The sequence below is a fragment of the Streptomyces sp. NEAU-sy36 genome, assembly GCF_013423905.1.
In the GTDB taxonomy this organism is placed as follows: Bacteria; Actinomycetota; Actinomycetes; order Streptomycetales; family Streptomycetaceae; genus Streptomyces; species Streptomyces misionensis.
On the sequence record NZ_CP058977.1, the window covers coordinates 4,283,115 to 4,510,846 of the forward strand.

Sequence of the window (227,732 nt, forward strand, 5' to 3'; positions counted from 1 at the left end):
GAGCCGGGGCATCGAGGACCCGTGGCGAGCGCCCGAGGGCAGCCCAGCAGGTAGGTACTTTGACATACCTATATGACCGTACCTAAAATTTCCGTGTGCCCAAGACCAGCGCGTCCGCCCAGGACATCGACCACGTAGCCGCCGGGCTCGTGGCATGCCTGCCCGCGCTGGCCCGTGCCTTGGAACGCCGGGTCGATCTGGAGTTTCCGCACCCCAAGCCGCCGGAGGCGCAGCTCGCGCTGCTGCGCCACGTCGAGGCCAACGATGGCGTCACCGTTCGCCGAGCGGCGGCGGCTCTGCTGATGAAGCCCAACAACGTCAGCGCCCTGGTGACGCAGTTGAGCGAACAGGGACTGCTGGAGCGTCGGCAGGACCCGCAGGACAAGCGCATCGCGCATCTACACCTCACCGTGACCTCCCGTCAGCAGATCGGCGAGGTTCGGCACCTCATGAGCGGCCAGGTCGCCCAGGCGCTGCGCACCATGACCGACGGCGAACTCGACGCCCTCGGCTCGGCGCTGTCCTCTCTGCAGGAACTGAACAAGCGCCTTCACCCCGCCGTCGACTGAGACGCGCACCGGCCCAGCCGGTACGCGACGACGGCGGGCGGCCCTTCCCGCTTTCTCCCAGCCGTGTCCGGCCGCACCTTCGCCGGACACGGCTGGTCATCCTGCGCGGAGCCGCAGAGTCGTCCGCTGCCACTTGCCCCCAACGTCTGATCAAGGACTCACGCCTTCATGTCCTCGGAAGTCACCAACTCCTCGGCTCCACCTGCCCCTTCGGCGCATCCGGCCGGACCGCGCGGTCGTCGGGACAACCCCTGGCTGACCCTCGTCGCCGTCGCCTTCGGGCTGTTCATGGTCGGTCTGGACGGTTCCGTCGTCTCGATCGCCAATCCGGAGATCGGCCGCGACCTGGACGCCTCCACCGCCGACCTCCAATGGGTCACCAACGCCTACCTGCTCGCCCTCGCCGCGACCCTCATCCTGGGCGGCAAGCTCGGCGACCGCTTCGGCCGCCGCACCTTCTACCTGATCGGTGTCGCCGGCTTCACCCTCGCCTCCGTCGCCATCGGTCTGTCGGGGTCCATCGAAGGCGTCATCGTATTCCGGGCCTTCCAGGGGTTCTTCGGGGCGCTGCTGATGCCCAACACCCTCGGCATGCTGCGCGCCGTCTTCCCGCCGAGCAAGTTCGGCATGGCCGTGGGGATCTGGGCCATGGTGTCGTCGGTCTCCACGGCGCTCGGTCCGATCGTGGGCGGTCTGCTCGTCGAGCACGTCAACTGGGAATCGGTCTTCTACATCAACGCCCCCGTCGGTGCGGTCGCGCTCGTCTTCAGCATCGCGGTGTTGCCGCAGAGCAGGAACACGACGGCGCGGGAGAGGTTCGACTTCCCGGGGGTCGTACTGCTCGCACTCGGTCTGCTCGCCGTCGTCTTCGGTGTCGTCAAGGGCGAGACCTGGGGCTGGACCTCCGCCGGCACATTGGGCGCCATGGGCGCGGGTGTCGTGGTCCTGCTGCTCTTCGGCTGGTACGAGACCCGCGTGGCGCACCCGCTGCTGCCCATGCGTCTCTTCCGCGATCCGGCGCTGACCATCGGCACCGTCATCACCGCACTGAACTTCTTCGTCCTGCTCGGCGTGATCTTCTTCGTGATGCTGTATCTGCAGAACGTGCGGGGGTTCACTCCGGTCGAGGCCGGTGTCCGTACCCTGCCGCTCAGCCTCGCCTCCGTGGTGGCCTCCCCGTTGGGCGCGGCGCTGACCGAGAGGTTCGGCCCTCGCCTCACGATGCCGCTCGGCATGGCGCTCCAGGCCGTCGCCTGCTTCACGATGCTCGGCTGGGGGGCGCACTCCTCCTACGGCGCGATGTGGCCCCCCTTCATCGCGCTGGGCCTCGGCGTCGGCATGGTGATGGCGTCCTCCTCCGATGCCATCGTCGGCAACGCGCCGGTGAAGGACGGCGGTGTCGCGGGTGGTCTCCAGGCCACCGCTCTGCAGGTCGGCGGCGCGCTCGGCACGTCCGTCCTGGTCTCCCTCATCAGCAGTCGGGTCGGCTCGACCCTGACCGGGGAGCTGACCTCCTCCGGCCTGCACGCCGATGCGGCCGGCCGCTTCTCCGAGGCGGCGAAGGACGCGGTGGCCATGGGCGTCGCTCCGGTCTCGGGCGACATGCCCGCCTCGATCAGGTCGGCGGTCGTCGAGGGCAGCCGCCAGGCGTTCATGAACGGCGTCCACAGTGCCGTGCTGGTCTCCGGCGTCCTGTGTGTGCTCGGCGCGCTGCTCGCCGTCACGGGCGTGCGACGCAACCCCGAGGCGGCCCGTCACTGAGGGCCGGCATCCCTGCCCGCCGAGGCGAGGGCGCACTGCGGGAAGGGAAGCCCCGCCACGCCTCGGCCGGGCCGCCCAAGGGGCCCCGCGACGCGGTCGGGCGTCGCAGGGCCCTCCCCTGTTCACTGGAAAGCCGGTGAGGCCGTCGAACTGGTGCGCAGCCGGCGCCCGGCAGGGCAGTGCCCGGTTCACCGCCCTCGCGGCCAGCCGGTGTACGCCTCGGCGAGGTAGGTCGACCCCGCGGTGGAACCGGTCACCGCGGCCAGCTCCCCCTCCTGGCGCCGGACGTCGAACGGGGAGGCCTCCGGAAGCGTGTGCAGCATGGTGGTCATCCAGTAGGAGAAGTGCTGGGCCTTCCAGACCCGGCGCAGCGCCCGCTCGCTGTAGGAGGTGAGCGGGGCGGTGTCACCGCGGGCGACCGCCCTCTCGAGTTCCTCGGCCAACACGCGCACGTCGGCGAGTGCCAGGTTGAGGCCCTTGGCGCCGGTCGGCGGAACCGTGTGCGCGGCATCTCCGGCCAGCACCAGCCGCCCGTGGTGCATCGGCTCCTGGACGAAGCTGCGGAAGGGCAGGACGGTCTTGGAGGTGATCGGTCCCTCCTTGAGGCGGTGGCCGTTGGCCCCGACCCGCGACTGGAGCTCGTCCCAGATCCGGTCGTCGGACCAGGCGGTGGCGTCCTCCGCGGGGTCGCACTGGAAGTACATCCGCTGGAGGGTCTCGGTGCGCCGGCTGATCAGTGCGAAGCCTCGCGGGGAGTGGTTGTAGATCAGCTCCGGTGCGCTGGGCGGTGCCTCGGTGAGGATCCCGAACCAGGCGAAGGGGTATGCGCGGAAGTACTGCGTGCGTGCCGCTTCCGGTACCTCGCGGCGGCACAGGCTTCGTGATCCGTCGGCGCCCACCAGGAAGTCGGCGCGGACCTCGTGACCGGTCCCGTCGGCGTCGGTGAAGCGCAGGACGGGCGAGTCGGAGACGACGTCGTCGACCGACACGTCGGTGACGCCGAACCGGACGTCGCCGCCGTCGCGCTCCCGGGCATCGGCGAGGTCGATGAAGACGTCCGTCTGGGGGTAGAGCTGGGTCGAGGCGCCGACCAGCTGCTGGAAGTCGATGCGGTGGCTGCCTCCGCCGAAGGCGAGTTCGATGCCGTCGTGGCGGTAACCGTCCCGGTGCACCCGTGCGGAGACGCCGGTGCCGACCAGGAGGTCGACGGAGTCCTGTTCGAGGATTCCGGCGCGGTGGGTCTGTTCGATCTCCCGGCGGCCGCGCAGATCGACCACGACCGAGTCGATCCCGGCCCTGGCCAGCAGGTGGGAGAGCATGAGTCCGGCAGGGCCGGCTCCAACGATGCCGATCTGCGTGCGGCTTCGGACGCGTGACGAGGTCATGGCCGGCATTCTCGGACCGTCCGGTCGCTTCGACCACCCTGTCCTTCCGTCCAGTGGAAGCAGGTCAGCCGGCCACCGGTCCGGGGATACCGCGCCCGATGCCCCGCGCCGCCACGTGCAGGGCACCGACCAACCGTCCCCGGTCAGGCTTGAGTTGGGGGAGCACGACGCCGAGTGCGGCCACCACGTCACCGCCGGCCCGGATCGGCACGGCCACCGAGCACGCGCCCAGGGTCATCTCCTCCCCCGTCGTGGCGAAGTCGTCCTCGCGCACCTTCTCCAGCTGGCGGAGCAACCGGCCCGGCTGGGTCACCGTGTACGGCGTCATCCGCGGCAGGTCGTCGAGCACCTGGCCCTGGATGCCGGCCGGCGCGTACGCGAGCAGTACCTTGCCCACCCCCGTCGCGTGCAGCGGCAGCCGCGACCCGATCGCGCTGACCACCGGCACCGAGGCGTGCCCGGAGAGCCGGTCGACGTACAGCGCCCGCCGGCCGTCGCGTACCGCGAGGTGGACGGTGGCCCGGGTCGCACCGTACAGGTCGTGGAGGTACGGCGAGGCGATCTGCCCCAGCCCCGCGTGCACGGGCGCGAGCAGGCCGATGTCCCACAGTCGGCGTCCGACGACGTACTTGCCCGACTCGGTGCGGCTCAGCGCCCCCCAGGCGGCGAGATCGGCGACCAGCCGGTGCGCTGTCGCGGCGGGAAGGCCGGCGCGGGCCGCGAGATCGGTGAGGCTGAGCTGACGGTGCCGCTCGTCGAAGGCGCCGAGGATCGCCAGGGCGCGGCTGGTCACCGAGCGCCCGCGGCTCGCGGCGTTGCCGGCCATGTCCGACGTCCTTCCGTTCGGTGGGCGGTGACCCGGGCGGGGCCCGCCACCGCTCCTCGCTGCCCGGCTGGATTCAGGATCGCGTGGCCAGGTGGTCCGTCGGCCCGCGGAGTTCATCGGCGGCGTCGGCCACGCGCCGGACGAGGCCGAGGAGGAGGGTCTGCTCCTCGGTGGAGAGCGGTGCCAGGAACACCTGGTTCATCCGGGCGGTGCGCACCGTCAGCTTGCGGTGGGCGCGCAAGCCGTCGTCGGTCAGACGCAGCAGGAAGCGCCGGCCGTCCTGCGGATCACGGTCCTTGTCGAGGAAGCCGCGCCGGATGAGCCGACTGATCACCTCGGCGATGGTGGAGCGGTCGAGGCCGACCCGCTCGCCCACCGTGCGCTGGTCGAGGCCGGGTTCGGCGACGAGCGTGTTGAGGACCGCGAACTGCGGTGAGGTGATCTCCTCGGAGACCATCGTCGTCCACAGCAGGTGGTGTGCCTGCTGGAGCCGCCGGGCGAGGTGCCCCGGGTGGGAGTTCAGGTCCACCGCCGCCATCCGTGCTCCTCGTCTCAGGTGTCAGCGCGTCCGTCCGCAGACCGGATTCGTTCCGTGCACTGAACGATAACAAGTGACTGACCTGAAGCCCAGGGTCCTTCCGGTGCGGCCACATGTTTCGGGAAATCCTTCGTCGAAAGGGGTCTTGACGACCCTCTTGGGAAGTGGCAGCGTACGGAAACCTCACCGGGAAAGTCAGTGTACTGACTAGTTGCCAATGGGAAATGGGGCCACTCCGATGGACAAGGTGGTGCCGACAGCGGCCGACGCGGTGGCGGACGTGCCGGACGGCGCGTCGCTGGCGGTGGGCGGTTTCGGGTTGAGCGGCGTACCGAACGTACTGATCGATGCCCTGTACGAGCGCGGGGTCCGCCGACTGTGCGTCGTCTCCAACAACTGCGGGGCCCTGGACTCGGGACTCGCGGTGCTGCTGGCGGCCGGCCGGATCGCCCGCGTGACCGGGTCGTACATCGGCGCCAACAAGGAGTTCGCGCGGCAGTACCTGGCCGGCGAGCTGGAGGTCGAGATGATTCCGCAGGGCACGCTGGCCGAGCGGCTGCGCGCCGGCGGGGCCGGGATCCCCGCCTTCTACACCCCGGCCGGCGTGGGCACGCAGGTCGCCGACGGCGGGCTGCCGTGGCGCTACGACGGAAACGGCGGGGTGGCACTGGCTTCGCCGCCCAAGGAGGTCCGCGAGTTCGACGGCGCCGAGTACGTACTGGAGCGCGGCATCCGCACCGACTTCGCCCTCGTACGGGCCGCCAAGGGCGACCGGCACGGGAACCTCGTGTTCAACAAGTCCTCGCGGAACTTCAACCCGCTGGCCGCGATGGCCGGGCGCGTCGCGATCGCGGAGGTCGAGGAGCTCGTCGAGCCCGGTGAGATCGATCCCGATGCGGTGCACCTGCCGGGCATCTTCGTGCAGCGGGTGGTCGCGCTCACAGCGGAGCAGGCGGCGGACAAGCAGATCGAACGGCGCACGGTTTCCGCGCCCCCGGCACGAGGAACGGTGAGCGGCTGATGGCCTGGACGCGTGAAGGCATGGCCGCCCGTGCGGCCCAGGAGCTGAAGGACGGCCAGTACGTCAACCTCGGCATCGGCCTGCCGACCCTGATCCCGAACCACCTGCCCAGGGGCGTCGAGGTCGTTCTGGAGTCGGAGAACGGCATCCTGGGCACCGGCCCGTACCCGACCGACGACCGGGTGGACCCCGATCTGATCAACGCGGGCAAGGAGACCGTCACGGTCCTGCCCGGCGCGTCCTTCTTCGACTCCTCCCTGTCGTTCGCGATGATCCGCGGCGGTCACATCGACGTCGCCGTGCTCGGCGCCATGCAGGTCTCCGAGAAGGGAGATCTGGCCAACTGGGCCATCCCCGGCAAGATGATCACCGGTATCGGCGGCGCGATGGACCTGGTCCACGGTGCCCGGACCGTCATCGTCGTGATGTCACACACCGCGAAGGACGGCTCACCGAAGATCCTGGCCGAGTGCGCGCTGCCGCTGACGGGCAAGGCGTGCGTGAACCGGATCATCAGCGATCTCGGCGTGCTGGACGTGACCCCCGACGGACTGGTGCTCGTGGAGACCGCGCCGGACGTCACCGTGGACGAGATCGTCACGAAGACCGCCGCCGAGGTCCGTGTCCCGCGAGAACTCGAGGACCCGACCCAGGAGATGGCGTCATGAGTCCCCGCGACGTCCACGTCGTCGATGCCGTCCGCACCCCCGTCGGCCGCCACAACGGCGCTCTGGCCCCGGCCCGACCGGACGACCTGGCCGCCCACGTCATCCGTGGACTCCTCGTCCGTGCGCCCGGCCTCGACCACTCGCGTATCGAGGACGTCTGCTTCGTCCATGCCAACGGTGCCGGCGAGGAGCACCAACCGCGCGCTGGCCAAGGCCGGCAGGTCGTTCACCGATGTGGACGTACTGGCGAGGCGTTCGCCGCCCAGGGCCTCGGTTGTGTGGCCGAGTGGCCGGGGTTCGACCCCGCCATCCTCAACCCGCAGGGCGGCGCCATCGCTCTCGGCCACCCGCTCGGCGCCTCCGGCGCCCGCCTCGCCGGCACCGTCGCGCACCAGCTCTCCCGCAAGGGCAGTGGCGGCGGTGTCGCCGCCCTCTGCATCGGCGTCGGCCAGGGTCTCGCCCTCGTCCTCGAACGCTGGTCCCAGGCCCGAGCGCACCAGGACAAAGGAGTCCGGCCACCATGGCCCTCACACAGCACGACATAGACCGGGAAATCGCGGCCGAGCGCGCCGCGTACGAGAGGCGGGTCGCCGACGGCGCGCCCGTCGAGCACCATCCCCGCCGCGACTACGCGCCGTACCGCTCCTCGGTGCTGCGCCACCCGAAGCAGCCGCTGATCGCCATCGACGTCGCCAGGGACCCGGAGATGGTGGAGTTGTCCTCCCCCGCGTTCGGGGAACGGGACATCACCGAGATCGACAACGACCTCACCCGGCAGCACACCGGCGAGCCCGTCGGCGAGCGCATCACCGTCTCCGGCCGACTGCTGGACCGCGACGGCCGTCCCGTGCGCGGCCAGCTCATCGAGATCTGGCAGGCCAACTCGGCCGGGCGGTACGCGCATCGGCGCGAGCAGCACGACGCCCCGCTGGACCCGAACTTCACCGGGGTGGGCCGCGCCCTCACCGACACGGACGGCTGCTACCGCTTCACCACCATCCAGCCGGGCCCGTACCCCTGGCGCAACCACGTCAACGCCTGGCGGCCGGCACACATCCACTTCTCCGTCTTCGGTTCGGCCTTCACCCAACGGCTCGTGACGCAGATGTACTTCCCGAACGACCCGCTCTTCCCGTACGACCCGATCCTTCAGTCGGTGACGGACGCCGCGGCGCGGCAGCGGCTGGTCGCGACGTACGACCACAGTCTGTCGGTGCCGGAGTTCTCGCTCGGCTACCACTGGGACATCGTGCTGGACGGGCCGAACGGCACCTGGATGGAAGAAGGGCGCTGACCACCATGGCGAACACCGACACCACCGCCGCGAACGGCGTGCTGCCCACTCCCTCGCACACCGTCGGCCCCTTCTACGGCTACGCGCTGCCGTTCCCCGGAGGAGAGGACATCGCGCCGGCGGGGCACCCGGACACCGTCACCCTGCACGGGTACGTGTACGACGGCGAGGGCCGGCCGCTGCCGGACGCGCTGCTGGAGCTGTGGGGGCCGGACCCCCAGGGGGACGTGCCGACTGCGGACGGTTCCCTGCGGCGGGACCCGGCGAGCGGTGGCTTCCTCGGCCGGAACGGCGTGGAGTTCACCGGCTTCGGGCGGATGCAGACCGACGCCAACGGCCACTGGTACGCCCGTACGCTCCGCCCCGGAGCTCGCGGCGGCAACGCGCCGTACCTCAGTGTCTGCGTGTTCGCGCGGGGTCTGCTGGTGCACCTGTTCACCCGGATCTACCTGCCGGGCGACGAGGCGGCGCTGACGGCGGACCCGCTGCTGTCCCGGCTGGACGCCGGGCGGCGCGACACGCTGGTCGCGGCCGAGGAGGGCGCCGGCACGTACCGTTTCGACATCCGCCTTCAGGGCGAGGGCGAGACGGTCTTCCTGGAGTTCCAGTGACATCAGCCGACATCGACACCGGTCTGCTCGCCCCCGGGTGGGCCGGTTCCCCGGCCGCCGCAGAGACGTCCGACACGGCGTTCCTGCGCGCGCTGCTCGACGCGGAGGTCGCGCTGACCCGCGCCCAGGCGGCCCTGGGACTCGCACCCGAAGAGGCGGCCACAGCGGTGACGGAGGCGGCACGCACGGCCGGTTTCGACGTCGCGTCCCTCGCCGAGCGGGCACGAAACGGCGGAAACCCGGTGATCCCGCTGGTCGCGGAGCTGACCCGGGTGGTCGGCGCGGAGCACGGCCCCTACGTGCACCGGGGGGCGACCAGCCAGGACATCATGGACACGGCGATGATGCTGGTCGCCGTGCGCACCCTGGACCTCGTCCTCGGCGACCTCGGGCGCATCGAGCGGGCGCTGGCAGGCCTGGCCGCCGAGCACCGCGACACGCCGATGCCGGGGCGCACGCTGACCCAGCACGCCGTACCGACGACGTTCGGGCTGAAGGCGGCCGGGTGGCGGTCGCTGGTGCTGGACGCCCGGGACCGGGTGACGACGGTACGCGGCTCGCTGCCCGCGCAACTCGGCGGCGCGGCCGGAACGCTGGCGGCCTTCTCCGCGTACGGGGCCGCGGACGCCACCGCGCTGCCGGGCACGTATGCCCGTGAACTCGGCCTGGCCGAACCCCTGTTGCCCTGGCACACGTTGCGCACGCCGGTCGCCGACCTCGCCGGATGCCTGGCCTTCACGGCCGGCGCGCTGGGCAAGACGGCCGTGGACGTACTCACCCTGTCCCGTACCGAGATCGCCGAGGTGGCGGAGGGCAGCGGCGGCGGCTCGTCGGCCATGCCGCACAAGGCGAACCCGGTGCGCGCCACGCTGATCGTGTCCGGTGCCCGCCGCGCCCCGCAGCTCGCGGCGACGCTGCACGGCTCACTGGTGGCCGAGGACGAGCGGCCGGCCGGTGCCTGGCACGCCGAGTGGGAGCCGCTGCGGGACCTGCTCCGTCTGGTGGGCGGCGCCGCCCGACTCGCGGCCGAACTGACCGAGGGGCTGCGGGTGCGCCCGGAGGCCATGGCGGAACACCTCCGGCTCACCCGCGGACTGATCGTCTCCGAGCGGCTGTCCGCCGAACTCGCGCCCGTCCTCGGACGCGCCCGCGCGAAGGAACTGATCACCGACGCCGCCGGGCGCACGTACACAGAGGGCCGGTCCCTGGCCGAAATCCTCGCCGAGGAGACGGGGTCGACCGATGTCGACCTCGGCGAGCTGACCGACCCCGCGCGTTATACCGGCTCCGCCGGAGCCCTCACCGACCGTGCTTTGGAGCGACGTTGACCGACATCCTGCTCGACCACCGCCTCGAAGGCCCCGCTTCAGCCCCGGCTCTGCTGCTCGGCCCGTCCCTCGGCACCTCGTACGCCCTGTGGGACAAGGTGGCGCCCGAGCTTGCCGTCACGCACCGCGTCGTGCGCTGGGACCTGCCCGGGCACGGCGGCTCGGCGGCCGGACTGATCGGTGCCGGTGCGACCGTCGGCGATCTCGCGGGGCTGGTTCTCGCGCTCGCCGACGCCCTCGGCATCGAGCGGTTCGCGTACGCGGGCGTCTCCCTGGGCGGTGCGGTGGGGCTGCACCTGGCCGTGCACCATCCGGACCGGCTGTCATCGCTGGCCGTGATCTGCTCCTCGGCCCACTTCAACGGCGCCAAGCCGTGGGAGGAGCGGGCGGCGCTCGTACGGAGGGAAGGGCTCGCCGGCCTCGCGGAGGGCGCGGACGCTCGCTGGTTCACCCCGGGCTTCACCGTGCCGGGGCTGATCCGCGATCAGCGGGAGGCGGACCCGCAGGCGTACGCCGCCTGCTGCGACGCGCTGGCCGCGTTCGACCTCACCGACCGCCTCCCGGAGATCACGGTCCCGGTGCTGGCCATCGCCGGGCGGGAGGACCCGGCCACGCCGTCGGCGCACCTTCGGGAGATCGCGGACGCCGTGCCGGGCGCGGCGCTCGTGGAGATCCCCGGCGCCTCGCACCTGGCACCCGCCGAGCGCCCGGAGGCCGTCCTGACGGCACTGCGCGCCCACTTCTCGGGCAGCGCCCGACGTGGCATGGAGGTGCGCCGCGAGGTGCTGGGCGACGCGCACGTGGACCGCGCGCAGTCCCGGCAGACGCCGTTCACGGCACGCTTCCAGGACTTCATCTCCCGTTATGCCTGGGGCGAGATCTGGACCGATCCCACCCTCACCCGCCGCGAACGCAGCATGATCACACTGACGGCGCTGGTCGCGCACGGCCACTACGACGAGCTGGCCATGCACGTACGGGCGGCGCGTCGCAACGGGCTCACCCCCGAGGAGATCGGCGCGGTGCTGCTCCAGACGGCGGTGTACTGCGGGGTACCCGCGGCCAACTCGGCGTTCGGGGTGGCGCAACGGGTGCTCGCGGAGGACGACGCGGCCCGAAACTGACGAACGGCGCGGGGCCGCCGGCATCGCCCGTACCGGCTACCGGTTACCGGCGACGTGCCAGGCGCCGCCGTCAGAGCCGGTGCGTTCCGCCCATCCGCTCTGCGACGCGGGTGGCCGTTTCGCGCAGCCATATGTGCGCGGCGTCGTGGGTGTGGACGGGGTGCCACCACAGGGCCTCCCGTAGGGGAACCGCCTCGTAGGGGGATGCCACGACGCGCACGGCGGCGACCGGCCGCAGGAGCCGGGCGAGGCGGGCCTGTACCAGGGCGATGCGGCGGGTGTCCGCGACCAGGAGCGGCAGCAGCTGGAAGCTGTCGACGGAGACCTCGACGCGCGGTTCGACGCCGAGCATGCCGAGTTGCCGTACGGCCGGGGCGTCGTAGGTGCGCTGGTAGGTGACCCAGGGCAGACGCGCCAGGTCCTCGCGGGTGAGCGTCTCGCCGACGTCCGGGTGGTTCTCGGCCACGAGGAACACCCAGCGATCGTCGTACAGATCGGTGGTGGGGAAGCCGCTGATGACGCCGTGGGGCATGAGCAGGCCGTCGGTCGCGCTGAGCAGAGTGGCGGTGTCGTCGGCCACCGCGGGCGGCGTCTGGGTGAAGCGCAGCCGGATGCCGGGGGCCTCCTGGTGCACGACGCGGGCCAGTTCCGCGCCGAAGACGGCGACGGCGTAGTCCGAGGCGAACAGGCGGAACTCCCGTTTCTCGGCGCTCGGGTCGAAAGCGGCCTGGCTGGCGAAGAGGCGTTCGAGGACGTCGTACGCGGTCGCGGTGCGATCGAGCAACACCTGGCCCAGGGCGGTGAGTTCGTAGTGCCCGCCGACGCGTGCCAGAAGGTCGTCGTCGAAGTGTTTGCGCAGGCGGGCGAGGGCGGCGCTCATGGCCGGCTGGCTCAGCCCCACGCGTTGGCCGGCACGGGTGACGTTGCGCTCCTCCAGCAGGGCGCGCAGGGCGACGACGAGGTTGAGGTCGAGGCGGGCCAGGTTCACCGGGTGCTTCTCTCGTTGCTCGGCCGCGACCGGCCGAGAATAAACCGCGTGGATGCCAGCCATCCATGCAATCTATTTCCCTGATCGCGGGTGGGGGGTCCAGATTAGTCACACCGCAATCAGGAGGACATGTTCGTGAAACCTCAACCCCGATCCGCGCTCTTCGCCGGGCCTTTCGCTCTCGCCACGCTGTCCCGTCCGGGCGGCCCCGCGTTCCCCGCTCTGGTCACCGCCGACGAGCACGTGATCGATCTCCGGTCGGCGCTGGACGACGAACGGCTCACGGCCCGGGACGTGTTGGAGGACTGGGACGCCCTCCTGCCACGGCTGCGGGAGCTGGCCGCCGGCGGGGGCGCCGAGCGCGAGCCGCTGGCGGGGCTGGCGGTGCACGCGCCGGTCGAGCCGCGGCAGGTGTTCCAGTCCGGCGCCAACTACCGCCGGCACGTCATCGACCTGCACGTCGCCCACCGTGCGCCCGGCGACGACCGGCCGGAGAGCGAGCGGCGCGCCGAGGCCGCCGCGATCATGGACCGGCGGGCGGCCGAGGACCTGCCGTACGTCTTCATCGGCCTGCCGACCTCGATCACCGGCCCGTACGACGACGTCGTGCTGCCCGCCTGGGCAAAGAAGCCGGACTGGGAGCTGGAGCTGGCGACCGTCATCGGCCGCCCCGCGCACCGCGTGTCCGTCGAAGAGGCACTGGAGTACGTGGCCGGGTACACCATCGCCAACGATCTGACCGACCGGGCCACCGTCTTCCGCCGGGACATGCCGCAGATCGGCACCGACTGGCTGCGCAGCAAGAACGCGCCCGGTTTCACGCCGCTGGGCCCGTGGATCGTGCCCGCCGAGTCGGTCGCGGACCCGGACGACCTGCGGGTGACGCTGAAGCTGAACGGCGAGACCATGCAGGACGAGTCCACCAAGGACATGATCTTCGGCGTGGCGCGGATGGTCTCCTACGCGTCGTGTACCGCCCGGCTGCTCCCCGGTGACCTGGTGCTCACCGGCTCCCCGGCCGGCAACGGCATGCACTGGGGCCGGCTGCTGCGCGACGGCGACGTGATGGACGGCTCCATCACCGGCCTCGGGGCCCAGCGCACCCGCTGCGTCGCCGAGGAGACGGCGTCGTGAGCCTGGACCGGCACGATCCCGAAGGGTCGATCGCCCGTGCCGCGAAGGCGTGCTCCAACTGGGGGCGCTGGGGCGAGGACGACCGGCTCGGGACGCTCAACTTCCTCGACGAGGCCAAGCGGCGCGAGGCCGCTGCCCTCGTCCGGCGCGGAGCCGGCTTCTCCCTGTCGCAGCGGTTCGACATGGACGGGCCGCAGAAGGGCTGGCGGCGGCGCACCAACCCGGTGCACACCATGCTGGACACCGGCACCGACGCCGCCCTCGGCAACCAGGGATTCCCCCACGGTCTCGGCGGCGCCGACGACGTGATCACCATGCCCCTGCAATGCTCCACCCAGTGGGACGGCCTCGGCCACATCTTCGACCACGGCAGGGCGTGGAACGGCCGGCCGGCGCAGAAGGTGGTCACCTCCGACGGCGACCTGGTCACCGGCATCGAGCACATGGCTCCGCACGTCGCCGGGCGCGGGGTGCTGCTCGACGTGGGCCGGGTCGTCGGCACCGACGGGGAACTGCCCGACGGGTTCGCGATCACCGAGGAGCACCTCACCCGCACCGCCGAGGCGCACGACGTGACGGTCGGCCGCGGCGACATCGTGGTGGTGCGTACCGGGCAGCTCGCCCGGGCCCGCAGGGACGGCTGGGGCGACTTCGCCGGCGGCCCGGCCCCCGGCCTGTCCTTCACCACGGCCGCCTGGCTGCACCGCAGTGAGATCGCCGCCATCGCCACCGACACCTGGGGCTTCGAGGTCCGCCCCAACGAGTTCGCGCACGCCTTCCAGCCCCTGCACCAGGTCGCCATCCCGCACATCGGCCTGCTCATCGGCGAGATGTGGGACCCGGAGGCCCTGGCCGAGGACTGCGCCGCCGACGGCGTGTACGAGTTCTGGCTCTCCGCCGCTCCCCTGCCCATCACCGGCGCGGTCGGCTCGCCCGTCAACCCCGTCGCCGTCAAGTAAGGCGCGGACGAAGGAGTTCCCCACATGAGCACACCCCGCACGGTTCTCGTCATAGGCGGCGGCGCCGCCGGCAACGCCGTGACGATCCTGCTGCGGCGCGCGGGCCTCGCCGTGGACCTGATCGAAGCCAAGGACGACTGGAACGCCACCGCCGGCTCCGGCATCACCCTCCAGGGCAACGCCCTGCGCGTCCTGCGCGAACTCGGGGTCTGGGAGCGGGTGCGGACCTCCGGTTTCGCCTTCGGCTCCGTCGGCATCACCGCCCCCGACGGAACCGTCCTGCACGCCGAGGACGACCTGCGCACCGGCGGCGACGACCTGCCCGCCGCCGTCGGCATGCAGCGGCCGCGGCTCCAGCGGATCCTCATCGAGGCGGTGCGGGCCGGTGGCGCGTCGGTCCGGCTGGGCACCACCGCCGAGACCCTGGACCAGGACGCGGACGGTGTCCGCGTACGGTTCAGCGACGGCACCGAGGGCCACTACGACCTGGTGGTCGCCGCCGACGGCCTCGGCTCCGCAACCCGCGCCGCGATCGGCATCACCGACAAGCCCGAACCGACCGGCATGGCCATCTGGCGCGTCACCGCCCCGCGTCCCGCCGGCGTGACCCGGACCGACCTCGCCTACGGCGGCCCGGCCTACATCGCCGGTTACTGCCCGACCGGCGAGACCACCTTGTACGCGTACGTCGTCGAGGCCAACCGCGACCGCGCCGGGATACCGCCCGAGTCGTACGCGGCCGAGATGCGCCGCCTGACCCGGCACTACGGCGGCTTCTGGCCGGAGATCACCGCGCACATCACGGATCCGGCGAAGGTCAACTACACCTGGTTCGACCGGCTGCTGGTCGAGGGATCCTGGCACCGCGGCCGCGTCGTTCTCGTCGGTGACGCCGCCCACTGCTGCCCGCCCACCCTCGCCCAGGGCGCCGCGCTCTCCCTCGAAGACGCCTGGGTGCTCGCACAGATGCTGACCGGGTCCGACGAGTGGGACGACGCACTGTTGCAGGCGTACCACGACCGGCGGATCGCCCGGGTCCGCCCGGTCGTGGAGGCTTCCGTGCAGATCGGGCAGTGGCAGCTCGACGGGGTGCGCGACGCCGACGTGCCGGGCCTGATGGGCCGCACGATGACCATGCTGAGGGAGCTGCCGTGACCGCCGTGCGCACGCCCACCGTGGACGTGCACGCCCACGTCCTGCTGCCCGAGGTCGAGGCGCTCGTCACCGGTCTGCCCGGACACGCCGAGGCCAAGGCGCTGGACGCCCGTCGCAACGGCTGCGCCGCCCTCGCCGTCAGCGGCCCCATGGTGCAAAAGCGCATCCCGAGGCTGACCGACGTGACCGTGCGCCTGGCCGCGATGGACGCCCAGGGCGTGGACGTGCAGTTGGTCAGCCCTTCCCCTTCGCACTATCACTACTGGGCCGACCAGGACACGGCCGGGAAGCTGTACCGGCTCGCCAACGAGGCGACGGCCGCGCACTGTTCGGCCGCCCCCGAGCGGCTGCTCGGGCTGGGGCTGGTTCCTCTCCAGCACCCGCAGCAGGCGGTCCGCGCCCTGGACCACGCACTGGGGCAGGGCCTGGCCGGGGTGGAGATCTCCAGCCACGCCCCGGGACACGAGCTGTCCGACCCGGCCTACGAACCCCTCTGGGCCCGGGCCGAGGAGACCGGGGCACTCGTCTTCCTGCATCCCTTCGGCTGCACCCTCGACGAGCGCCTGGACCAGTGGTACCTGTCCAACACCGTCGGCCAGCCCACCGAGAACGCCGTCGCCCTCTCCCACCTGATCTTCTCCGGGGTCCTCGACCGGCACCCCGGGCTGAAGGTGATCGCCGCGCACGGCGGCGGCTACCTGCCCACCCACGTCGGCCGCTCCGACCACGCCTGGTCCGCCCGTTCCGACGCGGGCGCCGGCTGCGCGCACCCGCCCAGCAGCTATCTGAGGCGGTTGTACTTCGACTCCCTCGTCCACGACCCGCACGTCCTGCGCGAGCTGATCCGGGTGGCCGGCGCGGACCGGGTGCTGCTCGGCTCCGACTTCCCCTTCGACATGGGCACCGAGGACCCCCTCGGCACCCTGCGCGCCGCGCGCCTGTCCGAGGCCGACTTCGACGCCGTCCGCGGCGGCAACGCGGCCGCACTCCTGAGGAAGGACTGACACCATGCGTCTGCTCACCCATCTGCGCCACGTCGACCTCGCCGTGCCCGACTACGACGAGCAACTCGACTTCTACGCCGGCGTCTGGGGGTTGACCAAGGTCGCCGAGGACTCCGGCATCTCCTTCCTCGCCGCCGAGGGCTCCCCCGAGCAGTACGTCGTCCGGCTGCGCAAGGCCGGGGAGAAGCGCCTCGACCTCGTCTCCTACGGCGCCGCGGCCGCGGCCGACGTCGACACCCTCGCCGAGCGGCTCCTCGCGGGCGGCGTGCAGCTGATCTCCACGCCGGGCAAGGTCGACACCCCCGGTGGCGGCTACGGCTTCCGCTTCTTCGACGTCGACGGCCGCACCATCGAGGTCTCCGCCGACGTCGAGGTGCGCCGGCACCGCAGGATCGAGGAGAAGGAGGCGATCCCGGTCAAGCTGTCCCACGTCGTCCTCAACTCCCCCGACCTCGACCGCACCCGCGCGTGGTACGAACGGCACCTGGGTTTCCGCCTCTCCGACACCCTCAGCTCCCCGCACATGGGCGAGGTCATGCACTTCATGCGGATCTCCAGCCAGCACCACTCCATGGCGTTGGCCAAGGGCCCGCACACCTCCCTGCACCACGTCTCCTTCGAGATGCGCGGCATCGACGAGTACATGCGCGGTTCCGGCCGCGTCATCCGCGCCGGGTACCGCAAGATCTGGGGCCCCGGCCGGCACATGGCGGGCGACAACACCTTCACCTACTTCCTCGACCCGCACGGGAACACCGTCGAGTACACCACCGAGCTGGAACTCCTCGACGAGGACACCTGGCACCCGCACGTCTACGACTTCTCCCGGCCCGAGGTCACCGACCAGTGGGGCACCGCCAACCCGATGAACGAACTCGTGGCCAAGGAGTCCTTCAACGACCCCGACCGCGGCGTCTTCGTCGCCCCGCCCGTCTGATCCCCCTCCGACCCGGGGGTGCGGCAACCCCTGTCATGCCCTGACTGCCCGCCGCGCCCCCGTCCCGGCCCCCTACGGTTCCTGAGGAGTCCCGTCATGCGTTTCGCCACCTACGAGCACCGCCACCGCCGTCGCGTCGCGGTGGTGGAGGAGGACGGCGCCCTCCTCCCGCTGCCCGGCATCGCCTCGCTCACCGAACTGCTCGCGCGGGGCGACGGGCTGAGCGGACTCCTCGCCGCCGGCACCGCGGCCGAGGGCGTCCCGCCCGGCCCGCACCTTTCCGAGGTCCGCCTGCTGCCACCGTTCCAGCCCGCGTCCGTAAGGGACTTCGTCACCTTCGAGGAACACGTCGAGGGTGTACGGCGCTCGGTGGACGAAGTCTCCGGTGTGCCCGAGCAGTGGTACGCAGCGCCCACGTTCTACTTCACCAACCCACACGCGATCCACGGCCCGGGCGACGGCATCCCGGTGCCGCCCGGTTCGACGGCGCTCGACTTCGAGCTGGAGGTGGGCGCGGTGATCGGCCGCGAGGGCCGTGACCTCACCCCGGAGCAGGCGCGCGACCACATCGCCGGGTACACCGTCTTCAACGACTGGTCAGCCCGCGACCTGCAGTCCGCCGAGATGAGGGTCGGCCTCGGCCCGTGCAAGGGCAAGGACACCGCGACCACGCTCGGCCCCGTACTGGTCACCGCCGACGAACTGGAGCCCTACCGGGACGCCGACGGCTTCCTGCGCCTGGCGCTCACCGCGGAGGTCAACGGCGAGGTCGTCGGCCGGGACCTGCTGTCCAACATGAGCTGGACCTTCGAGGAGATGGCGGCCTACGCCTCGCGCGGCACGCGGGTCGTCCCGGGCGACGTGCTCGGCTCGGGCACCTGCGGCAACGGCGGTTGCCTCGCCGAGCTGTGGGGCCTGCGCGGCGAACAGACGCCACCCGCGCTGAAGCCCGGGGACACCGTCTCCCTCACCGTGGAGGGCATCGGCACGCTCACCAACACGGTCGTACCGGGCGCCGACCTCGTCCCGCTGCCCACCGGCCGGCGCCGTACCCGGGAACGGCCGTGACCACCCCGCGCCCCAAGAGGCTGCTCGGCAAGGTGGTGGTCGTCACCGGCGCCGCCCGGGGCCAGGGTGCCGCGGAGGCGGAGGCGCTCGTCCGCGAGGGCGCCCGTGTCGTCGCGGCCGACATCATGAAAGCCCCCGGCTGCCGGCACCTGGACGTGACCAGCGCCGAGCAGTGGGCCGGCCTCGCCGCCGAGCTGAAGAAGTCGTACGGGCAGGTGCACGGCTTGGTCAACAACGCGGGCGTCACCTGGCGCGCCCGCGTCGGCGACGTACGGGCCGAGGACTTCGACCGGGTGCACACGGTCAACGTCACCGGTCCGCTGCTGGGCATCCAGCACCTCGCGCCGCTGATGCCACCCGGCTCCTCGATCGTCAACGTCGGCTCCTCGGCGGCCCTCACGGCCCACTTCCCGGTGGCCTACACCGCCAGCAAGTGGGGGCTGCGGGGCTTGTCGCAGACAGCGGCACTGGAACTCGGCCCGCGCGGCATCCGCGTCAACACGATCCACCCCGGCTACATCGAGACCGAGATGACCGCCTCCGCCGCCCCCGCCTTCCGCGAGGCCAACATCCGCGAGACACCGCTCGGCCGCACCGGAACCGTCGACGAGGTCGCTCCGCTGGTGGTATTCCTGCTGTCGGAGGAGTCGTCGTTCATCACCGGCGCCGAGATCCCCGTCGACGGCGGTCTCACCGCGCACGGCGGGGTCAAGTCGGTCTCCGACGCGCTGCGCGAGCGAACCTCGTGAAGCGGCCGGAGGGCAAGGTCGCGCTGATCGCGAGCGCCACACGGTCGAGTGCGGGGTCAACCGACTCAAGCGTCATCAGGCCGTGGCCACGCGCTACGACAGGCTCGGCGTCCGCTGTGAGGCGACCGTCCTCGTCGCTGCCATCAGCGAGTGGCTGTGACCCTCGGTCGTCACGGGGCGGGATCAACGTTCCACGCCGCGGGCAGATCGCTGCCGCAGAAGACGCAGGCGAAATCGTCCTCGCGCACGATGTTGTGCTCCCCGGCCGCATGCCAATGGGCGCGGCAGACCGTGGGGGCGACGTTCAAATTCCACGTGATCGCGCCGTCCGCGTCGGCCAGGGACTGGGGGCGGGTGAGAATGCGGTGCCAGGCGCCGATCGCGCTGCCATCGGCGGAAGAGGTCGTAGACCCGGTTCCAGGGCCCGTACTCGGCGGGGACGTCCCGCCACGGAACACCGGTCCGGACCCGCCCGTCGGCAACAACGGCTCCAGCACCGCCCACTGCTCCTCCGTGAGACCTGCCGCCCCATGAACCGTGATCATTCACAGGCCAAAACCCTTTCGACACTGCCTAGCCGACGATTCGGCCGCCGCAGGCCGCGCATTCCCGGCCGCCGATGTCGATGCACTGGTACCGCAGGCAGTCGAGGCAGATGTTGATGTTCTCCACTCGCCAGGACTCACCGTGACAGGCACAACGCACGCGCCGGTGTTGCATCTCCGTCCACGTGTCCCGGCCTCCCATGGATTCGTACGAGGCTTCCACGTAGGCGCGTGCGAGGGGGGCGGCCTCGTCCCTCCGTCGGCCATCGAGCCACCACAGGTACAGAACGAGGAAGGCGGTCCCGCTCACCAGCCAGTCCGGGCCCTGCCCGCGGCCGGCCCATGCCGCCACGACGTCATCCACACGATCTTCGAACGGGCGCCCTCCTTGGAGGATGACCGCGTTTCCGCTGATCGTCGGCTCGGCGCGGGTGGAGACGGGTACGGCCGCGTTGCGGGCGAAGGCGACGTGTCCCGCGGTGTCGGTGCCGCGCTGGTTCGGCACGGGCAGGCCCTTGGCCCGCAGCTTGGCGCGCAGCACGGGGTAGATGTCGTTGAGGGTCAGCTGCGCCGGCTTGCCGGGAATACCGGCACGCACGAGGTCGCAGAGGTGCCCGGTGAACGAGGTCGGCCGAGCCTCCTGCTCGGCCAGCGGGGGCACGTGAGCGGTGCGGTTGCGGCTGGTGGCGGTCAGCGTGTAGACACCCTGGACGGACGCGAGGCCGGCCAGTGCCTGCCCGTCGGCGGCGAGTGCCTCGATGGCCTGGCCCGCGAAGCAGCAGTCCAGGATCGTGATGCGGGCCTTCGCGGGGCTCAGCCGCAACGCTTCGGCCACGTGGCCCCAGAGAAGGCCGGTGATCGTCGGGCGGTCCGGGCGCGTCCCGGGCATCACCAGACACAGTTCCCCCGCGGGTGAGAGCATCCCGTGACCGACGTAGTACAGGAGGAAGTTGCCCGTGACCTTCTCCGCCGCGTCGGCGACCTGCACGGCGAGCTCCGAAGCCGACGAGACCTCGTCGATCACGGTGACCTGATCGCTCTTCCAACCGCACAGCTCGTCGTCGCACAGGAGATCACGTACGCGCCGCAGGCTGTTGCGCACCGCCGGGATGGGTGTGAACTCCGGGTTCGCGTACTCCGCCACACCGATCAACAAGGCATGGGACCCGGGCGGCGGACCGGGCTCAGGCACCGCGGTCGGCATCGTCGCGGCCGGCTCGCAGGACCTGCTCCAGCAGGGCCGTGGCGTCGCGGAGCGTGTCGATCTCCAGGGTGATCGAGCGGTTCCCGGCCTCGACGGTGATCTTCGCCGACGTACGACGCGTCTTCAGCCAGGTGATGAGCGCCGAGCTCAGTACCGAGCCCGCTCCTCCCGCGCTCAGGGCCACCGTGAGCAGGTCCCCGGCCGACCCGAGGTCGGTCTCGCGCACCGGCCGCCTGGCGACCCGTACATGCCCCCGCAGTTCGTCCTCACCCGTCAGCCACTGGTACAACGACGGCAGGTCCCCGTCACAGCCGCCGACGATGGCGATTCTCGCCTCCAACTTCCCACCCCCGCCTGCCGATTCAGCTGGTAGCGACCATACAGCCGGAGCACGTCTGCTGACGCATCGGCGGCGCCTCCCCGGCCACAAGAGACACGCGACCGCCCGCCAACCGCTTCGAGCAGCCGAGATCAGGCGTCCGCGGCGCCGCTGCCGACCGCGTACAGCCGCCACAGCCAAGCAGCTCGGCGTTTCGGCCAACCCGTCTTCACACGCATGCTGTTGCGCGGCAAGGGTCGATGCACTGCGCACCTTCGAGGAACCGCTGGATCCCAGGGTGCGCAACCCGACCGAAAGACACGCGTTCGAAATCGCGGCGGCGTCGTTGGACATGCCGACACCACTGCCACTCCTCCGAGAGGGAACACATTGACGCGAGCCGAACCGGACAACGGCACGACCGCGAACCCGCCGAAGGCCGCCGCGGCGGCGACGACCGGCATCTCGGACACCGAGCGCGAGCTGTACGGCGGCCGGCTCCGCTACGACCAGTCCTTCGTCCGCCACGAAGGACCGCTGACCCGGTTGAGCTTCGGGCACATGGCGGCGGCGCTGCCCCGCATGGTGGCCATGGTGCTGCGCACCGGCTGGCAGACCGACCGTCGAGCGCTCGCCGGGGTCGTGGCGGCCCAGTTCGGGCAAGGTGTGACGGCCGGCTGGGGGCTGATGGCGGTCAACAGCGTCCTCACCGAGCTGTTCGCCGATGGGCCGACCCGGGACAAGCTCCGCGACGCGTTGCCGTCGCTGGCCGTGCTCGCTGTCACCGCGGTGGCGACGGCGACGCTGTCGGCGTGGTCGACGGCCATGTCGGGCCGGCTGGAGCCCCAGGTCGAGCGGGTGGTCTCCGCCCGGTACTACACGGCCGTCACCCAGGTCGAGGTGGAGGCGACCGAGCGGCCGGAAGTGCAGCGTGCCCTGGAGGCGGGGAGGTTCGGCACCGACTCCGCCCGCAACATGCTCCGGCTGTCGGTGGGCGTGGGCAGTGTGGTGATCGGCATGGTGGCGGCCGCGGTGGTACTGACGGCGCTGCACTGGGCGTTGCTCCCGATGTTGCTGGCGATCGCCGTGCCCAAGGGGTGGGGAGCGGTCCGCTCCGCGCGCCGCGAGTACCTCTCACGCCTGACCTGGGTCGACCACCGCCGGGCGATCGCCTCTCTGCTCGCCTGTCTGACCCGCCCGCATGCCGCCGGGGAGATCCGCGTGCACGCCGCCGGGGCGAAGTTGCTGTCCGGTTACACGGAGATGTCGCGGCAGACGGAGGCGGAGCAGCGGCGCCTGGCCCGGGCGCAGGCGTCCACGGACCTGATCGCCGGCGGGTTCGCGGGGCTTGCGTCGCTGGCCTGCTACGGGGTGCTGTGGTGGCTGCTTGCGTCCGGTGGTCTGCCGCTCGCCGTCGGCGGCACGGCGGTGATCGCCATCCGCACCTCGACGGCACGCCTCACCTCACTGGTGCAGCAGGTCAACCGCCTGTACGAGGAGCTGTTGTTCCTCACCGACACCGAGGACGCCATCAGGGTGGCGGGCCAGAACGCCATCCCGTCCTCCGGCACACCGCTGCCCGCCCCGGTCCGGGAGGTGCGGACGGAGGAGGTGTCGTTCACCTACCCGGGCGCCGACGCTCCTTCGCTGCAGGCGGTGAGCGTGCGGATTCCCCGCGGGAAGGTGACGGCCCTGGTCGGGGCGAACGGCTCGGGGAAGACCACGCTCACGAAGGTGCTCGCCGGGCTGCTGGTGCCGTCCCGAGGGAACGTGTGGTGGGTGGGTGAGGCGGGCGAGCGGGTCGCGCTCCGCGAGGCGGACCGGTCCCATGTCTTCGGCGCCGTAGGTCTGTTGGCCCAGGACTTCCCGCGCTGGGAGATGACGGCCGCCGCGAACGTGGCCATCGGCGTCGGCGACCGGCCCCGGGACATGGACCGTGTCCGTGGCTCCGCTCGGGACGCGGGCGTGCTCGACCTGATCGAGGGCCTGCCGCACGGCTGGGACTCGATCGTGTTCAAGGGCTACGAGCGCGGTGTCCAGCTCTCGGGCGGGCAGTGGCAGAAGCTGGGGTCCGCCCGCACCCGGTACAGGCAGGCACCCTTCCTGCTGGTCGACGAGCCCACCAGCGCCCTCGATCCCCACGCTGAAATCGCCGCGTTCCGGGGACTGTGGTCCCTGGCTGAGCAAGGGCACGCGGTCGTACTGGTCACGCACCGGCTCGCCGCGACCATGCACGCCGACCACATCTACGTCCTCGACCAGGGACGCGTCGTCGAGGACGGCACCCACGACCAACTCATGGCCCGCCCGGACGGCTTGTACCAGGGCATGTTCACGGCCCAGGCCGCCCAGTACGGGATCGCGGCCGCCAGGCTCCCCGGTCCTCGCGGCATCATCCAGTCGGCCGACCACGACACGGCGACCTGACCCGCCCAGCGCGACGTCCGACAACCAGCGCATCGCCTCCGGCCCTGGGCCGAAGGCACGGACATGGACGCTGCCGGCACCCGTCCCGATCGCCGGCCGACCTCGCCTTCGTCGCCAGAGCCCCGCACACCGACCGTCCAGCGAACAGGAGCACGGGTGCCCCGACATCAGACCCCTCTCCCCTCCCCGAGCCGACAGCCCCGGCGTGCCGGCCGGCCGGCACGAGGACTTCCTCCGCCACCACTCCGCCCGTACAGCCATGTCCGCCCCCGGTACGCCGGGGAACCTGATCCCGCGCCCGGCGGGCTCCTCGCCGGAGGACACGAGGACGACGGTCAGCTGCGGCAGGTCGCCACCGCGCTGCGGGCACTACGGGGGGACGCATGACCGGCAGCCGACGGCACACCGAGCCGCTCGACGTCCACCTGATCGCGGTACGCGACGGCACGGCCGGGACCGAGGTGCTGCTCTCCCGGCGAGCCGGTGACGTGTACGCCACCGGCTGCTGGCACCTTCCGTCCGGACATCTCGACGGCCCGTGGGAGGACATGGTCACGGCGCTGGTGCGCGAGACCCGCGAGGAGACCGGCGTCGCGGTCGACCCGGTCGATGTCCGCGCGGCCGTCACCGTGCACCACCGCTCCCCCGCCGGCGGCGCACGCCTCGGCGTCTTCTTCGAGGTGCGGCGCTGGCACGGCACCCCTCAGATCATGGAACCCCAAGTGTGCGACGCCATGGGCTGGTTCGCGCTCGACAGGCTCCCGCAGCCCATCGTCGCGTACTGCCGGGCCGGGCTCGACGCCTACCGGGCCGGTGCACGCATGGGCGTGCACTTCCAGGAGCCCGCCGACCCCATCGCCTACGACCCGGCCGTCGACCGGCTGCTCCTGGTCCCCGACCCCGGCGCCCGCGACGCCACCCCGGCCGACGCGGTGCGCGCCTTCGCCGAGCAGGCGGTAGGGCGGATCGCCCGTTGGACGGACGTCTCCTGGGCAAGGGAGGACAGCCGCGTCTGGCGGGCGCACGGCACCGAGGGCGGCACCTGGTACGTCAAGGTCCACCAGAACGAGCGTTTCCACCGACGCGAAGTCGCCGCGCTCCGTAGCTGGGTCGCCGGCCTCGGCGAAGCCGCGCCCCGGCTGGTGGCCGCCGACGGCGTGCTGCGGGCGGTCGTCCTCACCGCGGTGGGAGGCCGGTCCCTGCACGGTGCCGCCTTCCCACCCGAGCAGCAGCGGGGGATCTTCCACCGCATCGGGCGGCTCGCGGCCGCCATCCACACCAGCGCCCCGCCCCGGCCGGACAGCGGGGCCCCACCCGTGCGGAAGTTGGAGCGTCACCTGGACGGGGCCCGACCCCATCTCGCTGCCGGTGACGAGGAGTTCGTCCGCGCCACCGTGGAAAGCGCTGCCGGCCTGCCCACCCTGTCGGCGGTCCCCACGCACGGCGACTTCCAACTGCGCAACCTCCGCTGGGACGAGCACGCCGACGCCTTGTACGTGGTCGATTTCGAGCGGTCGGAATACGGGCCGGCCGTGCGGGATTTCGTGCGGCTGTCCGACGCGTGGCACGGCCGCCCCGACCTCCTGGCAGCCCTGCTCCACGGCTACGGGCGCCCGTTCACGCCGGAGGAAGAGGCCCAGCTCGCGGTCCTGTCCGTCCTGGACGCCGTCTCCGGCATCTCCTACGGCGCCGCCCACGGCGACCCCGAACTGGTGGAACGCGGCCACCGCACTCTGGCCCGGCTCCGCGCCGCACGACAGCCCCCCGACCACCCCACCGTCACAGGAGGAGCAGTACATTGACGTACACCGCCCGCGAGCAGTGGGAGAAGCACTTCGGCGACGGCCGGGGGTTCCGGCGAGTGGGTGAGCGCGAGCGGGAACTCCTCGCCGAGCACACCCCGGCCCCGGACGACGGCGGCCGCGCGCTCGACGTCGGCTGCGGCACCGGCGAGTTGGCCGCCTACCTCGTCTCCCTCGGCTACACCGTGGACGCCGTCGACTTCGCCGGCAGCGCGCTCGCCCGGGCCCGCACCGAGCACGCCGGCATCGAGGGCGTGCGCTGGCTGCTGCTGGACATCGAGCGCGACGACCCGGCCCCGTTGCACGAGGAAGGGTACGACGTGGTCGTGATGCGCCTGATGTACCCGTTCCTGAAGGACAGGGGTCGCATGCTGCACGCTCTGGGTGAGCGGCTGCGGGACGGCGGCGCGCTCGTCGTCATCACCCCGGTGGCGGAGACCACACCCGAGGAGCGGCGCGGCATCGCCTTGGACGAGGACGAGATCGCGCTCGTCGGCTCCGGTTGGGGGGCGGTGGAGCGGTTGGACGCGGACGGCCTGGCCTTCCTGGTCCTGCGCGGGCCCTGCGATGCCGGCACCCGGGCCGTCGAGAAGAGGCCGACCACCGCCCATGCCTGACCGGCGCCTTCGCCATCGTCAGCGACGATGCCGACAGGGCCCTGCTCGGCCGGTCGCGCCGCGGCAGGCACGAGCTTCCCGGCGGCAGGACCCGCGGCCAGGAAAGCTTCGCCGCGGCGGCCCTCCGCGGACTCGCCGAGGAGGCGGGGCCCTGCTGGAGAAGCCGCCGTCCGCCACGCCCGGCAGCCCGCCGACCCGGGTCGCCGGCCGGCTGGCCGGGCTGTCCGAGCCCATCTGCGCCACCGCGGGGCCGGGGCTGTACACGCGGCGGGCGTCGACCAGTTGTGCGTCGCGCTTGGCCTATGCGAACGGGTTGCCCGGCGGGACTCCGGCCAGTCCGGCACGACTTCGCGCTCGACCCGCGTGTGGCGCAGGCGTGCAGGCGGTCAGCCGCGCACGTGCAGCCCGAAGCCGCTTCGGCCCGCGGGCTCCAGTCCTTCCTTCAGCTGCAGCGAGGGGATGTCGTAGTCGCCGAAGTTCTGCTTCCGGAACGCGATCGGCTCGGTCGACTCCAGGGTGAGCAGACGCTGCTTCCATGCCTTGGCGACGTCCGGGTAGCTCTCGCTGGTCATCCGGTCGGTGCCGTAGAGCACGAACGGCGGCAGCACCTCGATGCCCGGGTAGTAGAGGATGCCGTGCTGGATCGGGAACAGCAGATCGTCGATGGGGCCGTTGATCCCGCGAGCGGCGTAATGCGGCTCCGGGCCGCCGGTGGTCACCGACAGCAGAGCCCTCCTGCCCGCGAGGGTGCCTTCGCCGAAGCGCTCACCGTATTTGGTGTCGCTGTGCTCTCCGACGCCGTATGCGAAGTGGTACGTGAAGACCCGGTCCACCCAGCCCTTGAGGATCGCGGGCATCGAGTACCACCACAGCGGGAACTGGAAGATGATCGTGTCGGCCCACAGCAGCTTCTCCTGCTCGGCGATCACGTCCCGGGTGAGCGTACCGGCGTCGAACGCCCGGCCCGAGTCCCGGGCGACCTTCAGCGGACGTGAGGCGCTGGGGCCGTAGTCCTCGGCGTCCGCGGCCGCCTTCCAGTTCATCGCGTACAGATCGCTCACCCGTACTTCGTGCCCGGCGCTCTCCAGCGTGGTCACCGCGAGGTCCTTCAGCGAGCCGTTGAGCGACTGCGGCTCCGGGTGGGCGTAGACGATCAGCGTCTTCATGGGAACTCCTTCGGATCGGATGCCTTCGATCCTGGACGCGACGGCGCCCGGCGTTCAGGGGCCCGTGTTCCGTCGGACGGGACTTCCTGGTATTGGCAGGGCCACCTTCCCGAGCACTGCCGAGGCCATACTGGGGACATGGACGATCTCGCGGGCTTCCTGCGGACCCGGCGTTCCCGGGTCGACCCGGCCGCCGTCGGCATTCCCACCGACAGCCGGCGCCGGGTCGAAGGGCTGCGCCGCGAAGAGGTCGCGCACCTGTCCGGAGTCAGCGTCGACTACTACGTCCGCTTGGAGCAGGGCCGCGCCACCCAGCCCTCCGAGCAGGTACTCGACGCCCTCGCCCGCGTCCTCGACCTCGACGAGACCGAACGCGGGCACCTCTACCGGCTCGCCCGGCAGCGCCGCCGCCGTGCGAAGACTCCGGGCGGGCGGGTCCGCCCGGAGCTGCTGCGCGTCCTCGATCTGGTCGCCGGCGGACCCGCGCTGATCATGAACCACCGCCTGGACGTGCTCGCCGGAAACCGCCTCGCGGGGCTCCTCTACGGCCGGCCGATGCCGGGCCTGAACATCGCACGGCATCTCTTCCTCGAGGAGGCCGAGCGCGGACTTTACGCGGACTGGGAGAACTGCACCCTCGACGTGGTCGGACACCTGCGCCTGGCCGCCGGAAAATACCCCGACGATCCCCGCCTGGCCTCGCTCATCGGCGAGCTGGCGATGGGCAGCGAGCGCTTCCGCCGCCTCTGGGCCCGTGCGGACGTGCGCGCCCGGACGTACGGATGCAAGGCGTATCGGCACCCGCTGGTCGGGCTGCTGGAACTGCACCAGGAGAACTTCGCCCTGCCGAACGAATCAGGCATGGAGCTGGTGGTGCTGTCCGCGGCCCCCGGCAGCCCTGCCGAGGACGGGCTGCGTCTGCTCGCAGACCTGGGCGCGGCCGGCGGTGACGCACCTCCCGCAGTGAACGCTCAGGTCCGCGAGCAGTTCGACGACGCTCGCCCATAGCCGGGAACGTCCCTGCGTCGACGGCTGTCCGCTCCCCGAGTGCTCGCCGACGACGGGCAGTCCGGACGCGGGTCCGAGAGGAAGCCGATGGCGGTCACCAGGGGACATGTCCGCCGTTCCGGTCGAGAAATGCCAGGCCCTTGCCGTCGAGGTGGGAGAGCAACACGTCCACCAGGAGCGGGGTGCTCTCTTCCACGGAGTAGGGGGCGTCGTCGCCACCGAGCGCCGTGCGGATCCAGCCCGGAGCCATGAGCAGCAGGGAGCGTTCGGCGTCGGTTCGCCGGGCGGCATAGCTGCGCATGAACATGTTCAAGGCTGCCTTGCTACCGCGGTAGACCTCGCGCAGCCCGTTGGTGTTGTTGGTGATGCTGCCCTGCCCCGAGGACATGACGCCGATCAGGCCGTTGGGCGTCACCAGGTCGTCGAGTGCTTCGATGACGCGCATGGGGCTGAGCGCGTTGGTCACCATGACGTCGATGAAGTCCTGGGTCGGGACGGCCCCTATGGGGGTCTGCTCGTTGTTGGTGGTGCCCGCGTTGACGAACAGGACGTCGAGTCGCACTCCCTTCAGACGCTCGTGCAGGGGCATGAGTTCCTCGGGTTCGGTGATGTCGAGGTGTTCGACGCGGACGCGTTCGGGGCGGTGGTCGGCGAGGTCCTGCAGCGGGGTGCGGGCGCTGCCGCGAACCGTGCCGATGACCGACCACCCCCGCTCGGCGAGTTCGGCCGCCATGGCGCAGCCGAGTCCTCGGGATGCTCCGACGACCAGGGCGGTCCGGGTGCGCTCATCTGTGGTGGACTGCGACATGTCGCACGTTCTCCTTGGTGTGGGGCGGCTTGAGACGAGGGGCGCGGGGCCGGCTTCTGCTTCGCCGGTCCTGGGTCAGGGCGTGAGGGGATCGACTCCGAAGAGGGCCGCGGCGTTGGCCGAGCGGACCTTGTGCCGGTCGGTGTCGGTGGCGAAGTGCTCGAAGAACGTGTCGATCTCTGCTCGGGTGGGCTGCTGGAAGGGGTAGTCGGTGGAGAAGATCAGCCGGTCGACGGTCGTCACGGTCAGTACGTGCCGTAGCAGGGCCGGGTTGAGCATCCCCGACGTCGTCAGGAAGAAGTTGGTGCGGATGTACTCCGAGACCGACCGCCGGAGCCCGGCGAGACGGGCGAGACTGTCGGCGCGGTCGAGCCAGAAGGGAAGCAGTTCGCCCCAGTGGCCCAGCACGATCTGCAGATCGGGATGGCGATCGAAGGTGCCGCGCAGGATGAGACGCAGTGCCGCGGTCGCCGCCTCCACGTGCCAGCCCCAGCCGAATGTGGCCAACCCGAGTTCGGTCATGGGGTCGAAACCCCGGTAGGCGGCGGCACGCAGCGCGTCGGAGGGGATCTGCGGGTGGATGAAGACCGGCTGGTCGAGGCCGGCTGCGGCGGCGAAGAAGTCGTCGTAGGCGGGGTCGTCGAGGAACCGGTCGCCGGTGCGGCCGTAGACCATGGTCCCCACGTGGCCTTGGCGTGCCGCACGTTCCAGCTCGGCGGCGCGAGGCGGCTGAGCGCGATCGCCTCCTCGGCCGGCAGGGCCTGGGTCCCCGGCGGAGTGAGGGCGAGTACGGCCAGGTCGATGCCCTGGGCGTCCATGGTGGCGATCCGGCCGGCGCCCAGGTCTTCGAGTCGCCGGCCGATGTCACCGTGCTCGTTGAAGAGGAGACTCTCGTCCGGACGGGACACGGCTTTGAGCGCGGAGGTCAGCTCCGGCAGCATCCAATGTTCTTCGATGGCGATGAGGGGCATGGTGGTAGTCCTTCCGCGTTCCGAAGCACAACGCGCACGTCAGCGCTGACTGGGCACGAGCACACCGCGAGTTACCTGTCAGATGATAGCTATCACATGACAGGTAATATACTGCTGATGTGGATGAGAAGCAGAAGGCCCGACTGTTCGAGCTCGCCGACCTGATCCTTGCGGTCAGCCGACACCTCCACGCAGCCAAGGCGGACCCCGCAGAGGCGTGGACACCGCTCGAAGCGGCGGTCATGCGCTTCATCGACCATCAGCCGGGCGTCACGGCGACCCAGGCGGCCGAAGCCACCCAGCTGATCTCCAGCAACTTCAGCCGGGCGCTGCGCAAGCTCGAACAGAAGGGCCTGGTGCGTCGCGAAGCCGACGCGGAGGACGCCAGGCGGGTGCGCCTGTATCCGACTCGGAAGGCGGCCGAGAACCTGAGGCGGCTGGAGGACGTCTGGAGCGGCCTACTGGCCGAGGCCCTCCCCGATGCCGCAGAGGCGGACGCGACGATCGCCACACTCCGGCGCGTCGAGTCGCACCTCATCGGCCGCATCCGCGGCGGCGCGCGTCCGCACTGATCAAGCGTCCTCGGTCGCCGGCGCCCGTCCCGCCTCTGCCCCCGCATCACCTTCGCGCCGAGGGTGGCCGCGGCGGCAACCGTCGCGGGCCGCGGCACGCTCCGCCGCTTGCGCCGCCGGGCATCGACCCGGCCGTCGACCGACGGGTCGCCCCGCGCGCGGGCGTACGCCGCCGCTCTTCCCACGCGGTGGCGTACGCCCTTCCTCGCCTGCCGGTCGGATCCGCGACCGTGCGTCAGTGGTCCGCGGGACCGCCGGGGACGACGCACGACCGGTTGTTCTCCCAACCCCAGCCGTCGCCGTCCGGGTCGGTGGCGCTGCCGTTCACGCAGTACGGGTAGCCGTTCGGTGCCGTGCCCGTGCCGCCCGAGCCCCCGCCGCCGTAGACGGTCGCGCGCTTGGCGGTGGCCACGATGCCGTTGGCGCCGTCGAAGAGCCGACGACCCCAGTTGGTCAAGGAGTTCGGGTCGAAGCCGTTGACGAGGTCCAGGTACTCGACGCCACCGCTGTTGCCACTCCACGACCAGCCGAGATAGCCCACGCGGAGGGACTGCGCGGTGGACATGATGGCGTCCTCGTCGGGGTCGCCGTCGGTGTGCTGGTCGCCGAACTCGCCGATGACCAGCGGAAGGTGGTGGCCGGCGAAGTAGTTCAGGTAGTCCTGCACCTTGGAGGCGGTGTTGTACACGCCGTACATGTGGACCGAGAAGATCGTGTTTCCGTCGGGGTCGGACGAGAAGACCGACGCGGCGTTGTCCCGCATCGTGCCGGACCAGTCCTGGCCCCAGTTGGGCGCGTCCACCATCAGGGCGTTGCGGATCCCGGCGCCGCGCAGTTTCTTGATCGCGCTCTTGGTGGCATCGGTCCAGGCGCCGTAACCGGTGTTGCCGTACGGCTCGTTGCCGATGTCGACGACGACGTAGTTCTCCTGCCCGGCCAGCGCGTCCTTCACGCCGACCCAGTAGTCCGCCGCCTCGTCCAGGGAAGCCGCGGCGGAGTCCTCGCCGTAGCCGGTGGTGTCGTGCACCTCCAGGACGCAGATGACCTTGTTCTGCTTGCACTGGGCGATCAGGGAGGCCACTTCGGAGCCGCTGGTCCGCGTGTACCGGTGGCCGCTCCCCAGCACGAGGCGGACGGTGTTGGCACCCTTGGCGGCTATGTCGGCGATGGCGCTCGTCCGGCTCGGGTACCAGTCGTAGGCGTGATTGACCCCGCGCATGACGAACTCGTTGCCGTTGGCCTCGTACACACGCCCGTTCGAGACGTGCAGGCCCGCGGTGGCGGCCTCGGCCCGGGTGGCGGGACCGCCGACAACGGATATCAGCAGGCCGAGGACGCCGGCGAACGCGGCGGCGACAGCCGTGCGCAAGGCCCTTCTTGATGGCTTGGCCATCTCTCTCCTCACATCGACTGACAACGTTGTCAGATATGGGTGGGTGAGCACGGTGTGCGTGACGGTGCTGGAAGCGTCGCACCAGTGGCGCGACTCACCCATGAGACCACCGAATGTCTCGCTCATGTCAACGGGCGCGTCACGCTTCGTTTCGATCGCCGGTGACGAATTACACAGAAAGCGGGCACTATACCGGTTCAGTAACAGAGGTTGCCATGCCTCGTTGCTATCGAGCAGGCCCTGGTTAACGTAGGCCCGTGGATCTACTGCACCCCATCATCAAGCCCTACCCCTGGGGCTCTCGTGACGCGCTGGCCCGGCTGCAGGGCCGTGGCACCCCCTCGCCGGGCCCGGAGGCGGAGCTGTGGCTCGGCGCCCACCCTTCCGGGCCGGCGCGCCTGACCCGCGACGGACAAACGCTGACCCTGCTGGACGTGGTGTCCGGTGACCCCGAGAAGGAACTCGGGCGGGACTGCGCCGCCCGGTTCGACGGCAGGCTTCCGTTCCTGCTCAAGGTCCTGGCCGCCGAGGCACCGCTGTCCATCCAGGTGCACCCTGACCGGGAACAGGCCCGCGCCGCGTTCGCCGCGCAGCGCACGGGCACGGGCACGGGCACGGGCACGGGAGCGTACGCGGACGACTGGCCGAAGCCCGAGTTGCTCTGCGCGTTGACCCCCTTCGAGGTCCTGGCCGGTTTCCGGGGCCGCGAGGAGGCTGTCGCCGTGCTCGACGGCCTGGACGTCCCCGGCCTGCGCCCCGTCACCGCCACCCTGCGCACGGTCGACGGCGACGCTGCGCTGACGGCCGCGCTGCGGGCCGTGCTGGACCGGTCGGCACAGGACCGCGACGGCCTCGTCGACGAGGTCGTACGGGCGTGCGCGCGGTCGGCGCGGGTGCCGGGCCCCCACGCGGGCGCCTACGACGCGGTCGTGCGCATGGCGCGCCATCATCCCGGCGACCCCGGTCTGGTGGCCTCGCTGCTGCTGCGGCACCGGGTCCTGGAGCCGGGCACCGCGCTGTTCATGCCGGCCGGCGGACTGCACGCCTACATCCGAGGGGTCGGGGTGGAAGTCATGGCCTGCTCCGACAACGTCGTGCGCGCGGGACTCACCTCGAAGCAGGTGGACGTACCGGAACTGCTGAGGATCACCGACCCGGCGGCGCGGGTGCCCGTCGTGCTCCCCAGGACGCTGCCCGGTCCCGGCGGCGGCCTGGTGTACGACTGCCCGGCGGAGGAGTTCGCGCTGTACCGGACGGGGCTCACCGCCTCGCCGGCCCCCCTGACTCCGTCGTCCGGCCCCCGCATCGCCCTGTGTCTGGACGGCACCGCCCTGCTGCGCGCCCCGGGGGGCGAGGTCCTGCCGCTCGGCCCGGGGGCGTCGTGCTTCCTGCCCGACTCCGACCACGGGATCACCGCCGAAGGCACAGGGACCCTTTTCGTCGCGGGCCCCGGAGGCAGCGAGCAATGGCTCCGCCGGGCAGGATGACAACGTTGTCCACGGCGCATCGTACCGGCCGCCGTCCGGCGGTGCCGGTGACGCCGACGGTGCGGGACGGCCACCGGGCATCGCCCGCTCCCCCGGACACTCCCAGACATCGAGGACAGAGAGGGACACGAGGTGTACGCAGCACTTGACATCGGAGGCACGAAGATCGCCGGGGCGCTGGTCGACGACGCGGGGTCCGTTCTGCACCGCGTCGAGCGGCCGACCCCGGCCCGGGAGTCCGCCGTACACATGGCCCGCACCGTGGACGCCGTGATCGACGCGCTCGCCGTTCATTCCGGCTGGGACGGCGTCCGTGGCATGGGCATAGCCAGCGCCGGCCCCGTCGACACGGCCGCCGGCACCGTAAGCCCGGTGAACATCCCCTCCTGGCGCGCGTTTCCCCTGGTCGACAGCGTGCGCGCGCACCCGGTACTGCCCGTCGGCATCGAGCCGGTGCTGCTGGGCGACGCCGTGGCGGTGGCCGCGGCGGAGCACTGGCGCGGCGCCGCGCGCGGTTTCGACGACGTGCTGTGCATGGTGGTGTCGACCGGCGTGGGCGGCGGATTCGTCCTGAACGGACGCCTGCATCCGGGGCCTTCGGGAAACGCAGGCCACATCGGGCACATCTCCGTCGCCTTCGACGGCCCGCCCTGCGCCTGCGGCGCACGAGGGTGTGTCGAGGGGTACGCCAGCGGGACCGCCATCGCGCGCCACGCGGTGCGTGCGGGCTGGGCGCCGCCCGCGGGCGAGGAACCGACCGCGGCTGCCGTGGCCGTGGCGGCGCGTGCGGGTGACGAGCGGGCCGTCAACGCCTTCGACCGGTCGGCCCGGGCCCTGGCCGCCGCGATCGCCGGCACGGCGACCCTGCTGGAGGTCGAGGTCGCCGTCATCGGCGGAGGCGTGGCCCAGGCCGGTGACGTCCTGTTCACCCCGCTGCGGCGTCATCTGCGCGACTTCGCCGCCCTCGGCTTCGTGAGCGGCCTTCAGGTGCGGCCCGCCGCGCTCGCCCGTGACGCCGGGCTGGTGGGCGCCGCAGCGGCGGCACGCGGGCGCATCCTGGCACCGCACAGGCAGCCGGCTGTCGGCTGACGCGCGGAAATGCGATCGAGGAGCCCTGCGGGCCGAACTTAACCGGTTTTAGTGGAAGAGCCGTTACGGCTGTCCTTCCGGCTATCTTCCGACTGACTGTCCCGGGCTCGATTCCCGTAGCCGTTCCGAAGAGATCCTTCCCCCCGGTATTCCTTCCCCGCTGACGAAAAACGGCGACGATCAAGAGCGAGGGGCCGCGGCGCACGGCGCCGCGGCCCCTTCGCACGACACGGCGGACGCTAGGAGCGGGGCGGGGGCGCGGTCGAGGCGCGCGGTACGAGCTGCGGCGTCGCCACGGGCCGGGACACCACGTCGTGGCCCGCCACCACGTCGAAGAGCACGCGCGCGACCTCGGCTCCGAACGCGTGCACGTCGTGGCTCATCGCCGACAGCGTCGGATGGGTCAGACGGCACAGCTGGGAGTCGTCCCAGGCCAGCAGGGAAAGGTCGTCCGGGACGGAGACACCCATCTCGGCGGCCACGCCCAGCCCGGCGACCGCCATGATGTCGTTGTCATAGACGATCGCGGTGGGGCGGCTGGACGACAGGAGCAGCGAGCGTGTCGCCCGCGCGCCCTCGTCCCCCGAGAAGCCGGTCTCGACGTGCAGGCCGCCGTCCAGCCCCAGTTCCTCCATCGTGGTCGCGAACGCCTCCGACCGGATGGCGCTGTGGCCGAGGCCGCAGGGACCGCCGACCCGGGCGATCCGCCGGTGCCCCAGGGCCGCCAGGTACCGCACCGCCTCCTCGACGGCGGTGCGGTCGTCGGTCCAAACCGACGGGAAGCCTCCCGTGAGGGAGGGGTGGCCCACCGCCACGGCCGGAAGGCCCAGCGCCCGCAGCGGGGCGATGCGCGGGTCCGCCTGGTGGAAGTCGACCAGGATGGAACCGCCGACCTGGCGTTCCCGCCACCAGCGTTCCTGCAGGCCGATCTCCTCCTCCAGCGAACCGACCAACCGCAGCAGCAGCGAGCAGTTGCGCTCGGTGAGCACGCTCTCGATACCGGAGATGAACTCCATGTAGAAGGGTTCGAGACCGAGCAGCCGGGCCGGCCGGCAGATGGCCAGCCCGACCGTGTCGACGGACTGCCGGGACAGGCTGCGGGCGGAGGCGTTCGGGGCCCAGCCCAGCCGTCGGGCCACCGCGAAGATCCGCTCCCGCGTCGCCTCGGAGACGCCGGGCTTGTCGTTGAACGCCAGGGACACCGCGCCCTTGGACACCCCGGCCGCGGCGGCGACGTCCTTGATGGTGATGCGCTCGGAGGGTGAACTCACGCCGGTTCCACACAGAAGAGGGCGGCGCGTACGGCGTTGGCACCCGTGTCGATCGCGCCCCGGACCGTCAGGCGCAGTTCCTCGCCGGGCAGGAGCGTGCGCAGGCCCGTGTCGCAGACCGCGTCGGGACCGAGCCGGTCGACCTGTAGGAGGAGGTCGCGCACCAGGGTATGTGCTGTCACCACGACCTCGACATTACCGTCAGTCGCACCGGGGGTGGAGGCCACGGTGACGTCGTACTTCGGCACGGGGTAGGCGAACTCCTTGTCCGTGACGGGGAAGTACAGGGCGCGCAGCTCCCCGGTGTCGGCCACGAGGAACTCCGTGGCGGACGCGGCGTCGGGCACCAGGTCCGCCGGAACGGACTGCCGGTGGACCGCGCGGGCTCCGACGTTCACCTCCAGTGCGTGCCGCGCCAGCACGGTGCCGTCCGCGTCGACGCGGAGCAGCGTCACCTCCGCGGGCCACGGCGCCGCGGACTGGTTGATCACGGCGAGGACCGGTCCGGCGGCGTCGGGCTGGAGGGTGAGCAGGCGGTCGGCGTACACCCGGCGCAGCTCGTGGTAGAGGGGTTTGGCCCGGCCGTCGCCGTCGATCGCGGCCCAGGAACTGACCGGCCAGCAGTCGTTGATCTGCCAGACCACGGTGCCGGCGCACACCGGCCAGTGGGAGCGCCAGTGCTCGATCCCGGCCGCGACGGCCCGGGCCTGTACGACCTGGGTGAGATAGTGCCAGCGGTCGAAGTCGCCCTCGGGCAGCGCGAAGTGGCGTTCCACCCCGCGGTTGAGCTTTCCGTTGCCGTCCTCGGCCTTCTGGTGGTGGAGCATGCCGGGTGAGTCGGGGGCCAGCCCCTCGCCGGGCAGCGCTCGCCGGAGGGTGGCCATCGCGGGTGGTGCCTGCCAGCCGAACTCCGCGACGAACCGGGGCACCGAGTCGCGGTACTCCGCGTAGTCACGGCGGTTCCAGACCTCCCACGAGTGGTGGGTGCCGTGCGCGGGGTCGTTGGGGTGGTGGTCCCAGGAGCCGGACCAGGGGCTGCCCGCGGTGTAGGGGCGGGTGGGGTCCAGTTCGGCGACGATCCGGGGCAGCAGGCCCAGGTAGTAGCCCTCGCCCCAGGAATCACCGCCGAGTTCCGGCTCCCAGTCCCAGTCGCGGAAACCCCACAGGTTCTCGTTGTTGCCGTTCCAGAGCACCAGGGACGGGTGCGGCATGAGCCGGACAACGTTATCGCGGGCCTCCGCCTCGACCTCCCCGCGCAGCGGCTGCTCCTCCGGGTACGCGGCACAGGCGAAGAGGAAGTCCTGCCACACCATCAGGCCGAGTTCGTCGCAGACGTCGTAGAAGGCGTCGTCCTCGTAGATGCCACCGCCCCAGATGCGCACCAGGTCCACGCCCGCCTCCGCAGTCTGCCGCAGCCGCGTGCGGTAGCGCTCCGGGGTGACGCGGGAGGGGAAGACGTCGTCGGGGATCCAGTTGACGCCGCGGGCGAAGACGCGTACGCCGTTGACGACCAGGGTGAAGCCGGTGCCGTGTGCGTCGGCGGAGCGGTCCAGTTCCACGTCGCGGAAGCCGATCCGCCGCTGCCAGGAGTCCAGCGGACGGTCGGTGTCGACGTCGATCAGGTCCACCTTCAGGTCGTACAGGGCTTGGGCGCCGTACCCGCGGGGCCACCACAGCTCGGGGGCGGGGACGCGCAGGGTCAGCACGGCCTGTTCACCGTCCACGGCACACCGGGCCTCGGCGCCGCCGACGCCGGCGCGCACCTCGAGCGCACGGCCCGCGCCCCGGTCGGTGCGCTCGACGTCGATGCGCACCTCCACGCCGCCGTCACCGTCGGCGACGGTCACCAACGGCCGTACCCGTGCGAGCCGCGCCGTCGACCACCTCTCCAGCCGTACGGGGCGCCAGATGCCGGCGGTGACCAGCGTCGGCCCCCAGTCCCAGCCGAAGCCGCACGCCATCTTGCGGATGTACTGGAACGGCTCCGGGTAGACGTTGGGCCGCTCGCCGGTCAGCGCCCTGACGGCCTCCGCCTCGTCGTAGGCGGAGGCGAACTCCACCGCCAGCCGGCCGTGCCGGCCGGTGACGTCGAAGCGGTAGCGGCGGTGCATGTTGCGGGTGCGGCCCAGTTCACGGCCGTCGAGGGTGATCAGCGCGGCGGTGTCGAGGCCGTCGAAGACCAGGTCGGTGCGCTCGTGGTGCTGCGTCGAGGTGTCGCCGGGGTCGACGTGCCGGGCGTAGGTCCATGTGCGCCGGCCCACCCAGTCCACCTCCCGTTCGTTCAGCCCGAGGAAGGGGTCGGGGATCAGCCCGGCGGCGAGCAGATCGGTGTGGACGCACCCCGGTACCCGGGCGGGCAGTGAGGTGTCCCCGTGTCCCAGACTCCAGCCATCGGTGAGCTGGACGGCTTCCTTCATGTGCGGCTCCTTTGACCTTTCGGCGCCTGGACTCGTGTACAGCGCGACTCAACCTAGCCCCGGTCTAGTGAACCGGTCTAGTCCTCGGACTGCCGTAGGGACCAACACAAAAGTGCATGTCGATGGCCCAGGCGCGACATTCGGGCGCCTGGGCAAGTAACGATTGCGTATCGCGGAGAAACCTGGCGCTTTACCGGTTCACCACAGGCTGACATAGTGCCGGACAACTACCAGAGCCCGAGCCGTAATCCTTGGAGGAGTGGGGCCCATGGGGAAGAAAGCGCTGAGCACCGCACTGCTCACCGCCGCGGTGCTGACCGTCGCGGGGTGCAGCGGAGCCGGAACACCCGATGCGAACGAGACGGCGGTCGCGCCGTTGAACCCGAAGGAGGCCTCGGGGAGCATCACGGTGCTCACCAACCGTACGGACCTCGTGCAGGACGGCACGATGAAGAAGTACGCCGCCGAGTTCAACAGGACCTACCCCAAGGTGAAGGTCAAGTTCGAGGCCGTCACCGACTACGAAGGCGAGGTGAAGATCCGGATGAACACCGCGAACTACGGCGACGTGCTGCTCATCCCCGCGGCGGTAGCCAAGGGCGACTACCCGAAGTTCTTCTCGCCGCTGGGTTCCACGGGCGACATGAAGCGGAAGTACCGCTTCACCGACAAGACCGACGTGAACGGCAAGGTCTACGGCATCGCCACCTTCGGCACCGCCGACGGCTTCGTCTACAACAAGGCACTGTGGAAGAAGGCCGGCGTCACCGACTGGCCGAAGACGCCACAGCAGTTCCTGGACGACCTGAAGGCCGTGAAGGAGCGGACCGGCGCGACTCCTTACTACACGAACTTCAAGGACGGCTGGCCACTGAGCAGCCCGTGGACCAACAGCGTCGGCTCGGCCGGCTGCGACGGCAAGGCGTCGGACGCGCTGGCGGACACCGACAAGCCCTGGACGAAGGGCAGCGACCTGTACACGCTCGACTCCCTGCTCTACGGCATCGTCCACGACAAGCTCTCCGAGAAGGACCCGACCACCACCAACTGGGAGAGTTCCAAGACGCTTCTCGCCAAGGGCGAGATCGGCAGCATGATGCTCGGTTCCTGGGCGATCAACCAGATGCGGGACGCGGCGGTCAAGGCGGGCGAGAATCCCGACGACATCGGTTTCATGCCGATCCCCGTGCAGCACGGCGGCAAGTTCTGTTCCATGCTGGTCTCCGACTACCAGCAGGCCGTGAACATCCACTCCCACAACAAGGCCGCGGCCCGGGCGTGGATCGACTGGTTCACCGAGAAGTCCGGCTACTCCGCCAAGGAGGGCGCGGTCTCCGCGCTGACGGCCCAGCCGCTGCCGTCGACGCTCAAGGGTTATGTTGACAACGATGTCACCATGGTGGAGCGCTCCGAGGCGAAGACCGCGCAGGTGAACGCCATCGACAACGCCGCCGAGATCGGGCTCAACAAGCCGGACTACCGCCAGAAGCTTGTCGACCTGGCCCGGGGTGCCCAGGGCGGAACCCTCCAGGGCTACTTCGACGACCTGAACAAGCGTTGGTCCGACGCCAGGCAGACCGCCGGCTCCTGACCCGGCGCCCGCCATGGCCCGGCCCCGCCACCCGGCGGCCGGGCCCCGGCGAACCAGCGCCCAGCGGACGACGAAAGGCCCTGGCCCGTAATGACCCGAACCGTTTCCACCGCATCGCCGCCGGCACCCGGCTCCGAGGACCGCTCCATCGCGAAGCGCCGTGCGCGCCCCGCGGCCCCCTCCCGCCGATCGTGGCGCGACCAGCCGATGCGCCGCCTCACCCCGTGGCTGTTCCTGCTGCTCCCCCTCGCCCTCCTGGTCACGTTCACGTACGTGCCCGTCGGCAACATGATCTACTACAGCTTCACCGACTGGGACGGCGTCAGTCCCGACCGGGACTTCGTGGGCATGGACAACTACGTCGAGTTGTTCACCCGCCCCGAACTGTTCCGTGTCTTCGCGGTGAGCCTGTACTACCTGGCGGCGTCGGTCGTGCAGATCGCGATCGCCCTGTACTTCGCCACCGTCCTCAGTTTCAACCTGCGCTTCAGGAACCTGTTCAAGGGCATCCTGTTCTTCCCCTACCTGATCAACGGCGTCGCCATCGGCTTCGTCTTCCTCTACTTCTTCCAGGACGGCGGCACACTCGACTCGGTCCTGTCCTGGTTCGGCGTGCACAACAACCACGCCTGGCTGGGGACCCCGGAATCGGCCAACATCTCGCTGGCCAGTGTGTCCGTCTGGCGTTTCACCGGCTTGAACTTCGTGCTCTTCCTCGGCGCCATCCAGTCGATCCCCGGGGAGCTCTACGAGGCCGCGCAGCTCGACGGGGCGAGCCGGTGGCAGCAGTTCCGGCACATCATCGCGCCCAGCATCCGGCCGGTGCTCAGCCTGAGCGTCATCCTCGCGATCTCCGGATCGCTCTCGGTCTTCGAGATCCCCTACATCATGACCGCAGGCGCCACCGGCACCTCCACCTTCGTGATCCAGACAGTGAAGTTCGCCTTCCAGTTCAACAAGACCGGACTGGCCTCCGCCTGCGCCGTGGTGCTGCTGGCGATCATCCTGTTGGTCACCTGGATCCAGCGCCGCCTGGTGCCCGACGAGAGGGTCGACATCGTATGACCACCGCAGTCCCCGCCAGGCCGCGGCGGCGCCGGCGCCCCGGCCTCGCCACGGCACTGACCTACCTGCTCCTGATCGTCGCGTCCCTCATCGTCCTGGTGCCGCTCGCGGTGGTCTTCCTGACCTCCCTCAAGACGTCGAGCGAAGTCGCCGACGGCCAAGGGGCGCTGGCCCTTCCGCACGACTGGCTCAACTTCTCCAACTACGCGACCGCCTTCTCCGACGGCCACATGCTGATGGCCCTCGGGAACACGGCCTTCATCCTGCTGTTCTCGATCACGGGTACGGTCGTCATCGGCTCCATGACGGCGTACGCCATCGACCGCTTCGCGTTCCGCTTCAAGAAGCTCGTCATGGCCCTGTTCCTGATCGCCACCCTGGTGCCTGGTGTGACCACGCAGGTGGCGACCTTCCAGGTGGTCAACAGCTTCGGTCTCTTCGACACCCGCTGGGCGCCGATCCTCCTCTACATGGGCACCGACATCGTGTCGATCTACATCTTCCTGCAGTTCATCCGGGGCATACCGGTCTCGGTCGACGAGGCGGCACGGCTGGACGGGGCCAACGCCTTCACCATCTACCGCAGAATCATCTTTCCGATGCTGAAGCCGGCCATCGCCACCGTCGTCATCATCAAGGGAATCACCACCTACAACGACTTCTACATCCCCTTCCTCTACATGCCCTCGGAGAACCTGGGCACCATCTCCACCGCGCTGTACCGCTTCAAGGGACCGTTCGGGGCGCACTGGGAGACCATCTCGGCCGGGGCCATCCTGGTGATCGTGCCCACCCTGATCGTCTTCCTGTTCCTCCAGCGCTGGATCTACAACGGTTTCGCGCAGGGCGCGAGCAAGTAACGCACGAGGGTGACCAGCGCGGTGCTCCATGTGCCCCCACGCCGCTCGGCAGCGCGGGGGCACGCGCTGTGCATCTGCCCGCCGCAGGCATGGGGCGACCCGCCCTTGCGGCGGTCACAGGCCAGGGCATGGCAGACGGAAACCCTGCCCCCGCGTCCGCTCTCGGCGTCAGGCGTCAGGCGTCGACAGCAGTCCAAGGCAATGGGATCGCCCCGCCTGGCTTATGAGGGCGCAGCGTCGGCCCGGCCGGAGGACGGTCGGCCGGCGGGCCGTCGGCCGTCGCCGGTCACCGGCTGCGCCCAGTACGGCCGTCGTACTCTTCGCGGGCGGTGATGACTTCTTCGATGTGCGTCACGGACCACTCCGTGAGGGCCCTCAGCGGCTCCCGCAGCGTCTGGCCGAGCGCGGTCAGCTCGTACTCCACGCGCGGCGGCACCTCGGGGTAGACGGTCCGGCTGATCAGGCCGTCGCGTTCGAGGGTGCGCAGCGTCTGGGTGAGCATCTTCTCGCTCACGCCCTCCAGCGCCTGCCGGAGCCGGCCGAACCGGGAGGTCCCGTTCCGGCCGAGTTCACCGAGCACGAGCACCGCCCACTTGCTGCCGATCTGGTCGAGCAGGTCCCGCGACGGGCAGCCTCGCTCGTACGGATCGAACGTGGGCCCGGTCACGTTCTCGACGAAGGCCATGCGCCTCACCTCGATGCTATCGGTCAGGTAAGTACCGTACCAGCAAGTGGCTACTCCCCATCGGAGAGTGTCCAGGTCATGCTGAGTTCCATACCGCCGCGGGCGGACCGCGGCAGGCGTGCGAGGCACGCACGGAAGGAAGGAATGACCATCATGCCGATCGTCGTCACCGGAGCCACCGGCCAGTTGGGCAGGCTCACCGTCGAGGCACTGCTGCGGCGCGGGGTCGCGGCCGCGGACATCATCGCGACCGGCCGGGACACCGCCAGGATCAAGGACCTGGCCGACCGAGGCGTCACCGTACGCCGCGCCGACTTCGCGGACACCGACAGCCTGGCCGAGGCATTCGCGGGAGCGGACAAGCTGCTGTTGATCTCGGCTTCGGTCCCCGTGGGCGAGCGGGTCGCCAATCATCGTCGCGTGATCGACGCAGCGGCGTCCGCAGGCGTGTCGCTGGTGGCGTACACGAGCACGACGCACGCGGACACGGCCACCACCGTCATCGGCGCCACGCACGGCGAGACCGAGGAGTACCTGCGGGGCCGTCAAGTCCCCAGCGTGCTGCTGCGCAACGGCTGGTACCTGGAGAACTACACCGGCCAACTGCCGCAAATCCTGCGGAACGGCGCCGTCGCCGGCGCCGCGGGTGAGGGACGGATCAGCGCCGCCTCCCGTGCCGACTACGCCGAGGCCGCGGCGGTCGTCCTCACCTCCGAAGGCCACACCGGCGCCGTGTACGAGCTCGGCGGCGACGAGTCCTTCACCCTGGCCGAACTCGCCGCCGCGATCACCGCCGCGGCCGGAAGGCAGGTCGCCTACGCCGACCTTCCGGTGACCGACTTCGCCCGGGTACTGGCCGCCGCGGGCCTGCCCGCCGAGTTGGCGGAGGTCCTCGCCGACGCCGACCTCGGCATGAGCCGCGGGGAGATGTACACCGACTCCGGCGACTTGCGCCGCCTGATCGGTCGCCCGCCCGTGACCCTGGCCGAGGCGCTCGCGGCCGCCCTGCGCTCCTGAGTTCGCGCTCGCGATGTGGCGGGGTGTCTCAGCTGTGGAGGCACCGCTCAGCCGGTGTGGGCCACCACGGCATCGATGATCTTGGGCCAGAGTGCGCGCGGTCGGTCGCGCGGTCGTAGCTGTCGGCGGGCGCGGCTCGCGAGCCATGAGGAAATCGGTCCGGCAGTTCTCTTGACGCCGCCTTGGCCGCCTGACTTGATGTGGGACTAGCAATTGGGAGCGCTCCCATACCTCTTCGACCCGAGGAGTCCATCCGTGCCCCATACACGCAAGGCCGTGCCCTTCCTCGCCGCGGCGGCCGCGACCGCCGCCCTCGTCGGCCTGTGTGCAACACCAGCCGCCGCGGCGAAGGCGTCCCCCGCCGCCGATCACTCGCTCACCCAGGGCACCAGGTTCTACGTCGAGCCCGCGAGCAAGGCAGCCAAGCAGTCCCTCGCCGACCTCAAGGCGGGCGACAAGACGGACGCCGCGGCGATGGCCGCGATGGCCTCGTACCCGGTGGCCCAGTGGTTCACCGGCACCGCCGACCCCGTGCAGACCACGAACGACATGGCGAAGCTCCAGGCCAAGGCCGCGGTGGAGAAGCGGGTGCCGGTCACCGTGGCGTACAACGTCCCCGGCCGCGACTGCTCGCAGTACTCCGCGGGCGGCGCCGCCACCGGCGAGGAGTACGCCGCCTGGGTCGACGCCCTGGCCAAGGGCATCGCCAACCACAAGACCGTGGTCCTCCTGGAGCCCGACGGGCTGGCCCTCTCCCCCGCGTACTGCGGCGGGACCGCCGATCAGCAGACCGCCCGGCTCGCGGAGATCAACGGCGCGGTGAACCGGCTGGAACAGCAGCCCGGTACGGTCGTCTACCTGGACGCCGGGCACAGCTCCTGGCAGCCCGTCGGCACCATGTCCAAGCTGCTGCTCGACGGCGGGGTGGCCCGGGCGCAGGGTTTCTTCCTCAACGTCTCCAACTACCAGACCAACAGCGATCTGGTCCGCTACGGCACCCAGGTCTCCCAGTGCGTCTGGTACCTGCGGAACACCGCGGGCGCCCAGCCGAGTGACTGTCCCGACCAGTGGGGGCCGGCTGCGGACGCCGACGCGTGGTACGCCTCGCATGTGCCCGCCGACGCCAAGCTGACCCACTTCGTGATCGACAGCAGCCGCAACGGCCAGGGTCCGTGGACGCCGACCGCCTCCTACCCGGACGCCCAGGTGTGGTGCAACCCGCCCGGCCGCGGCCTCGGCGTGCGCCCCACCACCGACACCGGCAATGCGCTGCTGGACGCCTACTTGTGGGTGAAGGTGCCCGGTGAGTCCGACGGCAGTTGCACCCGCGGCACCGCCGGCCCGACCGACCCCGAGTACGGCGTGGTCGACCCGGTCGCCGGTGCCTGGTGGCCCGACCAGGCCCACGCTCTGGCCGCCAACGCCTCCCCGGCGCTGACCTTCAATCGAGACCTGTTGCACCGCTGAACGGGGAGCCGCAACCGAGCCGACGGTCATGCCCCCGCCCGGGGCGTGGCCGTCCGGCGTCACCCCCCAGCGCCGCGCCCAGGCCGCCCGCTGTCCCGGAGGGGGAACGGGTGTCACGTGCTGTGGTCGTGTCCGTCCCGTGGGGCGAAGGCGGCGAGGGCGTCGGCGTCGGTCGCGCGAGCGTGCAGGAAGTAGTCGGCCCACTCGGTGATGTCGGGGTAGGACGAGTCCCGGCTGAGCCGGGTGGCTGCGGCCTGGAGGTCGAAGTGCGTGGTGCGGAGTTCGACGCCCGGGCCCAGGAGCGCCCAGTGCGCTCCGGTTCTTCCGTAGGGCATGCCGACGCTGCCGGGGTTGACCACGAGTCGGCCGTGGGCGAGGCGGACGAACGGCATGTGGGTGTGGCCGCAGACCACGGTGCGGATGTCGGTGCCGAGTCCGTCGAAGACTTCCTGCCAGCGATCGAGAGGGGAGTCGACCAGGACGACCTCCTCGTCGTCGCGGGGGGTGGCATGGCAGAACAGCACCTCTCCCAGGCCGTTCACGGACAGGGAGAGCGACCGTGGCAGCGAGCCGAGCAGGTCGAGATGGTCCTCGCGGAGCTGCCCGGCCGCCCAGGGAGCGATCGGGTCGGGGATCGTCTCGCGTTGACCCCGGCGGTATTCGAGGAGTTCGCGGTCGGCGTTGCCGCTGATCCAGCTGACGCGGTCGCCGAGGCTGGTCAGCAGGTCGAGAACCTGGGCCGGTTGCGGGCCGGCGGTGACGTCTCCGGTGAGCACGATGTGATCGGCGGTGCTGACATCTGGTTCGGCGAGCACTGCCTCCAGGGACGGCAGGACTCCGTGGATGTCGGACAGGACGGCTACTCGGTTCAGCATGGTCACCACTGTGGGGCGAAGACAGCCGAGTGGTGCGGCCTTTCGCGCAGATCCGGTGCGGAGGCCGATCGGGCGGAGTTCACCGGTGCCCGCGGCCCGGCTGGACGAGTTCGACCGCCCGGGAGCCGCGCACGTGGGGCTGGTATCCGGGCGGTCGGCGGCCAGGGGCGACTCCATGTCCGGGAGGGCGGTTTCCACGGCTTCGACGCCGTCTTCCCGAAAGCCCGCATCGCCGCGACGGTCCGCAGCGACCGGCTGGCCGCCGTACGGTGATCGTCATGACAGGTGAGGGTGAGGGTGAGGCACTGCTCGGCGGGATGGCGAACGCGGGAGCGGTCTTCCGCCGGGGCTCGTTGGTCGACCGTCCGGCGCCGCACAACGCGCGCGCTCTGCACGCCTATCTCCTTGCGTTGAGGGAGCACGGCTTCGACGCGGCACCGGCGCCTGTCGGTCCCGCTGCGGACGGCCGTGAGCAGTTGGCCTTCATTCCCGGTGACGTGGCTCTGCCGCCGTTCCCGGACTGGGTGATGACGCGTTCCGCCCTCGAATCGGTGGGGAGTCTGCTGCGGCGCCTGCATGAGACCAGCGCGGCCGTCAGGGTCGACTCCGGTGCCGAGTGGCCGCGGGGCCTGGCCGACCCGGAAGGGGGAACGATGTTGTGCCACAACGACGTGTGCCCGGAGAACGTCGTCTTCCGCGACGGCCGTGCCGCGGCCCTGATCGATTTCGACCTGGCGGCCCCGGGTCGTGCGCTTTGGGACGTCGCCATGACCGCCCGCTACTGGGTGCCCATGCTGGATCCCCAGTCCGCGGCGGCGTTCTACCCCTCCGGACCGGACGCACCCATTCGGCTGCGGATCCTTGCCGACAGCTACGGCCTCTCCCCGCGCGACCGCGCCGATCTGCCCGGCATCGTCGAGCAGGCGACCAAGGTCTGCCGGGACTTCGTCACCCGCCGCGTGGCCGACAGCGACCCCGTCTACCTCCAGGCACTGGCCGAACGCGGTGGATGGGAACGCTGGGACCGCATACAGACCTGGCTCACGGACCACCGCAAGACGTTCACGGCCGCCCTGCTGGACTGACCATCCGGAAGTCGCGTGTCAGGCCGTCCACGCCTCACTGTGTCGATGCCGGTCCAACCCCATTGCCGAGAACTCGTCCTCGCCGACTTCTGCCACTACGCCCAACCGCCGCAGCGCTTGAGATATCGGACTGCCGGCAGGCGGCAGGGGCTGCCCCTCCCCCACGTGGAGCGGCCCCAACACGATGTCGCCCGCGCTCCACACGGCAGCCCGCTGCTCACCCACACCGCCGAAGTACTCGGCTTCCACGTAGGCCATCGGCCCGCGTGCCGACCAGGCGGCGAGGGTCTTCTCGAACCCTCCTGGCAACCACCAGAACCCCAACGCGCTCGCACCGCTGCCGTCTGTGAGGGAATCGAACAGCGCGTCCGCCATCGGCATCAGCGACAGGCCCCGTCCGATCGACGCCAGCCGCGCGCCGGGCAGGTCCCGCGCCGCGTTGCGCAGCACCTCCGCATCGGCGATCACTGCTCGCAGGTCGTAACTCATGCCAAAGCCCCCTCCAGGTAAGCGGGCCCATCCTGCCGCACACTGCGGAGCGGGACCCGCTCGGTGCCCACGCCCAGGACCGTCAGCCCTTGACGAGTTCTCACCGGCGCGCGCCCATGCCCCCGAACCCGGCTGCCTTCGGAGGCCCTCGACCGGCCCCGGGCGGTCAGGTCAGGTCAAGGAAGCTCCATCGGGCGTCCGGCTGGGCACCACTCAGCCACTTGCCGCAGTTCTGGAGCACGACCGGGCCCGACGTTATGTGCTGCGCACCCGTTCCGAGGTCGCGCAGGAAGCGGTCGATCGGGCCGCGGCGGATCGCCGCCGAACCGGCCCACCGGTGGACGGTGCGGCCCACGTCGTACACGGTCGTGGTCGTGTGGTTCAAGGCGAGACGGATCAGAGTGTCCTGCTCCGTGCTCGGCAACCGTCCCTGGTCCAGGGACTGTTCGACGTCCTGCCAGACGTCGTTCACCCACGCCCGGGCTGCCCGGAGTCCGGCCTCCGCCGTCGCGTACTCGGCGTGGAACTGGGAGGTGTCCACGGCGGCGCCCCGCGAACCGGTCCGCGCCGCGGCAACCCGTTTCAGCTCGGCCAGGAGACGCCGTCCGACACCGAGGGCCCAGCCCGTGTGCCCGATCGCCGACATGTTGACCAGGCCGAGGCGGTAGACGGCGCCGCCGTTGACCGGGGTGTCCGTGGTCGCGACGTAGGTGTACTCGTGTGGTACGTACACATCGGTGCAGTGGTAGTCGATGCTGTGTGTCGCACGCAGCCCTAGCACGTCCCAGTTGCCGTCCAGGGTCACCTGTGACTTCGGCATCGCCAGCACCCGTAGCTCACCGGTGCCCTCGACCTGGATCGCGCTGTGGATGTGGGTGGCGTGCGCCATCCCGGAGGCGAACTGCCACTGGCCGCTCACCCGGTAGCCGCCCTGCACCGGGACAGCCCGGCCGGGGCGTGTGCCATGGCCGGAGAGCAGCGCGTACTTTCCGTTCGGCACGTCGGGGAACAGCTGTGCCGACGCGTCCGCGGAGAGGTACGCCGCCGTGGTCCCGGTCATCATCTGCAGCGCGAACATGGTCCACCCGGCCGCCGCGTCGTGGTAGCTCGTCCGCTCCACCGTCTCGATCAGCTGCCGCGGCGCGAACTCGTATCCGCCAAGACTCAGCGGAAGTTCGGCCCGTACGATCCCCGTGTCCAGCAGCGCCCGTGCCGTGTCCTCGGGCAGCCTGCCCAACTCCTCAGCGGCGGCGGCCCGTTCATCGAGTAACCCGCCGAGTTCTTCGATCTTCTCCAGCACGCCCGCCAGTTCCCCGCTGACGTGCAGCCGCCCCCTGTCCCCCATGGCTTTCCCCTCCCTGTGGCCTTGTTCCCCGATCGTCTCATGCACCCGGCGCCCCAGCCCGGAGACTCCAACCATAGGAAACAGAACGGCCGTTGAGGCAACGTCGCCGACTCCGGCGCCCACGAGTGCGTCCCGAGCGAAGCGCCGGTCCGCTTGCCCAAGATGGTCCCGCCACGACGGCGCCCCCGGCACCGGCCGGGGCGCCGTCGTGGGGAAAGCCCTCTGACGAAGAGCGTAGAGGCGCACCGTGAGCGGGTGGCAGCCGCGTTGGGATCCCAGGCTCAGATGATTTCCAGCACCGTCGCCGCGAAGTTGAATCCGATCCCCGCACCCACCAGCATCACCAGGTCCCCGGAGGCGAGCTTCCCGTTCTCCCGCAGGTAGGCCAGCCCCGCCGCCTGGTCGCCCGCGCCCAGGTGGCCGACGGTGCGCCCGTAGCTCCAGAGTGACTGCTCCTCGGTGTACCCCAGGATCTCGTAGTTCTCGGTGAGCCCGCCGCCGCGGTGGAGGAACGGAACCACCGCGTGGCGTATGTCCCTGGGGCCGACCCCGGCCTCGGTCAGCGCTTGGTCGTGGCAGGCGAACAGTCCCTTCTCGTACTGCCCCCACGCGGCCGGAGCCTCGGGCAGGGTGAAGAACTGCTGCGTGCGCTCCGGCACCGGAACCGGCTGCCGCATCCCGGGGGCCGGCGCGAAGTCCGTGGTGCCACGGGTGACCCGCTCCAGCGAGTTGTCCGCTCCGACGGCGAAGGAGACGACCCGGGCGAAGCCGCTCTCGGTCGACAGGACCACGGCCGTGCCGGCGTCCCCGAAGATGATGTTGTCCAGGGTGTTCCACCGGTCGATGCCCGGCGAGGCGTAGCGGTCGCCGGTGGTGACGAGCGCCGCATGGGTGAAGCCGCTGCGCAGGTAGGCCGAGGCGAGCCGCATCGCGCCGAGCCCGCCCAGTGACTGCTGCTGGACGTCCAGGGCGAAAGGATGCGCGCCCACCGACTCGTTGGCGACGTAGGCCGCCGAGGGCCACAGGTCCAGGCCCTGGAACCAGTGGCTGGCGTGCAGCACCAGGCCGATCTCGGAGGGGTCCAGCTCGGACTTCGTGATCGCCGCCCTTGCCGCCTCAGCCGCCATTTCCGGGCCGGCCTCACTGTTCGAGACCGCGATGCGCTCGAAGCCGAGTTCCTGGTGCGTGGGCGGCACCAGGCCCTCGGCGACGGCCTCGCTCACGGACACGGTCTCGGCCAGGGACACAATTGCGGCCGCAACAAAGATATCGGGCTCGTTCTTCATGATGATCTCCAACCACGGAGGTTGATGGGAGCGGAAGCCGCTTCGCGAATTAAGGTCCGACCCGTCCTGGGAGCAGTGGATGTTCAAGCCGCAGACGAGGCCGATATACCGGCAGCTGGGCTGGCTCTCGGGTACGGACAACACGGGCATGCTGCTGAACGGCACTGATATGCCACTGACTCGCGGCTGATATCCGATTTGTTGGGCGTTCAGGCGCGCAGAAGACGGCGAGCGCGTCGAACCGTGCTCGGGCGCTCCCGCCGACCGGCACCGGCCCGGGCTTCGAGATGTCAGTGCCGTGTCAGGGGCCCGTGTCACTCTCTTTCACGTGAACGGCCCCGGAAAACAAAAAAAGGGGGGTCGGGAACGAGGAGAGGTGCCCGGAGTGGTTGATCGGGGACCGGCGAGCACGCCTCGAGGTCGGACCCTTCAAGGGTCCACGCAGGTTCGAATCCTGCCCTCTCCGCATCTTGTGGCGCGCCGCTCACCGGGGAAGTCCCGGCGAGCGGCGTGCCGTTGCGGACGGCGAGATCGACCTGTACAACGCCGGCTCCACCGCTGTCGACGTCGACATCGATCTCCTCGGCGACTACACCTCCAACAGCGTGGGATGACCGCGCCACAGGCCGTCAAGTCCACCAGCGGATGCCCCCGGAGAACTCCGGGGGCATCCGGCATCCCAAGCCCGCTGGGCCGAGGTCGTCGACCTCGGATCGGACGGGGGCGGGCGGCGCGTTGCCGTCTGCCGCGTCACATGCCGGGTTCACGGTGGCGGAGTCGGCTCGGTCTTCGCCTGCCGGGACTTCGCCGTGCCGGGGCTCATGCGCGTTCCTCCTCCCGCACCGGGCGCAGTCCCGGCCGCGTGCCGTGGGAGCGGGCGTCCGTGTACGACGCCCTGAAGCAACCCTCGTAGCCGAAGAGCGGCCCGAACCGGCGGTTCACCACGCTCACCCGGATCCGGAAGCGCCCGGTGGCGTCGTCGAAGGACTCGCGTACCTCGGCCGTGGCGCCGAGGAGTTCCGGTACGCGCACGTCCACCGGGCCCTCCCGGAAGCGGTGCTCGCCGGAGCGGATGAGCAGCGAGCCGTCCGGCTCGGCCGCGAAGTGCAGTTCGCTGGCGAGGTGCTGGTGGGTGCCGAGGTAGTCGAGTATCCGGTCGCCCTTCGGGCTGAGCACCATCTGGGCGTCGAAGCGACGCGGGCGGCCGGGCAGGTCGAAGGTGCGCACGAAGCTCACCGTCTCACGGCCGAAGGTGTCGGTGTACGGGACGTTCTCGATCACGAAGGGGATGTCGCGGCCGGCCCGCGGGACGAGGATGTTGCGGGTGGCGCCGAGGGCGAGGAACGGCTTCACGTACGCCGGGCCGTGCCAGATCCGGTGCATGACGCCCCGTCCGGTGCAGGCCACCCCGCTCGCCAGGCCCACCGAGAAGCGGCGCCGCAGTTCGGGGTGGAGGCGGTCGAAGTCGTCGCCGAGCACGGTACGGAACATCGAGGCGGGCGCGGTCATCCGTGCTTCTCCAGGGTGCGCAGGACACGGGGGGTTCGGGTCCTGGCCGCGGGAGCGCGCAGGCACCTGCGGGCGGCGGGGGTGCGGGCGAGGGGCGCCTTGAAGAGGGCGAGCGGTACCAGGACCGCCGACAGGACCAGGCCGAGATGGTCCGCGTCGGCCGCGAACGGCTCGAAGACTTTGACGGCGGGGTCCGGCCACGGGCCGGTCAGGCACCCGGCGAGCAGCAGTGCCCGGACCGCCAGCTCGGCCAGCCAGTTGGCCCGGGCCCGCTCGGGGGTGATGCCGCGCTCCAGCCACAGCCGCAGCCGGTCGAAGGACCAGGCGGTCGCCCAGCCCATCAGGGGGCGGAACACGAGCCGGTCGGTGAGCGCGCCGAGGACGCCCCAGCGGGGCCGGTAGTCGTAGCCGGTGAGGAAGCGCACGCCGTGCGCGTCGGGCACGTAGCGCCAGTAGCCGCTTCCTCGGGCGAGCAGGGAGAGAGGGTGCGGGGAGGCGAAGCGCAGGGCGGAGGTGCGGGTGCCGTCGGGGCGCTCGCGCTCGCCGGCGGCGATCCCGGTGCCGGACACCGTCAGGAAGGGCAGAACGCGCACGGCGTAACGGAAGCGCTGCGGCTCGCCCTCCGCGCGCGGGAGGTAGTCGATCTCCGAGAACCGCAGGTCCCACCGCCGGTGCTGGCCGGGGTCCTGGGTTCGCTCCCAGAGTTCGTCCAGGTCGGCACGGATATGTGCCTCTACGTAGAGACCCATGGTGTTCCCCCACATCCCCTTGATGTTTGAGCGATCGCTCAAATCGACTGGAAGGGAAGGTACACCTGTTTGAGCGATCGCTCAAAGCCGGGGAGCCGGAAAGCTCCACTCCGGAGAGCGGTGGGACTCGGGGTGGGGCGCGGAACGGGCGGGGTCGCGGCGGTACGGGTACAACGGGGAAACGGGTCCGCGCAGCTGCCTGGCGAGCACAAGCCCCGGACCAGCTGGGGCGACGTCACTCGTGCGGAACGTGACCCGGGGCCTCGGCGTCGGTTGACCAGGGAGCCCAGGTCCCGGGGCATGCAGGCCCCCTGCGCGGGATCTGCCGGGCGCCGGCACGGAGAGGAACACGGCATGGACACAGCTCAGGGGTTCTTCAGCCGGCGGCGCTTCCTGGAGGCGTCCGCCGCGGGCGCCGCCGCGGCTTCCCCGCTGCGGGCGCGCACCGCCGCGGCCGGGCGCGTGCTGACGTACCGCGAGATGACCGGTGGATCGGTCACCGCGCGGCCCGGTGGGAAGTCCCTGATCGCCGAGGTGCAGGGCGTTCTGTGGCGGATCCCGCGCACGGGCGGTGACGCGGTGCGGCTGACCGGCTGGGAGCTGGAGGCGACCCGGCCCGCGCTCTCCCCGGACGGCCGGACCGTGGCCGTGTGCGGATACCGCGGCGGCGGCTTCCGCTTGTGGACCCTGCGGCCGGACGGCGGCGGGCTGCGCGCGCTCACCGACGGCCCCTGGGACGACCGGGGCGCGGCCTGGTCGCCGGACGGCACGCGGCTGGCGTTCTCCTCCGAGCGCGGCACGGATCCGGTGGCCGGCGGAGCCTTCGGCCTGTGGACACTGGACCTGAGCAGCGGCCGGACGACCCGGCTGACCGGCGGGGCCCACGAGGACTACGACCCGGCGTGGTTCCCGGACGGGCGATCCTTGGTCTGCGTGCGCGCCGCCCACACCGCGGACGGCGGCAACGACGGCGGCCTGTCCCTGGTGCGCGTCCCGGCGGCGGGCGGACCGGCGCGGGTGCTGCGCACGGTCACCGAGGGGCGGCTGCTGTGCCCGGCCGTCTCCCCCGGCGGCCGGATCGCCTATGTCCGGCTGACGGGCACGAGCGGCTCGCCGTCGCTGCCCGCCGCCACGGCGACGCTGATGGTGGACGACCGGGTGATCGCGGCGGGCGAGGACCTGGCGGCGGCCCCGCCTTGCTGGCTGGCCGAGGACCGGCTGCTGTACGTGGCGGACGGCCGCATCCGCATTCGCCGCGTCGACGCCCGGGGCGCCGCGGGCGTCGAGGAGATCCCCTTCACCGCGCGGATGCCCGTGCCCAGGCCGCCGCGCCGGGCCGCGCGGCGAATCCCCGACCCGGCCGTTCCCGTTCCCGTGCGCGGCCTCCACCGGCCGGCACTGGCACCGGACGGCCGCAGCGCGGCGTTCGTCGCCCTGAACGCCCTGTGGCTGGTGCCCGTCGCCGGCACGGGCCAGGCGGGCGTCCCGCGCCGGCTGGTGCGGGCCGCCGACGTGCACTACCTGCAGATGCCGGCCTGGGCACCGGACGGCCGCAGCCTGCTGTACTGCACCGATCGCGACGGCCTGAGTGCCGTACGCCGGCTGCGTCTGGCCGACTCGCGCGACGAACAGGTCACCGGCGGCGGGCGGTTGTACCCGGCGCTGTCTCCTGACGGCTCGCTGCTGGCATGCCAGGACGTCACCGGGAACACGCTGGTACGCGACCTGGCCACGGGCGAGGAGCGGGTAGCGGCTCGCCCGCTGGCGGCCGACGGACCACCCGGCGCGCCCACCTGGTCGTCGGACGGCCGCCACCTGGCATTCTGCGACCGCAACCGGCTCAACCACCGTTTCCGCGAGGGCTACAACCTCATCCGGATCGTGGACGTGCGCACCGGCGCCGAGCGACGCCGGCTGCCCGCCGATCACCAGTCGCTGTCGGACCGGGTCGCGGCCGGGCCCGTGTGGTCGCCCGACGGCCGTTGGATGGTGTTCGTCGCCGAGTCCGTGCTGTGGCTGCTGCCCGTCGCCGCCGACGGCACGCCCACGGGCCCGGCCCGGCGGCTCACCGACGAACCTGCCGACCACCCGAGCTGGGCCGGCGACTCCCGCACCCTCCTCTATCTCTCCAGCGGCAGGCTGCGGCTGCTCTCCCTGGACGCCGCGCATTCCCCGGGCCGCCTGCGCACGCTCCCGATCAGGCTGACCGGTCGGCGGGCGCCTGGCACGCCGGAGCCGCTGCGCGTCCACGCCGGTCAACTGTGGGACGCCACCGGCAGCCCGCCGCGCCAGGACATGGACGTGCTGATCCGCGACGGCCGGATCACCGGCGTCGAGCCGCACCGTGCCCGCCGGCCGGGCCACCGCACCTTGGACGCCTCCGAACGGACGGTGCTGCCCGGCCTGTTCGACAGCCACACCCACCCCTACACCGCCACTTACGGCGCCCGGCAGAACCTGACCTTCCTCGCCTACGGCGTCACGACCACCGCCTGCATGGGCGGTCCGCTGTACGAGACGGTCCGGCTGCGCGAGTCGGCCGCCACCGGGCACGTGCTCGGCCCGCGATCGCTGGCGTGCGCGGAACTGATCGACGGCGCCCGTACCGCGTACGGCATGGGACGCGCGCACCGCACCGAGGCGGGCGTTCGGGCCACGCTGCGGCGGGCCGCCGCACTGGACGTCGACTTCGTCAAGACCTACGTCCGAGCGCCGGGCAGGACCATGTCACTGGCCGCGCAGGCCGCGCACCGGCTGGGCGTGCCGTGCGGCAGTCACCTGTGCTTCCCCGGCAGGTCCGCGGGCCAGGACCTGACCACGCATCTGCAGGCCACCCAGCGGCTGCCGTACGGCCACGCCACCACGCCGGTCGGGCGCGTCCACCAGGACCTGGTGGAGCAATACGCCGATGGGTCCTTCGCGTTGATCGCCACGCCGTTCACGGCACAGTGCCTGCTGAGCGCGGACCGGGCACTCGCCGACGACCCGCGGGTGAGCGCCCTGATGCCGCCCTGGGACGTCGCCGCGGTCCGCGACCGCGCCTCGACCGCGCCCAGTCGGCAGCAACTGGACGCCCTGGCGACGGAGATGGCCGACTACCGGCGACTTGCCGCACACGGTGCCGTGATCGCCCTGGGCACGGACTCGCCATTGGTGCCCGTGGGTCTCTCCCTCCATCTGGCGCTGCGCGCCCTGCACGGGCACGGTTTCACCGCCGCCGAGGCCCTGCATACCGCCACCACCGTTCCGGCCCGCCTCTTCGGCCTCGACCGGGACCTCGGCACGGTGGAGGCCGGCAAGCTCGCGGATCTGACGGTGGTCGACGGCGACCCCTTCCAGGACTTCGGCACCCTCGTGCACACGTCCGTGGTGCTGCGCGACGGCGTCCCCCACCACTGGCAAGACCTGACGGACCTCGGTTCGGCGGACGCTCCCCCGCCTCCCCACACCACCTGGCTCGATGTCGCCCGCTCCTTCGAGCGCTCCTCCTGCTGCCGCTTGGGCGGGGCGTCGTAGTGCTGATACCGGGTCCGCCAGCGGGCCGTTGGCGGGACAGCACACCGGCCTTCGCGACGTGACCGGTTCTCGAAGTGCTCACGCCGGTCGGGGCCGGTCGTCTGCGGAGTGAATCGTCATGCGCCCTTGGCGGTGAGCCGGCCGATGGCCCGGATGACCTGGCGCCGGGTGGCCAGGCGTCGGGCGAGGAGGACCATCACCCGGTTCATGCGGCCTGCGATGACGCTGGGCGGCGGGTTCCTGCGGTCCAGGGCGGCCAGCGCGGTGCGGACGACGTCGCCGGGTGAGGCGAGCCTGGTCCCTCCGGCGGCCTGTGGGGTGCCCACGACGTCGAAGAACTCGGTCCGGGTCGCGCCGGGGGACAGGGCCAGCACCCGCAGACCGGTGCCGCGTGACTCCTCCCAAAGCGCCTCGGTGAGGCTGAGCACGAACGCCTTGGTCGCCCCGTAGAGCGCCATGCGCGGGTTGGGCTGGTAGGCGGCCATGCTCGCCACGTTGACCAGTACCCCGCGGCCCGCGGTACGCAGTCGGCCGATAAAGGCACGGCTGATGTCGGCGACCGCGGTCACATCGACCGCGATCTCCCGGCGCAGCCGGTCCGGGTCCGCCTGGTGGAAGGGGCCGAAGGTGGCGAACCCGGCGTTGTTGATCAGGCTCGTGACGTGCAGGCCGAGCTGGTCCATCTGCGCGGCCAGCGCCTGCCCGGGGTTTTCCGTGGCCAGGTCCATCTCCACCACGTGCGCCTGGATCCGATGCTGTTCGCGCAGCTCGGTGGCCAGCTTCTCCAGGCGGTCCCCGCGACGGGCGACCAGCACCAGGTCGGAGCCGCGCGCGGCGAGCCGGCGGGCGAACTCGGCGCCGAGGCCCGCGCTGGCCCCGGTGATGAGGGTGGTCTGTCCGTGGTAGTCGACGGCCGCCATGGTCATCCTTCTTTCAGTCGATGCCTTCCTGTCAGTTAATGCCAGGTAGGCGGTCGCTGTCCAGAGGGGTATCCTGACGTCCATGACGACCTTGTGGGAGCGTTCGCGACAGGTCGCCGTCCAGGCGATCCTGGATACGGCGGTACGCCTGTTCGCCGAGCAGGGCTACGAGAAGACGACGATCGCGCAGATCGCGCGGGAGGCGGGGATCTCGCAGCGCTCCCTCTTCCGCTACTTCGGGACCAAGGAGGACCTGGTCTGCGGCGACCAGGAGGCGCTGGGCGAGCTGCTGAAACGGACCGTCGAGCAGCAACCGGCCGAGATGTCCGCCTGGGATGCCCTGCGCGCCGGATTCGAGGTCATTCTGACCGCCAACCACCCCCCTGAGCGTGCGCTGGAGCTGTCCCGCCTCATCTTCGACACACCCTCGCTGCGTGCCCGCTACATCGAGAAGCGACTGCGCTGGCAGGCCGAACTCGTCCCCGTCGTCCGGGCGCGCCTGGGCAACGGCCCCGGCCGACCGGCCCCCGACACACAGGCCAAGGCGATCGTCGCGACGGTCTTCGCCTGTATCGACACGGCAACCGAACTCTGGGCCGGACACGACGGACGGATCGACCTGGCAGACCTCTACGACCAGTGCCTCGCGGCGGTGCGGGAGCACGGCTGAGGTTGCTCCCCGGTACACCTTCGCGCAGAACACGACGTCACCGCGCGCTGTCGTTCGCAGCGGCCTGAAGCAAGTGGCAAGGGTCAAGTGGGAACAACCGAACAGCCGTTGGCGCCAAGTGATGATCTGGCCGGCTGGTGGGGTGAGCGCGTCGGGGTCGACGGCGGCGAAGACGGCGCCCTTGTCGGCGACGGGGTTTCCCCAGTACAGGCGCGCCGAGGACGTGGCCGACGCGGTGAACCAGTAGACCGTGATCTCGTCGAGGATCGTCCGCGGCGACAACGCATCCTCCGGATGGCCGTCGTTGTCCGTTCACGCCCAGAACTTCTCGGCGATCCAGGCCGCCTGCCCCGCCGGGGAGTCGGTGAGGCCGTAGCCGAGCGTCCGCGGCCGGGTCGCCTGGATCGCCGTATGCGCCGGGCCGACCTGCCGGACCACTTTCGTGGACCTCTCGCGCAACGGCTCGAAGCAGTACTGCACCCGAACCTGCGCGCACCGGGCCGGCGTCTCGGCCTACCGGAGCCGACGCAGCCCGCGTTGAGCGCCGGCGCCCGGCTCTGCCAGGCCGACTCGACGGCGTTGCGCCAGGCAGGTCCTTGCAGAAGTCAGCGGACGGTGAGGCCGCCGTCGACGGCGAGGATGGTGCCGGTGGTCCACCGGGCCGAGGCCAGATAGGCGGCCGCGGTGGCGACGTCATCGGCAGCGCCGAGGCGGCCCAGGGGGTAGGAGCGCTCGATCTGCTCGTCGTGTGCGGCGCGTTCCTCCGCGGTCATGGGCGCGAGGTAGGAGCGTTCGTACCGGGGAGTGCGGACGGCGCCGGGAGCGATGGCATTGACACGGACTCCTTGGGGGCCGAGTTCACTGGCCAGCGCCCGGGTCATGGAGTTGAGCGCTCCGCGGGTGGCGGAGTAGGCGGCCGAATGACGGCCGGCGACCATTTTGCGGGCCCAGTAGCTGCTGATGTTGATGATGCTTCCCCGGGCGTTCACGAGGGCGGGCAGGAGTTGCCGGCTCAGCAGCAGCGGCACCTGGACGTTGAGGTGCCACATGGTGTTCATCTCGTCGACCGTGGTGTCGGCGAGGGAGGCGAAGTGTGCGGTGCCAACGTTGTTGACGAGGGTGTCGACCCGGTCCGTCAGGTTTCCGACGTGCGCGGCGATCCGGGCGGGGGCATCGGGCGCGGAGAGATCCGCGGGGACGGTGTGCACGACGGTGCCGTGCCGGCCGAGTTCATCGGCGGCGGTCTCTAGCTTGTCGCGGTTGCGGGCGACGAGTATCAGGTCCGCTCCGTCGTGGGCGAGGGCACCGGCGATGGCCAGGCCCAGGCCCTCGCTGCCGCCGGTGACGACGGCGAAACGGCTGGTGGTGCGGTGCTCGGGCATGTCAGATCGCCTTTGTGTGGTCGGTGGAAATTCTGAGCGTCACGAACCGGCGCGGCTCTTCGAGTTGGCCGCTGCGGGCGTTCCCGATGCCGGTGAGGGCGTCGCCGCCGAGAGGAAGGCGCAGCGGGGGGCTCGGCATGTCGGCGAGGACGACGAGGGCCTGGGCCATGCGGGCGGGGTCACCGGCAGGGCCTCCCACGGCGCCGGCGGAGCGCGCCGGCGCTTCGTGCACGGGGAGGCAGTCGGTGAGGGCGGCGCTGCTGGACAGCCGGCTCGCCCAGTTGGCGCGGAAGTCGGTGCGGGCCGCTCCGGGCTCCACGGTCGTCGTCCGGATGCCCGGCGGGGTCAGCTCGGCGGCCGGTGAGGCGCTCAGACCTTCGAGGGCGTGCTCGCCGGCCGCGTGGGCGCTCATCCCCGGGGCGCCGATCTGGCCCGCCGGTGAGCCGGTCTGCAGCACACGGGCCGCCTTTGCCGCGCGCAGGTGGGGCAGAGCGGCGCCCAGGACGGAACCTCATCGACCAGGGCCTGGCCCAACCCGCGGGACACGCCGGTGATCAGCCACACGCGGAACCCCATGCTTCGCACCTCTCGTACGAGCCCGACAAACGGACAGGACTCGTCCGTTTCCAGGAGAGTAGAGGAGACGGACAGAAGCTGTCCACTTATGGATAGGATGGGGTGATGAACACGGAGCGGTCTGCGACGGCCCAGGGGGCGGCCATGCCCGTGCGCGCCGACGCCCAGCGCAATGCCGCGCGGGTCCTCGCGGCCGCGCGTCGTGCCGTCGCCTCCACCGGACTGGACGTGAGCTACCACGAGATCGCCCGGGAGGCCGGCGTCGGCGTGGGCACCGTCTACCGGCGCTATCCCCAACGCGACCAGCTCATGGCGGCGGTGCTGAGCGACATCCTCACCGAACTGATCGACACCGCACACCAGGCTCTGGACTGCGATGACGCCTGGAAGGGCTTCTCGTCGCTGTTCACCGGCCTGGCCCTGCGCACCGCGCAGAACGCGGGACTGTCCGGCTCCCTGGACCAGCACGGCGGGCCCGCGGTCGCCCAGCAACGCCACGAGCTCCTCGACCTCACCCGGAGGGTCATCGAACGCGCTCAGGACCAGGGACGTCTTCGCCGGGATCTCGCCTGGCAGGAAGTGCTGCGGCTGACCGGCGCCCCAGCGGTACAGGGATGCGTGCTGGGACTGGAGCCCGACGCTGCACGCGGCCATCACCTGGTGCTGACCGTTCTTCTCGACGGTCTACGAACCGGCTGACACCGGCGACGTGCCGAAGCTCCCAGGAGCGACTCGGCGCGTTCCACGAATTCGAGTCTCCCGGCACCGGGTACCGGGTGTACCGGCCCGCTGAATGGTCTACGGGGCCGGTGCGGAGCTTGGTCAGGATCCGGCACAGCCCTGGTCGGTTCAAGAAGACGCCGGCTTTTGCTCAGAGGGCCGGATGCCGGCGAAGAGGTTGTCGACGAGGGCGTCGACGAACTCGGGGGTGACGGGCTCGTCGGGGATCAGACTGCGGTGGTACACGGCGCCCCAGAGCTGGTCGACGAGGACCCGCACGTCGACGTCCTCGCGGATCTGACCCTGCTCCTTGGCGCGGGTCAGACGCTGGTAGGCCAGCTCGCGCCTGCCGGAGGAGTACAGGGCGCGGTAGGCGCGTGCGAGGTCGGGGTCGGTCTGGGAGGCGCCGATGAGTTCGAGCAGGGCGCGGCCCCCGGGGCCGGCCATGACCTGGCGGTGGTTGTGGAGCTGGTCGCGCACGTCCTCGCGGACGTTGCCGGTGTCGGGGAAGGACAGGGTGGCGCGTACGGCGTGGAAGTATCCGTCGAGGGCGAGGGCACCGGGTGACTGCCACCACTTGTACAGGGTGGTCTTGCTGACACCGGCGGTCTTGGCGACCCGTTCGAACGTCAGGTCGGCCATCCCCTCGCTCAGCATCAGCCGTCCGACGGCCTCAAGGACGTCGGCACGGACCTCGTCGGCGGGACGTCGTCCGCGCCCGCGCGGGCGCGGACTCGGGTCCGGGGCGGTCTGACCCGGTTGGGTGGTCACGGGGTTCTCCTCAAAGGGTCGGGTCCGTCGGGGATCGGGGCGTGAGCGCCGGGCGCGCGCGGGCTCACCGGGAGCCGTCGTAGGGGCGGGACGTCGCGGGGGCCGTCGTAGGGGCGGAACGCCGTGGGGCCGTCGTGGAGGCGGAGCGTCGTCGGGCGCACGGCCGTCGCACCCGTCGCCGCCCGCTTGCCTCAGTGCCGCGTCGTGACCGACAGCAGGTCGTCCAGGCCGATACGGGTGAGGAACTCGCCGCGGATGCGGTCGGCCACCTCGGAGACCTCCTCGGACCCGTCGTCGGCCGGATCGATGTGCACACGGTAGGGCCGGGCGCCCTCGGGCAGGGCGACGACGCGGGCTATCTCCTCGGACACCATGGATGCGTGGGCGTCCGCCGGGGACAGGGCCGCGAGCTTGCCCGCGACCTGCTCCACGAGTCCCGCGTACCGGGTCTCGTAGGCGGCCTCGACCGCGGCGTCGGCGGGCTTGCCGGCGCGGGCGAAATGGTTGGTCCCGCGGGTGAACGAACCCGGTACCACGATCGAGGTCTCCACGCCCCAACGTGCGAGCTCGGCGGCGTAACTGACTGCAAGGGAGTCCATGGCGGCCTTGGCCGCGAAATACGGCGCGAGACAGGGCGGCGTACCGCCCTTGACGCTCGAACTTGGGCGGCCGGGGCGTTGCGGCCGGTAGTGTCGCGCATGCCGGCGTAGACGGTGTCGCCGCGGTCGGCGACGGCGCGGGCGGTCAGGGCTCCGAACCCGCTGGAGGCCCCGGTGATCAGCACGATCCGCTGACTGGGCATGGTGTGCTCCCTTGGCTCGAAGAGGGACGGTCGAAGGGATCTGGTGGACCGGCTCAGGCCAGGCCGCCGTTGGTGAACAGGACCTGCCCGTTGACCCAGCGGGCCGGCCCGGCGAGGAACGCGACGGTCTCGGCGATGTCCGTGGGCCGGCCCAGTCGCTCGAGCGGCACCGCCTTGGAGAGCTGGGCGACGGCGGCCTCGTCCTTGCCCTCCAGGAACAGTGCGGTGGCCGTGGGTCCGGGGGCGACGGCGTTGACGGTTATGTCCTTGCCGCGCAGCTCGCGCGCCAGGATCAAGGTGATGCCTTCGACCGCGGCCTTGGAGGCGACGTAGGCGCCGTAGGCGGGGAACTGCGTACGGGTGACCGACGTGGAGAAGTTCACGATGGCGCCACCGGGGCGTATCCGGTTCGCGGCGAGCTGCGAGACGACGAAGGTGCCGCGCACGTTGGTGCGGTGCATGCGGTCGAAGTCGGCCAGGTCGAGCGTGGCGATCGGGGACAGCAGCATGATCCCGGCGGTGTTGACGACGACATCGATGCCGCCGAACGCGGCCTCGACCGCGTCGAACGCCGCAGCCATCGCGGTCTCGTCCGCGACGTCCGCGCCGACCGCGATGGCGCGGCCGCCGTCGGCCGTGACCTGGTCGACGATCTCCGTGGCGCGAGCCGCGTTGCCTGCGTAGTGCACGCCGACGGCGTACCCGTCGGCGGCCAGGCGTTCGACGACGGCGCGGCCGATGCCGCCCGAGCCTCCGGTGACGAGAGCGACCCGCGGGGTCGTGGTGGTGCTGGACATGGCGGCCTCCTGGACTTTCACGGAGCAGTATGTGAACGGCACGTCCATATAAACAGGTAATGAACGCACCGTTCATTTATTTGGTGTGTGACATGCGTCACTGCGCGCCTATGGGGTCAGCTTGTCCTGGTGACCGCCGCGCCACTCGGTGAGCAGGACGGTCGCGTCGTCGGCCAGGCTCCCGTCGTTGTGGTCCATGACGGCCGCCATGAGCCGGCGCAGGGTTTCGTGCAGGGTGTGCCGGCCGGCGTGGTGGCGGCGGATGAAGCCGACGAACCGGTCCCGGCCGAACTCGTCACCGTTAGCGTCGCGGGCCTCGGTGATCCCGTCCGTGTAGCACAGCAGGCGGTCTCCGGGCTGCAGCTGCTCGGTGCACTCGGTCACCGGCAGGCCCAGACCGGCCCCCATGGGCCCGGCCGGCGGGCAGGCCAGCTCGGTCGTCCAGCGATTGTCGCGGATGAGGATCGGCAGCGGGTGGCCGCGGTTGATCCAGGTCAGCCGGCCGCTCGCCATGTCCAGGTCGGCCAGGATGCCGGTGACGTAGCGGCTGGTGCCGAACTGCTGCAGCAGCACCTGTTCCACCTGCTCGCTGGTCCCGCCCAGGGACGCGCCCTGGCGGCGCGCGTTGCGGCAGGCGGCGACGGCGACGTTCGCGGTGATACCGGCCTTCGCGTCGTGGCCCATGGCGTCGAAGACGCTCAGATGCAGCGTGGTGCCGGCGACGGCGTAGTCGAAGGCGTCGCCGCCCATCTGATAGGCGGGCTCCATCACCGCACCCACCGTGACGCCGCGTCCGGCGTAGGCGGGAGGCGGGGTGACGTTCCACTGCATCTCGGAGGCGACGTTCATCGTCTCGGTGCGCACCAGCCGGGCGTAGGAGTCGCTGAAAGAACGCTTGCTGAGCAGCAGCAGTGCCGTCACGGACGCCAGATCACGCAGGATGTCACGGGTCGGCTCGTCGTCGGTGTCGCTGTCGGCGCGCACCACGCCCAGCCGCTCCACGCCGTCGGTGACGGCAACCCACCACCGCCGGCGCCCGCCCGTCATCCTGCCGGGCGCCGGCTCGGCGAGCACGTCCACGCGCTGGTACGCCTGGCCGGCCAAGCTGCCCTGGACGGAGACCTCCTGTCCTCCGCCCGCGGCGTCGCCGCCTTTGCCGGTGAGCCGGCGCAGTACCGTCTCGCGGATGTCGACGACGAAGACGGCCACGTCGCGCAGCCCGGCTTCGGCCGCGTGCTCGGCGACCAGGTCCGGAAGCTGCTCCAGCGTGACCGTGTGGCTGGCCTGGACCATCCTCACCAGTGCCAGGGCGGCCGCTGCCCTGTCAGCCATGGCGGGGCCCGTCACTTCGCCGGCGGCATCCGGGCGAGGCGACGGCTGCGTCCGCCGGGCCATGACGTCGCATCGCCGACTCCTTTCGGGCCTCGTGCGAGCAGTGATCGTCCACCGGGGCGACGCCGACCGTCCGCCGCTGCCCAGGCCGCCCGCTGGTGCCAAGACGCTCGATCGGCTTCGCGGCCGTGGATGCGGCGCTCATGGACGGGGACGGACGCGGTGCCAGCGTGGGCGGGCGTCACTGCCGCGGCGCCCGGCGACGGAGGCGCAGCGTCGGCACACCCGCTGTACCCGGTCGGCGGCGCCGCCGGATTCCGGGAAGGTGTCGGGCCAGCCGACGTGCGGGAAGCGGACCAGTCGCGAGCGGCTGAGGGACAGCCCGCAAACGGTCTCGTTACGGCCCGGCTCCCAGGCGTGGACCTCGCCGGCGGGCAGCCTGCGCCGGCCGTCCTCCTCGTCGGTCCACTGCCCCGAGGCGGCAACCGCGTACTGCTTGCCGCGTGTCATGGACTGGACCGCCCCGTGAGGACACTGTTCTCGGTCACCCGGCCCCTTCCTCCGCTGGTAGGCCCTTCTCTGGTCGGCCGCTCCCACCCCACGCGACCCCTGTCCGCACCGGGAAAGCAGAGTCCGCCGGTGCGGGCGGGGCGGCCCGGACGGCCGGGCCGCTCGTGCGGGGGGAACGGCCCGCGTCCGCCGAGTCCCACGTCACCGCTTCCTCACACGCACGGTCGCGGATCGCCCATCGCAGGGAGTGGCCGGGAGACGGCAGAGGGGGTTTCGCGAAAGGGCGGCAGACTGAGGCACCCGGCGGCATGCCGGGGCGTTCAGCCTCGTCGCAGCGCCTGCGTCACGAGCGAGATGTCCAGCCCTGTCCGGCCTGCGGCATCCTCGGCGCCACCGTCATGCCGCACGTGATCCACCCGCACTCCTCCCCCGGCGGACTGCCCGTCGGCACCGGGCCCGCGAGCAAACGGCGGGTGCTGCGCGGACAGCGCACCTTGCCGGTCCTGACGCTCGGCATCCCCTGTGCACCGGCGCCCCTGCCGTGCCTCACCGCCCGCCGGAAATTGGTCGGCGGCCTCCCCGCGCCTGTTTCCGGGTCCGCCCGTAGTACCCGGGGGGTGGTGAGCTGATCGGCGGGTGGTCACGTGAACAGCGCCTTGACGGTGTCGGTGGCCAGGTCACGCAGCCAGGCGTGGGCGCGGTCGTCGTCGTAGCGCTGGTGCCACAGCAGGTACAGCGGGATGTCGGGAAACCGGAAGGGCAACTCCAGTGTGGTCAGACCGAGTTGGTGCCGGGCGGTGCGGGTGACCGCGTCGGGCAGGGTGACCACGAGGTCGGTGGCGAGGGCGAGTTGCAGTGCGAAGGCGGTGGTGGGACCAGCGGCGACGACGCGGCGTTCGAGACCGTGCGCGGTCAGGGCTTCGTCGACGGGATCGTGCAGGCGTCCGCGCCGCGAGACGGTGAGGTGTTCGGCAGCGGCGTAGCGCTCGATGCTCAGTGGGCCCTCGGTGAGCGGGTGGCCGGGGCGGACGGCGACGACGAGCCGGTCCCGGCCGACGAGGCGGTGGCGGACGTCGGGGAGCGTGGACCGGCTGGAGCCGGATTCGAGGTCGACTTCTCCGCGGCGCATCTCGGGGGTGTCCGTGCCGGGTTCGGCGGACAGGCGCAGTTGGACGCCGGGGGCCTGGCGGTGGGCGGCGGCGATCAGGGCCGTGCCGCACGCGGTGGTCAGGGCGTCGTGCCAGCGCACGGTGAACACCCGCTCAAGGGTCTCCAGTTCGAGTTCCTGCTGCGCGGACAGCAGGCGGTGCGCCTGCTGCACGAGGGCGTGAACCTCGGCGCGCATGGCGAGGGCACGGGTGGTGGGGACCATGGTGCGGCCGGCGCGGACCAGGATCTGATCGCCGGTGGCCTTGCGGATTCGGCCCAGGGAGCGGCTCATCGCCGGCGCCGTGACATGGAGGCGGGCCGCGGCGCCGGCGACACTTCCCTCTTCCAGCAGCGCGTCCAGGGCGGTGAGCAGGTTCAGATCCAGTTGCATCAAAGTAACTCCACGAGTGAAAAGCATGCACTTGTTGTTAATTATCGGCTCGCCTACCGTCGAGCACACACCCCCGCACCAACCGAACCGAGGGAGCCCTCCATGGGTACAGGCATGCCTTTCGACGCCGGCACGACGCTGATGTCCGACACGACCGCCGCGGTCAGGAATGCCGGCCTCACCCTGCGCGAGCGCTACCTCCCGCACGGGCGAGGGGTGAGCCTGAGCGAGATCGTCGAAGAGATCCACGCCAACGACGACGCGGTGCTGGACGTGCTGCGAGAACCGCTGCTGCGGGCCCGGCCGGAAGCGCGGTGGGCCGACGACGAGCTGGCCGGCGGCGCGCTGCCGCCCGGCGAGTGGTGGGTCGTCGACCCCGCCGAGGGGAACATCAACCACGTCCACGGCATGCCGGACTGGGCCGTCACCGCCACCCTGGTCCGCGACGACCAGCCCGTCCTCACCGTCGTCCACCTACCGCTGACCGGCGACACCTACACCGCCGTCGCCGGCGGCGGTGCCCACCTCGACGGGCTGCCCCTGCAGGTGTCCGCCAAGACGGACCCGCGCGCCGCGCTCACCGGCACCGGCCAGGCCAAGCCCGGCGAGGACCACCACGTCTTCCGGCGGATCGGCGAGTCGGTCACCGCGATGCTCGCGGGCGGTCTCGTCGTGCGCGTCAGCGTTCCCGCCACGTTGCAGCTCATCCACGTCGCCGCCGGCCGCATGGACGCGTTCTGGCAGTTCTCCGACGTCCGCTCCGGCCTGGTCGCCGGTGCCCTGCTGGTCTCCGAGGCCGGAGGCGTCGTCACCGACCTGGCGGGCAAGCCCTGGAGCACGGGCAGCCGTGACTTCCTGGCCGCCGCCCCCGGCATCCACTCCGCGGCGCTCGACGTCTTGTCGCCGATCGCCTGACTCGGAGCCTCCCGCGTTCCCCCGTTCATCCGATCCCGACACCGCAAAGGGAGCACCACCTCGTGACCACCATCGGCATCCTCGGCGCCGGCCGCGTCGGCACCAATCTCGCCGGCAAACTCGCCTCGTCCGGACACCACGTCGTCCTCGGCCGCCGGAGCCCGGAGCAGCAGACGGAAGCGCCCGCCCATGGGACCGTCCCCGGCATCTCCTTCGCCGGCCAGCGCACCACCGCCCGCACCGCGGACATCGTGATCAACGCGACGCCCGGCGACAGCTCTCTGGAGCGCCTCACCGATCTGCGCGCCGAACTCGCCGGAAAGATACTCGTCGACGTCTCCAACGCGACCCTGGACGCCGACGACGGCCTGCCCGGCGCCCTGTGCCACCCCGGCGGCAGCCTCGCCGAGCAACTCCAGGCCGCGCTTCCGGACACCCGAGTGGTCAAGACCCTCAACACCATGTTGTTCACGGTCATGACCGCCCCCGAATCCCTGGCCACGCCGCCGACCGTCTACGTGTCGGGCAACGACGAACACGCGAAGAAGACGGTCACCGGCATGCTCGGCGACCTGGGCTGGCGGCCCGCATGGATCGAGGACCTCGGCGACATCACCACGGCGCGCGCCACCGAGGCCATGATCCTGGTGGTGCCCCACATCCTGCGCCGGCACGGTTTCCGGCCCTTCGCGGTGTCTCTCGCCCGCTGACACCGCGCGTACCCGTGGCAGCCGGGAACTGATTAATCGTTGGCTGCCGCGAGTACGGCCGTGCTTTCGTGGCGGAGCGCCGGAATTCCCGGTGGCAGCCCGTCAACCTGCTGAGAGGCAGTACCAACCATGCCCTCCACAGCCAACGCCCGCATCGCCATCGTCGGCGCCGGCCTCGGTGGCCTCGCCTGTGCCCGGGCCCTGCAACGCCACGACCGATCGGTCACCGTCCACGAACGCGAGGCCTCCGCGGACGCCCGCCCCCAGGGCGGCAGCCTCGACATCCATTCCGGTACCGGGCAGGTGGCGCTGCGTGCGGCGGGTCTGATCGACGAGTTCCGCGCCCTGTCCCGCCCGGAGAGCCAGGAGTGGCGCATACTCGACCCCGCGACCGCCGCCGTCCTGCCCGTCCCCGGGCCGCCCAGTCACGACGACGACAGCCCCGAGATCGACCGCGGCCAACTACGCGCCCTCCTCCTGGACTCCCTCGCCGCGGACACCGTCCGATGGGGCCGTGCCGTGACCGCTGTCACCCCGCGCGAGGACGAAGCCGGCACCTGGCAGCTCCTGTTCGAGGACGGGAGCACGGAAGCAGCAGACCTGGTGATCGGTGCCGACGGGGCCTGGTCCCGCGTCCGCCCGTCCGTGTCCGACGCGGCGCCCGCCTACAACGGCGTCACCTTCATGGAAGCAGGCCTCACCGACTGCGACAGCCGCCATCCCTCCCTGGCCGCCCTCGTCGGCAACGGCACCATGCTGGCGAGCACCGGCGACAGGGCTCTGCTGGCGCAGCGCAACAGCCAGGGCACCATCCGCGTCTACGTCGCCTTCCGCGCCCCACAGGACTGGCACGCGGCAGCGGGTGTGGCCCTCGACGACGCCGAAAGCGTACGCCGGTATCTGGTCGACCTGCTCAAGGACTGGGACGAGAGCCTGCTCGACTTCGTACGCCGAAACGACGGCGGATTCATCCCACGGCCCGTGTTCGTCCTGCCCGCACCGCACACGTGGGAGCACGTCCCCGGCATCGCCCTGCTGGGCGACGCCGCCCACTTGATGCCGCCCGTGGGGCTCGGCGCGAACCTCGCCATGCTCGACGGCACCGACCTGGCCCTCGCCCTCATCGCCGAGTCCACCGTCGAGGACGCGGTCCGGGCCTACGAAAGCATCATGCTTCCCCGCTCGGCTCAGGCCGCCCTGGAGTGCGCGAAGGTACTGGACGACATCCTCCCGCCGCAGGGCGCGTAGCCAGGCACCGGACCGGACGGGGTGCCGCGGATCAACACCATGCGGGCGTAGGCCCGCTGGGACCCGTACGGACCGTGGGCGGGTGACGACGGCAGGGAGCCGCGGCATGCGCGTGTGCCTGAGTACCGGTCCGTGGCACCCCGGGGCGCGTGAGACGCGCGCCCGCGGGTAACCGGCGATGTCATGAACGCGTTGAGGATACGGCCGCAGAGTTCGCCGTACGGACGGGGCGCCGAACCGCCGTCCGCCGCCGGCATCGTCGGACCGAGGAGGTAGACATGCTCTTCCTGGTCGTCGCCCTGCTTCTGCTGGGTATCGTCCTGGGCTCGGCCGCGTACCTTCCCTGGCCCGTGACCCTGGTGGCCGCCGCCGTGATCGCCGTCTGGCTCGTCGTGTTCGCCGGGCGCGAGCGGCGTCGGCGCGGCCGGACGGGGAGGGCCTGACCATGCGGCTGACCGCACCACCCTCCGTTCGCACGGGCCGACGGGACACCGAAGGCATGGCGGTGGCCTCCTTCGTCCTCGGGCTCCTGGGACTGCTCGTCCTCAACCTGGTCCTCGGCCCCATCGCCATCGTGCTGGCCGTCATCGCCCTGCGCCGGGACACCCCGCGCCGCTCGCGAGCACTGCTCGGACTGGGGCTCGGCATCGCCGACCTGGTCCTGTTCGCCGTCCTGGCCTCCGTCCACGGAGCCACGTCATGGTCGATCTGGGGCGGCTGAGCACTCCGGGGCGCCCGTACCTCGTGCGGGCGCCCCGGTTTCCGCACGCTCCCGCCGGGTGACGCCGCTCGTGCCGCCCCGCCGGCCGGGTCCGGCGTGTCCCGGAGAAGACGGCCGGCGAAGTCGCCCGGCGGCGGGCAGCGGGTCCAGCACGCAGCGCGAGCGCGTGCCTCATGTGCGTGCCGGGATCAGTGGGGTACTCGGCGCCTCGACCGTTTTGACCGGGGTGCTGGTCCGCTTGACACCGGTGCCGGCCCCGCCCCCGCCCGAGCCCTCTCTGGAGCCCCTATGTCCCAGCCTCGTCAGCAGCAGGTCCCGCCCGGTACGACGGGCGAGATGACGCCCCGGCCGGACCACGGTGAACACAGCTACCGTGGCTCGGGACGGCTGGCCGGCAAGGCCGCGGTGATCACGGGCGGGGACAGCGGAATCGGACGTGCGGTGGCGATCGCCTACGCCCGTGAGGGCGCGGACGTCCTGGTCTCCTACCTGGACGAGCACGAGGACGCGGAGGAGACCGCGCGGTGGGTGCGGGACGCGGGCCGCACGTGCGTGCTGGTGCCCGGGGACCTGGCCGACCCGGCGCACTGCCGCTCCGTCGTCGACAAGGCCGTCGAGGAGTTCGGCCGGGTCGATGTACTGGTCAGCAACGCCGCGTTCCAGATGACCCACGACTCCCTCACGGACATTCCCGACGAGGAGTGGGACCGCACGCTCGCCATCAACCTCAGCGCGTTCTTCCACCTGGCCAAGGCCGCGGTCCCCCACATGCGGCCCGGATCGTCGATCATCGGGAGCACCTCGGTCAACTCCGACAGCCCGCCGCCGCAGTTGCTGCCGTACAACGCCACCAAGGCGGGCATCGCCAACATGGTCGGTTCGCTGGCCCAGATGCTGGCGTCGAAGGGCATCCGCGCCAACAGCGTCGCCCCGGGGCCGATCTGGACTCCGCTCATCCCCGCGACCATGCCGCCCGAGCAGGTCGAGAGTTTCGGCTCGGAGGTGCCGCTGGGACGGCCCGGCCAACCGGCCGAGCTGGCGCCGGTGTACGTCATGCTCGCGTCCGACGAGGCCGCCTACGTGTCCGGCGCCAGGGTCGCCGTCACCGGCGGGCAGCCGATCCTGTGAGCCCCGGGGACACGGCCCTGTACCCGTTGCGGCTGACCGTCACGGCGAAGCCCCTGGTTTTCGGCGGCCACGCCATCGCCCGCCGCCTGGGCAAGAGGGGCCTGCCCGACTGGAGCGTCGCGGAGACCTGGGAGTGCAGTGACGTCGAGGGCAACCGCAGTGTGGTGACCAATGGCCCGCTGGCCGGCCGGACTCTGCACCAGGTGCTGTCGGAACAGCCCGAAGCGCTCATGGGCGCCGGCTTCTCCGGTGCGCGCTTCCCCGTGCTGACCAAGTTCATCGACGCCACCGGCACCCTGCCGGTACATCTGCACGCCGACGACGAGGCGGCCCGGCGCCTGGAGGGGCAGCCCAACGGAAAGACCGAGGCCTGGCACATCCTGGAGGCCGCGCCCGGCGCGACCGCCCTGTGCGGCGTCAAGGAGGGGATCACGCCCGGCCGACTGCGTGCCGCGCTGGAGGCGCAGGACTTCGACGCCGTACTGCGCCGTCTGCCGGTGCGCGCGGGCGAAACCCTCTACGTGCCCGGCGGCACCCTGCACAGCTTCGGACCGGACACCCTCGTCTACGAGATCGAGCAGACGTCCGACATCCAGCAGCACGCGATGCGCTGGAACATGGCGGACGGCTCGCCGGTGGGCGATCGGGAACACCGGGCCAACCTCGACATGTTGATGCGGCAGGCCGTCCTGGAGAGCCGGCCCGACTTCACGCCCGGGCTGGGCATCGCCGTCGGGGACGGAGTGGAGCGGGTCTTCCTCTGCGCGGGCCCCTACTTCGCCCTGGAACGCTGGCGCGCCGGGACCACGGAACCCCTGCGCCACGCCTTCGGCAGCGCGCACATCCTGTCGAACGTCGGCGCCCCGGTGCGGGTGCGGACCGGCACGTGGAGTGAAGAACTCGGCCGCGCGGAGACGCTCCTGCTGCCCGCGGCGTGCGGTGACGTCGAGATCACCGGGCCTGCCGACGTCCTGTTCGGCTATCTGCCCGACCTCGACCGCGACGTCCGCGGCCCCTTGCTCGCCGCGGGATACCCCCTGTCGCTCCTGCGCCGGTTCACCGCGACGTCGGACTGACGGGTGCGGAGCGCGCCCGGCGCCTGCCACGGCGGCGCCCGGGACCAACGTGCGCCGCCCAGCGTGGTGAGCTCCTCCCCCACCCGGTACGCCGTGGCGTGCCCGCCGAACCGGGCGTGGCGTTCCTCGACCGCCTCCCTGCGGCGGCGCCCGCTCGAACCGCCGAGCGTGTCCCTACTCGTCGAGCGAGCGGACGGCGTCCGGCCGGGTGGTGTGGTCGGGGTGTCCGCGCGTGCGGCGCCGCTCCTTCAGCTCGGCCTCGTACAAGTGGTCCCTGCCCGCGACCAGCTCCCGGCGTGCCTGGGCCTCGATGTCCTTGAACGGCCCGTAATACGTGGAGTTGTAGGCCTCGAGGATCTGGAACGTCCAGTGGCCGGGAATCACATTGCGGCCCAGGATCTCCCGCTGCACCCGGTCCGCCCACCCGTGCTGGCCGGCCTCCCGCAGCAGCGCCACCGCACGGTCCAGTGCGAAGTCGGCGCCTCCGGTGAGCTGGTGGAAGGCGTAGAGGTGGCCGCGGGCACGTTCGGTCGTCTCCAGCGCCTTCGACAGCGCCCCAAGGGCCTGGACGAGGGTGTCCGAGACATTCGGCGGGCGCCGGTGCGCACCGTCCGGGCCGTCATGGTGAGTGCTCATGCCCTCACGCATCCCCCGGCCCGGCCGGTTTCGCGCTCCCGCGCCGCCACATGGGCAGCCGCGGCCACCCGTCCGGCGGGCACCCGGCCTACTCGCGCCGCGCTGCGGGAGGTGCCCCGGCGGCCCGGACAACGGTGAACCGCGGCTTCGGCCGCTCCGCCTCGCCCGGCGCTGCGGACCCGGACGGCAGTCGGTCCCGGCTCGGCGGCCCGGAGGCGGCCGACGCCTGGTCGGCGGCCCCCGCCATATCCGACCAGGACGCCACTCGTCCGCCGGAACCGCGTCGTGCGTCGTACCCGCTGAGGGCCCGTCACCTCCGCTACGCTCCGGCCCTCCGCGAGGCACACGCGCGGGTATCGGCGCGGGGTCCCCTCAGCTCGGGTGCGCGGGAAACGCTCGGCCGCGCGAAGCGGTCAGTGCTCGTCCGTGTCCCCGTGGCTCCGTACGGCCTCCTTCATCTTGGCCACCGCGAAGCCCCAGCCCTGCTCGACGGTCGGCTGGGCCGGAACGGCCACCTCGTCGGGGTTGGTGAGGACGTCCAGCAGGACCGGACCCGGGCTGCGGAAGGCCCGCCGCACCGCGCTCTCGACATCCGACGGGTCGGTCACGCGGATGCCGGTGATGCCCATGGCCTCGGCCACGGCGGCGAAGTCGGGATTGTCGAGCACGGTGCCGAACTCGGGCAGCCCGGCCTGTTCCTGTTCGAGTTTCACCATCCCCAGCCGACGGTTGTCGAAGACGACGAGCTTGACGGGCAGGCGGTGGGTCTTGAGTGTCATGAGGTCGCCGAGGAGCATGCTCAGTCCGCCGTCTCCGCAGAAGGCCACGACCTGGCGCTCGCGGTCCAGGCACTGGGCGCCCAGCGCCTGTGGCATGGCATTGGCCATCGAACCGAGGTTGTACGAGCCGATGAGGCGTCGCTCACCGCGCATCTCCACGAAACGGGAGAGCCACACCGTGGCCATGCCCGTGTCGGACGTGAAGACGGCGTCGTCGGCGGCGGCGCGGTCCACCGCGGCGGCCAGCACCTCGGGCCTGATGTCGTGGGCGCGGTTGTCCAGCGCGGAGCGGAGCCGTCCGACGAGGCCCTTGTCGTGCCGGGGGTCGGCGAGCCGGGCCTGGCCGGCACGCCACCGGTCGAAGCGTTCACGCGCCTTGTCCAGGTGCGAACGGTCACGTGCGTCCCCGGGCGCGGTGGCGAGGTGGTCCAGGAGGTCGCGTACGGTGGCGCCGGTGTCCCCCACGAGCCCGACGTCGACCGGCACCCGGCGCCCGATGTGAGTGGCCTCGGTGTCGACCTGGATCACTGTCCTGCCCTCGGGATACCAGTCCCGGTAGGGGAAGTCGGTGCCCAGCAGCAGAAGGGTGTCCGCGTCCTGGAGGGTCGCCGCCGCGGCCGGGTTGCCGATCAGACCGGTCTGGCCGACCTGGTAGGGGTTGTGGTCGCCTTCGAAGCCCGCCTTCGCTTTCAGGGTGAGCACCATCGGCGCGGCCAGACGGTCGGCGAGGGCGAGGACGTCCTCGCGGGCGGCGCGCGCTCCTTCGCCGACGAGCATGGTGACACGCTCCGAGCGGTCGAGGAGTTCCGCGGCGCGCCGGCCGGCCGACGGGTCCGGCCGGCTCACCGCAGGGGTGAGGGAGAACCGGGGCGGCCGGTCGCCGGTCACCTCCCGCTCTCCGAGGTCGCCCGGCACGGTGAGGACGGCGACGCCCCTGCGGCCGAGCGCGTTGCGCACCGCCGTCTCCAGCATCTGCGGCAGTTGGTCGGGCGAGGTGATGGTGGCGCGGAAGACGGCCACGTCGCTGAAGAGGGCGTCGTTGTCGACCTCTTGGAAGTAGTCGCTGCCGAGTTCGGCGAGCGGTACCTGGCCGGCGATGGCCAGCACCGGGGCGTGGCTCTTGGCCGCGTCGTACAGTCCGTTGAGGAGGTGGACGGAGCCGGGTCCGACGGTGCCCATGCACACGCCGAGGGTGCCGGTGAGCTGGGACTGGGCGCTCGCGGCGAAGGCCGCCGCCTCCTCGTGCCGGCAACCGACCCATTCCAGGTCCTCCGTGCTTCGGATGGCGTCGGTCAGGGGGTTGAGTGCGTCCCCCACGACGCCGAACACCTGGCGCACGCCGAGTTCGCTCAGTGCGTCCACGATGACGCGGGCAACGGTACGGGGCATGTGAATCCTCCGGGTCAGACGGTGAAACGGTCGGGGTCGGCGGCCGCCCAGTCGGCCGCCCAGGAGGCCGGTGGCTCGGCGAGCAACTGCCCCGGCGCGAGCCACTCGTACAGTTCTTCGTAGGAGCGTTCGGTGACGGGGTCGACGCGTCGACGGAGCATGTGCGGACGCAGGTCCGCCGGGTCCGTGACGCCCATGGAGGCCATGATCTGGAGCGCGCCGGCCACGGTCGCCTCCTGGAATCGCCGCACGCGTGCCGTCTTGTCCTGGACGTCGAGGGCGCGGGCCCGGCGGGGGTCCTGGGTGGTGACGCCGGTGGGGCAGGTGTTCGTATGGCACCGCTGCGCCTGGATGCAGCCGACGGCGAACATCATCGCGCGCGCGGCGTTGCCGTAGTCGGCGCCCTGCACCATGCGCTTGACGAGGTCGGTACCGGTGGCGATCTTGCCGCTGGCCCCGACCTTGACCCGGTCGCGGAGTCCCGCGCCCACGAGGGCGTTGTGCACGGTGAGCAACCCCTCGGTGAGGGGGGTGCCCACGTGGTCGGCGAACTCCAGCGGTGCCGCGCCCGTGCCTCCCTCGGAGCCGTCCACCACGATGAAATCCGGGGCGGTCCCCTCCTCCACCATCGCCTTGCACACGGCCAGGAACTGCCGGCGCGAGCCCACACAGAGCTTGAACCCGGCGGGCTTGCCACCGGACAACTCGCGCATGCGGGCGATGAACCGCACGAGTTCGCGTGGAGTGGAGAACACACGGTGATACGGCGGGGAGACGACCGTCCGGCCTTCGGGAACGTCACGGACCCGCGCGATCTCGGCGTTCACCTTGGCTCCCGGCAGTACTCCGCCGATGCCGGGCTTGGCGCCCTGCGACAACTTCAGGGACACGCACTTGACATGGTCGTGTGCGGCTTTGTCGGCGAACTCGGCCGCGTCGAAATCACCGTCCTCGGTGCGGCAGCCGAAGTACCCGGTGCCGATCTCCCACACGAGGTCGCCACCCGGGCGCAGGTGGTACTCGGACAGGCCGCCCTCACCGGTGTCCTGGGCGAATCCTCCGGCCGCCGCGCCTCCGTTGAGCGCGAGGACCGCGTTGGCGGACAGCGAGCCGAAGCTCATCGCGGACACGTTCAGCAGTGCCATGTCGTAGGGGCGGGCGCAGTCCGGGCCGCCGACGCGTACGCGCGGCGGGTGCTTTGGCACCGGGCAGGGAGCCATCGAGGGAACCAGGAACTCGTGGCCGGGCTGGTACACGTCCCGTTCGGTGCCGAACGGCTCCTCCGCGTCCGTGCCCTTGGCCCGCTCGTAGACCATGCTTCGCACGTCCCGGTCGAAGGGGCGCCCGTCATAGTTGCGCTCGATGAAGTACTGCTGCAGTTCCGGGCGTATGCGTTCCATGAGGAAGCGGGCATGGCCGAGGACGGGATAGTTGCGCAGCACCGAGTGCTCCCGCTGGATGAGGTCCCAGCCGCCCAGCACACCCAGGGACAACAGCGGAAGGGCCGCGAACCACCAGCAGGGCGAGCTTTCGACGGCTGCCGCGGCGCTCACGAGCGCGGCGATCGTGGTCAGGAGGACGATCACAATGCGTGTCACCCCTCGCGCATTGCCCGACAACCGGCCTCCATGCGCCCTGACCTCCCAAGAACCCGTCATTTCCGCGCGCTGCCGGGGCGGAAGAGTGCTTCGGGGGAAGGCGTGCGACTCCCCCGCGCGGGAAGCAGGAAGCGCAGGGACGCGCCGCACGGGGCGGCGGCCCCTGGCGAAGACGGCACGAGGAGGTCGGCGATGGAATGGTCTGGCTGGATTGTCTTCTTCATCGCGGTGGCGGTGTTACTCGCCGCGGCGGCAGTGGTCATCCAGGCCAAACGCCGTAGCGGAACGGTGATCGCGGTGCGTTCGGGCCGCCGGCCGGGCGGGGAGGGATCGCGGTGATCACCCCCCTGCTCGCCTCGGAACTGACCAAGCGGGTGGTCGTGACCCTGAGCGGCGAGGCGGTCGCCCAGGTCAAGGACACCGTTTTCGACTTCAAGGCGGGCCGGATCATTGGCTTCACCTTGAGCGGGCGCGGCCTGCTCGCCGGTCCGCTCAAGGTGAGCCTGCCGTTCTCCGGAGTGCACGCCATCGGCCCCTCCGCCGTGATGGTGCCCAGCGCGGCGGTCCTGGTGGAGCGGAAGGCGGTCCTGGCGACCCATGAAGCCGGGCACGGGCAGGTCATCGGCGCGCCGGTCCTCACCGACCAGGGGACCGAGGCGGGCACGGTCCTGGACGTCGTGATCGAGGCCGGCGGCAGCGGACGTCTGATCGGCTTCGAGATCGCCGTGAAGGAGGACACCGACACCGGCCACGCAGAGCGCAGGGCGTTCATCCCGCGCGGGGAGGCGCTCGCCGTCTCGGGACGCGCCATGGTCGTCCCCGCGCACGCCCGCCACTTCGTCGCCGACGACCTGCCCAGCTTCGGCGCCCAGGTCGAGGCCTTCCGCCGCTACACCGCGCGGCCGTCCCACCTCAGGCCCACGACACCCGAGGAGACCCAGGCATGATGCTGGTGAGTCAGGCCCACGGGCTTCCCGTGATCACGGCCGATGAAGCCGAGGAACTGGGCCGCGTGAGCGGACTGACCATCGACCCGCACACCAGGAGCGTCGTCTGCGTGCGCCTGTCCGGCGCCCCGAAACACGCGACGGGGATCGCCTGGGATCTGATCGAGGGGATGGGACGAAGCGCCGTCGTCGTACGGTCCCCCGCCTCGACCGGTTCCGGCCGGGACGATTTCCCCACCCATCACGAGATCCTCGGAAAGCGGGTCCTCACGGAGCACGGCACCGCGCACGGCACCGTCAAGGACGTCGCGTTCGACACGACCACCGGGCACCTCCAGACGCTGTACACGGCTCTCGGTGAGATCTCCGGGAACCATCTCCTGGGCATCGGCGAGTACGCGGTCGTCGTACGCGGTGCCTAGGGCGGCGATGTCCGCGTGCCGGCGGCGTGCGTGACGCCGTGGCCCGGGGCGGCTCGGCAGTGGGCCCACCGCCCCGGCGAACGCGTTTCGGTGGAGCTCAGCTCGTGCGGCCGAAGCAGCGTTCCAGTTCGTTCAGGTCGTAGAACGCGCTGCCCTTGGACACCGGGTGGCAGCCCTGCTTGAAGGCGGTCTCCTTCTCGTTGTAGAGCATGCGCACCAGGTAGGTGTCGCCCTTGCGGAAGACGTCCCACTGGATGTTCGCCGCCATCGGGGCGACGGACGCCCCGCGCCAGGTGTTGTCGGCGTAGGTGTACGGCCGGTCGGGCGTCGCCGCTTCGGTGCTGCCCGGCAGGCCCATCAGCGCGGCCAGCGGGATGATCTCCTCGGCGTGCGTGAAGCGCAGCTCCGCGCCCAGTGTGCTCGTGCCGTCGCGCTTGGCCTCGACCTGCTTGAAGAAGTCGTCGAGCAGGACGTCCGCCATCTTGTAGGTGATGTCGCTGTCCGCGAAGCCGGGGCCCTTCTCGTAGAAGTCCTCGGCGTCGCTCAGGTAGCCGAACCATGCGGCGTCGCGCGGTGCGATGTAGCGCCCCATGGGCAGGGCGCGGCCGTCCGGCATCTCGGCGCTCATCGCCGGGGCGATCGCGTAGAGGTTGTAGACGGCCTGGGCGGCGTCGACGTCCGAGGACGAGAACTCGCCGTCGGCGATGCGCTGGACGAACGCGGGGCTGAAGATCCTCTCCAGGACCCTGCGGGCGGCCTGCCGGGTGGCGGGCTGGTCGGTGATGCTCTTGAGGGTGGCGGCCAGCCGCTGGTCGTGGTCGATGTAGTCGCGGTAGGCGGCGCCGCCAGCCGACTTGTGGAAATAGAGCAGGTCCCGGTCGGACCGGGCGGGCCGGATGAGCGGCTTGAGGGCGGGGTCGTCGTCGGCGAGGGCGCCGGTGAACACGTTGCCGCTGGCGACGGCGCGTGCCTCGCCGGAGTTGACGACGTCGATGGGCTCGGAGTCCTCGGCGATCCGCCGGAACAGGTCCGGAAGCCGCTGCTCCATGCGTGCGGCGGCACCGCGCAGCTCCTGCCGGCCGCGCCCGCTCAGGTTTCCGTAGCCGATCTTGTCCATGGCGGCGAGGAGCGTGCGCACGTCGGGCCCGAACCGCTCGCCGGCGGAGGTGAGCTGGCCTTCACTGGCGGCCTGGTCCCACAGCCCGAGGACGAGGTCGCCGTCCTTGCTGCTGGTCGCGGCGCGCGAGCCGTGCCGGGAGACGGTCTCGGTGAAGACGGGGACGTAGCCCCTGGGAGCTCGCTGGTAGCCGGGGACGCTCTGCCGCGGCTCGTACGACGCCTTGGTCCCGTAGCTGTCGAGGGGCCGCGAGCCGGTGGCGTGGGCGGGTACCGAGGCGGCGAGCAGCGCGGACAGTCCGAGGGCGATGGTTGGGGCGACCCGTTTCATAAGGCGCATGGTGATCGTTGCGGGTGAACGGAGGCCGGCCCCCAGGTGACCAGTGCGGGACGCGCCTCAGGACGCGTCGTCCGGCGGTTTCCCGTGCCGGGGCTCGTCGGGCGGCGGATCGAAGCGCACGCTGACCTTCTGGAACCCCTTGAACGCCTCGGTGGCGGCGTACGACCGGTAGGCGCGGCGGTCCGCCGCGCTCAGCTGCACCCGGTCCGTGAACGGCGTCAGCAGGCTGCGGGGCCACAGGCGCATCACCCACACGGCCCCCGCTTCGGCCGCCATGATGAAGATCAGGGCCCCGACGTACAGCCAGGCGAGCAGGCCCAGGACGATGCCGAACATGCCGTAGGTGGCGGTGGCCCCGTGCAGCACGTGGCTGACGTAGTAGGAGCCCACCCACTGCAGTGCCTGCCACGCGCAGGCGCCGCCCAGCGCCACTCCGGCGAGCCGGCGCAGCGGCAGTGCCCGGTGTGTCAGCAATCGGTAACTCACGAGCAGCAGGAGCGTGTTCAGGCACACGGACCCGGCGGTGACGGCGAACCAGCTGCCGCCCCGCAGCCGCACGCCGAACAGGTAGGTCTGGGACGCCGCCACCGACAGCAGCGTGGACGCGCACAGCCCGACCGCGAGGACCAGCAGGAAAACCATCCCCTTCAGCCTCGAACGGAGCGGGTCCGGGCGGGCGTGCCGGGGAACCGCCCAGACCTTGTTGAGGGCGTACTGCGCGGCCTGGGCGACGCCGAGGGAACCGTAGACGCTGCCCGCGATACCCGCGGCGAGCGCGGCCCCGTTGCCGCGGAAGGAGTGGATGTTGTGGCCGAGCTGGTCGCCGATGACCGGGAACTTGCGCAGCGCCGAGTCCATGACCTGCTGGCGCAGGGAGGGATCGTCGCTGAGGAAGGTGCTCAGGACGGCGACGAGGATGAGGAACAGCGGGAAGAGCGAGAGGAAGCCGTAGTAGGTGAGCAGGGCCGCGAGGTACAGGCCCTGGTCGTCGTAGAACTTGTACAGGACGCCGAGCGGCAGACCCACCCAGTGGTGGCGTCTCTGGAAGCCGTCGACGCGCTCGAGGAATCCCATGACCTGCGCTCAACCTAGGTGATCGATTCCAAGGGCTGCCCTCGGAGACGCAACAGCACCCTATGCGACGCGGCCCCTTTTGCCATAGAAGTACGCCCGGGGGACGGCTCTGCCTGTGGGCCGCAGGCGTGTCGCTGCGGCCCGACTCGCTCAGAAGGGTTCGGCGGCTCGCAGGAGGTCCGGCGGAAGGTAGCCGGACTCGACCCGGACGGCCCAGCCCCGGCGGCGGGCGTGGCAGGCCGGCGTGGGCGCGCCGGCCTGCGGTGGGTCAGGACACGTGCGGGAAGCGGGCCAGGGGCGCGTCCTGGGTGAAGAAGGTCTTGGCGCGCAGGAGGGCGGCCTCGTCGGTGAGGACCTGGCCGGGGTGCGTGCCGTTGCCGAGCAGGACGCCGCCGAAGCGCATGCCCATGTAGGCCGCGGTGTGGTGCAGAGTGAGGACCAGCGGCTCGGCCAGCTCCTCCTCACGGTGTGCCATGGCGGTGACGCCCCACAGGGTCCGGCCGGCCATCTTCTCCCGGAAGCCGGGGTCGGGGGTGCGCAGCCACTTGCTCCAGTAGTCCAGGTAGCGCTTCGTGGCGGCGGAGACGGAGTACCAGTACAGCGGGGAGGCGATCACTATGTCGGTGGCGGCGGCCGTCGCCTCGCGCAGCAGCGTCTCGCCGGCCTCCTCCACCGGCCCGGCGTCCGTGTCGTGGCGCTCGTCGCGGAAGTCGGGCAGGTGGAGCCCGGTGAGGTCCAGCCAGCGCTGTTCCACGTCTGCCGGGAGCTGGTCCGCTGCCGCCCGGGCGAGCAGCTCGGTGTTGCCGCCCGTGCGGGCGCTGCCGAGCAGGAAGAGGAACGAACGGGTCATGGTCTGCTCCAGGGGTGCGGCGGGTCCGTCCCGCCTGTCCAACCCCGGCCGTCCGGCGGGCATTCCGACGGCGCGGTTCCCGGCTTCGACCGACGCCGCTGTCCCCACGGCCAACGCGGCGCCGTGCAGGCGTACTTAACCGCCACGGCATGAACGTACACGCGCGGCTCAGCGGCCGTCGGCGGGCGAAGCGGCGTGCACTCCTCGGCGTGGCGCGGCCGGTGCGGCAGTCGTACCGGGAAGATGAGGAAGCCTCGACGCCGACCATGGGAGAGGGTTACGCGGTGACGACGCTGGCCTGGCGGAGATCTCGTCGACCGGACGGTCGGCGGGTGCGGGTGGGAACAGGCCGGTCATGAGTCCGGCTAGCTCTCTTGATCCGAAGCTGTTCGACGAGACGGTGGCGGCGGTCGCGCTGTTCGCCGGCGCCGAGCACCGACTGGTCTACCAGAACGCGGCCTGCTGCAGGATGCTCGGTGCCCGGCCGCTGGGGCTGCCCGCAAGGGAGGCGTTCGGCGAACCGGATGCCGCGGAGTTCATGACCGTACTGGACGATGTCGTGGCCACCGGCCGGCCGCGTCAGATCCTGGAGTCGCGGGAACCGGACCCCGGCGCCGCGGAACAGGCCAGGTACTTCGTCTACTCCTGCACGCCCGTCACCCTGCCGGACGGGCCCGGCGCCATGGTCGTCGCGATGGACACCACGGCCGAGACCATGGCGCTCCAGCGCTACGAGGCGCTGGTGTCGGCCGTGTCGCAGATGGTGTGGGTCGTGCGTGCGGACGGCTCCGCGGAGGAGGTCGTCCCCGGCTGGCAGGAGCTGACCGGTTCGCCCTGGAGCGGCTGGATGGACGAGGACTGGTACGCCTACATCCATCCGCGGGACCGCGAGGGACTCGGCCGTGCCTGGCATGCCGCCGCCGACCGAGAGCCTCCGGGGGTCATGGAGGCCACGTTCCGGGTGCGGACCGCCGACGGCTCCTACCGCCACATGTCGACCCGCTGCGTTCCCATCCTGCGTCACGGCCGCGCCGAGGAGTGGGTCGCCGCGACGGACGATGTCGAGGAGACGTGGCGTGCCACGCTGCGTGAACACGTCCTCGCGCGAGTGGCGGAGGTCGCCGCAGGCAGTCTCGAAGAGGTTTTCTCGGCGGTCGTGCGGACGGTCGTGCCCGAACTCGCCGACTCCTGCGTGATTCTGCTGTTGTCCCACGAGGAATGGCCGCTTCCGGAGAACGCGACCGTCACGGCCCGACGGGTCGCCTCCGCGATCCGCCCGGGGCTGCCGGCCGCTCCCGCTCTGCGGGGGCAGAGCGTCGCCGTCACGAGCACCGTGCGGGAGATGCTGGAGAACCGGGTCCCGCGGACTTTCCGGCTCCCGCCCGCCGGGCGGTGCCCCGCCGGCCTGGTCCCGGCCGTCACCGAGCGCTGGCTGGTCGCCGCGGGCGCCACCAGCCTGACACTCGTCCCGCTGGTCGTCGACGGGACCGTCCTCGGCTACGCCGCCACCAGCACCAACGGCGACACCCCGGTGCCCGGCCCCGAAGACGTCGAACTGCTGCGGAAAGTCCTCCACCTCGCGCAACGGCCCATCCACCGGGTCCTCGACCTGCAGCGCGCCCGTCGTATCGCCCTGCGCCTCCAGCGCGCCCATCTCATCGAGCCGCCGACCGTGCCCGGCGCGTCCATGGCCGCCTGTTACGAGCCGGCCAGCTCGGCCACCGAGATCGGCGGCGACTGGTACGACGCCATCGTCCACTCCGACGGCACCCTGGCCCTCGACATCGGAGACGTCGCCGGCCACGACCTCACCGCGGCGACCGCCATGGGCCAGCTGCGCAGCATGTGCCGCGGCCTCGCCTGGAACATGGGGCCCGAGTGCACGCCCGGAACCGTCCTGGCCATGCTCGACGACGCCGCCGACGGGCTGGCCATCGCCTCCTTCGCCACAGCCGTCCACACCCATCTGCGACGAAGTCCCGACGGCACCTGGCGGATGGCGTGGTCCAACGCCGGGCACCCACCGCCCCTGCTCGTCCCCGCCCGGGGGACGCCGCACTTCCTCACCGGCTCCGGTGAGGACCCCCCGCTGTGCGTCGACCCCAGAACCCGCCGCACCACCCACACCCGGACCCTCGCCCCCGGAGACACCGTCCTGTACTACACCGACGGCCTCATCGAAACGCCCGCCTCCTCCCTCGACGCGGGTCAGCGGCGTCTCCTGCGAGCCGCCGCCCACCACCGCGGCGAGCCCCTTCCCGAGCTGCTGCGCACCCTTCAGCAGCTCTCCGACGCCCGCGACGACACCGCCCTGCTGGCCTTCCGCGCCGACCCGGGCAGCTGACCTCACACGCCGGTCCGGAGGCGGCCGTCCGGGCGGGGCAGCGCCCCACGTTCCCGGCGCCGTTGGTGATGGTGGTGCCGTCGTGCCTCCGCGAAACTCGCGAGAACACTGCGATCTGACCTCTTGTCAGCAAGTGCGCCGTTGCCTACGTTTGTGCGGCAAGTCCTTGGCACAGCGGGTCCACCGGCCCGCGTCGGCCATTTCCTGCTCCTCAGTGCACGACAGACCATGGAGGCTTCACATGCCCGTAGCCGTGCCGGAACTGCTGGAAGCCGACGGATTCCGCGACGCGGGTCCGCTGGAGATCGACGACGAGGCGATCGTGTTCGAGGACGACGACCGCGGTGACCGCGAGCACACCGCGTGCCTCTCCGACCCCTGGGTGACCGCCACCACCCGCTTCTCGTGTGACCTGAACTCGTAGCGGTGGCCGTCTCCATCGCCGGCCGCAGCGGTTGGTCCGACGAGACGTGGTCGTACCTGAACGATCCGCGGATGCCGGCGATGGAACACGGCTGGAAACTGCACGTCTCGGCGCGCCCGGGCAATCTCGACGCGGTGACCCGGCTCGTGCTCCCGGTGCTGTCCCGACATGTCTGCCACGCGAAGTTCGCCCGCGACCCGGAGACGCTGCGCCGGCTCAACTCCGGGGTGGTGAGCGCCGGAGCCGTCGGGAAGGCGATCACCGTCTATCCCCCGGCAGGCGCGGTGGTCGAGATCGCCCGGGAACTCGCCGCCGTACTCCGTGACCGGGAGGGCCCGCAGGTCGTCAGCGACCGGCGGGTCGACCCGAGGGCGCCGGTCTACTACCGCTACGGCCCGTTCACCGGCGACTACCGGACCGGCCGCGCCGGGCGGCTCGAATCCGTCATGACCGGGCCGGACGGGCAGATCTTCGACGGTCTGGCCGTCGGCCGCTACCGGTGCCCGCCGTGGGCCGAAGATCCCTTCGCGCGTGGTTGCGAACACGGTGACGAGCCGTCCGCGCCCGGCTTCGGCGGCGGACGCTACAAGGTGACCGCGGGCATCGCACGTGCGGCCCAGGGCAACGTCTACCGCGCGGTGGACCGTGCTCTCGGGCGGCCGGTGGTGGTCAAACAGGCCAGGGCCTTCGTGGGCGAGGACGAATCCGGCACGGACGCCCGCCACCGGCTGCGCAACGAGCGCAGGGTCCTCACCGCGCTCGACGGTGTGACCGGCGTGCCCCGCGTACTGGACTACTTCGCGCACCAGGCGGACGAGTACCTGGTGATGAGCAGTTGCGGCAACCGGGACCTGCGCAGGGAGGTCCTGCAAAACGGCCCCTACCGGGTCGACGGCACCCGGCCGGCGCGCGCCCTGTCCGTGCTCGCCACCCGGCTCCTGCGCGTCCTGGACGCGATCCACGGCCGGAACGTGGTCGTGCGCGACCTCAAGCCCGACAACGTCGTGCTCGACGACTCGGGCCACTGCCACGTGATCGACTTCGGGATCAGCGAGTCGGACGGCGCCGGCCCGGGAGGGGCGACTCCCGGGTACAGCGAGCCGGTTCTGCGTACGACCGGACCGGCCGCTCCCGCCGACGACCACTACGCCCTCGGCGCGACCCTCTTCTTCGCCGCCACCGGCATGGATCCGGTGATCGTCGACCGCGACCACGAGGTCAACCGGGACAGGACCCTGGCCTGCCTGGCCTGGGCGTTGCCCGGGCGCGCCCACCGGGAGATCCGCTCGTCGATCACCGACCTGCTGAGCTTCGACCCCGCCGTACGGACCGGCGCCGCCGACCGCCTGCGCACCGGCACGCCCGGAGCCGCGCGCCGGCCCGCGCGCCCCCGGCTCGACAGCGACCTGCTGGACGAGCTCATCGAGCACACGACCGCGTTCTGCGTCGGTGAAGCGCACGCCATCGTGGACCCGGTACGGGCCGCACAGCTGAACGTCCCCACCTCGATCGACGCCTACGGCGGCAGTTCGGGCCTCGGGTTGGAGCTCCTCCATCATGCGCACCGGCCCCACGTGCGGTCGGCGGTCACCGAATTGGCGCGGTGGACGGCGCGACAGTCCAGGAACCTCCCGCCCGGCTTCTACACGGGACGCACCGGTGTCGAACTCTTCCTCGCCCAGGCCGGGTCGGAGACCGCGTCGGGGGCGGACGCGCGGTCCGGGTGTCCCCTGCTGCCGGACCGCGCACCGGACGGCGGACCGCCGGAGGCGGACCTGATCGCGGGCGCCGCCGGAATCGGCCTGGGCCGGCTGCTGCTCGCCCGGCACGCGCTCCGGTCCGGTCGCCGGCTCGCCGCCGACCGGCACCTCGCCGTCGCTGCCGAATGCGACCGGATGCTGGCGTCGGGCAGCGCCCGGCTGAGCCCGACCGGGTCGGAAACGGCCGGGAGCGCCGCGCTCCGCGAGGGCCTCGCGCACGGCGAGGCGGGCATCGCGTGCTTCCTGCTCGAATACGGCGGCACGACCGGGGACCCGGACGCGGTCAGCCGCTCCGGGCGGGCCGCCGCGCGCTTGGCCGCCGTGACACCCGACATCATCGCGGCGGCCGCCGAACCGGGGGCGACACGCCGCTACGGCTCGTGGTGCCGGGGCCTGGCCGGCATCGGGACCGTACTCGTGCGGGCCGCCGATCACCTCGGCGAACCCGAGTACCTCCGCCTCGCCCAGCGGGCCGCGCGCGCCTGCGCCGCGCTGGCACCACGGATGCCGCTCGTCACGCAGTGCTGCGGGCTGGCCGGTGTGGGCGAGCTGATGGTGGACGTCGCGGAGGCGTCCGCGTCCGAGGAGTTCTGGGACGCGGCCGAGACCGTTGCCCTGCTCATCCTGAGCCGCAGTGGCGGCACCTGGTCCCGGCCCGTGTTCCCGGACACCGGTCTCGCCCGGCCGAGCGCCACTTGGGCCGGTGGCTCCGCGGGCGTGCTGGCCTTCTTCCGACGGCTGCACGGCCGGGGCGGCCCCCGGCTCGGCCTCGCAGCCTGAACGTCCGCCGTCGCCGCCGTCGCCGCTCGCGAGTGCGCACGCCGAGCCGCACAGGTCACCGTCGTCTTCTAGGGTCATCGCATGACGAACGACACCGGGTCCGGCGGCTCGCTCTTCGAAGTCCTACGGGCGGACGCCCTCACCAGACCTGACCAGTTGCGCGAACTCTACGCACCGCCGAACCCGAACTCGCTCCGCAAGGAGATCGACCACCTGACCGAGGAGACCCGGGCGCTGATCGCTTGTTCCTCCCTGGTGTTCATCGGCAGTGCGGACGTCGAGGGCCGGGCGGACGTGACGCCGCGTGGCGGCCCGGCCGGATTCGTCTCGGTGCTGGACGAGCGGACCGTGGCGATCCCCGACGCGACCGGCAACAAGCGACTCGACACCATGCACAACGTGCTGCGCACCGGACGCGTCGGGCTGCTCTTCCTCATCCCGGGCCGCCCGACCACCCTGCGCGTCAACGGCCGTGCCTGTGTCTCGGCACGGCCGGAGCTGCTCGCCCGGCTCACTCCCGTCGGAAAGCCGCCGGTCACGGCAATCGTGGTGGGTGTCGAGCAGGTCTATCCGCACTGCCCGAAGTCCCTGATGCGCGCCAACGCCTGGCAACCGGAGCGGTGGATACCTGCCGACGCTCAGCCGACCAGCGCCGAGGTGACGCTGGCCCAGCTGAACCTGCCGGGCCTGACCGTCGAACAGATCGAGGAGGCCGAACGGGAGTCACTGCGCCTTCGCTTCGAGTGACCGCCGACCGGGGGTCGCTGTGGCGCAGGGGGGTCAGGCCCCCTGAAAACAGGGATGCTGACCGGATGGGACGGCCGACGACGAGCCACGAAGCTCTAGCCCATGACGAAGAGCTTCCGCAACGCCTCACTCCTCGCCGCCACCGCCGTCGTCCTCGGCCTGCTCGCTCCGGTCACGTCGTCCGCCGGCGCCGGCGGTCCGCTGCACTGGGCCGGGTGTGAGGGCACCGGCCACGATCCCCGGCAGGAGTGCGCGACCCTCGCAGTGCCGATGGACTACGCCGACCCGAACGGCCCGAAGATCGACCTGGCCCTGTCCCGTATCCGCAGCGAGAAGCCGTCGGCCCGCCGCGGCGCGCTGCTGCTCATCCCCGGCGGACCGGGCGGCGACAGCCTCGACGACCCGTCCGGGAAAGGGCAGAAGCTGCCCCAGGCCGTGCGGGACCAGTACGACCTGATCGGGTTCGCGCCGCGTGGCAACGCGCCCTCCACGGCGGTCGACTGCGGGGTCGACCACGGCGATCTCGCCCTGACGGCGCTGCGGCCCTGGCCCGCCGCCGACGGATCGGTCACCGGGAACATGGCCACCGCTCGGCGCATGGCCAACGCGTGCGCCCGCAACGGCGGCACGCTGATACGCCACATCAGCACGGTCGACAACGCCCGTGACGTCGACCGTATCCGGGCCGCACTGGGCGAGCGCCGTCTGTCGGTGTGGGGTGTGTCGTACGGGACGTACGTCGGCGCGGTCTACGCCCAGCTGTTCCCGCGGCGCACGGACCGCGTCGTCCTCGACAGCAGCGGCAACCCCGATCCGGTCAGGGCGGAGCGTGCCTGGCTCGCCGCGTTCGAGGTGGGCGTCGAGGACAACTTCCCCGTGTTCGCCAAGTGGGCGTCGGCGCCCGGCAATCGGTACCGGCTGGCCGGCACGGCCGCCGAGGTGCGCCCCCTCTTCCTCAGCCTCGCCGCCCAGCTGGACCGCGCCCCGATCCCCTGGCCCGGCGCCAACCCGGCCGAGTTGAACGGCAACGTCCTGCGCCAGACCATGCTGAACAGTTTCTACGACCCCGACGACTACACCGGCCTGGCCCAGCTGGTCCTGGCCGCCCGCAAGGGCAAGGTCCCGCCCGCGCCGCAGTCGCCCCCGGACAGCGCGCTGCAGAACCTCACCGGCGTGGCCGCCGCCACCCTCTGCAACGACGTCAGCTGGCCCCGCTCAACCGCCTTCTACCAGCAGGCCGTTGACGAGAGCCGCGGCACGTATCCCCTGACCGCGGGCATGCCTCGCAACGCGATGGTCTGCGCCGCCTGGCCGTGGCGGCCGGAACAGGCACCGGTGCGGATCACCGACCGCGGACCGACCGGCCGGATCATGCTCGTCCAGAACGAGCGCGACGTGGCGACCCCGCTGAGCGGCGCCCGCAAGCTCCGTACCGCGCTGGGCCGCCGCGCCGTCATGGTCACCGTCGACTCGACCGGTCACGAGGCCTACCTGGCCAACGGCAACGCCTGCGGGGACGACACCGTGTCGCGGTTCCTGGCCACCGGCCGGCGGCCCGGGACGGACGTCCGCTGCGAGTGAGCACGCCCGCCGGGGCGGCACGTGGGGCGCCCGGGTCAGGCGGTGTCACCGTCGAGGTCGGAAGGCGGGTGTGCCCTGGTCAGCTGTGATTCCTCGTTTCAGGGGCGGTGACCGTGTCGCAGAGGGGACCGATGACGGTGTCGGCGACCCAGCGTGCGACGCCGGTCGGGTAGGGCGCGTCCAGTCCGAGCACGATGTGGCTGAACCCGCCTTCGAGCGCCGCGCGGATGGTGCGGCGGGTGTCCTCGGGCCGGTCGTACGAGACGGGCAGGACGATGGACCGGGTGATCTCGGCCGGGTTCCGGCCGATCTCGTCGCACAGCCGGTCCAGCGTGGCGCTGCGCTCGATGGCCCTGTCGATGCTGCCGCCGGGCATGTTCCACCGGTCCGCATGCCTGGCGACCACACGCAGCGTCGGGGTGGCCTGGCCGCCGATCAGGATCGGCGGGTGCGGATGCTGGACGGGTTTGGGACTGCAGAACGCGCCCGTCAACCGGTGGTAGTCGCCCTGGAAGTCGAACGGTGCGGCTTCGGCCCAGAGTCTGCGGATGACCGTGCACGCCTCGGCGAGGCTCCCGACCGCGTGGGCGGCGTCGTGGAAGGGGAGGCCGTGAGCCGCATACTCACGCCGGGCCGACGGCAGGTCGGGGCGAGAGCCCGCGCCGATACCGAACTCGAGCCGGCCGCTGGAGACGGCATCGACGGTGGCGGCGATCTTGGCCAGCACGGCCGGCGGCCGGAACCTGTTGCTCGTGACCATCACCCCGAGCCGCAGCCGTTCGGTTCCGGCCGCAAGGGCGGACAGCAGCGTCCAGCCCTCGAAGGTCGGTCCGTTCGGGTCGCCGCCGAGCGGCATGAGGTGGTCGAACAGCCAGGCGTGCTCGATCCGTTCGATGCCGTCCGCTTCCTGCCAGACCCGCAGGACGTCGTCGTAGGCGACCTGTGCCGGGGCGGTCATGATGCCGAAACTGGGCGTGCCTGCCGGCACGAGGGTGGTGGTCACTTCGAGTCGATGCTTCCCAGCGGGGCATCGGCCGCGGCCAGAGTCCGGCGGGCGGTGGGCCATGCGTCATGGTCGAGGCCCAGCGCGGTGCGCAGATACGCCAGGGTGACCTGCCGCACGAGCGCGACACGCTCCGGGCTTTCGTCGGTGGTGCGCGTGTCGTTGGCTCTTTGTATGCCGCCGAGTCCGTGTTCCGCCCCGAACAGGGTCAGCAGATCGGTGGCGCCCGGACCGAGCCGGTAGCCGTCGGTGAACCAGTCCGGACCGCGCACCGTCAGCGGGGACTGGTCGCGGTCGCCGGCGACCAGGAGGCTGGGCGTCTTCAGCTCGCTGAAATCAGGGCTCATGAACGGGAAGTGCTCGGTGGCGAGCGGGCTCAGGTCGGCGCAGCCGGTACCGGGCAGGGACATCAGCACCGCGGCGCTGACGCGTGGGTCGGCCATGCTCTCGCCGGGAGTGTCGTCGGCGCCGACGACCCGTGCGCCCGCGAGGATGCTGGCTGTCTGTGCGCCCCAGGAATGTCCGGCGACCGCGATGCGGTCGTGGTCGACGCGGCCTGCCAACCCGGGCACGGCGGCTTCGATCGTGTCGAGCTGATCGAGCACGGCGGTGAGGTCATCGGCGCGGATGCGCCAGATGAGCGGGGTGCGCGGGTCGTCGGCGGCGAGGCCGAGGGCGTCGAGATGGGTGGGCTGGATGACGACGAACCCGCGGGCGGCCCAGAAGCCGACCAGCGGCGCGTAGTCGTCCATGGTCAGGGCCATGCCATGGGAGAAGACGACGACGGGCAAGTTGTCGCCTGTCGTCGGCGCCGTGGTCCGTACCTGCAGCTCTTGGCCGCGGTCCCGGGCGGCCAGCGAGATCGGGTGGACGGAGATGACCGGGGTGGTGAAGTCGTTGCCGCCGTCGGCGGACGTGTTGTCGCTCACGAGACGCATGCCTTTCTCGGACGAGCCCAGCGGGCTCCTGCTGCGCGGCGTCTGGCAGAATGAGAATCCGGAGCACCGCTCCGGATCACGATACGGAGCGCCGCTCCGCTTTGCAAGCAGGAGGTGTGCACGATGTCCACGGCCGACACGCCGTCAGCATCGGCAGGACGTAAGCGAGCCGACGTACGCCGCAACGAGCAGAAGCTCCTGGACGCCGCCGCGGCCGTTTTCGTCCGGATGGGGATCGATGCGCCCGTGCGGGAGATCGCCGCCGAATCAGGCCTCGGCATGGGCACGATCTACCGCCACTTCCCCACCAGGGCGGACCTGGTGGTAGCGGTCTTCCGGCATCAGGTCGACGCGCTCGCCGCTGCCGTCCACGCGGCGCCGACCGAGGACACGCCGTATGAGGTCCTTCGGCAGTGGGTCCACCAGTTCGCCGACTTCCTGGTCACCAAGCACGGCCTCGCCGAGGCGCTGCACTCGGACCAGGCGGGATTCGAGAGCCTGCACAACGAGTTCGTCGAGCGCCTGCAGCCCGTGCTCGACCGGCTGTTGAAGGAGTCCGCCGCCGCCGGGTACACGCGCTCCGACGTACGGGCCTACGACTTCATGCTCGCCATCGGCAACCTGTGCATCGGAGTGGAGAACTTCCCCGACTACCAGGCCCGCCGCATGATCGACCTGCTGCTCGCCGGCCTTGCCCGGACCGCCCCGGCGTCGGCCGGCGACGAGCCGGAACAGCATCGCCGCTAAGGCCTCTCGTCCGGATCAGGCCGGGCAGTTCCTCGCGGGCGGCGGCCCCGTCCCGACCGGTGTCGCCCCCTTCGCGACCGGCGTCGGGCCCGCCCTGCCGGGCGGGCCCGACCTCGCGAGAGGGGCGGGTCCTGCGCCTGTCGGGAGGGGACGTCAACCTCGTCGGAGACGAAACGTCACCAGGGGATCTCACCCTCGTCGGAGAAGAAGCGGCCCGTCGGGCCGTCGTCCGGGACGGTGGCCAGGCGGATCGCGGAGACCGCGCCCTGCTGCGCCGTGCGCACCCCCTGGAAGGCGTTGAGGTCGGTGGCCGTGTAGCCGGGGCAGACGGCGTTGATCAGGATGTTCGTGTCGGCCAGCTCCTTGGCGTACTGCACGGTGACGGCGTTGAGGAACGTCTTCGACGGCGCGTAGGCGGCGGAGATCGGGCCTGTCTCGGCGCCGGGCGTGGTCTGCAGCGTGAGGGAGCCGACGCTGCTGGAGACGTTCACGATCCGCGGTGACGGGGAGCGGAACAGCAGCGGCAGCAGGGCGTTGGTGACGCGGATGACGCCGATGACGTTGGTCTCCACGGCCGCCCGCACCCGGTCCGGATCGACCTTGGTGGGTTCCTGCGGGCCGCCGCCGGTGATGCCCGCGTTGTTGACCAGTACGTCGAGCCGTCCGGCCCGCTCCTCGATCAACCGGGCCGCCGCGCTCACGCTCGCGTCGTCCGTCACGTCCAGCGGCACCCCGAACGCGTCGAGCCCGGCCGCGCGCAGCTTCGCCACGGCGGCCTCGCGCCGCGCCTCGTCCCGCGCACCGACCCCGACCTTCCAGCCGAGGGCACCCAGCCCGGCGGCGATCTCGTACCCGATGCCCTTGTTGGCACCGGTCACCAGCGCGACCTTCCGGTCACCGGCCTGTCCATCGATCCGTCCGTCGATCCGTTCGCCGACGATGTTCGTCTCGTTCGTTTCGCTCATGCCTCCGATGGTTCTCCCGCACCCTGCGGCGGGTCCAAGACCGATCGGGTGGGCGGCGATACCGGCCGGGTATCACCCCTGCTCGGCCGGGTTAGGCTGGCGGGGTGGAGACACGTGAGCTGCGGTACTTCGTGGCGGTCGCCGAGGAACTGCACTTCGGCCGGGCCGCGCAGCGGCTCGGGATCGCCCAGCCCCCGCTGTCGCGGGCGATCGCCGGACTGGAACGGCGCCTGGGTGCCGCACTCCTGGAGCGCGGCACCCGGGGCGTCACGCTGACCGGGGCCGGGTCGGTGCTGCTGCGGGAGGCCCGGGCCGCCCTGGACGCCGTCGAGGCGGCCGAGCGGCGCACCCGCCGGGCCGCCCTCGCCGGGACCGGCCGCCCCGCCGTGGTCCTGGCCGCGAAGGCCGGCGCCTCCAGCGAACTGCTGGCCAAGCTCCTCGACGCCTACGCGGCCGAACCCGGCGCGGTCGCCGTGGACGTGCTCCTGTGCGGACCGGGCGAGCAGGCGCAGGTGCTGCGCGACGGCCGGGCCGATGTGGCGTTGCTGCACCGGCCGTTCGACGACACGGCCGGTTTCGACACCGAGGAACTGCACACCGAGGGCCAGGTCGTGGTCCTCCCGGCGGGTCATCCGCTCGGCACGCGCGCGGAGTTGCGGCTCGCCGAGATCGCCGGTCTGCCGGATCTGCCCCTGCCCCGCTGGCCCCGGGCCGACGGCACGTTCCCGGACGGTCCCGGTCCGCAGGTGCGCGACCACACCCAGCTCACCCAGCTCATCGCCCTCGGCCGGGCCTGCGCGATCGTCCCGGAGACGGGCCGCGCCGGCCTGGGAGAGGGCCTGACCGCCGTGCCGGTCGTCGACGCGCCGCGCGTCACGACGGTCATCGCCTGGCCCCCGCACAGCCGCTCCACGGCGGTCGCGCGTCTGGTCCGCGTGGCGACGTCGCTGTGACCGCCGCCCCGCCGGCGGCGGACGCACGGAACCGGGTCGCCGCAACGTGCTTCGTCTGTGGGCGAGTTACTCGATGAGGCTCGTGGCAGGGCCCTCTCGGGACCGGTCACCCCGGTCCCGAGAGGGCCCTGCCTCGCCGTGTGGTAGCGGGACCGCCGTCAGTGAGCCGTGCCGCCGGCTGCGGCGCCGGCCGCGATGACCTTGCGGTTGATCTCCCTCACCTGTTCGGGGTAGACCTTCAGGACCGCCCGGTCGTAGGTCACCAGACCGTTGAGTTCACCCTCGACGTCGCTGATCTGGGTGAAGACCGAGCCGGACAGAGTGGTGGACGCGTTCGCGAGGAGTTGGCTCGTGTTGTCCACGTAGGTCTTGGTCATCTCCGCGATGTCGGTGGGGCCGTCACCGTAGTCCTGGCCGCCCGCGACGCCGGCGATGTGCCCGGGGATCGTCAGCGAGTAACCGCCGTGTTCTCCGTCGACGGCCGCACGGGTGGAGTCGGGCGCCGGGTTCGCCGGCCCGTGGTAGACGTGGAAGTCGATGACGTCACCGCGGCCGGAATCACCCTTGGAGGCACAGCAGTTGACGCCCGAGTGCGCGTCGACCAGACGCGAGGGGTCCTGCTTCTTCACCGAGTCGGCGAGATCACCGGTGGACTGCTTGCTCTGTTCGCCCCAGCCCTCGTTCATCATGGTCCACATGACGACGGAAGGACTGCTGATGTGCTGGTCCACGATCTCGTGGACCTCCTTGTCGAACTCCGCGTTGCTCGCGGCGCCGGCGGAGTCGGTGTTGCGGCTCGGCATGTCCTGCCAGACCATCAGCCCGAGCTTGTCGGCCCAGTAGTACCAGCGGGCCGGTTCCACCTTGATGTGCTTGCGCACGGCGTTGAAGCCCAGCTGCTTGTGCAGTTGCAGGTCGGACTTGAGCGCGGCGTCCGTCGGGGCCGTGTAGACGCCGTCGGGCCAGAAGCCCTGGTCAAGAGTGGCCAGCAGGAAGGTGGGCTTGCCGTTGAGCTCGATCTTGTTCACCCCGCCGACCCGGGCGACCGATATCGATCGCATGCCGAAGTAGGAGCCCACGCTGTCGTGCGAGCGGCCGTCTGCCAGGGTGACCTTCAGGTCGTAGAGGAACGGGTGGTCGGGGCTCCACAGCTTGGGGCGGGGAATGTGCAGCCGCAGCGGGACGCCTGCCGCGCCGGTGACGGAACCGACGCGTTCGCCGCCGTCGAACGCGGTGGCGGTCACCCGGGCCGAGGGGTTCGTCCCGGCGCTGGGGCGCACGGTGACCGACAGGGAGTCGTCCTTGAGGTCGGGCGTGAGGACCAGCGAGTCCACGCTCTCCTCGGGAACCGGCTCCATCCAGACGGTCTGCCAGATGCCGGAGGTGGGGGTGTACCAGATGCCGCTCGGGTCGAGCGACTGCTTGCCGGTCGCCTGCTGGGAGGGGTCGGTGAGGTCCTTGACCTTCAGCATGACGGTCTGGTCGCCGCGGCGCGTGACGGCGTCCGTGATGTCCGCCGTGAACGCCTGGTAGCCGCCGGTGTGGTGGGCCACCTGCTTGCCGTTGACGTAGACCCAGGCCTCGTAGTCGACGGCCCCGAAGTTCAGGTGGAGACGGTTGCCCGAACCGACCCGCCAGGAGGCCGGCACCTTGAACGTGCGCTGGTACAGCGACCAGTCGTGGTGCTCGGCGACGCCGGACAGCGGCGCCTCCATCGGGTAGGGGACGAGGATCTTGCCGCTCAGTCCGCTCGTGGGCAGCGGGGCGTCCTGCGTCGTTCCCTGGAACTGCCAGGTGCCGTTGAGGTTGGCCCACCGCCTGCGCGTCTGCTGCGGACGCGGGTAGTCGGGCAGTGCGTTGGACGGCGAGACGTCCTTGGCCCACTTGGTGGCGAAGTACCAGGTGGAGTTGTTCTGCGCGAGACTGGAGAAGACGTCCAGCGGGCCGGTGGGGGTGTCCAGGCCGCCCTGGCCGTCGTAGCTGATGCGCACCTGGGACTTCATGGCCGCCGGGGTGTCCGAGGCCGCCGCCGTGAAGACCAGCTGGGAGTGATCGGCGGGGTCCGTGGTCACGGTCGGGTTCCAGCGGTGGCCACCGGCGATCACCGAGACGTGCTTCGTGACGTCCGCCGGTACGGAGTCCACGGCGGCGGGCAGCCGGACGACGGCTTTCCGTCCGGTGGAGTCCACGGTGCTGTGCAGGTCGAGGGGGGCGAAGCCGGCCGGCTGGTGCAGGGCGGAGTCGGGGACGGGCTGCCGGTCGATTCCCGGGCCCGACCACTCGGTCTGGATGTACGCTCCGCCGTTGCCCTGGTTGTAGTCGAAGGACAGCTGGTGCATGCCGGCCGTCAGCGTGATCGGCTGCGACGTGGTCTGCACGTCCCAGTCGGTCGTCCAGTGGTCGATGACGCTCGTCCCGTCGAGCGACATGCGGAAGCCGTTGTCGCCCTTGATGTAGAACGTGTAGGAACCGCCGGTGGGCACGTCCAGCATGCCCGTCCAGTGGACGGCGTCGTTCAGGGTGGACCCGGCGCAGTCGCGCAGCGTCGGCAGGAGGTCCTTGACGTTGAGGGAGTGCTGGACGCCGGTGCTGCCGTAGGTGGCGAAGTCCAGCGACGTGCTGTCGGAGCTGAGATAGCAGTCGCTGCGCAGTCCCTGCGGGGTGGCGGTGGGGGCCGCCTCGCTCGCCGGTTCGGCGTGGGCGGGGGAGGCCGGCGCGAGGAGTGCGCCGGCGAGCAGCAGCGGAGCCGCGGCCGCCAGTCCGCGCAGGAGTGCCATGGGGTGTCTTCCGGGACTCAAGGCGTTCTCACCTTTCGTTGGAGTGATGCGTCGGTCTGCCCGCCGCCGTTCACGGCCTCGGTCGCAGACCCGGTGGGTTCGGTCGGCCGTCAGGCGCACGGGCCGTCCGGCTGGGTGCGCCAGGCCAGCACGCCGCCGGAGAACCCGGCGCGCAGCCGCGCGGTGATGCGCAGCGCCGTGGTCGTGAGAGTGGGGAAGGCGAGCTGGTTGAACCGGTCGGTGGCGACGCCGTAGCCGGCGGCGCCGTCCACGGGGTGCCACCGGCCGTCCGTGGAGAGGTGCTCCAGCCGCCAGGACTCGGGGACGCGGCAGGCACCGTGGCCAAAGTCGTCGTACCAGTACACCGATACCGCGCTGACGCGGACGGGTTCGGCGTAGCTGTACTGGATCCACTCCTCGGTCCCGGTGTGGTCCCACCACGTGAAGCGCGGAATCGTCTGGTCGTAGGAGCTCGACGGCTCGGCGACGGCGTTCATGAGCAGCGCCTGAGGACTGTCGACGCCGCTGAAGGAGGCGGTCACCGCCGCCCACTGGAGTGCCCTGCCGGTCGTGGAGGCGGTCGGGAAGGACGTGAGGCGCAGCCGGGCGGCGGCCGCCGGGACGAGCGTGAGGTGTTCGACCGGTTCCGTGGTACGCGCCGGGCTCTGCTGCAGCGGAGCCACGACGTCCTGGTCGTCGCTCACCCAGCCCGTCAGGCGCCGGCCCTTGGCCCGCATCACCACCGGAGTGCCGGAATGGGTGAAGGGGTCGGCGGCGCCGGCGCGGGTGCGTTCCACGGTGAAGGACCGCGCGGGTGCCTGCTGGTCCAGTTCCAGTGCGTAGTTCCACGGCGAGGCCGGGCGCACCTCGTACTCCGGCCATGCGTCGCTGCCGCCGGACCGCTGCCACTTCTCCTCGATGCGCAGGGAGTAGGTGACGGGGCCGTGGTGGACGGAGACGGAGTCCTCGTTGGCGCCCCAGGTGCGCACCGTCGTGCGCATCGGCAGCCGCAGCACGATCTGGTCGCGGTCGTGCCACCGGCGGTGGAGAACGAGGTGGCCGCCGCTGCGCCGGACGGGTACCGGACGCCCGCCCAGCCGGACCGAGGGCTCCTCGCACCAGCCCGGTACCCGCAGATAGAGCGGGAAGTCGACGGCACGCGGGGTGGACACCGTCAGGGTGATGGTGTCGTCGAAGGGGTAGTCGGTGCGCTCGGTCACGGTGACCGTCGTGCCGTCACCCACCTTGGCCCGCACGGAGGACTCGGCGTACAGGGAGGCGCACAGTCCGCCGTCGACGCTCGCGAGCCACATCTCCTCGGCGTAGTAGGGCCATCCCATGCCGTAGTTGTGGGGGCAGCAGCGGTACTGGTGGATGCCGGGCATGTACGCCTGCATGGCGAAGGAGTTGTTGAACTGGCCGTGTGACTTGGCAACGTTGTCGAGTTGGATGCTGTTGGCCGCCGTCACGTAGTGGGTGCCCTTCTGCCGTGGGTCGAAGGCGGCGGGCAGCGTGTTGACGGCCAGGTCCTCGCAGCGGTCGGCCCACAGGGTGTCACCGGTGATACGGGTGAGTATCTGGTGGCTGTGCATGTACTCGACGATTCCGCATGTCTCGAAACCCTGGCGCGGATCGTGGTAGCCGGGGCGTGCGTTCTCGTCCGCGGCGAAGCCACCGCCGGGGAACTGCCCGTAGCTGCCCATGACGGTGTCGTAGACCCGGTGCGTGGCCGCGAGGAACGCGGGGTCGCCGGCGAGGACGCCGTACTGCGCGGGTTCGCGGAAGCCCTGGGCGAGGTTGACGTTGTGCCAGGTCGGGATCGTGTGGGTGTAGTCGGCGCTGTGGGTGTGCATCGTGCGGACCAGGTCCAGCAGCCAGTCGTCACCCGTGCGGTTGTAGAGCCAGTAGGCGGTGTCGATGGTGTCTCCGACGCGTGCCGAGCCCCAGCCCCGCCCGAAGAGCGTGCCGGGCTGGCCGTGGAGGTACTTCAACCAGCCGGTCAGAGCCGGTACGACGCGGTCGTCGCCGCTGTACTCGTGCCAGGTGCGCAGCGCGTCCAGGACCGGCATGTGGGGCCAGAAGTCGGGTCCGCCGTCGAGGGAGGTGCGCAGGCCGGAGGGACCGAAGAAGCCGTCGGGCTGCCGGGTGGCGAGGATGCGGTCGATCCAGGTGCGGGTGAGGTCGAGGGCACGGCTGTCCTGGGTGACGTAGCCCAGGTCGCCGAACCCCCTGAGCCAGTAGGGGAGTTCCTCCCAGCCGTCCCGCTCCGGGACGGCCCACCCGCTGGTCTTGGCGTCCAGGTAGTCGGACACCTCGGGCATGCGCCCGTTCAGGCCGTCGAGCTGGAGGTCGAGCTGGGTGCGCAGCCAGCCCTTCGGGGTGATGCTGCCGGGCGGCAGCCGCAGGAACGGGTCCTGCCGCAGCGGGGCGCGGTTGGCGGTGTAGTGGGGACCGGCGGCAGCGGCGACGGGGCTCGGGGACGGGACGGCCTGCGCGGGTGCGGCGGTGCCGGTCAGGGCGGCTGCGCCGGCGACGGACATGGATCCGGTCAGGAACGTGCGGCGTTCCATGGGGTGTCCCTCCTGGTCGAGGACCGCGTTCTGCGGTCGTGCGGAACAGCGCGGGGGCGGCGCGGCTCGCCGGACCTCGTGCCGGCCTCCCCGCCACATGGGGAGCGGTCGGCGCGGTGCGCGGGCGGACGAGGCGGGAGGTCGCCGCCGCTCGCCTCGCGGACGGCCGTCCCGCGCCCCTCAGGACAGGGTCAGGTGCGGGAACCGGAACTCGGTGCGGGTGCGGTACTCCTCCCCCGGTCGCAGGACTGTGCTCGGGTACTCCGGCCGGTTCGGCGAGTCGGGAAAGTGCTGGGTCTCCAGGCAGACGGCGCCGTGGCGCTCGTAGGGTTTCGCGTCGGCCCCGGCGAGTGATCCGTCCAGGGTGTTGCCCGTGTAGACCTGTATGCCGGGCTCGGTGGTCCACACTTCCATCCGCCGGCCGCTCTCGGGATCGGCCAGGCGGGCGGCGCGGCGCAGCGTCCCACGGGCGTCGACCGGGGCGAGCACCCAGCAGTGGTCGTAGCCTCCGGCCGCGGTCAGCTGGTCGTCCTTCGCCTCGATCCGGTCGCCGATCGGGTGTGCGGCGCGGAAGTCGAAGGGGGTGCCCGCGGTGGGCGCGAGCGGGCCGAGCGGGATCGCCTCGGCGGTCACCGGCAGGTAGGCGTCGGAGTCGAGTTCCAGGGTGTGACCCAGCACGTCCCCGTGACCGGCGCCCGCGAGGTTGAAGTAGGAGTGGTTGGTGAGGTTGACCACGGTGGCGCGGTCGGTACGGGCCCGGTAGTCGATGGCCAAGGTGCCGCTGCGGTCGAGGCTGTAGGTGACCTGGACGTCCAGGGTGCCGGGGAAGCCCATGTCGCCGTCGGCACTGCGCAGTTCCAGGCGCAGCGCGGCGGCATCGGAGCCGTTGCCCGGGGCCGGGGTGCCCTTCCAGACCCGTCGGTGGAAGCCGGCGGGGCCGCCGTGCAGCGCCTGGCCGCGGTCGGTGGCGGGTACACGGTAGGTCTCTCCGTCGAGGGTGAACTCGCCGTGGGCGATGCGGTTGCCGTAGCGGCCGATGAGCGCCCCGAAGTAGGGGTTGGGCGCGGAGTACTCCGCCATGCCGGGCAGGCCGAGCACGATGTCGTCGACGTTCCCGGTGGGTGCCGGAACGCGCAGGCTGGACACGATGCCGCCGTAGGTGAGCACGTCCGCGCTGATCCCGCTGCCGGAGTCCAGCCGCCAGCGGTGCACCGGCGTGCCGTCGGGCGTGGTGCCGAACGGTGAGCCGGTCAGAGTGGGGTGGGGTATCAAGGTCGTCGTCCTCGCTCGTCGGGGCGATGGGGGTGGCGGCACCGGGGGTGCCGGTCAGGGTCTGCGGATCGCGGTGGACTCGCGCACGATCAGCCGGTAGCCGGGCAGGATCCGGCGGGGCGGAAGCGGTTCGGGGTTGCCCCGGTCGGCGATCCGCTCCACCAGGCACTCCACGGCGAGGCGGGCGAGGTCGGACTTGTCGGGGGCGACGGTGCTGAGCGACACCGCTCCGTAACGTGCCTCCTCGATGTCGTCGAAGCCGACCACCGCGATGTCCTCGGGGACCCGCAGGCCGCGTTCCACCAGGGTGCGCATGGCGCCGAGCGCGACCAGGTCGTTGTAGGCGAAGACGGCGTCGGGACGCTCGTCCCGGTCGAGCAGGGCGGCCATCGCGGCGGCGCCGTCGGCCCGGTCGTAGCCCTCGGTGGCCACCACCATCGACTCGTCGGGAGCCAGGCCGGCCGCGGTGATCGCCTCCCGCCAGCCGCGCAGCCGCAGGTGGGCGGGTTGGCGGGCGCTCTCGCGGCGGGCGCCGAGAAAGGCCACCCGGCGCCGTCCGAGGTCGAGCAGATGACGCACCGCGATCCGGGCCGCGCCCACGTTGTCGATCATGATGTGGTCGTAGGGAGCGTCGTACTCACGCTCGCCCAGCAGCACCATGGGCGGTCCCTCGGGCCGGGCCAGCAGGTCCTCGCGCTCCAGCCCGATCGGGCTGAGGATCAGCCCGTCGATGACGTGCGAGCGGAAGCCCTGCGAGACCAGCAGCTCCTTCTCCCGCAGGCCCGCGGTGTGATCGAGCAGCACCGTCAGGTCGTGCCGGGCCGCCACGTCGATCACCGCGCCCGCGACCTCCGCGAAGTAGGGGTTGCCGAGTTCCGGAATGGCGAGTGTGATCAGGCCGGTGCGGCCCTTGCGGAGGTGACGCGCCGTCAGGTTGGGCCGGTAGCCCAACTCGTCGATGGCCCGCTGGACCCGCGCACGGGTCTGGGGAGTCACGTGCGGGTAGTCGTTGACCACGTTCGACACGGTCTTCACCGACACACCGGCGCGCTGCGCGACATCCTTCAGGCTGACACCCACGGCGATCCTTTCTCGGAGGGTGGAGGATGGTCTCGGCCGTCTGCCGGGCGGCCGTGCGGGCGCGTCGCGTTCGGCGGCCGGTGCTCACTCGAGCCGCTGAGTGCGGCTGAGCAGGGTCTGCATCAGAACTACCACAGCGAGAAACGCGCCGTTCACGGTGTCGGTGAACGCCGAGCCGTACTGCGAGAAGTAGTGATCGATGAGGTTGTGGATGACGGCGAGCAGCAGCACGCCGCTGACGGTGCCGCCGACCGAGCCGCTGCCTCCGGTGAGCAGCGTGCCGCCGATGACCACCGAGGCGATCGCGGTCAGTTCGTAGCCGATGCCGATGGTGGTCACGCCTGAGCCCAGGCGCGCACCGCCCAGTGCGCCGGCCGCGGCGGCCAAGGTGCCCGACAGCAGGTAGGCCAGTACCTTGGCGCGGGCCACCGGGAGGCCGAGCAGCAGCGCCGCGTGCTCGTTGCCGCCCATCGCGGTGAGGGTGGCGCCGAAGCGGGTGCGGGTCAGCAGCAGCGCGCCCAGGGCGAAGAGTACGGCCACGATCAGCACCGGGGTCCAGGTGCCGGCGCCGAGGGAGCGGAAGGCCGAGTGCCGCGGCACGAGGTAGGTGGTCGCGCCCTCGTCGGTGATGGCCTGCATCAGGCCGCGCAGCCCGAGGAGTCCGACGAGGCTGACGATGAACGGGGCCATGCGGGCCCGGGCGACGAGCAGTCCCTGCACGGTGCCCCAGGCGGCGCCGACGGCGAGCGGCAGCAGGATCGCGAGCCAGGTACCGTGCGTGGAGCCGTAGGCCCCGAGCACTCCGCCGAGCGCGTACATGGAGCCGACGGAGAGGTCGATACCGCCGGTGATGATAACGAAGGTCATGCCGAGGGCCAGCAGCCACACGAAGGCGTTGTTGCCGAGGATGCTGCTGATGTTGGACCAGGTCGGGAAGGTGTCGGAGGTCGCGGAGGCGACGACGACCACCAGCACCAGCACGGCCAGCGCGCCGTGCCGCTGGATCCGCGGGGCGATCCGCTCGCCGAGGGAGGGGCGCGCGGCGTCCGCCCCCGGCCGCGCGGTCATCAGGACGGTGGAGGTCATCGGGTACCACGCTCCTGGGAGGCGTATACGGCGAAGCAGATGATGGCCGCCTCGACGATCTGGGTGTACGACGTGTGCACGTTGTGCTGGGTGAGCACCGCGGTGATCAGCTGCATGAACAGGGCTCCGGCGACGGTGCCGAGCACCCGCACCCGGCCCCCGGACAGCGGGGTGCCGCCGACCACGACCGCGGTGATGGCGTTCAGCTCCATGTTCAGGCCCTGGTTGGCGGGGTCGGCCTCGGCGCCGTGGCTGACGATCAGGACGCCGGCCAGCGCGGCGAGCACCCCGGAGATCACGTACACGGTGATCAGCACCCGCCGCACGGGCAGCCCGGACAGCCGACTGGCCTGCCGGTTGTCGCCGACGGCCACGAGTTGCCTGCCGAACGTCGTACGGCGCACCAGCAGGCCCGTGAGCAGCGCGCACACCGCGGCGATCCACGCCATCTCCGGCACTCCCGCGACGCTGCGCGAGCCGACGCCGAGAATCCCGGACTGGAGGACGGGTTTGGCGGAGTTGCCGTTGATGATCTCGGCAAGGCCCCGGACGCCGATCATCAGCGACAGGGTGGCCACGATCGGCTGGATCCGGGCGAAGGCCACCATCGCGCCGCCGACCGCGCCCGAGACCGCGCCGAGCAGCAGGGCGACCAGCAGTGCGCCGCCGAGTCCGTAACCGGCGTACAGCGGTACGACGGAGGCGGCCAGCGCGATCACGGCGCCGACCGACAGGTCGATGCCCTCCGTGCCGATGACCAGGGACATGCCGAGCGCGACGAGCAGCGTGGGCGCGAGCTGGAAGAGCTGGACGCGGATGTTGCTCATCTCGACGAACGACGCGTCCATGCCGACGGCCACGCAGAACAGCACGACGAGGGCGGCGTAGACGCCGTACTCCTGGAGCAGGCGCAACAGACGGGCGCGGTCGGCGACCGGGCCGGACCACGTGAGCGAGGTCATCGCTGGTTCTCCTCGACGGGGGCGGACTCGGATGTCGTGGCCGGCTCCGCGGCGGCGGGCGGCGCGGGGGCCCCGCCGCCGGAGCCGGGCGCACCGGCTTCGCCGGCCGTGTCCCGGGGCGCGGTGGCGAGCGCGTCGAGCAGGCCCTCCTCGGTGACCTCCGCGCCGGCGAGGTGCCCGACGACGTGTCCGTCCTTGAGGATCACCACACGGTCGGAGCCCTCGATCAGCTCCTCCAGGTCGGAGGAGATCAACAGCACGCCGAGGCCGTCGCCCGCGAGTTCGTCGATCAGCGCCTGCACCTCGGCCTTCGCGCCGACGTCGATCCCTCGGGTCGGCTCGTCGAGCAGCAGCACCTTGGGGTTCAGGCACAGCCAGCGGGCGAGCAGCACCTTCTGCTGGTTGCCGCCGGACAGGTCGCTGACCTTCTGGTCGGGGCCGGAGGCCTTGATGCGCAGCCGCTTCATGAAGAACTCGACGATCTCGTCCTGCTTGGCCTGCGAGACCAGTCCCGCCCGTGACAGGCGCGGCAGCGCGGCGAGCGAGATGTTCTCGCGCACCGACAGATTGGGGATGATGCCCTCGGTCTTGCGGTCCTCGGTGAGCATCACGACGCCGCTGCGGATCGCGGCGGCGGGACTGCGCCGGCGCATCGCCCGGCCCTCGACCTCGACGGTGCCGCCGTCGGTGGCGAGCGCGCCGACGATCGCCTTCGCGGTCTCGCTGCGACCGGCCCCGAGGAGTCCGCCGAGGCCCACGACCTCGCCGGGGTGGACGTCCAGCGAGACGTCGTGGAGGCGGTGACGGGCCGACAGACCTGTCGCGCGCAGCACGGGCCTGCCTTCCTGACGGTCGTGGCGTTCGGTGTCGAAGGCGGTGGTGCCCTTCTCCCGGACGGTGGACATCTCCCGGCCGAGCATCAGGGAGACCAGCCGCAGCCGCTGGAGTTCGGCGATCGCGCCGGTGTGCACGACCGCTCCGTCGCGCATCACGGTGACCCGGTCGCAGATCGTGTAGAGCTCCTCGATCCGGTGGCTGACGTAGACCACCGCGATGCCCTGCTCCTTCAGGCGGCGGATGACCGAGAAGAGCGTGTCGACCTCGCGCGGTTCGAGGGAGGAGGTCGGCTCGTCCATGATGACCACCCGTGCGTCGATCTGCACCGCACGGGCCAGCGCCACCATCTGCTGTGCGCCCAGCCCGAGGTCGCGCAGCGGGCGGGTGACGTCGACGTGCACGCCGTAGCGGCCGAGCACCTCGGCGGCCTCGCGGTTCATCCGGGCGACGTCGACGAGTCCGAAGCGGCGCGGTTCGCGGCCGAGGTGGAGGTTGCGCGCGACCGACATCAGGGGGACGAGGTTGACCTCCTGGTAGATGGTGGAGATTCCGGCCGCCTGCGCCTCCAGCGGGTTGCGGAAGTCTCGTGCGCGGCCGGTCAGCCGCACCGTGCCGGAGTCGGGTCGGTACACCCCGGTCATCACTTTGATCAGAGTGGACTTGCCCGCGCCGTTCTCGCCGATGAGCGCGTGCACCTCGGCGGGGCGCAGGGCGAACTCCACGTCGCGCAGCGCGTGCACGCCGGCGAAGCTCTTGTTCACCCCGGCGACTTCCAGGACGAAGTCGCCATGGGGGTCGAGGTCCTGCTGGACCACGTCTGCCTCCTCGGACGGGACTGCCGGGTGCGGTGAGGGCGGCGCGGCAGCCGTTGCGGCGGGTCCGGTGGCCGCGGCGGCCGAGCCGCCGCGGCCGGCGGGCCGGTCAGTACACCAGACCCTGGGACAGAGCCTGCTTGGCGTTGTCGGGCGTGAAGTGGCCGTCCTTGATGATCACCCTGGGCTGGACGCCGGTGGTGCCGTAGAAGTCCTGCAACGACTTGAACGCGAGCGGACCGAACCGCGGGTTGGTCTCGATGTCGGCGACGGCCTGGCCGGCGGCGACGTTCTGGACCATCTGCGAGATGCCGTCGATGGTGACGATCTTGACGTCCTTGCCGGGTGTCCTGCCCGCGGACTTGATCGCCTGGATGGCGCCGAGGGCCATCTCGTCGTTCTCGGCGTAGACCGCGTTGATGTCGGAGTGCGCCTGGAGCAGTTGCTCCATCACCTTCTGGCCGTCCGTCTGGGCGAAGTTGCCGGTCTGGGAGGCCACGATCTTCATGTTCGGGTATTTGGCCTTGACCTGGTCCTCGAAGCCCTTGGTCCGGTCGGTGGTGACGTTGTTGCCGGGGCTGCCGGTCAGGATCGCCACGTGCGCGCTGCCGTCGGTGGCCTTCGCCAGGTCGTCGGCGGCGATCCGGGCCTGGCCGTAGAAGTCGGAGCCGGCGAAGGCGATGAAGTCGGTGCAGGCGGTGCCGGTGACGGACCGGTCGATGGTGAGCACCGGAATCTTCTTGGCCTTGGCCTTGGCCAGCGCGGGGCCGAGGCCGTCGGAGTTCTCCGGGGCGACGATCAGGACCTTGGCGCCCTGCGCGATCATGTCTTCGATCTGGGAGTTCTGCGCGTTGACGTCGGCGTTGGCATTGCGCTCGATGAGCTTGACGCCCAACTGCTTCGCCTGCGCCTCGATGCTCTTGGTCTCGGTGGCTCTGAAGGGGTTGCTGGTCGACTCCGACTGCGAGAAGCCGACGACGGTCTTCCCGTCGGTGATGTCGAGCTTGGGAACCCCGCCGCCGTACCTCTGGTACGTGCAGCCCGGGCCGCCGGCGGAGTCGGTGGGCGTCGCGAGCTGCTGGGCGGCCGCGGTGTCGGCGGCGCTCGCACCGGCGTCGGACTTGGGCGAGTCGTCGCCGGTCTTCGTGCAGGCGGTGGCGGCCAGGCACAGGCCGGCGGCCAGTACGGCGGCGGAAACGGCCTTGGACCGGAGGGAGGCGTACATGCGCCGATCACATCCTCGTCGAATAAGTCTGGGCGTGCGGGCTCTGGCTGAAGAGCGAAGAGGAATCCGGCCGGGCGGGCTTGCGGATGACCTGGCCTGACGGTTCGTACAACGATGCAGAGGAACAGTGGACGACGGCGCCGAAAGCTGTCAAGACATCAGACCGCGTTTACCTCAGTCGACTTGCGCCACCGTCCTGTAGGTCCGGTGGCAAGGGAGTCGGTTGCGGCTGCCAGGCCGTCATCGGCCACTCGGCAAGACGCCCCACCCGTGACATATACGCAGGTCAGCGCAGGTATTCACAGAGTCGAACCCGCCTGTGAGGGGACCGAAACACCCGGGATTTACGTCGAGTCCGGAGGGTGGACATGACATCGCGGCTGTGCTGTCATCGTCCTGCTTCAGTTTTCCATCGTTGTAGGAACAGCCTGCGATTCCTGGCCGTTTGGTCGATGCCGGACCTCCACGCTTCCCATGGCTTCTTCCGGCGGGCCGGCGCGCCCTTCCAGCTCTCGCGCGAATTCCCTGCCCTTTCATCGCTTTCCCGAGCGGGTCCCTCCAGGAGAACCGAATGACCCCGAGACACGACCATGCCGGCCCGCCTGCCAACGAGTCGGGCACTCCCGAGTCCGGTACCGGCTCCTGCGCCTCGGCCGGTGGGCTCAGCCGCCGCGGCCTGATGCGGTGGACCGGCGCGGCCGGCCTCGGCGTGGCCGGCGCCGGTCTGCTGCCGGGCTTCACCCAGGGCGCGCAGGCCGCTTCCGCGACGGCACAGGAGACTGCCGACCGCGCCTCCTCCGGCGGTCGCTCCCCCGGCCCGGCCGCCCCGTCCTTCGATCCGATCCGCCCCCCGGCCGTGCCGCTGGCCGTCCGCTCGCCCTACCTGAGCACGTGGCTGAACGCCGACCTGCCGGCCGGCCACTGGCCCGTGTTCTGGACCGGCCGCACCACGGCGATGACCGGTGTCATCCGGGTCGACGGCACCAACTACCTGTTCCTGGGCGCACCGAACGTCCCCGGCCACCCGCTCCCCCGCGGCGCCGTGCAGCGTTCGCTGACCCTCACCGCGACCCGCTCGCGGTTCGTCTTCGAGGCCGGCGGCGCGGAACTGACCCTGACGTTCCTGTCCCCCGTCGAACCCGGCGACCTGCGCCGCCAGTCGATGCCGCTGTCGTACATCGCCGCGGACGTGCGCAGCCTGGACGGCAGGGCGCACGACGTCGCGCTGTACTTCGACATCTCCGGCGAGTGGGCCTCCGGCAACTCCGGCACGAAAATCCGCTGGTCCCAGGAACAGCTGTCCGGCTCGGGCGGTACGACGGCGACCGCCCTGTCCTTCACTCCCGACAGCCCCGGAGTGCTCAAGGAGAACGGCGACATGGCGTCCTGGGGCACCGTCGTGTGGAGCGCGACGAACCGCTCCGGACTGAGTTGGCAGATCGGCTCGGACACCACCGTGCGCGCCACCGCGCTGGACGGCAAGGCGCTGGCCGACTCCGCCGACAGCCGCCAGCCGCGCGCCGTCAACGACAGCTGGCCGGTCTTCGCCTTCCGCTTCGACCTGGGCAGCGTCCACGGCTCCACCGGCGCGCTGCTGTCGGTCGGCCACGTCCGCGACCCCGCCGTCGGCTACCTCGGCGAGCAGCTGGCGCCCCTGTGGAGGTCGTACTGGCCGAGCTGGCAGGACATGGCCGCCTTCTTCCACTCCGACGCGGCGGCGGCACGGAAGCGCACGGCGGCCCTGGACCACAAGGTGCGGACGGAGGCGACGGCCGCGGGCGGCGCCAAGTACGCCGCGCTGTGCGCTCTTTCGCTGCGGCAGGCGTACGCGGGCACCGAACTGGCGAACCGGAAGGGCAAGCCCTGGGCGTTCCTGAAGGAGATCTCCTCCGACGGCAACGTCTCGACCATCGACGTGACCTATCCGGCGATGCCGGTCTTCCTCTACCTGGACCCGCAGTACCTCGGCCTGCTCCTGGAGCCGCTCTTCGACTACGCGGAGAACGGCGGCTGGCCCAAGAAGTTCGCCGAGCACGACCTCGGCTCCAGCTACCCCGACGCGACCGGACACAACGACGGCAACGAGGAGGACATGCCGGTCGAGGAGTCCGCCAACATGCTGCTGATGACGGCCGCCTACCTGGCGCGCGGCAGCTCCGCCACGGCCCGCTCCTTCGCCTCCGCCCACTACGCGATCCTCAAGCAGTGGGCCGACTACCTGGTGGACAACACGCTCGACCCGGGCTACCAGAACCAGACCGACGACTTCACCGGCTTCATCGCGCACAGCGCCAACCTCGCCCTGAAGGGCATCCTGGCCATCGGCGCCATGGCAAGGATCGCGACCGCGGCAGGCAACTCCGCGGACGCCGACCATTACACGGGCGTCGCCCGCGACTACATCGGCCAGTGGGTGGACAAGGCCCAGGACACCGACGGGGACCATCTCAAGCTGGCCTACGACCAGCCCGGCACCTGGAGCCTGAAGTACAACGGCTACCCCGATGCGCTGCTGGGGCTGAACCTCGTGCCGCGCGAGGTGGCGCGGCGGGAGGGCGACTGGTACCTGTCGCAGGCCAACCAGTTCGGCATCCCACTGGATGTGCGGCACAGCTACACCAAGGGCGACTGGGAGATGTGGACGGCCGCGTGGCTGCACGACCACCCGGTCAGCGATCTGCTGGTCTCCACGCTCTACCAGTTCGCGAACACCACTCCCTCGCGCGTGCCGTTCACCGACTGGTACGACACGACGGCGAACACGCAGAGCGGCGGCTTCCAGGCCCGCCCGGTGGTCGGCGGCGTCTTCGCCCTGCTGAGCCTGCGCTCGTAACGGGCCACCGCGCAGCGTCCGGCGGTGGTCCGCCACCGCCGGACGCAAGGGTGGGGTCGGGGTTCACAGCCCTCTTCCGCAGGTGCCGGTGACTGCCGCGAACAAGCCGAACCAGGGGTGGCGTTCCCGGTCGTCGCAGAAACAATGCCCCTGTTTGCGGCAAATAAGCCCGCATGGCATATCATCGGCGGATGATCTTCATCGTAGTCAAGTTCCCCGTAAAGCCCGAACACGTCGAAGAATGGCCGAAGCACGTCGAAGCCTTCACCCGGGCCACCCGCGCCGAACCCGGCAACCTGTGGTTCGAGTGGTCCCGCAGCCTGGAGGACCCCCACACCTACGTCCTCGTCGAGGCCTTCCAGGACGGCACCGGCGAGGCCCACGTCAACTCGGACCACTTCCGCGCCGGCCTGGAAGCGATGCGCCCCCTGCTGCGCCGCACTCCCGACATCGTGAGCACCACGATCGAGGGAGCGAACGGCTGGAACGCGATGGGCGAACTCACCATCGACTGACAGACTCACAGCCGACGGACTCACTCCGGCCCGCCGTCGGCGGCTACCGGTGCGCGGCCAGGAACGGCAGGACGACGGCGGCCATCTCGTCCGGTACTTCCTCCGCGAGGTCGTGGCCCGCGTCGAAGACGTGTCCGGTGACGTCGTGGGCCACGAACCGTGCCTGTTCCGCGTTGCGCTCGCCGATGAAGGCCGAGCCGCCGAGCGCCAGCACGGGGACGTCGAGCTTGATCCGGGCGGCCTCCCGGTTCTGTTCGGCGTCGGTGAGCATCGCCCGGTAGACGGCGAGCATGGCGCGGATGCCGCCGGGCAGGGAGTAGCAGCGCACGTACTCCGCGACGGCGTCGGGGGTGGCGGTGTCGGGATGGCTGCGCTCGTTCTTGATCATGTAGGTGATCAGCTCGCGTTCGTGTCCGGAGATCAGCATCTCGGGCACGTCGGGCTGGAAATAGAAGCCAAGGTGCCAAAGGTGCATACCGGAGGCGTTCTCGGGGGTGAGGGCCGTGTGGTCCTCGAAGCCGAAGCCGGGGAGCAGCGCCTCCGCGAAGACGAGGGAGGTGACGTGGTCGCGGTGGCGGGCGGCGAGCTGGTAGCCGATCACCGCGCCCCAGTCCTCGCCGATCGCGGCGTAGGTCTCGTGGCCGAGGCGGGCCATCAGCTCGGCGATGTCGTCGCTCATCGTCGCGGAGTCGTAGCCGTCCGCGGGGCGGGCGGAGTCGCCGAGACCGCGCAGGTCGGGCACGACGACGGTGTGGTGGGGCGTCAGCTTGGGGGCCAGGTGACGCCAGTGGTAGCCGGTCTTCGGCACTCCGTGCAGCAGCACGACGGCGGGGCCTGAACCGGCCGTCCGGTAGTGGAGGCTCGTTCCGTTGACGGCGGCACGGCCGGTGCGCAGGGGTGCTCCGTCATGGTCGTACATCATGGGACAGCCACTTTCTTGATCGTGTGTTACAGAATTCGGGCATGAAAAGGTCCGGCCCGGGTCGCGAGGAGCGGTCAGTCGAGAGCGGTCAGCGCGACGTCGACGAGGGGTTCGAGGGCGCGCGGGTCCGGGGTGATCTTCGAGGAGACCAGCAGGCCGTTGAGGAAGGTGACGAGGAAGGCCGCGACCGTGTGCGGGTCGTGCCGTTCGGCGATCTCGCCCCGGTCCCTGGCGGCCCGCAGCACCTCGGTCAGCGCCTCCCGGGTCGCGTCCTGCATGTCGCGCACGGTGCGCCGGGTCGCCGTGTCCTGGGGCAGCCGCTCGCAGACGGCGTTGACGGCCAGACAGCCCTGCCCGTCGCGCTCGACGGCGATGCGGATCCGCTCCGTCAGCAGCGCACGGATCGCCGCGCGGACGTCCGCCCCCTCCTTCAGACCGCGCAGGGCGGCGGCCGCGAGGGTGGTGCGGTAGTGCTCCAGCGCGGCCCGGTACAGGCCGTCCTTGTCACCGAACGCCGCGTACAGGGATCCCTGTCCGATCCCCAGGTGCTGGGTGAGGTCGCGCACCGAGGTCGCCTCGTAGCCGCGCGTCCAGAACAGTTCCATGGCGCGGCTCACCGCCGCCTCGGTGTCGAACTCCCGGGTCCTTGCCATGGCTCCACCGTAAGCTATCTGGATCGCTCACTCAAGAAAGAGGGCGCGAGGGGCCTCACGGACCCAGGCCCTTCGCCGTCGGCAGTGGCCAGGAGGACCCGGAGGCGATGCATCGTGGATGATCGGGTGTCCGGTCGGGTCGGGAGGCGGAGGCAGGGTTGAGCGTCACGGGTGTGTGGGTCATCGGGGCCGTGGCCGACGAGAAGACCAAGGACCTGCTGCGCACCGCCGTGCAGGCGCACCCGCCGAACCCGGTGGCAGCGCAGGCTGGTGTGCGTGAGGGGTTGGGCTGGTGGCGGAGCAAGGCGGCGGAGTCCTTGTTCGTCATGTCCAGGACCACTCCCGGCAGTTGGGTCGCTGGTGAGGACGCCTTGCGGCTGAGCGAGTTCATCGACGGCCGCTATGACGACTCCGATTCCGTGGAGGCGCTGCGCGACGCGGTCATGGACCAGTTTCCGCCCCACGGAGGCGAGGGCCTGTTCACGGCCGTGGCGCGCAAAGCGAGCCCGTTCTCGGCCTTGGCGTACGCGCTCGGTCCCGATGCGGTGCTGCGGCTGCCGGGTTGGTTCGGGGACTTCCTGCTGGATGCCGAACAGGTCCGGGCGCGGCTCCCCGCTGCCGAGGAGGCTCTCACCTTGACCGGAGCCCGACGGCAGCACGCCGCCGAGCGGATCCGCGCATGGCTGACCGGACTGGGTGACGCTCCCGACCAAGACGTGGACGAGCTGATCGACGGCCCGTTGCGCGTGCTCCGGCACGCTGCCCGCACCGGGCAGGGTGCGGCCGGCCAAGTCCGCTGGTACTGAGGCGACTGAACGCTCGGCGCAAGCGCCGCCGCGTCGGCGGTGGCGGCCGCTGCCGGCGTGCGGGAGCCGCGAAGTCGTGATCAGCGACGGTACGCGGTTGTCGCGATCTCGACGAAGGACCGGACCAACGGGTTGGTGTCGCCTTCCTTCCACACCGCCACCACCCGGCTCGGCGGCATGTCGGTCAGCGGCACCACGGCCAGCTCCGCGGGCAGGTCGTGTCCGAGCGGGGCCAGGCCGACCGTGCCGTTCCACAGCACGGTCTGCAGGCACTCCTGGACGGCGCGCACCACGGGGCCCTCGCGCGGTCTGCCGCCGTTCCAGTACGACTGCCAGACGGGATCGGTGCCCTGCGGGAACTGGAACCAGCGGCGGTCGCCGAGTTCGGCCAGCCGCAGCCCGTCGCGGCGGGCCAGCGGATCGTCGGCGCGCAGGACCACGCCGACCGGATCGTTCCGCAGCGCGCGCACCGTCAGGGCAGTCACGTCGAACGGGGCCCGTGTCAGCGCGACGTCGACCAGTCCGGCGCGCAGCCCGCAGGTGGGGTCGGTCAGGTCGGTGTCGCGGACGCGGATGTCGATGCCGGGGTGGTTTCGGCGGAAGGCGGCGGCCAGCCTGGCCACTCCAGGGTCGGTGCCGTGGCCCAGGATGCCGATGGTGATGGTCGCGAGGCCGGCCGCCGCGACCACGCGTTCCCGGACGCGGTCGGCGTGGTCGAGCAGGGCCCGCGCCCCGTCGAGCAGCACGGTGCCCGCCGGTGTGAGCGTGACGCCCGCGGGTGAGCGGGCGAAGAGCAGGGCACCGACATCGGCCTCCAACTGCTTGATCGCCCGGCTCAGTGGCGGCTGGCTCATGTGCAGCCGGGTGGCGGCCCGGCCGAAGTGGAGTTCCTCGGCGACCGCCACGAAGTAACGCAAGGTCCGTAGCTCCACGCTGCCACGATACCCACCAGGTATCGGCGCTGCGGAACAGGTCTTGGACAGCCCCGGGCGCTCGGCGGTGGACTCGTGAGCATGACCGAAGAAGCGAAGACCAGCGTGCCGCAGCCCCGACCCGCCGTATCGGTGATCGGGCCCGGCGACGGCGAAACGATCGTTCTGGGCCCCACGCGCATGCGGGTCATGGAGGACGGCAGCCACACCGGGCACCGCCTCGCGATCGCCGAGTCCGTTCTCGCCCCGCACACCCAGGGACCGCCGCAGCACCGCCACTCCCGACACGACGAGGGCTTCTACGTCCTGTCCGGCACCGTGCGGTTCACCGTCGGGGACGAGAACTACGACGCGGTGACGGGCACGCTCGTGATGGTGCCGCCCGGGACCCCGCACACCTTCGCCAACCCGACGGACCAACCCGCCGTCATGCTCAGCACTTTCACCCCCGACCTGTACGTGCAGTACTTCCGGGACCTCCAGGAAGTACTCGCCGGCGGCCGGCCGATGACGCCACAGGCCAACATCGACGCGATGAGCCGCTACGCGACCGAGCCCGCCACCGATCTCGCCTGAAACCTGGTCGGGTCGGCCGGGTGGCCGGGGTCACCCTGGGGCGGCGGCGTGTTCCGGGCCAGGGCGAAGACGGACTGGTCGGGCGGGAGAAGACCTGGCCGGGGCCTGCGACGGACCTGTGCGAGTACCGGCCGGGGCGGGCCATCGGCCCGCCCCGGGAGCGACCCGCGGTGTCGCGGTCACGGACCGGCTCCGCCGCCGGCGTCCAAGGCGGCTCGGACGACGCCTAGGGCCTCTCGTCTGGATCATGCCGGGCTCGCGGGGTCTGGCACGCACATCTGCGGCGTTGTCGTCGGTCGCCAACGCTCCGCGTTGACTCCCTCCTCCGCCTTGCATCTGCACGCACCAGACCCCGCTCCCTGATCCGGCCTGATCCAAACGAAAGACCCTAGTTGATGCAGAGCCCGTTGCACACGTACTGCCAGAAGGCTCCGCAGCCGCGATACATCTGGCAGCCACCTTGGCCGTACTGGCAGTGGGTGGCGTTCGTGCACTGGTCGTCCTCGTCCGTGCAGGTGCAGGCCCCGCTCGCGCGGCGCGCGGTGGCCTCCGCGGCCTCGGTCGGGCCGAGGGTGCCGAGCAGTGCACTGCGACCGTCCGGGCCGAACGCTTCGGAGGCGGACCGGCTGAGCCGCTTCAGCTCGGGGGTGGCCGCTGTCCTGTCGTCGTCGGCGAAGTGGCTCGGCGCGGAGGCCCACGCGACTGCCTGGTCGTAGACGGCTCGCTGTTCCGGTGTCATGTCGGGCCGGGTGGCACGGTAGTGCTCCAGGTGTTCGAGCCACATCCGGCTGCGGGTCTTCGCGGACAGTTCGCCGTAGATGGCGCGGCGGTAGACGAGCGGATAGGTCACCAGGTCGCCGTAGCGCTGCGGCAGACTGTTCTTGTTGCGCTGCGCCCAGGCCAGCGCGGTCCGGCAGGAGTCCTCAGCGAACGCCGGTGTCCGCCCGAGGAGGACGATCCCGGCCGCCACCGCCGCGCCGGTCCCCAGCCGCAGGAACTGCGAGCGCCCCATGACGTCGCCGTGTCCGGGTGCCGGCAGGGGGCGCCGGCTCTCCTGCCGGAGCCGGCCCAGACCGCGCAGCACGGCCGTCGTCGAACGAACACCGAGGTGCCGCACGAGCGGGAGCGCCATGGCCGCCCCGGTCCACAGGCGTGCCTCGCCACCGGTGGCCTTGATCAACGTCGGCGCGGGCGGTGCTTCTTCACCCAGACGGGCCGTACGCCACTGCCGTACCTCGGTGTCGGACAGCGGCAGCACTTCGAGCTTCCCGTCGCCCGCGTGCCGCACGGTGGCGGCGATCTGGCGACACGTCGCGCACGAGGCGTCGAACGCGAGAATCCACCGCACCCGCGGCGGCGTGGCCGTGTTGTCGTTCACATTTCCTCCTTGGCTTTCCGGATTTTCCGAAGGGACTTCTTCGGGACTTCTCCGCGTGACGTCGCGTCCCGTGTGCGTCGGCACCCACCGGATGTTTTCGGCGACCGCGCTTTCGGATTCCTCGAACTCTTCGTGGACGGCCTGTGGCAGTTCCCCGGCCATGTCTAGCCCTTGCGGGTTGTTCGGCTTCGGCGGACTGGTGCCGAACAAACGGATGCCGAAAAATGTGGTCTCACAGCACATGCGGGGGGAGGTGCGGGCATGCCGCGTGGCGAGCGTCCGCTCGATGCGGGAGACGGTCCGTTACTGCGCTTCGCCGCCAGACTGCGGGAACTGCGCCACAAGGCGGGCAGCCCGGCATACCGGCAGATGGCCGAACGCGCCCATTACTCGGTTTCGACGCTTTCGGAGGCGGCGGCCGGTCGTCGGCTTCCGACGCTCGCCGTGACGCTCGCTTATGTGCGCGCCTGTGGCGGGGACCCGCTGGAGTGGGAGCGCATCTGGCAGGAGACGGCAGCCGATATGGACGTGCCGGAGCTGCCCGCCGTGGAGGCCGGGCAACGAGCGCCCTACGCGGGGCTCGCGGCGTTCCGGACGGAGGACGCGGAGTGGTTCTTCGGCCGGGAACGGCTGGTGGAACAGGTGCTGCAGCGGCTCCGGGAACAGCGGTTCGTCGTGGTGATCGGTGCGTCGGGATCCGGGAAGTCGTCGCTCCTGCGGGCCGGGCTCGTGCCGGCACTGGAGCAGCGGACGGTGGTGTTCACCCCCGGCCCGCGTCCTCTGGAGGAGTGCGCGATCCACATCGCGGCGATGGCGGGCGGCACCCCGGGGCGATGGTACGAGGAACTCTCCGCCGATCCCGCGAACCTGCACCGCGCGCTGCGCCGAACACTCACGGCGGAGCCACCCGAGAGTGAAGTCGTGCTCGTCGTCGACCAGTTCGAGGAGACCTTCACCCAGGGCACCACGGAGGACGCCGCCTTCATCAGCGCGCTGGTGACCGCCGCACGGGCACCGAACAGCCGTTGCCGGGTCGTGCTGGGAGTCCGCGCCGACTTCTACGCCCACTGCACCCGCCACCCTGACCTGGTGGAAGTGTTGCGCGACGCACAGGTACCCGTGGGTCCGATGAGCCTGGAGGAACTGCGCTGCGCGATCGTCCGGCCCGCCGTACGATCCGGGCTCGCCGTCGAGGGAGCGCTGCTCGCCACGCTGACCGCCCAGGCCCAGGGCCGACCGGGCGTCCTTCCGCTGCTGTCGCACGCCCTGCTGGAGACCTGGCGGCGTCGGCGCGGCAACACCCTGACCCTGGACGGCTTCCGGGCCACCGGCGGGCTGGAAGGTGCCCTGGCCCGTACCGCCGAGACCTTCTACAACGGTCTCACCACGGCGCAGCGCGAGGTGGCCAGGCAGGTCTTCACCCGGCTGACCGCCCTCGGGGAGGGCACCGAAGACACCCGCCGCAGGATGACGAAGACCGAACTCGATCCCACGCCCGACGTCCGCGTCGTCCTCGACCGCGCAGCGGCCGCGCGGCTGCTCCTGCTGGACCAGGACCGGATCGAGCTGGCCCACGAGGCCCTGATCCGCTGCTGGCCCCGGCTGCACCAGTGGCTCACCCGGGACCGGGAAGCGCTGCGCATCCAGCGGCGGCTGACCGAGGCGACCGACCTTTGGGAGCAGCTGGACCGGGACCCCGGCGCCCTGTACCGGGGTGCGACGCTCACCATGGCCCAACACGCCGCTCTGCGTCCGAGCCACCGTGAGCAGGCGTTCTTGCGGGCCAGCGTCGAGGCCGCGGCCGTCGAGGCCGCGCGAGGCCAGCGCCGGACCCGCCGTACGCGGCAGCTCGCCGCACTGCTCGCCGTGCTCCTGGTTGCCGCGGTCGGCGCTGTCGCCGTGGCGGTACGGGCCCAGCAGCAGCTCACCCGGCAGCGCGACACGGCGCTGGCCCAGGAGTCGTCGGACCAGGCGGTGGCGCTGCGGACGACCCGGCCCGCGCTGGCGGCGCAGCTCAGCCTCGCAGCCCTGCGGCTGGTGCCGGGAGCGGCGGAGCAGGACGGACTCATGAGCACGATGTCGGTGGCCTTGCCGAACGACCCGGGGCAGGCGGGCCACACACAGGCCGTCAGCTCCGTCGCGTTCCGGCCGAACGGCGGCTGGGTGGCCACCGGCGGCTTCGACCACACGGTACGGCTGTGGGACATCACCGACCCGCTCCACCCGGTCCCGGGACCCGGTGCGCTCCCCCACCCGGACATCGTCACCGGTGTCGCCTTCAGCCCGGACGGGCGTCTTCTGGCCACCGCGGGACGCGACCGTACAGTCCGGCTGTGGGACGTCGGCGACGTACGCCGTCCGGTCCTGGTGCGGACCCTGACCGGGCACCGCGACATCGTCTTCGCGGTGGCCTTCAGCCCCGACGGGCGGATGCTCGCCTCCGGCAGCTACGACCACACCGTGCGGCTGTGGAACGTCGCCGACCCCTCCCGGGCCCGGCTGCTGTCGGCCCTGACCGGCCACCGGCTCAACGTCAAGCCGGTGGTCTTCAGCCCGGACGGCCGACTGCTCGCCTCGGGCGGCGACGACCACACGGTACGGCTGTGGGACATCACCGACGGCCGGCGCCCCCGCCCCCTCGGTGTGCTGGAGGGCCATCGCGACTTCGTCGACGCCGTGGCGATCAGCCCGGACGGCCGGACGCTGGCCTCCGGCAGCGACGACCGGACGATCCGGCTGTGGAACATCGCCGACCCACGGCGTCCAGTGCCGCTGAAGACCCTCACGGGCCACGCCGACGTGGTCACCTCCGTGGCCTTCAGCCCGGACGGACGACTGCTCCTGTCGGGCAGCAACGACCGTACGGCACGCCTGTGGGACGTGACCGACGCGCGCGGGGCGCATCCGCGGCACGTCCTGACCGGCCACCTCGGCGCCGTCAACGCCGTGGCCTTCAGCCCGAACGGACGACTGCTGTTCACCGGCAGCGCCGACCACACCGCCCAGCTCTGGCAACCGGACGTGGCACACGCGGCGGCACTGGCGTGTTCGCTGCGGGCCCGACCCACCATCACGGAGAAAGAGTGGCGCGCTCACCTGCCAGGCGTCGCCTACCGGCCCCCGTGCGAGCACGGCTGACACCGAGACCGTCCCTGTTCGCCCGAACGGGCCCTGCTCCGCTCAACGGGACGTGACCATCCGGTTATCGGATTGATAAAGATGGTGGTCGGGCTCTGTTCACAGCCCTCTCACAGCCGGGAGGATCCCCGCCTGACTATTCGCAGTGATGTTCGGGGAGGGGCCCACTTGAGGGAGAACAGACCGAAGAGCCGCCTGCTGGCGCTCGGTTCGGCCGGAGCACTCGTCACCGCGAGCATGATCGCGGGTGTCGTCTCGGCGCCCGCGGCCGGCGCCGCGGGCCGGCCGAGCCAGGACCGCGCGGCGAAGGGCGTGGAGATCGCCGCCGCCCGCGCCGCCAAGGCCGGCATCGACTGGCAGGACTGCCCGGCCGACTGGGGGTTGGCCAAGCCCATCCAGTGCGGCTGGGTCAGCGTGCCCGTCGACTACGCCCACCCGGACGGCAAGCAGATCAAGCTCGCCGTCGACCGTGTCGGCAGCACCGGCACCCCGGCCGAGCGCCAGGGCGCGCTCGTCTACAACCCGGGCGGCCCCGGCGGCTCCGGGCTGCGCTTCCCGACCCGGGTGACCGGCAAGAAGCCGGTCTGGGCGAACGTCGCCAAGGCCTACGACTTCGTCGGCTTCGACCCGCGCGGCGTCGGCCACTCGGCGCCCATCTCCTGCGCGGATCCGCAGGAGTTCGTGCGGGCACCGAAGGCGGACCCGGTCCCGGACACCGAGGCGGACAAGCTCGCCCAGCGCAAGCTGGCCCGCGCGTACGCCGAGGGCTGCCTGGACCGCACCGGCCGCGCCGTGCTCCAGCAGATGACCACGCCGAACACCGCCCGCGACCTCGACGTCATCCGCGCCGCGCTCGGCGAGCAGAAGCTCAACTACCTCGGCGTCTCCTACGGCACCTACCTCGGCGCCGTCTACGGCACCCTCTTCCCGGGCCACCTGCGCCGCATGATCGTGGACAGCGTGACCAACCCGGCCCAGGACAACATCTGGTACCAGGCGAACCTGAACCAGGACGTCGCCTTCGAGGGCCGCTGGAAGGACTGGGAGGACTGGGTCGCCGCCAACGACGCCGCCTTCCATCTCGGCACCACGCGCGCCGCCGTCCAGGACAAGTGGCTCCAACTGCGCGCCACCGCGAAGAAGAGCCCCATCGGCGGGGTCGTCGGTCCCGCCGAGCTGATCTCCTTCTTCCAGAGCGCCCCTTACTACGACTCCTCGTGGGTGCCGGTCGCCACCGTCTTCGGCAAGTACGTCGCCGGTGACACCCAGGCCCTGGTCGACGCTGCCGCCCCCGACATGTCGGACACCGCGGGCAACACCGCGTCGGAGAACTCCAACGCCGTCTACACGGCCGTCGAGTGCACCGACGCCAAGTGGCCCACCAGCTGGCGGACCTGGGACCGGGACAACACCCGGCTCAACCAGGACTACCCGTTCATGACCTGGGCCAACGCCTGGATGAACCTGCCGTGCGCCACCTGGCCGGTCAAGCAGCAGAACCCGGTCGACGTCACGACCCACAAGGGTCTGCCGCGGGTGCTGATCGTGCAGTCGACCCGCGACGCCGCGACCCCCTACGAGGGTGCGGTCGAGCTGCACAAGCGCTTCGCCGGCTCCCGTCTGATCACCGAGAAGGACGCGGGTTCCCACGGGGTGACCAGCCTGGAGAATCCCTGCATCAACCAGCGCGTCGACGCCTATCTGATCGACGGCGAACTGGACGGTTCCGACGTGACCTGCGCCCCGCACGCCACGCCCAAGCCGTGACCCCGTCCACACGGTGAGGAGGGGCGGCCGCACCACCCGGCCGCCCCTCGCTCGTCCCCGGGCCCGACCGTGAGGTCGACCGAGTCGCGCCCGGGCCACCCCGCGCTCCCTCTCCGCGACCTGCTCCGCCCTCGCCACACCCGGGTACCGGTCGCCTGGGCCGACCGCTTCTCCCTGCTCCCCGGCCGCCGATGGTGCGCCGCCCGGCACGTTCCGCGGACACACTCCATGGCCCCGTCATCGCGATCCGCGACATCCCGCCGCACCGCCTGGCGCGTCCACGCTGCCTTGCAACCTCGACGTCCGGCCTTCTAGGGTGAGCGGGCCGTGGTGTTCGGGAAGACCGGTGACAGCCCCCAGGGGCTCAGTCCGGAGCGGCCCTCGCCACTGTGATCGGGAAGTTCCCGCCCCACGCATTGCCACTGGCCTCGCGGCCGGGAAGGCAGGGGCGGGCGCGATGACCCGTCAGCCAGGAGACCGGCCACGGCACCACGAATCTGATCCACGAGGTGCTGGAGCGTGACCGTATGACCATGCCCGAAGGCGTGCCCGAAACCGCCGCCTCCCCTTCCTTCCGCTGGCGGCGCGCGGACACCGTCCGAACCGCCGGCCTCCTGACCGTGATCGTCGTCCTGCACGTGATCGCCTTCGGGATCCTCTTCCTGCTCGTCACCCCACGTCACTACGAGGTCGGCACCAAGGCGTTCGGGGTCGGCCTGGGCATCACGGCGTACACCCTCGGGATGCGGCACGCGTTCGACGCCGACCACATAGCCGCGATCGACAACACCACCCGCAAGCTGATGGCCGACGGGCAGCGGCCGGTCTCGGTCGGCTTCTGGTTCGCGCTCGGCCACTCCAGCGTGGTGATCGCCATGGCCGCGCTGGTCGCCGGAGGCGCGCAGCTCGCCGGCACCCTGATGAACGACGGCTCGCGCACCCACCAGGTACTCGGCACCGTCGGCACCACGGTCTCCGGCGGATTCCTGTACCTCATCGCCGCCCTCAACCTCGTCGCCCTGGTCGGCATCGCCCGTGTCTTCAAGGCCATGCGGGCCGGACGTTACGACGAGGCCGAGTTGGAGGCGCACCTCGACTCACGCGGCTTCATGAACCGCGTCCTGGGACGGCTCACCAAGTCCATCCGCCGCCCCGGCCAGATGTTCCCCCTCGGCTTCCTGTTCGGCATCGGCTTCGACACCACCACCGAGGTCCTGCTCCTCGCCCTCGCCGGCAACGGCGCCGCCGCCGGCCTCCCCTGGTACGCGATACTCTGCCTGCCCCTCCTCTTCGCCGCCGGCATGAGTCTCTTCGACACCCTCGACGGCACCTTCATGAACTTCGCCTACCAGTGGGCCTTCTCCAACCCCGTCCGCAAGGTGTTCTACAACCTCACCATCACCGGACTCTCCATCGCCGTCGCCTTCTTCGTCGGCACCATCGAACTGGTCGGCGTCCTGCACGACAAGCTCGGCCTGAGCGACGGCGTGTCCGGCTGGATCGCGGGCCTGGACCTCGACCACGTCGGCTACGTCATCGTCGGCCTCTTCGTGGTCGTCTGGGCCCTGGCCATCGGTTACTGGCGCGTGGCCAAGGTCGAGGAGCGCTGGAACGCCCGCACCGCGGACGCGGGTTGACCCTACGCGCACGGGCACCGAGGCCCTGCGGCAGGCGGGGCGGCCGGCCGGCCGCCCCGCTCAGCCACCTCGCGGGCCGGATCGACGGCGGGCCCGCCCCGCGCCGGCGACGCGGACGGGCCCGGTGCGCCGCAGCGGGCGGATCAGGCCACGCCGCTCTCCCACCACCATGAGCCGGAGCCGTATGACGGGTACTGGACACGGCTGTCGACGTGCTGCCACGAGTGCGTGTACGCCTCAAGGCCGGAGAAGCCGCACGTCTCGGCGATCCGGTAGGTCTGCAGGGTGCTGTAGCCGGAGACGACGATGTCCGCGGCGACGCCGTAGACGTGCATGCTGTTGGACGCGCCGCCCACCGCGGCGTTGTGCGCGATGCTACGGAAGCCGGAGTTGACCGTGATCGGGCTGTTCCCGGCCTTCTTGCGCACGGCCTCCAGCTTGTACATCAGTCGGCGCAGGTTCTCCTTGACCGTCGCGGCGTCGACCTTTCCGCCGCTGAAACCGGAGCCGTCCTGCGAGGAGAACTCGCTCCAGTCGAAGTGGGCGGTGGATCCGTCGCCGGCCTCAAGGCTGTCGAGTACGCTCTGCGTCTGCGGGCCGACGACGCCGTCCGCGGTCAACCCGTAGGCGGACTGGAAGCGTTGGACGGCGGCGCTCGTGGCCGGGCCGAAGGCGCCGTCCCAGGCGACGTAGGTCTGCTGGGCGCCGGACGCGGCCCAACCTCCGACACGGATCTGCAGTTCGACCACGTCGGAGCCGGAGGCGCCCTGCTGGAGGGTGCGGGACCAGCCGTAGGCCGAGGCCCGGCCCGCTGTCCGGAGGCCGATGGCCGCCGCCAGGCCGAGCGTGGCCGTCAGCCCTGCCGCGCCCCGGAGCAGGGCGCGGCGGTCGATGCCGTCGGCGGAGCGTCGTACCGGTGTCATGGAAGTCCCCTCATCTGTGATGACGTGCCGATGCTCAGGAAACGAGGCTCTGCCAGGTGTTCGAACCGACGATGCCGTCCACGGTGAGACCGTGCGCGGACTGGTACGAGCGCACCGCCGAGTCGGTCGCGGACCCGAACGAACCGTCCACCGTCAGCGCGGAACCGTGGGCGTCGAGCTGGCTCTGCACCGCCTGGACCGCGGGACCCGACGATCCCTGCTGCACGGTGAGGACGAGGGCCTGCCAGGTCGCGGGGCCGACGACGCCGTCGGCGCCGAGGCCGTGCGCGGACTGGAACGAGCGCACCGCCGAGTCGGTGGCCGGTCCGAACGAACCGTCCACCGTCAGCGCGGCGCCGTGGGCGTTGAGCAGGTACTGGACGGTCTTGACCCGCTCGCCGGTTGCCCCTTGCTGCACGGTGGGCCAACTCGCGGTGGGCGGGGGCGTGTAGCCGCTTCCCTTGGCGAAGGCCTGGAGGTCCGTGAGCGTGCCGTTGAAGGTGTCCTGGTCGCCGGGGAAGGTTCCGGAGTCGGCGTACTGCCAGATCGTCTGGGTGGACCAGCCGGCGGGCAGCGTGCCGGGTCTGCTGGAGTAGCGGGCGATCCACAGCGGGTTGGTGCCGGCGAAGCTGCTGTTGTTGCCGGTGCAGGTGGTCCACCAGTCGGTGGTGGTGTAGATCGCCGGGTAGCGCCCGACCTTGGCCCGCACTTCGTTGCTGAAGTCCCGGATCCAGGAGACCATCGCGCTCTGGCTCAGCCCGTAGCAGGTGGCCCCGTAGGGGTTGTACTCGATGTCCAGGGCGGGCGGCAGCGTCCTGCCGTCGGCGGTCCAGCCGCCGCCGTGGCCGACGAACCAGTCGGCCTGGACGGTACCGGTCGAGTTGCCGGGGAGCGCGAAGTGGTAGGCGCCGCGGATCAGTCCGGCGTTGTACGCGCCGTTGTACTGCTGGGAGAAGGACGGGTCCGTGTAATCGGTGCCTTCGGTGGCCTTGACGTAGGCGAAGGCGGCGCCGTTGTTCTTGACGGACGTCCAGTCGACGTTGGTCTGGTAGTGGCTGACGTCGAGACCGGCCGGGCCCGTGCCGACGGCGGCCGACGCGGTCATCGCCGAAGGTGCCGCGCTCAGACGCCGGAGCCCGGATCCGGCGTAGTCCTGGTCCGGGTGCGTCATGCGCACGCGAATCCCGTGGTCCCCGGCGGCCGCCGAGGCGGTGCCGGGCAGGACCGGCACACTGAGGACCGCGGCCAGCAGCCCGCCCGCTCGGAGGAGGGCCCGGCGAGGACCGGGACCGCTGTGACCGGATCTGGACCGCGAGAGGGCGGCTGCGAACATGGTGCTCCTAGGAGTGTGCAGGGATACCGCGAAGTGCTCGGGCCCGGGTGGCCGTGGTGGTGCCGTCGACGGTCGGTGGTGGGGCCGGCGGGGATCGAACGCTTGCGGTGGGACACGGCGGCAGGGTGCACCAACGCCGGGCCACTCGGGTGGAGTTGATGCGCGTAAAGGTAAGCGCAGTATTGACATGTACGCAACACATTCCTGGGTGCATCGCCGTCCGCGGACGTCGACGAGCGGTGCGGCAGCCGCGTCCGGCTGAGCACGTCAACTCCGACGGGAGCAGGCGGGTCCTCGGGTCTGCTGCGCACGTGGGCGTTCCGGCGCACCCGCCGGACTCCGGGCGAGCCGCGCGCGACGCACATCCCGAACGTGTCGATCTCGCCGCCGCGCACTCGGGCCGTGCACCACGTAAACGGGCGCACCGACGGGCGCCGGACCGCCGCGCGGGAGGGGAACGAAACTCGGTGACGGCAGCCGGTGGGCGCCGCACGCGCAGTGATCAGCCCGCGTCGTCCCCGTCGCGGGGGTGCTCTGCCGCACGCCGCTCCTCGTCCGCCACGAGGGCCCTGCGACGGTCGGCCGGCTCGGTGTCCGCGCAGGCCAGGGCCGCGGAGTGGGCCGCGCGCAGCAGGGCCGGGGGCAGCGGGCGGGCGAGCGCGGCAAGGAGTGCCGAGGCCGTCGCGAGGAACTGGCGGCCCAGTGCCCCGCGGTCGGTCTCGGCGGCCGTCCGGGCGAGCCGGAGGTGCTCCATGGTGAGATCGAGGACGATGCCCCGGTCCGGCCGGTGCGGACGGGCCTGCGCCGGGGCAGGCTCGACCTCGAAGAGGGCCGGCTGGTCGACGGCCGCCGCGGGGGCCGTCGCGACGCCGAGCGCTTCGAGCCCTTCGAGCGCGGTCCGGAGGGAGGCCGAGGCCCCGTCGAGATCCCCGTACCGCCGCTCCAGGGAGGCGAGTCGGGTGTACCCGGCGGCGCGGCTCTCGGCGGTGTCCTGGAGCCGGGCGTGGAGACGTTGCGCGCGGGCGGCCTGGCGCAAGTCGCCCAGTGCCTCGAACTCGGCTGCCATCCAGGTGAGTTCGGCGGTGTCGGCGGGGCCGATGTGGTCCAGGGCGCGGATCAGGGCGACGCGGGCGAGTTCCGTACGTCCCCGGCGGCGGGCGAGGGTCACCCAGGTCTCGTCCGGCTCCCGGCCGGGGTCGTCGCCGAACCACTCGGGGGTGTCGAGGGCCTCCACCCACCGTCGCAGTGCCTCGGGTTCCCAACTCGGTTGCTCCTCGGCGTCCTTGTCCGGGAGTCCCAGCGGCAGGTCCGACAACGCGCACCAGGTGTCGAAGTTGGCGGTGCGGGCGGCGTACAAGAGGGGCAGGTCCTCCTCCCGCAGCAGGCGGGCCACGAGGAAGACGGCGAGGTGCAGTTCCTCGCCCATGCCGCCGAAGGGGGCCTCGCGGCGGCAGCGGGTCTCCTGTTCGAGGAGGTGCCGCAGCAGGGGCAGGTCGGCGGGCCGGCGGTCGTAGCGCGCCGCGTGCAGGACGGCGGCGCGCAGGGCGGCGTGGGCGTCGTGCTCCGGGTCGTCGCCGCCGGGCACCGGGCGGAAGGCGACCTCCCGCCAGGCGGCGGGGTCGGCCCTGAGCCGGTCCAGGTCGAGGCGGCAGGCGGTGAGCACGGCCTCGGCCAACGGGGGCCCGGGGTGTCCGCCGAGCAACTCGTAGGCCGTGCCCTCCTCGGTGAGCAGCAGCACGTGCTCGGGCTCCGTGTCGCGCAGGGCTCGGTGCAGGCGGGCGAAGAGTTCGGCGGGCGGGCGCCGCGTCAGCCCGAGTCCGGTGAGGAGTTCGGTGCGCCGGGCGTCGAGGTCCGGGGCGCAGGAGGCGCGCAGGTCGGCCTCGTGCGCGCGGGCCGCCGCGGTCACCTCGTCGTTCCCGGTCCCGGGCGGGAGTTCCAGGTGGTCGCGCCAGCCGGGCAGGCCCGTCACCAGTTCCAGTACGTCGGCGACGCTGCGCCCGATCAGTGCGGCGCGGCCGTCCGAGTCCGCGTAGAGCACCGCGCCGTCGGCGCAAAGGAAGTAGGTGCCGCCGGTGTCGTCGCCCGCGATGCCGGTCAGCGGGGCGCCCGAGGCCAAGGCGACCTCTTCGCCGTGCTCCGCCCGCTCCAGGTCGAAGTCGAAGGGGAATGACGCCAGTTGGGCCAGGCGCGGGTTCCGGCGGAGCAGGTCGAGGGCGGAGGGTGTACGGGAGCCGGGCATGCGGCCGACCCTACAGCTCGTCGTGGCTGGTCGGACGGGCGCCTCGGGCCCGCCGCGCGCTCTATGATCGACCGTACATCGGCCCGGCGCGACCCTCCGTGTACCCGCACGGGCGGGCGGAAGGTCGGGAGGGCCGGGAAGGGGGAGTTGCGTCGTGGCGGAGACCGAGCCGCATGCGGTCACCCATGTGGGTCCGTACAGGGTCGAACGGGTGCTGGGCGAGGGCGGCATGGGGGTCGTCCATCTGGCCAGGTCCCGGGGCGGCCGGCAGGTCGCGGTGAAGGTGGCACGCTCCGAGCTGGCCCGTGACCCCGGTTTCCGCGAGCGGTTCCGCGCCGAGGTGGAGGCGGCCCGGCGGGTCGGCGGCTTCCATACGGCGCCGGTGGTGGACGCCGATCCGGACGCGGACACCCCTTGGCTCGCCACCGCCTACATCGCCGGACCCACCCTGGCCGAGCTGCTCACCACGCACGGCCCCATGGACGAGGCGCGGCTGCGTGCCCTGGGCGCGGCCCTGGCGGAGGCCCTGGGAGCCATCCACGCCTGCGGGTTGGTGCACCGGGACCTGAAGCCCGGCAACATCATCATGGCCGCCGACGGTCCCCGCGTCCTCGACTTCGGCATCGCCCGCGCCGTGGAGAACTCCCGTCTGACGATGACCGGGACCGGCATGGGGACGCCGGGCTTCCTCGCCCCGGAGCAGGCGGAGGGGCTCGATGTCACCGGGGCCGCCGACGTGTTCGCCCTCGGTGCCGTGCTGGTCGCCGCGGCGGGCGGCAAGCCCTTCGGTGAGGGCACGCCCATGGCGTTGATGTACCGCTCGGTGCACCACGAAGCCGACGTCACCGCGGTCCCCGGACCCTTGCGGCCGATCGTCCAGTCCTGCCTCGCCAAGGATCCCGGCCTGCGCCCCGGTCCCGCGCTGCTCCTCGACGCCCTGACCGCGGCCCCGCCACCGCTCCCGGCGCCCCCTCCCCCGGCCTCCTACGTCCCCACCGCCGTACCCCCGCCACCGCCCTACGCGCCGCACACCCCGACCGCCTACTCCCCTCAGGCGGCCCCCGGCCCGCAGGAGCCCGAGTTCCTGGCGATGGACCGCAAGAACGCCGTCCTCGCGGATGCCCGGGGCATCTCCCTCGGCATCGACGGCACCACGATCGACCTGCCGTGGCCGTACATCGCCCGGGTCGGCTACGAACAGAGCGTCCGCACCCGCGGGTTCGCGCTCACGGTGGCCGTCGACACCTACGCCGGTCAGCGGTACTTCTGCGCGGTGCGCACCCGCGAGGGCGAGCAGATCGAGTCGTGGATCGACGGTCTCGAAGCCATGCTCGACCGCTACCGGCCCGGCAGCTGACAAGGCGGGCTCCCGAACTCCGCTGGTGATTCGCGCAGTCGGCCTGCCACACCGGGTTCCTCGTCATGGATCCGCCGGCGACTGGCGTCCGGCGCCCTGTCGCGTCCCAGAGCCCGGCCGCGTCGAGGACGGCGTCCGTTGCCCGCCGGTGTCCCCGGCCCGCGTCGGGTGGGATGAGGCCATGACTTCGAAAGAGCGGTTGAACGGCAGGACGGCACTGGTCACGGGCGGCAGCCGGGGCATCGGCGCGGCGACGGCGCTGCGGCTGGCCCGGGAGGGCGCGGACGTGGCCCTGACCTACGTGAACGGCAAGGAGGCGGCCGAGGCCGTCGTACGGGATGTCGAGGCACTGGGCCGCCGGGCGGTGGCCCTGCGGGCGGACGCCGCCGACGCGGCGGAGACCGCGGACGCGGTGCGGCGCGCCGCCGGCGAACTCGGCCGCCTGGACGTGCTGGTGAACAACGCGGGCGCCGGGGTGCTGGGACCACTGGAGAGTCTGTCCCTCGCCGACGTCGACCGGGTCCTCGCCGTGAACGTGCGCGGCGCGTTCCTGGCCGCCCGGTCCGCCGCGGCGGTCATGGGCGGCGGCGGACGGATCATCACCATCGGCAGCTGTGTCACCGCGCGGGTGCCGGGGCCCGGGGCCACGTTGTACACGATGAGCAAGTCCGCCCTGATCGGGCTGACGAAGGCACTGGCCCGGGAGCTGGCCGGGCGCGGTGTCACGGCGAACATCGTCCATCCGGGCCCGACGGACACCGACATGAACCCGGCGGACGGCCCGTACGCCGCGGATCAGGCGGCCATGACGGCACTGGGCCGCTACGGCACGGCCGACGAGGTCGCGTCCATGGTGACGTTCCTCGCCGGGCCGGAGGCCGCCTACGTCACGGGCGCCGAGTTCTCGGTGGACGGCGGCCACGCCGCGTGACCCGGGGAGGGCGTGTCCGCCGGACCCCGTCCGGGCGGCGCGCGCCCTCCGCGTCCCACGTGCCGGTGTCGCGCGGCTGGACGCAGGGCCCGGCCACGGCGGGATGACCGACGGCATCCCGTGCGCGGGTGAGAGACGCGGGTGGCTGTCGTCGCGCGCCGACCACGGTGATCGCGCGCCCCGCGTACACGGCGCGCATGACGCTCTCGGCTCTTTCTCCACCCATCAGCACCGCCAAGGCCCGTCAGGACCCGTCAGGCCGAGGCTCCGCTGTCGATGACCAGGTCGGCGCCGACCACCGCGCCGGCCTCGGGCGAGGCGAGGTAGAGCACCGCGGCCGCCACTTCCTCGGCCTTCGCGACCCGGCCGAGCGGGTTCTGCGACTTCACCCGCTCGGCGCGGTCGGCCTCGGTCTCGCCGGGCCGCAGCGACATGGGGGCGGCGGAGGCGCCGGGGCTGACTGCGTTGATGCGAATGCCCTGGTGGATGTGGTCGAGTGCGGCGGCGCGGGTCAGCGCGGAGACCGCCGCCTTGGAGGTGATGTACGCGGCGGCGTTCGGGATCCGCAGGTGGGCGCCCAGGTTGGAGGAGATGTTGACGATGGCGCCGCCGCCGTTCTCCTTCATGTGTGCGATCTCGTGCTTCATGGCCAGCCAGACGCCGGTGACGTTGGTCCGCAGCACCGCGTCCCAGTCCTCCTCGCTCACCTCGCCGACCGGCACGGTGCCGCGGAGTATCCCGGCGTTGTTGACCGCGATGTCGAGTCCGCCGAAGCGGGCGACACACTCGCGCACGAGGTCGTGGACCTGGCCGGAGTCGGTGACATCGGCGGCGACGGCGGCAGCGGTGCCGCCGGCGGCCTCGATGATGCCGACCGTCTCGTCCAGGGAAGCCGCGGTACGGCCCGCGCCGACCACGCTCGCGCCCTCGGCGGCGAAGGCGAGCGCGATGGCTCGGCCGAGGCCGGAACCCGCGCCGGTGACGAGGACGGTCTTGCCGGTGAAGCGGCTCATCTCGGTGACTCCCATGAGTGGTGGACTACTTGGCGCGGTGGACTACTTGGTGGTTCAAGGGGGCGACGACGCCGAGGACGGCCGCCATCGCGGCGAGGGACCGGGCGTCGCTGCCGAGCGTGGGCAGGACGGTGGGGCCGAACTCCGTCGCGGTGTTCAGCACACGGCGAAAGGTACGAACCCGTCGTCGGTCACGCAGGAAGCGGGGCGGCAGCAGCGGATCGCGGGTGCGGCGCTCGGCGTACCGGGCGGCGTCGGTGATGGTCATGCCCTCCCCCTGCTTTTCTTGACCGATCGGTTCAGTATTCGGGCATGCGGAGCGGAGCGACCGGTGGCCACGGCGGGCGGGGTTCAGTCCAGCAGGGTCAGCGCCTGCTCGGCCGCGTCCCGCACCCGGGCGGGGTCGTCCGACGCCTTGCCGACGACCCGTATGCCCTGCAGCAGGACGAGGAGCATGCGGGCCAGTGCGCGCGGATCGCGGTCCGTTGGCAGTTCGCCCTGGGCCTGCGCCCGCACGAGCGCGGAGTGCAGCAGGGTCTCGACGCGCCCCCAGCTGATCTCGACCCGGCGGGCCGCCGCGGGGTCGTGCGGGGCGAGTTCGGCCGCGGTGTTGGTGACAAGGCAGCCGTTCAGCCGTCCGTCCGGGGAGGACGCCTCCGCGGCGAAGCGGCGCACCACCGCCCGTACGGCGGGCAGTGCGGGCCCCGGCTGGGACAACTCGGCGAGGAGGGCCGGATCGCGCGTCTCGGCGTACCGGTCCATGGCCCTCAGGTACAGCTCGCGTTTGCTGCCGAAGGTCGCGTAGACGCTGGCGCGGCCGATGCCGAGGTGCTCGACGATGTCGGCCATCGACGTCGCTTCGTAACCGCGCCGCCAGAACAGCTCAAGAGCCGACTGCAGCGCGGCGTCCGGATCGAATTCCTTGGTCCTGCCCACGCCGGAGACCGTAGACAAACAAGAACGATCAGTCAAGAAAACGTGGCCCGCTTCGGGGCGCAGTCCGCCGGTCCGGCGTCATCGTCTGCTCAACCTCCGCGTGATGGCCCGGAGCAGTTCGTCCAGCGCCGCCTCGTGCGTTCGTCGCCGAGGCCGGGCGAGCGCCACCCGGCTGGGTGAGACCCCGCGGACCGGACGGAACACCACTCCCGGGTGGGAGTGGAAACGGGCCGCCGATGCCGGGGCCAGCGCCACGCAGCCGCCGGCCACCGCGCCGAGCCACTCGTCGGGGCGGCTGGTGACGGCGCCGACCCGGACGGGGTGCCCGTGCCGCTCCCCCGCCGCCAGCCAGTGCTCCCTCCAGGCTCCGGTCTCGGCTCCGGCCGCGACGAACGGCTCGTCCCACAGCTCCCGGAAGTCCACCGTCTCGCTGCTCGCCAGCGGATGCCGAGCCGGCAGCAGCACTCCACGCTCCTCGACGAACAACTCCCGCACGGCGAAGGCGTCCTGGCCCGGAAACGGCAACCGCACCACTGCCGCGTCCACCTCCCCGCGGGCCAGTCCGGCGCTCGGTTCCGACCAGTCGAACTGCCGCAGCTCCACCCGCCACTCCGGCCGCGCCCGGCGGAACTCGGCGATGACCTCGGGGACGGCACCCACCGCGCCCGCGTCCAGGAAGCCCAGCCGCAGCACCCGCGCCGCCCGGCCGGTCGCCCGCACCGCATCGTCCCAGCCGTCCAGGAGCGCCGGCACCCGCGAGGCCAGCTCACGACCGGCCTCGGTCAGCGCCATCCCCGATCGCGAACGCGTGAAGAGACGTACCCCGAGATCGTCCTCCAGTCGCCGGATCTGCTTGGTCAGCGCGGGCTGCGAGACGAACAGCCTCTCCGCCGCCCCGGTCAGGCTGCCCTCCTCCGCCACTGCGGCGAAGTACCGGAGCAGGCGCGTGTCCACGTCCATGCCACCAGGTTATGGAAGCAGGTATTGGACGGTGCGGAAGCGGGCACGGACTCTGAAGGCATGACCGTTGCCCAGCTCGCGCTCCTCGTCCCCCTGCTCACCGCCGCCGTCAACGTCGCCATCGCCGCCGCGGACCTCTCCGGGGCGCGCTTCGTGCTGGCCAACTCGGCGGAGGTGGGCGTCCCCCGGTCCTGGCTGCCGTGGCTGGCCGCCCTCAAGCTGGCTGGTGCGGCGGGCCTGCTCCTCGGCCTCCTCGCCCCCGCACTGCGCCCCCTCGGCGCCGCCGCGGCCTGCGGTCTCGTCCTGCTCCACGTGGGCGCCATCGCCTTCCACCTGCGCGCCCGCGTGCTGTACAACCTCGCTTTTCCCGGCTTCTACCTCGCCACCGCCGTCGCCTCGCTGACCCTGACCGTTGCCGGTTGATGGCGGCGCCACCCGGTGATCGATGCGCGCACTCGGCCTTCGCCGCGACGGACCACGGCGTCCAGCGCCCCGGACACGGCGTGCTCCGTGTCGGCCTGCGGACCGAACCGCCGTGGGCCGGCGCTTAGCATGCCTTCGTGACACGGCCCTGGGCGATGCGCGAGACGGCGGACGAGTACACCGAGGTGCTCGGGGGCCCTCATACCGGCGATCTGCCCCCGCATCCCGGGCTCGCCGACGGGCCGGTCTACCTGGACTACAACGCCACCACCCCGGTCGATCCCCGCGTCGCCGAGGCGATGCTGCCCCATCTGACCGATTTCTTCGGCAATCCGTCCAGCGGCCATCCCCACGCCGTGGAACCCCGGCGGGCGCTCGCCGCAGCCCGCGGCCAGGTCGCGGCCCTGATCGGCGCCGAGCCCGGCGAGATCGTGTTCACCGGCTCCGGTTCCGAGGCCGACCTGCTCGCCCTGCGCGGCGCCGTGCTGACCTCCGGCCGGTCCCGTCCCCACGTGATCACTCAGGCCACCGAGCATCCGGCCGTCCTGGAGACCTGCCGTGCCCTGCAGCGGCTGCACGGCACACGGGTGACCGTGCTGCCGGTCGACGGCGACGGCCTCGTCGGCCCCGAAGCCCTGGCCGCGGCACTGGACGAGGACACGGTGCTGGTCTCCGTGATGGCGGCGAACAACGAGACCGGCGCCCTCCAGCCGATCGGCGACCTCGCCGCCCTGGCGCACGACCGCGGGGCGCTGTTCCACTGCGACGCCGCCCAAGCGGCCGGGAAGATCCCCCTCGCCGTCGGAGCCCTGGGCGTCGATCTGCTCACCATGGTCGGACACAAGATGTACGCGCCCAAGGGTGCCGCGGCCCTGTACGTACGCGAGGGCGTCCGGCTGGAGCCCGTCGTCTACGGCGGCGGTCAAGAACGCGGCCTGCGCGCCGGCACCGAGAACGTCGCCCTGGCCGTCGCTCTCGGCACCGCGGCTCAGATCGCGGCCGTCGAGCTTTGCGACGGCACCCCGGCCCGCGTCGCCGCCCTGCGCGATGGTCTCCAGCGACGGCTCACCGACGGACTGCCCGGTCGCGTGCGCCTCAACGGGCCGGCGAGGAGCCGCTTGCCGAACACCCTGAACGTCAGCATCGACGGCGCCCTCGGTCACGAACTCCTCGCCGCCGCCCCGCAGATCGCGGCATCCACCGGCTCCGCCTGCCACAGCGGCGACCACACCCCCTCCCCGGTGCTGACCGCCATGGGCCTCGACCCCGCCCGCGCGCTCGGCGCGCTGCGGTTGTCCCTGGGCCGTTGGACCACCCCGGGCGACATCGAGACCGCCGCAGCGGCCCTCATTCGAGCGGCTGCCAGGCAGTGACCGGAACGGGCAGCCGGCACGACGAGGGCCGGGCAGGGCGCCGCTGGACCTCGATGACGCCCATGGACCAGCACGGCCGCACCCGCGCGCTGCCCCACCGGGTCGGGGCCACTGGCGGTTCGTGAGGAGGCGGGCAGGCGCCTGGGGGTGTGTCGAGCTGCCGTCCCTGCGGGGTCCGTCTCAGCTGGTGGTCAGGCGTGCGATCGTTCCGATCTCCAGGGCGGTCCACATCGCGCCGTCCGGCCCTTGGGCTATGCCGTGGGGTTCGGAGGCCGGGCTGGGGAGGTCGTGTTCGTCGATACGGCCGTCGGGGGTGATCCGGCCGATGCGGTTGGCTCCCCATTCGGTGAACCAGCAGTTTCCGTCGGTGCCGGCGGCGATGGCGTGCGGCCGTGACGCGGGGTCGGGCAGGGCGAATTCGTCGACCTTCCCGTCCGGGGCGATCCGTCCGACCCGACCGGAGCCGATCTCGACGAACCACATGCAGCCGTCGGCACCGGCCGTGATGCCGACCGGGGCGCCGGCCGGTGTGGGCAACGGGTGCACGGTGAGGTCACCGTCGCATCCGATGGCGCCGATCGCGTTGGCCTGGTTCATCGTGAACCACAGCCGGTCGTCCGGGCCCGCGGCGACGGCTGACGGGAAGGCACCCGAAAGCGGGAGAGGGAACTCGGTGACCTGCCCGTCGGGCGTGATACGGCCGATGCGGTCTGCGTTGGCCTCGGTGAACCACAGCGCGTCGTCGGGCCCCACGGTGATGCCGAACGGACCGGCGTTTGGCGTCGGCAGCGGGAACGACGTGACGCTCCCGCTCGTGGTGATGCGGCCGATGCGGTGACTGCGGAACTCCGTGAACCACAGCGCGTCGTCGGGTCCTGCCGTGATGATCGACGGTCCGCCGGACGCCCGTTCGAGCTGGTGGACGGTGACTTCGCCGTCGGGCGTGATGCGGCCGATCCGTCCGTGGTGGACCATGGTGAACCACAGTGCGCCGTCCGGTCCGGCAGTGATTCCGTAGGGCCCGGCCTCGGGGTCGGAGACGGAGAACTCTGCGATCGCGACGGGCGGACGGCTCGGCATCGGCGGATTCCTTGATCGGCGAACGGTGGAAGTACGACTGCGGATGGTATCCGTGCCCACGGCCTTCGGCGGCCGGCCGCAGGGTGAGGCCGGCTCGGATGATGCCGTTGCGGGTCTCGCAGCAGCGCCGGAACAGCTTGAGGACCTCCATGCCCTCCTCGCGGACCACGGCCCTCCTGCCGTCCTCAGCCGTCGCTGTCCCTGGCGCCTCCTCGCAGGCCCCACTCGTCCAGGCCGGAGTAGATCAACGCGGTGCGGCCACGCGGCAAGGAGAGGGCCTCGGCCTCCCCTGTATAGATCGCCACGAGCGAGTCGGCTCCACGCCACCAGGTGTCGGCCAGTCCCTTCACTTCGCGCACTGGCTCATACGCGTCCAGCACGATGCCATCGACGTCGTCTCCCGTGACCTTGAGGATCTGTCTCGCGCACACGAGCGCGTGGTGAGTCAGGGCGAGCGACTCCACCCAGCCTGCGACGGTGGCATGGAGGGGCACCCACCGACCCGCGTGGATGCCGAACTCACCGGACGGTCCGATCATGAACGAGTACGGGACAGCGGTCCGCTGCACTCCGGCTTCGAACCACCACCCCGCGGAGGCCGAGCCCTCGGGCGAGTCCGCTTCGAGGTACCTGGGCCCGCCGTCGTACTGCGCCGAGGGCGGCAGTACCAGGCCGCCCCACTGCTCCTCATAGGCGGCCATCCGGTCGATGACCGCCGCCGGAACATCTCGTTCGAGCCACCCCTGCCTGTGCTCCTCGACGGACCGGGTGTCGACCTTCACGCCGTGCGCGCGGACGAAAGACCGGGCTCGTTGAGTCAGACCGTCCGGCACGTCGTTGAAGAGGTTGAGATTCACCAGGTTGACGCTACTGAACCTGACCGAGTGATGTCGGGGCGTTCGACACCGCCAGGTTCTGGTCCGACATCGAGGTGACACTGGCCGCCGCGCGTCACTGGCTGCGTCCACCCTCTTGATCCCGGAGACCCGGTCGCACTCAAGCGGCGAGCGCGGCCACCTCGTTTCTCAGCGAGGACCGGCTTCACCATGGTCGACAAGGCGCTCTGGTCGAGCGCTTGCAGTGCCCGCGCCGCCACCTTTCCGTGCCGGTCCGTCGAGGAACCGGGGCGAGCCGCGACGCACGTAGATGCCCGCGAGGGGTCGTCAAGTGCCCTGTCTACCATGGCGATCATGGCGAATACGCAGACGGGGGCGGCCGGGCGGCTACTGCGCGAGATGGTCGCCGCCGGTCGGGACACGAAGGACGCGGGCGCGAGAAGTGGCGCCGCGCTGCGGGCGGTGCGGCAGGCGCGGCCCGCGCGCTCGGTGGCGGCCAAGGTCGCCGCGGCGGGTGGCGTCGACGACGAGACGGCCGCCTGTCTCGGCGAGTTGACGGCACATCATCTTGGTGCGGACACGAACAGCTGGTGCAGGCTGCACGACACGCTGGCCGGGTACAGCGGCAGTCTGCCCGAGTTGCTGGCCGCGCCGCCGGTGCCGCCGAAGTCCGACGGCGCGCTCCGCCCTCCCGCGCCCCGCAGTGTCCACCGCACGCTCGGCCTGCTCCTCGAACACGCGGAGCCGCGGCACGCCGCCGCCGCGCTCGCCGCGCTGCCCGAGCAGGTGGCCACGGAGCTGCTGGCCGGCGGGACTCCGCCGGGCCACACCCTCCTCACCGCCGTCGTCGACCACGGTGACACCCGCGCTCGGGCGGCCCTGGCCCGACATCCCCGGCTCGACACCCGGGTGCTCGCCCGGCTGGTCGCGGTGGGCGACGCCCAGGTCACCGCGGCCGTCTACCGCAACCCGCGCACCACCCAGTCCCTGCGCCGCACCATCGTGGAGCGGCTCGACGCCGTGCCGCTGGACGACACGTTGCGCGCCGAACTGACGGCTCCGGGCGGCCAGGTCCCGCGCACCTGGCTCGCCCCGCTGCTCGGCTCGGGCGACCCTCGGCTCGTCGTGCCGGCACTGCGGTGTGGCGTGCGCCAAGTCGCCCAGCAATACGCCCTGTTGAGGCTCTGGGAGCGGACCGGTCCGGACGCCGTGCACGCCCTGCTGGGCGACCCCGCCGCGGCCCCCTGGCTCAGCCGGTCCGTCGTGGACGCGGTCACCGCGGCCCTGGCCCGCCCGGACGACGACGGGCTGCGCCGGCTGCGCGCCCAGGGCGAGCCGTACGAGGACCCTGCCCGGCTGCCCGCACTGCTCGCCACCACCCGGGGCACCAGCACCCTGCGCCACCTGCTGTCCGAGCCGTACACCCACGACCTCGACGCCCTCACCGCGGCCCATGCGACGACCCCGTTCATGCCCAAGGCCTGCGAGGAGCTGGCCCGCCACGAGGCGGCGTCCGACGCGCAGCGCCACGCGTTCCGGCTGAGCGTCCTCAACGAGCCGTGGCGGGCCGGGGGCAGGCGTGCGGGGAACACCACCGCGCCCGCGGTGCGCCTCGCCCATGAGGAACTCGACGAGAGTGCCGCCGTCTGGACGGAGGGCATGGCGGCCGCGGGGCTCCTCGACCCGGTCGAACTGATCGGCGTCGCGCGCCCCGCCGCCTGTGCGCTGGCCGCGCTCGCTCGCCTCGCCGAGCGGGATCTGCTCGGCGAGGCGGCGGCCGCCGAACTGCGCGCGCTGACGGAGGCTCATCTGGACGGGCGAGGGCGGGCGTGGGCGGCGCTCGACGCCTTGCTGCCCGGACACGAGGGCACGATCGCGGAGCTGATGGCCGAGGCGGGCAAAGCCACGGCTGAAGCTGTCGCCGGCACCGAACCGCCGGCTGAGACCATCGCCGAGCCCGAGCCGGCACCGGAGCCCTCGACGGAGACCGTCACCGAGCCCGAACTCCCGCCCGGCTCCGTCGCCGAGCCCAAGCCCTCGGCCGAGACCGTCGCCGCGTCCGAACCGCCGGGCGAACCCGTGACACCCGCCTCGAAACCCGTGTCAGGCGGGGCCGCCCACCGGCGGGACCGTGTGCACGCTCTGGCCGCGCTCGACCTGTTGTACTCCCTCGCCCCGGACGGCGCGCCCCGGCCGAAGGATCCCACGGTGCTGCGCGCGCTGACCGAGTACGAGCCGGCGACCGCGCCCGGCCTCGCCGTCCCTCGCTGGTTCGCCGTCGCCTGCGCCCTTCAGGGCATCCCCGCGTCGCGGAACGGCATCGGGTACGAGGCGCCCAGCCTCGCGCAGGTGCGCGCACGACTCCCCGAGACGTACGGGTCCGGCGCGCAGCACACCGAACGCGCTTACGTACAGGGCGTGTTGCCCGCCGACGAACTGCTCGCCCTGCTGCCCGCGCGGCGCCTTCTGCTGCTGCCGCACGACTGGAACCGGCTCGCGTTCGCCGACGCCTGGCGGACCGCGCTCGCCCGTCGGCTGCGCGCCGAACTCGGCACCGACCCCGACGCCTGGCTCCGCCTGGCCGCGACCGTGACGGCATCCGAGGCCGCCTCGGAGGGGCTGACCTGGGCGGAGTTGTTGGAGCGCGCGCAGTGCGAAGCGGTCCCGGAGACGACCGCGGCGGCGTCCATCGGCCGCGCCAGGCCGGGCACCCCCGACGAGGCGATCAAGCTTCTGGAGCGCGGTGACCATCTGTGGGCCTGGCCGGAAGGCACCCTGCTCTGCCTCGCCGACGCGGAGGTGGTCGACGCCGTACTGCCCCGGCTCGGCCCCGACGGGCCCTGGCTGCTCGCCGCGTACCTGCTGCGCTACGACCGTACTCCGCGCGTCGTCCTCGGCCGGCTGCTCGCGGACCGCGACCACGAGGCGCTGCGCGTGCTCGCCGTCCAGTCCCGCTGGATGGGGCGGAGCGGCGCCGTGGAACGCCTCGTCGACCTCGACGACCCCGAGGTCGACCTCGCCCTGCTGCGGCACTGGAACCCCAGGTCCACCGTCCACCGGATCGTGACCCGGTCGCGGCCCGGCGCCGGGCGGCCGTCCCTGGGCGCCCGGGTGCTGGCCGACTGGCGTGCCGGGGGCTCCGCCTGGCCGGCCGGCGGTCTGATGTGGCTGTGCTCCGCCGAGCCCGACCTCGTGGAGGAGTTGCTCGAAAGAGAGGGCCGGCGGCTTGCCCTCGGTCATCAACTTCTGGGCTGCCTACGGCTGTTCGAGCACGGCGGTGCCGACCGGCTGGCGCGGCTCGCGGGGCGGGACGCGCTGGGACCGTCCGCGGCCACCGTATGCGCGAAGGCACTCGCGTCCACCGACCCCGCCGCCGTCATTCGCGCCCGGCTCGACCGCGAGACGGCACCGGACAAGCTCGTACGGAAACTGCGGCGTGCCCGCAGCGCCCCGCGCGCACGTGACCTCGTCGAATCCCTCCCGCCGGGCGAGCCCGTGGACTGGTCCGCTCTCGAAGCCGCCCACGCTGAGGAGGCGCTCCCTTACTGGCAGGACATCGTCCGCCTGGACGGCGTCCCCGAGGACGTACGGCTGCGGCACGCGGCGCTGCTGCCCGAGCCGGGACCCGACGGCCTGCTCGGCAGCGCGCGACTCACCCGGGAGCGGGCCCGGCACGGTCTCGGCGGCCTGTTCCACTGCGCGCCGTCCACCCAGTTGGACGGGCTGCTCACGGCGGGACTCCTCGACGGCGCCGACCTTGTGCGCCTCGCGGCCCCGGCCGCGTGGCTGCTCGCCTACCTGGGCGGCGCCGCCCGCCGCACGGACGCCCCACCGGAGGCCGCCGAGGCCCGTACTCTCCTCGCCGGCCTCGTGCGCACCTGCCTCGGCACCGACCCGGCGGCCTGGCACCGGGTCGCCGTACGACTGACCGGCCTGGACCCGGAGTGGGATCCGTGCTCGACGGTGGAGGCGCTGCTCGCCCGCTGACAACGCCTCCTGCGTATGCCGGCGGTTGCCATGCCGGTCCTCGCCCGAAGCACGGGGACCGGGGGCGCGGAGCGCGGCCAGGGGCGCCGTTCAGATCCAGAAGGGCGCTGCGGGGACCTTGTCGGCGCCGGAGGCGGTGAGCCGCGTGCCGGGGGAACGGCCGCTGAGCCAGGCGAGGATGTGAGCCTGCCGTCCTGTGACAGTGGGGCCACCGGTCCCCAGGACGTGGACGAGGCCGGTGTCGGTTGCCTCCAGACGCAGCGGTGGGGTCTCCGGCCGCCGGGTGAGGGCCTCGACGATGTCGTCGATGATCGCCCGGGCGGCGTCGGCCGGTATGTCGCAGAAGCCGTACCCGGCGTTCAGGTCGGCGTGGTGGATCTCCAGTTCGCGCAGCCGGGTGGAGATCAGGTCCGTCGGCGTGCGCAGTTCTCCGGTGCGCATCCGGACCTCGGTGCGCCAGGCCTCCGGGGGCAGGGCACGCACCGCCGTCTCGAAGCGGGCGGCGGTGGAGCGGACATCGGCGACCAGGTCGGCGACCGAACGTCCGGCTCCGGCCTCGATCTCGGCGGCACGGGCGTCCATGCTCGCGTACTGCGGCGTTTCCACGCCGGTACGTGCCCAGGTGAGCAGTCGGCAGAGACTGTCCGTGGCGCGCGCGACATGGGTGATGACGTGACCGCGGGTCCACGGCGGGATCAGCGTGCCGTCGCGGACTTGGGCGTCGGTGAGGGAGGCGACGGTGGCGATGAACCGGTTCGTGGACGCCGTGATCGGAGCCAGGGTCCCGAGGTCCTGCATGATGCCCCCTCACCTACGCCCACTTTATGGAAATCGTTATTCGCTATATGGAAGTTGATTGACTGTATGTGTGGCGCCGCAACGACGTCAACCGGCTCGGATCCGTTACGCGCGCGACGCCCGTGACAGCGCGTCAACGGTCACGCCCACGATGGCCAGGAGTTGCTCCGGGGTCGCTCCGGCCCTGCTCATGACGGCGAGCGACTGGTTCACCGCCGCCACGTGTACGGCGAAGGCCTCAACGTCCTGGTCGGCCAGTCGGCGGCCGGCCTCCAGCGCGGCGCGCAGGCGCAGGCGCTGGAAACCGAGCGCCTGCCTGGCGCGCGCCGCCACGCCCGGACTCAGCGCCGGAATGGCCATGGCCGACTGGGCGATCAGACACCCGTCGGGCAGTGCGGGATCGGCGATGCGCTCAAGGGTGACATCGAAGAACGCGCGGACAGCGGCAACGGGATCCGAGGCCGCGCCCGACAGGGCGGCGTCGTACTTCTCTCCGTAGCGCGCGGCGTAGAGATCCAGGCAGCGCAGGAAGAGCGTGTCCTTGTCGCCGAGGGAGGAGTAGATGGAACTGCGATTCAGGCCGGTCGCCCGAGACAAATCGTCCAACGAGGTGTCGGCGTAGCCGTCCCGCCAGAACTGGATCATCGCGGCGTCGAGTGCCGCGTCCATGTCGAACTGCTTCTTGCCTGCCACGCGGACTTCCTTGCCGATGCGTCGTTGATGCGGACCGTTCCGCGCGCCATCTTATCTTGAACCGATCAGTTCAAGATGTGTTAGCGTTCGAGCGTGGCCATGGTCAGGCATGCCGCGCACTCCGCGAGCGCGCGAGGGACACACCACGTGCTGCCCCCTCCGCCATCGTCCGCACCACCCCGACCGCACACCCGACACCGCCGGAGGATCCCCGTGACGGGCCCAGCAACCAGTACTCCGCATGTCTCCGAAAGCAACCCCATCCGCGACCTGCCCCTGCGGCACCTGGCCGGATTCACTCACCGCTGGATCGACGCGGACGGCGTCCGCCTCCATGCCGTCGAGGGCGGGCTGCCGGGCGGCCCGGCCGTCGTCCTGCTCGCCGGCTTCCCGCAGACCTGGTGGGCCTGGCGAAAGGTGATGCCCGACCTCGCCCACCGGTTCCGCGTCATCGCCATCGACCTGCCGGGCCAGGGCCACTCCGAACGTCCGCAGCGCGGTTACGACACGCACGCGGTCGCCGGGCACGTCCGCACCGCCGTGCAGGCCCTCGGAGTGCCGGCCTACTCCCTGGTCGCCCACGACATCGGCGCCTGGGTCGCGTTCTCCCTCGCCCTCCGCTTCGAGAGCGATCTGCGCAAGGTCGCTCTGCTCGACGCCGGGATCCCCGGTATCACTCTCCCGGAGTCGATTCCCACCGACCCTGATCGTGCGTGGAAAACCTGGCACTTCGCGTTCCACATCGTGCCCGACCTGCCCGAGACGCTCCTCACCGGCCGCGAACGCGAGTACGTCGACTGGTTCCTGAGGATGAAGGCCCTGTCGCCCGACACGTTCGACGACGCCGAGGTCGACCACTACGCGGCGGCCATCGCCGTCGACGGCGGCCTGCGCGCCTCCCTCGCGTACTACCGGGACGCCGCGGAGTCAGCGCGCAAGAACCGCGAGGCGCTCGAACGGCGGCACCTGACCGTGCCCGTCCTCGGGATCTCCGGCAGCCACGGCTCCGTCCCGGACATGGCCGCCTCCCTCGGCCCCTGGGCCGACAACACCACCGGAATCGTCGTGCCCGACGCCGGTCACTTCATCCCCGACGAGCAGCCCGGAGCCGTCACGGCCGCGCTGGCGGACTTCATCGACGACGACTGACGCCGGCCGGACCCAGCGGCTCTTCGCGGACCCCTGTCGCAGATGCTCCCGGCACTGCGGCCCTTCTGAGTACGAGAACTGAGTAGGGCGACGGTGCCGTCGGCCCGGGCGGCGGCGTTTTGATGGCTTCATGACGCCGACCGCTTCCACCGCTCCCGATCCCCGCCGCCGGTCCAGGGCCCTGATGCTGTCCGTTGCCGGAGGCGTTCCGGTGTTCCTGATCCTGGTGCTCGCAGCGAGCTGCTCCGCCATGACGGGCGGTCCGGTCCGTTCCGAGGAGCAGTTCCTGGCGCACGTGCGCGACACGCAGGCCGCCGGTGAGGACACGGTTCGCTTCCTGGGCTCCGACCCGGACTCCGTGATCCTCCAGAAGTCCAGCGCAGGTGTGTCCTGCGTGGACGACCTCGGAGTCGACGGGGATGGCGTCAGCCGGGACCAGCCGTCCATCGCCTGGGCGCCGGATCTCAAGGACGGCGACGCCGGGTATCGCGTGGCTGTCGAGAGCCTGCGCACGCGGTGGTCGGAACGGGGCTGGAAGGTGACGGAGGAACCGGTGACCGACCCGGTCACCGGCAAGGCGACCGGGCTGCGGACGATCCGCACCACCGACGACCACGGTGTCACGCTGTCATTGAGCCCCGGTCGGCACAGCGGTGAGGGACGGGTCGTCGCCGACGGCGGCTGCGTCCGCCACGACGGCTACTGGCACTGGGAAACAGACGACTGAAGACTCCCCTGACGGGTCCGACCGGGGTGCTCGGTCACGGTGGTCCGGGCGATGCGCCGGAGGTACGACCGGTGTCAGGACGAGGGCCGGCGCGGGTCCGACCGCGCGCAGCGCACACAGGCGGTGGCCGCCGGCCGGACCTCCAGGCGTTCGGGAGGAATCGTGCCGCCGCAATCTTCGCACCGTCCGTAGTGTCCGCTCTCGATTCGTTCCAGTGCTCGGTCCAGTTCTTCCAGGTGCTCGCGCGCCCGCGCCATCAGGGCGGCCACATGGGCCCGATCGAAGGCGGTGCTGCCCCCGTCGGGGTCGTGCTCGTCATCGACCGCGACCAGGGCGTTCGCCGCGACGATCCCGTCGAATTCGCGGCCCAGCGCGGCCGCCCGCGCAAGTGTTTCGGCACGGTCGGCCGCGAGGCGTGCCCGGGTCTCCGAGACGTTGGAGGGGACACGCGCATCACGGCCGTACGGGGATGCGTCGTCCATGCGGTCGACAACGCCGCTCGCCGGTCCGCGATTCCCCGGCCGCCCACATCCCGCGGCTTGCGGCAGCCCACGCCCTGCGGCTCCCCCGGCGCGGGTTCCCCGCCGCGTCGGCACCCCGTGGACGGCCTGCACGGGCCGACGCCGCCGGCGCGGAGGACGGGCGACGCGCGTCAGCGAGAGGCGCGGCGGGCGGCCAGGACGGGCAGCAGGAGCGCGGTCAGCAGGGCGAGTACGGCGTAGCCCCAGCCGAGGGTGACGGCGGTGGCGACCGAGGCGACGAGCATCGGGCCCCCGGCGTCACCGAGCTCGCGACCGAGTTCGGCCGCGCCCATGGTCTGGCCGATCCGTGCCTCGGGGGTGGCAGCGGCCAGCGCGGCGAACCCCAGTGGGGTGATCACCCCGGTTCCCGCGCCGATCAGGACGGCCGCCGGCAGCAGGCCCGCCACACCGGGCAGCACGGCGGCGGCCAAGCCGCACGCGGTCACGGCAAGGCCCGCGGACAGACCGGTTCGGGTGGTCAGCCGGCCCTGGTCCAGGGCGCGCCCCGCCCACGGCTGGACGAGGGCCGCGCAGGCCGCGAGGGCGGACACGGCCGCTCCGGTGGCGACGGGAGGCAGACCGCCGGCCCTGCCGGACAGGGGGAGGAATCCGACACCGGCGGACAGGGCTGCCGTGGCCGCCGCCAGGGCCGCGACCGGCCGCACGAACGTCCCGTCCGCCAGCCGTCGTACGAGGTCCGCGAGCGTCTGGCGTGTCTTCGGCAGCGGCGGCACGGCCGGTACCGCCAGCGCGGCCCAGAGGGCGACCGCCGCGGCCAGCGCCATCAGGACGGCGAACAGCAGCGTCAGCCCACCCGCCCACACCAGCACGCCGCCGAGCAGCGGGCCCGCGGTGTAGCCGATGCTCTTGCAGAAGCCGTAGGAACCGAACGCGCGGCCGTGCTCGGTCTGCGGGTTGAGGCGGGCGACCAGCGCGGCGGCGGCCGGGGAGAACGCGGAGGCCGCCGCCCCCTGTCCCAGCCGAGCCGCCCACAGCCAACCCGGGTCCCGTACGGCGACGAACACGGCCGAGGAGGCGGCGAAGGCGACCAGGCCCGCGAGCAGCACCGGGCGGGCGCCCACGCGGTCGGCGACGGTGCCGAACACCGGCTTGAGGACGACTTCCGCGCCGTCGTACAGCGCCAGCAGCACCCCCAGGTACAGCACCGAACGCATCAGGTCCGCGTCGCCGGCACCGAGATTGGCCGCGATGCCGTGCGCGCCGAACGCGGTGGTGAACCCCGCCGCGTACAACGGCCACATCCGCCGCCTGCCCCCGGGCGCCGTCATGTCGGCACCACCGACCGTCGGCCCGTTCACCGTGCACCCCCGTCGCAGAAGGCGTGCAGGGGGGCGAAGACCCGCTCGCCGTGGTCCTCGAACCGCCGCGCGCACTCCGCCGGCCGTGCGGTGAACATCGCCTCGAACCGGGTCGCACCCTGCGGCGCCCGGCCGGCGGCGCGCAGCACCGCACTCTCGCCCCCGGCGCGCTCGGCCGGTTCCAGCGCGCGCCGGACGCCGCCGGCGAAGACCGGCACGTCCGGCACCGCCCACACGCCCTGGCAAAGCGGCAGCGCACCGGCCTTGCGCAGTTCCCGCCACACCGCCACCCGGCGCCGCGACGGCTGCGCCGGCAGTCGCACGATCAGGACCACCCACTGCATCACCGCATCTTCGCCCACCACGGGAACCTCGCGCGCGTCGCATTCATCAGAGGTGCGAGTGGCACAGGAACCCGCCATCGGCGGAGTCGGCCGAGCCGGCGGGGGGGATGAGGCCCTGCCCCGCCGACGCACGCTGGAGCGTGAGGACGCGCGCGGTCAGACGACGATGACCCGGCGCCCGCGCGTGTGCCCCGCCTGGCTGTCGATGTGCGCCGCCGCGGCCTCGGCGAGCGTGTACGACTTCTCGACCGGGATGTGGAGCTTCCCCCGCGAGATGAGGTCGGCGGCCGTGGCGAGCGCCGCCGGCACGCTTCCGGCGACCCCGGAGAACCGGACGCCCAGCTCCGGCGCACCGAGGTCGGCGATGGAGACCACCCTCTGCGGGCTCCCGGCCAGCTCGATCAGTTCACGGATCACGCCCGAGCCGGCCAGGTCGAGGGCCGCGTCGACCCTGCCGAGCTGCCGCACCCGCTCGACCCAGCCCTCGCCGTACGTCGTGGCGAGGGCGCCCAGGCCGCGCAGATAGTCCTGGTTCGCGGCGCCGGCCGTGCCGATCACCGTGATGCCGCGGTCGCGGGCGATCTGCAGCACCGCCGAGCCGACTCCCCCGGACGCGCCGCTGACCAACAGCGTCTGCCCGGGCCGCACACCGACCTCGCGGATGACGCGCAGCGCGGTCTCCACCACGGAGGGGTATCCGGCCGCCTCTTCGAACGTCAGGCCGTCGGGCATCCGGGCCCAGGCCGACAGCACGGCGAACTCGGCGTAGGTGCTGGAGCCTTCGCCGAAAACGCGGTCGCCGACTTCGACTCCTTCGACACCTTCGCCGACCTCGTCCACCACTCCGGCGGCGTCCAGACCGACCCCCGAGGGCAGCTCGATCGGATGGGCCCCCAGTTTCTGGCCCTCGCGGATTCTCCAGTCGACGGGATTCACGCCCGCCGCCCGCACGGCGATGCGTATCCGGCCGGGGCCCGCGTGGGGCTCCTCGGCGTCCACGAGGTGCAGGACGCCCGGGCCGCCGAACTCGGCGAAGCTCACTTTCTTCATGCCGGGACCGTAACACTAACGGTTAGCGTTTTGGAACAGGTACGGATTTGCATCTGGTAGTTTCAGCCGCATGACCGTGCCGCCCGGACGTCGCGAGCGCAAGAAGGCCGCGACCCGACAGAAGATCGCCGACACCGCCCTGCGGCTCTTCCTGGAACGCGGGTACGAGGCGGTGGGGATCCGTGACGTGGCCGCCGAGGCCGACGTGGCCGTCACCACGCTCTTCTCCCACTTCGCCTCGAAAGAGGCCCTGGTGTTCGAGCAGGACGACACCTTCGAGCAGCGCCTCACCCAGGCGGTCACCCGGCGGGCACCGCACGAGCCGCTCGTCCCCGCGCTGCGCCGCGAGGTGGAGGCCATGGTCCGGCACTGCACGGCCGACGGCGCCGCCCCGATCTGGCGCATGATCGACGGATCCCCCGCCCTGCGGGAGTACGAGGAGTCGATGCGGCTGCGCCACGCGGAGTCGCTGGCAGCGGCCATCGCCGCCGATCCCGAGCTGTCACGGACCCCGACGGCGAGCCGGGCGATCGCGAGGTTCGTGATCGACGCCTACTCGCTGGCCCGCCAGGCGCCCAGTCCGGACGCCGCGCTGGACGAGATCTTCCCCATGATCGAAGCCGCCTGGGCCGTCACCGGCGCCTCCGCGGACTCCACCGGCACGGCCGGACCCTAGGGCCTCTCGTTCGGATCATGCCGGACTCGCGGGGCCCCACACGACGGTCCCCGTGGTCGTCACGCCCCCCGCGCCCGGCCCGTGCTCTCCCGTTCGATCAGCCGGGGCACCGGCACCCTGACCGTTCCGGCCGGGCCGCCGTCGAGCAGGGCGGTCAGTTCGCGGGCCGCCGTACGGCCGAACTCCATGCTGTCCCGGGACAGGGCGGACAGCCACGGCTTGACCATGCGGCACAGGGCCGAGTCCTCCCAGGCCACCACCGACACGTCGGCCGGCACGGAGAAGCCGAGTTCGGTGGCGGTGGCGACGCCCGCGAGAGCCATCACGTCGTTGTCGTAGATCAGGGCGGTCGGCGGGGCGGCCGAGTCCAGGACGCGGCGGGTGACGGCGGCGCCCTCCGCGTCCGAGTAGTCGGTGGTGATCGACTCCACCCCGGTGAGCCCGCGCCGCCGGGCCTCGGCCCGCAGGGTCCGGATCCGCCGCTCGGTGTGGGCCAGGCCGGCCAGCCCGGCGATGTGCACGATCCGACGGTGCCCGAGGGCGAAGAGCCCGTCCACCACCGACGCCATCGCACCCGCGTCGTCGGCCCACACCGTGGACAGCCCGGGGTGCCGCTCGTCCGGCGCGCCGCCGATCACCACGGCGGGCAGGCCGAGTTCGTCGAGCAGGTCCGGGCGCGGGTCGTCGGTGCGCGGGTCCACCACCAGGACGCCGTCCACCCGGTGCTCGGCCCACCACCTGCGGTAGACCGCGCACTCGTCCGGCACGTCCTCCACCACCTGGAACAGCAGCCCGAGGTGACGCTCCGCCAGTACTTCCTGGATGCCGGAGACGAGCTGGAGGAAGAAGGAGTCGACGCCGAGGGTGTCCGCGGGCCGGGCCAGCACCAGGCCGACCGTGGCCGCGCCCTCGCCCGACAGCGCGCGGGCCGCCGTACTGGGCCGCCAGCCCAGCTGCTCGGCGACCCGGCGCACCCGCTCGCGGGTGACGTCGGAGACGCCCGGCCTGCCGTTGAGGGCGAAGGAGACGGCGCTCTCCGAGACACCGGCGCGGCGCGCGATGTCCTTCATCGTCGGCCGGCGCGCCGGGGACCGCTTGGCCGGCATGTTCCCCTCTTTTCTCGGCGGTGATCGCTAAAGCGCTTGAGTGGGTGAAGCCTAAAGCGCTTTAGTCGCTGTGGCAAGCCTCTTCGGTTACCTCCGTGACCTGCACTGATGCTTGGTTCGCGGCTTTAGCGGCTACGAATCCATTGACTTTTCCCGAACGCGGCGTGCATGGTCCTTGCCGACACCAGCCGCAGACGCCGCAAGGGAGCCGTGTCACCGTGCCCATATCCCGCAGAGCACTCGCCGCCGCCGTCACCGCCCTCGTCCTGCCGCTGAGTGCGTGCGGCTCCGGCGGTGGTGACGGCGGTTCGACGGACGCCTCCGGCAAGGTCGAGGGCGACATCACCTTCCAGACCTGGAACCTGCGCGCCAACTTCAAGGGCTACTTCGACGGCCTGATCGCCGACTTCGAGAAGAAGTACCCGGGCACCCACGTCAAGTGGGTCGACCAGCCCGCCGAGGGCTACGCCGACAAGATCAGCGCAGACGCGGCCGGCGGCACCCTGCCGGACGTCGTCAACGTCTCCCCGGACCTGGTGGCGCCGCTCGTCAAGGCGGGACTGGCCATGAACCTCGACAAGGCCGCCGCGAAGTACCGGAGCGAGTACCTGCCCGGCGCCTGGGCCAGCCACCAGGTGCCCGGCGTGACCGGCACGTACGCCTTCCCCTGGTACCTGAACACCGGCCCGATGTTCTACAACAAGGCCCTGTTCAAGGAGGCCGGGCTGGACCCGGAGAAGCCCCCGAAGACGTACGACGAACTCTTCACCGACGCGCGGCGGATGGCGCAGGAGTCGGGCGGCAAGGTGGCCACCCTCGCCAACATCCCCGCCATCGAGGACTTCGGCCGCTACGGCGCCTCCCTCATGAACAAGGACGGCACCGGCTTCGCCTTCAACGACGCCAAGGGTGTCGAACTCCTCACCAAGTACAAGCAGTTGTACGACGCGAAGGGCCTGGACCCGCAGGCGCTGAACGCCACGCCGGAGTCGGCCGGCAAGAAGTTCCTCACCCAGGCCGTCGCCATGAATCCCGGCAGCGCCCTGGACCTGGAGAACTTCAAGACGCAGGCGCCGAGCCTCTACAAGAACATCGGCATCACCGACCAGATCACCAACACCGGCCACGCCAACATGTACGTGATGGGGCTGATGGTGAACTCGAGGACCAGGAACACGCCCGCGGCCGTCGCCTTCGCCCACTACGTCACCGACGCCGAGCACCAGATGTCCTTCGCGAGGAAGGTCGCCATCTTCCCGTCCACCGCCGGTTCCCTCGACGACCCGTACTTCACCAAGGAGGACGGCACCGACGCCACCCGGGTGCGCATCGCCGCCGCCAAGTCGCTGAAGGACGCGGTCAACTACACGCCCGTGCTGTTCAGCGAGCAAATGAAGACCGCGCTGCGCAACGAGGTCGGCAAGGCGATGCAGGGCAAGCAGAGCCCCAAGGCCGCGCTCGACAACGCTGTCAAGGCGTGTGACCGGCTCCTGCAGCAGCAGGGATAGCGCACCATGGCCACCTCTACCGTCTCCCGGACGCGCCCGTCGCGTCCGGCGGGGCGCCCCGAGCGGCGCCCGGCGTTCCGGATCAGGCGCCAACTGCCCACCAGTCCGTGGCTGTTCGCCGCCCCGGGACTGGTGATCACCGGCACCTTCGTCCTCTACCCGTTCGTCTCCACGGTGATCAACGCCTTCACCGACCGCCGCACCCTGATCCCGGGCCGGTTCGTCGGCCTCGCCAACTTCCGCGAGCTGCTGCACGACGACATGTTCTGGATCGGGCTGCGCAACAGCGCGCTGTACGTCGTCGGCGTCGTCCCGGCGCTGGTGCTGCTGCCGCTGCTGCTCGCCCTGCTGGTGCAGAAGAACATCCCCGGCATCACCTTCTTCCGGTCCGCCTTCTACACCCCGGTCGTCGCCTCGATCGTCGTGGTCGGTCTGATCTGGGTGTGGCTGCTGGACGAACGCGGTCTGGTGAACTCGCTCCTGGAAGCGGTCGGGGTGGGCAAGGTCGGCTTCCTCAGCGACCAGTGGCTGCTCCTGCTGAGCGCCATGGCCGTCACGGTCTGGAAGGGCCTCGGCTACTACATGATCATCTATCTGGCGGCGCTCGCCAATGTGCCGCGCGAGCTGCACGAGGCCGCCGCGGTGGACGGCGCGGGCCCGGTCCGCCGCTTCCTCACGGTCACCGTGCCGGCCATCCGCTCCACCATGGTCCTGGTCGCCGCGCTCTCCTCGGTCTCCGCCTTCAAGGTGTTCTCCGAGGTGTATCTGCTGGCCTCGCCGAGCGGCGGACCGGCGGGCGAGGACACCACCCTGGTGATGCTCGTCCAGCGCACCGGCACCGGCCTGACCGGTCGCGTCGGCTACGCCTCCGCGATCTCCCTGGTCGTCTTCGCCGTCACCGTCGTCCTGATGCTGCTCGTCCTGCGCGCCGACCGGAGGGAGGACTCGTGAGCGTCGCCGAGAAGGCACCGGAGACCGGCGCGCCGCCGGCCCGAACCCGCGCGCCGCGCTTCACCGACGACAACGGCCGCCGCATCCGGGTGTGGGAGCTGGTCCTGCGCTACGTGCTGCTGATCGCCGTACTCGCCCTGACCGTCGGCCCGTTCGTGTGGCAGCTGTCCACCTCGCTCAAGGGTCCCACCGAGGACATCTTCAGCTCCCCGCCGAAGTTCCTGCCCAGCCACCCCACCCTGCACAACTACGAGCGGGTGTCCGAGACCATCCCGGTCTGGGACTACGCCCTCAACTCCCTGAAGGTCGCCGCCGCCAACGTCGTCACCAACTGCGTCGGCTCCGCCCTCGCCGGGTACGCGCTGGCCCGGCTGCGCTACCGGGGCCGTCGCGTGGCCGCCCTGGTCTTCGTCCTCGCGATGCTCGTGCCCGCGGAGGGCATCGTCATCGCCCAGTTCACGACCATGCGAGAACTCGGCCTGAACAACACGCTCGTCGGTGTCCTCCTGCCCGGTTCCATCGCCGCGATGAACGTCCTGCTGATGCGCAACGCCTTCCTCAACCTGCCCTACGAGATCGAGGAGGCCGCCTACGTCGACGGCGCCAATGTCTGGCAGCGGTTCCTGCGGATCGCGCTGCCCTCGGTCAAGGGCACCCTCGCCGTCGTGGCGATCTTCGCCTTCATGGGCGCCTGGGACGACTTCCTCTGGCCGCTCATCGTGCTCAGCGACCCGTCCAAGTTCACCCTGACCATCGGCCTCAACTACCTCCACGGCACCTTCGCCAACGACGAACGCCTCGTCGCCGCGGGCACGATCATCGCCGTGGCACCGCTGATCGCCCTCTTCGCCTGCCTCCAGCGGTACTTCTTCCGCGGGGTCGGCGAGGGCGCCGTCAAGGGCTGACCGAAGGACCGGCCGGCACCGCCGGTCCCAGGGCCGACCCCGTACCCCACTTCCGCGAGGACCCCCGTATGCCTTCTGCCGTGCGCTTCGGCGTCAACTACACCCCGAGCCAGGGGTGGTTCCACCACTGGCTCGACTTCGACCTCGACGCCGTTCGCGCCGACCTGGACTCCGTCTCCGCGCTCGGCCTGGACCACATCCGGGTCTTCCCGCTGTGGCCGTACTTCCAGCCCGACCGCGCCCTGATCCGTCCCCGCGCCGTGGAGCACCTGGTGCAGCTGGTCGACGCCGCCGCCGAACGGGGGCTCGACGTCAACGTGGACGGCCTGCAAGGGCACCTGTCCAGCTTCGACTTCCTGCCCGCCTGGACCCGCACCTGGCATCGGCGCAACCTCTTCACCGACCCCGAGGTGCTCGACGGCCAGGCCGCCTACCTGCACGCCCTCGCCGCCGCCCTCGCCGACCGGCCGAACTTCCTCGGCATGACCCTCGGCAACGAGGTCAACCAGTTCTCCGCCGGCCCCCACCCCGACCCCGACCGGGCCACCGCCGACCAGATCGACGCCTGGCTGGAGCGGATGCTCGCCGCCTGCGAGAGGGGCGCCCCCGGCAGGCTGCACCTGCACGCCGAGTACGACGCCACCTGGTACCAGGACGACATGCCCTTCACCCCGGCCCAGGCGGCCCGGCGCGGCGCCCTCACCGCCGTGCACTCCTGGGTCTTCAACGGCACCGCCCAGCGGTACGGCCGCACCTCCGTGGCCACCGAGCACCACGCCGCGTACCTGATCGAGCTGAGCAAGGCCTGGGCCGACGATCCGCACCGGCCCGTCTGGCTCCAGGAGGTCGGTGCGCCCGCCCCCCTCGTCCCCGCCGAGCACGCCGCCGCCTTCACCGAGGCCACCGTCGCGAACGCGCTGGACTGTCCCGATCTGTGGGGCATCACCTGGTGGTGCTCCCACGACGTCTCCCGCGACCTCGCCGATTTCCCCGAACTCGAGTACACCCTCGGCCTGCTGACCAACGACCGGCGGCCCAAGGACCTCGCCCGCTCCCTGTGCCGCGCGGCCCGTGAGCACACCGCTAGGCCGGCCCCGCGCACCACCGCCCTCACCGTCCCCGCCGACCCGGCCGCCCGCTCCCGCTGCGCCCCCGGCGGCGACGTCTTCGAGGCGTTCTTCCGGCTGACCGCCGACGGGGCCCGCCCCACCACCGTCCTCGACACCCGGGCGGCCGACCAGGAACACCTGACCGCCCGCGGCCTCACCGAGATCGTCACGCCCCACCAGGTACTCCACACCCCCCGAGGAGGCACCCGCTCGTGAACCCCACCAGACGCACCGTCCTGCTCGCCGGCGCCGCCGCCGCGTTCCTGCCCGCGCTGCCCGCCGGCACCGCCCAGGCCGCCCCGAAGGCGACCGCCGCACTCCAGCCGTACGCCTCCTACTGGTACCCGGACTCCCTGCCCTCCGGCAGCCCCGGCCCCGGCATCACCTGGCGCAGCCTGAAGACCTGGCGGGCCGCCACCGACGCCGACCTGCCCTTCAACGCCGCCTCCGTCCCGCTCGCGCCCCGCTTCACCCCGACTCCGGCGAACACCACCGCCCGCGCCGGGCAGGCCCGCGTCCAGTCCCTGGTCTCGTTCGGGCCCACGTCCGCCAACCCCTCCCAGGGCTCGGCCACCGCCGACTACTACGCGCTCACCCACTGGGCGTACGTCGACGAGCTGGTGTTTTGGGGCGGTTCGTCCGGGGAGGGTCTGATCCTCGCCCCGAACGCCCCCGTCGTGGACGCCGCCCACCGGCACGGCGTCCCCGTCCTCGGCAACGTCTTCCTGCCGCCCGCCGCCTACGGCGGACAGGTCCAGTGGACCCGCGACCTGGTGCAGAAGGACGCCGCCGGCCACTACCCGCTCGCCGCCCAACTCGTCGCGGTGGCGTCGGCCCACGGCTTCGACGGCTGGTTCGTCAACGCCGAGACGGGCGGCGGCGACAGCACCCTCGGCGCCGACATGCTCGGTTTCATCAAGGAGTTGAAGCGGCTCGCCGCGGCCGCGGGGCAGCGGATCACCTGGTACGACGCGATGACCGTGAACGGCTCGGTGAGTTGGCAGGGCGCGCTGAACGCACAGAACCAGGCCCTCTTCCAGGCCGCCGACGACATGTTCGTCGACTTCCGCTGGAGCGCCTCCTCGCTCGCCTCCTCCGGGCAAAAGGCCCTGCAGCTCGGACGCAGCCGCTACGAGTTGTGGGCCGGCGTCGACGTGGAGTCGAGCGGCTGGAACTCCTTCGTGGACTGGGACGCGATCGTGCCCGCCGACCGCGCGCACGTCGCCTCCCTCGGCCTCTACCGGCCCGAGTGGACCCGCAACCACCTGCCCGCCGACCGCAGCCCGGAGGACTTCCACACCGCCGACGACCGGTTCTGGACCGGCCGCTCCCTCGACCCGTCCCGTCCCGACACCACCGACAGCTGGCGGGCCCCGGCCGTGTCCGTCGCCGACCGCTCGACCGTCGCCTCGCTGCCGTTCGCGAGCGTCTTCAACACCGGCCACGGACTGCGCTGGTACGAGAACGGGGAGGTCGCCTCCGACACCCCCTGGAACCACCTCGGCCTCCAGGACCGGCTGCCCTCCCGGCGCTGGGTGGTGCGCACCGACGGGCAGCGGCCCGCCGTCGCCTTCGACTTCGGGGCCGCCTGGCGCGGCGGCAGCAGCGTCCTCGTGGACGGCGCGCTCGACCGTCCCGCCGTGCTGGACCTGTACGCGACCCGGCTGCCGCTCGGCCCCGACACGGTCGTCGAGCTGACCCATCGCACGGATGCGGGGGCCGTCCGTGTCGAGCTGGCCGTGGCGATGGCCGAGCCGGACGCGGCCGGCGCCGCACCCCCGTACGCCTTTCTGCCCGTGCCGGCCGGGTCGGGCGACGGCTGGCACACGTCGGCCGTCCGGCTCACCGAGCTGTCCGGGACGGTGCACGCCGTCGGTGTCCGGCTCACCGCCACCGGCGGCAGTCCGGTGCGGTGGCGGCTCGGCGGGCTCGCCGTCCACGACCGCACCGACACCCCGGCCGCTCCCTCCGGTCTGCGGATCACCGCCGCGTCGGGCGGCGACCTGCGCCTCGCCTGGGACCACGCGGCCCCCGGGACGGTACGCCACTACACCCTGCACCGTGTACTGCCCGACGGCACCCGCCGCTTCCTGGGCGGCACCGGCCAGCGGGCGTACTTCACCGGTGGCCTGACGCCCGCACCGGGCGAGCACGCCGCACGGTTGGAAGTGCGCGCGGTCGGGGAGTTGTACACCTCGTCCGCCCCCGCCACCGTCACCCACCCCTGGTAGAACGATCCACCCGCTGACGTACGACCTACGGAGCATCCCGCATGCATGACGACCGCAGTCTGGTCGAAGCGCGTCTCAAGCGCGTCCTCGACGAGCGCATCCGCCCCGCCGTGTACCCCGAGTCCGTCCCGCTCCAGGTCGCGGTGTGGCACGCGCCCGGCGAGCCCGTGCCGGTCGCCGAGGGACTGGCCGCCGAACCGCAGCCGATCGAGGTGGGCGCCCGGTGGGGTGCTCCGTGGGGCACCAGCTGGTTCCGCGTGACCGGAACCGTGCCGAAGGAGTGGGCCGGACGGACCGTGGAGGCACTGCTCGACCTCGGCTTCGACGAGAACATGCCCGGCTTCCAGTGCGAGGGCCTGGTGTACCGGCCCGACGGCACCCCGGTGAAGGGCCTCAACCCGCGCAACCAGTGGGTGCGCGTCGGCGCGCCCGTCGTCGGCGGCGAGGAGGTGCGGCTGCACATCGAGGCCGCCTCCAACCCCGTGATCCTCGACTACCACCCCTTCCTGCCCACCCGGCTCGGCGACAGGGAGACCGCGGGCAGCGAGCCCCAGTACACCCTGACCCGCATGGATCTCGCGGTCTTCGACGAGACCGTGTGGCAACTGGTGATCGACCTGGAGGTGCTCGGCGAGCTGATGGCCGAGCTGCCCGCCGACTCGCAGCGCCGCTACGACATCGTGCGCGCCGTGGACCGGGCGCTCGACGCGGTCGACCTCCAGGACGTCAACGGCACCGCCGCCCACGCCCGCGACCGGCTCGCCCGGGTACTGGCCGCGCCCGCCGTGTCTTCCGCGCACCGGATCAGCGCCGTCGGGCACGCGCACATCGACTCGGCGTGGCTGTGGCCGCTGCGCGAGACGGTGCGCAAGGTGGCCCGGACCACGTCGAACATGACCGCCCTGCTGGAGGACGAGCCCGAGTTCGTGTTCGCCATGTCCCAGGCGCAGCAGTGGGCGTGGGTCAAGGAGCACCGGCCCGAGGTGTGGGCGCGGGTGAAGAAGGCGGTGGCGGACGGGCGGTTCGTGCCGGCCGGGGGGATGTGGGTGGAGTCGGACACCAACATGCCGGGCTCGGAGGCGATGGCCCGCCAGTTCGTGCACGGAAAGCGGTTTTTCCTCGACGAGTTCGGCATCGAGAACGACGAGGCATGGCTGCCCGACACCTTCGGCTTCGCCGCCGGACTGCCGCAGATCATCAAGGCGGCGGGCTCCACCCGGCTGCTCACACAGAAGATCTCCTGGTCGCAGACGAACAAGTTCCCTCACCACACCTTCCGTTGGGAGGGCATCGACGGCACCCGCATCTTCACGCACTTCCCGCCGGTCGACACCTACAACTGCTCCATGAAGGGCGGTGAGATCGCGCACGCCGCCCGCAACTTCAAGGACAAGGGCGTCGCCCGGCACTCGCTGGCGCCGACCGGCTGGGGCGACGGGGGCGGCGGTACCACCCGCGAGATGGTCGCCAAGGCCGCCCGGCTGCGTGACCTGGAGGGCTCGGCGCAGGTGGTGTGGGAGACGCCGCGGGCCTTCTTCGAGAAGGCCGAGGCCGAGTACCCCGAGCCGCCCGTCTGGGTCGGCGAGTTGTACCTGGAGCTGCACCGGGCCACCCTCACCAGCCAGGCCCAGACCAAGCAGGGCAACCGGCGCAGCGAACACCTGCTGCGCGAGGCGGAGCTGTGGGCGGCGACGGCGGCCGTGCGCACCGGTTTCCCCTATCCGTACGAGGAGTTGGACCGGCTGTGGAAGACGGTTCTGCTGCACCAGTTCCACGACATCCTGCCCGGCTCGTCCATCGCCTGGGTGCACCGCGAGGCACGGGCGACCTACCGGCGCGTCGCCGGGGAACTGAACGGGATCATCGAGGCCGCCCAGCGGGCGCTGGCGGGCGAGGGCGGCACGCCGCTGGTCTTCAACGCGGCCCCGCACGTCCGAGCGGGCGTCCCGGCCGGTGCCGCCGCGACCCCGGTCACCGAGGGCCGTACCGAACTGAGGCCCCGCGAGGGCGGCGGGCACGTCCTGGACAACGGCCTGCTGCGAGTCGAGGTCGACGGCCGCGGCCTGGTGGTCTCGGCGTACGACATCGAGGCCGACCGCGAGTCGATCGCGCCCGGCCGGGCCGCGAACCTCCTCCAACTGCACCCGGATTTCCCGAACATGTGGGACGCCTGGGACGTGGACGAGTTCTACCGCAACACCGTCACCGACCTCACCGACGCCGAGTCGGTCACGCCCGGCGAGGACGGCGCGTCGGTGCGGATCGTCCGCTCCTTCGGTTCCTCCCGCGCCACCCAGGTGCTGTCGCTGCCGCCGGGGGAACGGCGGCTGGTCGTGGACACCGAGGTCGACTGGCACGAGACGGAGAAGTTCCTCAAGCTGGCCTTCCCGCTGGACGTACACGCCGAACGGTACGCGTCCGAGACCCAGTTCGGGCACGTCTTCCGGCCCACCCACACCAACACCTCCTGGGAGGCGGCCAAGTTCGAGGCGTGCAACCACCGCTTCGTCCACCTGGAGGAGCCCGGCTGGGGTGTGGCGATCGTCAACGACTCGACGTACGGCCACGACGTGACCCGCACCGTGCGCACCGACGGCGACCGCGGCACCACCACGACGGTCCGCGTCTCCCTGCTGCGCGCCCCCCGCTTCCCCGACCCCGAGACCGACCAGGGCGTCCACCGCTTCCGGCACGCTCTCGTGCCGGGCGCGGACATCGGCGACGCGGTACGCGAGGGCTGGCGGATCAACCTGCCCGAGCGGCGCACGACCGGCGCCCGGGAGGTCGCCCCGCTGGTGTCGGTGGACTCGGACGCGGTGGTCGTGACGGCGGTGAAGCTCGCCGACGACGGCAGCGGCGACGTGGTGGTCCGCTTCCACGAGGCCCACGGCGCACGCGCCCGGGCGACGCTGACCACCGGGTTCGAGGTCGCCGAGGTCACGGTGACCGACCTGCTGGAACGCCCCCTGCCCGATACGGCGGCACCCCGGCGGGACGCCGATCGCATCGCGGTGCGCCTGCGGCCGTTCGAACTGGTGACGCTGCGGCTGCGGCGGCGCTGAGGCCCTGCCCGCCTCGCGGTGGGATCCTGCCCCTCCCCGCACGGATCCCGCCCGGAGCACGGACGATGCCGGTACGACCGCCGCTTCGCAGGAGGCGGCGGTCCCGGCCTGCCCGGTGGCGACCCTGCGGGCGTCCGCGGCTCCTCGGCCATTAATTCGGTTGGCGGCGGCGAGGAGTTGTGGTGGGATCAGGGCAACGGAGGCGGCTCCCCGGCGTGCATCCTTCTCACCTTCTCTGAAAAGTCTCCGCGCGCCCACTCTCCGTCCCCGTTCTTCTGTTCCAGGTCGTCGTGGAGGGGAATCCCCTGTTGCTCGCTGCCGAGTCCGTACTGCTGCGCCGTCTCCAGACCGTGTACGTGGACGGGGCGTCCGGATCCGGCGGCGGTACCGGACCCGCGCTGCGTCGGCTGGAGGCCGAACTGCTCGGCCGCGGTCACGTCCTCTCCCCCGCGCTGCACGCGGCGCTCGGCTCCCTGGTCCCCGAGGAGCTGGCTGCCGCGCACACCCGCCTGGTCGGGCTGGCCGACGAACTGCTCGGCTCCCATCGCACCCACGTCCCGCTCTTCCGCCGCTTCCCGCGCACCGTGCCCCGGGACACCGAGGCCCTGTACGTGGACCGGGTCTTCGCCTTCCTGCTGCAACAGCCGGACCAGCCCTGCGTGCTGTGCGGCGAGGCCCGCACGGTGTTCCCCGTCTCGCCCTGCGCCCACCTGGTGTGCCGGCTGTGCTGGGACGGATCCGACTACGAGGGCTGCCCGGTCTGCCACCGCCGGATCGACGCGGACGATCCCTTCCTGCGGCCGGTGCGTGCCATCGGCGCCGCCAAGGCACCGGTGGCCGGCCCGCTGCGGCTGCTGCGCCTGGGCATCGACCGGGCCGCCGACGCCACCGCCCTGGTGGACTCCCTGCTGGCCCGGCGCACACCGCTCTCCCCGCAGGACCGCGACGATCTGCTCACGCTGCTGCCGCTCACCCCGGCCGGCCGGGGCCTGCTGCCCCAGGAGATACCGGTCCGGGAGACGAAGGCGATGGTGCTGGCCGCGCTGGTCCGTGCGGCGCCGGACGGTCTTCCGGTGCGGAAGCTGCTGGCCGAGCGGCTCACCACGGCCACCGATGTGCTGCGGCTGCTCGCCGTGCTCTCCGGCGGCGACGCCGGGCTGGTGACACCGTCGCCGTTCACCGGACTGCGGCGCCCGCTGCGCCGCGACCTCCTCGCGGTCCTCGACGGCCTGCCGACGCCGTACCTGGTGGAGGACGTGCTGCGGCACCCCACGGCGTGGAAGCGGGCCGCGGAGGTCCTGCACCCCTTCGAGCGGCACGCCCGGCATCCGCGTGCCGCCCTCGCCTTCGCCGTGCTGCGCGGGACCCCGGTGGACCCCGGCACCGCCTTCGGCGCCGCCCTGCTGGAGACGGCCGCCGCGCACCCGGACGCCGTCCGCGTGGACGGTGCCCGGATCCGCCCGGCCACCTGGGCGGGGCGGCTGGAGCAGGCGGTCGCCGACGGCGACGCGGGCCGGGCCGCCGCCGTGGCCGGGAAGCGGCCCGGCGAGCTGGTGCGCCGGCTGGATCTGCTGCTGCGCCTGCACACCGGTGACGACCTGGCGCCGGAGCTGGAGAAGGCCCTTCTGCGCGGACTGCCGAAGGTGGGGCCCGGGCCGCTGCTGTCGGCGCTCGGCGCGCTGCGGGTCCGTACCGAGGACCGTACCGGCCGCCGCCGGGTGTTCTTCCCGCGTGGCGAGGTCACCCGCGCCCTGGCCGTTCCGGAGCGACGGGCTCCGCTCCCTGCCCGGCTGGTCACCGCGGTGGTCACGCTGCTGGAGGCCGAGCTGCTGCGCCGGTTCGCCGCCGGCGAGCCGTACGCGCTGTCGGTGCTGGACGCGGGCCTGGCCGACCTCACCGTGCCGTTCACCGAGCGGTCCACCGCGAAGGCCCTGGTGGCAGTGCCCAGGGGCAGCATGCAGACGCTGCCCGACGGCGCGGTGCTGCGGCTCTTCCTGCACTGGACCGAGCCGGACGGCAACCGTACGGACCTGGACCTGTCGGTCGCGTTCTTCGACGCCGAGTGGACGTTCACCGGCCTGTGCGACTACACGAACCTGGTGCACGGCGCGCGGGCCGCGGTCCACTCCGGCGACCTGACCTCGGCCCCGGCCCCGCGGGGCGCCACCGAGTACGTGGACCTCGACCTGGAGCGGCTGGCGGAACAGGGTGACGTCTATGCCGTCCCGCTCGTCTTCAGCTTCAACAACGTGCCGTTCGAGGAGTTGCGGGACGCCTTCGCGGGCTTCATGGCGCTGGACGCGCAGGGCGCGCGGGACGCCTCCTACGACCCGCGCACGGTCCGCCAGCGCTTCGATCTGGCGGGCGACTCGCAGGTGTGCCTGCCGATGGTCGTGGATCTGGGCCGGCGCCGGATGCTGTGGACGGACATCCATCTGCCCTCCACGGACGGTTTCCAGAGCATCGGTTCGCACGGCGGCGCGCGGCTGGCGACCGTGGCCCGGGACGTGTGGGAGCAGTTCGGCTCCGGCAGCCGGACCACTCTGTGGGACCTCGCGGTGTGGCGGGCCGCGGCGCGTTCCCCGGAGGTGGCCGTGATCCGCCGGGATCCGGAGCCCGCGCTGCTGACGTTCCGGCGGCGGCCGGAGGAGGACGTGGCCGCGTTCGCCGTCCGGGTGTCCGCCACGGAGGAGGCCGAGGCACGGCTCCCGCACCCGGACCCCGACGCCGCGGCGGCCGAACTCGCCTCGGGCACACGTGTGTTCCTAACGACGGTGCACGGGACCGTCGGGCCCGCCGGTGCCTCGGGCACCTCCTACCGGTTGTTCCCCGGAGCCGGGGACGCCTCGGAGACCCTGGTCCGCGTGACCGCCGGGGATCTGGTCGCCGAACTGGGCAGCGCCTCCGCGTAGGCCCGCGCACCGCCGCCGTCGCGGCCGGGCTGGAGGGAGCACGCCGGGATCGCGGCGGCGGGCGCGGACCGTGCCGAGCCGCGACCGCCCCGACTCCGTGGGGCATTGCCGCGGCTGAGGACCCGCGCGGTGAAGGCCAGGAGGTCCGGATGCCGGGCGCGAGCCGTCAGCCGCGTCGGAGGGCGTTGAGCCGGGCTGCCTGGCGTGTCAGATGGTCGCGCTCGGCCAGGTTCGGTGCCTTGTGGGCCGCCTCCGCGTACAGCCGCGCGGCCGTCGCCAGATCGCCGTCGCGCTCGTGGAGGTAGGCGGCCACCGCGGCATGGCGGGGCAGTGAGCCGTCCAGCGTCGCGAGCGTCGCCAGCCCCGCGCGCGGTCCGTCGGCCTCCCCGACGGCCACCGCGCGATTGAGCCGGACCACCGGGCTGTCGGTCAGCCGCACGAGTTCGTCGTACCACTCGACGATCTGCACCCAGTCCGTCTCCTCGGCGGTGGGCGCGTCGGCGTGGAGTGCCGCGATGGCGGCCTGGGCCTGGAACTCGCCCAGCCGGTCGCGGGCAAGGGCCCTCTGGAGGATCCCGATTCCCTCGGCGATCAGCTCGGTGTCCCACCGACCGCGGTCCTGCGCGGCGAGCGGCACCAGACCGCCGTCGGGCGCGGTCCGGGCGGCGCGCCGGGCGTGGTGCAGCAGCATGAGGGCGAGCAGCCCCGCCACCTCGGGGTGATCGATGCGGGCCGCGAGCTGCCGGGTGAGCCGGATGGCCTCCGCGGCGAGGTCGACGTCGCCGGAGTAGCCCTCGTTGAAGACCAGGTAGAGGACGCGCAGCACGGTGGCGACGTCGCCGGGCTGGTCGAACCGCACGCCGGAGACGGTGCGCTTGGCGCGGCTGATGCGCTGCGCCATGGTCGCCTCCGGCACCAGGTAGGCCTGTGCGATCTGCCGGGTGGTGAGCCCGCCGACGGCGCGCAGGGTGAGCGCGACCGCGGACGACGGCGTCAACGACGGGTGGGCGCACAGGAAGTAGAGCTGGAGCGTGTCGTCCAGCGCGGGCGCGGGCCCGGGCGCCGGCTGGTCTTCGAGGCGGTCCTCCCGCCGGCGGCGGGCGGCGTCCGCCCTGGCCTGGTCGAGGAACTTGCGCCAGGCCACGGTGACCAGCCAGCTCTTCGCGGACCGTGGCGGGTCGGCCGGCCAGACGCGGACCGCCTCGACCAGGGCGTCCTGTACGGCGTCCTCGGCCGCCGCGAAGTCGGCTCCGCGGCGGACGAGGATGGCGAGCACGCTCGGTGTGAGGCTGCGGAGCAGGGCCTCGTTCATCCGAGGGGTCACTCCGTGACGGTGGGCGGCGCGGCAAGGAACGGGCGCACTTCGAGCCACTCGTGGATCGGCTTCCCGCCCGCCCCGGGGGCGGCCGACAGCTCCCCGGCCAGCTCGACGGCGCGCTCGTACCCGTCGACGTCGATCACCATCCAGCCGGCGATGAGGTCCTTGGTCTCCGCGAACGGGCCGTCGGTGACCGGCGGCCGCCCCTCGCCGTCGTACCGGACCCACATGCCCTCGGGGGCGAGCGCCTGCCCGTCGACGAACTCGCCGCTCTTCTCCAGCCGGGCCGCGAAGTCGTGCATGTACTGCATGTGCGCCGAGATCTCCTGCGGCGTCCACCGGTCCATGGGCACGTCGTTGACCGCTGCCGGAGCGCCGCGGTAGTGCTTGAGCAGCAGGTACTTGGCCATCGTGTCTCTCCTCGGTGCTGGTGCGACCCATTGTGGCCGCCTTCACCACGAGGACGGAGCCGGTCACGGGTTCTCGACATCACCGGCCGATATTTTTTTCGCGGGTCCGGAACCGGCCGAAGAGCCCGCCGAATCGGGACTTTCCGTACGGAGGCGTGGCCAGTGGTAATCGGGAACGGCCGGTGGGGCACACCGGGTGGGCTGAGCTCGGAACGGGGGACCATGGCCGAGCCCAGGCCCAGCCTCGACCAGTCTTGCCGGCCTCTTCGAGTTGTCAGCGGGGAGACGCCCATGCGGGTCTTCTGTGCGCCGGGGTCGTTCAGACTTGGTCTCGGCGACCGCCCGTGCGTATCGGAGCCCTTCGGGATTCAGACGCTCGGCCATAGCCATCGTTCGTCGCTCCATGCACCGGCGCCCCCTACCCGGCTGCTCTGGCGCTGCATACGGTGGGGCTCTGCGCGAACTCTGCCGGATCGACATGACCGGCAGCTGTGAGTGTCGTCGTGTTCCCGGGGGAGGGCTCCGTGTCGGACAGCGCCGTGGCCATGGTCGCGGCCGGTGCTCGACGGCCGACCGCGCCGAGCACCGGCCTTTCCGGGCGCACGGGCCCACGCCTCGCCGAAAGGGGCCCGGCCGGCGGCCGCGCTCCTGCTCGCCCACTCCGGAAGAGATGATGACCAGCACCCCGACCGCCGACACGACGGCCCGCATATCCGACCCCGCACAGGCCCAGCGCCACATCCTGCGCGTCCTGGTCGCCTCCCAGGTCCTCAGCGGCGCGGGTCTCGCCGCGGGCGTCACCGTCGGCGCCCTCCTCGCCCAGGACATGCTCGGCACCACCAGCCTCTCCGGACTCCCCAGCGCCCTGTTCACCACCGGCTCCGCCGTCACCGCCGTCGCCGTCGGCCGCATCTCCCAGACCCGCGGTCGCCGCCCGGGGCTCGCCACCGGCTACCTCACCGGCGCCATCGGCTCCGCCGGGGTCATCGCCGCCGCCGTACTGGACAACCCGGTCCTGCTGTTCGTCGCCCTGTTCGTCTACGGCGCGGGCACCGCCACCAACCTCCAGGCGCGCTATGCCGGAGCGGACCTCGCCGCCCGCGGCCACCGGGCCCGCGCGGTCTCCACCGTCCTCGTCGCCACCACCCTCGGCGGAGTCACCGGCCCCAACCTCGCCGCCCCCGCCGGCACCTTCGCCAAGCACCTCGGCGTCCCGAGCCTCGCCGGGCCCTTCATCCTCTCCGGCACCGCCTACGCGCTGGCCTCGCTCGTCCTCGCCGTCCGGCTGCGGCCCGACCCGCTGCTCCTGGCCCGAGCCGTCGCCCGGGCCGCGGAAACCGGCGCCGCGCCCCACCCGGCCGGCGCCGGCGCCGCGGATGCCGCCGACCCGGGCGAGGGCCGGGGCGGCGTGGTCCTCGGTGCCCTGGTCATGGTCCTGACCCAGCTCGTCATGGTCTCGATCATGACGATGACGCCGGTCCACATGCACGACCACGGCCATGGCACGGCCACCTCCGGCCTCGTCATCGCCGTCCACATCGGCGCCATGTACCTGCCCTCCCCGCTGACCGGCCGGCTCGTCGACCGCTGGGGGCGGATGAAGGTCGCCGTCGCCTCGGGCGTCACCCTGCTGGCCGCGGGTGTCCTCGCGGCCGCCGCGCCCGGCGGCTCCGTCGCACTGCTCGCGCTCGCGCTCGGTCTGCTCGGGCTGGGGTGGAACTTCGGTCTCGTCTGCGGCACCGCGATCATCACCGACACCGTCCCGCTCGCCACCCGCGCCAGGACCCAGGGCATGGTCGACGTCTCCATCGCCATCGCGGGCGCCACCGGCGGCATGGCCTCCGGCCTCATGGTCGCCGCCACCAGCTACCCCGCCCTCGCCCTGACCGGCGGCGCCCTCGCCCTGGCCCTGCTGCCCGTCATCGCCGCCACCGCCTACCGCCGATGAGGCCGGGAAGGGTTCGTCGGGTCCGAGCCGGAGGTGGAAGACGACGCCGGCGTCCCGCACCGCTTCCGGCCGCCGGCGTCACCGCGTACGCGTCCCGGCCGTGGCGGGCCCGTGACCGGCGCGGACGCGAACGGCCGGGTTCCGTGCGGTGCGGCGCCCGGGCTCCCCCGCCCGGGCGCCGCGATCTCAGGGCGTCAGGAGGTGAGATAGGCCTCCACCTCGCTGAACTGCCCCGCCGGCCAACCGGTGTTGGCGCTGACCGACAGCCGCAGGTACCGCAGGTTCGTGCCGCTCGGCAGGGACACCGTGGCGGTGTTGCCGGTGGCCGGGTCGAATCGGTACCCCTGGGAGGCGACCACCGTCGAGTAGTTCGAACCGTCGGTGCTGCCGAGCACGGTGATAATCTGGGTGCGGGCGCCCCAGGCCGAGGACGGCGGCAGCTTCAGCACCAGCCGGCGCACCGCGTACGACGAACCGAGGTCGACCGTCAGGGATTGCGGGAAGGCGTTGTTCGCCGACTCCCAGTACGAGTTGGCGTCGCCGTCCACCGCCTTGCCGGGCGTGTAGACGTCCTGGGAACCGGTCGCCGTGGCCGGACGGCCCTTGGCGAGATTGCGGTTGGGATCGGGCGCGGGGTTCCCCTGGCCGGGCTGCGGCCAGGTCGAGCAGTCCGACCAGGTGCTGGACCAGCCGGAGTTGCCGCCGCCGTCGGTGAGGATGAAGGAACCGGAGTTCGCCGGGTACGGGCAGTTGTACACCCCGGCCGAGCCGACGCCGGTCGCGGTGACGTTCTTGAACGTGGCCGCTCCCTGCGCCTCCGCCTGGACCACGACCGTGCCGGTGTTCTGCACTGTCGCGCCGGTCACGTTGACGTTGCGCACGGGGTAGCCCTGCCCGCCGCCGGAGACGAACTCGAAGGCGCTGTACGGGCTGTCGGTGATCGTGGTGTTGGTGATGTTCACGGTGGCGTTCACGGCGCTGTCGTACGAGTCGACGCGCAGCGCGCCCATCGGGTGGTTCCAGTTGGGGTTGAGCGCGCCGGTGCGCACCAGTGTGTTGCCGTCGACCGTGATGGTGCCGGACAGCGGCGAGAACGGGTCCATGAACTTCTGGTTGGAGATGGCGATGCCGCTGCCCAGGGCGTTGGTGTCGGAGACCAGGTTGTTGCGCACCGTGATGTCGGTGCCGCCGTAGATGGCGATGCCGTTGGCGAGGTTGGGCTGGGAGACGGTGTTGTTCTCGAAGCTGGAGTCGGTGTCCGGGGCGTACAGCGACCACATGGCGAGGGAGTCGTCGCCCTGGTTGCGCAGGAAGTTGTTGCTGACCCGGACGCCCCTCGCGGTGCCGTTGAGGTTGATGCCGTCGGCGGTGGTGTCGAGGATGCGGTTGTTCTCCACGACCAGGTTGTCATTGGTGCCGGTCAGCCACAGTCCGCACTTGAGGTGCTGGATCCACATGCCGGAGACGGACGAGTTCGGACCGAGGGAGCCGTTGACGAAGTTGTCCGGGCTGGAGTCGACGCGCTCGGTGACCTCCCCGATCACCGCGAAGTCCTTGATGTGGACGTTCCCGGCGGAGCTGGACTGGTCGACGAACCGGGAGGTGTGCACGACGGAGTACCAGCTGCCCGCCCCTTGCAGGGTGACGTTCTGTACGCCGCCCAGGGAGGAGGTGAGCCGGTAGTCGCCCGGTGGGACCCACACCGTTCCGCCCTGGGCGGCGGCGATGGCATCCCGGAATGCCTGGGTGGAGTCGCCGTTGCCGCTGGGGTCGGCGCCCTTGGAGACGACGGACACCGAACCGGACGGCTGTGTGCCGGCCGCGGCGACCTGTTCGAAGTCGGCGACGTCGACGGTGACCTGGGTGCTGGTCGCCACGAACGCGACCTTGTCACCGGCCTGGACGTTCTGTCCCAGCAGCAGCCGCGCGTTGTCGAAGAAGTGGTGCGTCTTGCTGCCGGTGATCCAGCCGGTGTCGACGTACGAGTACTTGGACGTCAGCGGAAGGGACTTGGCCAGCTTGGTGCCGTTGACGTACACGTCGAGCGAGCCGGACTGGCCGTCGGGGACGCTGTAGGAGACGTTCACCGCGTTGGCCGCACGCGGCACGGTGAACTCCACCCGCTGGCCCGCGGAGAGCCGGACGGCCTGCCGGCCGGACGCCTCCGAGGCGAGGGTGCCCTGGGTGTAGTCCGGGCCGATCTTCGTGCCGGTGGTGGTGGCCGACTCGGCCTCGACCGAGGTGAAGGGCAAAGTGGCGCCCGCGGCCGCGTGCGCGGCGGGGGCCACCGTGACGAGCATGCCCGCGGCGAGGGCGACGACCGCCCCCACGGCTGGCATGCGCCTGACATATCTGAGGGTGCTGCCGTGCATGAGCTGTTCCCTTCGTGGTGGGGGTTCGCGGGACAGCGGTGCGCTGCGGCTCAGGCGTGCAGCCAGGCCGCGGTGTCCTGCGGCAGCCGGCCCGTGTCGTCCAGCGGGCCGCTGCTGAGCAGGAGTTCGGAGTGCGCGGGGAGGTCGGCGGGGGTGGCGGAGAAGTTGACCACGCAGATCGCGCCGCCCGCGCGGGAGAAGGCGAGGACGTCGTCGGGGGCCGGGAGCCAGGTGAGGGGGCCGGTGCCCAAGCGGGGGCGCAGGGCGATCGCCCTGCGGTAGAGGGTGAGCATGGAGCCGGGGTCGCGCTCTTGCCGGTCGGCCGCGTACGACGGCCAGTCGACCGGCTGCGGCAGCCACGGTTCGCCCTGAGAGCCGAACCCCGCGTACGGCATACCGGCGTCCCACGGCAGCGGCACCCGGCAGCCGTCGCGGCCGGGATCGGTGCCGTGCGAGCGGTGGTACATCGGATCCTGTATGCGCTCGACCGGGATCTCTGCCTCCGGCAGCCCCAGTTCCTCCCCCTGGTACACGTACACCGACCCGGGCAGCGCGAGGGACAGCAGGGCGGCCGCCCGTGCCCTGCGGGTGCCGAGCGTCAGATCGGTCGGGGTGCCGAAGGCCTTGGTGGCGAAGTCGAAGGCGGTGTCCTCGCGGCCGTAGCGGGTGACCGTGCGGGTGACGTCGTGGTTGCACAGCACCCAGGTGGCGGGGGCGCCGACCGGGGCGTGTTCGGCGAGGGTGGTGTCGATCGAGGCGCGCAGCCGCCCGGGGTGCCAAGGGCAGGAGAGGAAGGAGAAGTTGAAGGCGGTGTGGAGTTCGTCGGGACGCAGGTAGCGGGCGAAGCGTTCGGCGTCGGGGAGCCACACCTCGCCGACGAAGACGCCGTCGTAGGCGTCGGCGACGGCGCGCCAGGAGCGGTAGATGTCGTGGAGTTCGTCGCGGTCGACGAAGGGGTGCGGCTCCGGGTGCGTGGCCAGGTCCGGGAGGTGCGGGTCCTTGGCGAGCAGGGCCGCGGAGTCGATGCGGACGCCGGAGACACCCCTTTCGAACCAGAAGCGGAGGATGTCCTCGTGTTCCTGGCGGACGGCCGGGTGGGCCCAGTTGAGGTCGGGCTGTTCGGGGGTGAACAGGTGCAGGTACCAGTCGCCGTCGGGCAGCCGGGTCCACACCGGTTCGGTGGTGCCGGCGAACTGCGACGGCCAGTCGTTGGGCGGGAGTTCCCCGTGCGGGCCGCGGCCGGGCCGGAAGTGGAACAGGTCCCGCTCGGGACTGCCGGGACCGGCGGCGAGGGCCGCCTGGAACCAGGGGTGCTGGTCGGAGACGTGGTTGGGGACGATGTCGACGATGGTGCGGATGCCCAGTCCGCGGGCCTCGGCGATGAGTTTCTCCGCCTCGGCGAGGGTGCCGAACGCCGGGTCGATGGCGCGGTAGTCGGCGACGTCGTAGCCGCCGTCCTTCATCGGTGACCGGTACCAGGGGTTGAACCACAGCGCGTCCACGCCGAGTTCGGCCAGGTAGGGAAGCCGGGAGCGGACGCCCGAGAGGTCGCCGGTGCCGTCGCCGTCGCCGTCGGCGAAGCTGCGGACGTAGACCTGGTAGATGACGGCGTCGCGCCACCAGTCGTGGTTGCCGGGGGCATGGGTGGGCTGTCCCACTGAGCTTGCCTTTCTCTAGACGTGCGGTCGGCGTCAGCCCTTGGTGCTGCCCGCGCTGATCCCGGCGATGATGTGCCGCTGGAAGACGAGGAACAACGCCACCATCGGGATGCCGGCGATCACCATCGCGGCGAGGAGCACGGTGAGCTGGATGTTCTGCGACAGCTGGACCAGGGCGACGCTGATCGGCTGTTTGTCGGTGTCGGAGAAGACCATCAGCGGCCACAGGAAGTCCTGCCACACGGCGACCAACGCGAAGATGGACACGACACCGAGGACCGGCCGTGACATGGGCAGGACGACGGACCACAGGGTGCGCAGCTTTCCGGCGCCGTCGATCTCGGCGGCCTCCAGCACATCGCGGGGCAGCTGGTCGAAGAACCGCTTGAGCAGATAGAGGTTGAAGGCGTTGGCGACGGCCGGCAGCCAGATGGCGAGGGGGTCGTTGAGCAGGCTGGTGTGCAGCAGCGGAAGATCGGCGACGGTGAGGTACTTGGGCACGACGAGCGCCTGGGCCGGGACCATGAGGGTGGCGAGGACGCCGCCCAGGATCACCTTGCCGAAGGCGGGCCGCAGCTTGGACAGGGCGTAGGCGGCGGCCGTGCAGAACACCAGTTGGAGGGCCCAGGCGCCGGCCGCCTGGACGACGGTGTTCCACAGGTGCTGCGGGAGCTGCATCAGGTCCCAGGCATCGGTGTAGGCGCCGGTGTGCCAGTGCTCCGGCAGGAGCGTCGGCGGGGTCCGGGCCACCTCGTCGGGGGACTTCATCGCGCCGGTGACCATCCAGTAGACCGGGAAGAGGAAGGCGAGCGCGAAGAGGACGACGACGGCGGTGAACACCGTCCAGTAGATCGCCTTGCCGCGGGGGCGGGCGAGGGCGGCCGGGGAGATCAGGGTGCGGGTGGCGGTCACGCGGTGTCCCCCTCGTAGCGGGTGAGCCGCAGGTAGACGGCGGAGAAGACGCCGAGCAGCAGCAGGAGCAGCACGCTGAGGGCGCAGGCGCCGCCGAAGTCGTTGTAGAGGAAGGCGTATTTGTAGATGAGGTAGAGGACGGTGACGGTGGCGCTCTCGGGGCCGCCGCCGGTGATGACGAACGGCTCGGTGAACACCTGCATGGTCGCGATGATCTGAAGGAGCATCAGCATCAGGATCACGAACCGGGTCTGCGGGATGGTGACGTGCCGGATGCGCTGGAGGAGGCCGGCGCCGTCGAGTTCGGCGGCCTCGTACAGCTCGCCGGGGACGGACTGCAGGGCGGCCAGGTAGATGAGGACGGTGCCGCCCATGTTGGCCCAGGTCGCCACGATCACCAGGGAGACGAGCGCGGTGTCGGTGCCGTTGGACCAGTTCGAGGTGGGCAGGTGCGCGAAGCGCAGCGCCTCGTTGGCGAGGCCGGCTCCCGGGTCGTAGAACCACTTCCACAGCAGGGCGCTGACCACCGGCGGGATCATCACCGGCAGGTAGACCACGACCCTGAAGAAGGCCTTGGCGTGCCGGAGTTCGTTGAGGACGAGGGCGAGGAGGAAGGGGACGGCGAAGCCGATGAGCAGGGCGAGCAGGGTGAAGTAAAAGGTGTTGCGCCAGGCGGCGGCGAATTCCGGGTCGTGCAGGACACGGCTGAAGTTGGCGGTGCCGACCCACTGGGGCGGGGAGCCCGGGGTGTACTTCTGGAAGGCGATCACGACCGCGCGGATCGCCGGGTACCAGGAGAACAGTGCGAAGCAGAGCAGGCCGCCGATGAGGAAGGCGTAGGCGCGGGCCTGGTCGATCAGGTGGTGCCGCCCGCGTTTCCTTTCCGGGGGCGGCACGGGGGCCGGGGAGACGGCGGCCGCCGTCGGCTGTCGTTCGGCCGTCTTCGTCATGGCGGTCAGCTCCGGGCCAGAATGCCGTCGATCTTGTCGGACGCGTCCTTGAGGAGCTGGTCGATGTCGGCGTCCTTCTTGGTGAGGACGGCGGAGACGGTGCCGTCGAGGACGGAGTAGATCTGCTGCGCGTTCGGCGGCTCGATCTTCATCCGGAGTCTGGCGTTGCCGTCGAGGAAGGGCTGGTAGTTCTTCACCGGGACGTTGGCGTTGGCCTTCTTGATCGCCTGGTCCTCGGCGTCGGCGGCGCCGGTGAACAGGCGCGGCTCGGGCAGGCCGACAGGGGCGTTGTTCCGCTTGGCGCGGGCGTAGTCGCCGAGGAAGCCCTTGCCGGGGGTGAGGAACATGTGCTCCAGCCACTTGAGGCCGGCGCGGATCTGGGCGGGCGAGTCGTGCTTGTTGAACATGTAGCCGTCGCCGCCGATCAGGGTGCCCTGGCCGCCGGGCATGGGGCCGATGGCGATGTCGTCGTAACTGGCGCCCTTCTCCTTGACGAGGATCGGGATGTTGTCGGGTGCGGCCAGGTACATGCCGAGCTTGCCGGCGCCCATCAGCTGCTGTGCGTCGTTGATGACGAGGAGCTGTTTGCTGCCCATGGAGTCGTCGGTCCACCGCATGTCGTGCAGGTTCCGCAGGACGGCGCGGCCCTCGGGGGTGTCGACGGTCGCCTTCTTGCCGTCGGCGCTGACGACGTCGCCGCCCTGGGAGTACAGCTCGGCGGTGAAGTGCCAGCCGCCCTGGTTCTGGGCGCTGTAGTCGGCGTACCCGACGGTGCCGTTGCCGAGGGCGGCGATCTTCTTGGCGTCGGCGCGGACCTCGTCCCAGGTGGTGGGGGGCTGGTCGGGGTCGAGGCCGGCCCGCTCGAACAGGGCGCGGTTGTAGATCAGCCCCATGCTGTATCCGGTGCGCGGTATGCCGTACACCTTCCCGTTCACCGTGTAGATGTCGCGCAACTGCTTCTGGAGCGTGCCGTAGCCCTTCATCTCCTTGAGGTACGGCGTGAGGTCCGCGGCCTGGTTGAGGTCCACGACATGCCCGACGTCGGTGAAGTACGTGTAGAACACGTCCTCCATCTGGCCGCCGGCGAGCTTGGCGTCGAAGGTCTTGGGGTCCTCGCAGGGAAAGGCGTCGTGGGTGACGACGTCGATGTCCGGGTTCTGCCGCTCGAAGGAGGCGACGTCCGCGTCGAAGAACTTCCGGTCGGTTCTGGCACTCTTCGGTGGCTCGCAGTTGACGGTGATGCGCGTCTTGCCGCTCGCCGGGCCGTCGCCGCCCGAACCGCAGGCGGTGGCGGCGAGGGCGAGGGAGGTGCAGACGCCGATCGCGACGAAAGTGCGGCGGAACCCGGTGCTTGTCATCGATGGACCCCTTGGTGGCACTCATGGCGGGAGCAGTGGGCGCGGCACACTCAAGCACCGCCGACAAGGGTCCGCAAGATGTCACGCGAGTTCTGTAATTATTTGACAGTGGACTGGATGTACCGGGATCTCAGTCGCGCGGCGCTTGCCCGGTCGATCCGCGCACCACCAGTTCAGGTTCGAACAGCAGCTCCTCGGCGGGTACGGCGGTGCCGCCGATCTGCGCGTTCAGCAGTTCCACGGCCGCGCGCCCCATGGCCTCGATGGGCTGGCGGACGGTGGTGAGCGGGGGTTCGGTGCAGTTCATGAACGCCGAGTCGTCGTAGCCGACCACGGAGATCCGGCCCGGTACGTCGCAGCCCTTGCGCCGGGCGGCCCGGATCGCGCCGAGGGCGAGGGGGTCGCTGGCGCAGATGATGCCGGTGACGCCCCGGTCGATCAGCCGGGAGGCGGCGGCGTGCCCGCCCTCGATGGAGAAGATGGCCCGGGCGACGCGCTCTTCCGGCAGACCGCCGGTGAGGTCGTGCGCGGCGGCCAGTTTGCGGGCGGAGGGCATGTGGTCGCCGGGGCCGAGGACCAGGCCGATACGTTCGTGACCGAGCGAGGCCAGGTGCCGCCAGGCCTGTTCGACGGCGACCGCGTCGTCACAGGACACGCCCGGGAAGCCGAGGTGGTCTATGGCCGCGTTGACCAGGACGACGGGGATGTTGCGGTCGGCGAGCAGCCGGTAGTGGTCGTGCGGGGCGTCGGCCTGGGCGTAGAGGCCGCCGGCGAAGACGACGCCGGACACCTGCTGCTGGAGCAGCAGTTCGACGTAGTCCGCCTCCGAGACGCCGCCCTTGGTCTGGGTGCACAGCACCGGGGTGAGCCCGAGCTGGGCGAGCGCACCGCCGATGACCTCGGCGAACGCGGGGAAGATGGGGTTCTGCAGCTCCGGCAGGACCAGGCCGACGAGCCGGGCGCGCTCACCGCGCAGTTGAGTGGGGCGCTCGTAGCCCAGGACGTCGAGGGCCGTCAGCACGGCCTGCCGGGTGGCGTCGGAGACTCCGGGCCTGCCGTTGAGCACCCGGCTGACCGTGGCCTCGCTGACCCCTACCTTCTTCGCCACTTCCGCAAGTCGTCGCGTCATGCGCGCAAGAATAGCGCGGATTACGTAAGCGGCTTGCGTAAACTCGGGAGGGAGCAAAGGGGGCGGCGAGAGCCCCGTGGACCGGAAGCGATTCGCGCGGACGCCTCATCACCCTCACCCCCGAGGGCGTCGAACTGGCCGACGAACTCATCGCCGTCCAGTGGACCTGTCACGGCTGTACCGGATAGCAAACACCGCCATGGGGGTCCGGGCCGATCCCAAGCGTGCGGTGGAGAGCGGACTGCTCCGGCCGGAAACGTGACAGATCCGGGATCACGGCGGCCGTCCCCGTGCGCCCGCCTGGTGCCGCCGACACGGGATGGACCAAGCTGGCCCGCATGGACTGGTTGCCACTGCTCTCCACCCTGGCCGGGGCCGCGATCGGCATCGTCGCCACGCTCATCGCCGACCGCAATCGCTGGAAGCACGACGACGACAAGGAAGCCCTGCGCCTGCGGCTCGACGTCTACACGCAGTACACCACCACCGTGAAGGTCCTCGGCGAGACCCTGCGGGCGCTGGCCGGGCGGGATCACCCCTCCCCCGACGAACGGGCGCTCGCGCTGCGGGACGCCTTTCGCGACTCGGGCATAGCCATAGCGTCGGAACGGATGTGGCTCATCGCGCCCCAACCCGTCGTCAAGGCGTCCAACGACGTGTTCCACTGCCTGCGCCGCATCTGCGAAGGCTATATCGACGGCGCCGCCGTCAGCAGCCCGGAGGATCGCGCCCGCTGGGAGGCGCGCGGCAAGGCGGCCGCCAGAATGCGCCGACTCATGCGTGACGACCTCGGCGTCGGCCCGCTCACCGAACGCCACAGCCCCCTCCTCGACGACTACAACGACCCCGCCGCGTAGTGCCGCGCGCGGCGAAAGCGCGGGTGCGGCGCGCATCCCGCTCCGGCTCTCGCCCACGCTCCGCGCCATCCCGTCGAAACCGGTCGAAACCCGTCGAACAAGGCGTCGCCCGGCCTCGTGTGGAACGATTCGCCTTCCCCGTCCGGGGGACAAAGCGTCTATCTCGCTATTTTCAGGGGCATCGCTGGCACTGACCGTAGTAGCACCCAGAAGAGAGAGATCCCAGTGTCTGCTCGCTCCCTCACGGCAGCCCTCGGCGCTGCCTGCGGCGCCCTCGTCCTGCTGCTGGCCGCACCTGGTTCGGCCTCGGCGGCAACCGGCCAGTTCCGCTACACCTACACCACCGCCCAGGGATACGAAGCCGTCGGGTTCCTGAACGATCCGGCCAGTGGCGAGTGCATCAACCTGCGCGGCCCGGCCTCCGAGCCGGGTTCGGTGAGCCGGGCGCCCAAGAACCGCACAGACGCCACCGCCACCGTTTTCCTCGACGCCGACTGCGAGGGCGACACCTACTACACCCTGCGTCCCGGCGCGGGAGCCGGCGACCGCCTCCTCCTGCGCTCCGTCGTCTTCTCCTGACGGTAACGCTCGCCGAGGAAACCGGTACGGCGGCGTTCGGCCTCTGACGGGTCGACCGTGCCGGCTGCGTCCACGCCTCCTCACCTGTCACGGGGCGTGGACGTCGGTACGGCAATTCGAAGTCCTTGGCCGGCAGGCGGGTTGCCGGTCCTGTACCCGCCGCAAGCTCGTTCGGGTGTGGTCAGATACGGAAGAGCGACCCGAGGAACTCCGTCAGCATCCGTTCCTTCAGCCGGGGCGGCAGTGCGTCGAGCAGGGCCAGGACCGGGGCCGTCCGGGACGGCAGGCCCTGTGCGCCGTCCAGACCGGCGAAGGCCAGGAAGCCCGCCACGTCCTCGGGTGTGAGGGTGTCGGGGTCGAGGGTGGCGGCCAGTTCGGTCAGTGCCGGGTCCACGGTCACCGGCTCGCACGCGCGCGCCGCCGTCACCGACTCGGCGAGGTCCGCCAGCAGTGACGCTACCCGGTCGCTGGTCGCCGGGGTCAGCGTCAGATGCAGATTGGGCGGGAGGCCGTCGCAGGACAGCTGCGGCTGGAGGTACCAGCCACGCTCCCGCATCTCGTCCGCCGCGTGCAGCACCAGTCCCAGATCGGGCGTGCCGAGGGGACCTTGCACGGTGAACGCGACCAGGCTGCCCGCCGGTTCGCCGAGCACCCGGACGCCGTCGATCGCCCGCAGGCCGGGGAGCAGCCGGTCGGCGGCCAGCGCCACCCGTTGGGCCAGCGCGGTGTACCCGTCGTGGCCGAGGTGGTGCAGCACCGCCCACGCCTGCGCCAGCAGTCCGCCGGACTTGGTGCCCTGCACGGTGGGGTTGACGACCGGATAGCCGGGCCAGCCCGCGTACGCGAAGTACTGGTGGCGTCGCAGCTCGGCGTCCCGGTACAGGACGACCGAGGCGCCCTTGTCGGCATAGCCGTACTTGTGCAGGTCCACCGAGATCGATGTGACGCCCGGAACGGAGAGGCCGAACGGTTCGACCGGGCGGCCGGTCCGGGCGAGGAACGGCAGGAACCAGCCACCGATGCACGCGTCGACATGGCACAGCACCTCCCGTTCGGCGGCCGCCGCGGCGATCTCGGCCACGGGGTCCAGCACCCCGTGCGCGTACGACGGCGCCGACGCGACCACCAGGGCGGTCCGGTCGGTGATCGAGTCCGCGACGGCGGCCGCGTCGGCCCGGAACGTCAGCGGGTCGACCGGGACCACCAGCGTCTCCAGCCCCAGGTAGTGGGCCGCTTTGTGGAAGGCCGCGTGCGCCGTCGAGGGCAGCACCAGTTGCGGCCGGGTCACCCCGCGCACGGCGCGGGCGTGGTCCCGCGCGGTCTTCACGGCCAGCAGGATGGACTCGGTGCCGCCGCTGGTGAAACTGCCCTGCGCGCCGGGCACGCCGAGGACCGCGGAGACCGCGCCCACCACGTCGTTCTCCAGCCGGGCCACGCTCGGGAAGACGGTCGGGTCGAGGCCGTTGACCGTGGCGAACACGCCGTACGCGGTGGCGGCCAGCTCGTCGACGTCGGGCAGGCCGGCGTCGTAGACGTAGGCGAACGTCCGGCCGCCCCGGGTCGGTGCGTCGGCGGCGCGCAACTCCCGCAGTTCGGCCAGCAGTTCGTCGGCGGGGCGGCCCGCGGGCAGCGTCGACGTGGGACGTATGACGCGGGCGGTCGGTTCGGCGGCCTCGGCGGCGGAGTCACGGGGCACGGTCAGTTCCTCTCTGTCTCGGTGCACGGGGCCTGCTTCCGTGGACGCGTGGCATGGGGCCTTGTGACGGGAGCGGGGGCGCCGGGCTCCGTTCCGAAGGCGGGCGGACGGGCGGACGCGAGCGGAGTTCACGGAGCAGGCGGCCCCCGGGTCAGCGCGCGGTCACCCCGCGCATGGCGAAACGCAGTTCCTCGAACAGGTGACGCAGCTCGCCCGGCATGCGGGGCGCCACCTCCGCGCCCGCCTCCAGCAGGAGGCGGACTCCCCCGCGCAACTCCTTGTCGCCGGTGGGGTCCTCCAGCATCCGCGCCACCTCGGTCAATGGCACGGCGATGGAGGTCTCGACCTCGTCCGGGAGGCTGTCGAGGTAGACGTCGTCCTCGGTGAGCACGAGATCCACGATGCGGCGGGCGGCTTCCCTGACGACCCGTGGAGCACTGTCGGACGGCATGGTCACTCCATGTGAGTCAGTCGGCCTTCTCGCAACTTGCCCGATGCGCGCGCGAGTTGGACAGGCTCACCGTATCCCCCCATCTCCAGCGGCCGCCCACGCGAGGGGTTTCAGGCGCGCAGGAGGTCGGTCGAGACCACCCAGAGGCGCTCGGCGAGGGCGGGGTCGAGCGCCCATTCCTTGACGCCGTGGGGATGGCGCGCGAGATCGGCGTCGTTCGGCACGGTGTACGCCTCCCGCGCGTCATCGAGGTAGTGGCCGCCGGATCGGGCGAAGGCCGGGAAGACGGCCGCGACGACGCTGGTGGCGGCCCCCTGTTCGACCGTCTTGTAGGTGAAGACGCCCGCGGCCTCGGCGGCGTCGAGGGACCGCCTCTGTCGCGGGGTGAAGTTCCGTTGCAGTCCGGTGGCGACGCCGCCCGGGTTCACGGCGTTGGCGACGATCCCGTCCGCTGCCCACAGCCGGGTCGCCTCGACGGCGAACAGGGAGTTCGCCGTCTTCGACCGAGCGTAGGCGATCTGCGGGTCGTAGCCGCGGCGTTCGAAGTGGAGGTCGTCGAAGTCGATGCCCGCGCGCATGTGCGCGGTCGAGCTCACCGAGACGATCCGGGCACCGTCGCGGTCGCGGGCTCCTCGGGCCAGGGCGTGGCGCAGGCCGGTGGCGAGGGCGAAATGGCCGAGGTGGTTGGTCGCGAACTGCAGCTCCCAGCCCTCATCGGTTCGTTCGAGACCGCCGGTGACCACGCCCGCGTTGTTGATCAGCAGGTGCAGCGGGCCGCGCCACGCCTCGGCGAAGCGTGCGACGGACGTCCTGTCGGCGAGGTCGAGCCTGGCCACTCGGGGCCGGGGCCTTCCGGTGGACCGTGCGATCGCCTCGGCGGCGGTGTCGCCCGCGATGGTGTTCCGGACGGCGAGGGTGACCTCGGCGCCGGCAGCGGTCAGCGCGCGAGCGGTCTCGGCCCCGATGCCCGAGGAACCACCGGTCACGACGGCGCGGACACCGGTCAGATCGAGGCCTCGCAGCACGTCGTCCGCGGTGCTCGCGGCGGTGAAGGGCGTGGAGATGAGCGCAGACTCTGCCATGATCAGGACTATACAGAATGAACTTGATTTGTATAGTGCGTATGGCCCTCCTATGCTCGGTCCATGACCAACCCTGATGCCGGCCACCCGTCCTCGGCGGCCACCGACAGCAGTCGGCGGACCATGGTCCTGGACGCCGCCCTGACCACTTTCGCGCGCTTCGGTTACCGGAAGACCTCGATGGAGGCGGTGGCGCGGGCGGCGCGGATCTCCCGGCCAGGGCTCTACTTCCTCTTCTCCTCGAAGGAGGCGCTGTTCCGTGCCGCCGTCACCCAGGCCCTGGAGCGCGACATCGCAGCGGTCGAACAGGTCCTGGCCGACACCGGACGTCCCCTCCCGGAACGTCTCCTCGCGGCGTTCGACCAGTGGGCGGGCCGCTACATCGGCCCCTTGGCACGCGAGGTCACGGAGGTCATCGAGGCCAACCCCGATCTGCTCGGCGAGGCGGCCGAGAGCGCGCCGCGGCGTTTCGAGGAACTGATCACCGATGCGATCGCCGCGGAGACCGGACGGTCGGGGGCACTCGCCGTCGCGCAGACGATGATCAGCGCGTCGATCGGTCTCAAGCACCAGGCGCCGTCGAGGGAGTTCTACCTCGAACGGCTGAAGGTCGCCATCGGTCTCCTGACACACTGAGCGGGCCTGGCCGCGCCTCGCCCCGGCCGCCGACCCGCAGTCGGCAGCCGGATCGCGCGTGCCTCGTGCTATCCGGTCACCGACCCGGGGTCGACGCCGGTCAGTTCGCAGCTCGCGCCCCACAACCGCGTCGCCACCAGGGTGTCGGCGAGGTGATGCCACACCGGTGCGCACCGGGGTTCGCCGCGCAGGCCGAAGACGCGGGGCTCCCACATCCGGCCCCCGGGCACGACCGGGTCGAGCACCGCCCGGACCGCGGGCCACGCGCCGGCGTCCTTGCCCTGGACGAGGAGGGCCGCGGGTGCCGCGCCCAGCCGTGCGCCGGCGGTCCGTACGTGGACCGGCGGCCGGGACGGAGTGAGGGAGTCCAGCGCGCCACCGGGGTGGGCCAGCACGCCGGCCACCGTACTGCCGGCGGCGCGCAGACGGCGGTCGAGTTCGAGGCTGAAGTACATCTGCGCCAACTTCGACCGTCCGTAGGTGCGTTTGGGCCGGTAGTCGTTGCGGGACTGAAGGTCGTCCAGGTCGAGCCGCTCCGACTTCGCCGCGAAGCTGCCCATGGTCACGACGCGGGCCGCCGGTGCCGCCGACAGCAGCGGCATCAGCCACCGGGTCAACGCGAAGTGCCCGAGGTGGTTCGTGCCGAACATCAGCTCGTGGCCCTCCCCCGTCTCCCTTCGTGGCGGGGCGTCGAGCGCGACGCCGGCGTTGAGGACCACCGCGTCGAGGCGGTCGACCGACAGTGATTCCGCCGCTGCGCGCAGCGTCGAGAGGTCGGCCAGGTCCATCCGTACGGCGCGCACCCGCGCGCCGGTAACCCGTGCGCGTATCGCGGCCATCGCGTTCTCGGCCTTCGCCGGGTTCCGGCTGCCGAGCACGACGGTCGCGCCGGTCGCCGACAACTGCTCAGCGACGAAGTAACCGATGCCGGCGTTGCCGCCGGTGACCAGGAAAGTGCTGCCGTCGGCGCGCGGCAGCCGTGCGACGTTCCAGGACGGATCTGTGGGTGCGGACGACATGGCGGGGCTCCCTTGCTGGTGAGGACGGCCGCGGCTGCTCGCCGGGCGACTGGTCACCACCGTTCCGGCGGGCACCGACACCTCGCCTGCGCGGCACCGACAGGCCCGCCCGGTCACCGACATTCCGCCGACAGCGTGCCGACCCGTGCCGGCATGCGCCGGTCTCCCGGCGTCCCCGCCGCCGCTGCCGTGCTCACCGGCAGCCCCCGCGGGTGGCCGGCCGGTGAGGACGGCCCGGGTCAGGCGTCCTCCGCCGCCGAGGGCTCCGCCGGGGCGTCGTCGCCGAGGGCTTCGAGCACCACGGAGTGGGCGGTCAAGGCGTCGGTGAGCAGGGTGGATTCCGGGGGGAGGTGCGCCGAGATCCCGCGGGCGATGCGAACGGCCTCGGTGGTCGCCTGGAGGGCCGGCTCCAGGTCGATGCCGGCGCTGACCCGGACCAGGGCGAAGATGCGCAGCACGTTGACGAACTGCGGGAGGTACGCCGTGTCCGACGCGACCAGTTCCCGGAGCATCAGCAACGCGAAGTGCAGGGACTGCACGGCGGGTTCGGGCCGGCCGGCCTCCGAGAGCCTGATGCCGACGAGGGTCGCCGCGGTCGCCAGGTGCGGGCGGTAGGAAGCCTGGTCGGCGCTCGCGGGCTCCTTGAGGGCGAGCAGGGCGCCGGCGGACAGGCGCACGGCCTCCCCTGCCCGGCCCGTCTCGACCAGCAGGGTGCCCAGCAGGTTCACGGAGTCCAGCAGCGGTGACGCGTCGGCGGCCGTCCCGGTCCGCGCGAGGTCGCGCCGCAGGTCGACCGCCTCGGTGAGGTGTGCCATGGCCTGCTCCCGGCGGCCCGCACCGGCGAGCCGTGCGCCCACGGAGTGCAGCGCGGTGGCGAGCACGGGTACCTGGGAGACGTCGGCTTCGGCCGAGCGACGCCGCACGGCGAGCTGTTCCTCGGCGGCGTCCAGTGCCTCGTCGTGGCGTCCCTCCCGGGTGAGCCAGTGGTCCAGCGCGTGGAGGGCGGTCGCCTGGTCGGGCAGATGTGCCGGATTGGCGGCGGCGATCGGGCGCCACAGCCCGACCGCCCGCTCCGCGGGGGCGAGGCCGTCGTGCGGCTCCGCGAGCTGGGAGAGGCGGATGCTGAGGTTGGTCAGCGACCGTGCCAGGTCGGGCCGGTGGCGCTCCGGGTCGGCGGCCGTGAGCCGTTCGCGTATCTCCAGGCCCTTGCGCGTGGCCTCCAGAGCGTCCTCGGGCCGACCCAGGCGGGCGAGGGCGTTGCCGAGGTTGTCCCAGCCCATGGCCAGGTACGGGAGGTGGGCCGCCGGGCTTGCGTCGGCGAGTTCGCGGTACAGGCGCACGGCCTCCTCGGTGACCTCGTGGGCCTGCTCCGGCCTGTCGGCGGCCATCAGCCACTGGCCGCGGTCGAGCAGCGTCATCGCGAGGTCGGGCAGGTACCGCATCCGGTCGGCGCCGGCCAGCCGTCGGTGGAGTTCCAGCGCGTCCTGCGCGGCGCGAACGCCTTCGTCCAGGCGTCCGCTCAGGGAGAGCGCGTTGCTCAGGTTGGTCAGCGCGGTCGCCAGTGTGGGCAGATGTGTCTCGGGGTCGTCGTCCGCCGGTGACCGGAGCAGTTCGACGGCCTCGGCGGCGTACCCGGCCGCTTCCGCGGCCCGGCCGGTGCGCAGCAGGTGGATGCCGAGGTTGTTCAGCGCCATCGCCAGTGCCGGGGAGTGCTCGGCGCGGTCGGCGGCGGCCAGCGCCCGGTACGCGTCGGCGGCCTCCCCAAGGGGCTCGGACGCCTCGTCGAACCGGCCGGCGGTGGTGAGGTGCGCGGCGAGGCCGTTGAGGGCGTCCGCCAGCACGGGCAGCGCGGTGGTGTCGTCGACGGCGGCCCGGCGGGCGAGCGCCACCGCTTCCCGCGCCGCGTCGGCGGCCTCGCGGAGCAGCCCCGCGTTGCCGTAGCGCCAGGCGAGGTGGGAGAGCAGTCCGGCCTGCTCGGCCGGGTCGAGGTCGCCGGTGCCGAGCCGGTGCCGGACGATGCGCCGGGTCACGGCCGCCGCGCCGAGGTCGAGGTCGACGTGGCGCTCTTTCGGCAGGTGCGGTGCGACGAACTCCAGCACGGCGTCCGGCAGGCCGTCCAGGTCGCACAGGCGGCTGAGCGTGGCACCGCCGGCGGCCCGGGCGAGGGCGGGCCGGTGCAGCAGCATCGGGATCAGATGGCGGTCGACGACGTGCGGCCAGCGGCGGGCGGTTTCGACGAGGACCGTGAGCACCTGGCGGGCGTACGGTGGCGGCTGCCCGTCCTCCGGGTGCTCCAGCAGCATCGCCGGGGCGGCCCCGGCCCACTCGTCCGTGGCGTGGTAGCCGTACCGGTCCTCCCGGCCGGGGAGGGTGAGGGCGAGGAAGTCCTCGGCGAGCCGGTCGGGTGAGAGGCTTTCGAAGAGCAGTCGGGCCGTCTGCGGCGGGTAGCACAGCGCGTGGTCCCGCAGGACCTGCTCGGCGTCGGCCGCCTCGGCGGCGGCGGTGCGGGTCAGGGCCGCGGCGGCGGCGGCGGCCGCGAGCGGCGGGGTGAGCGTGGCGACGTACACCGCGCGGCGCATCTCCCGCGGGCCGGTGCGCACCGGTCCGCGGCCGCCGTCGTGGCCGGACCGCCAGTGGTCGTGCTCGCGGTCCAGCAGGTACGTGGACAGGGCGGCCAGATCGCGGCCGGACGGCGGGGTGACGCCGCGCACCGCCGCGTCCACGTCGACCAGTGCCTTCATGTGGACGGCGAGCATCAGGTCGAACGCGGGGTCGCCCAGCTCGACGGGAACCCGGACGGCGGCCGGGTCGGCGAGGCCGAGGGCGGCGGCGAACGCGTCGCGGGCCGAGGCGTAGACCGTGCCGCGCGCCTCGGGGTGCGCGGGCAGGCCGGGCAGGTGGACGGCGTCGGCGTCGAGGATGTCGAGCTTGGACAGATGGTGGGCCAGGTCCTGCCACCAGTCCCCGGCGGGCCGGGACAGGAGCAGGATGCGCAGGCGGTCGCGTGCCGCGGCGCGGTGCTGCCGGATCAAGGTGATGAGGTCGGGCAGCGGCCAGCGCTCGGCGTAGTCGACGACGATGACCAGGCCGGGCGCGCGGACCGTCAGCGTCTCGTCGCCTCCGCCGGCGGACGCGACCTCGCTTCGGTGCCGGGCCTGGGCCACCGTCCAGCCCGCTTCGGCCGACCGCGCGGCGAACTCGCCCGCGAGCCGGGTCTTGCCCTGGCCGCCCTCGCCGTGCAGCAGCCGTACCGTGAGCCCCGGAGCGCTGTCGTCCCGCCATGCCTCCAGCAGTTCCAGTTCCGGGCGCGGAGCGAAGGGGACCAGTCGGTGCCGGGCCGTCAGCAGGCGGCTGGGCACACGCCGCAGGCCCGGCGGGATGGTCCCGGCGTCCAGCGGATACGGCTCGACCCGGTACGGCGGGGTGCTGCGGTAGATGTAGTTGTACTGGTCCGCGCCCTGGACGGCGTTGATCCGGCCGCCGTGCGCGGAGAGGTTCTGGATGAAGACCGTGCCGTCCGAGTCGCTCATGCGTCGTCGTCCACGTCACCGTCCGTGCGGGGTCTGTCCATGTAGTGGTTGTACTGGTTGCCGCCCTGCACGACGTTGGCGACGGAACGGTCGTGCGTGTGGACGTTCTGCGTCCAGCGGCGGCCGTCCTCCGGGAGCAGCTCCCGGATCCGGTCGACGAGTTCGGTCAGTTCGGGTGCGGCGTCCGGATGGTCGCGCAGCAGGCGCAGCAGCCGCAGCCGCCAGGGGCCGATCAGTGCCTCACGGGCCGCGGCGGCGTCCTCCCCCGTCACCAGCGCCGCGTCGTTGTCCAGTTGGGTCTCGATCTCGCGCAGGCCGTTCCCGCGGCGGTGGAACAGCCGCGCGAACCCCCCGCGGCCCACCTGCCACGTGTCCGTGGCCATGGCCGCGACCAGCGTCGAGGCACCCGTCATCGCCAGCGTCTCCGCCATCTGCTGCACGTTCTGCGGATCAGGCACGGTCTCCCCCCTCCGGCCGCCGTACGAGCGGGACGGCGGCACCGTTCGGGGAGAACGTACACCTCTCAACGGCCGTACGAGACAGGGAACTTGTCGATCGGTGTGTCGGCCCCGGGACAACGCCTCTCCCCGCCCGCCCCCGGCCGTTGCGGCCTGTGGCCGTACGGCCTCAGTGCAGGGCGGCACGGGCCGCGTGGAGCCATACCTCCTTGGCCCGGGCCAGCGCTCGGAACGCCTTGGGATGCCGGTTGACGAAGTCCTGCTGCCAAGCGGTCTCCGCCCGCCGCCATTCGTCGACGAGCCTGGTCGACTTCTTGCACCGCACGTCCGTGGTGGCGACCAGTACCTCACGCCTCGCGGGCCGCCTCGTCTTCCCCCAGGCCGAGTCGTCGGCCGCGTCGAGGGGCGTGGCGTAGGCGAATCCCGAACGTTTCATACAGGAATTCCACAAAGCCAGTTCTCTCCTTACCCGTGAGTTCTCGAGCGAGGCGTCGAAGGACCGCAGCGTCAGTTCGTCGAGCAAGGTGTGGTCGGACGCCGGCACGTGCCGGCGGAGCCGGTCGTGGGCCGTCTTCCAGCATCCGCCGACGGAGTCCGGGTGTTCCGTCGCCCCGCCGAACGCGGCGTCCGCCTCGGCCTGGGTGAGTTCCGCGTTCCGGGCGTGCTCTGCGGCCGTGCGGCGGGCGACGCCGGGTGGTGGCGGGGGCTGGTGGTAGCCGTAGCGTTCCGCGACGTCCGGCTCGATGACGCCGTAGCGCGAGCGGTTGGGCGGGTCGGCGTCCGCGGCCCGCGGCAGCGGCTTCCACGTCCAGCCCCGGGCCCGCATGCACGGGACCATCAGGGCGTCCTCCGCCGACTCGATGGTCAGTACGTCGGCGGGCGTCAACTCGTAACGGTCGTACGGCAGGAGAAGGGCGCGGGCCCGCCCGGAGGCGGCGGGCCCTGCCGGCACGGCGGGGGCGGGGTGTCCGGGCGCCGCGCCGGGCGGGCCGCAGCCCACCAGCAGAGCGCAGAACCCCGTCACCAGGCAGGTGCCGGCTCGCCGGGGCTTTCGGGACACGGACATGCGGCTCCTCTCGGGCGGTCTGGTTCCCGGGCGCGCGGCCGTCCTGGCCGCGCACCCGGGAACGGCCCTCAGGTCAGCGGAACTTGACGCAGCTGAGTCGGTTGTCCTTGATGGCGTCGTTGCTGAGCTTGGGGTCCTTCGTGCCCGGGTACGACGTCGTGTGCGCGCCGCTGCAGCCGACGTTCTGCCACAGGTCCACGTACTTGTTCGTGTAGTTCTTCACCGAACTGGTCTGGTTGTCGACCTTCCTGCCGTTGTCGAAGTGGTTGTTCCTGAGGTCCTTGTCGGTCCGGGTCAGGCCTGCCCAACCGCCCTTGTAGCCGTTCTTCTCGTACAAGTGGAACGTGCCGGACTGGATGTGCACCGGCCCGCCGGACGTGCCCGCCATCGCGGACGGAGCCGTCAGCGCGCCGACGCCCAGGGCGGCGAGCGTCACAGCGGCGGTGGCCGTTCCGAGCCGCACGGCGATCTTCGAGATCATGTGGTCCCCTCCAAGTCGTCCTCCCGCAGCACGGGTTGTGCGCGGTGGTGGAAGCGTGTCCGCCCCCGGTGCCGGCCGGCGACAGCCATCCTGGTCACCGGCCCTTCGGCAAACCTTGTGGGCTTCTGCAGGAAGCCGGGCGCGGCCCGGCGCGGGAGGGTCCGTGGCGGGCGGTGTCCGGGGCAGCGGTCAGGTGGCCTTCGGGCCGGGACGTTTGGCGGGCGGCCCGGAAGGTCAGGCGGGTGCGGTCTCGGTCATCCGCCGCTGGAGGTCGTCGGCCTCCGGGTGGCCGAGTTCCCGCAGGATGTCCAGCGCCTGCCGGTGGCAGGCCCGGGCCTCGGCTTGGTCGCCGCGCGCGGCGTGGACGTCGCCGAGTCCGGTGAGCGTGGTGGCCTGGTTGTAGCGGTCGCCCAGGGCCCGGAACAGTGCCAGGGCCTGCTGGAAGCAGTCGATCGCCTCGGCGTTCCGGTCCAGTCCCCGGTACGCGTGGGCGAGGCTGTCCCAGCAGTACGCCTGCCCGGTGCGGTTGCCGGTCCGCTCGAAGAGGTCCAGGGCGCGTCGGCAGGCGGACAGCGCCTGCGGGTGACGGCCGAGCAGGGTCTCGCACCAGCCGATCACGTTGAGCGCGCTGGCCTGCCCGGGGACGAACCCCGCTGCGGTGTAGTGCCGCAACGTCTCTTCGGCGTGCTCCAGGGCCTGGGCGGGCCTGCCCTGCCGCTGGGCGAGCCAGGCCAGGGTGCGGTGCGTGTGGGCCTGTCCGCGCTCGTCGGCCAGCTCGCCGTACTCGCGCAGGCCGGTGACGAGGTGCGTGTGGGCCTCCTCCGGTCGGCCGGCCCAGGCGCAGGCGACGCCGAGGCCGTGCCGGGCATGGGCGATGCCCGCCCGGTCACCGCAGTCGCAAGCCGCCGCGAGTGCGGTGCGCTGTGTCTCCACCCACTCCTGCCAGGCGCCCCCGCGGTGCAGGTGGGTGCCGATCGCCCAGGCGAGCCGCCAGGCGTGCCCCGGAAACCCGGTGTGGGCGGCCTGCTGGACGGCGGTGAGCAGTACGGCGTGCTCGGCGGAGAACCACTGCTCGGCCTGGTCGTGCGTCGCCATCGGCTGCGGCCGGGCGCCCGCCGTGGGCGCCGGTACGGCGACGGCGTCACGGTGTTCGTCCAGCAGCCGGTCGGCGGCGAGCGCGGTGTGCAGGTAGTGGTCGAAGATCCGGTGGGCCGCGCCGTCTGCGTCCTCGTCCGTCTCGTCGGTGGCGAGCCGGGCGCGGGCGTAGGCGCGCAGCAGGTCGTGCAGGAGGAAGCGGCCGGTGGTGCCGGGCCGGACCAGGTGGGCGTCGACCAGTTCGGCGAGCCTGGCCCTGGTGTCCACGGGGGTGAGACCGCTCGCCGCGGCGGCGGCCGGCAGGGTGAACTCCGGTCCGGGGTGTGCGGCCAGCAGCCGGAACAAGCGTGCGGCGCCGGGGGACAGCGCGTCGTAGGACCAGCCGAACACCGAGGTGAGGTCGGTGTCCTCGCTGTCGCCCGTGGCGAGGGCCGTCAGGCGGTGGCGCTCGTCCCGCAACTCCTCCACCAGCGTGCCGATCGGCAGGCCGGGGAGGGTGCCGGCGCGTGCGGCGGCGATGCTCAGCGCCAGCGGCAACCGGCCGCAGCGCTCGACGAGTTCGGTCACCGCGTCCGGTTCCGCGGCGGCCCGCTCGGCACCGAGGCGCGCGGCCACCAGTTCGCGGGCCGCCGCGGGGGTGAGGGCGTCCAGCGAGAGGTGCTGCGCCTGGTGCCGTGCGACCAGGCCGGTGAGCCGCCGCCGGCTGGTGACGAGCACCAGGCAGCTGGGGCTGCCGGGCAGCAGCGGTTCGACCTGGTCGGCGCTGCGTGCGTTGTCCAGCACCAGGAGCATCCGTCTGCCGTCGGTGACGCTGCGCAGCAGGGTCACGCGGCCGTGTGTGTCGGCGGGAATCCGCTCCGGTCGCACCCCGACGGCCTCCAGCAGCCGGCGCAGGGCTTCGGCGGGAGCCACCGGCGCCTCGTCGGGGCCGAAGCCCCGCAGGTCGAGATAGAGCTGGCCGTCCGGGAAGCGGTCAGCCACCCGGCGCGCCCAGTGCACGGCGAGCGTCGTCTTGCCGACCCCGGCCACGCCGGACACGGAGATGATCAGCGCGGTCCCCGGGCCGTCGTCCACGATCCGCAACCCCGCGTCCAGCAGGGCCAGTTCGGGTCCTCGGCCGGCCAGGTGGAGGACGCTGGGCGGGAGTTGGCGCGGCAGCGCCGGGCCGACGCCCCGGTCGGCGGGTTCGGACCCACCGCTCAGCGCCGGGTCGCCCGTGAGGATGTCCTGATGCAGACGCTGCAGCCGCTCGCCGGGGTCGACGCCGAGTTCTTCCGCCAAGCGGTGGCGCAGGCGCCGGTAGTGGTCGAGAGCCTCGGCGGCCCGCCCCGCTCGGCACAGCGCCAGCATCAGCTGGCCGACGAGCCGTTCGTCCAGCGGGTGTTCCTCGATCCGTGCGGGCAGTTCGGCCAGCAGCCGGGTGTGCCGGCCGCAGCGCAGCGCGTGGTCGCCCCGGTCCGACTCGGCCGCGAGACGCTCCTGGTACAGGCCGTGCCGGAGCCGGTGGATCCACGGGCTGTCGGCGGAGCCGAAGGGTTCGCCCCGCCACAGGCCGAGGGCCGCGCCGTACAGGTCGTCGGCGGTCGCCGCGTCGTCGACGGCCCGGGCCCGCTCCAGCAGCCGTCGGAACCGGTGCAGGTCCACCGCGTCCTCCGGGGCACGCAGCAGATACCCCTCGTCGCACCGCTCGATGCCGGTGCCGCCGGCCGGGTCCAGCACCCGGCGCAGTCGGGACAGATAGCTGTAGAGGGCGTCCCGGGCGCGCTGCGGCGGGTGCTCACCCCATACGCGGTCGATCAGCTGGTCGACGCTCACCCTTCGGCCGACGTCGACCAGCAGGGCGGCCAGCACACACTGCTGCCGGGCATGACCCACGTGCCTCGCCCGGCCGTCGATCACCACCTCGACCCTGCCCAGAACCCGGAACTCCACGATGATCGCTTCCCCCTCCGCACGCCTGTCGTACGTCCGGTGACGACCTCAGCATCCGTATCCGGCGCGGACAACCGGAACGGGACCGGGAGGGGCGGAAACGGCCACGGCCGGGAGATGCCTCACCGGTTCGAGCCATCGGCCCGCCCGCGCCGTGGGAGACGCCCTTCGGCGGGTATCCGCGTCCTCACCGGGACGCGACGCCGTCGGCGCCCCCTGACGAAAGGAGTACGGCACATGGCCATCGACGCGAACTCCGCGAGGATCACCGGGAGGGTGCACGGCCGGGACATCACCCTGGAAGGCGGCTTGTCGAGGGACGAGATCCGGAGCCGGTTGTGGTGGTGGCGGACCGAGGACCCCGACGGCCGCGGGGAGCGGGAAGACCGTACCCACGAGTCCGAGGGCTCCCGGGCGGACGTGATCGCCACCTTGGGCGGGTATTACGAGATCTCCGGGGACCCCGACAGCCAAGAGGCGGAAGACCTGGTGGAGTTGGTCTACGCGGAGCTCAACCCGGCCGGCTGACGCGCCTCGGGTGCCGGACGCGGGCGTACGGCGGGGCAGCCCCCTCACGGCGGAGTTCATCCGGGCAGTTCACCCTGCGGCCCGTCTGCCGAGCATCGGCGTTTCGGCCACGGCCGCGCCCGGCGGCCGGGCCGTTCGGGCAAGGGTCGGTGTATCCGGCACGAACGTGTATTCGCGTGCCACCGGGATTTCCAGCACGTCCGAAAGACGTGTGTTCGAGACGCGGCCCCTCGTCGTTGATCCCGGTGCCCTGTCGCTCTCTCCCGGAGGCCGCCATGTACCGCCTGCCCAACCCCCACACCACCCTTCCGCCCGCTCCTTCCGTACCCATCCCGCCCGCGAGCACGCCCGCACCGACACGGCACGCCAAGGGCCCCCTCCGTGCGGCATCCCCGGATACGAGGTGGGCGGCATGAGCAGCGCCACCGGTGCATCAGCCGACAGCGTTCCCGAGCCGCGCACCACCACGCCGGCCGGCTCCCCGGGCGGCCCCGGCCCTGCGGACGCACGGCAGGACGGCGCGCCGCAGTCCGGCGCCCAGCCGCAGATGCGGTACGTCGATCTGACCGGCAGCCGTGAAGCCGCCGGCCGTTCGATCCGGCTGCGTGACATGGCCCGGCGGCTGCCGCAGTTGGTGCGCCGCTCCCTGGCGCTGGCCTGGCAGGTCGACCGTCCGGCGACCGTCGGCCTCCTGGTGTGCCAGGCCGCGGGCGGCGTCATGCAGGCCCTCGGCCTGGTCGCCATCAGCGGCACCCTCACCGCGCTGCTCACCAGCAAGGACGTCTACGACCGGCTGCTTGAGGCGTGGCCGTCCGTGGCCCTGCTGGCCGGTGCCGCCGGTATGCGCGCACTGCTGGGCATCACCGTCAGCTGGCTGTCCGCCCGGCTGGGCCCGCTCATGTCGCGCGAGGCGGAGCAGCAACTGCTGCTCGGCTGCGCCGGTGTCGAACTGTGCGCCTACGACGACCCCGAGTTCAACCGCGCCCGTGAGGCAGCCGACCGCGGGGCCCAGGTCACCGGGGACCTGATCGACGAGGGACAGGACTTGATCGCCTCGGCCGCCTCGTTCGTCGCCGGAGCGCTCGTGCTGGCCGGTGTGAACTGGCTGCTCCTGCCACTCCTGATCGCCGCCAGCCTGCCGCAGGCACTGGCCCAGGTCAGTGCCGCGCGGGTGCGGTACCTGGCGAACCTGCGCAGCAACGGGGATCTGCGCATGCTGTCGGTGCTGCGCTGGCACATCTACAACAGGGACGCCGCCGACCAGATCCGCGCCGGCACCATGGCCCCGTTCCTGTCCGGCCGGTACCGGGAGACCGTCGCCCGGATCAACCGCGAGGACCGCGCCGCGGCCGACAAGGGCGCCCGTATGTCCCTGGTCGGCGCGGTGTGCGGTGGCCTCGGGTCGGCCGTCGTGTGGGCGGCGGTCGTCCTGCTGCTGGCGGATGGGCGCATCACCGTCGGCCACGCGGGGACGGCCATCTTCGCCCTGCAGATGGTGGGCCAGTCGGTCCGCGGCCTGGTGGCGATCGGTGCCCGAGCCGTGCGCACGGGCCTGTACATGGACGACTGGAGCGACTTCCTGGAGAGAGCCGGGGGATTCCGTATGCGCCGGGGCACGGACCGCCCCGAGCCGCCCAAGACGATCGAGGTCAAGTCGGTCACTCACCGCTACGCCGGCAAGGACCACGATGCCCTCTCCGACGTCTCGCTGACCTTGCGTCGCGGGGAGGTCACCGCTCTGGTCGGTTTCAACGGGTCGGGGAAGTCGACGCTGTCCAAGCTGATCAGCGGTCTGAACCTGCCCACGGCCGGGGAGGTGCTGTGGGACGGGCTGCCCACCGGCGAGGCCGACCCGCAGGCCCTGTGGCGGCAAGTGGCCCTGGTACCCCAGGACTACGCGCACTGGCCCCTGACCGTACGGGAGAACGTGCACCTGGGCCAGCCCACCGCCGGCGGCGACGCGGCGGTGCTGAAGGCATGCGAAGCCGCCGGCGCCGACGAGGTCGTCGACAAACTCGCCTCCGGCCTGGACACCCTGCTGGCCCGCGAGTGGCTCAACGGCGAGGAACTCAGCGGCGGCCAATGGCAGCGCATCGCTCTGGCCAGGGCCTTCTTCCGCGAGGCCGGGCTGTTGGTCCTCGACGAACCGACCGCGAACCTCGACCCCCGCGCCGAGTACCGCATCTTCCGGCGCCTGCGCGGTCTCGCCCGGGACCGCGTGGTCCTGCTGGTGACCCACCGCATCACCAATGTGGCCGTCGCCGACCGGATCGTCGTCCTCGACGAAGGGAAGGTCGTACAAGAGGGCACCTACCGGGAGCTTTCCCAACAGCCCGGCATGTTCCAGCAGTTGCTGTCCTTCCAGGTCACCTCGGAACCGGTCCGCGAGCAACCCGGGGCCCCCGCATGAGCCGCGCCGAAGCAGGTCCGGCCCGAACCGCCCACGACCGCACCCGCGGCCACCCACCACTTGTCCACACTCCGCTCCACGCCCTGCCGAGGTGATGACGTGCCACCCACCCGCTCCCACATCCGTGCGACCACCGAGGCGTACCTGGCCCGGCATCCTCGGGAGAGGGACCCCCTTTCCGGGCTCCTCGCCCTCCTCGACGGCCCCGCGGAGCCGACGAGCCGTGCGACGCTGCCCGGCCACATCACGTGCAGCGCCGCGGTCGTCGACCGGAACCGGCGTGTCCTGCACATCGGTCACAGGGCGTCGGGAAAGCTCCTCGTTCCCGGTGGCCATGTCGAGGACGACCGGACCCTTCTGGCCGCCGCGCTGCGCGAAGTGTGCGAGGAAACCGGGCTCCGCCCCGGGGATCTGTGCCTGACCCCGCGGTTCCTCGGCGCGCCGGTCGACATCGACGTCCACGACATCGACGCCGCCCCGGCAGGCGGCGAACCCGCGCACCGGCACTTCGACTTCCGCTTCGCCTTCCACCTCACGGCCGGGGAGCCACCGCCGCTCACGCCGCGACACGAGGAAGTGACCTGCGCGCGGTGGCTCGACCTCGCCGACGTAGGGTCGCCGACCCTGCGCGCCAAACTCCTGGACGCGGAAGCCCACGGCCTCGACGGGCGCCCCGAGCCGGTCAACGCCTCCGTCCTGATCCATGACGGAAACGGCCGCTACCTGCTCCATCTGCGCGATGACCGGGACGGCATCTGGGAGCCGTGGACCCTCGCCCTGCTGGGCGGCGGCCGCGAGCCGGGCGACGCCGGCCTGGAGGCCACCCTGCGCCGTGAACTCGCCGAGGAGGCGCCCGGCCTGGAACCCACCGGTCTGACGCCGTACGCCGTGGAGGAGGCGACCAGCGTCGACGGCCTCAGCGTGCCCGTCCAGGTCTACGAAGGCCGCTGGAGCGGGCACCCCGACTCCGTGGACCTGCGCGAAGGCGTCCTCCTGCGGTGGTTCACCGTGGACATGCTCGACCGGGTGCGCCTGAGCTCCGGCCTCGGCAGCCTGATCCGCCGACACGCGGCCGAACGTCCGGCGCCCGGCGGCCCGCGCACGAAGGGAACGCCTCCCGCGCCGCGGCGCGACCGGGACGCGACACCGAGCGGGGCCGGACTCCACGTCGTCGGCGTACATCTGTTCCTCCGGGACGACGACGGCCGGATCCTCCTCGGCCTGCGCCACCCCGACTCCGCTTACGGGGGCGGTCGGTGGCACATGCCGGCCGGACACTGCGAGCGGGAGTCCGCCGTCGCCTGCCTGGTGAGGGAGGCCAGGGAAGAGGCCAACCTGGTCATCGACCCGGAGCATGTCGAGTTCGTGCACCTGGTCCACGTCGCCGGCCCCGACGACACCCGGCCCCGTCTCCAGCTCTTCTTCCAGGCTCATTCCTGGTCGGGCATCCCCGAGGTCCGCGAACCCGACCGCTGCCTGGAGTAGCGGTGGTGGGCGCCGGAATCCTGTCCGGCGGAGCTCGTCCCCTACACCCGCACCGCCATCGCGGACATCCTCGCAGGCCGGACCTACGCGCAGAGGGGATGGACGTGACAGCCGGGCGTCCCCCGGAGCGATCACCTCACCGACGAGGACGGAGCGGCCCAGAGAGGAGCACTCGGAAATGAACGCGTCCCGGCCCGCGCCCCAAGACCCCCCGCACCCACCGAGTCCTGCCGGCCTGCTCGCCGCCGCGACCGCCGCCCGCGCCTCGATGGTCGAGCGGCTCGTGGCCGACGGTGTGCTGACCGATCCGCGGCTGCGCGAAGCGCTCCTGCGTGTGCGAAGGGAGGTGCTGCTCCCCCACGCCTACGTCCGGGTCAGCGGCCCCGGCGCGGACCCGATCGACTGGCGGCTCCTGGACGGCTCCCACCCCGACGACCGGGCGGAGTGGCTCGACCTCGTGCACAGCGGCGAGTCCGTCCTCCTCCAGCGCGACGGGGAACCGCTGACCGGCCTCGGCCGGGGGCCGGTGACCGGCGGCCACATGACCTCCATGAGCACCTACACCCCGGCCACCGTCGAAGTCCTCCAGCAACTCCGGCTCCAGCCGGAGCAGCGGTTCCTGGACCTGGGCACAGGGCCGGGGATCACCCTCGCGCTCGCCGCCGCCGTCATCGGTCCCGGCCGCGCGACCGGCGTCGAACGGGATCCGCACATGGGCGAGTTCGCCCGGCACCACCTCGACCGGCTCGGCCTGGGCGCGGAGGTGGTCGAAGACGACGCGCTGGACGGGCATCCCGCGGGGGCGCCGTACGACCGTATCCACTCCGGCATCGGCGTGCCCTGCCTCCCCCGGGCCTGGGCGGAGCAACTCGCGCCGGGCGGAGTGCTGCTGACCATCCTCACGACCCGAACGCCCAGCTGGCACGGGCAGTTGTCCGTCACCCGTACCCCGCAGGGCCGGCTCCGGACCCTCCTGCGGGGACGGCCGCGCGGTTACCGGCCCCAGCTCGGCTTCCAGTGGCTCACGGCCGTCGACCACCGGGACCGGGTCAGGGCCGATCCCGGGCGGCCGCGCCCGACCCGGCTGCCCCCGCCCGCGGACGACGCCCACGGCTTCTGGGTCGCCGCGGCCCACCTGGCACCGGGGCTGGTCCGCGACTTCCAGGCCGAGACGATGACCATCGTCGCCCCCGAGGAGGACTCCTGGGCGGTGGCCGGCGCCGGCGACGGCACGGTCCGCGTCCACGGGCCACGCGATGTATGGGCCGAGCTGGAGGACCTCCACGACCGCTGGCACCAGGCCGGGCGACCGGACACATACCGGGTCGAGCTGCCGGACGGCGACGGTCCGCAACACGTCACCTCCGGTACCGGCCCGAAGGCCCTCACCTGGACGCTGCCCCGGTGCCCCGCTCTCCCCCGCCCGTCCTCCTCACCCGCCGGGCGCGGCTCGCTCGACTCGCTCCAGGAAGGCACCTCGTGAACACCGACACCACCTCTGCTGCCACGGCCCGCCCACCGGCCGTCGCCGAGCCGCCCCCGGTCCGCATGGCCACGCCTGCCGACGCCGAGGCCATCGTCCGCCTGCGCTCCTCGTATGTCCTGTCCCAGCCGCTGAGCGAGGAGTGGATCCGGCGGTGCGCCGTCCGGCTGGCTCCCCGGCTGGCACCGGCCGGGGACGCCCGCTGCTTCGTCATCGACGCCGCGGACGGCTCGTTGGCCGCGTGCGCCCTGGGCCTGATCCACCCCGTGCTCCCGTCCCCGGACCGTCCCCGGGGGCTGGCCGCCCGTGTGCACGTGGTGGCCACCCGCCCGGATCTCCGCCGTCGCGGCTACGCCCGAGCGGTCGTCGGCGCCCTGCTCGATCGGCTCCAGGCCGAACACGTCACCCTTGTCGAGGCGCTCGCCGGTGCGGAGGCGGCTCCCCTGTACCGTCAGCTGGGCTTCTCTTCCGACTCCGCGTTGGTGCGGATGACCCGGCTCGATGAGCCGGCCACCCCGGGCGTACCGGACCACGAGGACGACCTGCGCGGGACCGGTCCGGGCTGGATGCCGCCCGAGCAGTACGCCGAGACGGTCCCGAAGGCCACGTGCTTCGCGTGCCTGTACTTCACCGACGAGGACGACCGGCCGCTGCAGTTGCGCTCCGTCTACTCGCCCACGCACCCGTGGCAGTTGGTGGGCGGCACGATGGATCCCGGTGAGCGTCCGTGGGAGACGGCCGTACGGGAGTGCGCGGAGGAGACCGGCCTGACGGTGACCGGCCCGCCCCGGCTGCTGGCGACGGTGTACGGACTGCCGGGCGACGAGTGGCCCTACAGCACGATCGGCTGCGTTTTCGACGGTGGCCGGCTGTCCTCGGCCCAGATCGGCGGCATCGTCCTGGACCCGGAGGAGCACGACGAGGTGCGGGTCCTCCCGCTGCCTGCCTGGCAGGCTCTGATGCCCCCGCGCGACTTCGCCCGCCTGAGCACCGTGGCCGAGGCCCGCCACACCGGCCGGGCCGCCTACTTCGACACCTGGGACTGGGAGACGACGAAGTGAGCGGCGCCGTGCCGTCGTCCGCCGGGAAGGCGGCCGTGGTTCCGCGGCGTCGTCCGTCGGGCGCGCGGACGCCGGGGGCAGGGACACGCGAGCGGTTCCGGCACGTCGATCAGGTGCCGGTTCCCTATGGCGTCGTGGGCCGTCCGGCGAGGTGGGGGGCCGGGACGACCTCGTCGCCGGCCACCACCTCGCCATGGCCCGGGGGCCCGGACCCTAGTTCACCGTGAGGACGGCCGTGTTGTTCGTCGTGTCCGGGTCGTGGCCGAACTCGCCGAAGGGAGGATGGATGCCGACCTCACCCGTCGCTCCGGGCACCACCGTGTCGATCCGCAGTCTGAAGGGGAAGGAGCGCTCGGTGTTCTCCAGCACCCAGTACGGCAGCGAGCAGTCGTAGCGCGGGGCGCCCGTGCGGTTCGGGTAGTAGCCGCCGGAGAGGGTCCGCGGGACGCAGTCTTCCGGCGCGGCCGTGACCGTGGTGCCGGACGGGACGATCAGCCTGACGTCGGCGACCGGGTCCCCGGAGCCCAGGTTGCCGAGCCAGGCGGGCCCGTTGTTCTTGAAGGTGAGCGCCGCGGTGACCGTCTCGCCCGCGGCGCCCGTGACCGTCGCGCCGGTCACCGAGAAGTCGGCCGTGTTGTCGGCGCCGATCGCGAGCACCGCGTAGTCGTCGTAGCCGCCGAGGTCGGTCGCGCCGATCGGCTGCGCCGAGATGTCAACCCGCTCCTGGAGCGCGTGCGCGGTCAGTTCGACCTGCAGCGGCTCGGGCAGTTCGAAGGAGGCGCCCGGCGCCAGATCCTGGTGGAAGGTGCAGGTCGCGTACGACATCGGAGCGTACTCGTCACCGCTCGACGCCGTGTAGGCGCAGGCGTCGTACCGGTTGAGGTACCGCACCCCGTACGAGGCCGTCATCGTGACCGTGAAGCCGTGCGCGGTCTCGTTGCCGTGGTTGGTGAGCGTGAACGGGAGCGTCTGCGTGCTGCCCGGCTTGGCGTCCTTGATGCCGCCGCCGGTCGTGAGCCCGAGATCGGGCCCGGAGGCGACCGTGACCGTGGTGTCGAAACTGTCCTGCGGGGCGGTGAGCGTACCGTCCGGGCCGCCGGTGGCGGTCGCCTCGAAGGTGATGCGGCCCCGGGCCCCGACGGCCGCCCCGTCGGCCGCGCGGACCGTGAGATGCACCTCGCCGCCGGTGTCGCCGGTCACCGGCACCTCGGGCACGTCGCACACCGCGGTCGCGCCGTTCGGCGTGCAGTTGTCGGGCCAGGTGATGTCGGCGACCCCGGCGAGGCCGGAGGCGTCCACCGTGAGCCGGCCGTCGGTCACCGTGAAGTGGTCGTTGTCGTGGTTGAGCCTGACATCGAGCGTGCGGGCCGGCGGTGTCCCGCCGTCGATGCCGAGCGGCAGGGTCGGCTCGTACGGGGCGGTGATCCAGAGCTGGTCGGTCTCCGGCTCGGTCGCGGCGAACGCGGGAGCGGTGGCGAACCCCAGGGCGGCGAGTCCGGCGGCGAGCGTCGTACAGGCTCCGAGCCGCAGTGCGCGGCGGACGGAGTCGGCTCTCATGACATCTCCAGGTGAGAGGCGGGCAGGTCACGCGGTCGGCGTGGTCGCCGATCATCGGCCCACGCCGGGCCGCTACTCCTTGACGATCAAGAGGAGTTGAAGGTTGTACGAGAGCTGTCAACCGGTGCGCACAAAGGGCCGCCAAAGACCTACCAAAGTCCTGCTTTGATGTTCTCAAAGTAAAGATGTTAATGTCCTTGACGCCATGAAGACAGCAACCGTGTGCCGCCCCGGCGCCCCGCGCGGCGTCCGCCGCACCACCACGAGCGTCCTGCTCGTGCAGCGTCTGCATGTCGACCTCTGCCTCTGCATGTCCGCGGCTTGTTGCGTCTGATCGCGAACTCCTCGCTGCGGCGGCACCGTTGACCTTTCCACGGTCGCCGCTCCCGTACGCCCCGCTCGTCCTTCCCCGCGCGTCCCCACTGGAGTGTGTCCCTCCGTGTCCTCGAACACCGCTGATCCAAAGCCCACGAAGTCCGGCTTCCGGATACCCCTGCCCTTCTGGGCCCAGGTCCTGCTCGGCCTCGCCGTCGGCCTGGTGCTCGGCTACGTCGCCCGCACGTACGACGTCTCCTGGCTCGCCACCACCCTCGACAAGGTCGGCGGCATCTTCGTGCAGCTGCTGAAGCTGGCCGTGGCGCCCCTGGTCTTCTTCGCGATCATGGTGTCCATCACCAACCTGCGGAAGGTCAACAACGCGGCCCGCCTGGCCGGCCGCACCCTGCTCTGGTTCATGATCACTTCGCTGATCGCGGTCGTCATCGGCCTCGTCATCGGCCTGGTCTCCAACCCCGGCTCAGGCTCCTCCCTCACCCCGGCCGACGGCGCCAAGCCCGACCACGCCGGCAGCTGGCTGGACTTCCTCACGGGCATCCTCCCGACCGACGTCGTGACGCCGTTCGTCCAGCTCAACGTCCTCCAGATCGTCTTCATGGCGGTCGTCGCCGGCATCGCCATCCTCAAGATCGGTCCCAAGGCCCAGCCGATCCTCACCCTCTCCGAGTCCGTCCTGGAGCTGCTGCAGAAGGCCCTGTGGTGGGTGATCCTGCTGGCCCCGATCGGTTCCGCCGGCCTCATCGGCCGCGCGATCGTGCAGTACGGCTGGGACCTGCTCGGCAACTACGCGACCTTCACCGCCGACATCTACATCGGCTGCGCCCTGGTCCTCTTCGGCGTCTACCCGCTGCTGCTCACCTTCGCCGGCAAGCTCAACCCGGTGCAGTTCTTCAAGGGCGCCTGGCCCGCCATCCAGCTCGGCTTCGTCTCCCGCTCCTCGGTCGGCACCATGCCGGTCACCCAGCAGTCGGCGATCCACCTCGGCGTCCCGAAGGAGTACGCCTCCTTCGCCGTGCCGTTCGGCGCGACGACGAAGATGGACGGCTGCGCGGCGATCTACCCGGCCATCTCCGCGATCTTCGTGGCCCAGATCTTCGACGTCCAGCTCGGGATCAAGGAGTACCTGCTGATCGCCTTCGTCTCGGTGATCGGCTCGGCGGCGACCGCCGGTCTGACGGGTGCGACGGTCATGCTGACGCTGACCCTGTCCACCCTGGGCCTGCCGATGGAGGGCGTCGGCCTGCTGCTCGCGATCGACCCGATCCTGGACATGATGCGCACCGCGACCAACGTCGCGGGCCAGGCCCTCATCCCGGTCATCGTCTCCGCGCGGGAGAACATCCTCGACCGTACGAAGTACGACAAGGCGTCGGCGTCCCCGATCGACGAGGCCGAGAGCGTCCACGGCGAGCCCCAGCCCGCCGCTTCGGTGGCCTGACCTCTCCGGTCCGACCGCCCCGCCCCGCGCTCCGCCCTGCCGGCCTCTCTCTTCGGCAGAGCGGAGCGCTTTCCCCGGCACACCGTCGAGGTCAGCGGCGGACGAGCGCCCTGATCTCCTCGGCGATCATCCCGGGATCCTCCTCCGCCACGAAGTGACCGCAGGAGACCGTGCGGTGACGCAGGTCTTCGGACCAGGCGCTCCACAGGCCCCGGGCGTGGTAGCCGAGGGCCGCGCCCCAGTCCTGCTGGAGGACGGTGACGGGCATGGCGAGCCGGTTGCCCGCCTCCTTGTCGGTGGTGTCGTGGTCCACGTCGACGCCGGCGGAGGCCCGGTAGTCGGCGACGATGGACGGCACGGCCGCCGTGGACGCGGTGAGGTAGTGGTCGCGGACCTCGGCGGGGATCGCGTCCGGGGAGCCGGTCCAGGCGTCGAGGAAGTGGGCGAAGAAGGGCCGGGCGGCCGCCTCGATCATCTGCTCCGGCAGACCGGGGGGCTGCGCCATCAGGTAGAGGTGGAAGCCGACCGCGCCGGACACGCCGTGCAGGGCGTTCCACATGTCGAGGGTCGGCAGGATGTCGAGGAACAGCGCGCGGGACACCGTGTCCGGGTGGTCCATCGCGGCGCGGAACGCGACCAGGGCGCCGCGGTCGTGGCCGGCCAGGGTGAAGCGGTCGTGTCCCAGCGCCTCGGCGAGGCGTACGACGTCACGGGCCATGGTGCGCTTGGAGTAGACCTCGGGACCGCTCTCGGCGGGCTTGTCGCTCGCGCCGTAGCCGCGCAGGTCGGGACAGATGACCGTGTGGTCGGCGGCGAGGTCGGCGGCGACGTGCCGCCACATCAGGTGGGTCTGCGGAAATCCGTGCAGCAGCACGACCGGGCTTCCGGCGCCGCCGACGGCGGCGTGGAGCGTCACGCCGTCGTCGACCGCCACGCGGTGCTCGGTGAATCCGGGGATCTTCGGGTGGGTCACAGCGACTCCTGCGGCTCGTGGCAGAGTGGACATGTCCGGGGCCCTGACCTTGGCGGTCCGGTCGTTCCGGGACGTCACCCAGGTTGGGGGCGCCGGATCAGTGATCGATGAGTGGACTCGAGGGACCCGGGGACGGCGCCGCGTCGCCGGGAGGATGGCGTGCGCGTGGAGTTCGGAATTCTGGGGCCGGTCACCGCCTGGGAACCGGACGGCCCACGGGTGCGCCTCGGCGCGCCCCGCCACCGGGAGGTACTGGGCCGGCTGGTGATCGCCCGGGGCCGGGTGGTTCCGGTCGGCAGGCTCGTGGCCGACCTGTGGGAGGACGAGCCGCCGGCAGGCGCGGTCGGCGCGGTCCGCACCTTCGTGGCGGCGCTGCGCCGCGCCCTGGAACCCGGACGTCCCGCCCGGCAGCCGTCCCGGCTGCTGGTCACCGAGGGCCCGGGCTACGTCCTGCGGGCCGGGCGCGAGGCGGTGGACGCCTGGCGTTTCGAGGACTGCGCCGCCCGGGCCGCGAAGGCGTCGCCGCACGCGGCGGTCGCCCTGTGGGACGAGGCGCTCGCCCACTGGCGCGGCCCTGCTCTGGCCGACTTCCCCACCGCCGCGTGGGCCGCGGCCGAGCAGGCCCGGCTGGAGGCGCTGCGCCTGGACGCGGTCGAACGGCGCGCCGACGCCCTGCTGGCCACCGGCGCGGCCCGGGACGCGGTGGCCGACCTGCGCGCCCACGTCGCCGCGCATCCGCGCCGGGAGGACGGCTGGGTGCTGCTGGCCACGGCGCTGGCGCGGTGCGGGATGCGCGGCGAGGCCCTGACCATCCTGCGCGACGCCCGTCGGGAACTCGGCGGCGCGTACGGGCCCGGTGCCGGAGCCGCCCTCGCGCGCGCCGAGTCCCGCATCCTCGCCGCCGACGGCGCCGCGGCCGAACCGGCCGGGACGGCGGGCGGCGTCTGGGACCGTGCCGCCGCCGCGTGGGAGCGCTCGGTCCCGGCGGGCTCCCGGGCGCGGCTGCACGCCACCGCCGGCCTGCTGCGCGACCTCGCGGTGACCGGCGCCGACGGCCTGAAGGAGGCACGCGCGCACCGCCGGGACCTGGTCGCGGCGGCCGAGAGAAGCGGTGACGGCGAACTGGCCGCCAGGATCATCGGCTCCTACGACGTGCCTGCCGTGTGGACCCGCGCCGACGACCCCGAGGACGCCGGTGCCCTCGCCCGCTCCGCCGCCCGCGCCGCCGCCCGGCTGGGGCCGGAGGGACCGCCGGCGCTGCGGGCCCGGCTGCTGTCGGTCGTGGCCGTCGAGTCGCGCGGTGACGCGGCGGCCGACGCGCCGCCGCCCCGCGCGGTGGATCCGCGCGCCGCCGAGCCGTGGCGGTTGCGCGCCGAACGGGCCGCCGAGGAGGCCGTCCGCCTCGCGCGCCGCCTCCAGGACCCCGCGCTGCTCGCGTTCGCCCTCAACGGCGCCTTCATGCAGTCCTTCGCCACCTGCGGTTCGGCCGCCCGCCGCGATGCCCTCGGCGCCGAGCTGACCCGGGTCGCCGTCGACCACCAGCTGCCCGGCCACGAGGTCCTGGGCCGCCTCGTCCGCCTCCAGGCCCTCGCCGGACTGGGCGACCTCGCGGTGGCGGCCGCGCAGGCCGAGGAGATCGACCGTCTGGCCCACCGCAACGAGCGGCCGCTCGCCGGGGTGTTCACGTCCTGGTACCGGGCCCTGCGCGTGTGCGAGACCGATGGCTGGCGGGCCGCGCGCCCCCGGTACGCACGGGTCCTCGCCGAGACCGCCGACTGCGGCATGCCGGGCCTGACCCGGGGCGTGGCCGTCCTCGTCGCGCTGGTCCCGGTCATGCGGGGCGACGGCCTGCCGGAGCCCGAGGAGTTCGCACACCTCGACGCCGGCCCCTACCGGCCCTGGCTCACCCCTCTGCTGCTGGCCGCCTCCGGCGCCGCCGACCAGGCCCGCCAAGCCCTGACAACGGTCCCCCGGCCGCCGCACGACCTTCTCCAGGAGGCCCTGTGGTGCGTCCTCGCCCGCGCGGCGGCGTCCGTGGGCCACCTGCCGGTCCTGCGCCGCGCCCGCGCCGAACTCGCCTGCGCGCGCGACGAGTTCGCGGGAGCCGGCAGTGGACTGGTGTCCTTCGGCCCGGTGGCCCGCCAGCTGCGCGCCGCCGACGCGGTCCTCGGCGACGCCGGTCCGTCCGGCACGGAGAGTGCGGGCGGAACCGCGTAGGGCAAGCACCCTCCCCCGTCCGCCGCCCGCGCGGCCGGACGGAGCCGAAGCGGCCGTGGGCGATGGCCGCACGCACCGGCTGACGGGTCGTAGGGTCGTCCCATGACCGACACGGAAACCGTTGACGACACCCCGGCGGCCAGGGCCGCTCGCTTCCGCGCGGAGGCCGCCGCACGGGGCATTCCGGCCGCCGAGGTGGAGGCCCGTATACGCGCCGCCCGGCCGGCGATCTACCTCGCGGCGGACGGCCCCGGCCCGGTGGTGGCGCTGACCGGCGGGAACCCTCCGCTGCCGGAGGGCGCGCCCGACCCGAAGGCGGCGTTCGTCGCGGCCGTCGACTGCGCGGCCCTGCCGCCCGGGGCGACGGATCTGCCGCTGCCCACCGAGGGCCGGCTGCTGTTCTTCGCCGCCCCCGACCCTGGCTGTGGAGCCGTGGTCGACGACGCCGTGCGGTACGTACCGGCCGGGACGCCGTCGGCGGAGCGCCCGGTCGGCCCGGAGGACGGTCCGGGCACCTACCGCCCGGCGCGGCTGGACTTCTGCTTCCACCAGTGGTCGTGGCCGCCGCACGAGGAGGACGACGACGAGGAGTCGCAGCGGATCGCCGAGCTGGAGTCCGCCTGGTCGCACGTGGTCGGCTGGCGCCCGCGCTGGCGTTTCCAACTCGGCGGCGAGCCCAACCTGTTCAACTGGGACCCGGTCGAGGTGGCCCGGGACGAGGCGCCGTTGCCCGCCGCGGACGGCGACGAGTGGACGCTGCTGGCCACTTGGAGGGGTGACGACGACTGCGAGGAGCTGGAGGCGGCCCTCTTCCACTGGGTGATCCGCCGCTCCGACCTGGCCGCACTCCGCTTCGACCGGGTGTACGTCTACGTCGACGCCTTCTGACCGCGGGGCACTTGCCCCGGTCCGGGCGAGGGCACCTTCCCCCGCCGCGCTCCGCCGTAGCACGAACCGGACGCCCCGCTCAGTCGATACAGAACTCGTTGCCCTCGATGTCCAGCATCGGGATGCACGAATCAGTGCCGTCGTACAGCGTTTGCACGTGGACGGCCCCGAGCGGGATCAGTCGTGCGCATTCGGCCTCGAGCGCGGCGAGGCGCTCCTCACCCACGAGTCCGGTGCCGACCCGCACATCGAGGTGCACCCGGTTCTTGACGGCCTTCCCTTCGGGGACGCGCTGGAAGTACAGTCGCGGGCCCACACCCGAGGGATCCATGCAGGCGAACCATGAATCCCGCTCCTCGGGCGGCTGCGAGCGCTTGTAGTCGTCCCACGTCGCGAACCCCTCCGGTGGCGGCGGTACGACATACCCCAACACCTCGCACCAGAAGCGAGCGAGACGCTCGGGTTCCGCGCAGTCGAAGGTGACCTGGAGCTTCCTGATCGCTGACATCGGTGCACCGTACCAGGGGACTTGGGGCCGTGACGCCCACCAGACCGATGCCCAGCATGCAGACGACGGGCCGGTGCCCGCAGGTCGGCCGACGGTGTTGTTGGCGACGACGATGGCGGCGCCGTAAGCGATCAGCAGGAGGGGGGCCGTGCCGGCGGAGAAGCCGGTGACGTCGGTGAGGACCGGGGCGAGGTGGCTGAAGGCCGAGAAGGTGGCGCCGATGACGAGCGTGCTGGGAGCCGGTGCCTTTGCGCGGCCTCCATGCCGGTCCCGGTCGCCCCGGCGGGGGCGGCCGGGCCGGCGGAGCGTGGAGCGGGGTGCCGCCGCACGCCTCGATTCACCCGAAGGGCCGGATCACGGCCGGATCGTCGCCGCGCTCGCCGCGCGTCGCGCGGGGCCGCCGCCGGTGAGTGACACCGCGGGGTGAAGTGGCGGCTGCGCACGGTCGCGGAGATGGTGGTGGGAGGGGACGTCTACGACCAGGTGGGAAGCACGTGATGAACAACGAGGCCGCAGCCCCTCCGCGCATCGTGGTGGGCGTCGACGGGTCCGAACACTCGAAAGCGGCCGTCCGATGGGCGGTGAACCAGGCGAAGCTGATCGGCGGCGCGGTCGACGCGGTCCTCGCCTGGGGCCTTCCGACACCATGGCACGGTCTGGTCTCGCCCTCGGAGAAGGAGACGAGCGACTACGCGGAGCGCATGCGCACGGCCTTGGACCGGGCGATCGACGAGGCCCTCGGCCCCGGTCCGGGACGGCCGGTCCCGCTGCGCGCCACCTCCGTCCAGGGGCATCCCGCCGCCGTTCTGATCGAGGCCGCTGAGGGAGCGGATCTGCTGGTCGTGGGCAACCGGGGGCTCGGCGAGATCCGGGGGACGTTGCTGGGCTCGGTCGGCATGCACTGTGTGCAGCACGCACCGTGTCCCGTGGTCGTGATCCGGGGCTCCGCCGACGGCACCTGAGGAAGGCGCACGGCCAGGCCCATGACGTCCGCCGCCACGGGACCAGCCGCCGACGCCGCGAGCCCGGCAGCACGTCACCCCCGTTCGGAGCCGTCGGATCGCAGCGAGCGGACGTCGGCGGGCGCGGGCGGCCGCCGCCGATCACCGTCCCCGCGTGTCCGGCACCCCATCTGCCCGATCACCACGTCGAAGCGGCCCGCGCGCTGAGGGCGGGCCCGTCTCGGGAGGTCCGATGAAGGACGCGGCACACGACCGGAACCACGCTCCGCCGCACGCCTCGCGGAGCGGCCGGTCACGGCCCGGACCGCGCATCGTCGGCGAACTGTCCGTGCCGGCCGTCGCGTCCGTCGCGGACTCCGCCGTGCTCACCGACCCGGTGTGGGACAACGCGGCCGACGCGCCGGACACGATCCAGTTCGCCCGGCGCGTCGAAGGCCGGTGGCTGGACGTGACGTGCGCGCGGTTCCGCGACGACGTGATCGCACTGGCCCGGGGCCTGATCGCGGCCGGGGTGGAGGCCGGGGACCGGGTGGCGCTGCTGAGCGGGAACCGGTACGAGTGGGCCCTGATCGACTACGCGATCTGGGCCGTCGGTGCGGTGGGCGTGCCCGTCTACCAGACCTCAAGCGCCGAGCAGGTCGCCTGGATCCTGTCCGACTCGGGCGCGGTCGCGTGTTTCGCCGAGACCGACGCCCACCACGCGACGGTGGCAGGTGTCCGCGACCGGCTCCCGGAGTTGACCAGCGTGTGGCGGATCGACGCGCCGCACGGCGCGATCGCGGAACTGATCGCCACGGGTGCCGCCGTTCCGGCCGCGGAGGTCGAGCGGCGCCGCCACGCCGTGCGGGCGGACGACATGGCCACGATCGCCTACACCAGCGGCACGACCGGTCGGCCCAAGGGCTGCGTCCTCAGCCACCGCAACCTGTGTTTCGAAGTCGCGAACGCGATCCCGAGGATGCGGTCGATGCTCCGTCCGGGCGCCTCGACGCTGCTCTTTCTGCCGCTCGCGCACTCGTTCGGCCGGCTGATCCAGCTCGGCTGTGTGCAGGCCCGGGTCCGGATCGGGCACGTTCCGGACACCAAGCACCTCGCGGCCGACCTCCGGTCGTTCCGGCCGACCTTCGTCCTCACGGTGCCACGCCTGTTCGAGAAGATGCACAACACCGCCCGGCAGAAGGCCCGGGCCGCCGGCCGGGGCCGGGTCTTCGAGCGCGCCGAGCACATCGCCGTCGCCTACAGCCGGTCGCTCGACACCGGCGGCCCCGGGCCCCTGCTGCGCCTGGAGCACGCGCTGTTCGCCAAGCTGGTGTACGACGGCATCCGCGCCGCCCTCGGCGGCCGGTGCACGCATGCGATCTGCGGCGGTGCGCCGCTCGACCCCCGCCTTGCGCACTTCTTCCGGGGGGTCGGCATCGACGTGCGCGAAGGGTACGGGCTGACCGAGACGTCCCCGCTGCTCACCGCCGACTTCGACGACGAGGTGCGCTTCGGAACCGTCGGCCGGCCGCTGCCCGGCACCAGCGTGCGTATCACCGAGGAGGGCGAGATCCTCGTCAAGGGCGACCAGGTGTTCACCGGGTACTGGAACAACGAGGCGGCCACGGCCGACGCCTTGGACCCCGATGGCTGGTTCCACACGGGTGACCTCGGCGCACTGGACGACGGGTTCCTGCGGATCACGGGCCGCAGGAAGGAACTGCTCGTGACGTCGAGCGGCAAGAACGTCGCGCCCGCCGTGCTGGAGAACCGGCTGCGCGGCCATGGAATGATCAGCCAGTGCATGGTCGTGGGTGACGGACGGCCGTTCATCGGAGCGCTCGTCACCATCGACGAGGACGCGTTCACGGCGTGGAAGGCCGGCCACGGCCGGCCGGCCGACGCCACCGTCGCCGACCTCCGCGAGGACCCGGGGTTGCGCACGGCCGTGCAAGAGGCCGTGGACTACGCCAACCAGGCGGTCTCGCGCGCCGAGTCGATCAGGGTCTTCCGGATCCTGCCCGGTGACTTCACCGAGGCCGGTGGCGAACTGACCGCGTCGCAGAAGGTGAGGCGCGATGTGGTGGCGCGGGAGTACGCCGACGACATCGCGGCCATCTACGGCGGCTGACGGCTTCCGCGGTACCCGAACCCCCGGGGCAGCGAAGTCCCTTTTCCGCACACGCAGTTGAGGTACGCGGGATCGGAGTGGCCGTCGGGGATCGTACGGACGGTTCCTCAAGCACTGCGCGAGCGACGGCCCGAAGCCTTCTTCGCCGTGGTCTTCTTGGCCTGGGCCTTCTTGGCCGGCTGTTTCTTCGTCGCGGTCTTCTTCTTCGGTGGGGGCAGTTCGTGGACCTCGGCCGGTTCCGTGTGTTCGTCGCGGGATGCCTTGGCCTTGGTCACCGACTCCTGCAGGGCGGCCATCAGGTCGAGCACCTGGGCGGGCTGCTCCGGCTCGGGCGCCTCGGGCAGGGGCTTCTCCTCGCGTTTGGCCTCGATGATCTCGGCGATCGCCTCGGTGTAGCGGTCGCGGAAGTCGGGGCCCTCAAGCGTGTCGACGGTCATGGTGTCCATCAGGGCGAGCGCGCCCTCGATCTCGTCGTCGGACACCTCGACCGGCGGCGGCAGCAGTTCGGCCGGGTCGCGGATCTCGTCGGGCCAGCGCATCGCGTGCAGCACCAGGACGTCGTCCTTCACGCGCAGCAGGCCCAGTCTCTCCCTGCCGCTCCAGGCGTACTTCGCCACCGCCACCTTGGCCGAGCGGCCGAGCGCCTCGACGAGCAGTTTGTACGGCTTGGCCGCGACCTGGCCGGCGGGCTGGAGGTAGTAGCCCTCGGCGATCTTCAGCGGGTCGACGGACTCCAGCGGGACGAAGGCGTCGATCTCGATCGCCTTCGCGGTCGGCAGCGGCAGGTTGCTCAGGTCCTCGTCGGTGATCGGGATGACCTGGGTCTTGGTCAGCTCGTAGCCCTTGCCGATCTCGTCCTGGGAGACCTCGCGGTCCTCCAGCTCGCACACCTTCCGGTACCGGATCCGGCCCTGGTCGGCCAGGTGGTACTGGTGGAAATGGATCGAGTGGTCCTCGGTGGCGCTCTGCACGTTGATCGGCACGGTCACGAGACCGAAGCTGATCGCGCCACTCCAGATCGTTCGGGGCATGGACAGACCTCCACAGTGACCCCGAGCATCACCAGCGTACGGCCATCCCACCAGGCACGCGCCGCATCGACCGGCCACGGAGCGTGCGCGCCCGGCCGTCCGAGGCGCACGGTACGACGCACCGCCCGCCGGTGTCCGTGTCCGCACGCGTCGCCATGGCCCTCTCCCCGCCCGCTCGATACCGTTTTCCCGGACTGGGGCGATCGGGTGACAGCGGTCGTGCCCCAGGGGCTGGTGGAGGGCGGCGGCCGGGGCCGTGGATCCGTAGACGGCGGTGGCCGCGGGGCGCCGAGCACGCGCAGCGCCGGCTCCCGGCCCACGTACCCGATCACGTACGCGGCGGCCGGCAACGGGCACCCCGCCGCGGACTGGCACAGCCGCCGGCACCGGTCCGCGCTGGGCGCGCCGCGCACCGGTCTCCGAGCCCTCCCCCGGCATCGGACCTGATCTCCCCCGCACCGGCCCGCTCCGCGCGGGATCGGCCGGACAGACGGCAGGACCCGCGTGGTGGCGGCCGTCGCCGGCCGTCAAGCCGCGGTTCGGGCTCGCGCGCTCAGCTGGGCGAGAACCACAGCATGCCCACCAGCAACGCCGCGATGAAGAGGCCGGCGCCGCCCAGCAGTGCCGCCAGCCGGGAACGGCGCAGGAGCGGCAGGTTGGGGCGGCGGGTGGCGGCCCGGTGCACACTCGTCCGCCACTCGGTGTCCGCCGCCGGGACGAACGCGCCGTTCGAGTGGGCCGCGGGAGCGGAACCATGCCCCGCGGGCGCCCTCGTGCCCGTCGCGTACGACCTGTCCGGGAGGCTGTGGCCCTGGTATTCGACCGGCAGCGGCTCCGGGGCGCCGCGCCAGGCGCCGCGCCCGAACCAGTCCGCCACCTCCTCGGCCGTGGGCCTGCCCTCGGGCTCCTTGGCCAACAGGCCGAGCAGATAGTTCTCGAAGGCCGGCGGGAGGTCGGTGCGGAGTTGCCGGGGCGGGGCCGGGGTGGCGTCGAGGTGCTGGTGAAGCACCGCGAGCGGGCTGTCCGCCTGGAACGGCGGGCGCCCGGTGAGGAGTTGGTAGAGCACGCAGCCCAGGGAGTACACGTCGGACGCCGGTCCGGCCGTGCGGCCCAGGGCCCGCTCGGGCGCGAGGTAGAGGCTGGTGCCGACGATCTGTCCGGTGGCGGTGAGCGCGGCGCCGGGGTCGTCGAGGAAGCGGGCGATGCCGAAGTCACCGATCTTCAGGGTGTCGTCGGTGCCCAGCAGGAGGTTGGCCGGTTTGATGTCCCGGTGCACGATGCCCTGGCGGTGCGCGACGGCGAGCCCGACGGCGGCCTGCGAGGCGATATGCGCCACCCGTTCGACGGGCAGCGGCCCGGAAGCGGCGAGCAGTCCGTCGAGGCTTCCCCCGTCGACCAGTTCCATCACCAGGAACAAACGGCCTTCGTACTCGCCGAAGTCGAGGACGCCGACCACGTTCGGATGACTGAGACGGCCGGCGGTCTGCGCCTCCAGCCGGAACCGCGAGGAAGCGGTGTGGTCGGAGTCGTGGGGAAGGAGGAGTTTCACGGCGACCGGTCTGCCGAGCGTCTCGTCGAAGGCCCGCCACACCTCCCCCATCGCGCCCTGCCCGATGGTGTCCCGCAGCCTGTATCGACCCGCTATAAGCACTTGTTCTTCATCCTCATGCCCAAAGACGTCTTGATCGCCGCAGGCCATGACTCACCGCGGAGGCGGATCAGGTGGGAGGGTGCCGCAGCGGTCCAAGCCTACCGGCCCCCACGACGTCGCCTTTCCATATCCGCACCCTAGTTGATCTTCGATGGCGGGCGGACGCAAGGGCGGGGCCGCGGCCGGGGAGCCGTGGAATACCCGGAGCGAGGCGCGAGTTCAGGCGGCATGACGACGATCCGCTATCTCGGCGGCCCCACCGCCCTCATCGGTTACGGCACGGTCCGCCTGCTCACCGACCCGACCTTCGACGCCCCCGGCAGTTACCCCGTGGGCACCCGCACGCTGGTGAAGACCGCCGGTCCCTCCCTCACGGCCGCCGAGGTGGGCGCCGTGGACGCCGTACTGCTCTCCCATGACCAGCACCCGGACAATCTGGACGCGGCCGGGCGGGCATACGCCCTCGACGCCCCGCTCGTCCTGTCCACGGCATCCGCCCGGGAGCGGCTCGGCGGTCCCGTTCGGGCGCTGGCCGGCTGGGAGTCGTACACGCTCGAAGGCGGTGCGCGGATCACCGGGGTGCCGGCGCAGCACGGGCCGGACGGCAGTGAGCACCTCGTCGGCGAGGTCACCGGCTTCGTGATCGAGGGCGAGGGCCTGCCGACCGTCTACATCAGCGGGGACAACGCCTCACTCGACGTCGTACGGCGGATCGCGGACCGTTTCGGCCCGGTGGACGTCGCCGTCCTGTTCGCGGGCGGAGCCCGGACACCGCTGGTCGGCGACGCCTACCTCACCCTGCCCAGCGACGGCGCGGCCGAGGCGGCCCGGATCCTGGGCGCACGTCATGTCGTCCCGCTGCACTTCGAGCACTGGGCGCACTTCAAACAGGGCGCGGACACCCTGGAAACGGCGTTCGCCCGCGCGGGGCTCACGGACCGGCTGCATCTGCTCAAGCCGGGCGAGCGGATCGAGTTCTAGGGCGCCGACGGGTTCCAGGGCTTTGACGGCGAGGGACGCGGGCGTCTGGGCCTGTCCCTGCGGCACGCGTCGGGACGGTCGTCGGTCAAGGAGGCGGCGCCGTGCGCAGAGCGAGGAGGGCCACGTCGTCGGCGGTGTCGGCGGCGAGTCCGATGAGGAGTTCGTCGCAGAACACGTCGAGCGGCTCGCGCGCGAGGGCGGCGGCGTGCTGGCGCAGCCTGGACATGGCGTCGTCGAGGGATTCGCCCCGGCGTTCGATCAGGCCGTCGGTGTACAGCAGCAGCGTGGAGTTCGGTGGCAGGGTGTCGCACGCGGTGGGGCGGGGCAGCTCGGGATCCATGCCGATCAGCACGCCCGCGCCGGCGTCGAGATAGCGGGTGTCGCCGTCCCTGGTGGTCAGCAGCGGCGGCAGATGCCCGGCGGCCGCGTGGTGGAGGATCTTGGACCCTTCCTCGGCGCCCTCCTTGACCACCGCGTAGATGCAGGTGGCGGTGGCCTGCCGGTAGAGGGTGTGACTGGCCAGGTCCAGCCGGCGCAGCACGTCGCCCGGTGGTTCCCTGCGGTCGACGGCGATGCCGCGCAGCATGTTGCGCAGCGCGCTCATGGCCACGGCCGCCTTCAGGTCGTGCCCGGTGACGTCCCCGATCACCAGCACGAGATCCCCCTCCCCCAGGAGGAAGGCGTCGTACCAGTCACCGCCGACGTGCGCCGTGCTGGACGAGGAGGAGTAACGGGCGGCCAGTTGCAGGTCCTCGGTGTCGGGCAGGGCGGGCAGCAGGGAGCGCTGGAGGCGTTCGGCGATCTGCTGGGTCTCCTGGTACAGCAGGGTGTTGTCGACGCCCAGCGCGAGTCCGTCGGCGACGTCCGCGAGCAGTGGCAGATCGTCTTCGGTGAACGGCCGCCGCTCGCTGAGCCGGGCCACGGTCAGGGCGCCGATGACTTCCCGGCGCGCCCGCAGCGGCGCGATGACGGCACTGCTCGCACCCAGCTGCTCGAACAGCTCCAGCTGCCGCGCGTCCAGGGCGTTCGCGGCCTGCTGGGGTGAGGGGATCTCGGTGAGCAGCAGCGGCCCCGCCCCGCGCAGTACCCGGGCCAGGGGACCCTGGGCGGCGCCGGAGACCGGCGGGAGCGGGCCCTCGAACGCCTCGGGCGGCAGCGCGGCGGGCTCGCGGTGCACGACGCAGAACCGCCGCGCCTGGTCGCGTTCGTCCAGCAGGTCCACCACGCACCAGTCGGCGAGGCGTTCCACGAGGATCTCGCCCACCCTGCGCACCCGCTCCATCAGATAGGGCGGGGTGACGGCCAGCGCGCTCCTGGTGTCCGCCACCAGTGACAGTCGCTCCCACGCCGTACGGCCGGTGCCAGCGGGTACGCCGGGCTCCGCCACGGCTCGCTTGATGACGGGTCGCTCGGGCGCCGCGTCCGGCTCCCCCTCCGGGGCCGGGCGGCCCGGCGCGGACGTGCCGGGGGCGGGCGGGGGCGCGCTCGCGCGGGGGATGAGCTGGGCGACGAACACGGTGTGGCCGTCGGCCGCCTCCTGCGTCTGGATGAACAGCCGGACCGGGACCAGTCGCCCGTCGCGGTGCAATGCCGGCAGCGGTACGGAACGGCCCAGGATCCGGGGCTCGCCGGTCAGCAGGAGCGAGGTGAACGCCGACACATGGCGTTCGCGCAGATGCTCGGGGATGAGCACCGTGATCCGCTGCCCGACCAGCTCGTCCGGGCTCCAGCCCAGCAGGTCCGACACCGGTCCGTTGACCGCGATGATCCGGTTGTCGTCCCCGGCCGTGATCGTCGGCACCCGGCTGGCCCCCACGTGCCGGGCGTCCCAGGGCGCCAGTTCCGGCGGCCGCGCACTCGGCTCCCGGGGCACCAGCGTCCACGCGGCGGGGTGAGCGCCGGCGAGCTGGCCGATGATCTCGTCGAACAGCCAGCGGTGGAAGGCGCCGATGTGCGGCAGGGCGGGCCGGGCGAGCAGGCGCTCCTGACGCGCCATCTCCTCGGCGAGGTCGAGCACCCTGCGCAAGGCGGCCGCGCCCTCGACCGCGTCCGCCGGGACCGCCAGGGTGAGCGTGGGAATGTCCGAGTCGGCCTGCTGCTCCTCCAGCGCCGCCGCGACACACGCGGTGATCAGGTTGTTCGCGTCGTGGGCGGCGAGCAGGTCCACGGTGGGCGGGCCGAGGGGGACATCCGTGAGGTCGGCCAGCACGAGCTCCCGCAGCAGCGCGTGCCGGTGCTGGCGCGCCGCCGAGTACAGCGCGTACGGCAGGTCGACCAGGATGACGGTGCCGGGCGGCCCGGGAGGTGGCACCGGCGGCCACGGGGTGGCGGGCGGCGGCGTGTCCGGCCGCAGCTCGAACCAGACGGCCTTGTGGTCCTCGGCGACATCGACGCCGTGCCGGGCGGCCAGCCGTTCGACGATGCCCAGCCCCCAGCCGGTGGCGGCGTACAGATGGCCTTGGCGGGACACCACCGGGCGATCCGGCCTGAGATCGCCGACCCGGGCCCGGACCACGCCGTCGGCGACCCGGAGCCGTACCTCGACCTCGGTGCGCGCGTGCAGCACGGCGTTGGTCACCAGCTCGCCGGTCAGCAGCTCGGCGGCGTCGACCACCGTGGGCTCGGCTCCTTCGAGGACGGCCCGGACGAACCGTCTGGCCGCCCGCGCGCTCTGTGGCCGCGGAGGAAACCGCCGCACCGATTCCCGCGGATCAAGGCTCATGCGCCCAGTGTGCCGCCGTGAGGGTGTCCCGGCGGCCCCACGAGCCCGGCGCGCGCCGATCGGCCCACCGCACGCACCGCCAACCGAGTGGCACGCCGCCTTCGCGGGCCCGGGCGAGCGGAGGGGACCGCCGTTCGGGGGTGGGATCCACGGGGCCGCTGGATCATGGACGAGTTCCAGGTGCCACGCCGCGCCCGGCCGGCCGGCCGACCACGAGGAGTGAGTGCTCGCCCGGAGTGCCGTCCGCCGTGTGCCGGAAGGGCACCTCGAGGCCGAGGCGCGGGACCCGGAACCGTTCGGCGGCTGCCCGGCCACGGGCCGGGCAGGCGATGCACGAGCCGTGCCCCCGTACCGCCCGCGCGTCTGGCGCCGGCACCCTCGCCCCGCCGGCGCACGCCGAGGGCCGAACCCCGAGGACCCGGCCTCCTTTTGACCGGGAGCCCGGCCCAATGCCCGTACGTTCCCGGCTGGTTACGGCCTGGGTAGCGGAAGTGCCGTTCTCGCCGCGGCTTCGGATTGTCGCATCGGCAGAGGGTTCGTGGAGAGGGCGGGCACCGCCATCGCACCGATTACGTGGTCGAGTTCACGCAGTATGCTCGTCGCCGCGTCACGTACTCGCGCGGGTACATCGCCACGCTCCGCGACAAGTTGGTGGTAGATCGGAGCGTCCTGAAACATGTGGCCCCTTCCGGTAGTGATCATGACCAGTACGGGCGCCGAGTCTAGAGGTTGCCCCGTCGGGGCCTGACCCCGGCTCAGATGATCTCGCGTCTGCCGGTGCGATCACGGCCTCGGAACCGACAGGTCCGGCCCCGGGACCAAGCCCGGCGGAACAGGCCAGGGCGCCGTCACGGGCACCTGCTCGTGACGGCGCCCTGGCGCGCGAGCGGCCGCCGCTCGCGGCGGGCGCGGTCGTCAGATGACGCGCGGTCTTCCATGCTTGAGCGCGAAATCTCCGCGTGTGCCTCGCTTCGTGGGGCACACCGGCCGGGAACGCCCATCCGGACGGCACAGCCGGAGCCGGGTCGTTCACTTCGCCGTGCCCGCGAGCGGCCGGCGTCCGGATGCCGGCTCCAGCCGGAGTTCCCGGCCCTGCCACCGTCGCCGCAGCCAGCGGTCGTGACTGGCGACGACGATCGCGCCCGGGCCGGTGCCCAGGGCCTCCTCCAGCTCGTCGCACAACCGCGGGGACAGGTGGTTGGTCGGTTCGTCGAGCAGCAGCAACTGGGGCGGGCGGGCCACCAGCAGGGCCAGCGCGAGCCGTCGGCGCTGCCCGACGGACAGCCGGCCGACGGGTCGGTCCAGGTCCGCGTCGTGCAGCAGACCGAGCGAGCCCAGCGGCACCTGCTCGGCCCGCACCGGGCCCAGGGCCAGTGCGTACGTGTCGCGTACCGTGCGCTCGGGCCGCTCGAACACGGTGTCCTGGGTGAGGAGTCCGACCGTCAACCGGTGGCGCCTTCGCACCTCGCCCTCGGCCGGCAGGTGTCCGGCGAGCACGGCGAGCAGTGTCGACTTGCCCGCTCCGTTGCCCCCGGTGACCAGCAGCCGGTCGGTGGCCGACACGTCCAGGGCGTCCAGGGCGAGCCGGCCGGGCACCCGGGCGTCCCGCAGGCGGACCAGCGGCCGCGGGCCCTTGGCCGCGGGGGCGGCGAGTTCCGCGGCGGCGAACCGCAGCGGCCGCGGCGGCTCGGGGACCCGGGTGCGCTCCAGCTCCGCCAGCCGCCGGGTGGCGTTGCGCACCCGGTGGGAGATCTGGCTCTGCACCCGGCCCGCCCGGTGGCCGTAGCCCATCTTCTCGTTGTCGCGCGGCCCCCGGTCCGGCGCGAGCCGGTGCGCGGTCACGCCCGCCGCGTGCCGCAGTTCCTCCAGTTCCTGCTGTTCCTCGGCGTACCGCTGCTCCCAGCGGGCCCGCTCGGCGCGCTTCTCGCCCAGGTAGGCGCTGTAGTCGCCGCCGTAGCGGACCGGGCCGTCCACCGCCGGGTCGAGGTCGATCAGATCGGTGCAGACGGCGTCGAGGAACGCCCGGTCGTGGCTGGCCAGCACCACGCAGCCGGGCAGGGCGCGGATCTGTTCCTCCAGGAAGGCGGCGGCGCCGTCGTCGAGGTGGTTGGTCGGCTCGTCGAGCAGCAGTGCCGACGGCCGTCTGACGAGCAGCGCCGCCAGGGCGAGCCGGCCGCGCTGTCCGCCGGACAGTGAGCCGAGGGTGCGGTCGTGGCCGAGCGCGCCGAGGCCCAGTCCGTCCAGTACGAGGGCCGCGCGGCGGTCGGCGTCCCACGACTCGCGGTCCTGGGCCCGCTCCAGGCAGCGGCCATAGGTGTCGAGGAGTTCCCGGTGGCCGGGGTCGCCCTCGGAAAGACGGGCCAGTTCCCCGCCGAGCCGTTCGAGTTCCGCGAGGTCCTCGCGGGCCTCGCGCAGTGCCTCGTCGAGCACGGCGGTGAGGGTCGAGTCGGCGTCGAAGGGCATCTCCTGGTGCAGAAAGCCGAGGTCGGCGGGGCGGGTGACGCTTCCGGCGTCGGGTTCGTCCACGCCGGCGAGCACCCTCAGCAGGGTGGACTTGCCGACGCCGTTCTCCCCGATCAGGCCGATGCGCCGGCCGGGAGAGGCGGTGAGGCCGACGCCGTCGAGGACACGGCGGCCGCCGAGGGTGCGGACGATGTCGTGGGCGAGCAGGGCGGTCTGGGGCATGGGTGTCCGTCCAAGGTGATCGGTGGTCGGCCCGCCGGGCACGGGACCTCGGGCGGGCCGTGTGACACACCGGCGGTTCACACCGCGGGAGCTCCGGTCTCCGTCAGCGTTCCGTCGGCCAGCCGCAGCCAGCGGTTCACCCCGATCTCGGCGAGGAACCGCTCGTCGTGGCTGACCACCATGAAGGCGCCCTGGTAGGAGTCGAGGGCGCTCTCCAGCTGGGCAACGCTGACCAGGTCGAGGTTGTTGGTCGGCTCGTCGAGCAGGAGCAGGTGGGGGGCCGGTTCGGCGCACAGCACGCAGGCGAGGGTGGCCCGCAGCCGCTCGCCGCCGGAGAGGACCCCGGCCGGCAGGTGTGCCCTGGCGCCCCGGAAGAGGAAGCGGGCGAGCAGGTTCATCCGCTCCGCCTCGGGCCGCTCGGGGGCGAAGGCGGCGAAGTTCTCCGCCACGGTGCGGTCCAGATCCAGCAGGTCCAGGCGCTGCGAGAGGTGGGCGATCCGGCCGTCGCCGCGCTTGATCTCCCCGCTGTCGGGGGCGAGGTCTCCGGTGATCAGCCGCAGCAGGGTGGTCTTGCCGGCCCCGTTGGGTCCGGTGAGCGCGATGCGTTCGGGGCCGCGGACGCTCAGGTCGACGCCCCCGTCGGCGAACACCGCCCGGCCCGCGTGGCGCACCTGCATCCCCTCGCCGAGGAAGAGGTTGCGTCCGGCGGGCACCTTGGTGTCGGGCAGTTCCAGGGTGAGGCGCTGCTCGTCGCGCAGGGCGCGTCCGGCCTCGTCGAGGCGGGCCTTGGCCTCGCTGACCCGGGACGCGTGCAGCTGGCCGGCCCGGCCCGCGGACTCCTGTGCGCCGCGCTTCATGTTGCCGGCGAAGATGCGGGGCAGACCGGCGTTCTTGAGGTTGCGGGCGGCGTTGCTCGCCCGGCGCTCGGCGCGTTCGCGGGCCTGCTGCATCTCCCGTTTCTCACGCTTGAGTTCCTGCTCCGCGTTGCGGACGTTCTTCTCCGCGGCCTCCTGCTCGATGCGCACGGCCTCCTCGTACTCGCTGAAGTTGCCGCCGTACAGGCGTAGTTCGTCGGAGCCGAGTTCCGCGATGCGTTCCATGCGGTCGAGCAGCGCGCGGTCGTGGCTGACCAGCAGCAGGCAGCCGGTGAAGTCGTCCAGTACGTCGTAGAGCTTGTGCCGGGCCGCCAGGTCGAGGTTGTTGGTGGGCTCGTCGAGCAGCAGCACGTCGGGGCGCCTGAGCAACTGGGCGGCGAGGCCGAGCGAGACGACCTGGCCGCCGCTGAGCGTGTTCAGGCCGCGGTCGAGGGTGAGGTCGGCGAGTCCCAGGCGGTCGAGCTGGGCGCGGGTGCGTTCCTCGATGTCCCAGTCGTCGCCGATGGTCGTGAAGTGCTCCTCGCCGACGTCCCCGGACTCGACGGCGTCCAGGGCGCGGATGATCTCGGCGACGCCGAGCACCTCGGCGACGGTGAGATCACCGGTCAGGGGCAGGCTCTGCGGGAGGTGGCCCAGCGTCCCGCTGACCGACAACGAACCCGAGGTGGCTTTGAGTTCACCGGCGATGAGCTTGAGCAGGGTGCTCTTGCCGGAGCCGTTGGGCGCGACCAGGCCCGTGCGTCCGGTGGTCACGGTGAAGGACAGGTCGTGGAAGACCGGGGTGTCGTCCGGCCAGGCGAAGGAGAGATGCGAGCAGACGACGGCGGCGTCGGACATGAAGGAGACCTCGAAGATGCGAGGGCAGGGCTGTGGAACCGCTGCCCTGGGCAGACGTGGGGAAATGGGTACGACGAAGCCGACCACCTCGGCGGTGCTCCTGAGCACCGGCCGGTGGCCGTCAGTCCCGGATCTCACCCGGAGATGTCGTCGTCACCCACCACGTCTGCGACTCCTCACTCACACAGTTCAGGTCGTGCCCAGCTTAGCAAAGGGTGCCGTGGTGGGTGGGTGACGTTTTCGCGCCCCTGGTGGACCGCGTCACGGGAACGGTCAGACGGTCGGCCGCCGGAGGGTCGTGGACCCGGCGCCGCGGGGAGCGGGTCGGCGGGGTTCGCGGCGCGCGGGTGCCGGGGGCGGGTGGCCAGGGGCCGTGGGCTGCGTAGGGTCGGAGCCGTGGCTGATCAGATACGGACGATCGTGGCGGGGCTGGCGGAACTCGATGACGTCAGCGGGGTCTGCGCGGCGGCGGAGGAGCGGGTCGGGCGGGGCGATGCGGCCTTCGCCGCGGACCTGGGCATCGCCTGTGCCGACGCCTATGGCGCCGCGCGGCACACGTGGCAGTACAGAAGCGTCTTCGACCATCTGCTGCGGCTGCTGGCCACCACCCGCGGTTCCGGGAATGTCGCGCAGGCGCTGCGGATGGTGTCCTGCCCGCGGGCCGCCGACCGGAAGCTGGACCGCTACACGGCCTCGCTGCTGGCCTCCGGCCACGAGGCCGAGGACCTGGCGCCGGCGTTCACGGGGCGGGCTTCGGAGGAGCTGCGGGCCTGCCTGGTCCATGAGCTGGTGCTCCGCGGTGTGGTCGTGGAGGAGACACCGGGGATCGCGGGCTGGGCGTCGTCGCGGCACTGGAGTCATCACCCGCTGCGCCAGCTGCCGCTCACCCTGTCCGACATGGAGCGCGGCGCGGACCTGCCGGGCTACGGCGTACGCGGCCGCAGTCACTCGATGCCCTACGACTCCTCGGCGGGCCGCGGGCCGGCGGTGTCCGGCGGCGCGCGAGTCCCGTCGGTGACGGAGACCACGACGCGGGCCGCCGCCGAGGCGATGGGCAGGGCCGTGGCGAATTGGGCCGAGGACTCCAACGGGCGGATCGAAGCACGGGTGTTCACGATGGCCGAGCCGCTGGAGCCCGCGTCGGTGCCGAAGGCACTGCCGACGCTGGGACTCGACTGTCTGCGCGGAGCGGGAAAGAAGACCGCCGTGTCGGTCACGGTCCGTCCGGTCGCCGAGGTGTGGCGCGTGCTCTTCGCCGCGGCGTCGACCGGCGGGGCGTACAACTCCGGTTTGTACGGCGCCTACGGGCGTCTCGCCGCCTGGCAGTCTCTGGCGGCGTTGGCCCGGAGTCCTGAAGGTCTCACCGTCGAAGAGGTCGAGGAACGGGCCCGAGGTTGCGTCTGGTACGGGTTCAGCGCGGGCACCGACTGGTTCGAGCAAGTGGCCTGGGACATCGGTCTGGCCGCCCTCGCGCCCGATCGCCGTGGTTTGGCCGTGCTGGCCGCGACCGATACCGATTGACGCCCCGTGCGCCGTGGTTGCGGCCAGGACCGCCCCGGCCCGCTTGCGGCATGGGCGAGTCGCCGCCGACGGGCCCGCGATAGGTTGCCTGCCATGACTGAACCAGGGCTGTTCGCTTGGCCACCTGCCCCGATACGCACCGCACGGCTCGTGCTGCGCGAGTCGGAGGCCCGGGACCGTGCGGCGTTCATCGCGCTGTTCTCCTCCCCGGAGGTGGGGATCTACGTCGGCGGCTCCAGGCCGCGTGACGAGCTGGAGCGCGCGGTGCCCGAGGTGCCCGGGCAGCGGCCCGGCTTTTTCGTGGCCGAGCTGGACGGGGCGATGACCGGGATGGTCACGCTCGACCAGCGCGACGCGGACAGTCCCGGTCACGTTCGGCTGGATGTCGGCAGGACCGAGCTCGGCTACATGTTCCTGCCCGAGGTGTGGGGCCAGGGGTATGCGGCCGAGGCGTGCACGGCCGTACTCGACTGGTTCGCCGACGCACTCCCCGGCGAGCCGGTGGTGCTCACCACCCAGACCGCCAACACCGGCTCGATGCGCCTCGCGGCGAAGCTGGGGTTCACCGAGGTGGAGCGGTTCGAGGCGTACGGCACGGAACAGTGGTTCGGCGTCCGGTCCCCGCTGACGGTGACCGGCTGAGACCGAACGGCGAGCACGACCCCGAGGGCCGCGAGCCCGCCCCGAGGAAGGCGGGCCCGCCTCCTTCGCGGCGGCCGTGAAGAACCTGCTCGGCCCCGTCACCCCGCCGGTGTTCCCGGAGCGTCGACGGCGGTGACGGTGATGGTGCACAGTCGTTTGGTCGCGCGGGTGAGGGCGACGTACAGGTCGCGCTCGCCTCCGGGGCGAGCGGTGGTGATCCGGTCCGGGTCGATCACGACGGCGGCGTCGAACTCCAGGCCGCGGGCCTGGGAGGCCGGCACCAGCCGGGCGTGCTGTTCGACACCGGCGGCCGTGAGCTGTTCGGTGCGGTCGTCCGCGCAGATCACCCCGGTCAACTCCCCCGGGTGCGCGCGGCTTTGTGCCCGCAGTTCCCGGTCGAGGACGGCGAGGAGCGACGCCGGGGTGGCGGTGAGGGTCCGGGGCGGCTCGCCGTGCCGGATCGACCGGATCGCCGGGCGGCCCGGGTCGATGCGGGCGAGCAGGTCCTCCGTGGTGGCGAGGATCTCCTGTGTGGTGCGGTAGCCGACGGTCAGGGTCCGCAGGTCGAAGCGCCGCCCGAGGTCCGGGCCGAGTGCCTCCTTCCAGTCCCGGGCCACCGTCGCCGGTCCTGCCTGGGCGAAGTCCCCGACCAGGGTCATCGATCTGCCCGGGCAGCGTCGTACGATCATCCGCCACTGCATGGCGGTCAGCTCCTGTGCCTCGTCGACGACGACGTGCCCGAAGGTGTGCTCGGGCGGGCCGTCGACCAGGCTCGCCGCCTCGTCGAGGAGCGGCACGTCGGCGTCCGTCCAGGGCGCGTCGGGGGTTCGCCGCAGCAGGGCCTGCTGGGAGGCGGTGAGCCGGCGCAGGTGGGGGGCCGGCGCATCGGCGTCGGCCAGCAGCGTGTGGACCACGTCGCCGGGCGTCAGGTGCGGCCACAGCTCCTCGACGGCCTCGTCGAGGAAGGCGTCGTCCAGAAGGCCGGCGCGCACGGTGTCGGCGTCGAACTCGTCGGCACCTGAGGCGGGCGCGGCGTCGATGCCGAGGCGGCGCAGGTCGGCCGCGGCGACCCGGTCCAGGTCGAGGCCGGTCAGCTGCGCGACCTGGGCGTCGATCCGTTCGAGTTCCTCGGCGCCGCTGCGGGCGAGTTCGCGGACGAGGGCGTCGATCAGCAGTTCCTTGAACAGCTGACGCGCCCGGTTGTGCGCGAGACCGCTGGTCTGCGCCGTCGCGCGTGCTTGTGCGACGACGTCGTCCGGCAGGCGGACCCGTTCCCGCCCGATCCGGATGTCGAATGAGCCGCCGGGGGCCTGGCAGGAGCGGACCACGGCGGCCAGGTCGTCGGCCAGTGCGGCGCTCCCCTTCAGACGCGCCGCCTCGAAGGGCGCCGCGATGTCCGGCGTGATGCCGGCCAGTTCCTCGCAGGTCGCCAGGACGACGTCGTTCTCGCCGAGTGAGGGCAGGACCTGGCTGATGTAGTCGAGGAACCGTGTGTTCGGCCCGAGGACCAGCACACCGCGCTCCGATGCCTTGGGGAACGCGTACAGCACATAGGCGGCGCGGTGCAGCGCCACCACCGTCTTCCCGGTGCCGGGACCGCCCTGCACGACGGTGACGCCGCGGTGCGGTGAGCGGACGATCGCGTCCTGTTCGACCTGGAGTGTGGCGACCGCGGTGCCCATGCGGCCCGTGCGCCTCTCCTGGAGTGCGGCCGTCAGCGGGCTGTCGCCGATCACGTCCCGGCCGGTGGGTTCGGAGCCGTCGAGGAGTTCGTCGCTCAGATCGGTCACCGTGCGGCCCGCCAGGCGCAGATGGCGGCGCCGGCGCAGCCCCATCGGGTGGACCGGGGTGGCCTCGTAGAAGGGCCGCGCGGCCTCGGCGCGCCAGTCCACCAGCAGGGGCAGGTCGTCCGGCTCCCGGTGCAGGCCGATCCGCCCGATGCGCAGCACCGTCGTGTCCGCGAGGTCGATCCGGCCGAACACGAGTCCTTCTTCGGCCCCTTCCAGCCGGCGTACCTCACTCGTCAGCCGGCCGGCGGTCACCTCCCGTTCATAGGTTTCGCCCGCCCCGTCGGGTGCCGACGCGAGCACCTGCGCGAGTTCCGCCCGTGCCTCCGCCAGGCGCGTGTCGAACAGCTCGCCTATGACGGTCACTTGGGCCTGCTCGTGCTTCACCTCGTGTGCGGCGCCCTCGTTGATCTGCGGCAAGAAAATGCCCTCCGTGTTCTGCCCGCCGATATCGCGAGGCGCCACTATGCAGATCTGTTCCGGAAAAGTAAATGTTGACCGAGGCGCGGGAAATGTGTCCTCAGGTGCGGGAGTGCGGCTTCTTGTGATTTCCGCGCAGGGAAAGTGCTTGTCATCGGTGTGTGGACGACGCGCACCGCCGCGTACGGCGAAGAATGCCCCCTTCGCCGTACGCGGCCGGGCGAGCCTGCGCCGTGAGCGGCCCACGGGCGCCGCCTCCGGGGCCGATTTGCCGAACCGGCAAACGCGCTCGTGTCACGGGCGGGACCTCCCGATGATCGGCATCGAGCCGGGCGGACCGCGAGGCGGGACCGTGACGGCGGCACGCAGGACTGGCCATGCGGGAGGACACATGTCGCAGCACGTCTCGGAGATCACACACCGGTCGGTGGCCTCGCCGGGAGGCCGGATCCACCTCGTGGAGCAGGGGACCGGGCCCCTGGTGCTGCTGGTGCACGGCTTCCCGGAGTCCTGGTACTCCTGGCGCCACCAGCTGCCGGCCCTCGCGGCGGCGGGATACCGGGCCGTCGCCATCGACGTGCGCGGCTACGGCCGTTCCTCCAGGCCCGCCGCGACGGACGCGTACCGGATGGTCGACCTGGTCGAGGACAACGTCGCGGTGGTACGCGCCCTGGGCGAGGAGACCGCGGTGATCGTCGGTCACGACTGGGGTGCCACCATCGCCGCGAACTCCGCCCTGCTGAGGCCGGAGGTCTTCCGCGCGGTGGGGCTCCTGAGCGTTCCCTACACCCCGCGCGGCGGTCCCCGGCCCGGCGACGTCTTCGCCGGGATGGGCGGTGCGGAGGAGTTCTACGTCTCCTACTTCCAGGAGCCGGGCCGCGCCGAGGCGGAGATCGAACCCGATGTGCGCGGCTGGCTCGCCGGCTTCTACGCCGCTCTGTCCGCCGACACCATGCCCGGACCCGACGCCCCCGACCCGCACTTCGTCGGCAGGGGCGGGAAACTGCGCGACCGGTTCCCCGCCGGCCACCGTCCCGCTTGGCTCGGTGAGGACGATCTCGACGTCTACGCCGGGGAGTTCGAGCGGACGGGCATGACCGGAGCGCTCAACCGCTACCGGAACATGGACCGTGACTGGGAGGACCTCGCCCCCTTCGACGGCGCTCCCGTCACCCAGCCTTCGGTGTTCATCGGCGGTGGTCTGGACGCCTCCACGACCTGGCTCGCCGACGCCATCGAGGCGTACCCGGTCACGCTGCCGGGCCTGGTCTCCTCGCACGTCCTCGACGGCTGCGGGCACTGGATCCAGCAGGAACGGCCCGCCGAGGTCAACCGGATCCTGACCGACTGGCTCGCCGCCCTGACCGCCTGACCCGCTTCCGGGCGCGCCCGGAAGCGGCATCCCGAGCCGCGACCGGCAGGCGCGGCATCACGTCTGGCCTCTGCCTGCGCCGGATGCGTCGCGGGGGCGCTGCCCTCCGTGCGGTCAACCCGTCGGACCGCACGAAGCCAGGGAACGGTGGTGGGGCCCACCGGGCAGCGAGCACCAGTACGGCGAAGAAGTCGTTCGTGTGCCACTGAGGCCCGCGGCGCCGTGGGGGCGTGGGGTGGCGCGGTCACCGCATCGCCCCGGGGGTCAGTGCCTGTCGGCCGGGACGGGCGCGAGGCGGTAGGCGCCCTCGTGGGGGATGACGCGGCCGGCCGTGGGCGGGGGGAAGTGGGTGCCCAGGAGGAGGGTGTCGGTGCCGGCGAGCGAGCCGAGGAGTGCGCGGCGGGAACGCTCCGAGCGTTCGGAGTCGATGTCGACGCAGGCGCCGACGGCGGGGTGGGCGAACTGGAGGGGGTGGTGGATGCAGTCGCCGGTGATCACAGCCCGGCGGCCCCCGTCGGTCAGTTCGACGGCGACATGGCCCGGGGTGTGTCCGGGGGTGGGCAGCAGGCGCAGGCCGGAAACGACCCCGGCGCCCTCTGCCGGGATGTCCACGAGGTCGAGCTGTCCTGATTCCTCCACCGGGACGACGGAGTCCCGGAACATCTGCCTGCGTGCCTCCTCCATGTCCTGTCCGGCCCAGAACTCCCGCTCGGTACGGGACACGAGGTAACGGGCGTTGGGGAAGGTGGGGACCCATTCCCCGTTCACCTCGCGGGTGTTCCAGCCGACGTGGTCGGCGTGCAGATGCGTGAGGATCACCAGATCCACCTCGTCCGGCGGGAAACCGGCGTCGGCGAGCCGCTGGAGGTAGCTCGTACGCAGGTTGTGCCAGGCGGGGTTGGCCCGCTCCTTGCCGTTGCCGATGCCGGTGTCCACCACGATGCGCAGCCCGCCGAGGACGAAGGCGAAGCTGTGGCTGTCGAGGCGCAGGACACCTTCGGCGTCGGCGAAGTCGGGGCGCAGCCAGTCCTGAGCGGTGACGAGGGCCCGCGTGGCGTCCGGCAGCAGCCATTCCCCGGTGGCGGGCGGCAGGACGGTCTCGTCGATGCGGTGGACGCGGATGCCGCCCACGCTCCAGCTGGGAGCGCCGGCCGAGGGGGAAGCGTTCATGATCTTTCCTTCCGGCGACATTAAAAGCTATTCGTTTGCGTTAAGCGCATCGTAGGCCCTACAGTCACCTAACGCAAAGAGTTAGCTTTAAGGGGGCAGGGCTTCCTCCGCCCTGCCCTGCCCCGTCCTGACGAAAGAAGAGGCCCATGTCCCCTGGCGATCTCGCCCCCGCGGAAGCCGCCCGCTGGGCCGCGCGTGCCGGGCTTCCCCTGCCGAGCGACCGCCATGCCGAGGTCGCCGCCGTCGCCCGCCACATCCACTCGGTCGTCGCCGTCCTGCGGGAGCTGGAGTTCGGCGACACCCCGCCCGCCCTCACCTACCGCGCCGAACAGGAGAAGCCCGATGCGGCCGTATGAGATGTCCCTGACCGAGGCCGCCGACGCGATTCGCGCCCGCCGCTTGTCGCCCGTGGAACTCGTGGACTCCGTCCTGGAGCGGATCGACCGGACGGAACCGCGGCTGCGGGCGTACGCGGCCGTCGACGCCGAGCGCGCCCGCAGCGCCGCGCGGGACGCCGAACGCGAGATCGCGGCCGACCGCTACCGCGGTCCGCTGCACGGCGTCCCGATGGGCCTGAAGGATCTGATCGACGTCGCCGGCACGGCCACGTCGGCCGGTTCCCGGGTCCGCGCCGACCACCGCGCGCACAGCGACAGCACGGTCGCCGCGCGCCTGGCGGCGGCCGGTGCGGTCCTCCTCGGCAAGACGCACACCCATGAGTTCGCCTACGGCCTCACCACCCCGCAGACCCGCAACGCCTGGGACCCGGGCCGGGTCGCCGGCGGGTCGAGCGGCGGGTCCGCCGTCGCCGTCGCGGCGGGCTCCGCGACCTTCGCCCTCGGCACCGACACCGGCGGCTCGATCCGGGTGCCCGCCGCGCTCAACGGGGTGGTCGGCCTCAAGCCGACCTACGGCCTCGTCCCCCGCCACGGTGTCACGTCCCTGTCCTGGTCACTGGACCACGTCGGCCCGATCACCCGCACGGTCGAGGACGCGGCCCTGGTGCTGACCGCGCTGGCCGGGTACGACCCGCGCGACCCCGCCTCGCTCGCCGCACCGGCCACCGACTACCGTCCGACCGCCGGAACGGACCTCTCCGGCCTGCGGGTCGGCGTACCGAGCACCTACTACTTCGACCGCGTCGACCCGGAGGTGGAAACCGCCGTCCGGCAGGCCGTCGACCGGCTCCGGACCCTCGGCGCGCACCTCGTCGACGTGGAGATCCCCATGGCCCGCTATGTCCAGGCCACGCATTGGGGCCTGATGGTGCCCGAGGCCACCGCCTACCACGAGCGCACCCTGCGGACCGTCCCCGAGCTCTACGAGGCCGACGTCCGCGTCCTGCTGGAGGCCGGCGAGCTGATGACCGCCGGGGACTATCTGCGCGCCCAGCGCTCGCGCACCCTCATGCGGGAGGCATGGGACCGCCTCCTCCGGGAGGTCGACGTGATCGCGGCTCCCGCCGTCCCGGCCACCGCCGTGCGGGCCGGACAGGAGACGATCACCTGGGCCGACGGCAGCGTCGAGAGTGTGTCCGACGCCTATGTGCGCCTCTCCTCCCCCGCCAACATCACCGGGGTGCCCGCCCTCTGCCTGCCGGTCGGCCACGACCCGGCGGGGCTGCCGATCGGCATGCAGCTCCTGGGGCGCCCCCTCTCGGAGAGCGTGCTCCTGCGCGTCGGCCATGCCTACGAGCAGTCCCGGCCCGCCCGCGAGCTCGCGCGCGCGGCATGAGCGGCCGGGGAAGGCTTCCGTCAGACGCAATGAATTTGCTTTAAGATGAATGCCATGAGCAGGCAGATGGTGCGTCCGGGCGGCCGCAGCGCCCGGGTCCAGGCATCAGTGCACGCCGCCGTACGCGAACTCGTCGCGGAGAACGGCCGGGAGACGCTCACGGTCCCGCAGGTCGCCCAGCGCGCGGGGGTGACCCCGTCGACGATCTACCGCCGCTGGGGGGACCTGCAAGAACTGCTGTCGGACGTGGCGGTCGAGCGGCTGCGGCCCGACACGGCACCGGTCGACCACGGGGCCCTGCTGAGCGACCTGACCAGCTGGGCGGAGCAGTTCCTCGACGAGATGTCCTCCCCCACCGGGCGCGCCTACATCCGCGACGCCCTGCTCGGCGACCCGGACGGCGGCAACGCCGGGCAGTGCTCCGCCTATGCCGCCGAGCAGATCGACGCCGTGCTCACCAGGGCGGCCGAACGCGGCGAGCCGACACCCGGCACCGAAGCGGTCATCGACCACGTCGTGGCTCCCCTGATGTACCGCATCCTCTTCCGCCCGGACGGGCTGGACGGCGCGTACGCGCGCCGGCTGGTGACAGCCGTCCTCGGCCCGGCCGAACGCTGAGCGGTCGAGGCGGCCCCGGCCCTGTGCACAGCCGCTGCCCAGCGGCCCGCCCGTCACGCCCTTCACCTCCCCGACCGCGCCCTCGGGGAAATTCCCTCGCGGTGCCAGCGGACCGGACGCAGACTCGTCCCATGGCCGACATGGGGGCGTTCCGAGACGCGGTCACCGCGTGGGCGGCCGGTGGGCCGGGCGAACCGGCCCGGGACCTGGCCGCGCGGCTGGCGGTCCGGGCGGTCGTGCTGCTGGAGGGGCCGAGTGACGTCGCGGCGGTCGACGCGCTGGCGGAAGGCCGCGGCCGGGACCTGGCGGCCGAGGGGATCTGCGTCCTGCCGATCGGCGGTGCGATGAGCGTCGGGCGCTACGTCCGGCTCCTCGGACCCTCGGGACTGGACCTCCGCCTCACCGGACTGTGCGACGAGACGGAACGCCCCTATTACGCACGGGGCTTCAGCCAGGCCGGCGCCGCCCGGGACGACTTCTTCGTGTGCGCCGCGGATCTGGAGGACGAACTGATCCGAGCCTTGGGTGTGCCACGGGTGGCGGAACTCATCCGGTCGCAAGGCGAGTTGCGCGCACTCCAGACCTTCCTGCGCCAGCCCGCCCAGCAAGGCCGGCCTCCGAGGCAGCAGTTCAGGCGTTTCCTCGGCACCAGAAAGGGGCGCAAGATCCGCTACGGCCGCGTCCTGGTCGAGGATCTCGCCCCCGACCGGACTCCCGCCCCACTCGGAGGCCTGCTGGGCGAACTGACACTCATTCAGGAGGGCTGACGGCGGCGGGGCCGCGGGTGCGTGTCCGCGGCGCGGCGCCGCTGCCGTGATCGACGGACCTGTCGGGCGAGGTGATCGCTCGGGTGACGGCCGCGACTCCCGGGACCGGGCGGCCGGGAAGGCGGGCCACGAGCACGCGGCGGACCTCGGGGGGTGCTCCGTCCACGCGCAGCAGGCTCACCCCGTCGGGCAAGACCCCCGACATGCGGGCCGGGACGGTCGTCACACCGGAACCGGCGGCGACCAGCCGCAGCTTGGTCAGCCAGTCGCTCGTGCTGTGGACGACGCGGGGCCGTCCCGGCAGGCCGGGCCAGACACCGAGGAGCGGTTCGGCGTCCGATGACGGGGTGGCGATCCAGGGGGCGTCGACGAGCTCGTCCACATGCACGGTGGCACGGCCGGAGAACGGGCCGGCCGTCGCTGCCGCCACGCGCAGTTCGGTGTCCTCGACCGTTTCGATGTGCAGCCGGGGGGACTCGCCGTCCGACGGCCGGTGCGGCGGGCGGGACGTGAGGACGGCGATGTCGATCGAGCCCGCGCGCAGGCCCCGCAGGAGGGCGGGCGTGGTGCCCTCGCGCGTCGTGACCGTGATGTGCGGGCTGTCCGCCGCGAGCCCCGCGAGCAGTTCGGGGAGGATCGTGGCCCCGGCACTGGGGAACATGCCCAGCCGTACCAGCTCCGTCCGCGCGGCGGAGCCGGCGAGTTCGTGCTCGGCCGCCGCGACGGTGTCCAGGATGGTGCGGGCGTGCCGCAGCAGGGTGAGGCCGGCGGGGGTGAGCCGCACGCCGTCGGGGCGGCGCTCGAACAGTTCGGTGCCCGCGCTGCGTTCGAGCGCCGCCGCCTGACGTGAGATCGCCGACTGGGTGTAGCCGAGCCGGGCGGCCGCCGCGGTGAAGCTGCCCGACTCGGCGACCTGGCGCAGCACCCGGAGCGCCGTGCTGGAGAAGTCCATGCGTCTTACGCATACCACATATGCGGGATCGTCGCTTGGCGCATGCCCATCGCGCTCCTAGCCTCGAGACCGACGATCAAGGAGGTCAGAGGATGCGAGCAGCGGTCCTGACACGGTTCGGAGCCCCGCTCGGCGTGCGGGAGGTGCCCGAGCCCGAAGCGCGCGGCGGCGAAGTGGTGGTCGAGGTCCTGGCGGCCTTCGTCCCGCCGTATTCCGAGGATGTCTTCGGCGGTCGGCGGAACTACCCGCTCGAACCGCCCCTGATACCCGGCCTGGGAGGGGTGGGGCGGGTCGTGCACGTCGGTCCGGACGCCACCCGGCTGCGGGTCGGCGACCTCGTGTGGTGCGACTGCACCGTGCGTGCCCGCGACGACGCGCTGACGCCCGACATCATGCTCCAGGGCTGGAGTTCCCGCGGCGAGGGCGGCGCGCGGCTCGCCCGGTACCTGCACGACGGGTCGTTCGCGGAACTGATGCGGGTGCCCACGGAGAACGTCCATCCGCTGCCGGACCGGGCCGGGGACGACCCTGCCCGCTGGTCCTTGCTGGGCGTCTACACCATCCCCTACGGAGGGCTGCTGGCAGGCGGGCTCGAACCCGGCGAGACCATCCTCGTCAGCGGGGCCACCGGCAATCTCGGCAGTACGACGGTGGCCCTGGCGCTGGCCATGGGAGCCGGCCGCGTGGTCGCGCCGGGCCGCAACCGTGCCGTCCTCGGTCTGCTCGCCGACCGGTTCGGCCCGCGTGTACGACCAGTCGGACTGACCGGGGACGAAGCCGCCGACCGGGCCGCGATGTCCGCGGCCGCCGACGGCCCGATCGACATGGTGTTCGACGCCCTCCCGCCGGCCGCGCCCAGCTCGGTGACCCGCACCGCGGCCATGACCGTGCGCGAACAGGGCCGCGTCGTCCTCATGGGCGGCGTCGGCATGCTCGGCGGCGAGGATCTCGCCCTCCCCTACCCGTGGCTCATGCGGAACTCTGTCACCGTGCGCGGCCAGTGGATGTACCCGCGCTCGGCGAACGTCGGCATGATCCGGCTCGTCGCGGCAGGCGCGCTCGACCTTGGATCCGAACAGATCCGTACGTTCGGCCTGGACGCCGTCAACGACGCCGTGCGGTACGCCACCGTGCACGGCGGACCGTTCGACCGGACCGTCCTCACCCCGCGCGCGAGTTGACGGGCACGCGCCGTGTGCCGCCCGGCAGTCGTACGGTTCCACCGCGGACCAGGCGTCGTAGCCCGTCAGATCCACCGGTAGTTCGTGTCGTCCAGGGGCGGCAGGAAGGCGCGGGCGGCGTCGACGGGCGCCGTCGGCGTGTCCAGATCCGCGACGGGGACCGGCGGGAACAGCGACCGGCCGCCCGTCTCCTTGTAGGGGCGCCAGGCGAGCCGGCCGGTGCCGACGGCGTCGTCGTACTCGACGGTGCTCAGGCGAGCGCGGGTGGCATCGGGGATGTGGACGCGGAAGACGAGGTGGAGCTTGCGGGGCGGGGCGCCACCGGGGCGGGTGACCATGGCGTCCTGGACCCAGGTCAGCCTCGGGGGTTTGATGGCCTCGGTGAGGTCGAGGCCCAGTTCTTCGTGGAGTTCGCGGGCGAGTGCCCGGTGGATGGGCTCGCCGGCTTCGACGTTGCCGCCGGGCAGGGTGTACTGGTCCCGGCCGTTCTTGACGCGGTGGATGAGGGCGATGTCATCACCGTTGAACAGGGCCGCGGCGACGCGGATCTTGATGCGGGTGAACGGCTCGGCGGACGTCACTGCGGGGTTCCCCTCCGGTCGGGCGGGTCGGGCGCGGGCGCGCGTCGACGACGCCGAAGTATCCACCCCCGCGACCGCAAGACGGCCGGGCCCGGAGCCACGAGCTGTGGTTCCGGG

General features: G+C 72.0%; 190 protein-coding genes, 6 pseudogenes and 1 riboswitch. Of the genes and pseudogenes, 100 read left to right on the forward strand and 96 right to left on the reverse strand.

Annotated elements, in window-relative coordinates; all coding sequences use genetic code 11:
* Window positions 1-95: 95 nt before the first annotated feature.
* Both HZZ00_RS19470 and HZZ00_RS19475 read left to right on the forward strand, forming a co-directional pair.
* On the forward strand, window positions 96-569 hold the full coding sequence (locus HZZ00_RS19470; protein ID WP_180327632.1) for a MarR family winged helix-turn-helix transcriptional regulator: 474 nt from the start codon (window positions 96-98) through the stop codon (window positions 567-569).
* A gap of 168 nt (window positions 570-737) precedes the next feature.
* Window positions 738-2,330 carry an MFS transporter gene (locus tag HZZ00_RS19475; RefSeq protein WP_180327633.1) on the forward strand — a complete coding sequence of 531 codons (1,593 nt, stop codon included), beginning with the start codon at window positions 738-740 and terminating at the stop codon, window positions 2,328-2,330.
* Window positions 2,331-2,518: 188 nt separating this feature from the next.
* On the opposite strand, the gene HZZ00_RS19480 is transcribed toward HZZ00_RS19475, so the two are convergent.
* The 3 genes from HZZ00_RS19480 to HZZ00_RS19490 form a co-directional block, all read right to left on the reverse strand.
* A complete protein-coding gene (locus tag HZZ00_RS19480) occupies window positions 2,519-3,715 on the reverse strand; it encodes a 4-hydroxybenzoate 3-monooxygenase (protein WP_180327634.1) in 1,197 nt (398 codons plus the stop codon).
* Window positions 3,716-3,779: 64 nt separating this feature from the next.
* Window positions 3,780-4,541 carry an IclR family transcriptional regulator gene (locus HZZ00_RS19485; protein ID WP_180327635.1) on the reverse strand — a complete coding sequence of 254 codons (762 nt, stop codon included), beginning with the start codon at window positions 4,539-4,541 and terminating at the stop codon, window positions 3,780-3,782.
* A 73-nt stretch (window positions 4,542-4,614) separates the two neighbouring features.
* A complete protein-coding gene (locus HZZ00_RS19490) occupies window positions 4,615-5,079 on the reverse strand; it encodes a MarR family winged helix-turn-helix transcriptional regulator (protein ID WP_180327636.1) in 465 nt (154 codons plus the stop codon).
* Between the two features lie 238 nt (window positions 5,080-5,317).
* Between HZZ00_RS19490 and HZZ00_RS19495 the strand changes: the two genes are divergently transcribed.
* The 8 genes and pseudogenes from HZZ00_RS19495 (at window position 5,318) to pcaD (ending at window position 11,125) form a co-directional block, all read left to right on the forward strand.
* The gene (locus tag HZZ00_RS19495; protein WP_180327637.1) at window positions 5,318-6,100 is read left to right on the forward strand and encodes a CoA transferase subunit A; all 783 of its coding nucleotides are present in this window, start codon (window positions 5,318-5,320) and stop codon (window positions 6,098-6,100) included.
* Window positions 6,100-6,768 carry a CoA transferase subunit B gene (locus HZZ00_RS19500; RefSeq protein ID WP_180327638.1) on the forward strand — a complete coding sequence of 223 codons (669 nt, stop codon included), beginning with the start codon at window positions 6,100-6,102 and terminating at the stop codon, window positions 6,766-6,768. Before HZZ00_RS19495 ends, HZZ00_RS19500 begins: the two co-directional genes overlap by 1 nt.
* Window positions 6,765-6,908, forward strand: a pseudogene (locus HZZ00_RS19505) (3-oxoadipyl-CoA thiolase); the annotation flags it as partial. The gene HZZ00_RS19500 and the pseudogene HZZ00_RS19505, both read left to right, overlap by 4 nt.
* A gap of 49 nt (window positions 6,909-6,957) precedes the next feature.
* A pseudogene (locus tag HZZ00_RS19510) lies at window positions 6,958-7,244 on the forward strand (3-oxoadipyl-CoA thiolase); the annotation flags it as partial.
* Between the two features lie 44 nt (window positions 7,245-7,288).
* Window positions 7,289-8,062, forward strand: coding sequence for a protocatechuate 3,4-dioxygenase subunit beta (gene pcaH / locus HZZ00_RS19515; protein WP_180333603.1), 774 nt, complete (start codon window positions 7,289-7,291; stop codon window positions 8,060-8,062).
* A gap of 5 nt (window positions 8,063-8,067) precedes the next feature.
* A complete protein-coding gene (gene pcaG / locus HZZ00_RS19520) occupies window positions 8,068-8,673 on the forward strand; it encodes a protocatechuate 3,4-dioxygenase subunit alpha (RefSeq protein WP_180327639.1) in 606 nt (201 codons plus the stop codon).
* Complete coding sequence (gene pcaB / locus HZZ00_RS19525) at window positions 8,670-10,001, forward strand: 3-carboxy-cis,cis-muconate cycloisomerase (protein WP_180327640.1); 1,332 nt, start codon at window positions 8,670-8,672, stop codon at window positions 9,999-10,001. Before pcaG ends, pcaB begins: the two co-directional genes overlap by 4 nt.
* Window positions 9,998-11,125: a 3-oxoadipate enol-lactonase gene (pcaD, locus tag HZZ00_RS19530; protein WP_180327641.1), complete on the forward strand. Its 1,128-nt coding sequence runs from the start codon at window positions 9,998-10,000 to the stop codon at window positions 11,123-11,125. Before pcaB ends, pcaD begins: the two co-directional genes overlap by 4 nt.
* A gap of 70 nt (window positions 11,126-11,195) precedes the next feature.
* On the opposite strand, the gene HZZ00_RS19535 is transcribed toward pcaD, so the two are convergent.
* Window positions 11,196-12,113, reverse strand: coding sequence for a LysR family transcriptional regulator (locus HZZ00_RS19535; protein WP_180333604.1), 918 nt, complete (start codon window positions 12,111-12,113; stop codon window positions 11,196-11,198).
* A 129-nt stretch (window positions 12,114-12,242) separates the two neighbouring features.
* On the opposite strand from HZZ00_RS19535, the gene HZZ00_RS19540 reads away from it, so the two are divergent.
* From HZZ00_RS19540 to HZZ00_RS19570, 7 genes are all read left to right on the forward strand, one after another.
* Window positions 12,243-13,247, forward strand: coding sequence for a fumarylacetoacetate hydrolase family protein (locus HZZ00_RS19540; RefSeq protein ID WP_180327642.1), 1,005 nt, complete (start codon window positions 12,243-12,245; stop codon window positions 13,245-13,247).
* Window positions 13,244-14,206: a cyclase family protein gene (locus HZZ00_RS19545; protein WP_180327643.1), complete on the forward strand. Its 963-nt coding sequence runs from the start codon at window positions 13,244-13,246 to the stop codon at window positions 14,204-14,206. Before HZZ00_RS19540 ends, HZZ00_RS19545 begins: the two co-directional genes overlap by 4 nt.
* A 24-nt stretch (window positions 14,207-14,230) precedes the next feature.
* Complete coding sequence (locus tag HZZ00_RS19550) at window positions 14,231-15,361, forward strand: FAD-dependent oxidoreductase (RefSeq protein WP_180327644.1); 1,131 nt, start codon at window positions 14,231-14,233, stop codon at window positions 15,359-15,361.
* Between the two features lie 5 nt (window positions 15,362-15,366).
* Complete coding sequence (locus tag HZZ00_RS19555; protein ID WP_180333605.1) at window positions 15,367-16,365, forward strand: amidohydrolase family protein; 999 nt, start codon at window positions 15,367-15,369, stop codon at window positions 16,363-16,365.
* A 4-nt stretch (window positions 16,366-16,369) separates the two neighbouring features.
* Window positions 16,370-17,302 carry a VOC family protein gene (locus tag HZZ00_RS19560; protein ID WP_180327645.1) on the forward strand — a complete coding sequence of 311 codons (933 nt, stop codon included), beginning with the start codon at window positions 16,370-16,372 and terminating at the stop codon, window positions 17,300-17,302.
* 96 nt (window positions 17,303-17,398) lie between these two features.
* Window positions 17,399-18,370 (forward strand): fumarylacetoacetate hydrolase family protein, encoded by a 972-nt coding sequence (locus tag HZZ00_RS19565; protein WP_180327646.1) that lies wholly within the window; start codon window positions 17,399-17,401, stop codon window positions 18,368-18,370.
* Window positions 18,367-19,119: an SDR family NAD(P)-dependent oxidoreductase gene (locus tag HZZ00_RS19570; protein ID WP_180327647.1), complete on the forward strand. Its 753-nt coding sequence runs from the start codon at window positions 18,367-18,369 to the stop codon at window positions 19,117-19,119. Before HZZ00_RS19565 ends, HZZ00_RS19570 begins: the two co-directional genes overlap by 4 nt.
* Before the next feature lie 420 nt (window positions 19,120-19,539).
* Here the strand turns inward: HZZ00_RS19570 and HZZ00_RS39115 are convergent.
* The 3 genes and pseudogenes from HZZ00_RS39115 to HZZ00_RS19585 all read right to left on the reverse strand — a co-directional run.
* Window positions 19,540-19,689 (reverse strand): annotated as a pseudogene (locus tag HZZ00_RS39115) (hypothetical protein); the annotation flags it as partial.
* A 3-nt stretch (window positions 19,690-19,692) separates the two neighbouring features.
* Window positions 19,693-20,817: a caspase family protein gene (locus tag HZZ00_RS19580; RefSeq protein ID WP_180327648.1), complete on the reverse strand. Its 1,125-nt coding sequence runs from the start codon at window positions 20,815-20,817 to the stop codon at window positions 19,693-19,695.
* 31 nt (window positions 20,818-20,848) lie between these two features.
* Window positions 20,849-21,208, reverse strand: coding sequence for a hypothetical protein (locus HZZ00_RS19585; protein ID WP_180327649.1), 360 nt, complete (start codon window positions 21,206-21,208; stop codon window positions 20,849-20,851).
* 216 nt (window positions 21,209-21,424) lie between these two features.
* Between HZZ00_RS19585 and HZZ00_RS19590 the strand changes: the two genes are divergently transcribed.
* The 4 genes and pseudogenes from HZZ00_RS19590 to HZZ00_RS38645 form a co-directional block, all read left to right on the forward strand.
* Window positions 21,425-23,614 (forward strand): ABC transporter ATP-binding protein, encoded by a 2,190-nt coding sequence (locus tag HZZ00_RS19590; RefSeq protein ID WP_257584882.1) that lies wholly within the window; start codon window positions 21,425-21,427, stop codon window positions 23,612-23,614.
* A 383-nt stretch (window positions 23,615-23,997) separates the two neighbouring features.
* Window positions 23,998-25,416 (forward strand): phosphotransferase, encoded by a 1,419-nt coding sequence (locus HZZ00_RS19595; protein WP_180327650.1) that lies wholly within the window; start codon window positions 23,998-24,000, stop codon window positions 25,414-25,416.
* Complete coding sequence (locus HZZ00_RS19600; protein ID WP_180327651.1) at window positions 25,413-26,033, forward strand: bifunctional 2-polyprenyl-6-hydroxyphenol methylase/3-demethylubiquinol 3-O-methyltransferase UbiG; 621 nt, start codon at window positions 25,413-25,415, stop codon at window positions 26,031-26,033. The genes HZZ00_RS19595 and HZZ00_RS19600 overlap by 4 nt, the downstream gene beginning before the upstream one ends.
* A 41-nt stretch (window positions 26,034-26,074) precedes the next feature.
* Window positions 26,075-26,122 (forward strand): annotated as a pseudogene (locus tag HZZ00_RS38645) (hypothetical protein); the annotation flags it as partial.
* 297 nt (window positions 26,123-26,419) lie between these two features.
* On the opposite strand, the gene HZZ00_RS19610 reads toward HZZ00_RS38645, so the two are convergent.
* Window positions 26,420-27,199: an NAD(P)H-dependent oxidoreductase gene (locus HZZ00_RS19610; RefSeq protein ID WP_180327652.1), complete on the reverse strand. Its 780-nt coding sequence runs from the start codon at window positions 27,197-27,199 to the stop codon at window positions 26,420-26,422.
* A 138-nt stretch (window positions 27,200-27,337) separates the two neighbouring features.
* Between HZZ00_RS19610 and HZZ00_RS19615 the strand changes: the two genes are divergently transcribed.
* A complete protein-coding gene (locus HZZ00_RS19615; protein WP_180327653.1) occupies window positions 27,338-28,207 on the forward strand; it encodes a helix-turn-helix transcriptional regulator in 870 nt (289 codons plus the stop codon).
* A gap of 94 nt (window positions 28,208-28,301) precedes the next feature.
* Here HZZ00_RS19615 and HZZ00_RS19620 read toward each other — a convergent pair whose 3' ends face one another.
* Window positions 28,302-29,015: an SDR family NAD(P)-dependent oxidoreductase gene (locus tag HZZ00_RS19620; protein ID WP_180327654.1), complete on the reverse strand. Its 714-nt coding sequence runs from the start codon at window positions 29,013-29,015 to the stop codon at window positions 28,302-28,304.
* A 75-nt stretch (window positions 29,016-29,090) separates the two neighbouring features.
* The gene (locus HZZ00_RS19625) at window positions 29,091-29,690 is read right to left on the reverse strand and encodes an amidohydrolase family protein (protein ID WP_257585975.1); all 600 of its coding nucleotides are present in this window, start codon (window positions 29,688-29,690) and stop codon (window positions 29,091-29,093) included.
* A 415-nt stretch (window positions 29,691-30,105) separates the two neighbouring features.
* Here HZZ00_RS19625 and HZZ00_RS19630 point away from each other — a divergent pair, with 415 nt between their 5' ends.
* On the forward strand, window positions 30,106-30,558 hold the full coding sequence (locus tag HZZ00_RS19630) for a MarR family winged helix-turn-helix transcriptional regulator (protein ID WP_180327655.1): 453 nt from the start codon (window positions 30,106-30,108) through the stop codon (window positions 30,556-30,558).
* Between the two features lie 235 nt (window positions 30,559-30,793).
* On the opposite strand, the gene HZZ00_RS19635 is transcribed toward HZZ00_RS19630, so the two are convergent.
* Complete coding sequence (locus tag HZZ00_RS19635; protein ID WP_257584887.1) at window positions 30,794-31,927, reverse strand: cellulase family glycosylhydrolase; 1,134 nt, start codon at window positions 31,925-31,927, stop codon at window positions 30,794-30,796.
* Between the two features lie 281 nt (window positions 31,928-32,208).
* On the opposite strand from HZZ00_RS19635, the gene manA reads away from it, so the two are divergent.
* Complete coding sequence (gene manA / locus HZZ00_RS19640) at window positions 32,209-33,438, forward strand: mannose-6-phosphate isomerase, class I (RefSeq protein ID WP_180327657.1); 1,230 nt, start codon at window positions 32,209-32,211, stop codon at window positions 33,436-33,438.
* Window positions 33,439-33,570: 132 nt separating this feature from the next.
* Window positions 33,571-34,527, forward strand: a complete 957-nt coding sequence (locus HZZ00_RS19645) for an ROK family protein (RefSeq protein WP_257584888.1) — start codon at window positions 33,571-33,573, stop codon at window positions 34,525-34,527.
* 239 nt (window positions 34,528-34,766) lie between these two features.
* Here HZZ00_RS19645 and HZZ00_RS19650 read toward each other — a convergent pair whose 3' ends face one another.
* The gene (locus HZZ00_RS19650; protein ID WP_180327658.1) at window positions 34,767-35,798 is read right to left on the reverse strand and encodes a LacI family DNA-binding transcriptional regulator; all 1,032 of its coding nucleotides are present in this window, start codon (window positions 35,796-35,798) and stop codon (window positions 34,767-34,769) included.
* Window positions 35,795-38,215: a glycoside hydrolase family 2 protein gene (locus HZZ00_RS19655; RefSeq protein ID WP_180327659.1), complete on the reverse strand. Its 2,421-nt coding sequence runs from the start codon at window positions 38,213-38,215 to the stop codon at window positions 35,795-35,797. Before HZZ00_RS19655 ends, HZZ00_RS19650 begins: the two co-directional genes overlap by 4 nt.
* A gap of 268 nt (window positions 38,216-38,483) precedes the next feature.
* Between HZZ00_RS19655 and HZZ00_RS19660 the strand changes: the two genes are divergently transcribed.
* The 3 genes from HZZ00_RS19660 (at window position 38,484) to HZZ00_RS19670 (ending at window position 41,731) form a co-directional block, all read left to right on the forward strand.
* Complete coding sequence (locus HZZ00_RS19660; protein WP_180327660.1) at window positions 38,484-39,806, forward strand: ABC transporter substrate-binding protein; 1,323 nt, start codon at window positions 38,484-38,486, stop codon at window positions 39,804-39,806.
* Window positions 39,807-39,896: 90 nt separating this feature from the next.
* Window positions 39,897-40,871: a carbohydrate ABC transporter permease gene (locus HZZ00_RS19665; protein ID WP_180327661.1), complete on the forward strand. Its 975-nt coding sequence runs from the start codon at window positions 39,897-39,899 to the stop codon at window positions 40,869-40,871.
* Window positions 40,868-41,731, forward strand: a complete 864-nt coding sequence (locus tag HZZ00_RS19670) for a carbohydrate ABC transporter permease (RefSeq protein WP_180327662.1) — start codon at window positions 40,868-40,870, stop codon at window positions 41,729-41,731. Before HZZ00_RS19665 ends, HZZ00_RS19670 begins: the two co-directional genes overlap by 4 nt.
* 286 nt (window positions 41,732-42,017) lie before the next feature.
* On the opposite strand, the gene HZZ00_RS19675 is transcribed toward HZZ00_RS19670, so the two are convergent.
* Complete coding sequence (locus HZZ00_RS19675; protein ID WP_180327663.1) at window positions 42,018-42,416, reverse strand: helix-turn-helix domain-containing protein; 399 nt, start codon at window positions 42,414-42,416, stop codon at window positions 42,018-42,020.
* Between the two features lie 144 nt (window positions 42,417-42,560).
* Here HZZ00_RS19675 and HZZ00_RS19680 point away from each other — a divergent pair, with 144 nt between their 5' ends.
* Window positions 42,561-43,433, forward strand: coding sequence for an SDR family oxidoreductase (locus HZZ00_RS19680; protein ID WP_219013906.1), 873 nt, complete (start codon window positions 42,561-42,563; stop codon window positions 43,431-43,433).
* Between the two features lie 255 nt (window positions 43,434-43,688).
* Entirely contained in the window at window positions 43,689-44,900 is a 1,212-nt protein-coding gene (locus tag HZZ00_RS19685; RefSeq protein ID WP_180327664.1) for a glycoside hydrolase family 6 protein, read from the forward strand.
* A 113-nt stretch (window positions 44,901-45,013) separates the two neighbouring features.
* Here the strand turns inward: HZZ00_RS19685 and HZZ00_RS19690 are convergent, their stop codons facing one another.
* On the reverse strand, window positions 45,014-45,775 hold the full coding sequence (locus HZZ00_RS19690) for a metallophosphoesterase (protein ID WP_180327665.1): 762 nt from the start codon (window positions 45,773-45,775) through the stop codon (window positions 45,014-45,016).
* A 278-nt stretch (window positions 45,776-46,053) separates the two neighbouring features.
* On the opposite strand from HZZ00_RS19690, the gene HZZ00_RS19695 reads away from it, so the two are divergent.
* Window positions 46,054-46,860, forward strand: a complete 807-nt coding sequence (locus HZZ00_RS19695) for a phosphotransferase (protein ID WP_180327666.1) — start codon at window positions 46,054-46,056, stop codon at window positions 46,858-46,860.
* An 18-nt stretch (window positions 46,861-46,878) separates the two neighbouring features.
* Here HZZ00_RS19695 and HZZ00_RS19700 read toward each other — a convergent pair whose 3' ends face one another.
* The 3 genes from HZZ00_RS19700 to HZZ00_RS19710 form a co-directional block, all read right to left on the reverse strand.
* Window positions 46,879-47,349, reverse strand: a complete 471-nt coding sequence (locus tag HZZ00_RS19700; RefSeq protein WP_180327667.1) for a hypothetical protein — start codon at window positions 47,347-47,349, stop codon at window positions 46,879-46,881.
* Window positions 47,350-47,515: 166 nt separating this feature from the next.
* On the reverse strand, window positions 47,516-48,694 hold the full coding sequence (locus HZZ00_RS19705) for an acyl-CoA dehydrogenase (protein WP_180327668.1): 1,179 nt from the start codon (window positions 48,692-48,694) through the stop codon (window positions 47,516-47,518).
* Between the two features lie 281 nt (window positions 48,695-48,975).
* A complete protein-coding gene (locus HZZ00_RS19710) occupies window positions 48,976-49,917 on the reverse strand; it encodes a ketoacyl-ACP synthase III family protein (protein WP_257584890.1) in 942 nt (313 codons plus the stop codon).
* A 433-nt stretch (window positions 49,918-50,350) separates the two neighbouring features.
* Between HZZ00_RS19710 and HZZ00_RS19715 the strand changes: the two are divergent.
* Window positions 50,351-50,446: pseudogene (locus HZZ00_RS19715) on the forward strand.
* Between the two features lie 4 nt (window positions 50,447-50,450).
* On the forward strand, window positions 50,451-50,594 hold the full coding sequence (locus HZZ00_RS19720) for a hypothetical protein (RefSeq protein ID WP_180327669.1): 144 nt from the start codon (window positions 50,451-50,453) through the stop codon (window positions 50,592-50,594).
* 205 nt (window positions 50,595-50,799) lie between these two features.
* Here HZZ00_RS19720 and HZZ00_RS19725 read toward each other — a convergent pair whose 3' ends face one another.
* Window positions 50,800-51,489, reverse strand: a complete 690-nt coding sequence (locus HZZ00_RS19725; protein ID WP_180327670.1) for a DUF4166 domain-containing protein — start codon at window positions 51,487-51,489, stop codon at window positions 50,800-50,802.
* Window positions 51,486-52,238: a hypothetical protein gene (locus HZZ00_RS19730; protein WP_180327671.1), complete on the reverse strand. Its 753-nt coding sequence runs from the start codon at window positions 52,236-52,238 to the stop codon at window positions 51,486-51,488. Before HZZ00_RS19730 ends, HZZ00_RS19725 begins: the two co-directional genes overlap by 4 nt.
* Window positions 52,239-52,592: 354 nt before the next feature.
* Between HZZ00_RS19730 and HZZ00_RS19735 the strand changes: the two genes are divergently transcribed.
* Window positions 52,593-55,754: an amidohydrolase family protein gene (locus HZZ00_RS19735; protein WP_180327672.1), complete on the forward strand. Its 3,162-nt coding sequence runs from the start codon at window positions 52,593-52,595 to the stop codon at window positions 55,752-55,754.
* A 116-nt stretch (window positions 55,755-55,870) separates the two neighbouring features.
* Here HZZ00_RS19735 and HZZ00_RS19740 read toward each other — a convergent pair whose 3' ends face one another.
* Window positions 55,871-56,674: an SDR family oxidoreductase gene (locus HZZ00_RS19740; protein WP_180327673.1), complete on the reverse strand. Its 804-nt coding sequence runs from the start codon at window positions 56,672-56,674 to the stop codon at window positions 55,871-55,873.
* An 82-nt stretch (window positions 56,675-56,756) separates the two neighbouring features.
* Between HZZ00_RS19740 and HZZ00_RS19745 the strand changes: the two genes are divergently transcribed.
* Window positions 56,757-57,344 carry a TetR/AcrR family transcriptional regulator gene (locus HZZ00_RS19745; protein WP_180327674.1) on the forward strand — a complete coding sequence of 196 codons (588 nt, stop codon included), beginning with the start codon at window positions 56,757-56,759 and terminating at the stop codon, window positions 57,342-57,344.
* A 312-nt stretch (window positions 57,345-57,656) separates the two neighbouring features.
* Here HZZ00_RS19745 and HZZ00_RS39240 read toward each other — a convergent pair whose 3' ends face one another.
* Window positions 57,657-57,782, reverse strand: a complete 126-nt coding sequence (locus tag HZZ00_RS39240) for a hypothetical protein (protein ID WP_374028468.1) — start codon at window positions 57,780-57,782, stop codon at window positions 57,657-57,659.
* Window positions 57,783-57,786: 4 nt separating this feature from the next.
* Between HZZ00_RS39240 and HZZ00_RS19755 the strand changes: the two genes are divergently transcribed.
* A complete protein-coding gene (locus HZZ00_RS19755; protein ID WP_374028469.1) occupies window positions 57,787-57,885 on the forward strand; it encodes a CGNR zinc finger domain-containing protein in 99 nt (32 codons plus the stop codon).
* Between the two features lie 64 nt (window positions 57,886-57,949).
* Here HZZ00_RS19755 and HZZ00_RS19760 read toward each other — a convergent pair whose 3' ends face one another.
* On the reverse strand, window positions 57,950-58,726 hold the full coding sequence (locus HZZ00_RS19760) for an SDR family NAD(P)-dependent oxidoreductase (protein ID WP_180327675.1): 777 nt from the start codon (window positions 58,724-58,726) through the stop codon (window positions 57,950-57,952).
* Window position 58,727: 1 nt separating this feature from the next.
* Window positions 58,728-59,183 carry an SDR family NAD(P)-dependent oxidoreductase gene (locus HZZ00_RS19765; RefSeq protein ID WP_257584894.1) on the reverse strand — a complete coding sequence of 152 codons (456 nt, stop codon included), beginning with the start codon at window positions 59,181-59,183 and terminating at the stop codon, window positions 58,728-58,730.
* Between the two features lie 224 nt (window positions 59,184-59,407).
* On the opposite strand from HZZ00_RS19765, the gene HZZ00_RS19770 reads away from it, so the two are divergent.
* Window positions 59,408-60,001 carry a TetR/AcrR family transcriptional regulator gene (locus HZZ00_RS19770; protein WP_180327676.1) on the forward strand — a complete coding sequence of 198 codons (594 nt, stop codon included), beginning with the start codon at window positions 59,408-59,410 and terminating at the stop codon, window positions 59,999-60,001.
* A 150-nt stretch (window positions 60,002-60,151) separates the two neighbouring features.
* Here HZZ00_RS19770 and HZZ00_RS19775 read toward each other — a convergent pair whose 3' ends face one another.
* From HZZ00_RS19775 to HZZ00_RS19800, 6 genes and pseudogenes are all read right to left on the reverse strand, one after another.
* Entirely contained in the window at window positions 60,152-60,793 is a 642-nt protein-coding gene (locus tag HZZ00_RS19775; protein ID WP_257584895.1) for a TetR/AcrR family transcriptional regulator, read from the reverse strand.
* A gap of 191 nt (window positions 60,794-60,984) precedes the next feature.
* A pseudogene (locus HZZ00_RS19780) lies at window positions 60,985-61,595 on the reverse strand (hypothetical protein).
* Window positions 61,596-61,648: 53 nt separating this feature from the next.
* Complete coding sequence (locus HZZ00_RS19785) at window positions 61,649-62,392, reverse strand: SDR family oxidoreductase (protein WP_180327677.1); 744 nt, start codon at window positions 62,390-62,392, stop codon at window positions 61,649-61,651.
* 108 nt (window positions 62,393-62,500) lie between these two features.
* The gene (locus HZZ00_RS19790; protein ID WP_180327678.1) at window positions 62,501-63,724 is read right to left on the reverse strand and encodes a PP2C family protein-serine/threonine phosphatase; all 1,224 of its coding nucleotides are present in this window, start codon (window positions 63,722-63,724) and stop codon (window positions 62,501-62,503) included.
* A gap of 201 nt (window positions 63,725-63,925) precedes the next feature.
* Window positions 63,926-64,234 (reverse strand): hypothetical protein, encoded by a 309-nt coding sequence (locus HZZ00_RS19795; protein WP_180327679.1) that lies wholly within the window; start codon window positions 64,232-64,234, stop codon window positions 63,926-63,928.
* Between the two features lie 640 nt (window positions 64,235-64,874).
* A complete protein-coding gene (locus tag HZZ00_RS19800) occupies window positions 64,875-65,774 on the reverse strand; it encodes a LysR family transcriptional regulator (RefSeq protein WP_180327680.1) in 900 nt (299 codons plus the stop codon).
* A 102-nt stretch (window positions 65,775-65,876) separates the two neighbouring features.
* Here HZZ00_RS19800 and HZZ00_RS19805 point away from each other — a divergent pair, with 102 nt between their 5' ends.
* The 7 genes from HZZ00_RS19805 (at window position 65,877) to HZZ00_RS19835 (ending at window position 71,572) form a co-directional block, all read left to right on the forward strand.
* Complete coding sequence (locus HZZ00_RS19805) at window positions 65,877-66,689, forward strand: inositol monophosphatase (RefSeq protein ID WP_180327681.1); 813 nt, start codon at window positions 65,877-65,879, stop codon at window positions 66,687-66,689.
* 62 nt (window positions 66,690-66,751) lie between these two features.
* A complete protein-coding gene (locus tag HZZ00_RS19810) occupies window positions 66,752-67,399 on the forward strand; it encodes an NADPH-dependent F420 reductase (protein ID WP_180327682.1) in 648 nt (215 codons plus the stop codon).
* Window positions 67,400-67,528: 129 nt separating this feature from the next.
* Window positions 67,529-68,647, forward strand: coding sequence for an NAD(P)/FAD-dependent oxidoreductase (locus HZZ00_RS19815; RefSeq protein WP_180327683.1), 1,119 nt, complete (start codon window positions 67,529-67,531; stop codon window positions 68,645-68,647).
* A 278-nt stretch (window positions 68,648-68,925) separates the two neighbouring features.
* Window positions 68,926-69,090, forward strand: coding sequence for a hypothetical protein (locus tag HZZ00_RS19820; protein WP_180327684.1), 165 nt, complete (start codon window positions 68,926-68,928; stop codon window positions 69,088-69,090).
* Between the two features lie 2 nt (window positions 69,091-69,092).
* A complete protein-coding gene (locus tag HZZ00_RS19825; RefSeq protein WP_070025802.1) occupies window positions 69,093-69,368 on the forward strand; it encodes a DUF4190 domain-containing protein in 276 nt (91 codons plus the stop codon).
* Window positions 69,369-69,656: 288 nt separating this feature from the next.
* Window positions 69,657-70,496: an SDR family oxidoreductase gene (locus HZZ00_RS19830; protein WP_180327685.1), complete on the forward strand. Its 840-nt coding sequence runs from the start codon at window positions 69,657-69,659 to the stop codon at window positions 70,494-70,496.
* Entirely contained in the window at window positions 70,493-71,572 is a 1,080-nt protein-coding gene (locus tag HZZ00_RS19835; RefSeq protein ID WP_180327686.1) for a type I phosphomannose isomerase catalytic subunit, read from the forward strand. Before HZZ00_RS19830 ends, HZZ00_RS19835 begins: the two co-directional genes overlap by 4 nt.
* A gap of 174 nt (window positions 71,573-71,746) precedes the next feature.
* On the opposite strand, the gene HZZ00_RS19840 is transcribed toward HZZ00_RS19835, so the two are convergent.
* From HZZ00_RS19840 to HZZ00_RS19850, 3 genes are all read right to left on the reverse strand, one after another.
* Complete coding sequence (locus HZZ00_RS19840; RefSeq protein ID WP_180327687.1) at window positions 71,747-72,208, reverse strand: hypothetical protein; 462 nt, start codon at window positions 72,206-72,208, stop codon at window positions 71,747-71,749.
* 413 nt (window positions 72,209-72,621) lie between these two features.
* Complete coding sequence (locus HZZ00_RS19845; protein WP_180327688.1) at window positions 72,622-74,376, reverse strand: thiamine pyrophosphate-dependent enzyme; 1,755 nt, start codon at window positions 74,374-74,376, stop codon at window positions 72,622-72,624.
* Window positions 74,377-74,390: 14 nt separating this feature from the next.
* The gene (locus tag HZZ00_RS19850; RefSeq protein ID WP_180327689.1) at window positions 74,391-75,974 is read right to left on the reverse strand and encodes an FMN-binding glutamate synthase family protein; all 1,584 of its coding nucleotides are present in this window, start codon (window positions 75,972-75,974) and stop codon (window positions 74,391-74,393) included.
* Between the two features lie 192 nt (window positions 75,975-76,166).
* Between HZZ00_RS19850 and HZZ00_RS19855 the strand changes: the two genes are divergently transcribed.
* The 3 genes from HZZ00_RS19855 to HZZ00_RS19865 are packed head-to-tail and all read left to right on the forward strand — an operon-like array spanning window position 76,167 to window position 77,343.
* Window positions 76,167-76,313 (forward strand): hypothetical protein, encoded by a 147-nt coding sequence (locus HZZ00_RS19855; protein ID WP_180327690.1) that lies wholly within the window; start codon window positions 76,167-76,169, stop codon window positions 76,311-76,313.
* Window positions 76,313-76,921: a PRC-barrel domain-containing protein gene (locus HZZ00_RS19860; RefSeq protein ID WP_374028557.1), complete on the forward strand. Its 609-nt coding sequence runs from the start codon at window positions 76,313-76,315 to the stop codon at window positions 76,919-76,921. Before HZZ00_RS19855 ends, HZZ00_RS19860 begins: the two co-directional genes overlap by 1 nt.
* The gene (locus tag HZZ00_RS19865) at window positions 76,918-77,343 is read left to right on the forward strand and encodes a PRC-barrel domain-containing protein (protein WP_180327692.1); all 426 of its coding nucleotides are present in this window, start codon (window positions 76,918-76,920) and stop codon (window positions 77,341-77,343) included. Before HZZ00_RS19860 ends, HZZ00_RS19865 begins: the two co-directional genes overlap by 4 nt.
* Window positions 77,344-77,440: 97 nt before the next feature.
* On the opposite strand, the gene HZZ00_RS19870 is transcribed toward HZZ00_RS19865, so the two are convergent.
* The 3 genes from HZZ00_RS19870 to HZZ00_RS19880 all read right to left on the reverse strand — a co-directional run bounded on the left by HZZ00_RS19870 (window position 77,441) and on the right by HZZ00_RS19880 (window position 80,723).
* The gene (locus tag HZZ00_RS19870; protein WP_180327693.1) at window positions 77,441-78,790 is read right to left on the reverse strand and encodes a histidine-type phosphatase; all 1,350 of its coding nucleotides are present in this window, start codon (window positions 78,788-78,790) and stop codon (window positions 77,441-77,443) included.
* Between the two features lie 66 nt (window positions 78,791-78,856).
* Window positions 78,857-79,873 (reverse strand): YihY/virulence factor BrkB family protein, encoded by a 1,017-nt coding sequence (locus HZZ00_RS19875; RefSeq protein WP_180327694.1) that lies wholly within the window; start codon window positions 79,871-79,873, stop codon window positions 78,857-78,859.
* Window positions 79,874-80,141: 268 nt separating this feature from the next.
* On the reverse strand, window positions 80,142-80,723 hold the full coding sequence (locus HZZ00_RS19880) for a flavodoxin family protein (protein WP_180327695.1): 582 nt from the start codon (window positions 80,721-80,723) through the stop codon (window positions 80,142-80,144).
* A 355-nt stretch (window positions 80,724-81,078) separates the two neighbouring features.
* Here HZZ00_RS19880 and HZZ00_RS19885 point away from each other — a divergent pair, with 355 nt between their 5' ends.
* From HZZ00_RS19885 to HZZ00_RS19905, 5 genes are all read left to right on the forward strand, one after another.
* Complete coding sequence (locus HZZ00_RS19885; protein ID WP_180327696.1) at window positions 81,079-83,067, forward strand: SpoIIE family protein phosphatase; 1,989 nt, start codon at window positions 81,079-81,081, stop codon at window positions 83,065-83,067.
* Window positions 83,068-83,308: 241 nt separating this feature from the next.
* Window positions 83,309-83,491, forward strand: a complete 183-nt coding sequence (locus HZZ00_RS19890) for an SflA family class IV lanthipeptide (protein WP_070025813.1) — start codon at window positions 83,309-83,311, stop codon at window positions 83,489-83,491.
* Between the two features lie 2 nt (window positions 83,492-83,493).
* Window positions 83,494-86,031 carry a class IV lanthionine synthetase LanL gene (gene lanL, locus HZZ00_RS19895; RefSeq protein WP_180327697.1) on the forward strand — a complete coding sequence of 846 codons (2,538 nt, stop codon included), beginning with the start codon at window positions 83,494-83,496 and terminating at the stop codon, window positions 86,029-86,031.
* Window positions 86,032-86,112: 81 nt separating this feature from the next.
* Window positions 86,113-86,778, forward strand: a complete 666-nt coding sequence (locus HZZ00_RS19900) for an MSMEG_1061 family FMN-dependent PPOX-type flavoprotein (protein ID WP_180327698.1) — start codon at window positions 86,113-86,115, stop codon at window positions 86,776-86,778.
* A gap of 102 nt (window positions 86,779-86,880) precedes the next feature.
* Window positions 86,881-88,359 carry an alpha/beta hydrolase gene (locus HZZ00_RS19905; RefSeq protein ID WP_180327699.1) on the forward strand — a complete coding sequence of 493 codons (1,479 nt, stop codon included), beginning with the start codon at window positions 86,881-86,883 and terminating at the stop codon, window positions 88,357-88,359.
* Between the two features lie 79 nt (window positions 88,360-88,438).
* Here the strand turns inward: HZZ00_RS19905 and HZZ00_RS19910 are convergent, their stop codons facing one another.
* Window positions 88,439-89,317 (reverse strand): LLM class flavin-dependent oxidoreductase, encoded by an 879-nt coding sequence (locus HZZ00_RS19910; protein WP_257585976.1) that lies wholly within the window; start codon window positions 89,315-89,317, stop codon window positions 88,439-88,441.
* 41 nt (window positions 89,318-89,358) lie between these two features.
* The gene (locus HZZ00_RS19915) at window positions 89,359-90,300 is read right to left on the reverse strand and encodes an alpha/beta fold hydrolase (protein WP_180327701.1); all 942 of its coding nucleotides are present in this window, start codon (window positions 90,298-90,300) and stop codon (window positions 89,359-89,361) included.
* Between the two features lie 123 nt (window positions 90,301-90,423).
* Here HZZ00_RS19915 and HZZ00_RS19920 point away from each other — a divergent pair, with 123 nt between their 5' ends.
* Window positions 90,424-91,047, forward strand: a complete 624-nt coding sequence (locus HZZ00_RS19920; protein WP_180327702.1) for a TetR/AcrR family transcriptional regulator — start codon at window positions 90,424-90,426, stop codon at window positions 91,045-91,047.
* A 176-nt stretch (window positions 91,048-91,223) separates the two neighbouring features.
* On the opposite strand, the gene HZZ00_RS19925 is transcribed toward HZZ00_RS19920, so the two are convergent.
* Complete coding sequence (locus tag HZZ00_RS19925; protein ID WP_257584900.1) at window positions 91,224-92,012, reverse strand: SDR family oxidoreductase; 789 nt, start codon at window positions 92,010-92,012, stop codon at window positions 91,224-91,226.
* 104 nt (window positions 92,013-92,116) lie between these two features.
* Between HZZ00_RS19925 and HZZ00_RS19930 the strand changes: the two genes are divergently transcribed.
* Complete coding sequence (locus HZZ00_RS19930; RefSeq protein WP_180327703.1) at window positions 92,117-92,965, forward strand: LysR family transcriptional regulator; 849 nt, start codon at window positions 92,117-92,119, stop codon at window positions 92,963-92,965.
* A 158-nt stretch (window positions 92,966-93,123) separates the two neighbouring features.
* On the opposite strand, the gene HZZ00_RS19935 is transcribed toward HZZ00_RS19930, so the two are convergent.
* From HZZ00_RS19935 to HZZ00_RS19970, 8 genes are all read right to left on the reverse strand, one after another.
* Window positions 93,124-95,742 (reverse strand): PA14 domain-containing protein, encoded by a 2,619-nt coding sequence (locus tag HZZ00_RS19935; RefSeq protein WP_257584901.1) that lies wholly within the window; start codon window positions 95,740-95,742, stop codon window positions 93,124-93,126.
* Between the two features lie 110 nt (window positions 95,743-95,852).
* Window positions 95,853-98,312 carry a beta-L-arabinofuranosidase domain-containing protein gene (locus tag HZZ00_RS19940; protein WP_180327705.1) on the reverse strand — a complete coding sequence of 820 codons (2,460 nt, stop codon included), beginning with the start codon at window positions 98,310-98,312 and terminating at the stop codon, window positions 95,853-95,855.
* A gap of 180 nt (window positions 98,313-98,492) precedes the next feature.
* Window positions 98,493-99,581 (reverse strand): aldose epimerase family protein, encoded by a 1,089-nt coding sequence (locus HZZ00_RS19945; protein ID WP_180333613.1) that lies wholly within the window; start codon window positions 99,579-99,581, stop codon window positions 98,493-98,495.
* Window positions 99,582-99,638: 57 nt separating this feature from the next.
* A complete protein-coding gene (locus HZZ00_RS19950; RefSeq protein WP_180327706.1) occupies window positions 99,639-100,664 on the reverse strand; it encodes a LacI family DNA-binding transcriptional regulator in 1,026 nt (341 codons plus the stop codon).
* A gap of 84 nt (window positions 100,665-100,748) precedes the next feature.
* Entirely contained in the window at window positions 100,749-101,750 is a 1,002-nt protein-coding gene (locus tag HZZ00_RS19955) for an ABC transporter permease (protein ID WP_180327707.1), read from the reverse strand.
* Window positions 101,747-102,712: an ABC transporter permease gene (locus HZZ00_RS19960; protein WP_180327708.1), complete on the reverse strand. Its 966-nt coding sequence runs from the start codon at window positions 102,710-102,712 to the stop codon at window positions 101,747-101,749. Before HZZ00_RS19960 ends, HZZ00_RS19955 begins: the two co-directional genes overlap by 4 nt.
* Complete coding sequence (locus HZZ00_RS19965; RefSeq protein ID WP_180327709.1) at window positions 102,709-104,364, reverse strand: sugar ABC transporter ATP-binding protein; 1,656 nt, start codon at window positions 104,362-104,364, stop codon at window positions 102,709-102,711. The genes HZZ00_RS19960 and HZZ00_RS19965 overlap by 4 nt, the downstream gene beginning before the upstream one ends.
* A gap of 106 nt (window positions 104,365-104,470) precedes the next feature.
* Entirely contained in the window at window positions 104,471-105,586 is a 1,116-nt protein-coding gene (locus tag HZZ00_RS19970; protein WP_180327710.1) for an ABC transporter substrate-binding protein, read from the reverse strand.
* Between the two features lie 571 nt (window positions 105,587-106,157).
* On the opposite strand from HZZ00_RS19970, the gene HZZ00_RS19975 reads away from it, so the two are divergent.
* On the forward strand, window positions 106,158-108,419 hold the full coding sequence (locus HZZ00_RS19975; protein WP_180327711.1) for a glutaminase family protein: 2,262 nt from the start codon (window positions 106,158-106,160) through the stop codon (window positions 108,417-108,419).
* 191 nt (window positions 108,420-108,610) lie between these two features.
* Window positions 108,611-108,934 (forward strand): putative quinol monooxygenase, encoded by a 324-nt coding sequence (locus HZZ00_RS19980; RefSeq protein WP_180327712.1) that lies wholly within the window; start codon window positions 108,611-108,613, stop codon window positions 108,932-108,934.
* A 43-nt stretch (window positions 108,935-108,977) separates the two neighbouring features.
* Here HZZ00_RS19980 and HZZ00_RS19985 read toward each other — a convergent pair whose 3' ends face one another.
* Window positions 108,978-109,856 (reverse strand): alpha/beta fold hydrolase, encoded by an 879-nt coding sequence (locus HZZ00_RS19985; protein WP_180327713.1) that lies wholly within the window; start codon window positions 109,854-109,856, stop codon window positions 108,978-108,980.
* 74 nt (window positions 109,857-109,930) lie between these two features.
* On the reverse strand, window positions 109,931-110,509 hold the full coding sequence (locus HZZ00_RS19990) for a TetR/AcrR family transcriptional regulator (protein ID WP_180327714.1): 579 nt from the start codon (window positions 110,507-110,509) through the stop codon (window positions 109,931-109,933).
* A 191-nt stretch (window positions 110,510-110,700) separates the two neighbouring features.
* On the opposite strand from HZZ00_RS19990, the gene HZZ00_RS19995 reads away from it, so the two are divergent.
* The gene (locus HZZ00_RS19995; protein WP_180327715.1) at window positions 110,701-111,315 is read left to right on the forward strand and encodes a hypothetical protein; all 615 of its coding nucleotides are present in this window, start codon (window positions 110,701-110,703) and stop codon (window positions 111,313-111,315) included.
* 80 nt (window positions 111,316-111,395) lie between these two features.
* On the opposite strand, the gene HZZ00_RS20000 is transcribed toward HZZ00_RS19995, so the two are convergent.
* Window positions 111,396-112,247, reverse strand: coding sequence for a LysR family transcriptional regulator (locus HZZ00_RS20000; protein ID WP_257584903.1), 852 nt, complete (start codon window positions 112,245-112,247; stop codon window positions 111,396-111,398).
* Window positions 112,248-112,328: 81 nt separating this feature from the next.
* Here HZZ00_RS20000 and HZZ00_RS20005 point away from each other — a divergent pair, with 81 nt between their 5' ends.
* A complete protein-coding gene (locus tag HZZ00_RS20005) occupies window positions 112,329-112,823 on the forward strand; it encodes a cupin domain-containing protein (RefSeq protein ID WP_180327716.1) in 495 nt (164 codons plus the stop codon).
* 388 nt (window positions 112,824-113,211) lie between these two features.
* Here HZZ00_RS20005 and HZZ00_RS20010 read toward each other — a convergent pair whose 3' ends face one another.
* Window positions 113,212-114,201, reverse strand: a complete 990-nt coding sequence (locus tag HZZ00_RS20010; RefSeq protein WP_180327717.1) for a bacteriocin fulvocin C-related protein — start codon at window positions 114,199-114,201, stop codon at window positions 113,212-113,214.
* 261 nt (window positions 114,202-114,462) lie between these two features.
* Between HZZ00_RS20010 and HZZ00_RS20015 the strand changes: the two genes are divergently transcribed.
* The 3 genes from HZZ00_RS20015 (at window position 114,463) to HZZ00_RS20025 (ending at window position 120,743) form a co-directional block, all read left to right on the forward strand.
* Window positions 114,463-117,339 (forward strand): AAA family ATPase, encoded by a 2,877-nt coding sequence (locus HZZ00_RS20015; RefSeq protein ID WP_180327718.1) that lies wholly within the window; start codon window positions 114,463-114,465, stop codon window positions 117,337-117,339.
* Between the two features lie 168 nt (window positions 117,340-117,507).
* Window positions 117,508-119,106, forward strand: coding sequence for an alpha/beta hydrolase (locus tag HZZ00_RS20020; RefSeq protein ID WP_257584904.1), 1,599 nt, complete (start codon window positions 117,508-117,510; stop codon window positions 119,104-119,106).
* A 311-nt stretch (window positions 119,107-119,417) separates the two neighbouring features.
* Window positions 119,418-119,607: riboswitch (cobalamin riboswitch) on the forward strand.
* Between the two features lie 26 nt (window positions 119,608-119,633).
* Window positions 119,634-120,743 (forward strand): HoxN/HupN/NixA family nickel/cobalt transporter, encoded by a 1,110-nt coding sequence (locus HZZ00_RS20025; RefSeq protein ID WP_180327720.1) that lies wholly within the window; start codon window positions 119,634-119,636, stop codon window positions 120,741-120,743.
* A gap of 143 nt (window positions 120,744-120,886) precedes the next feature.
* Here the strand turns inward: HZZ00_RS20025 and HZZ00_RS20030 are convergent, their stop codons facing one another.
* The 3 genes from HZZ00_RS20030 to HZZ00_RS20040 form a co-directional block, all read right to left on the reverse strand.
* On the reverse strand, window positions 120,887-121,666 hold the full coding sequence (locus tag HZZ00_RS20030; RefSeq protein WP_180327721.1) for a D-Ala-D-Ala carboxypeptidase family metallohydrolase: 780 nt from the start codon (window positions 121,664-121,666) through the stop codon (window positions 120,887-120,889).
* 34 nt (window positions 121,667-121,700) lie between these two features.
* Window positions 121,701-122,837 (reverse strand): GH25 family lysozyme, encoded by a 1,137-nt coding sequence (locus tag HZZ00_RS39120; protein WP_306856102.1) that lies wholly within the window; start codon window positions 122,835-122,837, stop codon window positions 121,701-121,703.
* 664 nt (window positions 122,838-123,501) lie between these two features.
* Window positions 123,502-125,238 carry a hypothetical protein gene (locus tag HZZ00_RS20040; RefSeq protein WP_180327723.1) on the reverse strand — a complete coding sequence of 579 codons (1,737 nt, stop codon included), beginning with the start codon at window positions 125,236-125,238 and terminating at the stop codon, window positions 123,502-123,504.
* Window positions 125,239-125,392: 154 nt separating this feature from the next.
* On the opposite strand from HZZ00_RS20040, the gene HZZ00_RS20045 reads away from it, so the two are divergent.
* Window positions 125,393-126,595 (forward strand): serine/threonine-protein kinase, encoded by a 1,203-nt coding sequence (locus HZZ00_RS20045; protein ID WP_374028470.1) that lies wholly within the window; start codon window positions 125,393-125,395, stop codon window positions 126,593-126,595.
* Window positions 126,596-126,776: 181 nt separating this feature from the next.
* The gene (locus HZZ00_RS20050; protein WP_180327724.1) at window positions 126,777-127,526 is read left to right on the forward strand and encodes an SDR family oxidoreductase; all 750 of its coding nucleotides are present in this window, start codon (window positions 126,777-126,779) and stop codon (window positions 127,524-127,526) included.
* Between the two features lie 254 nt (window positions 127,527-127,780).
* Here HZZ00_RS20050 and HZZ00_RS20055 read toward each other — a convergent pair whose 3' ends face one another.
* The 4 genes from HZZ00_RS20055 to HZZ00_RS20070 all read right to left on the reverse strand — a co-directional run bounded on the left by HZZ00_RS20055 (window position 127,781) and on the right by HZZ00_RS20070 (window position 130,435).
* Complete coding sequence (locus HZZ00_RS20055; RefSeq protein ID WP_180333616.1) at window positions 127,781-128,539, reverse strand: SDR family NAD(P)-dependent oxidoreductase; 759 nt, start codon at window positions 128,537-128,539, stop codon at window positions 127,781-127,783.
* A 25-nt stretch (window positions 128,540-128,564) separates the two neighbouring features.
* A complete protein-coding gene (locus tag HZZ00_RS20060; protein ID WP_180327725.1) occupies window positions 128,565-128,807 on the reverse strand; it encodes a hypothetical protein in 243 nt (80 codons plus the stop codon).
* A gap of 83 nt (window positions 128,808-128,890) precedes the next feature.
* Window positions 128,891-129,475 carry a TetR/AcrR family transcriptional regulator gene (locus HZZ00_RS20065; RefSeq protein ID WP_180327726.1) on the reverse strand — a complete coding sequence of 195 codons (585 nt, stop codon included), beginning with the start codon at window positions 129,473-129,475 and terminating at the stop codon, window positions 128,891-128,893.
* A 78-nt stretch (window positions 129,476-129,553) separates the two neighbouring features.
* Complete coding sequence (locus HZZ00_RS20070) at window positions 129,554-130,435, reverse strand: LysR family transcriptional regulator (RefSeq protein WP_180327727.1); 882 nt, start codon at window positions 130,433-130,435, stop codon at window positions 129,554-129,556.
* Between the two features lie 60 nt (window positions 130,436-130,495).
* Here HZZ00_RS20070 and HZZ00_RS20075 point away from each other — a divergent pair, with 60 nt between their 5' ends.
* Window positions 130,496-130,858, forward strand: coding sequence for a DoxX family protein (locus HZZ00_RS20075; protein WP_180327728.1), 363 nt, complete (start codon window positions 130,496-130,498; stop codon window positions 130,856-130,858).
* Window positions 130,859-130,995: 137 nt separating this feature from the next.
* Window positions 130,996-132,231 (forward strand): cysteine desulfurase family protein, encoded by a 1,236-nt coding sequence (locus HZZ00_RS20080; protein WP_257584906.1) that lies wholly within the window; start codon window positions 130,996-130,998, stop codon window positions 132,229-132,231.
* A gap of 180 nt (window positions 132,232-132,411) precedes the next feature.
* Here the strand turns inward: HZZ00_RS20080 and HZZ00_RS20085 are convergent, their stop codons facing one another.
* Together HZZ00_RS20085 and HZZ00_RS20090 are read right to left on the reverse strand one after the other, a co-directional pair.
* Window positions 132,412-133,311, reverse strand: coding sequence for a virginiamycin B lyase (locus HZZ00_RS20085; protein ID WP_180327729.1), 900 nt, complete (start codon window positions 133,309-133,311; stop codon window positions 132,412-132,414).
* A gap of 185 nt (window positions 133,312-133,496) precedes the next feature.
* Entirely contained in the window at window positions 133,497-134,168 is a 672-nt protein-coding gene (locus HZZ00_RS20090) for a hypothetical protein (protein WP_180327730.1), read from the reverse strand.
* A gap of 333 nt (window positions 134,169-134,501) precedes the next feature.
* On the opposite strand from HZZ00_RS20090, the gene HZZ00_RS20095 reads away from it, so the two are divergent.
* On the forward strand, window positions 134,502-138,134 hold the full coding sequence (locus HZZ00_RS20095) for a hypothetical protein (RefSeq protein ID WP_180327731.1): 3,633 nt from the start codon (window positions 134,502-134,504) through the stop codon (window positions 138,132-138,134).
* 90 nt (window positions 138,135-138,224) lie between these two features.
* Here HZZ00_RS20095 and HZZ00_RS20100 read toward each other — a convergent pair whose 3' ends face one another.
* Complete coding sequence (locus tag HZZ00_RS20100; RefSeq protein ID WP_180327732.1) at window positions 138,225-138,932, reverse strand: maleylpyruvate isomerase family mycothiol-dependent enzyme; 708 nt, start codon at window positions 138,930-138,932, stop codon at window positions 138,225-138,227.
* A 105-nt stretch (window positions 138,933-139,037) separates the two neighbouring features.
* Window positions 139,038-139,625, reverse strand: coding sequence for a TetR/AcrR family transcriptional regulator (locus HZZ00_RS20105; RefSeq protein WP_180327733.1), 588 nt, complete (start codon window positions 139,623-139,625; stop codon window positions 139,038-139,040).
* A 213-nt stretch (window positions 139,626-139,838) separates the two neighbouring features.
* Here HZZ00_RS20105 and HZZ00_RS20110 point away from each other — a divergent pair, with 213 nt between their 5' ends.
* On the forward strand, window positions 139,839-140,774 hold the full coding sequence (locus tag HZZ00_RS20110; protein ID WP_180327734.1) for an alpha/beta fold hydrolase: 936 nt from the start codon (window positions 139,839-139,841) through the stop codon (window positions 140,772-140,774).
* Window positions 140,775-140,904: 130 nt separating this feature from the next.
* Window positions 140,905-141,501: a hypothetical protein gene (locus HZZ00_RS20115; protein WP_180327735.1), complete on the forward strand. Its 597-nt coding sequence runs from the start codon at window positions 140,905-140,907 to the stop codon at window positions 141,499-141,501.
* Between the two features lie 74 nt (window positions 141,502-141,575).
* On the opposite strand, the gene HZZ00_RS20120 is transcribed toward HZZ00_RS20115, so the two are convergent.
* The 4 genes from HZZ00_RS20120 to HZZ00_RS20135 form a co-directional block, all read right to left on the reverse strand.
* The gene (locus tag HZZ00_RS20120) at window positions 141,576-141,983 is read right to left on the reverse strand and encodes a TraR/DksA C4-type zinc finger protein (protein WP_180327736.1); all 408 of its coding nucleotides are present in this window, start codon (window positions 141,981-141,983) and stop codon (window positions 141,576-141,578) included.
* A 170-nt stretch (window positions 141,984-142,153) separates the two neighbouring features.
* On the reverse strand, window positions 142,154-143,311 hold the full coding sequence (locus tag HZZ00_RS20125) for an MFS transporter (protein ID WP_257584910.1): 1,158 nt from the start codon (window positions 143,309-143,311) through the stop codon (window positions 142,154-142,156).
* 26 nt (window positions 143,312-143,337) lie between these two features.
* Window positions 143,338-143,685 (reverse strand): Chromate resistance protein ChrB, encoded by a 348-nt coding sequence (locus HZZ00_RS20130; RefSeq protein WP_180327737.1) that lies wholly within the window; start codon window positions 143,683-143,685, stop codon window positions 143,338-143,340.
* 156 nt (window positions 143,686-143,841) lie between these two features.
* Window positions 143,842-144,735 (reverse strand): NADP-dependent oxidoreductase, encoded by an 894-nt coding sequence (locus HZZ00_RS20135; protein ID WP_180327738.1) that lies wholly within the window; start codon window positions 144,733-144,735, stop codon window positions 143,842-143,844.
* 70 nt (window positions 144,736-144,805) lie between these two features.
* Here HZZ00_RS20135 and HZZ00_RS20140 point away from each other — a divergent pair, with 70 nt between their 5' ends.
* On the forward strand, window positions 144,806-145,411 hold the full coding sequence (locus HZZ00_RS20140; protein ID WP_180327739.1) for a TetR/AcrR family transcriptional regulator: 606 nt from the start codon (window positions 144,806-144,808) through the stop codon (window positions 145,409-145,411).
* A gap of 59 nt (window positions 145,412-145,470) precedes the next feature.
* Here the strand turns inward: HZZ00_RS20140 and HZZ00_RS20145 are convergent, their stop codons facing one another.
* Window positions 145,471-146,517, reverse strand: coding sequence for a LacI family DNA-binding transcriptional regulator (locus HZZ00_RS20145; protein ID WP_074995760.1), 1,047 nt, complete (start codon window positions 146,515-146,517; stop codon window positions 145,471-145,473).
* Window positions 146,518-146,735: 218 nt separating this feature from the next.
* Here HZZ00_RS20145 and HZZ00_RS20150 point away from each other — a divergent pair, with 218 nt between their 5' ends.
* From HZZ00_RS20150 to HZZ00_RS20180, 7 genes are all read left to right on the forward strand, one after another.
* Window positions 146,736-148,025: an extracellular solute-binding protein gene (locus HZZ00_RS20150; RefSeq protein ID WP_180327740.1), complete on the forward strand. Its 1,290-nt coding sequence runs from the start codon at window positions 146,736-146,738 to the stop codon at window positions 148,023-148,025.
* A gap of 6 nt (window positions 148,026-148,031) precedes the next feature.
* On the forward strand, window positions 148,032-148,976 hold the full coding sequence (locus HZZ00_RS20155) for a carbohydrate ABC transporter permease (protein ID WP_180327741.1): 945 nt from the start codon (window positions 148,032-148,034) through the stop codon (window positions 148,974-148,976).
* Complete coding sequence (locus HZZ00_RS20160; protein WP_180327742.1) at window positions 148,973-149,881, forward strand: carbohydrate ABC transporter permease; 909 nt, start codon at window positions 148,973-148,975, stop codon at window positions 149,879-149,881. The genes HZZ00_RS20155 and HZZ00_RS20160 overlap by 4 nt, the downstream gene beginning before the upstream one ends.
* Before the next feature lie 68 nt (window positions 149,882-149,949).
* Window positions 149,950-151,206, forward strand: a complete 1,257-nt coding sequence (locus HZZ00_RS20165) for a glycosyl hydrolase (protein ID WP_180327743.1) — start codon at window positions 149,950-149,952, stop codon at window positions 151,204-151,206.
* Entirely contained in the window at window positions 151,203-153,221 is a 2,019-nt protein-coding gene (locus tag HZZ00_RS20170) for an endo-beta-N-acetylglucosaminidase (protein WP_180327744.1), read from the forward strand. Before HZZ00_RS20165 ends, HZZ00_RS20170 begins: the two co-directional genes overlap by 4 nt.
* A 41-nt stretch (window positions 153,222-153,262) precedes the next feature.
* Window positions 153,263-156,283: a glycoside hydrolase family 38 C-terminal domain-containing protein gene (locus HZZ00_RS20175; RefSeq protein ID WP_180327745.1), complete on the forward strand. Its 3,021-nt coding sequence runs from the start codon at window positions 153,263-153,265 to the stop codon at window positions 156,281-156,283.
* A 308-nt stretch (window positions 156,284-156,591) separates the two neighbouring features.
* Window positions 156,592-159,195, forward strand: coding sequence for an MXAN_6230/SCO0854 family RING domain-containing protein (locus tag HZZ00_RS20180; protein ID WP_180327746.1), 2,604 nt, complete (start codon window positions 156,592-156,594; stop codon window positions 159,193-159,195).
* A 166-nt stretch (window positions 159,196-159,361) separates the two neighbouring features.
* Here HZZ00_RS20180 and HZZ00_RS20185 read toward each other — a convergent pair whose 3' ends face one another.
* Entirely contained in the window at window positions 159,362-160,507 is a 1,146-nt protein-coding gene (locus tag HZZ00_RS20185; protein ID WP_180333619.1) for an RNA polymerase sigma factor, read from the reverse strand.
* Window positions 160,508-160,515: 8 nt separating this feature from the next.
* Window positions 160,516-160,923 carry a YciI family protein gene (locus tag HZZ00_RS20190; protein WP_180327747.1) on the reverse strand — a complete coding sequence of 136 codons (408 nt, stop codon included), beginning with the start codon at window positions 160,921-160,923 and terminating at the stop codon, window positions 160,516-160,518.
* A gap of 673 nt (window positions 160,924-161,596) precedes the next feature.
* Between HZZ00_RS20190 and HZZ00_RS20195 the strand changes: the two genes are divergently transcribed.
* Entirely contained in the window at window positions 161,597-162,871 is a 1,275-nt protein-coding gene (locus HZZ00_RS20195) for an MFS transporter (protein WP_180333620.1), read from the forward strand.
* Between the two features lie 194 nt (window positions 162,872-163,065).
* Here the strand turns inward: HZZ00_RS20195 and HZZ00_RS20200 are convergent, their stop codons facing one another.
* The 6 genes from HZZ00_RS20200 to HZZ00_RS20225 all read right to left on the reverse strand — a co-directional run bounded on the left by HZZ00_RS20200 (window position 163,066) and on the right by HZZ00_RS20225 (window position 171,250).
* Window positions 163,066-165,243, reverse strand: a complete 2,178-nt coding sequence (locus HZZ00_RS20200) for a discoidin domain-containing protein (RefSeq protein WP_180327748.1) — start codon at window positions 165,241-165,243, stop codon at window positions 163,066-163,068.
* A 50-nt stretch (window positions 165,244-165,293) separates the two neighbouring features.
* Entirely contained in the window at window positions 165,294-166,901 is a 1,608-nt protein-coding gene (locus HZZ00_RS20205) for a glycoside hydrolase family 13 protein (RefSeq protein ID WP_180327749.1), read from the reverse strand.
* A 33-nt stretch (window positions 166,902-166,934) separates the two neighbouring features.
* Complete coding sequence (locus HZZ00_RS20210; RefSeq protein ID WP_180327750.1) at window positions 166,935-167,813, reverse strand: carbohydrate ABC transporter permease; 879 nt, start codon at window positions 167,811-167,813, stop codon at window positions 166,935-166,937.
* A complete protein-coding gene (locus tag HZZ00_RS20215; protein ID WP_180327751.1) occupies window positions 167,810-168,763 on the reverse strand; it encodes a carbohydrate ABC transporter permease in 954 nt (317 codons plus the stop codon). The genes HZZ00_RS20210 and HZZ00_RS20215 overlap by 4 nt, the downstream gene beginning before the upstream one ends.
* A gap of 5 nt (window positions 168,764-168,768) precedes the next feature.
* On the reverse strand, window positions 168,769-170,121 hold the full coding sequence (locus HZZ00_RS20220) for an ABC transporter substrate-binding protein (RefSeq protein WP_180327752.1): 1,353 nt from the start codon (window positions 170,119-170,121) through the stop codon (window positions 168,769-168,771).
* Window positions 170,122-170,251: 130 nt separating this feature from the next.
* A complete protein-coding gene (locus HZZ00_RS20225) occupies window positions 170,252-171,250 on the reverse strand; it encodes a LacI family DNA-binding transcriptional regulator (protein ID WP_180327753.1) in 999 nt (332 codons plus the stop codon).
* A gap of 338 nt (window positions 171,251-171,588) precedes the next feature.
* On the opposite strand from HZZ00_RS20225, the gene HZZ00_RS20230 reads away from it, so the two are divergent.
* Window positions 171,589-172,107 carry a hypothetical protein gene (locus HZZ00_RS20230; protein ID WP_257584917.1) on the forward strand — a complete coding sequence of 173 codons (519 nt, stop codon included), beginning with the start codon at window positions 171,589-171,591 and terminating at the stop codon, window positions 172,105-172,107.
* Between the two features lie 225 nt (window positions 172,108-172,332).
* On the forward strand, window positions 172,333-172,686 hold the full coding sequence (locus tag HZZ00_RS20235; RefSeq protein ID WP_180327754.1) for a hypothetical protein: 354 nt from the start codon (window positions 172,333-172,335) through the stop codon (window positions 172,684-172,686).
* A gap of 181 nt (window positions 172,687-172,867) precedes the next feature.
* Here HZZ00_RS20235 and HZZ00_RS20240 read toward each other — a convergent pair whose 3' ends face one another.
* From HZZ00_RS20240 to HZZ00_RS20250, 3 genes are all read right to left on the reverse strand, one after another.
* Complete coding sequence (locus HZZ00_RS20240) at window positions 172,868-174,334, reverse strand: aminotransferase class V-fold PLP-dependent enzyme (RefSeq protein ID WP_180333622.1); 1,467 nt, start codon at window positions 174,332-174,334, stop codon at window positions 172,868-172,870.
* Window positions 174,335-174,533: 199 nt separating this feature from the next.
* On the reverse strand, window positions 174,534-174,833 hold the full coding sequence (locus tag HZZ00_RS20245; protein ID WP_257584919.1) for a hypothetical protein: 300 nt from the start codon (window positions 174,831-174,833) through the stop codon (window positions 174,534-174,536).
* 110 nt (window positions 174,834-174,943) lie between these two features.
* Window positions 174,944-175,915: an SDR family NAD(P)-dependent oxidoreductase gene (locus HZZ00_RS20250; RefSeq protein WP_180327755.1), complete on the reverse strand. Its 972-nt coding sequence runs from the start codon at window positions 175,913-175,915 to the stop codon at window positions 174,944-174,946.
* A gap of 63 nt (window positions 175,916-175,978) precedes the next feature.
* On the opposite strand from HZZ00_RS20250, the gene HZZ00_RS20255 reads away from it, so the two are divergent.
* Window positions 175,979-176,551: a TetR/AcrR family transcriptional regulator gene (locus HZZ00_RS20255; RefSeq protein WP_180327756.1), complete on the forward strand. Its 573-nt coding sequence runs from the start codon at window positions 175,979-175,981 to the stop codon at window positions 176,549-176,551.
* Window positions 176,552-176,619: 68 nt separating this feature from the next.
* On the opposite strand, the gene HZZ00_RS20260 is transcribed toward HZZ00_RS20255, so the two are convergent.
* The 6 genes from HZZ00_RS20260 to HZZ00_RS20285 all read right to left on the reverse strand — a co-directional run bounded on the left by HZZ00_RS20260 (window position 176,620) and on the right by HZZ00_RS20285 (window position 186,132).
* Window positions 176,620-177,570 carry an SDR family NAD(P)-dependent oxidoreductase gene (locus HZZ00_RS20260; RefSeq protein ID WP_180327757.1) on the reverse strand — a complete coding sequence of 317 codons (951 nt, stop codon included), beginning with the start codon at window positions 177,568-177,570 and terminating at the stop codon, window positions 176,620-176,622.
* A 239-nt stretch (window positions 177,571-177,809) separates the two neighbouring features.
* A complete protein-coding gene (locus HZZ00_RS20265; protein WP_180327758.1) occupies window positions 177,810-181,100 on the reverse strand; it encodes a tetratricopeptide repeat protein in 3,291 nt (1,096 codons plus the stop codon).
* Entirely contained in the window at window positions 181,097-181,558 is a 462-nt protein-coding gene (locus HZZ00_RS20270; protein ID WP_180327759.1) for a hypothetical protein, read from the reverse strand. The genes HZZ00_RS20265 and HZZ00_RS20270 overlap by 4 nt, the downstream gene beginning before the upstream one ends.
* Window positions 181,559-181,727: 169 nt before the next feature.
* A complete protein-coding gene (locus tag HZZ00_RS20275) occupies window positions 181,728-182,624 on the reverse strand; it encodes a hypothetical protein (RefSeq protein WP_180327760.1) in 897 nt (298 codons plus the stop codon).
* 73 nt (window positions 182,625-182,697) lie between these two features.
* Window positions 182,698-183,105, reverse strand: coding sequence for a peptidase inhibitor family I36 protein (locus tag HZZ00_RS20280; protein ID WP_180327761.1), 408 nt, complete (start codon window positions 183,103-183,105; stop codon window positions 182,698-182,700).
* Between the two features lie 234 nt (window positions 183,106-183,339).
* Window positions 183,340-186,132: a tetratricopeptide repeat protein gene (locus HZZ00_RS20285; protein WP_180327762.1), complete on the reverse strand. Its 2,793-nt coding sequence runs from the start codon at window positions 186,130-186,132 to the stop codon at window positions 183,340-183,342.
* 237 nt (window positions 186,133-186,369) lie between these two features.
* On the opposite strand from HZZ00_RS20285, the gene HZZ00_RS20290 reads away from it, so the two are divergent.
* The 5 genes from HZZ00_RS20290 to HZZ00_RS20310 all read left to right on the forward strand — a co-directional run bounded on the left by HZZ00_RS20290 (window position 186,370) and on the right by HZZ00_RS20310 (window position 193,099).
* A complete protein-coding gene (locus HZZ00_RS20290) occupies window positions 186,370-186,660 on the forward strand; it encodes a hypothetical protein (RefSeq protein WP_180327763.1) in 291 nt (96 codons plus the stop codon).
* A gap of 547 nt (window positions 186,661-187,207) precedes the next feature.
* The gene (locus tag HZZ00_RS20295) at window positions 187,208-189,070 is read left to right on the forward strand and encodes an ABC transporter ATP-binding protein (RefSeq protein ID WP_257585980.1); all 1,863 of its coding nucleotides are present in this window, start codon (window positions 187,208-187,210) and stop codon (window positions 189,068-189,070) included.
* A 99-nt stretch (window positions 189,071-189,169) separates the two neighbouring features.
* Entirely contained in the window at window positions 189,170-190,555 is a 1,386-nt protein-coding gene (locus HZZ00_RS20300) for an NUDIX domain-containing protein (protein ID WP_306856104.1), read from the forward strand.
* Window positions 190,556-190,733: 178 nt separating this feature from the next.
* Window positions 190,734-192,038, forward strand: coding sequence for a methyltransferase domain-containing protein (locus HZZ00_RS20305; RefSeq protein ID WP_257584922.1), 1,305 nt, complete (start codon window positions 190,734-190,736; stop codon window positions 192,036-192,038).
* Window positions 192,035-193,099, forward strand: coding sequence for a bifunctional GNAT family N-acetyltransferase/NUDIX hydrolase (locus HZZ00_RS20310; protein WP_306856106.1), 1,065 nt, complete (start codon window positions 192,035-192,037; stop codon window positions 193,097-193,099). The genes HZZ00_RS20305 and HZZ00_RS20310 overlap by 4 nt, the downstream gene beginning before the upstream one ends.
* Window positions 193,100-193,312: 213 nt before the next feature.
* On the opposite strand, the gene HZZ00_RS20315 is transcribed toward HZZ00_RS20310, so the two are convergent.
* Window positions 193,313-194,656: a hypothetical protein gene (locus HZZ00_RS20315; protein WP_180327765.1), complete on the reverse strand. Its 1,344-nt coding sequence runs from the start codon at window positions 194,654-194,656 to the stop codon at window positions 193,313-193,315.
* 205 nt (window positions 194,657-194,861) lie between these two features.
* Between HZZ00_RS20315 and HZZ00_RS38660 the strand changes: the two genes are divergently transcribed.
* Both HZZ00_RS38660 and HZZ00_RS20320 read left to right on the forward strand, forming a co-directional pair.
* A complete protein-coding gene (locus HZZ00_RS38660) occupies window positions 194,862-194,990 on the forward strand; it encodes a hypothetical protein (protein WP_257584923.1) in 129 nt (42 codons plus the stop codon).
* Window positions 194,991-195,095: 105 nt separating this feature from the next.
* A complete protein-coding gene (locus tag HZZ00_RS20320; RefSeq protein WP_180327766.1) occupies window positions 195,096-196,430 on the forward strand; it encodes a dicarboxylate/amino acid:cation symporter in 1,335 nt (444 codons plus the stop codon).
* A 91-nt stretch (window positions 196,431-196,521) separates the two neighbouring features.
* On the opposite strand, the gene HZZ00_RS20325 is transcribed toward HZZ00_RS20320, so the two are convergent.
* Complete coding sequence (locus HZZ00_RS20325; protein WP_180327767.1) at window positions 196,522-197,436, reverse strand: alpha/beta hydrolase; 915 nt, start codon at window positions 197,434-197,436, stop codon at window positions 196,522-196,524.
* A gap of 126 nt (window positions 197,437-197,562) precedes the next feature.
* Between HZZ00_RS20325 and HZZ00_RS20330 the strand changes: the two genes are divergently transcribed.
* Complete coding sequence (locus tag HZZ00_RS20330; protein ID WP_180327768.1) at window positions 197,563-199,620, forward strand: AfsR/SARP family transcriptional regulator; 2,058 nt, start codon at window positions 197,563-197,565, stop codon at window positions 199,618-199,620.
* A 102-nt stretch (window positions 199,621-199,722) separates the two neighbouring features.
* On the forward strand, window positions 199,723-200,508 hold the full coding sequence (locus tag HZZ00_RS20335) for a DUF1963 domain-containing protein (RefSeq protein ID WP_180327769.1): 786 nt from the start codon (window positions 199,723-199,725) through the stop codon (window positions 200,506-200,508).
* 79 nt (window positions 200,509-200,587) lie between these two features.
* On the opposite strand, the gene HZZ00_RS20340 is transcribed toward HZZ00_RS20335, so the two are convergent.
* Window positions 200,588-201,016: a VOC family protein gene (locus tag HZZ00_RS20340; RefSeq protein WP_180327770.1), complete on the reverse strand. Its 429-nt coding sequence runs from the start codon at window positions 201,014-201,016 to the stop codon at window positions 200,588-200,590.
* 497 nt (window positions 201,017-201,513) lie between these two features.
* On the opposite strand from HZZ00_RS20340, the gene HZZ00_RS20345 reads away from it, so the two are divergent.
* Both HZZ00_RS20345 and HZZ00_RS20350 read left to right on the forward strand, forming a co-directional pair.
* Window positions 201,514-201,978, forward strand: a complete 465-nt coding sequence (locus tag HZZ00_RS20345) for a universal stress protein (protein ID WP_180333626.1) — start codon at window positions 201,514-201,516, stop codon at window positions 201,976-201,978.
* A gap of 232 nt (window positions 201,979-202,210) precedes the next feature.
* Window positions 202,211-204,088, forward strand: a complete 1,878-nt coding sequence (locus tag HZZ00_RS20350) for a long-chain fatty acid--CoA ligase (protein WP_180327771.1) — start codon at window positions 202,211-202,213, stop codon at window positions 204,086-204,088.
* A 107-nt stretch (window positions 204,089-204,195) separates the two neighbouring features.
* On the opposite strand, the gene HZZ00_RS20355 is transcribed toward HZZ00_RS20350, so the two are convergent.
* Window positions 204,196-205,119 carry a Ku protein gene (locus tag HZZ00_RS20355; protein ID WP_180327772.1) on the reverse strand — a complete coding sequence of 308 codons (924 nt, stop codon included), beginning with the start codon at window positions 205,117-205,119 and terminating at the stop codon, window positions 204,196-204,198.
* 553 nt (window positions 205,120-205,672) lie between these two features.
* Window positions 205,673-206,770: a serine/threonine-protein kinase gene (locus HZZ00_RS20360; RefSeq protein ID WP_180327773.1), complete on the reverse strand. Its 1,098-nt coding sequence runs from the start codon at window positions 206,768-206,770 to the stop codon at window positions 205,673-205,675.
* A gap of 228 nt (window positions 206,771-206,998) precedes the next feature.
* Between HZZ00_RS20360 and HZZ00_RS20365 the strand changes: the two genes are divergently transcribed.
* On the forward strand, window positions 206,999-207,751 hold the full coding sequence (locus HZZ00_RS20365; protein WP_180327774.1) for an MBL fold metallo-hydrolase: 753 nt from the start codon (window positions 206,999-207,001) through the stop codon (window positions 207,749-207,751).
* Window positions 207,752-207,836: 85 nt separating this feature from the next.
* Here the strand turns inward: HZZ00_RS20365 and HZZ00_RS20370 are convergent, their stop codons facing one another.
* The 3 genes from HZZ00_RS20370 to HZZ00_RS20380 all read right to left on the reverse strand — a co-directional run bounded on the left by HZZ00_RS20370 (window position 207,837) and on the right by HZZ00_RS20380 (window position 214,870).
* Window positions 207,837-210,473, reverse strand: coding sequence for a SpoIIE family protein phosphatase (locus tag HZZ00_RS20370; RefSeq protein ID WP_180327775.1), 2,637 nt, complete (start codon window positions 210,471-210,473; stop codon window positions 207,837-207,839).
* A gap of 1,029 nt (window positions 210,474-211,502) precedes the next feature.
* A complete protein-coding gene (locus HZZ00_RS20375) occupies window positions 211,503-213,158 on the reverse strand; it encodes an ABC-F family ATP-binding cassette domain-containing protein (protein WP_180327776.1) in 1,656 nt (551 codons plus the stop codon).
* 77 nt (window positions 213,159-213,235) lie between these two features.
* Window positions 213,236-214,870, reverse strand: coding sequence for an ABC-F family ATP-binding cassette domain-containing protein (locus HZZ00_RS20380; protein WP_180327777.1), 1,635 nt, complete (start codon window positions 214,868-214,870; stop codon window positions 213,236-213,238).
* 396 nt (window positions 214,871-215,266) lie between these two features.
* Here HZZ00_RS20380 and HZZ00_RS20385 point away from each other — a divergent pair, with 396 nt between their 5' ends.
* Together HZZ00_RS20385 and HZZ00_RS20390 are read left to right on the forward strand one after the other, a co-directional pair.
* The gene (locus HZZ00_RS20385; RefSeq protein WP_180327778.1) at window positions 215,267-216,391 is read left to right on the forward strand and encodes a DUF6183 family protein; all 1,125 of its coding nucleotides are present in this window, start codon (window positions 215,267-215,269) and stop codon (window positions 216,389-216,391) included.
* Between the two features lie 93 nt (window positions 216,392-216,484).
* Window positions 216,485-217,033 (forward strand): GNAT family N-acetyltransferase, encoded by a 549-nt coding sequence (locus HZZ00_RS20390; protein ID WP_180327779.1) that lies wholly within the window; start codon window positions 216,485-216,487, stop codon window positions 217,031-217,033.
* Window positions 217,034-217,131: 98 nt separating this feature from the next.
* Here the strand turns inward: HZZ00_RS20390 and HZZ00_RS20395 are convergent, their stop codons facing one another.
* Window positions 217,132-219,240 carry an AAA family ATPase gene (locus HZZ00_RS20395; protein ID WP_257584924.1) on the reverse strand — a complete coding sequence of 703 codons (2,109 nt, stop codon included), beginning with the start codon at window positions 219,238-219,240 and terminating at the stop codon, window positions 217,132-217,134.
* Between the two features lie 391 nt (window positions 219,241-219,631).
* Between HZZ00_RS20395 and HZZ00_RS20400 the strand changes: the two genes are divergently transcribed.
* Complete coding sequence (locus tag HZZ00_RS20400) at window positions 219,632-220,612, forward strand: alpha/beta fold hydrolase (RefSeq protein WP_180327780.1); 981 nt, start codon at window positions 219,632-219,634, stop codon at window positions 220,610-220,612.
* Between the two features lie 264 nt (window positions 220,613-220,876).
* On the opposite strand, the gene HZZ00_RS20405 is transcribed toward HZZ00_RS20400, so the two are convergent.
* Window positions 220,877-221,782: an MBL fold metallo-hydrolase gene (locus HZZ00_RS20405; protein ID WP_180327781.1), complete on the reverse strand. Its 906-nt coding sequence runs from the start codon at window positions 221,780-221,782 to the stop codon at window positions 220,877-220,879.
* Window positions 221,783-221,928: 146 nt separating this feature from the next.
* On the opposite strand from HZZ00_RS20405, the gene HZZ00_RS20410 reads away from it, so the two are divergent.
* The 4 genes from HZZ00_RS20410 to HZZ00_RS20425 all read left to right on the forward strand — a co-directional run bounded on the left by HZZ00_RS20410 (window position 221,929) and on the right by HZZ00_RS20425 (window position 224,901).
* Window positions 221,929-222,138, forward strand: a complete 210-nt coding sequence (locus HZZ00_RS20410; RefSeq protein WP_180327782.1) for a hypothetical protein — start codon at window positions 221,929-221,931, stop codon at window positions 222,136-222,138.
* Window positions 222,125-223,516 carry an amidase gene (locus HZZ00_RS20415; protein ID WP_180327783.1) on the forward strand — a complete coding sequence of 464 codons (1,392 nt, stop codon included), beginning with the start codon at window positions 222,125-222,127 and terminating at the stop codon, window positions 223,514-223,516. Before HZZ00_RS20410 ends, HZZ00_RS20415 begins: the two co-directional genes overlap by 14 nt.
* Before the next feature lie 54 nt (window positions 223,517-223,570).
* Window positions 223,571-224,134 (forward strand): TetR/AcrR family transcriptional regulator, encoded by a 564-nt coding sequence (locus tag HZZ00_RS20420; protein WP_180327784.1) that lies wholly within the window; start codon window positions 223,571-223,573, stop codon window positions 224,132-224,134.
* A 131-nt stretch (window positions 224,135-224,265) separates the two neighbouring features.
* Complete coding sequence (locus HZZ00_RS20425) at window positions 224,266-224,901, forward strand: TOPRIM nucleotidyl transferase/hydrolase domain-containing protein (protein WP_180327785.1); 636 nt, start codon at window positions 224,266-224,268, stop codon at window positions 224,899-224,901.
* On the opposite strand, the gene HZZ00_RS20430 is transcribed toward HZZ00_RS20425, so the two are convergent.
* Window positions 224,885-225,853 carry a LysR family transcriptional regulator gene (locus tag HZZ00_RS20430; protein ID WP_180327786.1) on the reverse strand — a complete coding sequence of 323 codons (969 nt, stop codon included), beginning with the start codon at window positions 225,851-225,853 and terminating at the stop codon, window positions 224,885-224,887. The genes HZZ00_RS20425 and HZZ00_RS20430 overlap by 17 nt on opposite strands.
* Before the next feature lie 92 nt (window positions 225,854-225,945).
* On the opposite strand from HZZ00_RS20430, the gene HZZ00_RS20435 reads away from it, so the two are divergent.
* A complete protein-coding gene (locus HZZ00_RS20435) occupies window positions 225,946-227,034 on the forward strand; it encodes an alcohol dehydrogenase catalytic domain-containing protein (protein WP_180327787.1) in 1,089 nt (362 codons plus the stop codon).
* A gap of 65 nt (window positions 227,035-227,099) precedes the next feature.
* Here HZZ00_RS20435 and HZZ00_RS20440 read toward each other — a convergent pair whose 3' ends face one another.
* Complete coding sequence (locus tag HZZ00_RS20440; RefSeq protein WP_180327788.1) at window positions 227,100-227,615, reverse strand: NUDIX domain-containing protein; 516 nt, start codon at window positions 227,613-227,615, stop codon at window positions 227,100-227,102.
* Window positions 227,616-227,732 lie beyond the last annotated feature (117 nt).

Excerpts from the sequence above, each read along its gene's own strand:
- HZZ00_RS20410 (WP_180327782.1), top strand. The coding sequence starts at position 221,929 with ATGTCCCCTGGCGATCTCGCCCCCGCGGAAGCCGCCCGCTGGGCCGCG.
- HZZ00_RS19820 (WP_180327684.1), top strand. The coding sequence starts at position 68,926 with ATGCTCTTCCTGGTCGTCGCCCTGCTTCTGCTGGGTATCGTCCTGGGC.
- HZZ00_RS19790 (WP_180327678.1), bottom strand. The coding sequence starts at position 63,724 with ATGGCTGACAGGGCAGCGGCCGCCCTGGCACTGGTGAGGATGGTCCAG.
- HZZ00_RS20220 (WP_180327752.1), bottom strand. The coding sequence starts at position 170,121 with ATGACAAGCACCGGGTTCCGCCGCACTTTCGTCGCGATCGGCGTCTGC.
- HZZ00_RS19920 (WP_180327702.1), top strand. The coding sequence starts at position 90,424 with ATGTCCACGGCCGACACGCCGTCAGCATCGGCAGGACGTAAGCGAGCC.
- HZZ00_RS19870 (WP_180327693.1), bottom strand. The coding sequence starts at position 78,790 with ATGAAACGGGTCGCCCCAACCATCGCCCTCGGACTGTCCGCGCTGCTC.
- HZZ00_RS19550 (WP_180327644.1), top strand. The coding sequence starts at position 14,231 with ATGAGCACACCCCGCACGGTTCTCGTCATAGGCGGCGGCGCCGCCGGC.
- HZZ00_RS19770 (WP_180327676.1), top strand. The coding sequence starts at position 59,408 with ATGAACACGGAGCGGTCTGCGACGGCCCAGGGGGCGGCCATGCCCGTG.
- HZZ00_RS19830 (WP_180327685.1), top strand. The coding sequence starts at position 69,657 with ATGTCCCAGCCTCGTCAGCAGCAGGTCCCGCCCGGTACGACGGGCGAG.
- HZZ00_RS20075 (WP_180327728.1), top strand. The coding sequence starts at position 130,496 with ATGACCGTTGCCCAGCTCGCGCTCCTCGTCCCCCTGCTCACCGCCGCC.
- HZZ00_RS19655 (WP_180327659.1), bottom strand. The coding sequence starts at position 38,215 with ATGAAGGAAGCCGTCCAGCTCACCGATGGCTGGAGTCTGGGACACGGG.
- HZZ00_RS20350 (WP_180327771.1), top strand. The coding sequence starts at position 202,211 with ATGAAGGACGCGGCACACGACCGGAACCACGCTCCGCCGCACGCCTCG.
- HZZ00_RS20435 (WP_180327787.1), top strand. The coding sequence starts at position 225,946 with ATGCGAGCAGCGGTCCTGACACGGTTCGGAGCCCCGCTCGGCGTGCGG.
- HZZ00_RS20135 (WP_180327738.1), bottom strand. The coding sequence starts at position 144,735 with ATGAAGAAAGTGAGCTTCGCCGAGTTCGGCGGCCCGGGCGTCCTGCAC.
- HZZ00_RS19735 (WP_180327672.1), top strand. The coding sequence starts at position 52,593 with ATGGACACAGCTCAGGGGTTCTTCAGCCGGCGGCGCTTCCTGGAGGCG.
- HZZ00_RS19865 (WP_180327692.1), top strand. The coding sequence starts at position 76,918 with ATGATGCTGGTGAGTCAGGCCCACGGGCTTCCCGTGATCACGGCCGAT.
- HZZ00_RS19815 (WP_180327683.1), top strand. The coding sequence starts at position 67,529 with ATGCCCTCCACAGCCAACGCCCGCATCGCCATCGTCGGCGCCGGCCTC.
- HZZ00_RS20060 (WP_180327725.1), bottom strand. The coding sequence starts at position 128,807 with ATGACCATCACCGACGCCGCCCGGTACGCCGAGCGCCGCACCCGCGAT.
- HZZ00_RS20265 (WP_180327758.1), bottom strand. The coding sequence starts at position 181,100 with ATGAGCGACTCGGACGGCACGGTCTTCATCCAGAACCTCTCCGCGCAC.
- HZZ00_RS20380 (WP_180327777.1), bottom strand. The coding sequence starts at position 214,870 with ATGTCCGACGCCGCCGTCGTCTGCTCGCATCTCTCCTTCGCCTGGCCG.
- HZZ00_RS20095 (WP_180327731.1), top strand. The coding sequence starts at position 134,502 with ATGGCGAATACGCAGACGGGGGCGGCCGGGCGGCTACTGCGCGAGATG.
- HZZ00_RS19805 (WP_180327681.1), top strand. The coding sequence starts at position 65,877 with ATGGGTACAGGCATGCCTTTCGACGCCGGCACGACGCTGATGTCCGAC.
- HZZ00_RS20355 (WP_180327772.1), bottom strand. The coding sequence starts at position 205,119 with ATGCCCCGAACGATCTGGAGTGGCGCGATCAGCTTCGGTCTCGTGACC.
- HZZ00_RS19885 (WP_180327696.1), top strand. The coding sequence starts at position 81,079 with ATGAGTCCGGCTAGCTCTCTTGATCCGAAGCTGTTCGACGAGACGGTG.
- HZZ00_RS20030 (WP_180327721.1), bottom strand. The coding sequence starts at position 121,666 with ATGACACCGGTACGACGCTCCGCCGACGGCATCGACCGCCGCGCCCTG.
- HZZ00_RS19485 (WP_180327635.1), bottom strand. The coding sequence starts at position 4,541 with ATGGCCGGCAACGCCGCGAGCCGCGGGCGCTCGGTGACCAGCCGCGCC.
- HZZ00_RS19660 (WP_180327660.1), top strand. The coding sequence starts at position 38,484 with ATGGGGAAGAAAGCGCTGAGCACCGCACTGCTCACCGCCGCGGTGCTG.
- HZZ00_RS20370 (WP_180327775.1), bottom strand. The coding sequence starts at position 210,473 with ATGAGCCTTGATCCGCGGGAATCGGTGCGGCGGTTTCCTCCGCGGCCA.
- HZZ00_RS20365 (WP_180327774.1), top strand. The coding sequence starts at position 206,999 with ATGACGACGATCCGCTATCTCGGCGGCCCCACCGCCCTCATCGGTTAC.
- HZZ00_RS19980 (WP_180327712.1), top strand. The coding sequence starts at position 108,611 with ATGATCTTCATCGTAGTCAAGTTCCCCGTAAAGCCCGAACACGTCGAA.
- HZZ00_RS19565 (WP_180327646.1), top strand. The coding sequence starts at position 17,399 with ATGCGTTTCGCCACCTACGAGCACCGCCACCGCCGTCGCGTCGCGGTG.
- HZZ00_RS19500 (WP_180327638.1), top strand. The coding sequence starts at position 6,100 with ATGGCCTGGACGCGTGAAGGCATGGCCGCCCGTGCGGCCCAGGAGCTG.
- HZZ00_RS20290 (WP_180327763.1), top strand. The coding sequence starts at position 186,370 with ATGGCCATCGACGCGAACTCCGCGAGGATCACCGGGAGGGTGCACGGC.
- HZZ00_RS19740 (WP_180327673.1), bottom strand. The coding sequence starts at position 56,674 with ATGGCGGCCGTCGACTACCACGGACAGACCACCCTCATCACCGGGGCC.
- HZZ00_RS20415 (WP_180327783.1), top strand. The coding sequence starts at position 222,125 with ATGCGGCCGTATGAGATGTCCCTGACCGAGGCCGCCGACGCGATTCGC.
- HZZ00_RS19480 (WP_180327634.1), bottom strand. The coding sequence starts at position 3,715 with ATGACCTCGTCACGCGTCCGAAGCCGCACGCAGATCGGCATCGTTGGA.
- HZZ00_RS20345 (WP_180333626.1), top strand. The coding sequence starts at position 201,514 with ATGAACAACGAGGCCGCAGCCCCTCCGCGCATCGTGGTGGGCGTCGAC.
- HZZ00_RS38660 (WP_257584923.1), top strand. The coding sequence starts at position 194,862 with ATGAAGACAGCAACCGTGTGCCGCCCCGGCGCCCCGCGCGGCGTCCGC.
- HZZ00_RS20315 (WP_180327765.1), bottom strand. The coding sequence starts at position 194,656 with ATGAGAGCCGACTCCGTCCGCCGCGCACTGCGGCTCGGAGCCTGTACG.
- HZZ00_RS19840 (WP_180327687.1), bottom strand. The coding sequence starts at position 72,208 with ATGAGCACTCACCATGACGGCCCGGACGGTGCGCACCGGCGCCCGCCG.
- HZZ00_RS20295 (WP_257585980.1), top strand. The coding sequence starts at position 187,208 with ATGCGGTACGTCGATCTGACCGGCAGCCGTGAAGCCGCCGGCCGTTCG.
- HZZ00_RS19935 (WP_257584901.1), bottom strand. The coding sequence starts at position 95,742 with ATGGCACTCCTGCGCGGACTGGCGGCCGCGGCTCCGCTGCTGCTCGCC.
- HZZ00_RS19695 (WP_180327666.1), top strand. The coding sequence starts at position 46,054 with ATGACAGGTGAGGGTGAGGGTGAGGCACTGCTCGGCGGGATGGCGAAC.
- HZZ00_RS19745 (WP_180327674.1), top strand. The coding sequence starts at position 56,757 with ATGACGACCTTGTGGGAGCGTTCGCGACAGGTCGCCGTCCAGGCGATC.
- HZZ00_RS20125 (WP_257584910.1), bottom strand. The coding sequence starts at position 143,311 with ATGACGGCGCCCGGGGGCAGGCGGCGGATGTGGCCGTTGTACGCGGCG.
- HZZ00_RS19855 (WP_180327690.1), top strand. The coding sequence starts at position 76,167 with ATGGAATGGTCTGGCTGGATTGTCTTCTTCATCGCGGTGGCGGTGTTA.
- HZZ00_RS19905 (WP_180327699.1), top strand. The coding sequence starts at position 86,881 with ATGACGAAGAGCTTCCGCAACGCCTCACTCCTCGCCGCCACCGCCGTC.
- HZZ00_RS19495 (WP_180327637.1), top strand. The coding sequence starts at position 5,318 with ATGGACAAGGTGGTGCCGACAGCGGCCGACGCGGTGGCGGACGTGCCG.
- pcaG (WP_180327639.1), top strand. The coding sequence starts at position 8,068 with ATGGCGAACACCGACACCACCGCCGCGAACGGCGTGCTGCCCACTCCC.
- HZZ00_RS19620 (WP_180327654.1), bottom strand. The coding sequence starts at position 29,015 with ATGTCGCAGTCCACCACAGATGAGCGCACCCGGACCGCCCTGGTCGTC.
- HZZ00_RS20390 (WP_180327779.1), top strand. The coding sequence starts at position 216,485 with ATGACTGAACCAGGGCTGTTCGCTTGGCCACCTGCCCCGATACGCACC.
- HZZ00_RS20250 (WP_180327755.1), bottom strand. The coding sequence starts at position 175,915 with ATGGCAGAGTCTGCGCTCATCTCCACGCCCTTCACCGCCGCGAGCACC.
- HZZ00_RS20255 (WP_180327756.1), top strand. The coding sequence starts at position 175,979 with ATGACCAACCCTGATGCCGGCCACCCGTCCTCGGCGGCCACCGACAGC.
- HZZ00_RS20025 (WP_180327720.1), top strand. The coding sequence starts at position 119,634 with ATGACCATGCCCGAAGGCGTGCCCGAAACCGCCGCCTCCCCTTCCTTC.
- HZZ00_RS19795 (WP_180327679.1), bottom strand. The coding sequence starts at position 64,234 with ATGACACGCGGCAAGCAGTACGCGGTTGCCGCCTCGGGGCAGTGGACC.
- HZZ00_RS20085 (WP_180327729.1), bottom strand. The coding sequence starts at position 133,311 with ATGCCGAGCCGTCCGCCCGTCGCGATCGCAGAGTTCTCCGTCTCCGAC.
- HZZ00_RS39120 (WP_306856102.1), bottom strand. The coding sequence starts at position 122,837 with ATGACGCACCCGGACCAGGACTACGCCGGATCCGGGCTCCGGCGTCTG.
- HZZ00_RS20100 (WP_180327732.1), bottom strand. The coding sequence starts at position 138,932 with ATGCAGGACCTCGGGACCCTGGCTCCGATCACGGCGTCCACGAACCGG.
- HZZ00_RS19560 (WP_180327645.1), top strand. The coding sequence starts at position 16,370 with ATGCGTCTGCTCACCCATCTGCGCCACGTCGACCTCGCCGTGCCCGAC.
- HZZ00_RS20140 (WP_180327739.1), top strand. The coding sequence starts at position 144,806 with ATGACCGTGCCGCCCGGACGTCGCGAGCGCAAGAAGGCCGCGACCCGA.
- HZZ00_RS19725 (WP_180327670.1), bottom strand. The coding sequence starts at position 51,489 with ATGACCGCGCCCGCCTCGATGTTCCGTACCGTGCTCGGCGACGACTTC.
- HZZ00_RS19900 (WP_180327698.1), top strand. The coding sequence starts at position 86,113 with ATGACGAACGACACCGGGTCCGGCGGCTCGCTCTTCGAAGTCCTACGG.
- HZZ00_RS20405 (WP_180327781.1), bottom strand. The coding sequence starts at position 221,782 with ATGAACGCTTCCCCCTCGGCCGGCGCTCCCAGCTGGAGCGTGGGCGGC.
- HZZ00_RS20340 (WP_180327770.1), bottom strand. The coding sequence starts at position 201,016 with ATGTCAGCGATCAGGAAGCTCCAGGTCACCTTCGACTGCGCGGAACCC.
- HZZ00_RS19615 (WP_180327653.1), top strand. The coding sequence starts at position 27,338 with ATGGACGATCTCGCGGGCTTCCTGCGGACCCGGCGTTCCCGGGTCGAC.
- HZZ00_RS19680 (WP_219013906.1), top strand. The coding sequence starts at position 42,561 with ATGACCATCATGCCGATCGTCGTCACCGGAGCCACCGGCCAGTTGGGC.
- HZZ00_RS19910 (WP_257585976.1), bottom strand. The coding sequence starts at position 89,317 with ATGACCGCCCCGGCACAGGTCGCCTACGACGACGTCCTGCGGGTCTGG.
- HZZ00_RS20145 (WP_074995760.1), bottom strand. The coding sequence starts at position 146,517 with ATGCCGGCCAAGCGGTCCCCGGCGCGCCGGCCGACGATGAAGGACATC.
- HZZ00_RS19670 (WP_180327662.1), top strand. The coding sequence starts at position 40,868 with ATGACCACCGCAGTCCCCGCCAGGCCGCGGCGGCGCCGGCGCCCCGGC.
- HZZ00_RS20375 (WP_180327776.1), bottom strand. The coding sequence starts at position 213,158 with ATGCCCCAGACCGCCCTGCTCGCCCACGACATCGTCCGCACCCTCGGC.
- HZZ00_RS19925 (WP_257584900.1), bottom strand. The coding sequence starts at position 92,012 with ATGAGCGAAACGAACGAGACGAACATCGTCGGCGAACGGATCGACGGA.
- HZZ00_RS20070 (WP_180327727.1), bottom strand. The coding sequence starts at position 130,435 with ATGGACGTGGACACGCGCCTGCTCCGGTACTTCGCCGCAGTGGCGGAG.
- HZZ00_RS19985 (WP_180327713.1), bottom strand. The coding sequence starts at position 109,856 with ATGATGTACGACCATGACGGAGCACCCCTGCGCACCGGCCGTGCCGCC.
- HZZ00_RS20420 (WP_180327784.1), top strand. The coding sequence starts at position 223,571 with ATGAGCAGGCAGATGGTGCGTCCGGGCGGCCGCAGCGCCCGGGTCCAG.
- HZZ00_RS19475 (WP_180327633.1), top strand. The coding sequence starts at position 738 with ATGTCCTCGGAAGTCACCAACTCCTCGGCTCCACCTGCCCCTTCGGCG.
- HZZ00_RS19625 (WP_257585975.1), bottom strand. The coding sequence starts at position 29,690 with ATGGTCTACGGCCGCACCGGCGACCGGTTCCTCGACGACCCCGCCTAC.
- HZZ00_RS19595 (WP_180327650.1), top strand. The coding sequence starts at position 23,998 with ATGACCGGCAGCCGACGGCACACCGAGCCGCTCGACGTCCACCTGATC.
- HZZ00_RS19800 (WP_180327680.1), bottom strand. The coding sequence starts at position 65,774 with ATGCAACTGGATCTGAACCTGCTCACCGCCCTGGACGCGCTGCTGGAA.
- HZZ00_RS19675 (WP_180327663.1), bottom strand. The coding sequence starts at position 42,416 with ATGGCCTTCGTCGAGAACGTGACCGGGCCCACGTTCGATCCGTACGAG.
- HZZ00_RS19590 (WP_257584882.1), top strand. The coding sequence starts at position 21,425 with ATGCTGTTGCGCGGCAAGGGTCGATGCACTGCGCACCTTCGAGGAACC.
- HZZ00_RS19610 (WP_180327652.1), bottom strand. The coding sequence starts at position 27,199 with ATGAAGACGCTGATCGTCTACGCCCACCCGGAGCCGCAGTCGCTCAAC.
- HZZ00_RS20190 (WP_180327747.1), bottom strand. The coding sequence starts at position 160,923 with ATGGCCAAGTACCTGCTGCTCAAGCACTACCGCGGCGCTCCGGCAGCG.
- HZZ00_RS20185 (WP_180333619.1), bottom strand. The coding sequence starts at position 160,507 with ATGAACGAGGCCCTGCTCCGCAGCCTCACACCGAGCGTGCTCGCCATC.
- HZZ00_RS20005 (WP_180327716.1), top strand. The coding sequence starts at position 112,329 with ATGACCGAAGAAGCGAAGACCAGCGTGCCGCAGCCCCGACCCGCCGTA.
- HZZ00_RS19845 (WP_180327688.1), bottom strand. The coding sequence starts at position 74,376 with ATGCCCCGTACCGTTGCCCGCGTCATCGTGGACGCACTGAGCGAACTC.
- HZZ00_RS20400 (WP_180327780.1), top strand. The coding sequence starts at position 219,632 with ATGTCGCAGCACGTCTCGGAGATCACACACCGGTCGGTGGCCTCGCCG.
- HZZ00_RS19730 (WP_180327671.1), bottom strand. The coding sequence starts at position 52,238 with ATGGGTCTCTACGTAGAGGCACATATCCGTGCCGACCTGGACGAACTC.
- HZZ00_RS19990 (WP_180327714.1), bottom strand. The coding sequence starts at position 110,509 with ATGGCAAGGACCCGGGAGTTCGACACCGAGGCGGCGGTGAGCCGCGCC.
- HZZ00_RS19955 (WP_180327707.1), bottom strand. The coding sequence starts at position 101,750 with ATGACCTCCACCGTCCTGATGACCGCGCGGCCGGGGGCGGACGCCGCG.
- HZZ00_RS20175 (WP_180327745.1), top strand. The coding sequence starts at position 153,263 with ATGCATGACGACCGCAGTCTGGTCGAAGCGCGTCTCAAGCGCGTCCTC.
- HZZ00_RS19825 (WP_070025802.1), top strand. The coding sequence starts at position 69,093 with ATGCGGCTGACCGCACCACCCTCCGTTCGCACGGGCCGACGGGACACC.
- HZZ00_RS20200 (WP_180327748.1), bottom strand. The coding sequence starts at position 165,243 with ATGCACGGCAGCACCCTCAGATATGTCAGGCGCATGCCAGCCGTGGGG.
- HZZ00_RS20425 (WP_180327785.1), top strand. The coding sequence starts at position 224,266 with ATGGCCGACATGGGGGCGTTCCGAGACGCGGTCACCGCGTGGGCGGCC.
- HZZ00_RS20245 (WP_257584919.1), bottom strand. The coding sequence starts at position 174,833 with ATGCCGTCCGACAGTGCTCCACGGGTCGTCAGGGAAGCCGCCCGCCGC.
- HZZ00_RS19760 (WP_180327675.1), bottom strand. The coding sequence starts at position 58,726 with ATGCCCGAGCACCGCACCACCAGCCGTTTCGCCGTCGTCACCGGCGGC.
- HZZ00_RS19700 (WP_180327667.1), bottom strand. The coding sequence starts at position 47,349 with ATGAGTTACGACCTGCGAGCAGTGATCGCCGATGCGGAGGTGCTGCGC.
- HZZ00_RS19540 (WP_180327642.1), top strand. The coding sequence starts at position 12,243 with ATGTTCGTGAAACCTCAACCCCGATCCGCGCTCTTCGCCGGGCCTTTC.
- HZZ00_RS20430 (WP_180327786.1), bottom strand. The coding sequence starts at position 225,853 with ATGGACTTCTCCAGCACGGCGCTCCGGGTGCTGCGCCAGGTCGCCGAG.
- HZZ00_RS20165 (WP_180327743.1), top strand. The coding sequence starts at position 149,950 with ATGCCTTCTGCCGTGCGCTTCGGCGTCAACTACACCCCGAGCCAGGGG.
- HZZ00_RS20225 (WP_180327753.1), bottom strand. The coding sequence starts at position 171,250 with ATGACGCGACGACTTGCGGAAGTGGCGAAGAAGGTAGGGGTCAGCGAG.
- HZZ00_RS20335 (WP_180327769.1), top strand. The coding sequence starts at position 199,723 with ATGACCGACACGGAAACCGTTGACGACACCCCGGCGGCCAGGGCCGCT.
- HZZ00_RS20115 (WP_180327735.1), top strand. The coding sequence starts at position 140,905 with ATGACGCCGACCGCTTCCACCGCTCCCGATCCCCGCCGCCGGTCCAGG.
- HZZ00_RS20050 (WP_180327724.1), top strand. The coding sequence starts at position 126,777 with ATGACTTCGAAAGAGCGGTTGAACGGCAGGACGGCACTGGTCACGGGC.
- HZZ00_RS19665 (WP_180327661.1), top strand. The coding sequence starts at position 39,897 with ATGACCCGAACCGTTTCCACCGCATCGCCGCCGGCACCCGGCTCCGAG.
- HZZ00_RS19490 (WP_180327636.1), bottom strand. The coding sequence starts at position 5,079 with ATGGCGGCGGTGGACCTGAACTCCCACCCGGGGCACCTCGCCCGGCGG.
- HZZ00_RS20055 (WP_180333616.1), bottom strand. The coding sequence starts at position 128,539 with ATGAGCCGCTTCACCGGCAAGACCGTCCTCGTCACCGGCGCGGGTTCC.
- pcaH (WP_180333603.1), top strand. The coding sequence starts at position 7,289 with ATGGCCCTCACACAGCACGACATAGACCGGGAAATCGCGGCCGAGCGC.
- HZZ00_RS19875 (WP_180327694.1), bottom strand. The coding sequence starts at position 79,873 with ATGGGATTCCTCGAGCGCGTCGACGGCTTCCAGAGACGCCACCACTGG.
- HZZ00_RS19975 (WP_180327711.1), top strand. The coding sequence starts at position 106,158 with ATGACCCCGAGACACGACCATGCCGGCCCGCCTGCCAACGAGTCGGGC.
- HZZ00_RS19915 (WP_180327701.1), bottom strand. The coding sequence starts at position 90,300 with ATGCGTCTCGTGAGCGACAACACGTCCGCCGACGGCGGCAACGACTTC.
- HZZ00_RS19880 (WP_180327695.1), bottom strand. The coding sequence starts at position 80,723 with ATGACCCGTTCGTTCCTCTTCCTGCTCGGCAGCGCCCGCACGGGCGGC.
- HZZ00_RS20215 (WP_180327751.1), bottom strand. The coding sequence starts at position 168,763 with ATGACGAAGACGGCCGAACGACAGCCGACGGCGGCCGCCGTCTCCCCG.
- HZZ00_RS20230 (WP_257584917.1), top strand. The coding sequence starts at position 171,589 with ATGGACTGGTTGCCACTGCTCTCCACCCTGGCCGGGGCCGCGATCGGC.
- HZZ00_RS20120 (WP_180327736.1), bottom strand. The coding sequence starts at position 141,983 with ATGGACGACGCATCCCCGTACGGCCGTGATGCGCGTGTCCCCTCCAAC.
- HZZ00_RS19960 (WP_180327708.1), bottom strand. The coding sequence starts at position 102,712 with ATGACCTCGCTCACGTGGTCCGGCCCGGTCGCCGACCGCGCCCGTCTG.
- HZZ00_RS20260 (WP_180327757.1), bottom strand. The coding sequence starts at position 177,570 with ATGTCGTCCGCACCCACAGATCCGTCCTGGAACGTCGCACGGCTGCCG.
- HZZ00_RS20325 (WP_180327767.1), bottom strand. The coding sequence starts at position 197,436 with ATGTCCACTCTGCCACGAGCCGCAGGAGTCGCTGTGACCCACCCGAAG.
- HZZ00_RS19940 (WP_180327705.1), bottom strand. The coding sequence starts at position 98,312 with ATGGAACGCCGCACGTTCCTGACCGGATCCATGTCCGTCGCCGGCGCA.
- HZZ00_RS20275 (WP_180327760.1), bottom strand. The coding sequence starts at position 182,624 with ATGTCCGTGTCCCGAAAGCCCCGGCGAGCCGGCACCTGCCTGGTGACG.
- HZZ00_RS20305 (WP_257584922.1), top strand. The coding sequence starts at position 190,734 with ATGAACGCGTCCCGGCCCGCGCCCCAAGACCCCCCGCACCCACCGAGT.
- HZZ00_RS19690 (WP_180327665.1), bottom strand. The coding sequence starts at position 45,775 with ATGCTGAACCGAGTAGCCGTCCTGTCCGACATCCACGGAGTCCTGCCG.
- HZZ00_RS19970 (WP_180327710.1), bottom strand. The coding sequence starts at position 105,586 with ATGTACGCCTCCCTCCGGTCCAAGGCCGTTTCCGCCGCCGTACTGGCC.
- HZZ00_RS20280 (WP_180327761.1), bottom strand. The coding sequence starts at position 183,105 with ATGATCTCGAAGATCGCCGTGCGGCTCGGAACGGCCACCGCCGCTGTG.
- HZZ00_RS20040 (WP_180327723.1), bottom strand. The coding sequence starts at position 125,238 with ATGCCCGGCTCCCGTACACCCTCCGCCCTCGACCTGCTCCGCCGGAAC.
- HZZ00_RS20195 (WP_180333620.1), top strand. The coding sequence starts at position 161,597 with ATGACCAGCACCCCGACCGCCGACACGACGGCCCGCATATCCGACCCC.
- HZZ00_RS20130 (WP_180327737.1), bottom strand. The coding sequence starts at position 143,685 with ATGCAGTGGGTGGTCCTGATCGTGCGACTGCCGGCGCAGCCGTCGCGG.
- HZZ00_RS19890 (WP_070025813.1), top strand. The coding sequence starts at position 83,309 with ATGCCCGTAGCCGTGCCGGAACTGCTGGAAGCCGACGGATTCCGCGAC.
- HZZ00_RS20015 (WP_180327718.1), top strand. The coding sequence starts at position 114,463 with ATGCCGCGTGGCGAGCGTCCGCTCGATGCGGGAGACGGTCCGTTACTG.
- HZZ00_RS20155 (WP_180327741.1), top strand. The coding sequence starts at position 148,032 with ATGGCCACCTCTACCGTCTCCCGGACGCGCCCGTCGCGTCCGGCGGGG.
- HZZ00_RS19705 (WP_180327668.1), bottom strand. The coding sequence starts at position 48,694 with ATGGGGGACAGGGGGCGGCTGCACGTCAGCGGGGAACTGGCGGGCGTG.
- HZZ00_RS19785 (WP_180327677.1), bottom strand. The coding sequence starts at position 62,392 with ATGTCCAGCACCACCACGACCCCGCGGGTCGCTCTCGTCACCGGAGGC.